The sequence below is a fragment of the Pseudomonas sp. 9AZ genome, assembly GCF_902506525.1.
Taxonomy (GTDB): domain Bacteria; phylum Pseudomonadota; class Gammaproteobacteria; order Pseudomonadales; family Pseudomonadaceae; genus Aquipseudomonas; species Aquipseudomonas peli.
The window spans coordinates 3561265-3791950 of the sequence record NZ_LR733840.1 but is presented as its reverse complement, the minus strand read 5'-3'; the positions used below and the strand labels follow the sequence as shown (position 1 = coordinate 3791950).

The following is a 230686-nucleotide window of genomic DNA, read 5'->3' as shown; positions in this document are numbered from 1 at the left end:
GATTGCCTCAGGCTCAGGGAACGCCGCCACGGCCCGGTCGATGCTGGCTTCACGGAGGATATGCAGCATCGGGTAGGGCGAGCGGTTGGTGGCGTTGCTGAGGTCGTTGGCCGCCGTGTCGGCAAACTGGAACTGCGGGTGGAAGCTGGCCACTTGCAGGGTACCGCTGTAGCCGAGTTCGTCGAGTGCATCATCGACCACCCCGAGGAAGTCGTTGAAATCGAGGAAGTCAGTCAGGGCGGCGGGGTGGATCAGTAAGGTGGTGTCCGTTTCGCTGGGCTCGCAGTGGGCGAGCGCATGCAACTCGTCGATCAGCATGCTGAGCAGTACTTCCGGCTCGCTGTCGGTACACACCACGTAGCGTACTTGCCCTTTGACCTGCACGGCCTTGGCGAACGGGCAGAGGTTCAGGCCGATCACGGCACGATCAACCCAGGCGCGGGTTTCGGCAATGGCGTGGGCGGCGCTCGGGAGGGTGGTGCTGGACATAGGGCAATACTCGGGCTGGCGTGGGGTGAAGTTTAGCGCCAATAGTGGCGTGAAGGGTTCGCCGGGCGCTTGTCAGCGTTCAGCCGCTGGTGCGCTGTGGGTTGCCAGCGCGGCGCAATGGGCTGCAGCTGCCCGGATCGATGGCGCCGACATAAGGGTTGCCGTGGCCCATCACGCAGCCGACTTGCTGGTTGCGCCAGCGCTCCCACTCGCTGATCGGGTATTGGCGGTTCCAGGCCTCGTAGGTGCGTCGGTCGAGCTTGGACAGTTTCAGCTGGTAGCGTTCGGCCATATACAGATAGATACGCGCTGCCGCACCACGCGTATGGGCTGGCGGCATGGCGGTTTTCGCCTTGAAGTTGACCACCATCGGGCAGGCGCCGTACTGCGTGGGTTTGTCGCTGAGCATGCCGAGGGCGTAGTTGGAGCGGTCACCATTCACCTCACCGATGCTTGGCACCAGGTTGTGCAGGTCGGCTTCGGCGGCTTTGAAACGGGCGTCGTTGCGCGCGCAGTTCTTGCGTCCGCCGTCCTGCCAGCACTGGCGCTGATGGCCGATTACCCAAGCGGGCACCACATGCTCCCATTCCAGGCGCTGGGCACGGCGCAGCTGTTTGCGGGGGCTGTAGCCACAGCTGCCGAGGTCGACGCGGTTACCGCTGTACGCGCAATGGCAATAAAAGGTGCTGGGACGTTCGGCATACAACCGCCAGGCGATTTTCTTCGCGGCACTGAAGGTTTTCGGGGCATCGGCATAAGCGGGTAGGGCAACCAGCAGGCAAAACAGGACAAGCAGACGCAGCATGGGGCACTCGGCAGCCAAAAAGCTGCGGATCATACCGATTAAAGCGCTCTGCGACGGGCCTTTTGCCGCGCTGCTGATCAGCGGTTAGCAATCTTTTGCGCCTGAGGCGGTCTGTTGGCAGTCCACCTGAGCTTATGCAGCTAGGTGTTTGATTGTGCTGAAAGTCATGTATTCAGGAGGAAAACTGGCCAATCTGGATTTTGTTGCTAGCGTTACCCCATCACACCGCAGCGGACGACCTCCTCTGATGAGTACTGTGCAGCGTTGGCAATGGCTAAGAAATGGGCCCGTCTGGTCGGGCGGCAACGCTGTGGCAATGCGCCTGTCGGTGCTCGTTGTGCTGTTACTGGCGGTCAGTGGTTGCGCAACCCGGCAAGATCACCAGACCATCGTCAGCAACCGCAGTCCGATCAAACCCACCGAATTCTTCCAGAGCCATGCCGACCGTATGGCCACCCTGGGCATGCGCAACAACCTCAACAGCCTCTACCGTTTGATGGACAAGCTGTATCTGCGCAACCCGCGCGAGTGGCGTAAAACCGGTTTACCTGATGTGGAGTCCGCCAAACGCGCGGTGCACCGCGCCATTGAACTTGATCAGCCGCTTCCCCAGCTAGGCGGGCGCACTGATGTTGCGGCGCTGAGTTATGCCCTGAGCGCCGAGTACCGGGGCGATCGCGTGGGAGCGTTTATCTATTCGCTGGCAAGCATGCTGATTACCGCCCACGGCGGACGCACGGAGTACTACCTGAGCGATACGTTGGACCCGCAGTTTGTCCACAACGCTGCGCGCAATGTCGAGAAGGCCAGCTGGATGCTCGCCCAGCGTACCGATGCCGGCGGCAAGCCTTGGCTGCTGTCCAATGAGATTTCCGCCGAGGGGCATAACCTCAGCTATGCCGTGGAGTTCGGCAAGATCGTCGCGCGTCTGGATCTGCTCACCGATGTGCTGGATGAGCGCTATCGGCGCATGGGCGTGAGTTATGCCCAGGGCCTGCTGTTTATGAACTTCCTGCCCGTGCAATAAACCCTCAGTAGCCTTCTTCCAAGCGTTTATTACTTTGCGCGTTGGCGGCTTCGATCTGTTGTTTCAGCTGTTCGGTCTGTTGTTGCAGTTGGGTGGCCTGCTCGGCTTGCAGGCTGGCAGTTGCGGCGGTTTCACCGAGACCGCAGGCGCTCAGAACCAGGGTGGCTGCGAGCATTAAAAACACACGGGTGGCGCGCATGGCGGCTCCTGGCAAGTGGCGCGCGGCTTAATGCCAGCGCGAGTAAATGGTTTCCAAGGTGCCAGCCTGTCTTAAGCGCTCTAGCGCTGCCGAGAACTGTTTGGCACGGGCGCTATCGCCTTTGGCGAAGGCCACATAACGCGGCATTTCCACCAGGGGTTTGGGCAGAATGCGTACGCTCTGTTCTGCGCGCTGCTCGCGAACGAAATACATCAGTTGCACACGATCACCGACGATCAAATCAATGCGCCCTGCTAGCAGCATCGACACCAGCTGCCGTGGGTTCTGCGCACTGGTATCGCGTGACAGTTCGGCTTTGTCGAAATCCGATTGGTAGGCATACCCCCGTACCTGGCCAATGGTGAAGAGTGACAGATCGTCCAGTTTGTCCCAGTCGTTAAGGGTGGTTTTACGCGAGGTCATAAACACCGTTGAACCGGTACGGATCGGCCCGGCCAGCTCGTATTGCTGCATCCGTTCGGGGGTCCCAGCGAACTGAAAGGCCATGGCCACTTCACTGCGATCGATCATGCGCTTGACCCGCTCCCAGGGGTACAGGCGCAAGCTGTAGGGGATTTTGGCCTCTTGCATCACCGCCTCCACCAACTCCACATCCAGTCCGCGCGGCTGGTCATCCTCAATGGTGACAAAGCTATAGGGTGCAAACTGCTCATCGCCCACCACCTTCCAGGGTTCGGCTTGCACAGCCCAGGGCAGTAATAGCGTCAAGCACAGCGCAACAATACGCATGAGGTCCTCCAGGCGGGCGCCTCGAACGAGCGAATAGCTCTGCATTGATGCTAGCTAATGAAAAAAGCCCCGGCAGCTGACCGGGGCTTTTTTTGCTGCAAGTTGACTCAGACTTTGCGCACGAACTCGGATTTCAGCTTCATCGCGCCGATGCCGTCGATCTTGCAGTCGATGTCGTGGTCACCGTCGCACAGGCGGATACCTTTGACCTTGGTACCGACCTTGACCACCAGGGATGAGCCTTTGACTTTCAGGTCTTTGATCACGGTGATCGTGTCGCCGTCCTGCAGCACATTACCCACTGAGTCCTTGATCACCTTGGCGTCATCTGCCGCGTCGCTCGCGCCAGTGGCCGACCATTCGTGGGCGCACTCCGGGCATACCAGCTGGGCGCCGTCTTCGTAGGTGTATTCGGAGTTGCATTTAGGGCAGGGCGGCAACGTGCTCACGGCGGGTCCTTGATAGGTCGATAGGAAAAGGCCGCATATTGTATAGGGTTTTATGGTTTCGCGCCGGGTGCTGGCGGTTGTGGCCAGTTAAGCGTGCCACGGTCATTAAAACGCCAGGTGCCAAACAGGCCGTTGGCCAACTTGCCACGCAATTCATAGGGCAGCCCCTGGCCGTCCTGATAGCCGGCCATGCCCCAGGCCTGGCGCAGTGCGGCGTAGGCGGAAAGGCTGACCGGAATACGCAGGATGCTTTCACCGTAACGGGGTACTTGCCCGCGTTGGTCACTGACGCCACTGAGCAGCGGTTGCTGGTTGACCTGCAGCTCAAGGTCCACGCCGTCGAAATCGATGGCCTGGCCATTGGGGTTCTGTACCCGCAGTTTGATTGCGAAGCGTGCTTCCAGGCCTTCACCGGGCAGCGGCTCGATACCGACCAGTTCGATGCGCAAAGGGTCGCGCGTGGCCAGGGTGCTGCACGCAGCCAGGGTGAGCAGCAGGCTGACAAACAGGGCGCGGACGAATGTGCGGTGAAGGGCGTTGGGCATGCTAGGTTTCCACTGCTGAGTAATCACAGAGTAGAAGACCCCGAGAGCGCGGCGATTACGCCGCAGCAGGGCAAATTAGCGCGAGAAGGGTTGTTGCAGGAGATGCCCGCCAGCCTTAATCACAGGTACTGGCGGGTTTGCTACTGAGTATCAGAAGTGCGCTTTTACCAACAGGCTGGCGGTGTTCTGATCGGTCGCGCCGACAAAGTTGTCGCTGACAAAACCGCTGTCTTCGATACCGTACTTGTCTTTCCAGTAGTCGTATTCGATACCGACATACAGCTGCTTCTCGCCCCAGTTCATGGCCTTACCCAGGTCGTACTTGATCTGTGGGTTGAAGTGCAGGTTTGCGTGGTAGCTCTTGTCGTTGTCGACCACCCAATCCATAAAGCCGTCGATCACGATGTCGGATTTACCCACCGGGATGGTGTAGCTCCACACCGGAGTGATCTGCCAGACGTTATCGCCGTCGCGCTTGCCATCGGTCGTGCGGTTGTAGAAGTTCAGCGAGAAGTAGTCAAAGCCGGGGATAGCCAGGTCAAAGCCTGGGCCGATCAGGTAGGACTCGACATCGTCTTCACCGAATTCATAGGTAGTGGCCAGCAGCACATCCTTGATCGGGCCGAATTCCAGCTTGCTGTTGAACAGCTTGCCGAACGACAGGCGCGGTGAGAACTCGCCGTAGAAGGTGTGGCCGTCGCCTGCGCCATTGGTGGCGTCGGTGTTGTACTTGATGGTGTCGACGAAGAAGAACAGGTCGCCGATAGCCCAGCCACTGGCGTGTTCAAAGGTCACGGTCTGCTGGATTTCCGGGTCAATCTTGTAATCCTGGCCATACAGGTAGGTCAGGCTGTTGTTCTGCCAATGCAGCAGGTCACCCGCGACGGCCTGGCCGCCCGCCAGAAGCCCGCCTGCCATGACCAGAGAGGAAAGTGTGCGGTTCATCAAGTGGTGCTCCCCAAAGTGCTGAATTATCGTTTTAAACCTGTCTGAGTGGTCAGGCTGTCGGAGCTTGAGCAAGAACAAGGCCAAGTCCTGAAATCGTTCACGGCGCCGCCAGATGGCGCGCGTCGGGCGCGCACTCTAGTGGTTTTTGGGGGGATGTAAATACGTTGCGTGCACTGATAACTGACCTGCCGGACAGTTTTAGCCTTAACTTGGTGCGCGCTAACTCTGTCGCGGCGTGGTGCTGGCGCGTCGTTTGATGGGCTTGCGTACAGGCTTATCGCTGCTCGGCACATGCAGATAGGACATCACGCTTTCGGTCAGCTCCGCGGCCAGCTGCACGGCTTCCTTGTTGCGCGCCATGACGCCGGCGACCAGGCCTTCAATCAGCGCCAGCACCGAGGTGTTGGAGCTGATCAGCACCGGATGATCGGCAGGGGCAAACAGCGCGTGTTTGGCGATGGTGGTCAGCGGCGAGGCGGGCGAGTCGGTGATCGCGAGAACGGTCGCGCCGCGTTCGCTGGCAAAGCGCGACAGCTGCAGCGTATCGAGGGAATAGCGCGGCAGGGAGATCGACAGCAGCACGTCATGTTCGGTGATGGCCGCCAGGCGATACGCGGCGTTTTCGTTACCGCCCTCCATGCTCACGGCTGTGGCATCGGCGCAGAACGGCACCAGGTTGGCGGCTGCCAGACCGGCCATATAGGCACTGTTGCCGAAGCCGAGGATGTAGATCTTGCGTGCCTGGATCAGGCAGCTGACAAAGGCTTCGAAGGTGTCCGCGCTGTTATTGGCCCCAGCGGTGGCCAGGTTGCTGCTGGCGATCTGCACCTGCTCGTGCAGGCCGAAGGCGCCGTCCGGACGATGCGCCAGTTCGTTGCGCAGCTTGTCTACCGGCGACACCATCTGCTGCAGGGTGCTGACCAGTTCGGCTTTCAGCCCGGTATAGCCGCCCAAATCAATGGCTTTGGCCAGGCGGTTGACGGCGGCCGCCGAGGTGGCTGTTTCCACCGCCATTTCCTCGATGGTCAGGGTCGCGGCTTTCAACGGGTGGCGCAGGATAAAGTCGGCCACCTTGCGCAGCGAGGGCTGCAGGTGCGGGGCGATTTCCGCCAGTTTGCGCATCACCGGGGCGGCGTAGACGGTTACGTTCTTGGCAGAAGTCGGCATGGATGGGCTTTCAGCACGTTGAAGGGTTGGGCGTGCACGCCGGGTCGGGGCGGGCCTGGGTCGTTGCGGCTGAAGTGTATCCGAAGCCGACCGCGGCTGTGGCATTGCGCACGGTCGGCCTGTAGGCGCCATCTATTTAAGGCTACCCGCGAGAAACTGCTGCAAACGCTCAGACTTGGGCTGGGCCAGCACTTCGCGCGGACAGCCGCTTTCTTCGACGCGGCCCTGATGAAGGAACAGCAATTGGTTGGACACCTCGCGGGCAAACCCCATTTCGTGGGTGACCACCACCATGGTGCGGCCTTCCTCGGCCAGGTCGCGCATGACCTTGAGTACTTCGCCGACCAGCTCCGGGTCCAGTGCCGAGGTTGGCTCATCAAATAGCATTACCTCGGGCTCCATCGCCAGGGCGCGGGCGATGGCCACGCGCTGCTGCTCGCCGCCGCTCATGTGCGCCGGGTAGGCATCTTTGCGGTGGGCGACGCCGACTTTCGCCAGGTAGTGTTCGGCTTTCTCGCGCGCTTCTTTCTTGTTCATGCCCAGCACGTGCACCGGTGCTTCCATCACGTTGTCCAGGGCACTCATGTGCGACCACAGGTTGAAGTGCTGAAAGACCATGGCCAGGCGTGAGCGCATGCGTTGCAGCTGCTTGCTATCGCTGGCTTTAAGCGCTCCTGTGACGCGGTTTGGTTGCAGCTTCAGTTCTTCGTTATTGAGCAGGATGCGCCCGCTGTGCGGTTGTTCCAGCAGGTTGATGCAGCGCAGGAAGGTGCTTTTTCCCGAGCCGCTGGAACCGATGATGCTGGTGACATCGCCGGCTTTGGCGGTCAGGGATACGCCCTTGAGCACCTCATGGGTGCCATAGCGTTTGTGCAGGTTGTCGATTTGCAAGGTGTACATGGCAGCGGATTCTCTTGTTGTTAGTCGGTAAGCAGGCGGCCGTGGCGAATCGGCTGCATGCCTGCGACCTTGGCCAACCATAGGCCGGGCTGGGCAAAGCGCAGGCGTTCGCGGGCGTAGAGGATTCCTGAGGTGGTGGCATGCACCACGGAGTGCTGATCGCTGAGCGGGTCGATCACTTCGAATAACGGGTCGCCGACCTTTACCCGCGCGCCCAGCGGTTGCAGAAAACTCACCACGCCGGGGTGCGGCGCATAGGCGTACTGCGCGCCGGCAAAGGGCGTGGCTTCGCAACAGGTGAAAGGTGCGGCGGTCCAGTCGCCGCTGATCAGGCCTTGGTCGGCGAGAAAGCCGAGAATGTCATCGGCACTGTGTTGCGCCTGAATCCGGTCGGTATCAGCCATACCACGCAGTTCAATGGTGGTGGCCACACAGGCCAGCGGAATATTGGCGTGCGGATAGCGTTCGGCCAGGCGCAGCCAGGGTACGGCGCAGGCTTCATCGAAGGAGTTGCCGCCGCTGTCTTCAGCCAGCAACACTGCGCCGGCACGGAGGCGCGCGGCCAGGGGCTGCAGGTTTGGCCAGTGCTGCGGCAAGGCGTAGAGCAACATAATCGACTCGAAATCACAGTGCAGATCGAGCACTACATCGGCGTCGCAGGCCTGTTGCAGCAGCAAGCGGCGCAGTCCGTCCAGCTCCGACTTGGCCGGCGGCAGTGCGCAAATGGCGTCGCGCATCAGGCGGCGAATCAACCTTACGTTGGCTTGCCCGTCGTTGCCCAGTTGGCCTTCCAGCTGCGGCGCGATCAGCTCGGTCAGGGCGGGAAAGTCGCGGTTGAAGTTCTGCCCGCTGGCCAGGTCGAAGCGGCCTTGATGGGTGGCCTGAAACATCTGCCCCAGGCCAATCGGGTTGGCTACCGGCACCAGTTCGATTACGCCGTTGAGGCGGCCCTGCTGTTCCAGTTCGAGTAGCCGCTGTTTGAGCTCCACCGCCACGCGCATGCCGGGTAGTTCATCGGCATGCAGGGCGGCCTGTATATAGGCCTTACGCGGGCCGCTGCCAAAACGAAATACCGAGAGCCGGCGTTCGGTGCCCGCGGTGCTCCAGGGCAGCAGGTGCTGAATATGTTCCATGGTTTTCCTTAATGCTTGCGCGGGGCCAGGTGGGCCAGCCAGCGGCCTTCGGCCAGCTTGAACAGGCGCACCAAGATGAAAGTCAGCACCAGGTAGAACAGTCCGGCGGTGATAAAGGCCTCGAATGGCATGTAGTAGCGCGAACTGACGGTGCGCGCCGCGCCGGTGATATCGATCAGGGTGACGATCGAGGCCAGCGACGTGGTGTGCAGCATCATGATCACTTCATTGCTGTACTGCGGCAGCGCCCGGCGCAAAGCCGACGGCAGCAGGATGCGGCGGTACAGGGTGAAGCGCGACATACCCACGGCTCTGGCGGCTTCGATCTCGCCATGGGGCGTGGCCTTAAGGCTGCCCGCCAGGATCTCCGCCGAGTAGGCGCTGGTGTTGATGGCAAACGCCAGGCAGGCGCAGAAGGTGGCGCTGGAGAAATACGGCCACAGCATGCTCTCCCGTACCGCCTCGAACTGCGCCAGGCCGTAATAAATGAGGAACAGCTGCACCAGCATTGGCGTGCCGCGGATGACATAGGTGTAGAGCCAGGCCGGGCCGTTAAGCCAGGGCGCGCGTGAAACGCGCAGCAGCGCTAATGGGATGGCCAGCGCCAGACCCAGCGCGAGGGCGATAAACAGCAGTTTGAAGGTCACCAGTACGCCGCTGCCGTAGAGCGGCAGGCTGTCTGCAATCAGTTGGAAATCGAGCACGGTAGAAGGTCTCGCTTAGAGTTCAGCCAGGCGGGCGCCCACGGAATAGCGTTTTTCCAGTAAGCGCAGGGCCACTAGGGACACGGTGGTGAGCAACAGGTACAGCGCGGCAACCGCGAGGAAAAAGGTGAAGGGTTCGCGGGTGGCGTCGGCGGCGTTCTTGGCTTTGAACATCATGTCCTGCAGGCCCACCACGGAAATCAGCGCGGTGGCCTTGGTCAGCACCAGCCAGTTGTTGGTAAAGCCGGGAATGGCGAAGCGAATCATCTGCGGCACCAGAATCCGCCAGAACACCTGCATGCTACTCATGCCGTAGGCCGCACCGGCTTCGGCCTGACCTTTGGCGATGGCCATAAAGGCACCGCGAAAGGTTTCCGAGAGGTAAGCACCGAAGATAAAGCCCATGGTGCAGACCCCGGCGATAAACGGGTTGATGTCGATGTACTGATCGTGGCCGAGCAGCGGAGCCACGCGGTTTACCAGATCCTGCCCGCCGTAGAAAATCAGCAGAATCAGCACCAGATCAGGGATGCCGCGAATAACCGTGGTGTAGCCTTCGCCTAGCAGTGCCAGCCATTTCAGCGGTGACAGGCGAAACGCTGCACCAACCAGGCCCAGGGCAATTGCCAAGGTCATGGAAGTCAGGGCCAGACTGAGGGTCAGCCAAGCGCCCTCGAGAATGGTCGAGCCGTAGCCGTGGAGCATGATGGGGTTCCTCACGCAGAGGCCGAGTGGCCTGCGCTACAACGAGAAAAAGGTGCCTCGCAGTGGAGGCACCCATGAGGCATTAGCAGTACTTATTTGCCGTAGATATCGAACTCGAAGTACTTGGCCTGCACGTCTTGGTACGTGCCGTTGGCGCGGATCGCGTCGATGGCAGCGCTGATGCGTGCGGCGTTTTCGCTGTCGCCTTTGCGTACCGCGATGCCGGCACCGTTACCGAAGTATTTCGGGTCATTGAAGTCCGGGCCGACCAGGGCGAAACCCTTGCCGGCTGGGGTTTTGATAAAGCCTTCATCGATGTTGATGATGTCCGCCAGGGTGGCGTCCAGGCGACCGGAAGCCAGGTCGAGGAAGGCTTCGTTCTGCGAGGCGTAGCGCACCACTTCAATGCCGGCGGCTTCGAACTGGTCCGAGGCAAAGCGATCGTAGGTGGAGGCGCGCTGCACACCGACTTTCTTGCCTTTGAGGTCGACCAGCGGGTCCTTGATTTCGCTACCGGCCTTCATCGCCAGCTTGCCGGGGGTGTGGTAGTACTTTTTGCTGAAATCCACCGACTTCAGGCGGTCTTCGGTGATCGACATGGACGACAACACGGCGTCGACCTTGCGTACTTTCAGCGACGGAATCAGGCCGTCGAATTCCTGCTCGACCCACTCACATTTCACCTTCATTTCCGCGCACAGGGCGTTGCCGATGTCGTAGTCGAAACCGCTGATCTTGCCGTCAGGGGTTTTGAAGGCGAAGGGTGGATAGGCCGCCTCGATACCGATGCGCAGGCTGTCCTGGCTGGCGACGCTGAATGTGCTGACGGCGCTGAGCGCCAGAGCGCCGAGAAGTACGATCTTGTTCATCTTATTGACTCCTTGAAGGGGCGAGTTGGGTGTCTGAGCGCAGGTCCAATGGCCCTGTGCTCAGTGGGTATTGCCTCGCCAATTGGCGAGATTTTCAGCAATGGCCTTGTGGGCTTGCATGCTGTTGGGCCGGGTAAGGTGTGCCCGATCCTGGGACGGTGTCGGCATATTGATGACATGTTTATTTTCATAAATCTACAAATTAGAAATATTTATATCATTTTGATGCTCCTGAATTTCGCGGCTAAACCGCTCTATTGCGCTTGTTATAAGCCGAAAGCAGATTTTTTCAGGCGACGAAAGGTGTGCGAAGGTCGCTGCAAGGTGCTTGAAGATGATTTCTTGCTGGTATATAAAATTTCACAAAGCGAGATTGTGAAAATTTAAATTCACAGCCGAAAAGCCAGGACTGGCGCGGTGTTTTACCTGCTGCAGGGAGGCGCTGACGGGACCGGAACACCGGCTCGCACGAGTTCTCATAACAAGAGCAATAAGAATGAAAAAGCAGCTGAACCAACGCGTGGCGGCGGCCGCCCTGATCCTTTCCTGTGCAAGCTCTGCAGCCTTGGCGGAAGGTCATTTATTGGCCGTCGGCGGCATGCTGCGCGCGAGCAACTCGCCGGTGTACGCCAAGTTCATCGAACTGGCCGGTGGCCAGAAAGAGGCGCGCATCGTGATCATGCCAACCGCCAGCGGTAGCCAGGGTTCGAGCAAGCGCTTTATGAGCGAGTTGGTGGCCCTCGGCATCCCGGCCGAACGCATCAGCATCGTCGGCATCGACAAGAGCAACTACCAAACAACCATGAACGATGCTGCCGTGGTCAAGCCACTGGGCGAGGCCAGCGCAGTGTGGTTTGTCGGTGGCGATCAGGCGCGTATCGCCCGCGCGCTGTTCAATGCAGATGGCAGCCCGTCACTGCTGATGCAGGAAGTGCGTAAGGTGTATGACAAAGGCGGCGTGGTCGCCGGTACCAGCGCGGGTGCCAGCATCCTCGGCGCGCAGATGCCCACCGCTTATGGCGTGGTCATGGATACCCTGGACTTCGGCGTGGCCAGCAAGGCCGATCAGCGCGGCGCGGCGGTGCTGAAAGGTTCGGGCCTGTTCAGCGCCGGCATCATCGATCAGCACCTCGACCAGATCGAGGAAACCAGCACCGGCCGTGCTGCGCGCATGGCGGCTTATCTCGCCGAGCAAAAGTCCACACGCGGCTTCGGCCTGGATACCAACACTGCGATGTGGGTAAATCCCGAGGGCCAGGTGCAGGTGCTGGGCGAGGGCTACCTGACCGTGATGGATGCCAGCCAGGCCGAGAAAACATTCGGCGTGTACGGCACCCAGTTGAGCAACGTACGCCTGGCCATGCTCGGCAACGGCGACCGTTATGACCTGGCCAGCGGCAAGGTGCAGCCCGCCGAAGGCAAAGCCGCCATCGAGGCCGGCAACGAATACCTGATGGGCAACCAGCTGATCACCGACCTGTCGGCTGTTTCGGCAATTGGCCGGGCGGTGCTCTACGGCCTGGCGGACAACACCGCGACGCGTCAGGTCGGTCTGATGACCCGCTACAACCCGCTCAACGGCTACCACTACGGTTACCGTTTCGAGTTCAGCAAAACCGCTGACTTCAGCGCCCACAGCCAGTTCTACGATTCGCTGACCAACTACAGCGTGGGCGGTGTGCGCCTGGATATTCGTCCAGTCAATGCCAACCTCGGCGACCCGGCTACCAGCGCACCTAAAGATGCCGGCAACGGCGCTGTGGGCGATGCGATTCGCGCCGTGAGCTTCCGCGGCCTGATGACCCTCAATGGGCAGAACGCCTTCGAGCCGCAACGGCCGATCAGTCGTCTGGAGTTGGCCAACGCCCTGCAGATGACCCTGGCTGCTGAGCCCAAGCTGGATGCGCTGCCCACGCTCACAGATATCGGTGCGGATGATCCGATGCGCGATCAGCTCAACACCGTGCTTTCCAACGGTTGGATGACCAGCGCTGATACTTTTGCCGGTAACCAGCCGGTCACCCGCAAGGAGTGGGCGCTGGCCTGCAAGGCACTGGTGGAGCGCTATCAGGGCATCAGCCTGGCGAAAACCGCTGCGCTGACCGACCTCGCTGGCGTCGATAAAGCCTATGCCGACTCTGCCAGCCTGACGGTGGGCGAGGGCTGGTTGCAGGCCGAGAAGGGTCGCTTCAACCCGGATGCCCCGGTGACCCGAGCCGAAGTGGCGCAGGCCCTGGCCAAGGTCAGTGGCTTGCTCAAGCTCTGAGCTAAACCGCCAAGCGCCGCGCTTAGTCGCGGCGCCCCAATCACCGATGAAGAGTGCGAGTCCCTGTATGCAAATCAGCAGGTTGGAATCGTTCGCCCTGGAAAAGCTGCTGCAGCCGCAGAGCAATCACGCCTTAGTCACCGCACAGCCAGCGTTGCGGGTGCTGGAGCGGGTGCAAACCACGGCCGGCTTCTACTCGATTATCCAGCTGCCGGCGAGCTTGCAGGCGCTCCAGAACAGCACCGAGCTGGAGTGGCCATTCAAGCTCAAACGATTGAAAGCCAAAGGCTACTTCGTCTGCTGGGCCGAGTCGGAGACGACCCTGTGCCTGGAGGCGGTGATCAGCAAGGGCGTGTGTCCGCCCGAATTGTCGCTGGAGCAGTTTGCCTAGCGGCAGTGCTGGAAGGAATGCGTCGCTGCCCGGCGACGGATGTTCGAGATGTTCAATAAAAAAACCAATGGAGTAAGCCATGAACGTTGTAAAACTGAGCCTGATCGCCCTGGCAGTTGCCGCGGCCAGCTCGCAACTGGCAGTCGCCGGTGAGCAGCAAGAATCCAAGGGCTTTATTGCCGATAGCACGCTGAACCTGCTCAATCGTAACTTCTGGATGCAGCGGGATTACCGCAACTCCACCCGTAATACACGCGATGAGTGGGCTCACGGCATCCAGGCGCATTACGTGTCCGGCTTTACCCAGGGCACCGTCGGCTTCGGTGTCGATGCCCATAGTTATGGCGGCATCAAACTCGATGGCGGGCGTGGCAGCGTGGGCAACGGCATCCTGCCGGTGGACGGCGAAGGCCGTATCGAAGACAACACCGGCGAGCTGGGCGGCGCGGTCAAGCTGCGGGTTTCCTCCACCGTGTTGAAGTTCGGCGAGCAGCGTCCCACTGCACCGGTTTTCGCCACCGGCGACTCGCGCCTGCTGCCGGAAACCGCAACCGGTTTCCAGCTGTCGAGCAGTGAGTTCGATGCACTCTCCCTCGAAGCGGGCCATTTCACTGCAATCAATCGCCGCAACTCGAGCAACTCCGATGGCGAGCTGACCAGCGAATACGCGGAAGTCGAAGCGCGCAGCGTCGATTTCGTCGGTGGTACCTACAACTTCACTGACAACCTCAGTGTGGCGCTCTACGGCAGCGAAGCCGAAGACGTCTGGCGTCAGTATTTCGCCAACGTCTATTACACCATCCCGCTGGCTGACGATCAGTCGCTGAACTTCGACCTGGTGGCCTACAAGACCGATGACCAGGGTGATGCCCTGGCCGGTGAGCTGGATACCCTGACGTACTCGCTGAAAGCCGCCTACAGTTTCGGCGCGCACAAGCTCAGCCTGGCGTACCAGAAGGTCAATGGCGACGAGTTCTTCGACTACATCGGTGGCGACTCGATCTGGCTGGCCAACTCCGTGCAGTACTCCGACTTCAACGCCCCCAACGAGCGTTCCGTGCAGGTGCGTTACGACCTGAACATGGCGACCTTCGGCGTACCGGGCCTGAGCTTTATGGCGCGTTACATCAAGGGTGATGACATCAACGGCACCAAGGCTGATCCGAATGGTGCCTTCGCCGGTTGGGCGGGCGATGACGAGAAGCATTGGGAGCGCGACCTGGAAGCCAAGTACGTGGTGCAGTCCGGTGCCGCCAAGGACCTGTCCCTGCGCGTGCGTCAGGCCACCCATCGCTCCACCGCTTTTGACAGCGACCTCGACGAAGTACGCCTGATCGTCGAGTACCCGTTGAGCATTCTGTAAGGCAGTCGCCGGCCGCTCATGCTGGTGAAGCGGCCGGTTGGTTATTCAAGGTCAGCTCCCATTGCTCCTTTGGCCTTAAGGCGCCCTGTGCGGCGCCTCTTTTCTTGGCTTGGAGCCTGGCCTCTGACCCCAGGCTGTCGCTCTGACAGCGCTTGCAAGGGGTACCGAAATGCTACGAGCAACCTTATTTATGTTGGGCTTGATGCTGCTAAACAGCGTTCAGGCGCAGCCCCTGCGTATCGCCATGGAAGGGCAGTTTCCGCCCTTTGAGGAAGTCGATGCGAACGGACAATTACGCGGCTTCAACGTCGATATCGCCCACGCCCTGTGCCAGGTCATGGCGGCGGATTGTCAGCTGGTCAGGTTTGCCTGGGACGATTTGATTCCGGCACTCAATGAGCAGCGTGCGGACCTGATTCTGGCGTCCATGTCGATCACTGCGCAGCGCGCCGAGCGGGTCGATTTCACCGCCAAATATGCGCAAACACCGGCGTTCTTCTTCGCCCGCAAGGGGCTGGTCAATCAGGTGATCATCACCCCAAGGCGTATAGCCGGCAAACGCCTGGGTGTGCAGCGCGACACCACCTATGACCGCTTCCTCACTGACAAATACCAGCAGCACACCGAGGTGCTGCGCTTTGATTCCGCCGAGGGCATGTACCAGGCGCTCGGCGCAGGACGCGTCGACTTGGTGCTGGATGACGCCGTGTCCGGCTATTTCGGTTTCCTCGACACGGATCAGGGGCAGGGCTTCGAGCAGGTCGGCAACAAGGTGGTCGCCCCCAAACACTTTGGCAAAGGCCAGGGCATCGCCGTGCGCAAGGGTGATCACGTATTGCGTGAGCGGCTGGACCGAGCCCTCAGCGTGATTCTCAGTAACGGCGTCTACAAGCGCATCGAGAAGCAGTACTTCAAACAATTCACGGTGTATTAGCCGAAGGAGTCAGCCACCCAGAAAGCCACGCGGCGTTATCTGCAGCAGTTCCCGTTTTACAACACCCACAACAAGCGTGCGCCGAGCGCACATCGGAGAACTCGAACCATGATCAGATCATTTATACGGAGCAGCGCGTTGCTGCTCGCTCTTTTACCCGTTACCGGCTACAGCGCCGGCCCGCTGATATTGGTTGGCGGCGGCCTTAAAGATGACAACACGGCGATCTATCAGCGCCTGATTCAACTGGCTGGCGGCAATGGCCAGGCGCGGATCGGCGTTATTACCGCTGCGTCGATCCCGGAAAGTGACGACCCCGATGCCGGTACGGCCGACGCCGCCAACTCCAAAGCCAATGGCGAGTTCTATGCCCAGCTGCTGGAGACTTATGGTGCGGCTGATGCGCAGTGGATCCCCATCGACCTGGATCAGATCAGCAATAACAGCAATCCGCAGGTGGTCGCGCAGATCAACAGCATGACCGGCTTCTTTTTCGGCGGCGGTGACCAGTCGCGCCTGACCCAGACCCTGCAAACCGCCACCCGTGCCGACAGCCCGGCCTTGGCGGCGATTCGTGCGCGGCACAACGCTGGTGCGGTATTAGCGGGTACCAGCGCCGGCACTGCAATCATGGTGCAGGGGCCGATGGTCACCGGTGGTGAAAGCTACGATGGCCTGCGCTATGGCGTTTACACCACCCCGAGCGGCGATGACCTGGCGTACGACATGCAGGGCGGTTTCGGCTTCTTCAACTACGGCTTGCTCGATACCCACTTCAGCGAGCGTGGCCGTCAGGGCCGTATCGTGCGCCTGGCGGATCACACCCAGGTGCCGTTTGCCTTCGGCGTCGATGAAAACACCGCGTTGCTGGTGCAGAACAACGCCACCCTGGGCCAGGTTGAAATGGAAGTCATTGGTGAAAACGGCGTGTTTATCTTCGATCTGCGCAACAAGGAGCGTGGCACGGGCAGCAGTTACGCCTTGTATGACGTGCTGGGCAGCTACCTGACGGCGGGTGATCGCTATCGCCCGGTAACAGGCCAGTTTGTCATCGCCAGTGGCAAGACCAGCCTGCGCGGCCGCGAGCGCTACAGCTCGGCGATGACCGTGACCACCGATATCTTCAGCAGCCCGAACAACAGTGGCGCGAATGGCCGGCGCAAACCGCGCGAGTTCGTCAAAGTCAGCGCCGATCTGTTCGACAGCCGCGTGACCAGCACCCTGGGGCGTACCTACGAGACCAACCCGCGCTTTCGCGTCGATCTGTTCAAAAGCACGCAGTTCGACAGCCACGGTTATCAAGGCACCGTTGGCGGCAAGAACATGCTGTCCTACCTGCGTTTGCTGATGGATTTCCGTCCTAACTAAGCGAGCTGAGGCTATCCGCATTTATCGGCGACGGCAGCAGAGCGAAGCCACTTTCTGTACGGAGGTGGCTTTGCTATTTCAGTCTTATGGGCAAGGTGGCCAGCTGTACTGGAGGGTGGTCTTGTTTAAGAAGGGGGTGTCCGCTGGTTGCATGGCGCGTGAGTCAGCGCTCGTCTTCGGTTGTTTCCAGGCTCTGTAACACCACCTGTTCCAGTGCGTTGCTGGGCTCTGGCTGGGTGCCGGCCAGTTGGCCGAGCAGTTGCCATTGCTGATCCAGCTCGCTGTTGATCGCCAGCATGCGCTCGATCATCTTGTGTGCCGTGGCGTTCACGGCGTTGTCCTGGGTATTGAGCAGTTCAAATGACATCGCGGTGATGGCGGCTGTCAGGTGGGTGAGGGTGCGTGTGGACAGGCTGAGTAGCTCAGTCAATTGCGCTTCCTTGGCAGTCATGGTCATCTCCTTATGAATCCCCTTCTGAGCTTAACGCGACATTGTGTTGCCCGGCTATCCGCGCCATCGCGTTGATTCACTCGTCCTGCTTCTGTGCTGTTGGCTTCGTGCGCAGGTGGGCGGTTGCGCTGAGTGCCGGTGCACTCCGTCGGCCATTGCACGAATTTTGACCCGTTGTGCTTTGCTCTAGTGAGCGGGGGTAAATGTCGTAGTGCAACCTTGTTGGTGTTTGGGTTGTACCTGTCGTCGGAAGCTCGATGCTTTTTTTAAGCGAGCGTTTTCCTCAAGGTGTTGGCAATTTTTGCAAAAGCCTTACGGGCGCTGGGTTTTAGCCTGAAATGAGTGTGCCTGTGCCCTGTGTTGAGCGGCAAAAAGTTGCGATTTTGTTTGGTTGCACCTAGTTGCACCCTGAGCCTTGTGAGGTTTAATCTCTCGCCAGATTTTTTGCGCCTCACCTTCTATGGCAGCCACCCTGGTTGGTTGCGGAGGTAGCGCAAATTGCTTTCGGCGATTTTTTGCCGTGCTTCAGCCCATACAGGACAAACCAATGGCCACTACCACCCTTGGCGTAAAGCTCGATGATGCAACCCGTGATCGCCTCAAGCAGGCTGCGCAGTCGATTGACCGCACGCCGCATTGGTTGATCAAGCAGGCGATCTTCAATTACCTGGAGCAGATTGAGGGTGGTCTGACCCCGGCCGAGCATTCTGGTCTGGCCGCTGTGGCGGGCGACGAAGTGGTGGAAAACCTGACTGAGCAAGGTTTGCAGGTGTTCCTCGATTTCGCCGAAAGCATCCTGCCGCAGTCGGTGCTGCGTGCCGCCATTACCGGCGCTTATCGCCGTCCGGAAACCGAAGCGGTACCAATGCTGCTGGAGCAGGCGCGTTTGTCCAAGGACATGGCCGAGGCGAGCAACAAGCTGGCCATGGGCATTGCCGAGAAGCTGCGCAACCAGAAGAACGCCGGCGGCCGCCAGGGCCTGGTGCAGGGCTTGCTGCAGGAATTCTCGCTGTCCTCGCAGGAAGGTGTGGCGCTGATGTGCCTGGCCGAAGCGCTGCTGCGTATTCCGGACAAGGCCACCCGTGACGCGCTGATCCGCGACAAGATCAGCAACGGCAACTGGAGCCAGCACCTGGGCAACAGCCCATCGATGTTCGTCAACGCCGCCAGCTGGGGCCTGTTGATCACCGGCAAACTGGTGGCCACGCATAATGAAGCCGGCCTGGTGACTTCGCTCAACCGCATTATCGGCAAGGGCGGCGAGCCGCTGATCCGCAAGGGCGTGGATATGTCCATGCGCCTGATGGGCGAGCAGTTTGTGACCGGCGAAACCATCGCCGAAGCCCTGGCCAACGCCACCAATATGGAAAGCAAGGGCTTCCGTTATTCCTACGACATGCTCGGTGAAGCCGCGCTGACCGATGAAGACGCCAAACGCTACCTGGCGTCCTACGAGCAGGCCATCCATGCCATCGGCAAGGCCTCTCACGGCCGTGGCATCTACGAAGGCCCTGGCATTTCAATCAAGCTCTCCGCCCTGCACCCACGTTACAGCCGCGCCCAGTACGACCGCGTGATGGATGAGCTGTACCCAATCCTGCTGGGCTTGACCAGGCTGGCCAAGCAGTACGACATCGGCCTGAACATCGATGCCGAAGAAGCCGACCGCCTGGAGATCTCCCTCGATCTGCTCGAGCGCCTGTGCTTCGATCCGGCCCTGACCGGCTGGAACGGTATCGGCTTCGTTATCCAGGCTTACCAGAAGCGCTGCCCGTATGTGATCGACTACGTCATCGACCTGGCCAAGCGCAGCCGTCACCGCCTGATGATCCGCCTGGTCAAAGGCGCCTACTGGGACAGCGAGATCAAGCGCGCCCAGGTCGAAGGCCTGGAAGGCTACCCGGTGTACACCCGCAAGCCTTACACCGATATTTCCTACATCGCCTGTGCGCGCAAGCTGCTGGCTGTGCCGGAAGCCATCTACCCGCAGTTCGCCACCCACAACGCCCACTCGCTGTCGGCCATTTATCAACTGGCCGGGCAGAACTACTACCCTGGCCAGTACGAGTTCCAGTGCCTGCACGGCATGGGTGAACCGCTGTACGAGCAGGTGGTGGGCAAGGTTGCCGATGGCAAGCTGAACCGTCCGTGCCGTATCTACGCCCCAGTGGGCAGCCATGAAACCCTGTTGGCTTACCTGGTGCGCCGCCTGCTGGAAAACGGCGCGAACACCTCATTCGTCAACCGCATCGCCGACCACAGCATTTCGATCAAGGAACTGGTGCTCGACCCCGTGCAGCAGGTCGAGCAGATGGCTACGCAGGAAGGCGGCCTTGGCCTGCCACACCCACGCATTGCCCTGCCGCGTGCGCTTTATGGCGACGCCCGCTTGAACTCCGAAGGCATCGACCTGGCTAACGAACACCGCCTCGGTTCGCTGTCCTCGGCGCTGCTGAGCAGCACCAATAACGCTTACAAGGCCATGCCGCTGCTTGGTTGCGAAGCGCCTGAGCTGAGCGAAGCGCAGCCGGTACGCAACCCGGCGGACCACCGCGACATCGTTGGCCATGTGCATGAAGCCAGCGAGCAGGATGTTCGCAACGCCGTGCTCTGCGCCGTGTCCAGCGGGCAGATCTGGCAATCGACTCTGCCGGCCGAACGTGCCGCCGTGCTTGATCGCGCCGCCGACCAGATGGAAGCGGAAATGCAGCAGCTGATGGGCTTGCTGGTGCGTGAATCCGGCAAGACCTTCGCCAACGCCATCGCCGAAGTGCGCGAGGCGGTGGACTTCCTGCGCTACTACGCGGCGCAGGCACGCAATCACTTCAGCAATGACAGCCACCGCCCGCTGGGCCCGGTGGTGTGCATCAGCCCGTGGAACTTCCCACTGGCGATTTTCAGCGGTCAGGTCGCCGCCGCTCTGGCTGCCGGTAACACCGTGCTGGCCAAGCCGGCCGAACAAACGCCGCTGATCGCTGCGCAGGCTGTGCGCATTCTGCTGGATGCCGGTGTACCGAGCGGCGCCGTGCAACTGCTGCCGGGCCGTGGCGAAACCGTCGGCGCTGGCCTGATCGGCAACGAGCGAGTGCGTGGCGTGATGTTTACCGGTTCCACCGAAGTGGCCGGGATCATTCAGCGCAACCTCGCCGGTCGCCTGGATGCCCAGGGCCGCACCATTCCGCTGATCGCCGAAACCGGCGGCCTCAACAGCATGATCGTCGACTCATCGGCGTTGACCGAGCAGGTGGTGGTCGACGTGGTGGCCTCGGCCTTCGACAGCGCCGGCCAGCGTTGCTCGGCTCTGCGCGTGCTGTGTGTGCAGGAAGACGTGGCGGATCGGGTGATCAACATGCTCAAGGGTGCCATGGCTGAATACAGCCTGGGTAACCCAGAGCGTCTGAGCACCGATATCGGCCCGGTCATCGACGCGGAAGCCAAGGATAATATCGACCAGCACATCGAGAAGATGCGCGAGAAGGGCCGCAAGGTGTTCCAGAGCGCCCGCGCCGTGGGTGAAGACATCAAGCGCGGCACCTTTGTGCTGCCGACGCTGATCGAGCTGGACAGCTTCGACGAGATGCAGCGCGAGATCTTCGGCCCGGTGCTGCACGTGGTGCGCTACCAGCGTGCTGAACTGGGCAAGCTGTTGCAGCAGATCAACGACAGCGGCTACGGCCTGACCCTCGGCGTGCACACGCGCATCGACGAAACCATCGCCCAGGTGGTCAACACCGCCAAGGTCGGCAACCTGTATGTGAACCGCAACATGGTTGGCGCTGTAGTCGGCGTGCAGCCGTTCGGCGGCGAAGGCCTGTCCGGTACTGGCCCGAAAGCCGGTGGCCCGCTGTATATGTACCGCCTGCTGGCGACTCGTCCGCAGGACGCAGTGGCCAAGCAGCTTCAGCAGGAAAATGGCGAAATCCAGCGTCCGGCGGAGCAGGCCAAAGTGATTCAGGCGCTGCAAGACTGGGCGGCCAAGCATGAGCCGAGCCTGAGCGCACTAAGCGCGCAGTATGTCGAGCTGGCGCAGAGCGGCACCGTGCAGATGCTCAACGGCCCAACCGGTGAGCGCAACAGCTACAGCCTGTTGCCACGTGAGCATGTGCTGTGTCTGGCGGATGAGCGCAGTGACCTGCTGGTGCAACTGGCGGCTGCTCTGGCCGTGGGTTGCCAGGTGCTGTGGCAGGAAAGCGAGCTGACCCGCGAGCTTTTTGCTGCACTGCCTAAGGCCGTGCAGCAACGCATCAGCGTGCTTAGCCAGTGGAGCGAAAGTGACACTACGTTCGACGCCATCATTCATCACGGTGACTCCGATCAGCTGCGCGAAGTCTGCCAACTGGCGGCCCAGCGTCCTGGCGCGATTATCGGTGTGCATGGTCTGCACAAAGGCGAGACCGATATCCCGCTGGAGCGTCTGCTGATTGAACATGCGTTGAGCATCAACACCGCAGCAGCGGGCGGCAACGCCAGTTTGATGACCATCGGTTAAACGGTTTTACGAGCATCCCACCCTGACCGGTTCGCCGGCCGGGGTGGTTGGCAACACCGGCTTACCGCCACCTCCAGGCACCTTGCCCAGGTGTCTGATGCTGCACTGCAGCGCCCGTCGTACATCCGGCAACGGAGGGTTACCCACCCGGTACGATGCGTTTCTTCCCCTCTGGCATTTCGATGCGCTGCGCTCGCCTACCCGGCGGCGCAGGAACGGAGCTACCCGCTCCGTTCCACATCGGCCACCTGCGCGTATCCCTTAGGCAGCCATTGGCTGATTGCTTGGCCATGGCCAGTGTGCGGCTTTATTGTGCGCGTGGCTGTCCGATGCTGAATCGTTCTTAGAGCACTGCTAGCGCTGTTTGGTGTTGCTAATCAGCTGATTGCGCAGGGCGCGTTCGACCTCAATCTGCAGCTTGTAAGCAGGCGCTTCGATGGCGTTGTGGTCGCGGGTGTAGCGCCGGGCGAATTCGCGAACGCCCCATTGCTGGTATTGCTGCACATGCAGCAGTTCATGGGCCCAGAGCGCGACATTGTCCTGCGCGTCCGCGGCATTGCGGAAGACGATGATGTCGATCAGCGTCACCGCCTGCACATCAGGGTTCTGCAGCAGGGTATTGGCGGCGCTAAGGGTTTCGCTGTCACCCACCTTGTAGCGCGCCGCATCAAGTACACCGATGCCGTAGTAGGGCTCCAACTGGGCGCGGATATGCAGAGGAATCGGATGGGTGCCGCTGGCAGCCACCGTCTCGCGTGATTGCAGCAGCCATTGCTCCAAGCCCGAGGCGGCCATCTGGCTGACGTCCTCGTACAGCACCCCGATATCCGCCTGGCTGAACGGCGCACAGAAGCACACCACTGTGCAGACCTGCTGCTGCCCACTCGGGCAGGCCAGCACTGAGGCGGCCAGGCTGAGTCCGCCGAGCAGAGCCGTCAGGCGAAAGGTGCGACGTGAGAAAACAGAAGGCAAGGACAGCTCCCGAAACAATGATGACCGGCCCGTGCCGCCTGAGCGGTGCCGCGCCGGGTTGGACAGCGGTGACCAGCGTTGGTGCCGGGTAGGGTGGGTGAAACCCGCGTGGCGCGCACCGCCGGTTTCACCCGCCCTACGCCCTGACCCAGCGCTGCCGCGTCCAGCCGCTCAGCGCGTCGACGCCGAATACCAGCACCAGCATGGCAATGATCACCGTGCTGGCCTGCGCCTCCTGAAACAGGCTGAGGCTGACGTAGAGCATCTGCCCCAGGCCGCCGGCCCCGACGAAACCGAGCACACTGGCCATGCGGATATTGTTTTCCCAGCGGTATAGGCAGTAGGCCAACAGCTGTGGCCACAGGTTGGGCAGGGTGCCGTAGCAGAACGCCGCGACCTGGCTACCGCCCTGCAAACGAATTGCTTCGGCCGGTGCGGTCGGGGTGTTTTCCAGCGCTTCGGCAAACAGCCGGCCGAGCACGCCAGCAGTGTGCAGTGCCAGGGCCAGGGTGCCGGCATTTGGGCCAAGGCCTGCGGCCAGCACCATCAGCGCGGCCCAGACCAGTTCGGGAATCGCGCGCAGGGCATTCAGTAGCAAACGCGCGGCGCTCTGCAGTGGCCAGCCGAAGCGTCCGGCCGCCGGCAAGGCCAGCAACAGGCCAAATACTGCGGCGAGCAAGGTGCCGAGGGCCGACATGGCAAGGGTTTCCAGGGCGCCACGACTGATGGCCGACAGGTGTTCAGCGCTGAGGTCGGGGCTGAGAAAACGCTGCACATAGCCGGCCATCTGGCCCAGGCTGTCGCCGCTGATCAGTGCGCCCAGGTCGATGCCCAGATAAATGAATGAAGCGATTACCGCTGCGCCGATGCTGAGCAGCAGTAACAGGTTGATCAGCCGGCTCATGTCAGCCTCCTGCGCAGCACACGGCTGAGCTGGTCGGCCAGCAACACCAGCAGGAGGAAGGTCAGCAGCATGCTGGCCACTTCACCGCCGGCGAACATGCGCATCGACAGATCGATCTGCTGGCCCAGGCCGCCGGCGCCGACGAAGCCCATCACCACCGAAGCGCGAATCGCGCATTCCCAGCGGTACACCGTGTAGGAGGTCAGCTCTGCCGCGGCATTCGGCAGGGTGCCGTAGACAAAGGCCGCTAGTCGGCCGCTGCCGGCCTGCAGCAGGGCGTGGGCCGGGCGCTGGTCGACCGACTCGAAGATTTCCGCATAGACCTTGCCGAGCATGCCGCTGTAAGTGATGGCGATGGCCAGCACCCCGGCGGTGGGGCCGAGGCCGACCGCGCGGACGAACAGCAGGGCCCAGACAATTTCCGGCACGCTGCGCAGGAAGATCAGCAGGCCGCGTACCGGCCAGCGCAGCAACTGCGCCAACGGCTTCGGCCGACCACCACGGGAGGCCGCCGACAGCGATAGTGCGCGGCTGGCCAGCAGACTGGCTGGAATCGCCAATAGTAGCGCCAGGGCCATGCCTGCGGTGGCGATGGCCAGGGTTTGCAGGGTGGCGTCGAGCAGTAACTGCAAAAAGTCCGCGTCATGGGTCGGCGGCCAGAAGGCGGCGACAAAGCGGCTCATCTCGTTCTGGCTGTCGGCTTGCAGCAGCACACCCAGGTCCAGCTCGCTGAGCTGTATACCCGGCCACAGCAGTGCCAGCGCCAGCAGGGTGAGCAGCAGGCGGGGCAGGGCGGCAGGGTCGCGGGTGTCGCGGTTTAGCATCGCGGGATCTGCAGGCTCAAGGTCACGCTAGGCGCGGGCGGTGAGAGCAGTTGCTCATTGGCATACAGCGCGTCGAGCTGCGCCTGGTCGACTTCGCCAGCAGGGCGGTCGAAGAGGATCTGCCCGTCGCGCAGGCCGATAATCCGCGGGAAGTGCGCCAGGGCCAGTTCCACCGCATGCAGGCTGGCGACCAGGGTGACGCCATGCTGTTCGGCATGCCGACACAACACGTTCAGCGTGTGCTCGGCCAGCACCGGGTCCATGGCTGACACCGGCTCGTCGGCCAGCAGCAGTTCCGGCGCCTGGTACAGCACGCGGGCGATGCCGACGCGCTGCAACTGACCACCGGAAAGCTGCTGACACTGGGCGAACAGCTTGTCGGCCAGGTCCAGCTTGGCCAGCTCACGGCGAGCGCCGGGGATATCCAGCGGATGCAGCAGATTCAGCAGGCTTTTACCCAAACCCCACTGGCCAAGCTTGCCGGCCAGCACGGCGGTAACCACCCGCTGGCGCGCCGGCAAGGGTGGTGCCTGATGCACCAGGCCGATGCGTGCGCGCAGGCGTTGGCGTTGGCGGCTGGACAGTTGCCACGGCTGCTCACCGAGCACCTGAATTTCGCCGCCACTCGGTTGCAGGGCAGTGGCCAGCAGGTTGAGCATGCTCGACTTGCCGGCCCCTGAGGGACCGATGATGGCGACCTGCTCGCCAGCGGCGATATGCAAGTCCACGCAGCGCAGGGCGTGGACTCCGTTGCCGTGGCTGAGGCTGGCGCCGGCGAGGCGCAGGGTCATTTCAGCAGGTCAGCGGCGCGCGCAGCGTCCTCGATGCCCTTGTAGTTCTCAGGCGAGGTTTCGATAAAGCGGCTGGCGGCCTGCAGGTCGAGGATCGCCTTGTGCTCCGGGTTGGCCGGGTCGAGGGCGAGGAAGGCAGCTTTGATCTTCTCGGCCAGCGCCGGGTCGAGGGTGCCACGCACGGTCCAGTTGTAGTCGTAGTAAGTCGGGGTGGTGGCGAACACTTTGACCTTGTTGCTATCGACCTTGCCGCTGGCAACCAGCTTGTCCCACACGCTGGCGTTGAGCACGCCGCCGTCGACCTTGCCGGCCTGCACCCAGGCTGCGGTGGCGTCATGCGCACCGGAGTAGCCAACACGGCTGAAATGGCTTTCCGGCTTGATGCCGTCCTGCAGCATAAAGTAACGCGGCATCAGGCTGCCGGAGGTGGACGACACCGAACCGAAGGCAAAGGTCTTGCCCTTGAGGTCGGCCAGGGAGGTTACGTCCGGGTTAGCGGTGATGAACTTGCTGGTGAACTGCGCATCCTGCTCGCGCTGTACCAGCGGAATGGCGTTGCCGGTTTTCAGGCGCACTTGAACGAAGGTGAAACCGCCGAGCCAGGCTAGATCCAGGCGATCGGTGGCCAGAGCCTCGACCACGGCCGGGTAGTCGGCGACCGGGGTGAACTCGACCTTCATGCCCAGTTGCTGTTCCAGGTAGGCGCCCAGCGGTTTGAATTTGCGCAGCAGTTCGGTCGGCGCTTCGTCCGGAATGGCACTGACGCGGAGCACTTCGGCGGCTTGGGTCAGGCTGGCAGACAGGGAAAAGGCAAAGCCGGCGGCGAGCGCCAAGGTACGTTTGAGCATGAAGATTCTCCGGTTCAATAGCGGAAAAATTCGAAATGGCAGGCACAGCAGATGTGCGGGCCTGCGCGTAGTCAGGGTAGTCGACGTGGCGCGATTATAGGGGCCGCTGCGCTAAAGACCAGATTTGCCAGCCGCATGTCAGTACCGCTGGTTACTGGCCTAGCGGCTTGTCTTGCCTGCATTTTTCAACTGCCTGCTAGAATCCGCGCCTGTTTCCGATTTGCCGAGAGCCTGACCGATGAGCGAGCCGATCCGTTTGACCCAGTACAGCCACGGGGCCGGCTGCGGCTGCAAGATTTCGCCGAAAGTGCTGGAGGTGATCCTCGCCGGCAGCGGCGCGCAGAACCTCGACCCCAAGCTGTGGGTCGGCAATGCCTCGCGTGACGATGCGGCGGTGTATGCCCTGGACGACGAGCGCGGGGTGGTGTCGACCACCGACTTCTTTATGCCGATTGTCGATGATCCCTATGACTTCGGCCGCATCGCCGCCACCAATGCGATCAGCGACATCTACGCGATGGGTGGCGACCCGCTGATGGCCATCGCCATCCTCGGCTGGCCAGTCAATCTGCTGCCGCCGGAAGTGGCCCGCGAAGTGATTCGCGGCGGTCGCGCGGTGTGTGATGAGGCGGGCATTCCGTTGGCCGGCGGCCACTCGATCGACGCGCCGGAGCCGATCTTCGGCCTGGCCGTTACCGGCGTTGTGCTCAAGCGCCATATGAAGCGCAACGACACCGCCACGGCCGGTTGCCAGCTGTACCTCTCCAAGCCGCTGGGCATCGGCATCCTGACTACCGCCGAGAAAAAGGCCAAGCTGCGCGCCGAGGATGTTGGCCTGGCGCGCGACTGGATGTGCACCCTGAACAAGCCCGGTTCGCGCTTTGGCAAGCTGGCCGGGGTTGCTGCGATGACGGATGTGACCGGCTTCGGCCTGCTTGGCCACCTGGTGGAGATGGCCGATGGAGCCAAGCTCACCGCCCAGCTCGACTACGCCGCCGTGCCGCGTTTGCCGGGGGTCGACTACTACCTGGCCGAGGGCTGTGTGCCGGGCGGCACCCTGCGTAACTTCGACAGCTATGGCGAGAAGATTGCGCCCATCACCGACGAACAGCGTGATCTGCTGTGTGACCCGCAGACCAGTGGCGGTCTGTTGATCGCGGTGATGCCTGAAGGCGAAGCGGAGTTTCTCGCCGTGGCCGCCGAGCTGGGCCTGATTCTTTCGCCCATCGGCCGTCTGGTTGAACGACAGCGCTACGCGGTAGAGGTGCTGTGATGCGCGACAACAGCAGCAACTACCGCGACATCTTCCTCAATGATCTGCCGATGATGGACGCCCGCGCCCCGGTCGAGTTCAGCAAGGGCGCCTTCCCCGGCGTGCTCAACCTGCCGCTGATGGATGACAGCGAGCGTCAGCGTGTCGGCACCTGCTACAAGCAGCATGGCCAGGATGCAGCTATCGCGCTCGGCCACCAGCTGGTCAGCGGCCAGGTCAAGGCCGAGCGGGTCGCGGCCTGGGCGGCGTTTGCCAAGGCCAATCCGCACGGCTACTTGTACTGTTTTCGCGGTGGCCTGCGCTCGCAGATCACCCAGCAGTGGCTGGCGGAAGCCGGTATTGACTACCCACGGGTGATCGGCGGCTACAAGGCGATGCGTACCTTTTTGCTGGAAACCACCCAGCAAGCCGTGGCCGAGTGTGATTTCGTGATCCTCGGCGGGCTGACCGGCACCGGCAAAACCGACGTGCTGGTGCAGCTGAGCAACAGCTTGGACCTGGAAGGCCACGCCAACCACCGTGGCTCCAGCTTCGGCAAACGCGCCAGCGGCCAGCCGGCGCAGATCGACTTCGAAAACCGTTTGGCCATCGATCTGCTCAAGCAGCGTGCTCGTGGCACCGAGCAGTTTGTACTGGAAGACGAAGGGCGCATGGTTGGCAGCTGCACCGTGCCGCTGGCGCTATACCAGGGTATGCAGCAGTACCCGCTGGTGTGGCTGGAAGATGCCTTCGAGGACCGCGTGGAACGCATCCTGCGCGATTACGTGGTCAACCTGTGCTCCGAATTTATCGACCTGCACGGTGAGGAGGAAGGCTTTCGGCTCTATGCCGAGCGCCTGCTGCAAAGCCTGAGCAATATCCAGAAGCGCCTGGGCGGCGAACGCTACCAGCGTTTGCTGACCATCATGCAGATGGCGCTGGATGAACAGCGCAGTGGGGCGGTTGCGCTGCACCGTGACTGGATTGCCGGGTTGCTGCGCGAATACTACGACCCGATGTACGCCTACCAGCGCGAAAGCAAAGCGGCGCGCATCGAGTTTGCCGGTGACCAGGCGGCGGTCATTGCTTACCTGACTGAGCGCAAAGCAGGCCGACAATGAACGGCATGCGCGGCTAGAGAACCGGGTCCTTGTTTAACGGCAAACGGCAGCGTTCGACCTTCCACCAGGTGGGCAGCAGTTTGCGGATCGCCGGCTGGTTGAAGCGGTCATCGATCAGATAGACCACGCCCTGGTCTTTGACGGTGCGAATAACCCGGCCGGCGGCCTGCACGACCTTCTGCAAACCCGGGTAGAGGTAGGTGTAGCCGTAGCCGTTGTTACTGCCGAACATCACCTCCATGCGCTGCTTGATCTCTTCATTGACCGGGTTGATCTGCGGCAGGCCAAGGGTGGCGATAAACGCACCAATCAGGCGGTCGCCAGGCAGGTCGATGCCTTCGCCAAAGGCGCCGCCTAACACGGCAAAACCGATGCCGCGGCCCGTGCTGGAGAACCGATCAAGAAAGGCCTGGCGCTCGACTTCATCCATTTGTCGCGATTGCTGCCAGACCGGAATCTGCGGGTGCGCCATCTGCAGCTCCTGCAGCACCGCCTGCAGATAGGTGTAACTGCTGAAGAAGGCCAGGTAATTGCCCGGTTTTTCTGCGTATTGGCGGGCAATCAGGGCAGCAATGGGCGCCAGCGAGTAGTCGCGATGGGCGTAGCGGGTGGACAGGTTGCTGACCGCCTGAACCTGCAGCTGCTCGGCGCTGAAGGGCGATTCCACATCTATCCAGGGCGTTTCTTCCGGCAGGCCGAGCAGGTCGGCGTAATAGTTCGCCGGACTCAGGGTGGCGGAAAACAGCGTGCAGCTGTGGGCCTCATCGAAGCGCGGGGCGAGAAACGGCGCGGGCACGATATTACGGATGCATAGGGTGGACACTGATTGGCCACTGCCCTCGTCGCGGCTGATATCGAACAACGAGTGCGCGCCAAAGGCCTCGGCCAGCCGGCAGAACAGCATGGCATCGAGGTAGAAGTGCAGCAGCTCGCTGGCATTACCAGCCGGCTGCTCACTCAGGTGGTCGGTGAGGGTGCTGACGGCCTTTTGCAGCGCCATGACGAACAGGTCCGGCGCGGTGGGGTAGACCTGATACGCCACTTCCTGGTCGCGCTCAAGCTGTCGCCAGTGCCGGCTGATACGCTCCAGCGGCGCCTTCATCACGCTCGGCGCGATGCGCCGTACCGCTTCAAAGCGTTGCTGATTGAGTTCTGCGGTGTACATGCCGCGCGCGCGCTCGATCAGGTTGTGGGCTTCGTCCACCAGCAGGGTGATGCGCCATTCATTGAGCAGGGTGAGGCCATACAGCAGACCGCCCATGTCGAAGTAATAGTTGTAATCGCAGACCACCACATCCGCCCAGCGGCACAGTTCCTGGCTCAGGTAATAAGGGCATATCTGATGCGCCAGGGCAGTTGCCCGCACGCTTTCATGACTCAGCCATTGGCCTTCGAGTGCGGCTTGGCGGGCGGCGGGCAAGCGGTCGTAAAAACCTTTGGCCAGCGGGCACGAGTCGCCATGGCAGGCTTTGTCGGGGTGCTCGCAGGCCTTGTCGCGCGCCACATGCTCCAGTACCCGCAGCGGCATGGCGTCTTCCTGGCTGCGTAGGGTGGCCAGTGCATCCAGCGCCAGGCGTCGGCCCGGTGTTTTTGCGGTAAGAAAAAACAACCGATCCAGCTGCTGCTCGGGGAAGGCCTTGAGCTGCGGAAACAGGGTGCCGAGGGTTTTACCAATGCCCGTGGTGGCCTGGGCCATCAGGCAGTGACCGTCACGCGCGGCACGGTAAACCTGGTTGGCCAGCTGGCGTTGACCGCTGCGAAACTCTGCATGCGGAAAGCGCAAGCGCACCAGCGCCTCATCGCGCTGGCGGCGGTGCTCGCGTTCGTACTCAGCCCAGCGGATATAGCGGCTGCACTGCAGCTCGAAGAATTTACGCAGTTCATCCGCTGTGGCGGTCAGGTGGAAGGCGGTTTCATGCTGGGTGATGACGTTGAAATAGACCACTGCCAGGTTGATCTCAGGCATGTCGCGTTCCTGGCAGAGTAGCCAGCCGTAGACCTTGGCCTGGGCCCAGTGCAGCAGGCGATGGTTTTCCGGAATGCGGCTGATATCGCCCCTGTGGGTCTTGATCTCCTCCAGCAGGTTTTCATCCGGGTCGTAACCGTCCGCTCGACCGCGTACCTGCAAACCCTGATATTCGCCACTCAATGGCAATTCAGCGTAGTAAGTCGGACCGCGCCTGGCGACCACGATGGCGTGGCCGGTCATGCCTTCCTGAGCGGTGGGCGAAGGGGTAAAGCGCAAGTCGAGGTCGCCGACCTTGGCGGTAAATTCGCACAATGCGCGCACCGCGACCTGATAGTTCACGCGTCTGCCCACTGCACGTAACACACATCCACCGGCATGCCATGCTCTGCGCAGAAGGCCAGCCAGCGCCGTTGGTTGTCCTGCAGGCGGTCGCCTGGGCCTTTCACCTCAATCATCCGGTAGCGCTGCTCGGCCGGCCAGAACTGGATCAGGTCAGGCATGCCCGCGCGGTTGGCTTTGATGTCCAGCAGCAGACGCGTGAACCAGGCCCGCAGGTGCGCGGCGGGCAGGCAGTCGAGCGCCTGCTCCAGCAAGGTTTCGTCCAGCGCGGCCCAGAATACAAACGGCGACTGGATGCCGAATTTAGTCGCGTAGTTTTCGCGGATTACCTGTTTGTAGGCATCCGAGTCGAGATGAGCCATGCAGCTGGCAAACAGCTCTTCGCGCTGGGTATAGAAGTCGGCACTGAACAGATCAACCGGGGCGGTGTGGAACGGGTGGAAGAATGCCCCTGGCACCGGCGCGAAGATGACCTGCCAGCAGAGCAGGCCGAACAGGCTGCAGATCAGGCTGTTCTCGACGTAATGAACCGGCGCGTCGGGCTCGTGCAGATGAGCTTTGACGGCAAACTCGACACTTTGCGCCTCAGGTCTCGGCAGGCTCAGATCAATCCGTGCGGGTGGTATTGGCTTGGCCTTACCGGGCAGCGGTTGCCCAAGCTGACGGGCCAGCCGCGTTAATGCGCGTTCCACCGCCTGGGCTTCAGCATCATTTTCCGGTGCCTGGATGGCCTGCAGCGTCAGCTTGTAGGCTTGCTCAGGGCGGCCCAGGCGCTCCAGCACGCGGATCTGCCGCAAGCGAGCGCCGACATAGCGGCAGTCGGTGTAAAACGCCAGCGCACCTTCCAGATCCGCCTCACGCTCCAGCTGCTGGCCCATACGGAACAACAGCTTATTACGTCGCGCGGCCAGGAAGGGTGTATCGCAGACCAAGGCGCTGATCTGCTGCAGCACATCTGCAAGCGGCTCGCCGGCCTCGAACTGCTCGCGGCTGCGCTGCAGGTGCAGGTAGCAGTCCACATCTGCCCGGTGACGAAAGGCCCGCGAGTCGGGCGTCAACTCCACGCGCTCATAGCGAAAGATACCGAGCTCGGCGAGAACGAATTCGGACCAGTCCTGGCGCAGATTGCCGAAGAACATCAGGCGCAGACGCTCGCACAGCGCATCAATAGTTAGGGAGACAATCTGCTCCTCACTGCCCGGGCACCAGGCGGCAAAGGTGCGTGGCTCGGCACAAGTCTCGGTCAGTTGCGCCAACAGCTCGGATTTGTTCTGCGACTTCCGTGAGCCGTGGCCAGCCAGATGCTGGAGCACTTCATCCTTGCGCAGCAGCTTGAACAGCTCCTCCAGGGAGAGTTCTGCGTCATGCCGCACCCAGCCCGCCTCAAGCAGCGGAGTTGCCGCCAGGCGCGCGCAACCGATTTCCTCGTAACTCAACTTGCTCAGGCGAAAGTGGCTGCCCTTGCGCATGATCATCCGCACCAGCAGAGCCTGAGCGGGCATATCCAGGGCGAAGAACTGCCGGACAAATTCATGCTCGGCCTCGCTCAGCAGATCGGCGTAGCGCTCCTGCAGCCAGGTAAGGGCTTGGCGAAAATTGGCTAGGTAGTAGAAGCGCGGATCGAGCTGCGACTGCATGGGCGTGCCGGTTGCGATTGGCATTGCTGATACCTGAGTCAAACAAACAACAGGCGCGAAGGTAAGGTGCTTAAAGCCCCGTTTTTACTGGATTTCAGGCACAAAAAAAGACGTCCTTGGACGTCTTTAGATGTTTATTTGGTGGAGCCGGGGGGATTTGAATCCAAAGACACAAATGCCCAGCTCAAATCAGTGTTTCGGGCGCTTGGCCCCAAAAAACTGATTTGTAGGATTTCACTCAGCCGATCTGCAGTATAGGAACCTTGAGCCTTCCGTCAATAGCGCATCCAAATATGCCCAGTGTAAGTGTTGCCAGTTGGGCAGTTTTGCTGGGCGCGGGTTCAAATCCTTACTGGGGAGTTGAACACGGGCAGCGCCCTCCGAAGCGGGAACTAGTTCTTGAGATTGAGGCACTTTAATGCCTTTTTCTGTGGCTAAGACGATTTTTTAGGCATTAAATTGCCTTTTTGTGTGTGTGCGTCTACTGTTTGGGCATTAAAGTGCCGGTGACTGATATGCACAATCTTACTCTGCAGGTTTATAGGGATGGCCAGTGGCGCAATGCCATGGAGCTCCGTTTCGAGCAGCCCGAGGAAGGGCTGGAGGGTGCTTGTGCTTGTGGCTACCAGCAGGGCTATCTGGTTGACTCCTTGGAGTCTGTAGGCACTCGGCTGAATGTGGCTGTCAGTGCAGCTTACCCTCTCGGATGGGATTCTTGGCGAGATAAGAAGGCGCCTGCGTTTCTCTTCGACATCCTGCCATCAGGTGCAGCAAGACGCTTTCTACTGAAGCGTTTGGGCGGCGAGCGGTCCGAGGGTCTCAATCTTGATCTCTACCTTCTTGGGCGATGCACACCAGCGCCAATTGGCAATCTGCGTATCAAGGAGTCCGTCGAGGCGATTGCGGGCAGCCCTGTGCTCGGTTTTACGCGCGATGAGGTTATTAGTCGGGACTCACGATTCCTGGAGTACGCGTATGAACAGGGCGCAGCGATTGGTGGGGCGACAGGTGCTGGCGGTGAGGCCCCCAAGCTGTTGCTGACTGAAGATCGTCAGGGCGCCCTGCATCCAGATGCCGTGTTGCCAGATGCAGACGCAGCCCAGCACTGGTTTGTAAAGTTCGCGCGTAACAAAGCCAGTCAGACCGATCAGGACATCCTGCGCAGCGAATACTGCTTCTATCGTGCCGTCCAGCAGCTCGGAATGGATACGGTTGCAGCTGAAGGGTTGGCATTGGAGGAGGGCAATAAGCCCAGTCTCTGGATGCATCGCTTTGATCGCGAGATTAGCCCCGCAGGGGTTAGCCGAACTGCCGTTGAGTCCATGTACTCGCTATGCGGTGTAACCGAGGCGGGTAGCTACATGCTGCACACGCACGTGCTGGGGAATCTGGTTGAACTATGGCGAGCTGTTGGACAGGAACAGCAGATCGGAGATCTGGTGTTTGAATACATGCGGCGCGATCTGCTGAACCAGGTTCTCGGCAATTCAGATAACCACGGACGCAACACCGCGATTCTCCGCTGCGAGCAGGGGGTTCGGTTGGCGCCAATCTACGACCTAGCGCCGATGGTCATGGACGAAGAGGGGGTTACGCGTACGACGAAGTGGCCAAAGCACATCGAGCTTGCTGGAGAGGTTAACTGGAGAAGGGCCTGTGATGAGGTCGCGGGGTGGGTTAATGCCGATGAGCTGTACCAGCGATTGCGGTTGGCAGCTCAGGACTTCCTCGCGCTACCTGACTTGCTGAGTGCACAAGGGCTTCCCGACTCAACCATGAGTCACCCTCGTATAGCCCTGAGAAATCTCCAGCAGCGGATGCTTCAGTGGGGGTTGGTCTAAATGGACATTCTTGAGCGCAATCGCATTTTGAATGAGCTGCAGCAGCAGTTGGCTAGCGGCGAGATCACGATTGGAGGAGCAGTGCGGCGTCTGCGTAAGGAGGTGACTGGCTTGCAGCAGGCCAGATTTGCACAGATGTGCAAGTTGTCATTGCGCGCCTTGCGACAGCTGGAACTGGATGAGAGCAACCCGACGGTTCAGACTCTGAACAGCGTGTTTAATCCCTTTGGCATGCAGGTCGGCATTGTGCCGAAGACTCCGCGTTGAGCTGCGGCTGCATGCTGGTTCTTAAGGCTGGATGAGCGCTGGAGAAAACACATGGATTATTCATCGCTGCTCTCTAGGGTCACACAGGTGGTCACTAGGGCAGGCGAGCTTCTAGTCGCAGAGTGGCAGCGTCCTGAGGGGCCTCGCGGAGCGGGTGATAAAGCGGATGTTGATGTAGAAATCGAGGCTCTATTGCGGCCTTGCCTGCTGGATCTGTTGGATGGAGATTTCTGGGGCGAGGAAACAGGGCATTCGTTGACCGGTGCCCCGCTCTGCTGGGTGGTGGATCCTAACGACGGGACTGCTGACTTTCTGAAGGGATTCAAGGGCTCTGCCATTTCGGTAGGACTTCTTGAAAATGCTCAGCCTGTTCTCGGTGTTGTGTATGCGCCTGTACTGGAGGGGCGCCCTGCTGACTGCATCGCTTGGGCTAAGGGTATGCCATCAGTGTTGCGTAATGGCGAGCCGGTTGACGCGAATCTGTCAAAACAGGAGTGGAGTTCTGGCAGTCGAGTAATGGTCAGTACTGCTGCCAGGATGAAGCCAGAGCTAAATTCTGAATTGTGTGCGCCGGGTAGATTTGTCGCGATGCCAAGCATTGCCTACCGGTTAGCTCGTGTAGCTGCAGGTGATGGGGTTGCGGGCGTGTCACTTGTCCAGGTTTCCGCGCATGACGTGGTAGCAGGGCATGCATTGCTAAAAGGTGCTGGGGGCGTACTTCTCAATCAGGACGGAGAAGAGATTTCATACATGGCAGAGGCGCAAATGAAGACGGTCTCGCATCGGTGCTTCGGAGGTTCACCTGCTATCTGTCGATCCCTGGTGAATCGTGAGTGGATTCGACTGTTCAAGTAGCTGTTGTTTTTTGATTTCGAGCCAGCAGCATTGCAGCGTTCGCGGGCGTTGATGACTTGGCGCAGTTTCATGAACTGCGCCAGTTCTGGCTTCGTATGTGGCGCAGTTCTTGTCGAACTGCGCCACGGCTAGGCGAAGAATGGACCCCAAACCTCAAATGAATGAATTACAGACATTGGTGCATCCGGTCAAGATGAACCCAGGTCCAGTCTTGGATTGACCACTTCCGGCCGATTCTGTCGAAAAAGTAGCTTCAGCGGCAGCCACCTCCTTCTTTGTCTCGGAGTTGAGTGCGCTGTTCGGCAGCCGCAGCAAGCAGATCGTCAATCGTGATGTGCCCAAGCAGCCACATTGATCAATGTCTGGTTTGAAGTGAGGTTCAAATCCTCGATAGGGATTTGAACCAGTAGCTTATTGGGGGCTCAGTTGACCGAGGTGGCGGCCGAATTTAATCGCGTGCTTTCCTGCGTGGCTTCCTTCAGCAGCTTCTCCCACGAGTCAGGTGGATGTCCGCTCGCGAGCATTTTTCGAAACACCTTGTAGGCGTCATCGCTGCTCTCATAGGCGCGCTTGGTGTTGTCGTCATTAACCCACGCCAAGATGATTATCTTGCTTGGGCCGTGGTACCGGAAGAACAGCCGATACTGCTGAAAGAACTTGGCACGGAACCAGTGCTTATATTCCTCGCCCAATGTGTCGCCTTGGCGGTATTCGGGCTTGCTCGGGTCTTGTGGGATAACGTCAAAAGCCAGCTTGGTAATGGCTGCTAGCCGTTTGGCTGCATTCTTCTTGCGATAACCCTCGGGGTCTTTTTGTTTTGAGAACTCAACTTGCTGAATGAGAGTTTCGAGCTGATCCAGAAACAGGGAGTGCGCAAATACTGTCCAGCCATGTGCAACCAGTGGCTTGCCTTGGTCTTGGCTCATTCATCGTCTGCCGACAGCGGGGCATCCAGATCTATCTCATTGCTATCGATCAGCGAATGGATGCGTGCCACGAGGTTTGAATCTATGGCCTGCAGATGCTGAGGGTTCGCTGCGATGTCATGGGCAAGAAAGCTAAGAAACTGGCGGATTGCCGGGTCATCCTCAGAGTGCTCAGCACGACTCAGCACGACCTCACCGCTGGGGCGAATCGAGTAATGGATTTTGTCGCGCTTGTTTAGCTGAAGTGCGCGGCGAACTGTCTCTGGTACTGTCGTCTGGTAGCGGTCGGTAAGGGTGGATTCGACTTCAAGTGCTCTGGCCATGACCTGCTCCTGCTCGTGTGAGTGATTTCAGGGTAATGCATGTGCATTTCGTGGTCAATGCGATTGCATTGTCTCCGCTACTTGGCGTGATGTCAGTTCATCTGATCGAGACGAACCACCCTCGTATCGCGCTGAGAAACCTCCGGCAGCGCCTGGTCCAGTGGGGGCTGATCTAAATGGATATTCTTGAGCGCAATCGAGTTTTGAATGAGCTGCAGCAGCAATTGGCTTCTGGTGAGACCACTATTGGGGCGGCCGTTCGGCGTCTGCGGAAGGAAGTGACTGGCCTGCAACAGGCCAGATTCGCACAGATGTGCAAGCTGCCACTGCGCGCTTTGCGGCAGCTAGAGCTTGATGAGGGCAATCCGGCTGTTCAGACTGCTGAACAGCGTCTTCAACCCCTTTGGTATGCAGGTTGGCATCGTGCCGAAGGCGCCGCGCTGAAATGAGCTCTTAATCCTGCGCGGCAAGGTTTGGGAGCCACAGCTCATTTATACCCCGAGATCCTCTTCTAGCTGATCGCGCAGGTACTTTCGCAGATGTGCCTTGTCTGGGTTTCGAAGGTATTCGGCGGCCAGTTCGTCACGGATGACTTCTGAGAGGCTGAGCTCCTCAGAAACAAACAGCAGGCTTTGAGCCCGTTCGGAGCCAAATTCAAACTCGTACTCGAAGTAAAGCTATGAGTCGCCAGGCATTTACACAGGCCTCTTGGTGGTCGAACTGGAGTAGCTACCTTTGGTCAACGGTAGCTACAGGTCGGATGAATAGGGCTTTCTAAACCTATCCACGTGCGCCTGTCACTTCATCCCGGCACGTGGTGTATCTCGGTCTCAGCATCTCCGGACGCATCGACCAAGCAGGCTTCGCCGGATACTCGAACAATGCGTAACGTGCCTCGTCTCTGCTGCTCATTGATCTGACCTACAACGGCCATCAGTTGCTCTGCACCACGTCATGGTTTGGCGCAAAAAGATCCGGCGTACTCACCACTGCTGACTCAAATCCATCAGTCAGATGTAGCACTTGGAGAAGGATGCGTGCATGCAGCGAGGTTGGGGGCGGGGGGGGGGCTGGCGAGGCTCCAGGCAATCTCCTGGATCGCGCGAGGGCTGACCGGGATGTGCGCTAACTCCATTTTATATCAGGAAGTTGTATTTTTATATGCTCCATAAACTTATCTAAAACTTGTCAATATATATGTATCATAATTAAGGTTGTGTATTTTTTCTGTTCTTGCTTGACGAGTAAGGAGTCTTGTTGTTTATTCTATTTAAGCCTTGAGGTATTCTGCGGTGAGATGAAGGAATGGGTCGAGGCGAAGTGGTGGTAGTTCAAGTGGTGTTAAGTTACTAACTCTAAACCGCGTTTTCAGATCGCTGATTAATACTGGCAATTCTGTCAGCACGTTTCCGTTTGGGGCATTGATCTCTACGCCTTGGGGCAGATTATCCAGGGCAGGCAAGTTGCACCCCGAATTCAGGATCTTGCGACATATGACCGGAATAATGGGAGTTACTCATGGATGCAGTGGGAAAAGTTGCAGAACTTTTATACGGCTCTGAAGAATTGATGCCTGGCATTCAAATGAGCTGGGAGCAGGCGCGCGAACGCGTGGTGGCCCGAGACTGTTCGTTGTGGATGCCGTATTGCATCGTCCGCGACTGGATCTGGATTGATCTCATTCTGAGCGAAGAAGAGCAGGGCATTCTGCGCTCCTCTGGCCGTGAGGCGGTGATGTTATATGCGCATAGTGTTCTGTTTGACAGTGAGCGGCGCTTCGATGTCGGCGCTTGGGTGCGCACCACGCCACTGGTGAGCTTCAGCGAGGGCTGCTTTTTTCAGACGCTTAACACGCTGTATGTCCTAGTCGGAGATGGCCAACGCAAGCAAGCCGAGCTCTCAACCGTCATGAGCTTGTTCTGATGATGAAGGCTTCCGATCAGCGACAGGCGGCGGTGCGCTGTGACCTCTGTGGGGGCGAGACGAGTGTCCCCGGCTATGGCCAGCAGTTTGGGATGCTGCACGCCAGTTGGGGCTACGGCGCACGCCATGATGGTGAGCGGTATCGGGTGTGCCTGTGCGAAGTCTGTTTCTTCCAAGTGCTGGCGTACATCAAGCAAGAGCGACGCATACAACATATTTTCGATGATGATCCACCGGGTGATGAGGCGTTCGGTCTGATCGTTCGTGGGGATTATTGGGGTGATATCAGTAGTTAATATTTTGAGTGAGGTTTAGTTATTTAGCTATTGGGGCAATAGTAATGAGTATGTTTAAGGTTGTTCGTGATTGGGTTGCGAGAGAGGGGGAGGTATTTCAACCTGAAACAGATGCTTTGCATTTGAGGTTGGTTGAGAAGGTATATGCATTTGCCTGATGGCTCAGTGAATCGTCCTTTTACCCAGAAGCACCTTAAAGACTGCATGCGCATTAGCCGCAAGCGACTGGCGATGTGGCAGCAGAAGTCGGCGGAAGAGTGCCGTAACGACTTCATGGTTGCTCAGGTGAGAAAGTCCCGGGTGGTGCGTAAAGCCGGTGCTCGCCAGGGCTGGAAGAAGAGATCAATCGCATCGTCAGAGTAGCCCTCGAAGATGACATGGGGCTGTAGGAGAGAGCATGGACATTAAGCAGCCGACCAACTCGCGTACGCGCGAAGCAATGGAACAGTTCATTCGCCAGAAAGATGAAAATGGGCTCTACAACTATTCCCTTTTTCATGCCCTTGACGGATCTGATTTCCTTCAGGATTACCAGCTATTCAGCGAGGGTAAGCTAACAGGCGACCAGGCCGATCAACTCCTGCGAGACACACTGCGCCGTCAACATATTGCGCACATGAGGGTGGTACATCCGCAGCTCGATATCGAGGCGATGGTTATGCACCTGGCGCGTGATCGCTGCGAGAGAAAAAGCAATCAGGCACTCAAAGCGTTCTGTACCTGGCACCGTGAATTTCAACCATTGCGCCTCGTTGATACTCAAGCCTTTGATCCGCTCAAAGGTACACTGGTGATACACGCTACAAAGACTGTGCCATTGGCCATCGCTCTGGGTCAGCCGAAAGATGTCGCTCTCAAGCACCTCGTCAAGACGATTGACGAAGGCCTGAATGCGCTTGAGTTCACGGCTGATCGGTATCCGCACATTCGCACCGGTTTTCTGCATCACTTCCTGATCGCGTACCCGGAACTTTGGCGTCAGACAAACACTGAGCCCTACCATTTCCTGGGCGAGCCGATGATCCGCATTATGCCCGGTGGTGGAATGCGTCCCGATAGGGCCGTTATCGAGGGCCCGGCAGGCAAGTCACTCATTCGTTGCCCTGGCTGGATTCCGCTTGAACTGATCTTTTTCACCTTGGATTACCTGGTTGGGATCGATTCTGATGTGCTCGATGCCAAGCACCTGTTGCGCGAAGGCACCCGCAGCGAAGTGTGGCTGGATCGTTGCCCTAACCTCGAAGAGGGGCTGCCGATCATCGAGCGTCTACTGGCTTGTGGCGTGGTACACCCTGCCATTGAGCGTATCGAAGGCATCGCAGCAAAGCTGTCTGAAGCGGGCAAGCGCGCTGCGCTGCTGTGCTACGCGAAGGGCAGTGATGCCATCTCCAGTGAGTTGGCTCAGGCCATTGTTGAGGTATCGCCGGAGAGTTATGACCAGGTTTTCGTTCAGGTGAAGAAGTTTCCGTATCTTCAGCGCCTGACAAACCTTAAATGGCCGAGCGATGAGCAGCTGCTGAAGCTATCGCCGAAGACCAAAAGACTGCTTTTGGAAGGCGATTTGGGGATCTGACATGAGCCAGGAAGAGGCCCCTAACTTCTGGCGCAAGCTTGAGGAAAACCGTACTGCCGACCTGACAAGTGGTCTCCTCTCGGTTCCGCTATACCCAAGGAGGCGTTGGGCTAAAAGCCCCAATGACTTGGATTTTTCGGATTTTCTTGCGTTGACAGAGAAGGTCTCTGCGAAGGACTGCCTTCGCGACCTAGCGATGGCGCAGCCCGAAAAATTCAGTGCCGGAAAAAACCTGCAATGCTCCGAAGGACTGGCACGCCAGATCTGCCGACTCGTGCTCGAAGAAGACCTGGAGCTTTGACATGGCCCTGCTACAGATCAATCCCAAAATCCGCACCAAACTCGACCAAGCCCCGTTGATTGAGGCCACAGAGCCGCAGATCAAGCAAAAATTCTGGTGGATGAAAAATCCACGCCAGCAACTGTTGTTTCTGCACGATGGCTTGATCAACACCATGTGCTTCCCCGGCTACTACGGGGCCTTCTTTATACTCAACTATGAGCGCCATCTGGATGGCCTGTTGAATGAAGAGCAGCTGGATCGCTTCGTGTGCATTCTGCTCGATAATCTCCAGCTACCGTACCTCAAAGCCGTTCACCCTCAGTCCGATATCGAGGGCGTTTTTACAGCATTGCTGCGCGACAGTCGCTATAACACACGCTCCAGCCGCTTGTACGACAAGATCAACAGATATGGGCGCCTGCCGAGCTGGAGGCGTGCTCGCAAGGGCGATCCGCGCTATCCGATCTATGATCTGGTGTTGCGAGATGGCCCTTTCGCAATTGCCCTTGGGCACTCGCCAGAAGTGGTGCTTGAGCAGTTGCAACAGGAGCTCTGGAAGGCTGTGTTTGCTCTCGACGTGCATCCGTCGCGTGAGCAATCTCTTTTTGATCGCTACTTCGATAATTTCCTGATTGGCTACCCGGAGCTATGGCCCATTGTCGGTGCCGATGCGAGCCGCTTTCTCGGTTCTCCGCTGCTCAAACAGTTTGCTGGCGAAGGGTTTTCCGCAGACAAGTCAGTCGTGAACGGCAAAGCAGGCCCCCCCCTGATCGGGAAGGGGGGCGAGCGCTATAAGCAGGAGTTGTCAGGTTTCGTCCTGGACTACCTTCAGGCCGTTGACCCCTCTGTGGTCGATGCCAGGCACCTGCTGCTAGATGGCTCAAGAAGTCAGGCATGGATTGATCGCTGCCCCAACTTGGAAGATGGGCTTGATGTGCTCTCCAGGCTTTGCCACTTCGGTGTGACACATCCAGCCCTGAAGCGGATCAAGCAAGTGGCCACCCGGATTCAAGAGGATGGCCAGAAGGGGCTGGTGCGGCAGTACTTGGATCACGGTAGTGCCGTTACAGAGCGACTGACGCAGGCCATCTTACAGGCCAAGCCTGAGCTGTACGACTGGGCCTTCGATCAGTGCAGCGGATATGCGGCTGTAGCGCGACTGGCGAAGATCAGAAGGCTCACTGGTGAGCAGATTGGCAGGCTGGAGCCTAGCGTGAAGCGCAGGCTGCTTGAAGGGGATTTGGGAGTCTGAGATGAGCAATGAGCAGATCGAAAATGCCAAAAAACACGGGGCTATTGCTGTGCTTGCCATACTCGAAAACGCTGACCTTGTTCAGCGCCTGATGCTCGCCAAGGCCATGCGTAGTGATGTTTACCTGAGCTATCTCGTAGAGAAGGCAGCAGGTTACATGATGGGCAACAGGCATCGAGAGGCTGCCTTCTGGAAAATGCTGGCCATTCGGCTCGGGGAACCAAGGAGAGTTGATGAAGACTACTTGGCGGAGCTTAAGCGACTGCGGCGAGCAGAAAAACGATCCGTAGAAAAAGCGTATTTTGGACTGCCGGTCTATGTCTGTAACGGCAGTAAATGTGTGAGTCGGGACGATATCAAAAAACTCCCTTTCTTCGATTTTTGGGAAGAAAGCGCCACGGGGTCAACCTGCCCTGTGGACGGTGGTGTGGTTTATGTCTACCTGCGTGACTGGATAGCTTTTGCAGAGATCTTCATTAAGACAGGGAGGCATCGCTTCCAATGAAAAAGCTGTTGATGTTATGAGGGGGAAGACGTTGTCATTCGAGGAGCGGGAGAAGTTGGCCGGCGTTTTCAAGACCAAGACGGTCACCGGATCAGAACGTCTGATGTGAGGGGTGCGAGCCAGCAGGGTGGCACATGCGCAGTGGCAGCCTGTATGTGGTGGTGAGCTTCGGGCAGGGCGGTCGAACATCGCTCGATCAGCCTCCGAGGCTGCTCCAGAGCATGGCTGAGATGGCGCCGCTTGGATGCAGTTGGCGCAACTCTGGCGCAGTTTTCAGAACTGCGCCATTTAGAGCATCGAATTTGGCGCGGCTCCAGGTGATTTGCGCCATAGCGAGGGCTGAGGGATGCTTAGCGAGGACAGCAGTTCAGATGTGCTGGGGGCTCTGGATATTGGTGCGTCCATGACCAATGCACCTTTGTCTCAGGAATGAGCCCTAGCTAGATCAGGCTGGGTGACACCTCAGCGCCGTAAATTTCCTGCAGTGCACCTGGATCTCGCACGGTCATGCCGCTGGCATAGAGTGAGAGAATTTTGTCATCGAAGCCGCCCGTCCAGCGGATCTGGTGCTTCTCGACGATCTGTGGGTTGAACGTGCCTTGGCGGCCACGGGGCACCTAAATAGGCTGCCTATCGAGTTCGCCCTTGAGCCTCTTGCGACTGAAACCGTTACGAGTATTGCTAGCCGGGTTGCTGACCGACTCATGCTTGTCGTGACCCAGGTGATGCGTGAGCTCGGCATCCAGCGCACGCTCGACCAGTTTATTGGTCAGCTGCTTGAGGGCGCCATCAGCGCCGATCAGATTTTCAGACTTCTGGTAGTTGGTCAGAAGTTGATCCAAAAACTCTTCGGTAATGGGACTTTTCGTCTTGATCATGGTGTCTCAGGTTAGGAGTGTTGCGTTGCTCATGAGCTGGTTACAAAAAGATCGAACACTCTCCCTTTCGCTCGGCACTGAGCGTCCTTGGTCAGGTTTGAGGAGGATTCAGATTTCCTGCTCGCCGCAGCTAGGTAACGACGACAGACCTAAAAGGGCCCGCTAAAATGACAGTTTCATAACTTCTGGAGAACTATGGATAATTAACTATTTGGGAGGTTGATGTCGCCTAGTTACAGTTTTTACTGATAGCATCAATTAGCTCGTTTTGGCGATTAAGTATTGAGGATGATGTTAAGTCGTCGAGTTTGTCATCTAAGTTCTCGATCTTTTCTTGGCGCTGAATCATGCTCCTCGGGCACTCGATGTGGCCTGTGGACATGTCGTGGACGCATATACTGTCGTCATTGTTTTCTAGGTATATGAGTTTTTCCAGTTTCCTATGTAGTTCGTCAATTTTTTTCTGTTGTCGATTTATTTCTGGTAGCAGGGTTTGCAGTTCATTTTGGGCGGCGAGGCAGGATTGTTTTTTCTGATCACGATGCGCTATCTCAGTTAACTCGGCTTTACGGCGTTGCTCCTCCCTTTCTTCGGCCTTGATATGTATCATCAGGGCGTCATGATAGAATCGGCCTGATCGCTCATTGCTTGCTAGATAATGTTCCACCTGTTGTTTTGCAGTGACGAAATCACCTGCTTCAAGTAGGCTATTGGCGTAGTGGTAGTGGAAATCGGTTGGGACGGCTACACTCAAATTAATAATTTGCTCGAAAAAAACATTAGCCTCAACGAAATGGCCATCGTTGAAATGTTGCTGTGCTTTAAGCAGTAGTTGATCGGCGCGTTGTTCTGCGCTAAGGCCGGTATATGTGCGAGTCTGGCTGTTTCGAATAGGAGTTATTTCTGAGGGGGGAACTCCTAGCGGTAATTTGGTATTGGCTATTTCTGATGAGGCTGTCGGTATTGCTGTTGAGGTATTCACCTTATTTGGGGTTGGGTGTGTAACCTGAAGCAGTGGACTTGCCGGAGGGGGCGGGGGCGACACAATTTGTTCAGGTTCAGATGTTTGTTTGAACCAGTTGCGCCCGATAATATCTGCAGGATGGCTATCACTGGCCACCCAGTACATGGAGCCGAAAAAGGCTAATATTAGGCATACATTGGGCAGATGCATCTGCCATTTAGGTTCGCTTGCTATTAAGGGCTCTGTCGCGAAACCCTGCATTTCTGACGGCTGGCCTAAAGGCGTACCCTCGGCAATTGCAGCTTGGGCAAGGTTGTAGGCGGCATATAGTTCGCGACAGATAATCTTCATTCCTTCGTCGTCGCTTCCTTCACGTGCCTGCTGGATCAAAGCCTGCATGCGGCGATGTAGTGTATCTTGTGAAGCGGCGTCGTCACCAAACCAGCGAATGGCATGAGAAGGGGTAACTTTTGTGCGTGGTTGCGTAATTAGTATGGCCCTTGCTTGGAGTAGGGTGGCGTGGCTGAGATAGTACGTATCGTCCGGGCGCTCTGCGAGTACTCCGAGGCTTATCTTGGCAAATGCCAGCGCAATGTCGGTAGCACTAAAGTCTTCCGGCAATTGCATGATCTGAACTGCTTCTGCTTTGTTCATGCTCTCTCCATTATTGCTGAAGTGCGCTGGTTATCTGCCCTTCGTTTTGAAGCCATCAAGTATGCCTTGCATCTGGCTCGCGCTGCTTTGGTTGGGTTTGTCATCAAATTGCGGTGTAATTTCGGGGGAGCTGCCGAAGCGTCCGAGCATCTCCAGTATATCTTCAGCTTGAGCCGCACGGCGCAGGCTCGCACCAAGCTCTTCAGCGTTAGCGGCATGTTGGTAGTCACCTCCCGAGTCATTTGCCAGTTGCTCTAATTGCTGGACAGCGGCTGAGTCTGTGCCAATTTCGAGGCCAACTGTCTGATGGCGAAACAGGATGCCGTCGGACTTCAGAGCCTTAACTACCGGAGACATAATGCCGCAACTATCGTCTCCGTCTGCCAGTAGCAAAATCATCTCGCTATTGCTTGCGTCGCTGCGATTTAGGGCCATATAGCGGTTCGCATATTCAACTGCCGCACTCATTGGTGTGCCGCCATTGGTGGTTAGACTCTCGATGAAATTGCCTATAGAGTGGGCGTTTCTGGAGAATGGGTGTCGTTGCGGGATTGGGTTTGAGCAATTGCCAGAGAAACCTAGTACGGCAACTTCACCGCCCTGCTGCAAAGTACGGTCTATGACCATTTTGGCGGCGCTCTTTGCCTCGGTAATGCGATTACCCTGCATGCTGGCGGAGGTGTCAATTAGCAGTAGTAATGAGAGAGAGGCTAGCTCAATTGAGGATTCAATTGGTACTGTGACCTGACTTACCGGAGGATTCAGTGTGGGCTTGAGTGCGTGGGTGTCGGAATCGCTCCCTGTAAGGCGTTGCAGTTCATCCAACGCCGCCTCCAGTGGTAGTTCTGATGTGCTAGTGTTGTGCGTTTGACGTTTTGATATGCCTGTGGACGGAAGTGTCGGTACGCTAGATTGGGCTTGTGACTGGTTCGTATTGGATATCATGGATTTTCCGCTTTTTAACTCTCTAGAGCGGGATTGCAAATGTTGCTGGACGGCATAGAGATTAAGATCGACATCTACCAGTTTGGTGGTGAAGCTAAGCGGAGTGCCGGACTCATGGCCGTATTTCCAATAATGTTTGATTGTGCGTGCGAGTTTTTTGGCCGTTGTCTCGTCAAATGAATAATGCTTGTGAGTATGCTCAATTTCTTTCAGTGTACTGCGGTCGTTAAGTTTCATGCTTATTAGTCCCACTCGGTTATCAAGTAGGAATCTATCCCAGTTGGGGCTGCCGGGGGTGTTGTAGCTGATGCTGCGATTATCAGGTGGGCCAAATACGCCTAGGTCGCACATAAAACTAGTACTGTTTGGATAAAGCTTTGGTGTCACTAGGGCATGAGCTTTGTTGATGCTAACTTTCTTCCAAACGTCTTGGGGGATATGATAAGTTTGAGATAGGTCATTCGGGGCCCAATTGGGTTCAGGCGCTTGCCAATAGGTAGTTGAGTTGATTCTGATGCTTTTGAGCTCCCACTTGGCAGCACAGGCTACGACAGGTTCGCCCATCAATATCCAGACCCTAAAGGCGACAGTGACAGATATATCTGCGCTGCCATTCGCCACCGTCGCGCTGAACTGGTTGCGCCCCTCGAGGATAACCGGGGATTTCTCTTTCGCTGGTACTGCCATTGCAAGGTGAGGCAGTAGCGAGAAATAACCAAGTATTATGCCGATGTAGAGAGTCTGTATTTTGATTCGTGCTATATATGTAAACATTTTAATCATTGGTTGGCTTCCGTAGTCGAAGCGTGAGATGAAAATACTGCCATTTGGCAAGTAAGCCTGCAGTTGAATAGCACTTGGTATTGCTTAACGATATCAATCATTTTTGCCGGTGGGCAAAAAGTTTCGATGATCTGCGACGGTGGGTGACTGCCGTCTTCAGCTAGTCCATCTGAGTTATAGGCGTCATTCGCAGCGGCCCTTAACCTTCGCCCTATTCAAGGCGAAATGCCATTACCAGGTATCGCCCATGGTTTTGACAGGGTAGGGGGAGTCGATGGTCGCGGGAAGGAAAGGGGCGCTACTCGGGCTGAGGTCTCTCTGCATAGCCCCCGCATTGCTTTGGGTGGGTCAGGCGTACGCCGCGCCCAGTGCTGCGGATGCGCTCCGCAGTGTGGAGCCACCGTCCCGCGAGGCGCTGCAGTTGCCCCGTGAGGTGCTGCCCTCATTGCCCGTGGAGCCGTCAGCGGCCCAAGAGTCCAGCCTGAGAATCTATGTGGCTCGATTTGCCATCGAGGGAGTGGAAGCCTCTCAGCGGCCGCCTGCGCAATTGTTGGCAGGGTTCGAAGGCCGCGAGTTGAGTTTCGCGGATCTCCAGCGAGTTGCCATCAGCGTGACGCAGCACTATCGGCAGCAGGGCTGGCTGCTGGCTCAGGCATACCTGCCGCCGCAGGATGTCGAGGGCGGAGTGGTGCGCATTGTCGTGCTGCCCGGGGAGCTGGATAACATCGAGGTGGTGCCAGGGGATGGCGCGCGGCTAGGTGTGGATCGAGCCAGGGCCAGGTTGTTGCAGGCGGTCGAGCCCGGGCAACCGCTGCAGGCCGATGCGCTGGAGCGCAGCCTGCTACTGCTCAACGATTTGCCCGGCGTGCGGGCGCAGGCGGCGCTGGCTCCCGGTGGTCGGGTCGGCACCTCCAATCTGGATGTGCAACTGCTCGGCCAACCACTGCTGGCTGGCAGCCTGCAGCTGGATAACTACGGTTTGCAATCGACTGGCGAACATCGCCTGGGCGGTGAGCTGGTGCTGGCCGACCCCCTGGGCATTGGCGACCGCCTCGGCCTGCGCGCGCTTACGGCCGAGGATGATGGGCTTGCCAATGCCGCACTGTCTTACGACCTGCCGCTCAATACCCAAGGGACGCGCCTGAATAGCTCGCTCAGCTACCTGGAGTACGAACTGGGCGAAGAGTTTCGGGCACTGGACGGCTTCGGCCGGGCAACGGTGCTCGAACTGGGGATCAGCCATCCCCTGCTGCGCCAGCGTCGGCACAGCCTCTATCTGCAGGGTGGCTATGCCCATAAGCGCCTGACCGATGTGCTGGATGCCGTGGACAGCAATAGCCGCAAGCGCATCGATCTATTCACCCTCGGGGCCACCTATGAGCGTCTGGACAGTTGGGGTGGCTACAACAGCCTGAGCCTGGTCTATGGCCAGGGGCATCTGGGCCTGTTGGACGATGCCGGACAACTGTTCGACAGCGCGCCTGGCGGGCTGGGCCGGGCCGGCAAGTTCGCCAAACTGAATGCCAACCTGATGCGCCTACAGCCGCTCGCGCCGCAGTGGAGTTTGTACATCGGGCTTAGTGGCCAGCGAGCGCTGGACAACCTCGACAGCGTGGAAAAATTCAGTCTTGGTGGTCCCTACGGCCTGCGCGCCTATCCCTCTGGCGAGGCAACGGGCGATCACGGCTGGCTGGCGGTGGCCGAGTTGCAATGGCAGGTCAGGCCCTGGCTGATGCTGGGGCTGTTCGGCGACTTCGGCTGGGTGCAGTTCGACCAGCAGCACTCGCCCCTCGATCCCGGCCCCTACGACCGTCACCTGCGATCTACCGGGCTCACCGCACGGCTTGGCCAGGGCAGTGGCCCACGCCTGTCAGCCAGTCTGGCCTGGCCGGGCGGTGACGACTCGCAAGTCGACCCCGGTCAGTCGCAACCCCGCGGCTTTGTCGCCCTTAGTTACCACTTCTAATACTGGAGAGTCGTCATGGCCCGTCCCCACGCTCGCAAGCCGCTGGCCTCGTTGACTATCCGCCTCTCCGGTGGGCGTCGTCTGCGCCTGACCCTGCGCCCGCGTCCGCGTATCAGTCGCGCGCTGCTGGTGCTGCTCGGCAGCGCCCTCGGCTGGCCGGCCCATGCCCTAGACGGCGCGGCGTTGCCCCAGGGCGGCCAGGTCGCGGCCGGGCAGGCCACTATCAGTCAAAGCGGTGCCCATATGACCATCCGCCAGGGCAGCGACAAGGCGGTACTCAACTGGCAGAGCTTCAATATCGGCAGCCAGGCCAAGGTCGAGTTCCAGCAACCCAGCAGCAACTCGGTTGTGCTCAATCGGGTGGTGGGTAACCAGGCCAGCCAGATTTATGGCCAGCTCCAGGCCAACGGCCAGGTATTTATCAGCAACCCTAACGGCGTGGTATTTGCCCCGGGCAGCCAGGTCAATGTCGGCGGCCTGGTGGCCACCACCTTGGGCCTGGGCGACCAGGACTTTATGCAGGGGCGCTACCAGCTGGCGGGCGACTCGCAGGCCGAGGTCAGCAATGCCGGGCAGCTAACCTCAGGCGGATCGGTGGCCTTGGTCGCCGCCACCGTACGTAACAGCGGCAGCATCCAGGCGGGCGGTGACGTGGCACTGGCGGCCGGGCAGCGGGTCAGCCTGGATCTGCATGGCGACGGCCTGCTCAGCCTGAATGTGGAGGCCAGCGCCTTGCGTGGCCAGGTGGAGAATGGCGCGGCCATCCAGGCCGGCAACCGGGTGCTGCTCACCGCGGCGGCGGCGGAGGACCTGATCGGCAGCGTGGTCAATAACAGCGGCATCGTCAAAGCCAGCGGGCTCAGCGTGGCAGGCGGCAAGATCAGCCTGAGCGGCGGCCTGATCGCGCAGACCGGCACCCTGGATGCCAGCGGCGTAGCGGGTGGCCAGGTCGATATCCGCGCCTACACCCTGCAGGACGCCGGCCAGACCTTGGCCGAGGGTAGCGGCGGCCAGGGTGGCAGCGTGCGCGTCGAGGCCCAGCAGATCACCCAGACCAGCCGCGCGCATATAAGCGTGGATGGTCAGGCCGGCGGCGGGCGGATTCACCTGCAGGGAGGCCGTGGTGACGAGGGCAAACTTTATAGCTCCTCCACCCTGACTGCCCAGGGATTGGGCGATAGTGCCAAGGGCGGTGAGATCAGCGTGACGGCTAGCTCTACGCAATTGCGCGCAGCCCAACTGGACGCCTCGGGCCAGGCCGGCGGCGGCAGCATTCAGGTCGGTGGCGGCTGGCAGGGCCAGGATGCCAGCGTGGCCAATGCCCGGGAAACCGGCGTTAATGACAGCACCCGCCTAAGCGCCGATGCCGGTCAGACTGGCGATGGCGGCACCGTGGTGGTCTGGTCGGACGAGCAAACCACCTTCGCCGGTCATATCAGCGCCACCGGCGGCAGCCTGTCGGGCAATGGTGGTCAGCTGGAAGTCTCCGGCAAGGAGAACCTAACCTTCGCCGGCACGGTGAATACCGCCTCGCCCTTTGGCCTAGGCGGCAGCCTGCTGCTGGATCCGAAAAACATCGTTATCAGCGATGCGGCGGCGCTGTTTGATGTGTTGAATCTGGATGATCCCAATGCTGGTTCTATGAACTGGTTTGGTTACTTTGCCGAGGAAGTGGCGGGCGGAAATATCGCGATTACGGCAAGCAGGACAGATATCGGCGGGATGGCCAATGTGGGGGCTGCCTATCTGTTCGATGGCGAGAGCGGTGCTTTGCTGTCCGCTCTATACGGCAGCGTCGAGAATGATCAGGTAGGTAGTGGGGGTATCACCGTCTTGAGCGATGGTGCCTATGTTGTGCGCAGTCAGGTTTGGAACAATGCCAGCATTGCTGGTGCAGGAGCGGCGACCTATGGGGCGGCGGATACGGGCGTTGGTGGGGTGGTCAGTGCTGCTAACAGTTTGGTGGGTAGCAGTGCTTTTGACCAAGTTGGTATGGGGGTTACGGCACTGAGCGATGGTGCCTACGTGGTCAATAGCAGCTTCTGGGATAACGGCGGTATCGCTGATGTTGGTGCCGCCACCTATGGCGTGGCAGGAGCGGGCATCAGCGGAGTGATCTCTGCAGCCAATAGCCTCGTGGGTAGTTCGGCTGGTGATCGAGTGGGTGCGAATTTCGCACTTGGCGATGGCGCTTATGTGGTGGTCAGCAGTTCATGGGACGGCGCAAGTTTTGCCGATGCCGGGGCGGTGACCTATGGCGCGGCAGGGATTGCTCTGACAGGCACGATTAACGCTAGTAACAGCCTGGTAGGGAGTCGACCCAACGACAGGGTTGGTAGTCAAGGCATCACAGTTTTAAGTGATGGCGCTTATGTGGTGCCCAGTCGTTATTGGAACAACAGCCTCGGAGCAGTGACCTATGGTACTGCGGGCATTGGCATCAATGGGGATGTCAGTTCCCTCAATAGTCTCGTGGGCAGCAGCTTCGGCGATCAGGTCGGCAGTGGAGGCGTTACTGCCTTGGTCGGTGGTGCCTATACAGTGAGCAGTCCCTTATGGAATAACGCGGGCTTGGCCGATGCGGGGGCCGTGACCTATGGCGCGGCGGGTACGGCCCTGATTGGCACTATCAGCGCTAGCAATAGCCTGGTGGGCGGTGCGGCCTTTGACCAAGCGGGCAGTGGCGGAGTGACGGCCTTGGTTGATGGTTCATACGTGGTGCGCAGTCCTAATTGGGATAACGCGGGAGTGTTTGATGGCGGGGCCGCGACCTATGGGGCGGCGGGCACAGCTCTGGTTGGTACCATCAGTGCTAGTAACAGCTTGGTGGGCACTCAAGCCAGCGACCAGGTGGGCTCCTTAGTATTTTCGTTGAGTGATGGTGCTTATGTAGTCAGCAGCTACTTCTGGGACAATGGCTACATTGTCAATGCCGGTGCGGCAACCTACGGTGCTGCGGGTGCTGCGTTGACGGGAGCCGTGACCGTTGACAACAGTTTGGTGGGTGCGAGCTCTGGTGATCAGCTTGGGGGTGTTTTTGCATTGAGTGATGGCGCCTATATGGTGCTCTGCGCTAACTGCGACTACGCCGGGCTCGCCGATGTAGGTGCGGTTACCTATGGCTCCGCGAGCTTCGGGGTAACTGGCGTGGTCGGTATTTCCAACAGCTTGGTAGGTAGTCAGGCTAATGATCGGGTAGGTAGTGGCGGCATTACTGCTCTGAGCGGCGGTGCTTATGTGGTCGTCAGTCCTAGCTGGGATAGTGGAAGCCTGGTTGATGCCGGCGCAGTAACTTATGGCGCAGCGGGCACTGCCCTAACCGGCACCATCGACTCAAGTAACAGCCTGGTGGGCAGCACAGCAGGTGATCAACTGGGGCTTTATGACGGAGCACCGTCCATTCTCGCTCTGGGCGATGGCAGCTATGTAGTGCGCAGTCATCTTTGGGACAACAGTGGAGTCGCCAACGTCGGCGCGGTGACCTATGGCGCGGCAGGCATAGCCCTGGCCGGCACTATTGATTCCAGCAACAGTTTGCTGGGTAGTGTCGCCGGCGATCTTCTGGGCGATAGAGGGCTTGTTCAGTTAAGCGATGGCCGCGTGCTGGTGCGCTCGCCCAATCAAGCTGTCAATGGCATCAAAACCGGTCGCATCAGCCTAGTGGATTTTGACCCGGCGCTGGGCGATCTGACCTTTGCCGACAGCCCTTCCGCCGACTTCTCCATCAACCCGGATCGTATCGCCGAGATCCTTAACGGCGGCACCTCGCTGACCCTGCAAGCCAGCAACGATATCACCCTGGCCTCGGCGCTGCTGGTGGATAACGCCTCTGGCAACGGCGGCCATCTGACCCTGCAGGCTGGCCGCCATATCAATTTCAATGCCAATCTCACCACCGATAACGGCGACCTGACCGCCATCGCCGGTGATCCCAATGCCCTGGCTGTGCATGCCGAGGCCGGTACTCCGACGCTAACCATCGCTAATGGCGTGACCCTGGATATAGGTACGGGCACCGCCACCCTGGCGGCCATCGATGGCAACTTTGTTAATAACGCAGGGAGCGGCGCAATCCAGATCAGCGGCGCGGGCCGCTACCTGATCTATTCTAGCGACCCGGCCGCCAGCCTGGAGGGCCTAAGCGGCTACGGCAAGCATTACAACCAGGGCTTTGCCCTCGGCAGCGTGCCGGCCTATGCCAGTAGTGGTAACTGGTTTTTCTACAGCATCGCCCCGGTGCTAAGCATCACTCCGGACGCCAGCTCCCAGGTCTATGGCGAGCTCAATCTGGCCGGTCTGGGTTATGGCTTGAGTGGCTTAATCGACGGCGATGATGCGGCCAGCAGCGGACTTACCGGCGGCGCACTATTTACCAGCACGGCCACTGCCGGCAGCGATGTGGGCCGCTACGACCTGGCCTATGCCAGCGGCCTGGCCAGCAGCCTTGGTTACAGCTTTGCCGATGCAGCAGCCAGCACCAACGAACTCAGCATTACCCAGCGGGCTATCAGCCTTAGCGCCGATGCTGCCAGCAAGGTCTATGGCGAGGTCGATCCAGACCTGGGCGTATCGGTCAGCGCGGGCAGCTTGGCAGCGGGCGATAGCCTGGCGGAGGTCAGCGGCAGCCTAAGCCGCGAGCTTGGCGAAAATGTCGGCGTCTACGACCTGGCCCTGGGCTCGGGGCTTAAGGCCGGTAACTATACGATCAGCTTCGATGCTGACAATAACGCCATCAGTATTACGCCCAGGCAGTTGGTGGTGACGGCGAACGATGCCGAGCGCTATCAGGGCGAAGCCAATCCTGCATTCAGCGCAACCTTCTCCGGTTGGGCGTTCGACGATGATCAGCAGGATCTACAGGGGGAGTTGGCATTCACAACGCCAGCCACGACGGCATCTGCAGTGGGGGATTACGGGGTGTCTCCCTCTGGGCTGAGTGCCGACAACTATGTACTCGAATTTAACGACGGTACCTTGCGCGTACTGGCGCAGGAGCCAGTTGAGCAACCTGATCCTGGTACCGGAAATGTGTCTGGCGTCGAAGCGGCCCAGCAACAGGTGGCCTCCGTTATCTCCAGTCAGTTGTTGACCTCTCGGGGTGATGAACAACAAGTGAATGATCTGGCCGAGATGCTTGCACAAGGCAGTGAGCGATGGGCTGGTGATGATCGAGTACCGGCTCAGGCCGCTCTATCGGATGGTTCGGCTGGCGGCGGTGTTCTGTTGTCAACGCTGGGCAATCTGCTTAGCCGTAACCAAGGCCTACGTTTGCCTACCTTCAATACAGAGGAGGAGTTGTGAGCATGGGAAGAAAAGCCAATACCGCCATGGCTATCCTGGCTCTGATCTGGGGGGCGCACGCCAGTCAGGCGCTGGCCGGTGCAATGGAGGAGCGTTTGGGTGCCGGTTATTGGCATGCTGCCCGCGACATCTCGGAGAATGGTGAAACAGGCTTTATCTATGTCGATATGAAGTTTCATGCCGATGGCTACTGGACCCAGTTTTATCGTTCCTATCTGCCCAATCTGTCCGGTTGTAACAAGGTCGGCGATAACGTGGTCAGCTTCGGTAAGTGGCAGACGCAGGGCGATCAAGTAGTGGTCACCGGTTACCATCGTGACGGACAATATTGGAAAAAGCCTGCCACGATGCGCCTTAATGGCGGAAAGCTTGAACTGGTGGGCGGCAACACGCGCTTTGTCCCGGCCAAGTCGATTAAGGGCGGCTACGGGTGCCAGGCGTATCTGCAGGGCGAGTTCGAGCAACATAAGGGCTTGCTGTTGCCCGATGAATAAGATGTGGCGTGGAGAAACGATGACCAGCAACTCTGTGTTGTTGATTGATGATCACACCCTGTTCAGGGCAGGGTTGGCCATGCTGCTGGCTTCGCATCCGCTACTGGACGAGTTGTTGGAGGCCGGCTCCATCGCCGAGGCGCGCCGTATCGAGAGGGACGATGTGGCGCTGATTATGCTGGACGTCTGCTTGCCTGGCTTGAACGGACTGGAAGGCATCTGCTTGTTGCGCAAGCAATTTCCTAAGGCTCGCGTGCTGGTGCTGTCCGGTAACGATGATTTCAACTGGCGTACTCAGGCGCGGGACAAGGGCGCCGATGGCTTTCTCAGCAAGGCGGCCGATGCCGAGCAGATCGCCGCTGCGATTGATAGGCTGCTGAGCGGGGAACAGAGTTGGGACGAGTCTTCGGCTTCGGTGCTCGGGCAGCCGGCGCTGTCGCTGACCAGCCGGCAAACCGAAGTGCTCGGTCTGCTCTGCGAGGGCAAGTCCAACAAGGCGATAGCTCGGGAACTCGATATGGCGGAGAACACCGTGCGAGTCCATGTGTCTGCAATTCTCGCCAGTCTTGGGGTGAGCAGTCGAACTGAGGCGGCTGTTGCTGCGCGTCAGCAAGGCATAGTGCGCTGATGCTGCGGGGCCGGCTACTGCCGCAGGAGTCGGTGCTGGAACAGCAGTTGACCCCTATTTTTGTTGATCAGCGCAACGGCGGTGAGTTCGGCTCGAACCTGGCGGCCGTTCTGGCCGGCTTGTCGCTGTACCTGCTATTCGACCTGAAGGCGGCACTCTGGTGGTTGGCCGGTATTGTCTGTTTGAACGGCCTGGCCTTTCTGGCCATCGTCTATACACCACGTTTCGGATTAGGGACTTGGGGGCGCTTCTGGCTGCAACTGGCGATCTTTACCAGTGCCGGCGTCGGCTGGGGAATATTGCCGCTGCTCGCTTTGCAGGATGGCCAGGTCATGGCCGTGCTATTCGTGACCACTGTTATTGCCGTGCACTGCGCGGCATCCTACGCCGCCGCATCGGCCATCGTCCCGCTGTTCACTGGCTTTCTGCTGCCTGCAACCCTACCCCTTACGCTGGCTGCGCTGATGTCGGGCGAGGGAGTCCTGCTGGTCACCGGCTTGGTCATGAGTATCTTTATCCTCTGCATGCTGCTTTTTGCGCTGCAATCCCAGCGCAATTCGGTGCGCAGCATTGAGTTGGGTTTCGAGAATCTTGAGCTGGTCAGCCAGTTGCGCGCCGAGTCGGAAGCGCTGCGCCTCGCCCGCCAAGAGGCCGAACAGGCCAATAGGGACAAATCGCGCTTTCTGGCGGCAGCCAGCCATGATTTGCGCCAGCCCCTGCATGCCTTGGGCTTATTCCTAGAAGCCTTATCGCGAACCGCTCTGGAAGGACGGCAGCGGGAAATACTGGAAAATGCCGTGGCGGTATCGTCTTCGGCGCGGCATATGCTCAATACCTTACTGGACTATTCCCGGCTGGAGGCCGGTGTTATTGAGCCCAGGGCCTGTAACTTCAGAGTGCAGACGCTATTCAGCAAGCTGGAGAAGGAGATGGGGCCGCAGGCAGACAGAAAGCAATTGGTTTACCGCTGTCGTGACACCTCCCTGGCGGCTCATGCCGACCCCGCCCTGGTCGAGCTGATCCTGCGCAATCTGATCAGTAATGCGATTCGCTATACCGATCAGGGCGGTCTGTTGATCGGTTGCAGGCGACGCGCCAATGCGCTGTTCCTGGAGGTCTGGGACAGTGGTGTCGGTATCGAGCCTGGCGAGCAAGCCGCGGTATTTCATGAGTTCTATCAGGTTGGCAACCCGGAGCGTGATCGGCGCAAGGGCCTGGGGCTGGGCCTGGCAATCGTCAAGGGTCTGTGCGCGGCCATGGGTATGCAGCTTGAGTTGTTTTCACGACCGGGGCGAGGAACCATGTTTCGCCTGATTGTACCGGCCGCAACCGGGGGCATAGTGGTCGAGCCCATGGCCAGGCCAGTGCCGCTGCATAGCTTCAAGAACTTGCACGTGCTGGTGGTGGATGATGATGAGGCAGTGCGCCAGGCCATGGCCGAGTTGCTCGGCTCCTGGGGCTGTGTGTGCCTGGTAGCGGAGTCTGTTGAGCAGGCCCTTGCGGTATGCGGACAACTACCCCAGTTGCTGTTGCTTGACTACCGGCTGCGCGACCAGCAGACAGGGGGGGATGTCATGGCGGCGCTGCGCAACCGCTTTGGCAGCCTACCACCCACCCTGATTATTACCGGTGATACGGCCCCAGACAGGTTGCGTGAGGCCCAAGCCACTGGCGCCATCCTGGTACACAAGCCCGTCGATGTGCACAGACTGCATGAGGTGATGCGTCAGGCCATCCAGAACGAAGTCTCCCCTTAGCCCTTGGGTGATGGCCAGGTGGCACTATATAGTCCGCCGTAAATATGCGGCTTCCTTCTGCTTGGGAAGCGTGCCATTTAAGCAGTACTCGGGGGATCTTATGGCCGAATTTGGCGGAATAGTGGGGCGCGTATTGGCACCTTGGCGTCTTCCAGAAGAGCGTCTTTTCAATGAGCAGGCCAAGCTCATTACCCAGCATCTGCTCGGTATCGGCATTATGGGAGCCAGTATGCTGGGCCTATTTTGCGCGCTGACCCTGTACTGGCTGTTCGATGATGCCGTGGGGTTCTACTGGTTGGCCTGTAGCTGGTTGCTCAATATCGTCACCTATGGACTGCTACGTCGGCTGATGTATCGAACGATGAGCGCGGCTCAGCGCTTTCGCCTGTTGCTGGCGGTTTTTGCGAGTGCCGGGACTGTGTGGGGGGGACTCCCTCTGCTGATCATGGATGCTGCGTCCCCAATCCCCCTGTTGCTGATCATGGTGATGATCATTACCCACGCGGCCGGAACCTTCGCCATCAATGCGTCGAGCATGCCGTTGTTCTGTGCCTATATCTATCCGGCTGTGGCCCCGTTGATGCTGGCCTGCTTAGCCAGTGCCGACCCTCTGTTGTTGGGGTTGGCTGCGCCGTGCGCCATCTATCTGTTGTGTATGACGATGTTTGCTTCCGGCGCGCAACAGGCTGCGCAGCACAGTCTGCAACTGCAGTTCATCAACCTGGAGCTGGTCGAGCAGCTACGTGATGAGTCCGAGCAGCGTGAGCAGGCGCGTGCCGAAGCGGTGGCCGCCAATCGAGCAAAATCCAGCTTTCTGGCTGCGGCCAGCCATGATCTACGCCAGCCGTTGCATGCTTTGGGGCTGTTTCTGGAAGCGCTGGGGCGCAGCGACATCAACGCGCGACAGCGGGAGATGTTGGACAGCGCTGTTACGGTCTCGGGCTCGGCCCGCCATATGCTCAACACCCTGCTGGATTATTCACGTCTGGAGGCGGGAGTTATCGAACCACAGCCCTGTGGGTTTCGGCTTCAGACACTGCTCGGCAAACTAGAGAAGGAGTTTGGTCCGCAGGCGGATGCCCGGGGCCTGGTGTATCGCAGCCGGGATACGTCTCTGGCCGCATTTTCCGACCCGGCATTGGTCGAGCTGATCCTGCGCAATCTGATCAGCAACGCCCTGCGCTATACCGAGCGTGGGGGCGTCCTGGTTGGCTGCCGTAGGCGTGGAAACTTCGCCCACATAGAGGTCTGGGATACCGGTATCGGTATTGCCCCGGACAATCAGCAGGCGGTGTTTCAGGAGTTCTTCCAGCTGGGCAATCCTGAACGTGACCGCCGTAAGGGCCTTGGTCTGGGCCTGGCCATCGTGCAAGGGCTGTGTAGCACGCTGGGAATCACCCTTGAGTTGATGTCGGTCCCTGGCCGAGGCTCGGTTTTTCGCCTAATCCTTCCTGCGGCCACCGGCGGTGTGGTTTACGACATGCCTGCACCAGCGGAGAGCCAGCAGAACTTCGCGGGTCTCTCGGTGCTGGTGGTCGATGATGACGAGGCAGTGCGCGCAGCAATGGGCGAGCTTTTGACTTCCTGGGGTTGCCATTGCCATGTCGCCGATTCGGCAGCCCGTGCGCTGCAGGTCTGTGAAGAACCGCCGCAGCTGCTGATAGTCGATTACCGACTGCGTGAAGCGCAAACCGGCGCCGATGTGATGGCAGCCATTTGCGAGCGTTTCGACACACTGCCGCCCACCTTTATCATCACCGGCGATACCGCCCCGGATCGCCTGCGCGATGCGCAGGATACGGGCGCGCTGTTGCTACACAAGCCGGTGGATGCGGGTCGGCTACATGAGGCCATCTGTCGGGTGCTCAACTGATTTGTTAGCCGGTAGTGGCCATTATGACTGGCCATTTTCCCTGCTGGGGTTAGTCCAATTGAGCTATAGGATCGTGTGTTCTTTGGCGCTAGTCTGCCTGCATGTCAACTTGATATTCCGCCATGTAGGAGAACAGCAGCTATGAGTCATTTCAAGCTTAAACTTTTAAATTTGGTTGTTTTTTCTGTTTTATGTGTTTCAGTAGATATTGTCGTGAGTGTCTAACAGGTTTGCCAGTAATTCACGAGGAATGAAGCATGAGAAAGTGCCAAATTTTTTTCGCTGCAGCTACCTTAATTGTATTTGGAGCGGCTAGTGCTTATGCGGGTGGATATTATATATTTCACTGTAACAAGAATCACACTATGCAAGATACTTACTATTCAGCAAAAAGCTGTCTTGCTGCCCTGCATGAGCACAATAGTGCCTATCATGGAGGTAAGTATCAGGGACCTGGTGGCTGTCGATGGGTGAAATAAAGTCGATATCATCGGGGCTATGAGGTAGTCTGCGTATCCGACTGACTGCAATTTCTATCGGGCTTATATTTTGCTGCTGCAACCCAGCAGCAACTACTCTATGAATTGCAGGCGCACCTAATCTTCTAGTTGCCAGCAAATATTTGCGTATTATCTACTGGTTCGAGAGGGCGGGCGGCGCTGTCAACTTTGTAGCGTTCTTCGCCGGCATTCGTAAGTGCGCCTGCACATGACTGCGCTGATTAAGTGCTCGGATAAATGTAAGTACAGTGACCTGCGTTTTTAGGAAGATCTTATAACCAATTTGAACTATCGGTGGTGCTTTGTCGGCTAGTTACTATTTGCCTTAGAGCACCTATTATTCCTCCAGCCTCCCTGAGCAGAGGCGACCCGTTGGTGCGAGGCAGAGGTGGGCTATGCAATATCCCTATCTTGAAATTAAAGGACGATGCTCTGCCTTACCGCTAGGGCGTTTAGCAAGAGCCAGTGCCGCGGTATTGCTGGCTGGCTGGGTGGGCAGTGGTTTTGCCTGCGGCCTTCCTGAGGAAATTCATGCGCCAGAGCGAACAGTGCTTTGTTCGCCGATTTCAGGGTCTGAACTTGAACGACTATTTGGCAAGCCTGCCCGTCAGGATGGTGATTGGCGCTACTTCTCTATCTCGGGAATGCGCTACGACCTGAGTGTGCGGATGCAGCATGGTAGTGTTCGCACGGTTATCTACAACCCTCGTCCGGTCAGGCTTGCTCAAGCCAGTTTTCCTACATTGCGCGGCCAATTGTTACGGCCAGACTACACTGGTGAACCCCATGCATTGGGGCGTTATCTACGGGCAGATTTCGAGCATTTCCAACTGCGTTTTCGTAATAACTCCCGCGTAAGCCTGGATCGCATTGTCGCTAACTTCCCAGTGCAGGTGCCGCACTGATGCGTGCCGTGCGGATATGGGTAAGCCTGCTGTGGGTGGCGGCTTTCTGCTGTCAGTGGGATGTGGCGGAGGGTGTCACGCCATTGTATGGAACGGCATATAGCTTCCATGTCGCCAACCAGGACGCCACTTCGGCCATTCGTGTCGAGAATGCTCAGGGGAGGGAAGTGGCCCGTTATGAGCAGCCGCGCTGCCAGAGTTGTGACGATGCTGATGATCCCGAATGCGGGCGGGTCGGCAGCTTCAGTATTCAGCTCAATCAGAGTCCCGAAAAACCACTGCTCGGTACCCTCTGTTTTACCGGGGCGCACTCCCAGGTGCTCTATATCTACTCGCCGCTGGACGACGCCGAGCAACCGGTGGCGACCTTTTTTGCCGATTTTGTGCTTGATCTGCGTGTCGATCCTTATGGCCTGACGGTCGTCACCGATCGGGTCGAGGGACCTGGTCAGGTGAGCAAGATCGAGCAGCGTTGGCCTGAGTCGGCCTCTGCCTTCAGTGCGCCGGCTGTCGAGCGTATTTCCAGTGAGCCTACTGTAAAGGGGCCGGTGCTGGGAGCTCTCCGGCATTCCCTTCTTGGGCATGACAGTAAAGGCCTATATCGCTTTCTCGCACCGCGTATTGCTACGTATCAGGGCTGGTTGACTCGTGATCAGTTGATTGCGCGCTGGGGACTGACGCAACCGCCTGAGTCAATGAAGTCGGAGTTCTGGCCAGCCGTTTATGCATTGCTCAATCAGCCTGTGGCGGTAACTGGCGTGTCTGAAAGGCGCGCGGTATGGCCCTGGTATAGCGCCCTGGCCCTTGAGCGCCCTGCGTTGGCAATTGGCTGGCACTTTGCGGCTGGCCCAACTGTGCTGCGCGCCGGCCCAAGCCAGGCAGCCCCGCGGCTTGAACAAGTCGAGCACCTCGCACTGCGTCAGTTGGATGACGTGGCAAACACTGTCAGTCGCCTGGATGGCTGGTACTTGGTCGAGTCGCCGGAGGGTGTGCGTGGATATGTCAGCAGCGATCAGGCTCCGCCGCTCTTTGAGCGTGTAGTGGTGGCTGAACGTGATCGAGAGGGCTGGTTATTGACCGGCTTGTATCTGGATGAGTGAAGGGGAGAGGAAAATGGCTATCCCATTTATTGTCGGACCTACCCTGCGTGAGCTGCTGGATATATTCAACCGCTGTTTGAATCAGGTTGAGCGAGTTCAGGTCAATGAGTCTCCGCAGATTCACGTACTTAACCTCAGCGATCGCGATGTCTTGAGTGCTGCCCGATTTACGTTCGGGCGGCCTCTGGGCTTCGAGTGGCGGGTACGGCGCAGCGATGTGCTTGAGGTACTGGCGAAGGAGGGAGAAGGCCAGTTTGCCTCTTTGTCCATTCAGGCTCGGCCGGATAGCGTCGAAGAGGTTCAGTTCATGCCTTATTCCGGGGTCGATGGGGACCACGGTTACAGTTCCTCGCGTGGCGACAAACTCTACTTCAGGGTGTTGGCTCAACATTTGCCAACTGCCAAGGTCGTATTGCAGCGCATTGTGGAGGAGCCGGGCAGCGCCTGGTTCGCCGAATTGCCGAGCCTGTGGGAGGACTGCCGTCGATGATCTCTTTGAGTCGCTTGGCGTACATGGTTCGACTGGATATCTTCACCATCGATCCCTCTTGCAAGGGGGCTTAGTTGAGTAAATACAACTCCGCATGGATGTTGATCGTGCTACTCGTATGCTGTGAGTCAATACTGGCCGATGAGCAGAACTATCTGCAGGCCGCACTTCCGAACGGAACGGTTCGGTGGCAACTGCATATCGAAACGGAACCGGTGCGCCTGCAGCTAATCAGCCAGGCCGATACGCCTTTGCTTGAATACGACCTGCAAGAATGTGCCGCAACGAAACCGATGCAGCGCGAGCTGATTCTTGTACCTGCGGCTAATGGGCCACTGGTTTTAGTCGATTGTCGTGGACGCATCCACCAGACGCTGTCGCTCTATTCCACTGGGCAGGCCGAACCGATTGCCCAATACAGCGCTACTGCACCGATCAACTATCGGGTCGAGCCAGGCGCGATAAGTATCGAGGCGCTTGAGGCAGCAATACGCTGGCCGGCAGGTGAGTCCTCGCCAGTGTCGCCTTTGCAGCACATGTGGGTGAGGTCGGATACGGCACTGAGATTTGGTCCGAACATCGACTCGCCTCTGTTGGCCTTGCTCAATAATCCGGTGCAGCTGCTTGCAGCGCCGGCGGCCACATTGCCAGACGGCTGGCTGTTGGTGAAAAGCGATGCCGGTTTGCTCGGGTATGTGCGCGAGGAGTCATTGGTGCGCGAAGGTCAGGCAGAGATTGCGGGCCTGGACTGGTATTTCAGTGAAGAACCTGCCTTGGTAGAGTTTCTCGCCCAGGCCTTGGCCATGGACATTAGCGCGCTAGCTCAGGTGCGCGCACCTGCCGCTGGAGCATGGATAGCCAGTGTGAATTTAGACGGTGACGGACCAGCAGAATTGCTTGCGATCCCCAATCACAGCTGCAGTAACGTCGCCTGCGAGTTGCTTGTCTTAAGGAACGGTTCGGCGGGTTATCAGCTATTGGGGCAGATTCAAACATTTGGCCAGCCTCGCCTAAGCGGTAAGTGGCGTAGTGGCTGGCGTAGCTTGGTACGCTACGAACTGGGTGAGGGCCCGACCTGCTGTGCTCCCCGTATTGCTTTGGAGTTTGCCCCGGATAATCAAGGCAACTGGCGTGATCATGGCCCGGCCATACATTCGTTCGGACACGAGTGGAAGATGCCGTGAGGGTTGTGCCGATGGTGCTGCTTTGCTGCTCTTCGGTGATGGTGGCGATTGCTGCTCTGGCTCCGGATACACAGAAGCTAACCGACCTAGAGGTCATGGTCGACTTCGCACGGCAGCATAGGGAAGTTGCCGCGCGACTTCGATTCATTGATGTCGAAAAGTCTGTGATTGCCTGGACGGAAGGCTGCGAGGCTCATTTCAGTCGGCCTACCGTGATGCATTTTCCCGACTGGGCTGGACCGCAGCCTCGGCTGAAATACGATAGATCCAACTGCGAACTGGAGCCCTAAATGAGTGTGCTTGCTGAACAATGGGCAGTCGCTAGTTGTGGCTGGTGTCGGAGTTGGAGTCAATGACGCTCATGCGGCCACCAGCATTGCCAGCGCCAACGGAGCGTGAACAGGTTCGTAGCTACTCTCCTGCGCTGATCTCTGGGGGGCTCTACCGCCGGGAGGTCATCGGCTGTTTCCCTCGATCAGTGCGACAAGCTATGCGTGATTGGTCCGACGCCATGAGCGTCGCGCTGTCCGAGAGCAATGCAGCTGGTGTTCACCTCGACGGTTTGTGGATCGCACGCCAGTGGCTAGATGAGGCTGTTCTAGAGCGCTGGTGCAGCCCGCTGGGTGCGAAGTTGTTCTTGGAACTCTATTGGCGAGGATTTTTCGGGGACTCGCCAGATGCGAAGGGCCCCAGCCCGTTCTTGTTGGCATACGCGAATCTTAATTGCACATGGGCGCAGCACCTAGAGTTGATAAGCCGGATTGATGAGGTTTACGAGGCCGATTATCGAGCCTTGATAAGAGAACCCGGGAGGGTTCGTCTCCAGCGTATTTCCTGGCAAATGCTTGAAGATATCTTTGCAGAGAACGCAATGCCGCAAGGGGATTCTCAACTGCAGGTGGGAGGCATAGTTGTTCAGCGCCACACCCGCCGGTGTGATGTGGGGCGAAAGTCACGGTTTACACACACCTACTCATGGTCGGATGGTGAGGGCGTAGTGTATGAGCGAAAAGCTATTTACTGGCCCTAGACCATGCTTCCGGCTGCCGGTAGTCAGTCATGGTTGGACTTAGGCTCAGCTATTCAAGATGAACTCAGATCCAGTCACTCACTCAGTGGGTGAAGTGCTGGTGCTGCTCTAAGCGTTACATAGCATCAGCGTGCCTGCCGGCGCCTAAGCAGGCTCTAGAGGCTGCGGATTGCCTGCGTATAGACGTTTGGCCAGAGGGGGTTACCAAGGCTTAAAAAATACGAACCTGCGCTTAAATATCAATTGCTTCGCGCGAAACGACAACGGCCTTTAGCTACTCTCCAATCTGATCAACATTAGAATGCCGACCCCCGGTTTAGTCGCTTACCATCAGCTGATCAAAATTGTTAATCAGAGGACGAGACCATGAATCTTCAAGAGCAACTCAAAACCTTGAGCGATCAAATATCATCCGCTGGGCGAGCTCTTGAGGCTATTGCTCAACGGCTTACACCTGAGCAGCATAGCAACGCCCCAGATTTAGGCCCCCTAAGCGCCTACTTGGGCTTAGGGGCTTCAATCAGCGAAGACCGTTTGCTTTCCATGATTTTGAAAAGCGCCATGTATGTGGTTAGCGGCGGCGGGGCAGGCTTAACTCTGCTGGACCCAAGCAGCCACAAACTCGTGTTTCGTGCCGCGATTGGTGATGGTGCCGATGGGATCATCGGTTATGAAGTGCCGCTGCAAGGCTCCCAACATGGACTGGCATTTGCCACCGGAGAAGTTCAAGCCTCGACGCCGCTAAACAAGGATATTGAAGACCAAGTCAACACCCACTTCCGCAATGTCCTGGTTGCTCCGCTATTAGTTGACGATGGCCCTATCGGTACGATCAGTGCCGTCAACAAGCAAAACGGTGAGCACTTTACCGTCGCCGACATTGATGCTTACCGCCACTTTGCTGATCTTGCCGCCCTCGTAGTGCGTCAGCGTCAGCGCGAAGCGGGCCTCTATCAATTGCTACAAGCCCCACAGCAAACCTCCACCGAACTGCCGATCTTGAGTTTCACTGAGCAGGATCGGCAGATCGCCCAGATAATGCGCTCTGTTGTCACGCTATCCAGTCAGCAGCCAGATCTGCTGCCTTTGTGCCAGCAATTGATCAGTCTTGTCGCCAAACGTCAGCTTTGAGGGGCGGCAGATGACCAATACCAATGTATTCCCAATGATTAATCCAGCATTGACGCTCGACTGGCTCAAGGTCAACGCCACTGGGAAAGGCGTTCAGGTTGCCATTATTGACAGTGGCATTGATGCCTTGCATCCGGCACTGCAGGAACGGGTGGTTCGCACCTGTGTGGTCGGCAAAAATGCAGAAGGGGCCATAACGTGCGAAGAAACTCCTGTGGAGGAGTCAATCGACAATTTTGGTCATGGCACCGCTGTAGCAGGCTGCGTGACCGGAGTCGCGCCAGCGGTTGAGATCATTAACATTAAGGTTTTAAATCAATATAACGCCTGTACGGGGGACATCCTTATTGCCGGCCTAGAATGGGCCCTGCAACAGGGTATCCGCCTTATTAACATGAGCCTCGCAACCTCCAAGCAGCAATGGATTCAAGGCCTGTTCCAGCTGGCCGAACAGGCCTACCTGCAGAGCGCGATTATCGTGGCATCTCGGCGCAATGTCGGCGACCTGGGCTGCCCGGCGATGTTTTCGTCGGTGATCAGCGTAGACCGTGAAAGCTATACCGATCGCTTTCAGCTCGGTTATCGCGCCAACAATATGATTGAGTACGATGCTCGCGGTACCGAGATTGAAGTCCTCGCTCCCGGCGGGGGCTATGCGATACAAACCGGCACAAGCTTTGCCACCCCGCACGTCACGGGCATGGTAGCGCTGCTGCTGGAAAAATTCCCAACGATGACTGGGCCTGAAGCCAAGGCCATATTGAAGGCCATGGCACAAGCCAAAAATTAGTTTGGAAATTACAGCTCTGTCCGTCTATAAACTTAACAGCAAGCAATTACGGGGCAACAAGCATGAACAGCAGCAAAAAATCCGTTATCGTCCGTGACCGGCAGGGCATCCTCTATGCCATTCCTGCCGAAAGTTTGAAAGGCTATAGCGTGCCTGACAGCGATTTTGATGCCGCTGCAACATTCTATACGGCCAGCGATGATGATGTTACCGGTCAGGGCATGATGACGGGGGCTCCTGGCTGCGGCGAAATGCCTTGGGATGATATGCCTTGGAGTGAACGTCCAATAAATTCGAGGAGACTGAATAAGCCATCAAATTGCTTGTAGATTTTGTCAGGTTGACGTCAATAAAAAATAGATGAAATTATTATTTAAGCTCCCTAAAGAGGTAAGTCCATGACTAAATTAAGAGTGATTATCGCTAATGGCGACAAGATCTACGCAGTGCCTGTCGAAGTTATTGAACAGCACCCAATCGATAGCGTTCAACTCAAAGCGGCTCAGGCTATTTTCGAAGAAGAGAGTGACGTAACAGGTCAAGGTTATTCCAATGGATATACAACCAATGCTTATGGTGAAGCATGGAAGCTGGAAGGTGGCGAATATAAACGCGCACCTTGGAGAGATGAGTTGCCAAGCAGTGGCGTGCGTCAATTCGGCAACGGCCTCATTGAATATTAATAAGCTAAGGTATTGCTAGGATTTTACTTGGCAGACTTGGTGGTCTTGAAAAATTAAATTTATTAAATTGATAAACTTAAGTCGTTGCAATCGCTTGGGTTTTAATGCGCTCAAGCCAAACTTAGCGAGATGTTTATTATGAGTGATCAGTTTTTTTTAATTCCTAATGGTGATGCGATTTATGCCGTGCCAGTGGAAGAGGCAAAAAAATATAAACTTAACGGGGAGGCTTTAGTTGCAGCCAAGACTGAGTTAATTAATGAAAATAATCTTTTCCTGCAAGATATTGTTAGAGTGATTGCTGATAGTAGTGATGTCACAGGGCAAAATAATTTTGGTGATCAGGCACAAATATTATCCGATATTTTTAGCGGTAAGGCTTCTAGAGACGCTGAGGCTCAACGAAGAGCAAACGATCCATCCACGTCAAGCCTTCGCTGGAATAGTCGTGGGGAGGCGTATGTACGATCCGATGGCGGGTGGGTTAGAGAGCGGGCATACGATTGAAATAATTAGCTCCCGCTATTCCGTGCTGAGGAGTCTATCTAATTGTTCTTGTCTCGCCGCTGAGGTAGAGAGCCTGAGGGTAGCTGTGTTGTAATAAGCTGATGGTTGTTATTTTAGTATTTAACAAGTAGTAAATTTCTGGTTCGTTTATGGAGATATCTAGCATCACGATCAAAAATTAATTTTATCAAGGTTAAACTGGAGTGAGCATGAATAATCAAGTGTTTTTAATTCCTGATGGCGATGCGGTTTATGCAATACCCGTTGATGTCACCCAAGGATATGCCCTTAAGGGTGATGAACTGGCCGCGGCGATAAGTGTACTGAAGGAAGAAGACGATGTAACAGGACAGCGAGATACTTCCAGTGGGTCGATTTTTCCTCCGCAAACAATCTACGACAACAGTCATAAAAAATTACACTTCCCAACGAGAGGCTCTGGCTCTGTTAGGGGTTAACCAAGGGCGTAGTCGGAACATCAATACACGCGTAACCTAACCCTGCTCGTGCGGTTGCGCTTGTGTTGGCTCACCAGATTAGTAAGTTCTAGATTGTTGGAATAGGCAGTATCTCTCCGCCAGTATCAACCACCACCGGCCAGCCTGACCCAAAGCACTATGGTTATTCCGCCGACATTGCGAAATGCGTTGCTTTTGTTTCTAGCCCGACTGCTCGCTGGGTCAATGGAACAATGTGCTTGTAGACATCGGTACCAGATCTGCAATTCAATTTAAAATTAAGGCGCCGTGATGATTCGCTATCCCATTATTATTCTCTGGCTACTCGGTTTATTGGCAATTCCATTGGGGCTTATTCCGTCTCAGGTTATGAACTACCTGACGGGATTACTGCAATCAGGCGCCAGCAGCGAAAACACCAGTATTTTACCCGTTATTTTGTTATTTTTTTTGGCGCTTGTTGGTATGGCGATGATGGATGTGATTCGCTCAATAATTAAGAGTGTCACTATGGAGAGCATTGTTCGCAATCAATCTCTCTTGTTGTTTGAGCATGTATTAAAGGCTGCACCTGAGTTCTTCCGTAAAAATCAGACAGCTAAAATCAGCAATCGTATTGTTAATGACATCCGCTCTACTGAAGCGCTCAAGCTGGATATGAAAATTGGTCTGCCCATTACTCTTTTGGGGTTGCTGTTGTTCGGTTATGTCATGTTTGCTGGACTCGACAGCACTACACCTTTGATTGGCAGTTACCTTCCAGAAGGTTTTAGCCAGCAGGGAAATTGGTTTTTAGGCGCGCTAGTCATTTTAATGTCGCCGTTACAAGCGGTATTTTTACTGTTTGATAAAAAAATTCAGAAAGTTCGCCGAGCAACGTCAGAGGCGGACGATGCGGTAGCTGACATCTCCCTTGAAACCGTAAGCTCAGTGCGTGAGTTTCGGAACAACTTTGCATTTGGCTATGCCATTGGCCGCATGGCTGAAGTATTCGAAAATTTGCGCAAAGTTGAAATTGAGATCACCAAGATTGATGCCTTATTTTCAGGAATTGGGCCGATTATCAATGGATTGGTTAAGGTCACTCTCCTTGCCGTGGGAGCGAGGTTGTGCCTTGGCGATATGACGCTTCCTTTAACCGGTACTACTGTGCCAGGTATTGAATGGAAGGATTACATGGGCTTTGCCGGTATAACCATTATGGTCGACAGTTACGTTAGCCAATTACGTGGTTATTTATTTAGCTGGCGTATGGCGCAGGATGCGTTTCGTCGCATTAATGAGTTTCGACAGGCACAGCCGTTGTTGACTGGTGCAGAAACATCGACGCCTGCATATTTATCTGCACCCACTGTTGACTTTCAACAGATAGACTTTGAAACCGATGATGGCATAAAGATTTTGAATGGTATTACTCATTCAATACAGCCCGGCGAACATGTAGCATTGGTGGGACCTTCTGGCTGCGGTAAATCTACGGTTCTAAATTTGATACTGAGAGAAATCAACCGCACTGCCGGGCAATTGACTCTGAATCAGAAGCGACTCGATGCTATAGATTTTGCCCAACTCACCGCCGATATTGGCTATGTGCAACAGAAGCCGGTATTGCTTAACACTAGTATTCGCAACAATTTGCTGTTGGGTCTCAGGCGTTCTTCAGCACGGATGCTGGAAGACGATATTGCACCGCTGGATATTTCACGTATGCCTGCTGTACATAACCTTGCGGACCTCAATCGAGAGATTCTCATAATGGTCCGCAAGGTCGGGCTTGAGGTGGATCTAATCCGCAAAGGGTTAGATATTCCCGTGCCGGCAAGCCTTAGCCATTTACATGTCATTAACAACCGTATTTCAATCCAGGCACAGCTGACCACTGCGATCCACCAGCAACACCCCGAGCTTTTGCAAACCTTTGATGCCAACGCCTATCTGCCTTCTTGTAGCCTGGTGGAGAATATTGTGTTTGGCCGTCTGCCAGAGGCCGACACCGCTGCCAGCCTGACGGGTAAAACACCGCTGGAACAACTATTACTATTATTGCGGGGCACGCCCGCTTACATCCATTTGCTGCAGCTTGGCCGGCAGATATTCACCCACGATCAAGGCATAGCTGCACGTATTCAACACCAGTCACCGGCACTGTTTGATGTATTGCAATCCAGCAAACTGGCTAACAGTAATGCCGAAGAATTGTCTGCGTCCGTAGCCGGTAGTGGCTGCCCTGATCTCACCCGGCTGAAACCTGCTCTACAGAAAGTTCTGCTGGAAATGGCTCTGATGTGTGCCTCCGACGAGGATATTAGAAATTACCCCGAGTCACAGACTTTTATCGATGCACTTATCAACACACGTGAACTGCTAACCCAATCAACGGGCCTGTCAGAGCTAGGGGTTGTTCAGTTTGATCACCCAGAAGCTTTCCATCATCTATCACTGCGCCAGGTATTGCTGGGCGGCAGTGTCAATGCCTGCATTCGCAATGCCCACGCAGAGGTTGATCGACTGATCATTGCCGAACTGACTACTGCAGGCTGTCTAGACGACCTTATTCTGTTAGGGCTGGAGGCACCGGTTGGCAGCGAGGGGCGCAATTTATCTGGTGGGCAGGCACAAAAGATCGCTATTGCCCGCACTTTGCTCAAGCAACCCTCTATATTGCTGTTGGATGAGGCCACATCAGCGCTGGATGAAAAATCCCAAGGCGATATTATGGCTATTGTTGCCACTGATTACGCCGATAAGACCGTGATTATGGTATCCCACCGACTGGCTACCATTACCGAGTTCACCCGAATTCTGGTTCTGGAGCGTGGGCACATTGTCCAGCAGGGCACCTATGCAGAACTGGTTGCTAGCCCCGGCCTGTTCCAAGCTTTGGTGCAAATTGAAAAAGGCGAAAAAACCGAGTTACAGGTTACAGGTATGTCTGCGCCCGACCTCGAGGTTACAGACACATCTATACTCGTTACTCATCAGCAAATTCAGCACGTGCTAGCCCGCAACCCTTTATTCGCCTGTATGCAGCCAACGGATATTGCCCTGCTGCAGAAGATGTCAACGACCGTCTCAGCCGCCTGCGACAGCCTCATCTTTGAACAGGGAGATGCGGGCGATGAGTTCTTTATTATCGTTGCCGGTGAAGTTGAGTTTTTACTCCAGCGTAGCGGCCAGTCACAGGTCGTCGATAGCTACGGTCCTGGCGGCGCCTTTGGTGAACTGGCTCTGCTAGGCGACGTGCCGAGGACGCTGACAGCCCGTTGCAAAACCGATGCTACGCTATGTGTTATCAACCGTGATTCACTACTGAAACTGTTGGAGATTCGCCCGTCATTGGCAATGGAGCTCCTGAAAGTTACAGCTCGGCAAATTGCCTTGTTACGCGATGGAGCCGTCGGCTGATGAGCAATATACCGCCTCAGTATAAGCCTACTCCCATTGATACCAGCGCTATTTCACTGGACTCAACACTGCAGCCACTGCTGGAAAAGCTCGCCGAAAACACCCATGAAATCTGGGCCAAGCAGCGTATGGACGAAGGCTGGCACTACGGCCCTGAACGCAATGACCGCTTGTGCCAGCACAGTTGTCTGGTGCCCTATAGCGATTTGCCAGAATCTGAAAAAAACTACGACAGGGCCACCTCCCAGGAAACCCTGCGACTTATTATCAAGCTGGGCTATACCCTGCTGCCGCCATCTCGACATACGCTGACTGATTTACATCAACAACAGCTGAACCAACTCGCCAGCACCCTTCAACAACCGACGCAAACTACTGCCGATCTTGTAAAAATATGGCAGCACCGCGAACCGGGCCTGTGGCAGTTGGAGCCCCAGCTCTATGTCCAGTTAGGCAGTTTTTTTCTTAAGCGTGGCGAGCCTTTACTAGCTTACGATGTCTTCAGTGACGGGCGCACAAGCCTGCCCGCCCCGGAGCATTTATCTGACGATCAGCGATTGATATATACCCGTCTTTGCCAGCAACAGGCACTGGCTTTAGCGGAAACGGGGGCGATTCAAGAAGCTTCCATGGCGCTGCAGCAGCTTCTGCAATGCAGCCAGCACCTGTCTCCAGAGACGCTCGGCATACTTGGTCGCACCTATAAGGAAATGGCCCTGGCGCTAAGCGTAAGCCGCGAAGATTCCCAAATTTATATAGCGAAAGCTTACGCAGCCTATTTTCAGGCCTATGAGCAGGCCCTCGCCAGTTCGGATTGGGATTTTGCCTACTACACGGGCATTAATGCCGCCACCGTGGCGCGCATCAGCGGTGACGTCAACCGCGCCCAAGAGTTAGCATCCGCCGTTCTGTCCCTGTGTAATAAACTCTTGGCCAGTATTGGCGCAAATACCGCGCCGTACTGGTTATATGCCACTATCGGTGAAGCAGAATTATTGAGTGGCAGGCCCGTGGCGGCTCAGGCGGCATACGCAAAAGCCGTTCAGCGATGTAAGAATGATCACCGCGCACTGATGAGCATGCGCAAGCAAATTTTGCTGCTTAACCAACATGCCAATATCGCCATCACCGATCTCCTAACAGCACTGCCTTCACCAACGCTGTGCGTGTTCAGCGGCCACCGTATCGATATCGATTTAGATATTGATAACCCGCGTTTTCCTGCAGAAAACGAAATCATCATTCGCCAAAAAATTGATCAATGGCTGGCACAGTTTCATCATGTTATAGCTTACTGCTCTGCGGCCAATGGTAGCGATCTGCTGTTTATCGAGCAGGTACTCGCCCGGGGGGGCGAAGTGAATATTATATTGCCCTTTGAACGTGCGGCATTTGCCCATACCTCGGTACGGCATCCGAGTGATCAAAGTTGGGGCAAGCGTTTTGTGGATGCCTTGCATCAGGCCACCCGAGTTGTCGAACTCACTGAATACAACCCTGCGGTGAGTGACCCTGCATATGCGTTTACCAATCTCTGCATTGCTGGCATGGCCCAGGCGCGGCAGAGCAATACTCGGTACCCTTTGCGGGCACTAACGGTTTGGGATGGTCTAACAGAAGGGGGGCTAGGGGGGACCTACTCAGCAATTTGCCACTGGCGTGCAATGGGGCTTGATATAGACCAAATTCACCCTGGCTCTGGTGTCTGCCAATCGCTGCTTACAACGTCGATCTGCGCCAATAGTGCGCCACCGCAGAAAACTCGCTGTCCACAACAGGGCGTTGATTATTACCAATACCTGCCAATGCTGTTCGCCGATATCAAGGGTTACAGTAAGCTCAACGAACAGCAATTGGTGACTTTTTCTACCGTCTACCTAGATACACTCAAACGTGTCTTTGATGAGTTCCCTGAAGGGGTGCTCAGCCGCCGAACCCAGGGTGATGGCTTATTTTTAGTATTTAGCCAATTATCGACAGCTGTTGCTGTGGCACTGCGTATCAATGCGGTACTGGCTGGAACGGCGTGGGGGAAAGTCGGTTTACCAGCTGACTTACAAATTCGTATTTCTCTGGATGCAGGCCCCTGCTACGCCTACCCTGATCATATTGTGGGGGCCACAGAGTTTTGCGGACACTACGTGATTCGTGCTGCACGCCTTGAACCCGTCACACCGCCCGGCCATATTTTTGCCACTGAGACCTTTGTCGCCCTTTGCTATGCTAACAGCATAAGTTCGGTGCGTTTTGTCTATGCAGGGCAGATTGCTCTGCCCAAGGGCCACGGTATTATTCCAGCTTATCATTTGTTAGAAGAGCTCCGATGAATTTGGCTCTCGCAACTGATTTCGTCACCCGGCAGTTAACGCAAAAACTACCGGCCAATATGATCTATCACAGCGCAGCCCACACCCTCAAAGACGTACTCCCGGCTTGCCTGCGGCTGGCTCAACATTACTCACTGACACAAGAGCAGAATACCTTGCTGGCTACTGCTGCGCTCTTCCATGATCTGGGTTATCTGCAGCAGTACGATAACAACGAAATTATAGGAGCCCAGTGGGCAAGCCAGGTATTACCGGAGATGGGCTACAACTCTGAGCAGATCAAAGCCATCGCCCAGCTGATTCTGGTAACCGCTTTGCCGCAGAGACCAATTAGTCTGTTAGAGCAGATTATTTGTGATGCTGACCTCGATTCGCTATGGCGGCAAGATTTTTTACAGCGAAGTAAGGATCTTTGTCTAGAGCTGAGCTATCACAACCAATACTGCGATAATAAACAATGGTGGCTTTCTCAAATAAAATTTCTGCAAGGGCACCAATATTTCTGTGAAGCTGAAAAACAACGTCGAATTGATGGAAAACAACGAAATATTGATCTCATGCATCAGTTGGTAGCTATTTCCTAGAACCGCTGCGCCTAAAACGGAGTTCTGCTCAAGCTATGACAACTTCCCCTATCAACTGGCCAGAGCTGGTATTTGATCCGGTTATGATGGCTCATATCGACCGCATGGCTTCACGTCGTTTTCCCACCCAAGCATTAGCCGAAGAGGCCGGAACCTATGTGATTGAGCACTTGGCCCATGACGACTGGAACCGCTGCCGCCAGTTCAACGGTAGTGCTAAACCGGAAACATTTTTAAAGGTAGTCATCTCTAGGGCATTGGAAGACTTTTCCCATAAAAAATTTGGCAAACCGCGCCCCCCCGTCTGGCTTAAAAATCAGGGGCAAATGTGGGTCACTGTTTGGAAAATGGTCTGTCTAGAACGGCAAATGCCGGAGTCCGTCAAGCAGGCCATGAGCACCATCAACAGCAGCTTGGAAGATATCAGCGACATCATTCGTACGATTAAGGCACGATTACCTTGGTGCGGCGAGGTTACTCTCGAAATCCAAGCTCCGGCTACCGATGACAATGAATTTAGCGTCGATGAGTTTGGCAGTACCTGTTCGCTGGAACAAATGAACGACAACCAACAACAACAGAGCTGGCTGTTATTTTTGGCGGCTCTGTTAAATCATTGTGACGTTACCGATTCCACGGAATCGATAACAAGGTATTCACAGTTACCTTTGTTTAAAAAAAAATTACAAATATTTAATCAGCACCTAGCACTAAGCCATGAAGAGCGCCTTTTACTGACACTGGTCTACCAGGAAAATTATAAACTGACAAATGCCGCCAAAGTGCTGGGGCTCGCAGAACATCAACCTACTCGTGTCCTCAAGAAAATTCATCAGCGTATTGAATCAGGCCTTGCACAGCTGGGGATGTCGCTTGACGAGCTCAAGGCTATTTTTAGCGATGATATTCAGACGGTTTGATTTCACAGGCCAGTACGTCTGAATACATAAGGAGACACAGATGACTGATAACATCAACGAGTTTAAGGATCGTATCTCAGCCATTTTGGCGCTGGGTGCTAAGGTCGACGACGACGTTCGGGGGCAATTTTATGTAGATGATCAACTATCCTATGTGTTGACACTTGTGGACGACAATATGCTGGCAGCTTTCATTGACGGCACCCTAACGCAACAAGACCGCATGGCTGTCCTGCAACTGCTAGCAACCGACGATGATGCGCGCGGGCTCTGGTTGAATGTGTTAGCGAATGACTGAAGTCACGCACCTATCTGTAAGGTTTAGAGCTTAAATACAGCATTGATTAATGCCAGGCCTATTTAAATTAAAACCGTAAGCAAGCAATTGCTTAAAAGCAATTCTGTCATTGTGCATTTCCTAGATCAAAAACTATGGCATAATATAACTAATGAGATCAATGTCAATCAACGTTGACAGAACAATTATCCTTATGAGGCGTTTCTATAAATGTTTTGCAGGAGCACCTGATTTATGATTGCGCATCTGAAGATTTCGAGCCTAGTTAGTCTGCTTTTGTTTAACCTATTTCCATACATATCTGCTCACGCCGAAGAGACGTCCAGTTTCCAACCCACTTACCACCTACTGACAGCGCTAGAAGATGGATATTACGGCTATTCGGGGCGCAGACCAGAGGAGACTATATTTGTGATGGTCAAGGACGGCGAGCCCGTCGTTTTCTATCCAAAGGATGGAATACGGACCAACTGTAAGCCCAACTACCATGATGATAAAATCTTCTTCAGAATGAATACTTATATCAAGGGTATTGATCTCCTGAGGGGCAGCATTGGCAGTATGCCAAGTAGCTTTAATAAGAACACGGACACTTCGGGCAAGTACGCCGCCATCAGCGAGGTGAGGACCGATCTGCACTTAGCTTGCAGTGGAAAGATAGTGCGAGAGTAAGCTATTACTTGAGCATGCCTTTCATTCCCAATTCAATTCCACTGGGGAACTGGCGAGTCTTCTGTTGACTGCGCAGCTTGCCGGCAATTTGTTCGGGAGAAAAGCGTTGTCGCAACAGGGCAATGAGCAGTTCAAACAGCTCGCTCCCAGGCAGCAATCGCTTCGCCGGCCGACAAACCTTACGGCGCTGAGCGGTTTTGACTTAGGCTTCATGCGCCACATACCTTCCAGAAGAAGCCGTATTGCGGCGAAGCTCTCGGCTGACAGTGGATGGACTACGATTCATCATCCGACCAAGGGCTCTTGGTCCAAAGCCATGCAACTGGCCGATCTGAATCGTAACGCGCTCTTCAATGCTGAGTTCGTGGTAGGTCATAGCGGTAACACCTTACTGGAAAGTCAGGTGTTGCACTCAGATTCCGCGGTCGCCGAGATTTATTATTAGTTTCAACCGTTTGAAGTGGTGTTTAACTTTCAGACAGGCTGATGTTTCGGGGGTTAGTATCATAAGTGATGAATCTAAACTGGCCTTTGCAGTTTTAAAAAAAATTGGGCACTGCGCTAGATTTTTCCTTTATGAGTATTGTCGACATAAGGCCATGGATTAGAATCCTGCTCGGTTTCATGGCTATATCACCCGGCTAAAAATATGGGCGCAAAAATATGTACAGAGTTAGCGCTTAATAGTGGCATTAATTATTAATGGACCCTCCGATGTATTCACGTTTATTTTTGATTTTTTTGTCCTTTTCCTTGTTTTCTCATTGCACGCTGCCAGAACGCGATGTTATCAACATTCAGTTACTAGACAATGTGCGGGCGGGTGTTTTGGTTTATCAGGTTTATGATATTTCTGAATCTGCGATTGGGCGTATTGAGCAGGCCGATGAGCAGCCGTTAAATGTGCAGTTTCTGGTGGCGTCCCTGATCCAGCGTGCTTGCTTGAATGATGCGGATGAATCCCTGCGCTCCTGTGAAGGCGATACCGGCCCGTTAGACTGGTTTGCGTTATCTGCTACCACACTTTGTTTGACAGCAGAGAGTATTGCTGGGCGTGGTCCAGTAACAAATAATTTATGCCTGATATTTCCTCATGGTATGCCGTTTATTGCCGACTTCGAGGAAGAGCCTAAAGTCGTGAGCCTGACTTTATTGACTGGAGAAAAATGGATTGAAAGTGGCAGCATTTATATCGAAGTGGTTGAAGTTAATCTTCATTAAGCTCATCAAGTACTTGCAATGCTTTGGCGTAGTCCTCTGCATCAAACCAAAATTCAGGCAACTGCCCATAGTTTTTTTGATAAACATCGTTTACTGCAAATTGCCAATGCACCCAATTGTCTTGCTGGCTTGTTTTTATTTTAATTGTCGAGCACTCCCACTGTCCGCATGCACAAGCCATAAGCGTAACTAAACTATTCTGATGGCAGCTTTTTTTCCAGTCTTCGATAACAAACTCTTTCACTGATTCCATGCTTAGGAAAATGTCGCCCAAAGTAGTGGCGTTGTTTCTTTCTGCAGCAGTTATCAGTTCTTGTTCAATCGAAATGCTATTTACATAAACAGCTAAAAAACTTTCATTCTTGTGCTTATTATGACTTGAAAGTCGTGACTCCCAGATAAGTTTCAACCGATCCATAATGCAGTCCCTAGCTAGTAAATTTCAAATAAATCTCTTCAATAGTTTGCCAGCTAGCTTGAAATCTCCAGCTTTCCTCCCACCAATGGCAGGTATTAGCGAGATCATTTTTAATCAAATTGATAAGTTTCGCAGAGTTTATTTTGGTGTCGGAGTTTAATTGGTTTTGATAGTAATGGTCTAACAGTAATTTATTTAATAGCGCAAAAATATCGCAGGAATCTAAAGGCGTAGCCTTATAAGCTAATGCAGCATTACTTAAGTCGGACAAGATTGCTCGGATATGTTGGGGCGGAAGACTTGTTGGAGCCGTAAAATAATTTTTATCCATATCATGACTCGCTCGTAACATGATTTTTAATCGTTTAAATAAATGAGTGTGGCTATATGTAAAACTATTTACAGTGCTCTTGTTTTCTACGCTAGCGCAGTTCAGTTTAGAGAAATGCACCGAATTCGTTAGGGAGTCGTTGAAGAAACCCGATTTGTTCAGCATAGCCGCTCTTAAGAATCAAGTTAATTTTGGCTGTACAAGGATGGTGTTCTTCACAAGCTTGCTAGTCCGTACCTTGTAAATATTGGCTTTGATGGCAGGCAATGCTGTCTTCAAAATTATTTAATATCATTTCAGTGTAGTATTTGAGCGGCCCCAACGTTAATTTCTTGGCCCAAAAGCAAAAAGATTGCGGATAGTTTTGTTGAATAAGATAACTCTCTAGCATAGGCACCACGCGGTAGCCCAATTCGGGTTCAGTGGTATCTGCCATCTCGTCATCAATTGGCTCTGGCATATCCAGTGCTACATAGGGCAATACGTGAAGGGCTAACGCGTCACCTTTTTGCAGTTGTTCGGCAATAACATCGAGTGCCTGGTGTTCGCGGCCGTCACGTGCCATCGCATAGGCCAGCAGTCGGCGATCTTCATCGTTATTCGAGGCCAATAGAATTCGATCCATATGAGTGGATAACAGATGCCAAGCATCACCAATATGGGGGCCACGTGCAGACGCCATCATCCGCGCAGTCAGGTAGGGGTGTGTGACAAATGCGCTGTGTAAAAAACTGATATCACGCGGGTCATCCAAACGCTTCCAGTTACTCATATGGTCGAAGTAATCCTTCTGGACTATTCTGTGTGCTTCGTATAGCCAAACTTCATCTTTTGCGCTTAAGTAGCCGTAAGGAGTGATTAACTTATCCCAGTTATTTACTATCATAGCTTTTTGTTTATCGCTGCAAGGTGTCATTTCTTCACTCAGCATTTGCCTCGGCGGGGTTACTAGCTTCACTAAACTCATATCCGGCCATCCAGCTGCACACACAACGCCAAGAAATTCGCCTAATGCTTGTCTATCTTGAACTTGCTTTAAGTCATAAAGCTGTGGTGGCTTTTGTTTTGGTGGGGAACTGGTGCAGGAAAATAAAGAAAAGATAAAAATAATCAGCAACGAACGCCTAGAGATGAATGGGTTTTTATTGAGGTGATAAAATAATATGCGCATTGCTGAACATTCCACCAAAGGCTAGATACTAAAATACAAGAAACCGCTATTGCATTTGGGGCATTTTTCATCTTCCTTGCCAGTCAAATGAAACATCTCTTTGGTATTTTCACTGCCACAGTGATCGCAGTTGCAGTGGCTAGTAGTTTGATAACAAAGACGGTTGCCGCAGTTTAAACAAAGACGATCACGATTGTTTGGATTTATGGTATTGACCAAAAATGTGCATTCAGTGCAAAGTACTTGACCTACAATCATTTTCACTACTCCATTCCGGAAGCTGTGGACCTTTCCCTAAAAACCTAGATCATGCCGACGATGGAATTTTTAGGCGACCGTAATGTTATTAACGGGGCGTTTATTGATTACACTCTCTCTCCGCTAGTTGCTTAGCACTTAGCGGAGCCATAAAATATTTATTTCGCTCTAGCTCGGTTAAACAATTCCGTCCTGCAGGCAAGCGGCTAATTGACTGTCCAATAAAATTAAAGGGGTCGAGTATAGGCCACAAGGTTTTTTCACCCTGCATATCCACAATAAATATTTGTTGGGTGGTCTGATCAAATTGCGCTGTGCCCGACCAATTATGATTAAGCGCGAATTCTTGCAGCCGCGTTCCTGTGGCAAGGGACCAGAGTGCCAGCTGCTTTTCATTGCTGGGTGCTAGAAGCTGCGTTGAGCTTGGGTCAAATCGAAAGCGAGCAATTCCTTCAAACGGAATACGTTGGCGAATTTGCCCGGTGGTCATATCAATTAATTTCAACTCATCTATTTCTATCTGTCGCGCACTTTTGTGCATATTCATCAAGTCACTGGCTTTTATTGGTTCATCCGCATTGGATTGCTGGTGATATGTCACTGCAGCCCACTTTTGATCCGGTGAAAAAACGACTTGCTTGGTTAGCCCAGGAAGTTTGAACCGCTGTTTGGGGGTATTGGCACCCAATTTCCACTGCGATAAGTAGGACGCAGAGCACTCTCGCTGCTCGTTTTGACCCTGGCATTGGTGCGATACAACTAACACTTGCTTGCCATCATTTTCGAGCTGCACTTGCTCAATTAAGTGTTGCTCTTTAATGCGTCCCAAGTGCTTAAGGGTGCGGGTTGCATAGATGTTTAATTCGCCATCCAGACCCGCCAGCGCAAAATAACTACCGTCAGGGCTGAAACTGATGGCACTGATAATGGATTCCTCCATCAATTGAACTGGATGCTTATCAACTATACCCCCTGCCGCGTAGACATAGGCTCCGCTGCTATTTGTCCCAACCACCAGAGCCGCTCCATCAGCAGCAGTTTTATGGTTAAACATCACTTGCGTAATGTCAGACGGAAAAGTTAAGCGAGCCAAGCGTTCTGCGGTTGGTAGCTGCCAAATAGACACAGCATTGATATTGGCCGTAAATGCATATTTGGCATCAGCACTAAATCCTGCCTGGTTATAAGAGCCATCAGCAGAAAGAGCAAAGTTTTGTGTGAAGCTATCTACTGGTTTTACTACAAGCTGATCGCTATCTCCGGTCATGATCGCCACCGAATGACCTAGTTCTCCTGCCGCTACAGATTTTATATTCCGCGCGCGCATTTGCAGCGGGGTTAATTTTCCTGAGCTTATATTCAGTTGTAATACAGTTTCAGAATCCATCAGCAATGCTGCCTGGCTGCCATCTTCACTTAGCACTAGCTTTTTCAGTTTTGCCGAGGCGGCTGATGGCGGCAGGGGCACTGTACCCTGGGCACCGTTGATACTGTAGTGAAGGGTCTGGCCGATGACTTGTGCCATCAATTGATGCAGTCCGGCGTCTGCGGTAAGGGCACCCTTTGCTATAACAGGCGCATTTGTTTCTGATATCAAAGAACCATCCAAAGAATACACAGCCCGATGGTCGTCACGGTATACCACCTCAAGTTGCAGTTTGCCCTCACCTTTTAGAGCTACATAGTGGATTCGACGTTGATCCAGCGTAAGGGTTTGATATTTTTTACCCGTCACGCTTGACCAGATGTTCACGACGCCATCGGTCGATGCTGTTGCAATCCACTGCCCATCGCGACTAAAACTTGCCGCTCTAACCGCTGCGGCGGGATAGCCGGGGTGCAAGCCGGGGTGCTCAAAGCGATGAATAATTTGGCCGGTTGGCACATCAAGCAACAGGACGAAATTTTTGTAAGTAGTAATAAGCAGATGGTTTCCTTGATGATTAAATGCCAGTGACGCAATGCCAGGGATTTTGGGGATAGCAAATTTGCGCAGGGATTTACCCGAATGCATATCCAACATTTCTACCTCAGGCACCTCTGCACCACTTGTTATTGCGACCAGTCCAGCTTTGTCGGAAATGGTGACCAAGTCAAAGCTACCTTTATGGCCAAGGTTGGTTATCGGCTGCGCCTGTCCACGCTGCCAAAGTGTGGCCAGGTTAGTGTCATTATTTGCTTCAGTTAAAAACCATTGATTGTCGGGACTGACAACGCTTTCACTCCAATCAATGTTTGTTTCTTGTACCCGATGTGCTAATTGCGGGCTGCCCGCAAAGGTGTCCCAATGCGCAAGCGTGTGTGTATCGGTCAGAGCAAAAACACTGTCATTACCAAACGCGATACCCACATTCTCTTCCAAGCCAGTAGTAATATCTCCCAACCACTGGCCACTAACTGTTGACCATAGCTGTATGCCTTTTGCAGAGTAGGTTACTACTGCTTGCTGTTTGCCAAAGCCGTTATCAACAAAACGTGCATCCCAAATTTCGTCCAAGTCATACATGTGTCGGGACTGTAGTGCTTCAGTGCGAGGAAGCTCAATTGGTTCGCCTGTGTTTGCGTCAAGAATGATGGCTGTCCCATCGGCCGAACTGGCTAAAATCAAAGTCGAGTTGGCATTAAAGCGCGCCTGAGTGGGGATATCGTCGAACTCATATTCCCATTGTTGCTGCCCTGTGCTTAGGGACCAAAGACGCACTTTATTGTCCAGAGAGCGAGTTAATAACAGCTCGTTCGTCGAGTCTAACTCCAGTGCCACTATACGTTCTGTAAGTAGATATTCTTTTAACTTCTTATTATCAATGACATCCCAAACGATGGCGTGACCATCATTACTCACCGTAATCAATTGGCGACCATCTGTGCCAAAAATACCAATATTTGCTAAGTAGGGTTGGGGGAATTGAAATAATTGATCGTCAGCCTCTGTATTAAGTAATAAAGGTTTTCCTTTATCGCCCAATAAAATAATTTGCCGAGAGTCAGGTGAGAATTGCGCGGAGTATAGATGCTCACCCAGCGTTAGAGTACGTTTCAACGTCCCGCTAGCTAGATCCCAAATGTACACTTGCTGTTCGTGATCCGCTGTTAACAGCCAGCGACCGTTTGGGCTGATAAAGGCTCGGTAGGGCGATTGCGGATGTTCAAGTTCATGCACTACTTTGCGCAGCTTTGTATCCCACACCAAAGCGTTGCCATTTTTTAGTAAGGATAAGAGTAGACTCTTATCTTGCGATACCGTCCAAAATAACACCTCATCCCGATGGGCAAACTCCGCCTGTTTATGATTACTTACGCTGGCGCGATAGAGCAGGTCTAGCGCCGGTTGATGTAGAGGGCGATCTCCACCATAGGTGCCAGGCAGCGCATTTAACGCCAGCAGCATCGCTTTATCGGCCTGGCCCTGCGCCAGTTGCTGATCCGCCTGAAAGGTAAGAAAACGACTTTCGTTTGTCAGTGCCTGATTACGTTGCTGCAGTGCCAAATGTTCATTGGCTTGTGCGATTTGCCGCTGTTGGTAAGCGATACCACCGGCAGTAATTGCCAGCAGGGTCAATGCCGCCATGCCGCTCAGCCACTGCCGCAAGCGACGTGCCTTTTGCTTTTCCTTAGCTAGCTGGTGGGATTTGTCTCTCTGGGTCAACTCGCCCAGTGGAATTGCCAAAACTGCGGCAATAATTTTCAGTAACATGAGCTGCAATTGCTGATTATATGCCTCAACGGCAGCCGCAATTTTGGCAGCACTCCAATTGGTGGTGGTTTGTAAGTGTTGTCGATAAGCCGCGGGGGTGGTCCAACCCTCTTCCATCAGCCCGTTATGATTGATCCGAAAATCAGCGGCAATAGGTTCTGCGCGGCAGGCTGTCAGATCCCCCTGCGCATCAGTTTCAAACTGCAAGGGCAGTGGAAAACATTCATCACTTAGCTGAAACCCGGCTGCGGTCTTGGCAGTATCCCAACTGGCATTGGGCTCGCCTGCGATCATGGCGGCGATAATACGATCCGACTTGCCCAGCTTTTTAAAAAACAGTATTTCATCGGCCACATAACTGGAGGAGACCGCATTGGGTGAACAAATAACCACAAGTAAACGCGATGCACTCAATGCCTGCGAGATTGAGTTGCCAAGATCTGCGTAGGCGGGTAGCTCTTCCTCGTCGCGAAAAACCGGGTAGATGCGTTCTGGAATGGGCTCATTACGCAAATTCAACTTACCCACTAGCTCGGCAGGCACCTCGTAGGTTTCCAGGGCATGGTGCAGCCAACTGGCCCACTGTCGTCCTTGAGCTTTGTTGTCGGCGTGACGGTAAGAAATAAACGCGTGGTACTCGCGGGGGTGGGCCATGTAAATAGACTCGAATATTTAATAGCTACAATTTAAATGACGGACAGAATCTGAAAAGTGAAATTTATTCCGTCAGAATTTTCACTCCCCTGGCTCCTTGAGCGCTTGCTAAGAGCTTCATCGCAGTGTCTCACCCTGCACGCCGAGGGTTGCTGGAGCGTGTCGATGCCTTGCGGTCGGGCACCTTCTCGAAATCGTACAGCGGCAGGCCGTCGATATAATTGGTGGTCAGCAGCGTCGCTAGCACACGTGTGCTAGCGAAGTTTTTTTGATCAGCTGCGCCAGCTGGCGGCATTCATCGGAGGCGTCGCGCAGCCACGGCAGACCGAGGTCTTGCAGACATGTTAGTTCCTCGGATTCCTGTGGCAAGTTTGATTGAGCGAGATGAATATGGGCTAGTCTATGTCTGGCATCCAGCGTCGATGAGTCGTTAGAGCTCACTCTTTGGCCTTCGAGCATTCACCTGTAATGGTGGTTCGTGGCTAGCCCATAATTGACGGTGAGAACGTAAGAGTGGCCGGGAGGATGCCGAGGTGTGATTTGATGTCATCTTGGGGGCCATTCTGGCCAAAGCAGACACTGAAGCTATTTTGCGTTTTGTGCAGAAATTTAATGCCCCGGAACAGTGCCTATCTGAACCATAGAAGACTCCCGTTTGGAATCTGCCTTGGAAGCTGATTTGAATGGACTACTCGTACAGGGTATGAGGTTCATCTCAATCAGATGAACTCCGATCCTGTTCTATCGACCGGATGAGTTCGCGACCCCAAACAGATCTCGTTTCGTTGAAAACCAGCGAATCACGGCAACATCTTTCTTCCCTGCGACCTCGGTGGAGCAAGCCGTCCCCAGGCATCTTAACTGAAAGCAAATCCGGCAATATATGGCCCAAAGCCATCGCTCGGGTTACTGTCTGCATTATTTTGGCAGTGCGCTCGAATTATTGTCTGTGCCACTGACACAGCCTGTCAGTCGTCCTCGCTAGAGTCGCCGCCAAGTTCACCTAAAAGGATCCGCTATGGCGGCCACCGATCACGAAACTTTGGCCTTGCGCCTGGCCGATACCCTGCGGCTGCTGCAAAGCGGCGAGCGTCCTACGCGGCTGCAACTGGCCGAGCGTTTCGGAGTCAGCGAGCGCACCATCTACCGAGACCTCAACCGTCTAGGCGATGTGATCGAGCTCGGTACCGACGGGGTCTACCAGTTGGCTCGACAGTATTGCAGCCGTCTGTCCCCCGCCGACCTGCAGACCTTCGCTCGTATCAGTGGCGTCGAGCAGCTTTTCCCGGCCAGTGACCGGCGCTCCTGGCTGGATTTACTTAAACCGGGCCCCGCCAGCTTCCTAGTGCGTGACGGCCATTTTGCCGCCGAGCGTCCGGACAGCCGCGACTTTCGAGAATTGAGTCGGGCGATCGAGCAAAAGCGCCGGTGCCAGCTGAACTACACCGGCAAGCAACGCCGTATCGAGCCCTACCGGCTGATCCACAACAAGGGCATCTGGTATCTGGCCGCCACCGAAGAAGGCCGCCTCAAAAGCTTCGCTTTCGCCCGTATTGATGCCTTGCAGCTGCTGGACGAATCCTTCTTTCCAGACCCTGCCACGCAGACGCAGATCGAGAGCGACGATGACATCTGGTTCAGCAAAGACCGTCTCGAGGTCACCGTCCAGGTCAGCGCCAGCACCGCCTACTACTTTCTGCGGCGTAATGTCCTACCGCACCAGCAACTTATGGAGCGAGAGGCTGACGGCCGCCTGCTTCTCCGCTGCCGGGTTAATCACCCGAACCAGCTGTTGCCGATCATCCGCTACTGGATTCCCCATGTACGCATTCTCGAACCCGCCTGGTTGCAGCAGCAACTGCGCGACGAGCTAACCGACTATTTGCACTAACAGCAGGACGACTGGCAATGACTGAAATGGAAAAGACCTTGGGCGACGACTACGACAGTGACAACAGTATCGACTTCGATCAAGTCACTCAGAATCAGGCCGAGTACCTCGAAGCCGAGCTGTTTGATGGCGACCCTAGCAGCGCCGAAAAGACCACTGAGGTGGTCACCTCCTTTGTCGACTCTTGCAACGCGCGTGGTGAAAAACCGCTGGACCAGTGGCTGAGTGACGAATTTCGCAAGTACCCGCATTTGTGGAGCAGCGAAGAAGAGCTGCTGGGTACCAGCCAGCAGGTAATAGCTTCGACCCTGGCCTTCAACCAGTCGCGCGAATTGCTGCACGCGCACATGGACAAGGGTGGCAGTAAGGCTTCGTGGCTGGCCGGCGAGATCGAGAAGAATGCCGCCCTCTCTGGTTCGGTGCATGTAGGGCAGTACGCCGGGGGCATCGACCAGGCCCTGGCAGCTGCCACAAACAACGCACGGGACATTGTCACTACGCTCAAGGGCGACATAAATCGCAACCCGCACCTCAACGGCCTGATTGCCGAACAACACCACGTTGACACGTTCAATATCGACGCCGTCAGCAAGGGAAGCCCTTACCGTGCAAGGGTCGTGGGCTCCCAGGAAGTGAACTCGGTGGATATCGAGATCCTCGACGGCAACGGCAATGTGGTCGGTAAGTACCAGTCCAAATACGGTACCGATGCCGACGCTACCAAAGAGCTGCTCAACCGAGGTGACTACGAAGGGCAGAAACCGCTGGTGCCCGAAGGGCAAGGCGCGGATGTGCCCGACAGTGCGGAAGTGATCGAAGTCGATGGCGTGAAATCTCGCCCGCTATCCAAGGAAGAAGCCAGGCAACTGCAAGAGAAAGCCCAGAAGGAAGCTGAATCGCGCCAATACGACTGGAACGACACCAACCGTGCCACTATCGCCCGCCAGATCGGCAAGCAGGCAGTAGTCGGCGCGTGCATCGCTGTGGGCATGCAGGGCACGCGAATTCTTGCGCGGCGCTTCTGGAACCGGCTGAACGGTAGGGAAAACCCCAGCGCAAATGACGACCTCAAGGACTTCTTCGAAAGCTCGCTGCGCGCCGGCACCAATACTGCTGCGCAAGTGGCGGTTTCCGGTGCCGTGGTTGTGGCGGTGAAAAATGGTTGGCTCGGCTCGGCGCTGCGTAATACACCGGCGGGGCTGATCACCAATATCGCCTGTGTCGGTCTGCAGAACGCCAAGGTTCTCTACAAATTCGGCAAGGGCGAGCTGACCGGTGAAGAGGCCATCGACGCCATCGGCAACACCACGGTAACCACCATTATGGCCATCGCTGGTGCAACCAAGGGCGCTGCGCTGGGAGCGGCAATCGGTACGGTGTTCGGCCCGGTGGGCATGGCCATTGGTGGTTTCGTCGGTGGCGTGGCCGGTGGCATTGCTGGCGGGCATATCGGGGAAGTGGTGTATGAAGCCGGCAAGTCGGTCGCCAGGACGGCCACCAGGGTGGCCGCCGTTGTGCTCGAGGGTGCGGGGCGGGCAATCGAATCGGCGGGTAAAGGCCTGCGCAGCCTCGCCTCCAGCCTCTTCTCTGTATGGTGACCGCCATGAGCTTGCTCGGCCTTAAGGACAAGATCAAGTCCCACCTGATCGCCGGCTACCCCGGGCTATACATCCACTCCGGCGAAGAAGCCCGGGTCGATACCATGCTCCAAGATGTCGCGAGTCAGTTGTGTCTGCATCCCAAGGAGTGGAACCTAGGCTATGGTTGGGTGGACTTTTTCAACAAGCAGCCACGGGGCAGCCAGGGGCCGAAAATCGATCTGGCCGAAAGCCTGCCGTCGCTGCTTGACGACGATCTCGACCACAAGCTGTTCATCATCAAGGACGCCCGCAGCGCCCTAGAAAATCAGCCGCTTGCAGTGGCACGGCTTAAGCAGTTGCTCAACCGCATCCAGCGCCATCACCGTGGAAAGGCGGCGGTGGTGCTGGTCTCGGAGACCTTGCACATTCCATCGCAGATCGAGGCGCAAATTACTCTGCTGCCTCTGCCACTGCCCCGGGAAGAGGAAATCACTAGCCAACTCGACGCGGTATGCAAGGAACTCGATCTGTTGGTGCCTGAGGCCCTGCGCCAGCGACTGCACGCAGCGTGCAGCGGCCTGAACCAGGAAGAAATCCGCTCCGCACTGGCGATGGTACGCCAGCGCCACGAGCAAATTAGCGATGCCGCCCTGGTTCTGATCCAGCATGAGAAAGAGCAGATCATTTCCAAGAGCGGCGTGCTGGAAATGCTTCGAGTAAGCGAAAACTCCACCGACATTGGCGGCCTGGAAAATCTCAAGACCTGGCTGAGTCGACGCGCACATATTTTCCGCCGCCTCAGTGAAGCCCGTGAAGCACGTGTACAGGCGCCCAAGGGTGTACTCATCGCAGGCATGCCCGGCTGCGGTAAGTCGCTCACCGCCAAGGCCGCCGCCGGTCTGTTCCAGTTGCCGCTGCTGCGTCTGGACATAGGCTCGCTGCTGGGTAAATACGTCGGCGAAAGTGAGCATAACATGCGTCGCGCCCTGAGCATGGCCGAGTCGGTGAGCCCGTGCATCCTGTGGATCGACGAGCTGGAAAAAGCCTTTGTCGGCATGAACAGCGGCAGCGGCTCTGAGGTCTCGTCGCGGCTGTTCGGCTACTTTCTGACTTGGATGCAGGAGAAGACAGGCGCCGTCTTCGTCATTGCCACTGCCAACAACATCACTGCCCTGCCACCAGAACTGTTGCGCAAGGGACGTTTCGACGAGGTGTTCTATGTCGGCTTTCCCAATGCCGCCGAGCGGGGGGCCATTCTCGACATACACCTCAAGGGCGAGGCTCTAGAACTGGAGCCTTCGCAGCGTAGCAAGCTGGTTACCCAGTGTCGCGACTACGCTGGGGCGGATATCCAGAACGCAATAAACGAAGCGCGGGAAACCGCATTTCTGGAAAGTCGCCCACTGACATTCGAAGATCTCGAAGTCGCTATCGAACTGACTGTGCCACTAAGGGAAACCCTTCGCGACCAAGTTGCTAAGTACGAGGAGCTGTTCGAGAAACTCAAGCTCAAACCGGCTTCGACCAGTGATGGCCTGAGTGTGGCGCAGATGATTCAGATGGCCGACAACCATAATGCGTTGCGTCGCGAAGCAGTCGCGCGAGATGAAGACTGTCCGGATGACCTTCTGGAGAAGCTGGTTGGTGATACAGACCCCAAGGTTCGAATCGCGGCATACGGCAACCCCAATTGTCCGGAGAAATTGCTGACATTGCGGATCAACATCGAAGAGGGCCAGCCTAGCTTCGACCCTGCGCTGCTTCATTTAGCCTGCCTGCATCCTCACGCTCCCCATGATCTGATAGCAGCGCAGTTCGAGCGCCTCAAGCTTGATGCCGAACAACGTTGCCAATTGGCGAGAAAAACTGAAGACGAGTCTTTGCAACAACTCTTGCTCGCTGATCAGGATTTGTTGGTACGCCGCGCGCTGGCTGCCAACAAGGCAGTGGGTAAGGTCGAGCAACAACAGCTTGCCATGGATACGACCGTTACCGTGCGAGAACAATTGATCGGTAATGACAATCTCCATCCCGAGGTACAGGAGCAACTGGCCCGAGATCCATCCTACGAAATACGCGAGCGCCTCGCCCGCTTCAATGGGTTGAGCGAAGCTGCGCAACTTCTGCTCGCTCGTGATGAAGACTTGGACGTGCTTGAGGCCCTAGCCAGGCGGACGGGGGCCGAAGCCCTTCCTGACGTGGTGCAGCTGGCGCTAGTCAAGCGCGATCCAGAGGTGCGTGAGGCCTTGGCGCGCAACGACAACCTAGGGGCTCCCGCGCAATTACTGTTGGCCAGGGATCCTTGCATTAAGGTGCGGCGCGTTCTTTCCGAACATCCCAATCTCACCAACGCTGCTATTCAGTGCCTTACTACGGACGTCGAAGCAGTACAGGTCAGTTTGGCCGGTAATCCTCATCTGGGGTCCGCTGTGTTGCAAGCGGGCTTGAGTCAGCATGAGTCGGAGTCCGTTCGTAGCTCTTTGGCGGGTAATCCCGCGCTCAATATCGAGATACAGGCACGGCTGCTAAAGGATACGAACCCAGCTGTACGAGAGGCGTTGGCCCGTAACGCCAATCTAGCCGAAAGCCTCCTTGAGGTATTGATGCTCGATGAGCACGACGATGTCCGCAAAAGCTTAGTGGTCAGGCGCGAATCGATCCCTCCGTGCGTACAACGACACCTAGTAAAAGATCCAAATATCGATATCCGCACATACCTTGCACGTGCCTCGGGTCTTCAGGTCGACGTGCAGCAACAACTGGCAGGCGACCTGCCCGAGGTTCAGTACCAGCTGGCGGGTAACACCTCCCTAAGTGCTGAAATCCAGCAGCGCCTGTTTGAAAGAGGCAGTTTGGAAACACTCGCGGCGCTAGCTGGCAATCAGGCCCTGACGGATCCGGTGCAAGCCCAGCTCGCCGATGACATCAATGTCGCGGTACTCATTCGGTTGGCACAGAACCCGGCGCTGGCAGGGGCGGTCGCCGAAAAATTGATCCACAACGTGGAGTCAGTGCAAAAAGCCTTAGCCGTAAACCGTAACTTGAGTTCAGCGCAGTACATGCACCTGTATGAGTGTGGCAACGCGGAAGTACGCGAAACGCTGGCAGGGAACAGGGGGATCGGTGAAGACTTAATGAGCTTGATTTGCCAAATAAAAACGACAGCCGTTAAAGGCAATAAGGGCATTTTTGGCAGCGCCGTATTTGGTACCAATACAATTGAGCAGGAACAGGGCGCGAGCGGGGAAAAACAGGTACTTGCCGCACGAGGTAACTTGCCTGGTCATCTGCAATCCATGCTGTTGAAAGATGGCGAGCAGTCTGAGGCCCTGCTAGAGGCGCTGGCCGGAAACGCCACACTGACGTGCTCTGTGCAGCAGGCTCTTGTCGGAGCCAAAAGTCCTAAAGTCAGGGCCAGGCTCGCCGCCAACGAGGCAGCTAATATCGATATTCTGCGTCAGTTGCTCCGCGCCCCTGAGGCTGATGTGCGTGTTGCGTTGCTACGTGATTGGTGGATGGATAGCTCTATGGAACTGGAGTTATCCCGGGATAAGGATGTGTTTGTTCGTTGCGCCGTCGCCGCCAAGGCGCGCCTTGGTAAAAGTGTGCAAGTGGAGCTCTCTCAAGACCCGGACGAAACAGTACGCAGTTGTCTTTTGCAGCGTGATAACCGTGAATTTTTTATCTTGCATAGGCAAGCTCAGGAGATTCTTGCGCATGACAGTGAACAGTTCATCCGGGAACTCTTGGCTGCATACCCAAATCTGACACCTCCGGTGCAGTTACTCCTAGCCGAGGATGAGGAGGTCAGCGTTCGTGAGGCTTTAGCTAGGGGGCATGATGCGTGGCGCGGGGAAGCTCTTTGCGAAGAGGCTCAGTTGTGTTTGGCCCGCGACTATTACAGCAGTGTGCGCTTGGCCTTGGCCGAAAATTGCAGCTTGTCCCACGCGGCCCAGGCGCTGTTGGCTCAGGATGCCCTAGTGAGCGTGAGGCTGAAGCTGGTGGAGGTATCCAGTTTCCAGCGTAAACTTACACCTGAGACCCAGAGAATTCTGGTCAAGGATCATGACAGCGAAGTCCGCCAAGCACTGGCGATCCACCTGTTTAGTTTGCTCGCTCAACCCAGTGAGGAGGATGTGCAGTTGGCCCTTGTCAGCGACTCGGACTCAGACGTTAGGCTGGCAGTCCTCGCTTGCCTGAGATACGGCGATACGCGAATGAGTGATGCAGTTAAGGAGCGATTGCTGGAGACGCTGGACGGCGATACTCGTCAGACCGTAGAAGAACTTTTGGACAGCTGTGAGGACGACTGACTCTCTGAGCGGTGCCCCCAACAAGAACTGTTCCTACAGGTTGCTTCAGCAGCTTGTAGGAATAATTCTTCGACTAGACCATAGGGGTTTTTCTCGACCAACTCACCAAGTTTCTATCTCAAATCGGGCTCACCTCGCACGCTTTTCTACGACTGACTCAAGTCCTGCCGGCCCCGCGCCGATGTGTCGGGGTTGTGGCCCTGACCCCGCTTACTAGGACTGTCATCGTCTAAACTTGGCAAACCATTCTCGACCTGTTTCATCTTCAATCAACGAACCTATGTCCGCCTTGGCATGGCAGCTCGGTTTGACGTTTGTTTTTTCTGCCGTATATAAAAATAATTGGTCGACGTATTGCGATAGCTTTTGCTCATTGAGCATGCTGGTTATGTGCGAGCTCGTTCGTACGTATAAAAAGAAGAATCAGCATGAACACAGACACTCAAAGTGCTTACCGCTCACTAGCTACACATTTCTACGCGACACGCTTTCCAGAAATCCCTGTATCTGCGCAGGATGAACTGGATGAGTTCAGCATTATCGGTGCGCTGCTGCGTGCTGCCCCCGAGTATCGGCCTGACTACTTCAGAAGACTGCGTAATGCGCTCGCGCTGGATCAGAAACTCAGGGGGCATTTCTGGATTGCGCAGGAGATCAATTGCACACGTAATCCGGTTACCGTCTTGGGCTTGCCTCGCAAGCGCAAGCAGGCGCGGCGGCAAAGAATTTCTGATGAAGAGCTTGGGCGCTGGGTTAACGGGCTGTTAGCGAAGGAGCTGGTGGTTGAGGCGTGTGCTCTGTTGTTGATCAGTATGACTGGCTCGCGCCCTTGTGAGCTCAGTGGCATCAGCGTCAGTGGCAATCGCATAGTGATTCCTGGCGCGAAACACAGCCATGGCGGTTTGCGTGGTGCTGACCGAGTGCTTGAAGCCAGTGAGGATTTCTGCAGGCTGGTGAGCGATGCTCTGGAGTCCTTTCATTCTAAGGCCAAGAGTTTGGACTCGATCCGCATGGCGCTCCATTGCGTTGCTCTTGAGACCTTTCCGGGTAGAAAGGTGCCGAGCATGTACACGTTGCGTCACCAGTTTGGATCAAATCTCAAAGCATCGGGACTGTCGCGGATCGAAATTGCTTATGTGATGGGCCATCAAGCGACGGACTCTATCGCACGATACGGTGATAAACGGTTTGGCCGCGCTGAGGCTGTCCAAGTGAAGCCCGCACGAGGGGCAGACTTATCGAAAGTTCGAACAACACATGCTACCTACGTTCGATCTCGTACAAAGGCGTTGCGCATCAGTTGCTAAATATCGAATTCACCGGGCACTTACTTTGAGCAGTTCAGCCCAGCGGGTGGTATAGGAAGGAGAAAGCAATTCTCTGCGCATGCTCCACTCCGCTGTTTTGGCCAGGCGTCCTGGTTTTAGAGTTCCTCGTCCCCAGCGGCTGTTGATTGCATCTAGCGTACCCATCAGGCGCTCCGATTTCACAGGCTGCTCGGGTGCAAATAGATCCTGCGTGTACTCATTTCGGTTGCACAAATCCAGCAGCAATACCTGGGCTTTGGCGTAGCTAAAGCCATCACGGTACAGCCGGCTGATACCTTCTCGGGCAGCGGCAATGATCAGGCGCGTGTCATCAGTCGGGTAGGGCAGTTGGCAAAGCAGGCCATTGGCATATTTCGTCTCAGCCGGGTTGAACATACCGGTGCGTAGGCTGACGCGAATCTGCCGGCACAGCGAGCCTTGCTGGCGCAGTTTTTCAGCCGCACGGGTGGCGTAAGCGGTGACAGCTTCCTGGATTGGCTCGATGGTTTTCAGGCGTTTACCGAATGAGCGGCTGCAGCAGATTTCTTGCTTTGCTGGTGCGGCCTCTTCAAGCTCTAGGCAGGCAGTGCCGCGAAGCTCGCGTGCGGTTTTTTCGATGATCACGCTGAAGTGCTTACGCAGTTCCCAGGCATCGTGGCTGGCTAGATCCCAGGCTGTTTTGATGCCGAGTGCGTTGAGGTGAACCTGCATGCGTCTGCCAATGCCCCAGACTTCCTCTACAGGCATAACCTTCAGCAGTTTGCCGCGGCGTATAGGGTCACGTAGGTCGACCACACCGCCGGTTTGTCGTTGCCAGCGCTTGGCCGCATGGTTGGCGAGCTTGGCCAGCGTCTTTGTGCCGGCAATGCCGATGCCGACGGGTATACCGGTTTTCTGTTTGATCTCGCTTTGCAGTGTTCTGGAAAAATGTTCCAGTGATTCCGGCATGCCGACCAGGTCGGCAAATGCCTCATCGATGCTGTACACCTCAACGGCAGGCAGACGTGCCTCAATGATGCTCATCACGCGCTCGCTCATGTCACCGTACAGCGCATAGTTACTGCTGAACGCCACGATGCCATGACGCTTGAGTTCGCCACGGATTTTATGGAACAGAGCACCCATCTTCACGAAGGGTTTGGCATCGGCGGAGCGTGCAATCACACAGCCGTCGTTGTTGCTCAGCACGACGATGGGGGTGCGCTGGAGGTCAGGCCGAAATACCCGCTCGCAGCTTGCGTAAAAGCTGTTGCAGTCGATAAGGGCAAACACCTGCTCAGGCATGGGCACGGTGATTCCGTAGGCTGTGACTTACTACGCCCCAGATCATCAGCTCGTCATCATCCAGTACGTAGCGCGGCGCGTAATCAGGGTGCTCGGATTGCAGCACATACGTCCTGTGACTTTTACCCAACCGTTTAACAAACACATCACCGTTTAAGCAGGCCACCACGACATCACCAGGCTTCGCTTCCAGCGCGCGACTCACGATCAGGTGGTCACCATCGAAGATGCCCGCTCCGGTCATGCTGTCACCGCTGACCAGCACGACGTAGGTGTGCGGTGCATTGATATCCAGCAGCTCATCCAGGGACAGCTTGCGCTCCATGTGATCCAGTGCCGGGCTGGGGAAACCGGCCGGAATATGTGCGTCGAAGAAAGGGAGGCGTGTGCGGCTGGCGTGGAGTGCGCCAAGGATCAGGGCGTTGCTCATGAGAAATTGCCATTAACTGTATTTATGTACAGTATCCGGCAATTTTGAGATCCAGCAAGGCGCGTCTGTCGGCGTAGATAGGCATGTGCTCTAAATGTTTACGGGTGAAAAGTTTACGTATCGCCTCCAGCTCTTCAGGTGCCTATGGTTGATTCACTCAACCTGAGGGGGTTCGCCATGATCCTGCTGACTTCAATTACTGAGCATGTGGTGCTGCTGAGTGTTTTGCTGCTGATGATCGGTCTGGCCAGACTGGCCTATGGCGGGCGGCAAACATGAAATCATCACTAAGCGGTTGAATGCGCTGACTGCCTACTTATTAGCTAGTCATGGTTGGGTAGGGTGGGCGTGAGCCAGCCCCATCGGTATGTCAGCCAAAAGGCTAGCACTCGTGTAGCTCCAGAGCCGCCCGCGACCGCTGAGTTATCTCATCTCGCAGCTCTTGTGGCTTATGAACCTGAATGGACCCTGCGTGAGATAGCACCCACCACTTCAGCTCCCAACTGTCATTCACCGTAGCGGTCAGTTTTGAGCCGTCATCCTCTGCAACCAGCAACATGTCATGTGAAATGGGGGCTTCTTGCAGAAGGCGGGCAAGGCCCTCGCTCACCCAGGCTTCAAGCTGAATCTTCTCGTGTGTACCAAACTGCATAGCGCCGCTATCGACATAGTCCTGCAGATTAAATCCATCGGGTTTGCAGCAGGCACTTGCGAGTAGGCGCGCCTCTTCGAAGCGATGAACAACGAATTGACGGATGTCGTCGAAGGGTTCGGCGGTGGCAATGAGATAGGTGGTGTGTGCTCGCTGTACAAGACCAAGGGGGTTAAGTGTGAAGTTGTGGAACTGATTCTTGTGGGCTGAGTAGTAGCGGCAGCTCAGCTGGGTGTCGTTCATCAATGCTTGCTGAATAATTTCCAAGAGATCGGCTTTGATCTCGGGAGGAGTTTGGGAGAGTTCTGGCTGTACGCTTGCCACCTTGTCCAGCCAACGAGCTGAAGGATTTTCTTCGCTCATGGCTTCCAACTTTTGCCGGGCCAGGTTGAAGCGCGGCTCTAGTGTTTTAAGCATAAAGGCCGGAATCAATGGCCTGATGCTGTCTTCCACCAGTCGCAAGGTAAGAGCTTCGCTAAGTGAGATTCCAGGAAGCTCGGCACTTTTGCCGGGCATCCAGTGCCACCCGTAGGGCATGCCTTTGCTGTTGCATTGCAGTGGGAAAAGCCTGGAAAGCTCGACGAGGTCACGTTCGATGGTGCGCTTGGTGGTCGGGTGCCCTGCGTCACTGAGTAGGCTTTTCAACTCAAGCGTTGTGAAACCCGGACCCTTGGGTGGCAGCAGCTTGAGCAGTTCCCATTGGCGGGTCAGTGTGCTGCGACTGGTTGCTGATGGCACGGCGTTCATCCCTAAAATCGGCTGCGTGCCAGCATCATGATGTGCCCAATCGCTTCAATCAACATTGGGGCGGTTGCACCACACGAAAGCATCGCGATCTGGAGGGGTATCACTGCGTAGCAACTCAGCCAGTTCCAATTTAGGTTGCGGCATATTCTCCGGCTGTAAGTCCGAGAAGAGCGGGTAGCCTGGCCCCAAGTAAATGTCGGTTGAGACTTCCAGCATCAAGCTAATGTCGTTTTGATTCTCATCGTTCTCGCGCAACTCCCCACTGAAAAATTCTTCACTAAATGCGGTGCAGATTTGCGCAGGTGTGGCGTTCAAATCTTTTAAAGTTTGATACCTCTTACCAAGCAACCGCTGTGCTGCGCTTTCGAAATCAACTGAGCTATAGCTTTGGGACTTTCCAGCTGTTGCATCAACCATTTTGAACTCCTGTCGTGCCGCCTAGGTGATCTATTTTTCTGTGCGTCTGAATCTGATTTTGGGCAACGTTCTACCACTCAGCAAAACCAATGGCTCTCATGGTCGTGGCGGTTTTCAAGCTGCTTTCGGCCAGTAACGCATCAACCACCTGGTCGGCATTGGTGAATGGTTGAAAGCGTGCACGTCGTGCGACCAGTGCAAAGTCACCTGGGGTCAGGCAGCTTTGCCGAAGTAGTCGGGCAAGCTTGAGGCTGTCTGGCTTTTTGAGGCCCATTTGCCTTAGGTACTGTCGAAGCAGGTTTGTGATCTGTTCAGCGCCGAGGTAGTCGAAATTGATTTTCAAATCAAAGCGTCGCAGGGAGGCTTCGTCGAGGTTTTCCATCAGGTTCGTGGAAGCTATGAACAGTCCGCGGTAGCTCTCCATCTGCGTCAGCATTTCGTTCACTGCGCTTACTTCCCAGCTGTGGCGGGCCTTTCGACGGTCCTGCAGGAAGCTGTCAACTTCGTCCAAGAGCAAGACAGCATCGCTATCTGCGGCCTGCTCAAATGCTCGGGCGAAGTTCTGTTCAGTCATGCCGACGTAAGGCGAGATGAGATCGGATGCCCGGCGAGTCAGAAGCGGCTTACCGAGTTGAATCGCTAACCAATGACCAAAGGCTGTTTTGCCTGTGCCCGGTGGGCCGTAAAAGCACAGGCGCGCCTCGCCATGATTGCGCAACCCGGTAAGAAGTTCGTCGAGAGGCATGTTGGTATTCGCCAGGTCTGGGCTGTAGAACTCAGGTAATGCCTGCAAACGATTTTGCCCTAGGCGCGCAAACCCTTGGGCTTGCAGTGTGGCGTTTACCAAAAATTCGACTGTCGTGTCCAAGGTCGCAGATGCGTCCTGAACCGGGCTATTTGCCACATCTATGGCCCGCGTGATGATGGCAGGCATCAGCTGTTCGTGATCAGCGAGCTTCTCGATTAACGACTTGCTCAGACGGTTGTCACTGGCGTTGCGGATAATGCCTTCACGTTGAAGCCGAGGTGGATTTTCCAACTTGAGCACAAGGTCGAAACGCCGGATGTAGGCATTATCCAAAGCCCTGATGTTGTTGGTCAGCCAGAAGCAGGGGATTGGATTCTCCTCAAGCATGCGATTAATCCAGCCTTTTTGCCGTTCTTGGCCTCCCATAAACATGGCCAAGTCATTGCTGCCACTGAACAGGTCCTCGATCTCATCGAGCACCAGTAACGTTTTCTGCTGGTTGAGTACGCACATGGCTGAGCGCAGTGCGCATAAGCGGCCACGACGATCAATCGGATCACCGCTGTGATCGGTACATGCGATCTCGTAAAGCTCAGCGTGTAGCTCGTTTGCAAGCAGGCGTGTGAGCTGGCTCTTGCCGGTGCCGGGTGGGCCGTAGATGAGGATGTTAACCCCGGCTTTTTTCGCGTCGAGTGCTTGCTGCAGGTAGGGGCGGGTAATGTTGAGCGGGGTGTCGAGGTGAATAAAGTCTTTGGCTTCAAGCATGCTTTCGGGTGCAGGGCGAAAGGCACTCTGGAACAAACCGATAGCGCTACCTTGGTGGTGACGCACGGAAAACAGCAGATCCTTGTTGTTAAAGCTCAACAGATCGGACATGTGGTTGCGCACGCCGCTGCGCAGGTTTGCTTCAATTAAGCCTGACTGCACCAGGCGTCCCTCTGCCGAAAGACGCACACGCAGGTCACTCTGTGGGATATCCAGCAGTGTGCTCAGCACCCTGATGAGGCGATTGAACCCGATGTAGCCCAGCTGATTGCAGCAATCATCCAGTAGGGTGTCTGTATTCATCAACGAGCAGAACCCGATCAGCTTTTGCTCGATCTCATCCAGGCCTATTAGCCGGCCTAGATTTGCCAGATTCGCCTGAAGGTTGTCTGGTAACTCTGGCGTTGGAAACGCTTTGTCGAAGAGCTTGCGCTCATTACGCAATGCAGCCAGAGATCGCTCTTGAAAGCTGGATTTTCTAGCGACGTTCGAGCGTCTAGCTCTATCAGGCAGAACACCTGGGAAAGGGGAGTCGTCCTCATCACTCTCGGCAGCGTCTACCAGCCAGTAAATGCCGAGCTCGCGAGCTACATCGTCATCACTGAAACAACCGTGGTTGATGAAGTCCCGATGGCCGCCGCAGTCGATCACCAGCTTAAACATCCAGCTCAGGGCGAGCGGGCATGTGTCCTGGTTGTGTGGGCCAGATTTGCGAGTGACTGTGGGCATATTGAGTCCTCCAGAGAGTGTGGAGGTATTGTGAAGAATGCCTGCGACGCAATGTGTCGCAGGCTGTGCGCAGAAGCCCTTTGTTCGATTACAAGGGCTTTAGGGTTCCAACTCTCCCAAGAGCATCACCACGGGTGGATTGCTTGCGTGGTAGTTGGCAGCGAGCATCATGCAGCCGACGTTTGGGCTGATTTCTTCAAGAGCATTCCCGAGGTCTGAGTACATTTGCATTGTTAAATCGTGGCCAGCAAAAAACGAAGCAAAGAGATTTCTAAAGCGGAAGCGTTGTAGTTGTTCCCAGGGGACTTCGAGAGGGTCGTCATATGGGATGATTTCTAAAAGCAGCTTCTGGCTTTCGCTGGCTCGCAGAATACGTATCAGATCCATAATGTCGATGCAGATAAGGCCGACGTGCATGAAGGAATGGCTAAGCATATGGATGCCTTGCTCAGCCCATTTCATAAATTCATGCGTATTCAAGCGACGGGGGCATTTGACCTGATAAGCATGCTCCTGCAGTACGCGCGAGCAGTCGTTCTGGTCGAAATACAGCGTAGCAAGAGCGCCATTTTCTGGTGGGCAGTAGTCCAGCGGTGCATTGATGACAAAATTCAAATCACTCAATCCTAGGCTGGACACCGGATAGTCCGGAGAGAAGCTCGTTTGCATGGACTCTGTAAACGTCAAGAAATCCATGACAGTTAAGCGTGGCCCGTGCATCGGCCGATTGGTTTCTGATTGCGACATGTTGTGCCCTCACTCGGCGGCTTTCAGGCGAATGATTTTTCTGCCTACGGCCAGGCTGACCAGCCAGCTGATGAGTTGGGCATAGTTGATATCCTCTACCGCCGCGATTTGCTTGCGGGCTTCCTCCAGGCTGGCGAGCATTGCGCGCATGGCGTGGGCATCCAGGGTGTGAGTTAGCCCCGCCCTGGACATCAGCGTGACTGGCTCAAGCAAGGCGTCGAATGCATCTTGCTGAATCAGCAGGCGCGACAAATTGTTCAGTTGCTCCTGCAAATGCTCCGGTGGTTCAGAAGGGCTGAGAAAGCCCGCCAGGCTGATAATTCGACGACCAAGACGCTTGGTATTCGAAGTTTCCTGCAGAAGAGATTCGAGGTTTTCCTTGATGAGGCGGTCCATGGTGCGTCCCCTGGGTACAGTGAGCACCAATCGTGAATTATGCGTGCGACGGAATACGTCGCGAGCGTGATGCAGCTATCTCGGATGATTGATCCTCAGCTGAGCCGAATTCGCCACATGCCCTTTGCCCCGTCCTCTACCCAGCCGCCTTCCAGAATGTTGGAACCCTCGAACATATGGAGTGTGGCCCTGCCATCAAAGCCATTGCCATGTAGCTCGAAGTGGCCAGGCCCTTTTTCCTGGCCGCGATAGGACGTGTGCTCGCCATCAGCCAAATACTCGATGGTGAGGATTCCTGCCTCAATTCGCACCTTGCATGGCTGATCCAGGGTGACGTGACCAGCTGTATAAGTTTCCATGTAGGAATGTTCGTAGAGCATTCGAACCTCACTTAATGTTTTTGGATGCCGAGACCAGCTAAGTCGGTTTCAGTCTGGCTGAAACGATGCTATTTGCTAGTACAGCCACCCCTTCAGCTCATCCAGATTGACCACCACAATCTGCTGCGCTGTCGCCTTGGTGTGCACCTTGGTCGTGTCGATCTGATAGCGTTGCAGCACGTATTGCACCAGCGCGCCGCGTGTCTCGATTGCTAGCTGACCATCCTGCATGCCGTAGTCGATTTCGATAATGGCCTGCTGCTCGGGTTTCAGACGTGAGTCCGGTTCGATGATGACCTGCACCTGCGTACTCCAACCCGGATCTTGCTCGCGAGTATTTTCCGTCTCATCGTCCATCAACTCCGGCACACCGCGAAAGCGGCTAAGCACGAAGTCACGGTAATCCTTGTTCTTCTCGCAATAGGCGCGCACATGCCAGCGCATGCCGGTGTAGATCAACGTGTGCGGGGCTATCAGGCGGGTTTCCGCGTCCGGTGTGGTGAAGGACACATAGTCGCACTCCAAGCGCAGGCCTTCGCGGCAGGCCCGAAGGAGGGGGCGTAGCAGTTCCGGGCGTACCGTGCGATCAGGCACTTGCAGCACCTCGGTATGCGCATAGGCCAAGGCCAGTCCCTCAATATGTGGGGCGCGATCATGGCTTTGGTTAACTAGGTGCAGATACGCGCTGGCGCTGTCGTCGATAAACAGTGGAGCGAACTGCTTGCTCGGCACGTACCCCTTCAAATGCTTGTCATATTCCAGGTTTTGGGGCGCGTGTTCGTTGATGTAGGTGTTGATGTCTTTTGACGCTTGCTGGCGGCTGATGCCGAAGCTCTGCATCAGGTGGTTGGTTGTCAGGCGGCCCTCCCACCAGGCTACCGTTTCGATCAAGCGGTAGCGCAATGCCAAATCCCAGCGCACGGATTCGATTTCTTGCTTACGTTTCATGGCTCCTCCATCTGCTCGAAAACTTTACCTGTACGGGTAAACACTCTAGATACGTCTATTCAAGCTACATATCTTGGTGCTGTCGCTCAAGCCTTCTTCAATTAGGCGGGCTGACTCAGGGAGAATCGAGCGTGAGTCTGATGGTGCTTTCTTGGGTAGTGATGTTCGCGAGCATATTCCTGGTGCTATTGGCCGCGGTTGCTCTGTGCTTGCAGGTGTTGCGCCGTCGTGAGGCGCTAAGTGCCTTGCAGAGTTGCCAGGCTCAACTAAAACAGCTGCAGGACAAGGCTTATCAGCAGGAGGCTGAGATGCGCGAGCTAACTGCAGGGCTGCGGGCAGAAAAGGCACACGTTGAACAGCTGCAACGCCAAGTGAAATTTGCTCATGGGCTGAGGGCGCAGTTACAAAGCGACTTGTGATCAGCAAACAGGTACACCTTTCCAAGCAGGGATTCCAGATGAAAAGCAGCACAGATTTCAATCCGGCGATCCGCAGGCCGAAACAAATTAAAGTGTATTTCGTGGTTGATATGTGGGGTATCGAAGGGCCCTATGGGGATGGTAACTGGCACGAGCTGATTCAAAAGTTTGCCTGCGAGTGGGTCTCGCAAAATCCATCTCAGGAGCCCGCAACGTTATGGTCGGTAGTCAGGGACTGCGATATTTTTGAGAGCGGTAAGTCCTGCTATATAACCTCAAGCAGCAAGCTGCCCGGAGTGTTTTTTGATCATCTTGCCGGGCTCATGGAAAAGCATTGCGGCGCTCATGTCGAAGTACTTGATGTGGATTTCGAGCTTCCATTTGACGAGATTGAGGGATGGCGAGCCTACCTGCATTTTGAGCAGGGCAAGTTGTGGCTGCCTGACGATGAGGGTGGGTGGCATGAGGCTGTTGAATGATCTGGTCAGCTCGTTGTAGAGCCTTTACCGCTGGCTTTTGAATGGCTATGGTGGCCGGATAATGGTGAGCCGACCCTATGCAGGGCTAGGCCTGCTGAGCATTAACGTATTCAAGCTATGCCTAGCCGGCTCAGCCATCGTTTCCCTGGTTTAGTCCGCGAATAAACTAGCAGAAGCGTAAAACCGCTAAGAGACCCATAAGGAAGTGACGATGTCCCGAACTTTGCTTGATGTGCAGCTGGCGCATTTACTTTATCCACTGCTAATTGAAGTAGCAGAAAGCCAAGGCATCTTGACCTATACGCAGCTGATTGAGCGGGCCAAGTTGCGCTACCCGGATGATCGTCGGGTAGCTAACTTGATTCCGGTGCGCATGGGGCGAATTCTCTGGGTGATTTATAACTTTGCGCAAGAGCGTGATCTGCCGCGTCTGACGCTGGTGATTGTCAGTAAGAAATACCTTGTGCCTGGCAGCGCGATGGAACATCACGACATCGAGGCCGAGCAAAAGCGTTGCTACGCCTACGACTGGTCAACCGTAGACCGCAATTTTGATCTGTACATAGCTGACAGTGAGAAAGCAGTTACGCCTATCAAGTATGTGAAACAAGCTCTAGCCACGCAGCTTATGGCCGACCATTACAAAGCCCATCGTGCAATGTATCCGCAGGCAATTCGTAAGCTGCGCGACGCCATCATCGAGAACATCATGAACGGAATGACCGTTGAGGATGCCTTTGCCGTAGAGGCCGAGTTGCTGCCGCTACAGCAGACAGTTCCCGTCTAATCATCAGTTAATACTGCCGTGACCCTGCGACCCAAGTTGTCGCAGGGAAAGCTTATTTTGTCAGCCGGGCATCACGTCACCGCTGCAAATCTCAAGGATTGTCTGCATGTCATCAGCATTTGCACCGGGCTCACGCGTTCTTATTCGCGACGAGGAATGGTTGGTCCGCCGGGTAGATCCGTCCAGCGCTGGCGGTTATCAGCTCACCTGCGACGGGGTGTCCGAGCTGGTGCGTGGGCGTACCTCCCTATTCCTCAGTTGCCTGGAAGGCTCCATAGAGGTACTCGACCCAGCTAAAACTGAACTGGTCAGCGATCTCAGCCCCAAATTCAATGCCACTCTGCTTTATCTAGAAGCATTGCGTCGGCGCACCACGCCGGATGACGACAATATTCACCTCGGCCATCGCGCAGTCATGAATGTGCTGCCGTTCCAGCTCGACCCAGCCTTACAGGCGCTCAAGCAACCGCGCACGCGCATTCTGATTGCCGACTCTGTAGGCCTGGGTAAGACGCTTGAGGCCGGCATTCTTACCAGTGAGCTGATTCAGCGTGGGCGTGGCAAACGCATCCTTGTGGTTACGCAGAAGAGCATGCTCACCCAGTTTCAAAAAGAGTTCTGGAGCCGTTTCTCCATCCCACTGGTTCGCCTCGACTCACTTGGTTTGCAGCGCGTGCGCAATCGTATCCCGGCCAACCACAATCCGTTCAATTATTACGACCGCAGCATTATTTCGATGGACACCCTCAAGACCAATCTTGAGTACCGCAACTACCTGGAAAAGGCGTGGTGGGATGTCATCATTATCGACGAGTGCCACAACGTTGCCGCGCGGGCGGGCGAGGGTGGCATGTCGCGGCGCGCACGCTTGGCGCGTTTGCTGGCGACTCGTTCGGATTCGCTGATTCTGCTTTCTGCTACCCCACACGATGGTTCCGCGCGCAGTTTTGCCTCACTGATGAGCCTGCTTGATCCAACCGCCATCAGTGACCCAGACGATTACACCGCTGAAGATTTCCGTAACAAGGGCCTGGTAATCCGTCGTTTCAAGAAAGACATCCAGGCTCAGGTCAGTGCCGATTTCCAAGAGCGGCGTACCACTTGCCTGCGGCAGTCCGCCAGTGCCCGTGAAGATGCAGCCTTCCGTGACCTGCTCGCCATCCCGTTTACCCAGAGTGGCGAGCACCACCCCGGCAAACCGCAAGCACTGCAGCGTATTGGCATGCAAAAAGGCATGTTCTCCAGCCCCATGGCGGCGCTGGACTCCACTCGCCGACGGATTGCCTTGCTGCAAGCCAAAGCAGATATCAGCGCCGATGAGCGCTGCGAAATTGAAGCCTTACAGATTTTCGCAGGCTCCCTAGAACGTATTGATGCCAGCAGCTTCAGCAAATACCAGAATCTGCTTAGCCACCTAAATGGTGCCGAGTTCGGCTGGAACAAACACAGCGCCGAAGACCGTTTGGTGATTTTTTCTGAGCGGATTGAAACCCTCAACTGGCTCAATACTGCACTGGCCGGTGATCTCAAGCTCAAACCAGAGCAAATCCAGATTCTGCATGGTGGTATGTCGGATACAGAGCAGCAGAGCATCGTTGAACGCTTTGGTCGTTTCGACGACAAGATGCGCATTTTGTTGTGCTCGGATGTCGCTTCCGAAGGCCTTAACCTGCACTATTTCTGTCACCGTTTGGTGCACTTCGATCTGCCTTGGTCGTTGATGGTCTTTCAGCAGCGCAATGGCCGGGTCGACCGCTATGGTCAGAAGCATCAGCCGGAAATCGTTTACCTGTTTACCGCAACTGATGTCGAGAAAATTCAGGGAGATCTGCGCATTCTCGAAGTGCTGCAAACCAAGGATGAGCAGGTCAACAAAAACCTCGGTGATCCCGCCACCTATTTTGGCGTACACGATGCAGAGAAAGAGGCCGATAAGGTCGTCGATTTCATGGTCAAAGGTTGCAGTGCCGAGGCTGTCAGCCAGGAGCTGGAGCACAACCTCGAACCTGCCGAACAAAACGAAGCTGACTTCCTCCTAGCCTTGTTTGGCGGCGTCGATGATAAGCCGGCAATCAGCAGCCTCGACCAAATCAAACAGCCGCTGTCCCTATTTTCCAGTGATTGGCACTTCGCCAAATCTGCCATGAGCCAGTTGGATGCCAGTGCCGAACAGATCCAGTGGCATGCTGATGCAGCCTCGCAAACCCTCACACTGACTGCGCCAAGAGATTTACAGGTACGCCTGCAACAGTTACCGCGTGAAGCTCAGCGCGAGCGTTACACCCTCTGCGCCGATCCGCAGCGCATGGTGGAAAGTATTGAGCAAGCGCGTCAGGCCCGTGCCGAAGATGACACCTGGCCGACCATGGATTACCTCTGGCCGCAGCATCCCATCATTGAGTGGTTGGGTGATCGGGTACTCACCACCTTTGGCCGCCATAAAGCGCCAGTGATCAGCTCGCCGCATCTCGCCGTAGGTGAGCAAGCCCTGATCATGCTCAGCCTGATTCCCAACCGCAAAAGCCAGCCAGTACTGGTCGAGTGGCAAGTGGCCGTGCAAAAGCCTGGCGAGAGCTGGCGGCTGGAGCCCTTTGAGGCCTTTATTGCGCGTGCGCAAATCAGTGCTGAGGGTTTGCCCAACAGCGGCCAGCCGCGCGACAGCCAAAGCCTGCAAGCGGGGCTGCCGCAAGCCGTGCAGCTGATGCGTCAGCATATGTGCCAGCGCCAGCAGCAGTTCCAGACCGACATGCAAGCGCGCCTGGCCACCACCTTAGCCGAGCTTGCTCGCTTGCAAGGGCGTCAGGTCGAGCAGCTGGAGTTGGCCCTGCAGCAAAGCCAGCAGGAAGAGCGCCTTAAACAGAATCGCCGCGAGAAGCGGGTGCAAGACATTCATCGGGTGTTTGATGAATACACCCAGTGGGTCAAAGACACCCTCACCACCGAGCCCGAACCCTACATTCAGGTGCTGGCCGCGGTTATCCGCTGAGCCGCCTCGCAAGGATACTTGTCACCATGTCCGTTGCCGAAACCGTACAAAGCTTCGTTGGCATTGCCAACGAAAACGAATTTTACAGCCACCATTACCTCGCCGAAGTATTCAAAGACGACATCGGCGAGCAGCTCAAACAATGGCAGGCCGCAGAAGACGCTGACGCCGAACGCAAGGCCCCACCACACCTGTTACGCAGCGCCGCCCGCAGCTGGTTTGTGGCTCGCGCGCAGTTGCGCAGCTTGCGCGAACCGCAAGCCACTTGGCAGGCCTACAGCAAACTGCACCGCGAGTTGTTCAGTGCGCTCGGTTATCAGCCGAGCCCCGCGCAGTGGGAGGGCGTTACTGGCTTGCCGGTGCCGGTTTGGCAGGTAATTCGCGACAGCCAGCATGCAGCAAAGCTGTTGGTCATTCCGGCCTTCAATCCAGATCAGCGCGACGAAGATCCGCTGGAGCACAGCCTCAAGCCTCTGCATTACCAAGGCATTCCCGTACCCAAAGCACTGGCTGGGCTAAGCATGGCTGAGATGATCAGCGAAGCGGTGTTTGCCGCCGAACAGCCACCACGTTTTGTCCTGTTGATAGGCCTGGACCAATGGCTGCTGCTTGACCGCTTCAAGTGGCCTAACAACCGTGTGCTGCGCTTTGACTGGGCCGAGATCCTCGACCGCAAAGAGCTGCCCACCCTGCAAGCCAGTGCCGCCTTGCTGTATTGCCAAAGTCTGGCGCCTGAGAGCGGCAATAGCCTGCTCGATAGCCTGGAAGAAAACGCTCACAAGCACGCCTTTGCTGTTAGCGATGACCTCAAGTACGCCCTGCGTGAAGCCATCGAACTGATCGGTAACGAAGCCCTGGCGCAGCTCAACCAGCGCGCCCAGGATGCCAGCAAAAGCATTCACTCAGGTGCGCACCAAGTAGACCCAGACCAGCTCAGCCTCGAATGCCTGCGTATGGTCTATCGCCTGCTGTTTCTGTTTTACATCGAGGCCCGCCCCGACCTGGGCTATGTGCCGATCAACAGTGAGGACTACCTCAAAGGCTACAGCCTGGAGTCACTGCGTGATCTAGAAATGACCCCGCTGCACAGCCCGCAAGCGCGCGATGGTCAGTACTTCGATACCAGCCTGCGGCAGCTGTTTAAGCTGATCGCCGAAGGCACCCACTTTGAGTCTCAGCACAGTCTGACTGCTGGCACCGTGCAAGACGCTTTTGTGCTTGCACCGCTCGACAGTCGCTTGTTTGACCCTGACTCCACCCAGCTCCTGAACAAAGTCTGTCTGCCCAACTGGGTGTGGCAGGAGGTGATCCGAAAAATGTCCTGGTCGCCGGCCAAGGGCAAGCGTCGGCCGGGCCGGGTGAGCTACCAATTGCTCTCAATCAACCAGCTTGGTGCTGTATATGAGGCGCTGCTGTCCTACCGTGGTTTCTTTGCCAAGGAAGACCTCTACGAGGTCCAACCAGCGCCGAAGAAAAAGGCCAAGGCCGCCACCGATGATGACGATGACAGTGATGCAGATGACGGCGAGCAGGGTGAGCAAGGCGGTAGCACAGATGTGATGGACAGCGCCTGGTTTGTGCCCGCCAGTCGCATCGGCGACTACCTCGACAGTGAGAAGGTCTTCGATACTGTCAACGGCAAACACACCCTGCGCAAATACCCCAAAGGCCAGTTTATTTACCGCCTGGCCGGGCGTGACCGCGAGAAGAGCGCCAGCTATTACACCCCGCAAGTACTGACCCGCTGCCTGGTGAAGTACGCCCTTAAAGAGTTACTGGTCGACAAAACTGCCGACGACATTCTTACTCTGCGTGTGGTGGAGCCGGCCATGGGTAGCGCGGCGTTCTTGAACGAAGCCGTCAACCAGCTCTCCGAGGCCTATCTGGAGCGCAAGCAGGCGGAGCTTAAGCAGCGCATTCCCCATGAGGATTACACCCGCGAGCTGCAAAAGGTGCGCATGTACCTGGCCGACCGCAATGTGTTTGGCGTTGACCTCAACCCGATTGCCGTCGAACTGGCTGAAGTCTCTCTGTGGCTGAACGCCATTTATGGCGAGCCGACTCACGATAAAGCCGGCAATAAACTGCCACCGCAACCGGCGCGTGTGCCCTGGTTTGGCTACCAGCTGTTCCCCGGTAACAGCCTGATTGGCGCTCGCGCCGAGGTCTACAGCTCAAGCTGCCTGATCAAGAAATGCCCGCAACTATGGTATCAGCAGGCACCACGTCGCTTGGATGTCAGCGCGCCTAAGCGCAAGCCTGATGAGGTGTACCACTTTCTGCTGCCTGATCCCGGCATGGCGGCCTACAGCAACAAGGTCGCCAAGGAACTCTACCCAGCAGACTTCGAGCACCTTAAGGCCTGGCGTAAACGCTTTAACGTCCCGCTGGAAGACCACGAAATTGCCCGCCTGCAGCAGTTGTCGCTACAGATCGATGGCCTGTGGCAGCAACATCGTGAATGGCTGGCAGCCGAGCGCAATGCCACCGAAGACCCGCTCGCCATCTGGCCCCATAGCGAGGCCAGCGCCAGCCGCAGCAGCCGCCAGGAGAAGGAGGCGCGGCGCACTCGCGGCCTGTTCAACCCCGATGACGACCATGCCACGCCGTACCGCCGCCTCAAATTGGTGATGGATTACTGGTGCGCCCTATGGTTTTGGCCCATCACCCACGCCCAGCAATTGCCCGAACGTGAGCAGTGGTGGATGGAGCTGGGCGCGATTCTCGAAGGCAGCGTGGTAGATCTGGCCCCGCAAGCGCAGTTCGATCTTGCCCCGCAAGCGGCCGAGCCCGTGGCGCAGGTGATTATTCCCGCCATGCAAGGCTCGCTCGAAGGCTTTGATCTGCAATTGCCACTCAGCAGCTCAGCAGCCGCACCGCAACTGCAAGACAAATACGGCCAGCTGCGCATTAGCCGTTTGCGCGAGCACTTTCCGCGAGTGGTGGCCGTGGAGGCTATCGCCAATCAGCGGCGTTTTATGCACTGGGAACTGGCCTTTGCCGATGTATTTGCCGAGGGTGGCTTTGACTTGGTGCTGGGGAATCCACCTTGGCTTAAGGTCACCTGGAATGAATCAGGCGTTTTGGGGGAGGCGAATCCATATCTGGCAATTCGTAAGCTCTCAGCATCTGAGCTTACACAGGAGAGATTTCAGGCCTTCAAGGAATTCAAGACTCTTAAATCTGACTGGGTCTCTGAACTCGAAGAGGCAGAGGCGACTCAAAGCTACCTAGGTTCGACTCAAAACTATCAAGTACTTAAAGGATCTCAGCCTAATCTATATAAGTGTTTCTTACCATTGGGGTGGCTATTAAGTGGAGTGAGCGGGGTTGTCGGCTATCTTCATCCTGAAGGGCCGTATGAGGATCCCAAGGGTGGTTTGTTAAGAGGTGCTTTATATCCAAGACTTAAGACTCATTTTCAGTTTGTAAATGAGCTTTCCTTATTTGCAGAAGTGCATCACCTCACTAGATTTAGTATCAATATCTATGGTCCTGTTTCGGATAATCCAAATTTCGATCATGTGGCGAATATTTTTCATCCTGTGACTATTGATGCTTGTTATGAACATGATGGCGTTGGTGAGGTTGAGGGATATAAAAATAAGGAAGGGCGGTGGAGTTTGGTAGGGCACCGTGATCGAATAGTGCCGGTCGATATTAAAAGATTAACTATTTTTTCAAAAATATATGATGAGGCAGGTACCCCTCCGCTACATGCTCGCCTGCCATCTTTGCACGCCGGTACAATGGCAAGTGTTCTAGATAAGTTTGCATCTTACCCAAGGCGTCTAATTGATGTCGGTAATGATGTATTTACTCCGGAAATGTGGAATGAAACCCGCCAGCAATCAGATGGGACGATTGTTCGGCGTGTAGATGATGTTTCGTTTGTTTTGGATGTTTCTGATTGGATTGTTTCTGGACCGCACTTTTATGTCGCAAATCCATTCAATAAAACGCCGCGTGCTGTATGCGTCGCCAATGGTCATTATGATTGTATAGATCTTGAGTTGCTCTCAAGAAATTATCTTCCTAGAACAAATTATTATCCGATGGTTGATCGTGTTGAATATAATAAAAGAATTCCTCATGTTGGATGGGTTGAGGTTGAGTCTGTAAAGCTACCTTGGTGTGATCTTACAACTGCTGAAAAAGAAATATTTGTAGGGGTTTTTGAAGATGGGCTTTACGAGGTTCTGAGGTCAAAGCTGAGAAAGTACACTCAGAATTATCGTTTAGTAAACCGTGAAATGATTGGTCCGAGTGCTGAGAGGACTTTGATAACAGCTGTAATTCCGCCAGGGGCAGCAAATTTAAATACTGTGCTTGGGCACTCTTTTAAAGATTTGAGAGAGTTGATTTACTTTGCGGCATTTACTTTTTCGATTGTTTCTGACTTTAGGGTGAAGTCTAGCGGGATGGGGCATGCAAATATGAACTTAATGTCTCAGTTGCCGACTATTCATGCAGGGGTTCCATTGCTATTGGCTGATAATTTATTTATTCGGTGTCTGGCTCTAAATTGTCTTTCTGTTCACTATTCAGATTTGTGGGGTGAGTCTTTTGATTTTCGGTTCACTGAAGTTGTTTGGACTCAGGTAGATAATTTAAGACTTCCTCAGGACTTTTTCACTAAGCTCGGTAGTAAGTGGACTCCTGAATGTGCCCTACGTAGCGACTATGCCCGGCGCATGGCGCTGGTCGAAATCGACGTGCTAGTGGCCCAAGCACTCAAGCTCACTCTCGAAGAACTGATCCTGATCTACCGCGTGCAGTTCCCGGTGATGCAAGGCTACGAGCGTGATACTTGGTACGACATCAATGGCCGTATCGTCTTCACCAACTCCAAGGGACTGGTCGGCGTCGGCCTGCCGCGCAAGCTGGGTAAAAAGGATGATCCCGTCACCCTGACTCTCCCCGACGGTTCAACCCGCAGTGGCGCTATCGGCTGGGATGACATCCGTCAGCTACAAGAGGCTGGCCTGCTGCCCGACGGTAGCATCATAAGTCACCGCGTTCTAAACGACACGCTGCCTTCAGGCCCCTTTATGCAAGAGCGCCAATACACCGCGCCCTTTGCCCTGGCCAACCGCGAAGCCGACTATCGCATCGCCTGGGCGTTTTTCGCCAGTCAGGCCGAGGGCAACTGACCCATGCGCTATGGACAAGGAAGTCGACGTATCGGCCTGCCGGTGCAACGGGTTAATGGGCAGTGGGAGTTTCTCTACGGCGGTGATGTGCCCTTGCCCGATGGCACCATCGCGGAACTGGTGGTCGACAGCAGCGCGATTCGGGATCGTGATTTTCTCAACCTGATCAGTCAGGAACTCGCAGTGCAGGTCTTGCCGTTGGGCACACCTTTGCTGGTGGCGCTCAGTGATCAGAGCCATGGCTGGCAACAAGCAGAAGCGCAGCCCAGACCGACTATTCCGTTGCAATTTTTGCCACCCGGCAGCACACGGTTTATCACGGTGCACATCGGGCCAAAGAGCAAACGCCAGAGCGATTTGTTCTCCGCGGACGAAGGCGGCCTTTGGCTGCGCCAGACTGGCCTAGATCGTTGTGAGTTGGAGTGCAGCCCAATCCTGATGCCTGAAGGCTCTGCCAAAGCCGTGGCGCAAAGCCCCAACCACGCCTTTACCATGCTTTCGGAGCAATACGAGCAGCATCGCCTTTCGCACACCGGCAACGCCTACACCCAGTTCTTCTATCAGGAAGCCGATGGTCAATGGCTGCCGCTCTCGGTGTTACGCGACGGTATGTTCAAACGTGCAGAAACCTCAGTCATTCACCTGGCCTGGCAGCAGCTGGAAACCAAACTCGGTTGGTGCCATATGCCGCCAAGTCCAAAAACAACTGTGCCTAAGCGTAATAAACCGGATGCAGATGCCGGCCAATAGCGCAGTCTTAGTAGGTGTATTCGTGGGGTTGCAGCGGTTAACAGGTTGTTAATCAGCCAACTCGGTGCTGGTCACATTAGCAAGTAGGTGCAGTTTTATGCCGCGTACTCAAATCATCATCGAAGACCATGTAGTCCCTCAACTGCTGACCTCCGCCATCGAGGCGTATGAGATTCAGCATAAGTCGCACTTGAACGGCAAATCCAAACATCGTTTGGAAACCTATGGTTTGCTCTGGGGCTATGCGCTACCTGCCCGTGGTGACGATGTGCCCGTTCGCTTGGTGGCCGTTTTAGCGACGGTGGAAACCTCGGCATTGCGTCATGAGCATTGGGTTCTTCCAGACAATGAATCCTTGCTGATGAAACGCGATTTCTTTCGTGAGTACTGGCCGCAGCTGGAGTTAATTGGCACTTTTCACTCGCATCCTTATGGAAGCCTGGCGGAGGTTAATGGGGAGAAAGGCTGGCGTGGTTCGCCAATTGATGACGAAGGCAACGGGGATTTTGCCCACTGGCCCGATGTTCATAAGAGCGTATGCAGCGACATGGATATGCTGGCCCACGTAGTCGTTACTATCACCGGGCTTGGCCGCAAAGGCACAGCAGGGCCGGAGCGTTTGCCGGGTGGTGAAAGCCCCACGGGATATGTGCTGACTGCCGGGGCACGCAAGCTCTGGATTAAAGGGTATTGCACAAAGCAGCTTAAAGAGTTGGTTAGTCAAGTGCGCAAGGATGGAGATAAGCCGGACAAGAAAAATATCCAGGTTTCTTATCACGTCGAAGAGAACATCTTCCTTGAGATCCCGTCATTGCAGCAGCGCTTTGCTGACGAATATCTGCGCAAATAAGCAATGTGTTGGCTCGCTTGGATGGGCTGTTGAAACGCAGGGTAGCTTGCTCCGAAAGTTGCTGCCACCTAGGTAGGCGCCGCTAAAAAATAGGGAACATGGGCATGATTGGATGGATTCAGCTGTCGCGCAGTGCCGTGGCTAGTGCTGAGCAAGCACTAAAAGCCGACTCGCAGGGCGTGCGCGATGAAGTGGGCTTTTTAGCCTTGCATCAAGCCTTTTCAGATCGATTTTTTCCCGGTACATCGGTGTTACATACGCGCCTGCGTTATGTGTTGTTTATCCCGTGGTTGATGGAGCGTGCTGGTGGCGATCCAGCGTTGTTGCGTAAATACGAGCTGGAGTTGACCAAGCAATTGAAGGATTACCCCAAAGGTAATCAGGGTGTGATCGGCGCTACCGTTTGGCCGGATGAGCCTAGTCAAACACCCTCGATGGCGTATTGGTCGGCGTTGAGTCGTTGGGGCGTTTTGCGTCCCCGGGCTGATGGCGCATCGGCTTCGCGCCGACAAACACTCAAGCGTATTGAAGCCATGCATCAGCAGTCCGCTGGTCGTCGACATGAGGTCGATGGGGAGCAGTTGTTTGAACATGAGCCATCACCTTTTGCGCAATTACCTGCCGCCCCACCTGAGTTACTCAAGGCCGGAGAAACGCTGGATTTCCGTTTAACTAAAGGCGAACGTGATTTTCTTCGGCGGCAGCTACTCGGATTACGGCGCTCCCCGGAGTGCTCTGAGCAGAGCCTGCTGGCGCGTTTGGTCGAGGCGCGTTTGCCGGTAGCTGACATTGAAGCGCCTTGGGCAGACAGCATTCTAGCGGTGGCCTCTGAGGTTGATCAGCGGGCGCTGTTATTGGCAAAAAATATGTCTGCGCTGGCGGGCATTGGGCGTGCCGTATATAGCGCTCTGGTTGAGCAACTAAAGGCCAATGGCAGTGGCGATTACTCAGCCCGCCACCGTGATCACTTGGATGAGATGGTGGCTCTGCATGGCAAAGAGGCTCGGGCCTTAGACATTGTCCAACTCAATACGCTGATCCCTGGTTTGTCGACTCAGCTGCTGGCAGTGCTTAACGCAACCCAGCAGTGGCTGAACTCGAAAACCTCAGCCCTCACTGAGCTGCAGCCCGTCTATGCCACTGCCGAGTTGTTGCGTAAGGGCGCGCGAGCGCGCCTGTCGAACAGCCTAGCGGGGCAAAAACGTCGTGCTGAGTGGGAGAGCGATGAGCATCCTTTGGCTGAGCCATTGCATTATCGCTGGCGCAATGTGCGTACGTTACTGACGGATCTAAGCGCATGAGCAATCACCTGTCCCACTTGGCCGTGCTCGATCATTTGCGTCCGCCACCCGGTTGGCGTACCGATATGGCCGTGCTATCGACCTACTCAGCGCACACCTCGGTATTGGCAGCGGCACTCCTGGCGCTGGCTGGGCAAGATGATGAGTCCGCCTCCGGAACCCGTATTGGCCTGGTACGTGCGTTGAGTGAGTTGCGCGGCAAGGTACATTTTGTTGTGCAAAGTGGGCGTTTAACTCTGCCTGCCAACCCCGCGCCGGTAGTAGCTTTGCTCGACCGTTTTATCGTCCAAGCGCCTTTCGATGAAGGCTCTGACGGAATGCACAACGGTAAGTCATGGCACGCCAAGTTTGCTTTGGTGCGTCATGTATCTGTAGCCGATCCAGAGGCCGGCGAACGTTGGGTGTTTATGCTGGGGAGTCGCAATCTAACCCTGGATATGTCCTGGGATCTTGGCTTGGTACTGAAGGCCGGAAGCGACACTAGAGTTGACGGTAAAACAGCTGCGCAATTAATTGCCGGGGTTGGGCCGTTGGCTGCCTCGCTGGCCAAATTGTTTCCTGCGCTCAAACATTGGTCTGTCTTTGCCGGTGCATTAGACAAAGCTCACTGGCAGGTGCCACTGGGTATGACAGTGACGCAAATCAGCCTAATGCTGCCTGATGACGGTGGGCGCAGGATGCCTGAAGCCCCCAAGGATATAAGCCGGGTGCTTGCTGTTTCGCCCTTTTTGGACAGCAAAGCAGTGGCCACGCTGGCGCGCTGGGGCAGCGACGAAACGCAACGTGAGTTGTTATCGATACGCCCTGAGCTGGCCAAGCTGGCTGGGCAGTCGGGAAAAGCACTTGAGGCTTATGGCACGTTACTTGTGCTGCCTGAGGCAGTAATCGATAACCGCTCTGACACGGCTATAGCTGCCGACGATGAAATAATTGCTGCTGACCAAACGGGTCTGCACGCAAAATTTATTTATGCCGAGCATTTATCCGGCAGCACGTTGTGGCTCGGCAGCGCGAACCTCACCGGCCGCGCCTGGAGCCGAAATTCTGAGTGCTACGCCTGCGTGGTCATCAATGACGCACTCAACGACGCCAGCAAAACGCTGCTGGCCGGATTGAATGCGTTTATCGAAATGGCTCAGCCTTTAATGTTGGCTGAGCTGCAAGATCAAGCTGCAGAAGAGACTCCGGCGATGCGCTTGTCTAGCGCACGTGTGCACGTGGCTGCTCGCATGGCGGGCGCGGTGCAAAAAACTGTAGAGGGCGTTGCTACTGTCCAGGCCGACGGCTTGCCCCACCCAGTTGATGAGGAGATAGAACTGTTCTGCGGTCGGTTAATGGAGGCACCAACGCTATGGCCTCGTAACCTCTCAGTGTTGGCCCTGCCTCACGCAGAGCACCAAGTTACCGATTCTGACTGCGTGCGGATAAGTCTGGTTTTGGGCGCGGAGCGGGTTGAGTGGGTGCAGGTGGTGGCATGGAGTCCATCTTTGGATATGTCACGTGATGAGGCCGTGCTGAGTGACTATCTCGGGCCTAGGCAGATGCTTGCATGGATCCACGATGTTCTAACCGGATATGCCAATGGTGATGAGGGTGGGGCTTGGGATGAGCCTATGCATACTGCCAAGTCGACTGCGCGCAAAGCCCTTGCCATTGGCTTGCCAAGCATGGAGCAGGCCCTGCGTCTGTGGTTGAAGGATCGAACGAAGCTAGACGAGGTGGACCGAATTCTGGCTATTTGGCAGAAGCGACGTGCTGCGGCGGTTGTAGATCCTGAAATGGAAAAACACTTGCTGCAGTTCACTAAAACCTGGGGCGCGTTACGCAAGGGATTGGCGATGCATAAGCGTCTGGGGAAATCATGAGTATCGAGGCTAAACCGTTCCAGCAGGCCACCATTGCCGCAGCGGTTAAAACTTTAAAAAAAACCTCGGGGTCTCGCCGTTTTCTGGTCGCCGACGAAGTGGGCCTGGGTAAAACCATCGTTGGCAGTGGGGTCATACAGGGCTTAGCAAAAGCTCAGGCCGCTAGTGGTCAGCCGTTCTCCGTGCTTTATGTGTGCTCGAACCTTGGTATTGCTAAGCAAAATATTGATCGTTTATTAACTTTTTTGTCAGAGGATGAGCGCAAGACTGCGATTGCTAACGTTGACCGGCCAAGCCTACTAGCTACCAGAGCCAAGCCGGAACATAAGCGCTATCACGTGTATTCGCTGACGCCTGCAACGGCAATCCCTACGCGTAAAGGTCAACGACAAGATGGCCGCATGGAGGAGCGTGCGTTGGCGCTGGTTCTATTGCAGCTGATTATTCCGTCCGAGAATGAGTCAATCGAGCAAATATTTAGGGGGGCAGCTGGTGAGCCATCCTTCGATGGCTGGGTTCGTTATTACCGCCAGCAGGCGCTCACTGGGCAGCTGGGTGGGAATGAGTTTAGGCAATTATTCCGTTCGGCATTACGCGAGACTTTAGGCCTAAAGGCTGGGCAGCATTTGCCCGCACGAATTAACTCGATGCTGGCTGAAGACGTTCAGCATTCGGATTTGCTCGGCGCGGCGCGTACCGCACTTGCAATCGCTGGGTTACGAAGTATCAATCCGGGCTTGGTGATTTTTGATGAGTTCCAACGCTTCCGGGATTTGACTGATGAAGATGTCAGCGCTGTGGATGACGGCAGTGAAGACACTGCGCGCCTGCGTGATCGTGCTGCGGCGCTGGTGCTAAAACAAATTCGCGGTAGCGCTGACGCGACGGGCCCGGCGCTATTGCTTCTATCCGCAACGCCGTATACGCCTTATCGAGGGCGAAGTGAGCCTGTGGGTGTCGGTGATGGCAATTCAAACCAAAGCTCAGATTTTTTTGATTTAGTCGGCTTTCTGGCAGGCAGCGCCACTCATGCGAAAGAAGCTAAAAAATTATTCAGCGAGCTTAGCGAGGAGCTGCGTAAGGGGTTGATTGATTCAGCCCGTGGCCAAGAGCTTCGACGTGCACTGATTAAGAAGTTGTCGCCGCTAATGTCACGGACCGAACGGCCGCAATTGCCGAGCACTGATGGTGCCGCCGCGGATGATGCGTCGGTTATCGATGCGGAGTTATTGCCTTGCGATATTGCGCAGTTCTGCCTGATGCAAGACAGCTTCAAACCTGAAGATTATCAGTGGATTTTGCCGTTATGGCAGTCAGTTCCATTGCCAATGCAGACACTGGGAAGTCGTTATTTGGCTTGGAGGCGCAGTGAGGCTCCGAAGCAGGCAGTGCTGACCAAGGGCAAAAGGAACAAATATAAATTGCCTGGGCAGTTACCTCATCCGGGCTTGAGAGCCCTAATGAATGCGATTTCTGGCCCGCAACTAACGCTGCCATGGACAGCTCCGTCATTGCCCTGGTGGCCATTGAGCGGCGGCTGGAAACCTACCGCCGGTGATAAGTCAGTAAACGGCAAACTGCTTGTTTTCAGTCGCTACCGAGCTGTACCAACAGCGCTTGCAGGGCTAATTAGTTATGCGACGGAGGCTCAGCTCAGTACATCAGTGAGCGGTGGCAGGGCGGGTAATTATGAGCAGGCAAATAAAAGACGCTGGCTGCAGGCTTCGGAAAAAAGATCGGGGCTGCTAGAGCTATTTCACCCTTCACCGTTTCTAGCCGATCTTGATCCGTTAAAGGCCCCGTTAGGAAATTTACGGAAGGTTAAGCAAGCTGTTGAGCAACAGCTGCGTAGCAAGCTCAAGCATTTAGGCGTACGAGTAATAGCCGATGGCAAGCAAGCATCTCGTAAACCCTGGGAATTGTTAGCGGCCATTGAGAGCAAGGCAGGTCTTTGGGACGGTTCGTTAGCCGCTTGGCAGTCGGTGGCTCCTCATGCTTTGAATGAGGAGCCTTCAGGTGCCCTAGACGCTATTTTGCAGCACTGGAGTAGTGCTGCTGCTAAGGACTGTAACGTCATAACGGACAAGGAGTTTTCGACACTTGCTGCGTTTGCGCTCGACTCTCCTGGTGTAGTGCTGCTGCGTGCGCTGAGTCGTCACTGGCCTGATGCCAGTAAGCATCTGCCTCAGATAGTGTCCGTTACTTGGGTGCGGTTGCGTACCTACTTGGACAAAGCTTGGTTTTACTCGGCGCTTGCCGCGAGGGAGAGCGGAGGCTACCCAGATGCTCTAAGAAGTGCAGTGCTCAATGGCAATCTTGAGTCTGTGCTTGATGAGCACTTTTGGTATCTATCCACGGGCGGTTCAGGCGACTGGTCTGAGCTACTGAAAGACTTTGAAGTTAGCTTAGGACTGCGTGATGCCAACGTAACGTTTCACGACGCAGCATCTGCTAATCATAGTGATGAGCAGGACGTACCTGCATTTACGCTTCGTTGTCATGTTGCGGTGCCTTTAACCGAGGGCCGAAGTAAAACCTCCCAGGCTGCTCCCGATGGGGTAGAACAGGATGTCCCCATTCGCTCCGATGAAATCAGGAAAGCCTTTAATAGCCCGTTTTGGCCTAATGTCTTAGTGACCACATCAATTGGCCAAGAGGGTATAGATCTGCACCCGTGGTGCAACGCGCTGGCGCATTGGGATCTGGCCTCCAGTCCCGTCGCGCTGGAGCAGCGTGAAGGTAGGATCACTCGTTTTGCTAGCCTGTCTGTACGCAGGGCTATTGCACAAAAATTAGCTGTCGATCTCGACTCAATTCCTGACGACGCTAGCCCGTGGTCCACGTTGGCTGGCATTGCTGAAAAAACGCTAAGTAATGATTCCGGACTTTCGCCCTGGTGGGTTGTTGAGGGCGCGCGCTGCCATAAGTATTTTTTGGCGGTACCTGGCAGTGAGCAAACTGAACGCTACGACGCGCTCGTTAGAGAACGAGCGCTATACCGGCTGGTTTTGGGCATGCCTGATCAGGTTGATCTAATGAGCATTCTCGACGCAGAAGGAAAAGGTCTTGATCAAGCCGCGATTCGAGAAGCCTGTATTGATTTGTGTGCATACAACATCCACAAATCTAAGAGTGGCAAATAGCGTTCATGCTTGGATTTTAAAACGTTAATTTTTCCGCCAGCGCGCCATTAATATTTGGATGCAGTAATTAGAAGGACATGACTTGAAATGCTGCCACCGCTGCTAACACACGACATTATTCAGGGCCTTAAACAGTTTCTGATCACCGGATTTGAACCGTCTAACCCATTTTTCCAGGGCTTGATGCAGCGCTATGTAGCTGACGAACAAGCTTGGTTGAAGGGGCCTTTTTTACAGCTTGGATTACCGTTTCGTACCGGTAGCCAGGGTGCTGGGTTTTTCCCCGGTTTGACCATGCAACATGCCGGTTACGTGCATCAGGAAAAATCTTGGGAGCGGCTGGCCAGTGACAAAATGGCGGCCAATACACTGGTGGCTACAGGGACCGGCAGCGGTAAAACGGAGTGCTTTTTGTATCCGTTGTTGGTGCATGCCGCGCGTATGCGTGCTGCTGGTGGTGATCAGGCCAAGGGCATCAAGGCACTGGTGATTTACCCCATGAACGCATTGGCTACCGATCAGGCTCGGCGCTTTGCTGAGGCGGTGGCTGAGTTCCCGGCATTTGCCGGTTTGCGCGTTGGTTTGTTTGTCGGCGGGCAGAGTAAGGGGCAGAGTGGCAACCCTGTGATGACCGCTACGGAGGTGATTACTGATCGTGAGGTTATGCGTCTGCAGCCACCAGACATTCTGCTAACCAATTACAAGATGCTCGATTATCTGTTGATTCGCCCCAAGGACCGTCAGTTGTGGGCGCACAACACGCCGACCACGCTGCGTTATGTAGTGGTCGATGAACTGCACACTTTCGATGGTGCTCAGGGTACGGACTTGGCGCTGCTGCTACGCCGGTTGCGGGCTCGCCTGCAGACGCCGGAAGGTCAGCTGATTTGTGCGGGTACCTCCGCCACCTTGGGCGGGAATGCCGACACCTCGCCGCTGCGTGAGTATGCCCGGCAGGTGATGGGCGGCGAATTCCCGCCCGAGTCGGTGATTACCGAAGATCGTCGCACCTTGGCAGAGTTTTTAGATGGTGCCAGCACTGAACATGTATTCGAGTTTGCTGAAGATCATCCGCAGTTGCTCGATCCATCGCGTTACGCCAATCAGCAAGAGGCGATCAAGGCTTGGTTTGGCGTGTTTTTCCCAGCGTTGCCGCTGCCTACTGATGTTAGTCATCGTGAATTCAGGGCCGAACTAGGGGCGCATCTCAAAAGCCATTTACTGGTTGAGAAACTGCTCAAGCTGCTTGATGGTCGTGTACGGATAATGGGGGAGCTGGTTGAGGAGCTGCGTGGCAGCCTACCGACACGCTCCAGAGTCTTGGCTGAACCAATACTGGCGGCGTTGGTAGCTTTGCTTGGCTGGGCTCGCGACCCGGTTGTCCCTGCTCTACCGCTGCTAACTCTACGTCAACAGCTCTGGTTGCGTGAGCTGCGGCGGATGGTGGCGCAAGTACAAAGTGTGGCGCAAAACGTCAGTTTGGTTTCGTCGGTCGACCTGAAGGCTAAACCAGGCGGGCTATTTTTACCCTTGGTGCAGTGCACAGAGTGTCGTACCACCGGCTGGCTTGGGGTAAAGGCTGATGGTGGTGCCAAGGTAAGTAGCGATCTGGAGTCTATTTACAACGCTTGGTTTGATCGACGTCCGGAAATTATGCGGCTCTACCCAAAGAGTGGCTTTCCTGCGGCCCCGCAAGTGGAGTGCGCGCAGCGGTTTCTCTGTGGCGAATGTGGTCATGTGCAAGGTAAAGGCGAACAGTGCACAGCCTGTGGTTGCGATAGCTTGGTGGAGGTTATGCAGGTCACGGCAACCACCACTAGCGAGCGCAACAATGCCGTATTCAATTGGCACGATTTAACCTGCCCCACTTGCGCTAGTCGTGATCGACTGATTCTGCTCGGTGCCCGAAATGCCACGCTGGGTGCGCAGGTTATTGAGCACAGTTGGGCGAGCCCATTTAACGATGACAAAAAGCTGATCGCCTTCTCTGACTCTGTGCAGGACGCTGCGCACCGGGCCGGTTTTTTTGCTGGGCGTACATATGGCCACAACACGCGTATAGCGATTGCCCAAGCCTTGCATGAATTAACTGCTGCGCAGGGTACTGTGCCTTGGACGGTATTCTTGCAGCAGCTGCCGGAGCTGTGGCTCAAGCGCTTTGGGCGTGAGCGTTTCGTTAGCGAGTTTATCGGCCCCAATATGCTCTGGTTACAGGACTGGGATAAGTTGGCTCATGAGGATGAGTCGCTCGGCCAAAACAGTCGCTTACCGGAACGGGTGGCCAGGCGTCTGGCTTGGCAGGCGTTTGTCGAATTCACTTATCTGAACCGTCGCGGTCGTTCGCTGGAGCGTGTTGGTCTGGCTACTGTGGCGCTCGACTTGGAGGCTATCACTGCAGTTGCTGAGCGCTTAAGGCCAAAACTTGCAGAGCAACTTGGGTTGCGCCAATTGTCTCAGGCGACGCTGTGGCAATGGATATGGGGCTTCATGACCCATTTGCGGCAACGTGGAGCGGTGTCACATCCTGAGCTGAGTAACTATGCGCAGGATGGCAATATATTTGGCTTGGTCGAAGTCGGTGAACGTCGTAACTGGATGCCTTCGATGGGTACGCATACTCCGCGGCCGATATGGTTGAGTTTGGGGCAGCACCGTGCTTTTGACCGTATCAGTAGTCAGTCGGGCAATTGGTATTTCGGCTGGATGACCACGTTGTTTGAGCGCGATGAAGTGCTGTTGGCCCGCAACATTGTTGAGCCGATATATCAGCTGTTAATTTCTGAGTTGTGCTCAGAAGGGCTGCTGGTGCGGGCGCAGAGTGATGCGTTGGGCGACAGCGTGGCGCTGAATGCCGAACGCTTGCAGTTGACTCATAACGTTTGCCATTTGCTCACAAACAATAAACTTAGACCCTTATGTGTCCCTTTAGCTGCAGCCGAGCAGCTGATGGACCTGCCTTGTCTTGAGGCGTTTACCGAGCGTTATACGCAGAGCTGCGAGCAAACGCAGAGTCGAGTGCAGGGTTATCTTCAGGCTGATGTGCGCCGGGTCATTTCGGCCGAGCATACGGGGTTGCTTGAGCGTCAGCCGCGGGAACGACTAGAGCAGCGGTTCAAGGCCAGGCCAGAACAAACTCAGCCATGGTACGAGAATCTGCTCTCGGCAACGCCAACCTTAGAAATGGGTGTCGATATTGGCAGCCTGTCGTCCGTGCTGTTGTGCTCGGTACCGCCAAGTCAGGCGAGTTATCTGCAGCGAGTTGGCCGAGCAGGTCGACGTGATGGCAACGCTCTAGCCACCACACTGGCCGATGGCAGCAGCCCGCACGATTTGTACTTTTTCAATGAGCCAAGCGAGATGCTCAGCGGCGAGGTTTTGCCGCCAGGGATTTTTCTGCAGGCCGCTGAAGTTCTGCGTCGTCAGCTGTTGGCATATTGCCTGGATGATTGGGTCGGCACCGGAATAGATGATTCGGCGCTACCGGAAAAAACCAGCACTGCTCTCGATGCTATTCATGCGGTAAACGAACGAAGCTTTCCGTTTTCGTTTATGAGCCATATGCAGGTTAACGAGCCGCGTTTACTGGCAAGTTTTATCGCTATGCTCGGCGACGATATCGATGATCGGGTGCGCCAGCGTTTGCAGTTTTTTATGCAAGGTGGTGACGGCGAAGACTCTCTGCGCATGAAACTGTTCCGTACACTGGAAGAGCTGGGTAAGGAGCGTGCGCTGTATAAAAAGCGCCAGAGCAAACTCAAGGCCGACATCAGTAATTTGAAAGCCAAACCTCAGGACGATGTAACCATCGAGGAAATTGATAGTCTTGACCGTTTGCGTGGCATGGCCCAGCAGCAAGCTAAAGCGATTAATGAGAAGGATTTGCTCAATACCCTGACCGACGCTGGTTTGATCCCCAACTATGCCTTCCCAGAAGCAGGCATTCAGCTGAAGTCGATGTTGTGGCGCAAAAAACAACAAGGGGAGGAGGGCTCAGGTAATTACATCACGCTGCCTGCCATGAACTTCGAGCGACCTGCATCTTCGGCGCTGTCGGAGTTTGCTCCGCAGAATCGTTTCTTCGCAAATCAGCGCAAGGTTGAGATCAATCAGATCGACATGCAGTTGGCCAGCCCTGAGCGTTGGCGGATGTGTCCGTCCTGCCATCACATGCAGAATCTCGAAAGCCAACCAGATAGCGACTCTGAGTGCCCGCGTTGTCACGATGTGATGTGGACGGATGCTGTTCAGGTCATGACCCTGCTGCGCTTTAAGCAGGCAGTGGCCAATAGCGATGACAGTAAGGTACGTATTGACGATAGCAGCGAGGATCGTGAGCCAAAGTTCTACCAGCGTCAGCTACTGGTGGACTTCAAGCCAGAGGACATTGAGGTGGCTTGGAGCTTAAAGAGCGAGAGCCTGCCCTTTGGTTTTGAGTTTATTCGCCACGCACAGTTTCGTGACATCAACTTCGGCGAGCGTGGTAAGGGCAGTGAAACTCTAAAGGTCGCCAACCAAACAGCCATACGGTCTGGTTTTAAATTGTGCAAATACTGCGGCATGGTGCAGAAGCCCCCGCGGCGCAAACGTGATGCTGTGGATGAGCCTGTGCAGACACACGCCATCGACTGTGAAAAGCGTAAAAGTGAAGATCCACTCAACTTGATCGAGTGTCTCTATTTGTACCGAGAGTTCGAGTCTGAGGCATTGCGCATTTTGGTGCCGTTCACCAAGGTAGGCATGGATGAGAGGGTGGTGCAGTCGTTTATGGCGGCGGTCCAGCTGGGCCTGAAAAGACGTTTCGGTGGCAAGGTCGACCACCTGCGTATGACCACCCATGAAGAACCGGGTAAAGATAATGGCCCCGCCCGGCATTACATCATGCTGTATGACTCGGTCCCTGGCGGTACGGGGTATCTACACCAGTTGCTGAGTCAGGACGCACAGACGTTGAGTGACGTTCTGCGCATGGCCTCCGAGCAATTAAACAGCTGCCGCTGTAATGCAGAGCCAGACAAAGATGGCTGCTACAGCTGCCTTTATCAGTATCGACTCGGTCGGGCGATGAATCAGGTCTCACGTGATTGTGCGCGGGATATTTTGGATGAGCTATTGGGCTCGCTAGATATGCTGGAGAGGGTTGATTGCATCAGTGATATCGAGATCAATCCGCAGTTTGACTCGCTGCTGGAGTCACGCTTTATTGCCAGTTTGCCTCGACTTGGTAGTGAACTTGGGCAGCCGAAGGTTCGCTTGGTCAAGGATGTTGTCAAAGGCAAAAGCGGTTATCAGCTAACCGTAGGCAGCGAACAATATTGGGTAGAGATGCAGGTTGAATTGGCTGAGGCAGATGGTATTGCCGTGGCCTGTAAGCCTGACTGCGTAATTTGGCCAAAGCTCAGCCAGTCACCTCGTCGCCCGATTGCCGTATTCTGCGATGGCTGGGCTTATCACCAGCCCGTTCTGGCCAGCGATGCTCTAAAACGTTCGGCACTGGTAGGTAGCGGGCGTTTTTGGGTTTGGTCTGTGACCTGGGACGATGTCGAGGCTGCCCTCGATGGTAAATCTGCAACGTCCCTCGGATCACCTTTCGGTAGTCATGTGCAAAACAATTTGCCACCGAACATGACCGTGGATAAAACCCTGCTGCTGCAGCACTCCATTGCTCTGTTACTCCATTGGTTAGCTAGCCCTACACCTAATGGGGTGGATGCTTTTATGGGGCGTCAGCTCATTAATATGCAGGGCCTAGCAACCCAGTTGGTATGCCTGCCGACAGATGCGGAAAAGCTGTCGGCAATGACCGCAGAACTGGGCAAGCTTTGGCAGTTTTTACCTTCGGCCCTGCAGGAAAAACCACAGCGGGCAAGTGTTGCTGGCTCACCATTTGAGGCTGAACCCCGTATTCGGTTGTATTGGCCGCACAGTTGGGCATCAGCAGGGTCGCCAGCAGAGCAGTCTACTGGGCTATTTGTTTTGAATGACAGCAACACAGATGACAAACAGTTACATACGCAATGGCGTCATTGGCTAAGTTGGTACAACCACCTCCAAGTCTTACCAGGAATGCTGCTGGCAACTAGTAAAAGCTTGGCCAGTGGTGATTTCTCTGCCCTTAGCAAAACGCTAGGGGGTAAGCCTGCAACACCTGGGCAGGGTGAGGACTCAGCTTGGCAGGCAATATTTAATCAAGTGGTCAAATCAGTTAAACCGGGGCTTGAGCAGTTAGTTACGCTGGGCGTGGTACCGCCGGATGCTGTCGGCTATGAGTTGCCTAGCCTAGATGGTGATGTTCTGGCAGAGGCCGAGCTAGCCTGGGTCGAGAAACGCTTAGTACTGCTGCTGGAGAATCAGGATGACTACGCGCCAGAGTGGCAGACACACGGCTGGCAGTGCGTAATTGCCGCTGGTGAAGAATGGCCTGAGCAGTTAGCTGCCCTGATTAATGCTTAAAAAGGAGTTGTTGGTGAGTATTCAACCTAGAGTGGCATTGTCGCAGGACTTCCTACGCAACCTCAGCCGCCTGCCGAGTCAGGTGCAGGCAAAAATTCTTAAGTGGGCCATTAAATTTCAGGCAGACCCTAAAGGCAACGGTATCAATTACGAAACCATTAATGCCGCAGCGGACCCTAATTTACGTTCAGTGCGAATCGACCAAGATTGGCGAGGCATCGTCTTCAAACCGCCGGTGGGTGATTTGTATGTTCTGCTCTACGTTGATCATCACGATGATGCTTACCACTGGGCTAGTCACCGCAAGATGGCGATTAACCCAGTAACAGGTGCGATGCAGATTGTTTGCCTTGAAAGTGTGGTTGAGCACGTTAGTGTTCCTGCGCCGGCCCAGGCCCTCCAAGTTGTTGGGTTATACGTCCAATACTCTGATCATGAGCTGATGAGTTTGGGGGTTCCTGAGGAGCTGCTGTTAACCGTACGCAAGCTGGTTAATGCCGATGAGCTTGATGCTGTTCAGGCGGAGCTTCCAGTTGAGGCCTACGAGGGACTTTTCTTGCTGGCAGCAGGGGACACGCTTAATCAGATTCTGATGTCGCGTGAAACTCGTGTCGATCAGGTAATTGATACCAGCGACTTCATCGAAGCAATCAAGCGCGCAGAGTCGCTTTCACGCTTTGTACTTGTCGACAGTGATGACAGCATGACGGCCATTCTTAATGCGCCGTTGGCGCAATGGCGGGTGTTTCTGCATCCCACTCAGCGTAAGTTGAGTATGGGGCCGCGCTCCGGCCCAATGCGGGTGTTGGGCGGTGCAGGTACCGGCAAAACGGTGCTGGCCATGCACCGGGCCAAGTGGTTGGCGGAGCAGCCGGCGGCGGCCAACAGAAAGGTATTGTTTACCACGTTTACCCGAAATCTGGCCTTCGACATCGAGAGCAACCTTAAATCGTTCTGCCCGCTGTCAGTGCTTGAGCGTATCGAGGTGAAAAACTTGGATGCTTGGGTACATGGCTTCCTGCGTCATCATCGCTACGAACACAAAATTCTCTATAACCGCAAGAAAGAGGGCGCCGATGCATGGGCGTGCGCAATGGCAATCAAGCCAGATGAGCTGGGGCTGGATGAAGGCTTTTACGAGCGCGAGCTGGAAGATGTCGTGCTGGCACAAGGCATCGATAACTTGGATGACTACCGAGCCGCTCGACGGGCTGGCCGTAAGGTTATTTTGAGCCGTAGCAAACGAGATGCTATCTGGCCGGTATTTGAGGAGTACCGATCTCAGTTGTCCAGTCGACAATTGAAGGAGGTGGACGATGCATACCGCGATGCAGCTCGCTTGCTAGAGGAAAAACCAGAAAGTTTGTACTCATCGGTAATCGTTGATGAAACCCAGGATTTTGGCCCACAAGCCTTGCGATTGATTCGTGCAATGGTAGCTCCGGGAGAAAACGATTTGTTCTTTGTTGGCGATGGCCATCAGCGCATCTACAAACGTAACACTGCCTCGATGAGTCGCTGCGGCATCAATATCCGTGGCCGTTCGCGCAAGCTATACCTTAACTACCGCACGACCGATGAGATTCGTAAGCAGGCAGTGGCTTTGCTTGAGGGCTGCGAGATCGATGACCTCGATGACGGCAAAGACGACAACAGTCGCTATAAGTCGCTGTCACATGGCCCAGCACCGATACTTGAGAGCTTCTCTGGTCTTGAGCAAGCTTTGTCTAAGGCAGTGGAAGTCGTGAATGTATGGGGTAGTGGGCAGCAAGCGGATAGTAATAATTTAGCCACGACCTGTGTAATGGCAGGCTCCCAAAAATTGCGAGATGCGTTAGCCCAGCACTTTGCCAGCAAAGGTTTTGCTATCAGTGTGTTGGACGCCACAGCAGCAGATACCGCACCTGTGGAGAACATTCGCTTTGCCACAATGCATCGAGCTAAAGGCTTGGAATTCGATCATGTGATTGTCGTAGCCGATGCCCTTCTGGACGAAAATATGGGGATTGATCCTCGGTTGGTGTACGTAGCAATGACTCGGGCAAAGGTGCGGGCGGCTCTGCTGCAGGCATAGCGGGTTCTGTTATATGACTTCTGCGATTACCCAGAACAGCCATGCTCCGCATCGAATGATCAGCCAGCCATTCACCAGCGGCGAATGAAAAAGCTGTTTTTTGACAACAAATGGCAGCCGCTACGCGAAGGCAGTTGATCATTTTGCTCCTTTGCTTGGTTTCGCTTCACATTCGTTACGCTGACCTCACAAACGATCAAAACGCCCAACTGCCCCATACTTGAAGGCTTCAAGTATGGGGGGAGAGGGCGTACTTGAAGAATCGCCTGTACGGCTGCTTCAAGTACGCCCTCTCCCGTGTATTTGTTGTCAAAGCTTAGCCAGCCCGGCAGGCCGGGCTGAAAAGGCGACTATGCTGACGATGATTGATATTCGCGACTGCCAAATGCTGGACTAATGGTAGCCAGTCGGTTATGGAAAATTTATATAAGTCATTGATTTATATAGTTTTAATATCGAAATATAACCGATAAAAGTAGTGCCAGTTCGGGCGCTCTTCTTGCCTAAAGTGGCAGTTTTCGTGTCTGTATTGGCCGTTTTTGGTGCCCAAACAGGCAGTCTTGATGCCGCTTACGGCACAGCAAGTGTATCGCGGTGTGAGTTTGCGACAGCCTTGGTGTGTCGCACCGGTGACTTGCGATACTCCCTGAGTGTCGCAGCTGCTGGTGCGACATGATGGAGGTATCGCAGCTAACGCATGCGACAGGCGCTGGGTATCGCATTTCCCGGTTGAGATAATCAGGTTGTGTCGCAGCTAGCGTATGCGACATGACGGGGGTATCGCAGCACTGGCTTGCGACAGTCCTAAATGCAAAAAGGCCGCACTGACGGCAGCCTTTATTGATCCTTCATCGCATCATCTCCAGCTGATGATGTTGCCCCTCTGTTGTGAAGGGGCTAGTGCAGCGTTTTCTTGGCTTTCCGGCCTCGCTTGCTGCGTCCTGCCTGACTGCTCATCAGATGCTTGAAGTGCTGCCAGCTGATTGCGTCCAAGGGTAGGTTGTAGCTCAAGTTGCGCTCCAGAGTATCCAGCAAGATCACGGACGGCGACTTTTCGAGATAGTGCTCGTTGGTGACTTCGAGCTTGCCGCCATCATGGCCCAGAAGGTGTGCAATGGTTGTCGCTGGCACGCCAGACTTCTGAAGTTGCACTGAGAATGTCCGGCGAAAACTTTTGAAATTGAAACCGCCGGCGAGTGCGACTGGGCAATGCTGGCCGATAAATCCGGCACCCGTTACGGGCCCACAGAAGAAACGGCTCGCAGCACGTGAATAAAGGTGCTTTTCGTCAAAACGCAGCTCTGAAAACAGCAATGCGTCTGGGCCTTGGGCCTGGCGGCGCTCCGCTACAAAATCTAGAAAACCCATTTCGATCAGCATCGAGCAAATTGGAATCTCGCGCTCCGATTGCACATTTTTTAGCGACTTGTTGAAGCCATTGGCGTTGATGCTGATCAGGGGGACGCCATACGTGTCATGGATCACATCGTGGACGCGTAGCTGACAAAGCTCGTTGAGCCGGGCTCCGGTGAAGAGCCCAAGCGGCATCAGCCAAAAACAGTAGCTGTGAGCGTCCTGAAGCACCTGGTCTTTGGGTATGTTTGGCACGTAGGTTCGATAGGGCCAACTGGCGAAGAGGCTGACCAGGTTGGAGTCCAGAAAGGATTTAGTGACCTTCGATCTAGTGGTTTTGCAGCCTTTGGCCTTTGGAGCCTTGTAGTCAACCCACTGATCCTTAATCGCTTCATCAATCATGCGATTGAACAGCTGGTAGTAGGCTTGAAGGTTTGCGCCCTGACCGCAAGCGGTGCTGCCCTTTTGTAGCAATGTCGGGAGTGAATCCCGAATCGCTTGAATGTCAGCACTACCCAGTTCAGCCACCCGGCGTTGTGGGTTTTGCTCGGTGAGTGCTGTCTTCAGCTTTGCCATCCTCGCTTGGAGCATGTAGGCCGTCTTGGGTACGTAATCGTTTTCGCGAAGGAAACGAAGCCGCACGGTATCCAGAAACTCGCTGATGAGGGGGGAGTGATGAAATCGATGAATTGCGCTGGCAATGCTGGCGAGATACGGCAATGCCAGTTCTAGGCTTTTTTCATGGCCGGGAGCGGCCACGAGGGTCAAGCCTTGAAGGATAGGAGCAGATAGGTTGGGGTTAATTACAGCATTCATGTAGACCTCACTAGTTAATGAGATCTCAAAATAATACTGTATGGTTAGCCAGTCAATTGCTTTTTTATAAAACATTTAATTATTATGATTCATTGACAGTTTGTCAATGAATTTTTGGCGCTAGGGGTGTTTTCCCCTAGCGCCGGCTCAGCTATCGGGTGATGCGGGATTGCCAGTGACGTTTCTCTGCTCTATTAGCGGTTGGTGCTTTGGTGCCTCCAGCTGGACGTCCGATGCGGAAGACTCCCTGTTTGACTTGTAGCGCCTTGTAGTCGCTGTAGAGGATATGGGTAGTCGATGTTTCAAAGTCGATCTTGTCGAGCTCCTCTTTCAGCACATAGCTCGGATAGCAGTCGCCATAGCCGCCGGTGGTGCTGCGGTCGGCATGGCCGACCAAGGCCTTGCCGATCAGCATGTCTAGCTTCTGTCGGCGAAACTGATTAATGAGCGTATGCCTTAGGCCGTGAAAGGTCAGCTCGTCATCCCCGAGTCCGCATAGTCCCAGATAACCTTTGTCATCTTTGTCCGAGCCTCGGAACCAGCGGCTGGCAGTGTGCCCTGGTGAAAGGTCGCCATACACGCGGATTTTTTCAAAAAGCGGAGCTGAAAAATTTCCGTCCGTTGCATCCAGGCGCTGTCGATGAAACTCCAGAAATCCAGCCTCCAGGATGACTTTGTGCAGAGGCACGAGGCGCTCCGAGTCGACGGTTTTCAACTGTCGTGCCCCGGAGCTGCTGATGCTGATCACCCACACGCCCAGCTCTTCGCGAATATCGCCGAGCTGGAGCTGGCAAAGCTCGCTCAAGCGGGCGCCGGTATACAGGCCGAGCAGTGGGAGCCAGAAGCGGTAGTCATCCAGGCGCCAGCGGGGTGGTGCTTTGAGCGTATAGGTCGGCCCATTGAGCAGTTGATCAATCTGCTTGGGGTTATAGGTGCGCTTGCGCGGCGAGGGGGCGCCCTTCGTGCTGAATGCCAATCCTGTGGCCAGGTTCTCCTTCAAATAGCCTTGGTCGTGCGCGTAGCTAATGAGCGCCCGAGCCAGTTCAAAGAATTTTTTCGCTGTGCGTGCATTGATGGGCTCGTACTTGCCGCCCTGAATAATCTGGCTCAGGGGCTGATAGCGGGTGGCGCGCAAGCGGTGACGGTTTTTCGGGTAGCTGCGCAACTGATCGCGTAGCGCATTGAAGTCCGCTCGGGTCAGGGTAGTGAGTGGGCGATGTCCGCCGATAAGTTCGGTTAAGCCTTCGAGTCTTGAGTGCATGGTGATGCGAGTGCGCGGGTTCTGCCAGGCGCCCTCGCGTACCTGGCGCTCTTCGAACTCCTTGGCGAGGGTACTGAAGTGAAGGGTTGGTGCCCCCGTTGTTGGAGGCTGGATCAGGCCGTCATTTGCTGTCGGTGCTTCAAACAGTGCTTGTAGCTTTGCGTTCTGAGCGGGTGACAGCACGCTGCTCAGTGCCCCCAGCAGTGCTAGCGTTCCGGCGTCTTGCGGTGCTGTGATTGCGTCGTTGGCCGCGCTCATATCCGGCAGTGTGTACATCGGTTCGGCGGGTGGGATCGGGCCGAGCATCCGCCGGATCAGATCCTGGATTTCTTGCAGGGCGCGTTCATAGGCATCCGCTGATGGGGCTTCAATAAAGCTTTTCACTAGGATCTTGTCGATCTGCCCCAGGCTGAAGTGCAGCAGGATTGATGCAAGGATGGGTGAGCTGGTGAGCAGCTCGATGCGCATCTTCTCGGGGCGATTGGGGTCACGTTTCAGGCTTGGATCGCCTAGGGGAATCAAAATGGTATAGAGCCCGCTTTCTTCTTGCAGGGTCTGAAAGTGGTGGCAGAACACAAAGTGATCGGCCTGCTCGGAAATCCGGTTCAGGTGAAACATCACGCTATGTGCCGACTGCGGTAGCCCCGGCGGAATATGCAGCAGATTGCGGCCCTGGTCTGGCCTGGCAAAGCACAGGTACTCGTAGAGAGATAACATCGTGATAAGCGGATGCCCGGCTTTGTGGATGTTCTTGGCCAACGGGGTGGTTTCCATCACCGTGATAGCGCTGTAGATGTAAGCGGCAGCGGCGTTAGCGACGACTGGATCGTTGGTGCCAAGGGGCCAGTCGAAGCGAGTGAAGCCGAACTTGAGAGTGTGACGCAGCGCTTCGCTAGGAAATAGGGCGAAGTGGATTTCACTGCCTGGCTCATTGCAATACAGCACGGTGTGTTCTTTGCATTCTTTCAGCAGGCGTTCATGCCCGGCGCTCAGGTCGGTATTGGCAAGAGCGGTTGGGGTGGGGCGGAGTGCCCAGATTTTCTGCTGGCTGTCGACAAAACGCCTGATTTCAGCTTGTAAGAGATCAAGCTTGGACAGGAAGAGCTCCGGGATGAGTTCTTTGAGCGGGTTTTTGAAGGGCTGGAGTAAATCCTGAATGCCTGCGTTCAGGTGCTTGGCAAGGTCGCGGGCGAGGGCTTCATCGTGGCCTAGCGACCAGCGAATTTGTGCGGGCAGCTTGGGGTGGGAGCCGATATTGCTCGGGAAGGTGAAGTAGAACTGGAAGCCTGTTTTGGCTTGATAGACGAGGTGTTGAACACCGGTTTTGCTTTGGCGCTTGGACATGATGGCATACCTTTTTGGATTCACAGAAGGACTGTGTGAAATCCAAAGCCATCAAATCGTGCCTGAAACCCGCGTTTTAGACGGGTTTCAGGGCTTATTTGGTGGAGCCGGGGGGATTTGAACCCCCGTCCGCCAGTTCTCCACTTTCGGTACTACATGCTTAGCCGTGTCTATTGAGTTAATCCGCAGCCGCCCGACGGGCAGGGTGCTTTGGACGAGTTGTGTAAGTTTTAGCCGCTTTGTCCACAACGTACTACGCGGCGATCCTGTTCTGCATGACAATCACTTCAGGTTTACAGGCATCCCCTAGTGATCGCTGGAGCCGAAGCTACCAGAAGGACTAGTCGCGCCGCTTACGCAGCGAGAGCGTAGCCCTCGTAGTTTTCGTCATTGGCAACTATAGAAAGTTGCAACAGTGGATTTACGACTTCTGTTACCAAGTCGGCATGCACCTAGAGCTTCGCTACCGGCGTCGAATCCTAATCGGCCCCGAAACTTGTGTCGCTGGTACTGGGACGCGAGTCTACGCCAAAGGTTCCAAAGCGTCGACCCAGCAATTGCCTGGCGGACGTTTAGGGTGCTTGCCGGCTATGATTGCATCCTGCACATTCGCCTTGCCTTCAGGATGAGACCCTCGTATGCCGCGCGCGTCGCGTTACCCTTTGCGTCAGTGGATCTGGCGCGCTTTTGTGCAGAGTGCCCTGATACCGCTGATTCTGGTCGAGTCGGTGTTGATCACGGTTTACCTGTTGAGTAATGCCGCAATTCGCGATGCGCAAATTGAGCATTTGCAGCAGAGCGCACTGGATGACCTGTCTGCTGCGGTGGTGCGTGAAGGTCAGGTGATCGATGGCCGTCTGCGTTCAGTTGAAGCGCAGGTACAGATTTTCCGTGATGCGGCACTCAATGCTCTGGATAACCGCACGTTTGAGCCTGATGCGCTGGAGCGTCAGCGGCATGCGCTGACGGACAGCGGGGTGTTCTACAGCCGCAGCGATGATGGCCGCGCGGCCTCGTTTTATGCCAACAGCACGCCGCTGGCCAAGCAGGACCACGCCAAGGCGTTACGCCTGTCGCAGCTCGACCCGTTGATGCGCTCAATTCAGGCTGCCAACCCACGGGTGGCAGCGGCCTATTTCAATACCTGGGACAGCTACAACCGCATTTACCCCTTCTTTATGACGCCCGAGCAGTATCCCCATGACATGGTGATACCCGATTACAACTTCTATTACCTGGCTGACGCCAAGCACAACCCTGAGCGCAAGGTGGCCTGGACCGACGTTTACCTCGACCCGGCAGGCATGGGCTGGATGATGTCGGCCGTGGCGCCGGTGTACCGCGGTGATTTTCTCGAAGGGGTTGTGGGCCTGGATATCACGGTTGGGCAGATGCTCGCGGAAATCGGTGAGCTGGATGTGCCTTGGAACGGTTACGCCATGCTGGTCAGCCGCGATCACAACATCATGGCCTTGCCGCGCGCAGGCGAAGAGGATTTTGGCCTGCGCGAGCTGACCGAGTACTCCTATGCCGAGGCGGTGCGGCGTGAAGTGCTTAAGCCTGAAGACTTCAACTTGGCCAAACGCACCGAGATGCAGCCGTTGCTGAAGGCCATGGCAGCCGGCCAGGGCAATGTGCAGGAAGTTGAACTTGGTGGTCGCAAACAGTTGATTGCCTGGAGCGAGATTCCGCAAACGGGTTGGCAGCTGCTGTTGGTGGTCGATGAGGCCAATATTTTCAGTGAGACCAATCGCCTGGCAGAGCGTTACCTGCACATCGGTTATCTGCTGATTGTCGGTTTAGGGCTGTTCTATCTGCTGTTCTTCGCGCTGATGTGGGTGCGTTCACGGCGGCTCAGTGATCAGCTGGTGCAGCCGATGGATGGGGTCGTCGGGATGATGCGCGAGCTGGGGCAGGGCCATTACCAGCCCAGTGCGCCGTCCAGTCAGATTGATGAACTGATGAGTATGGCTACAGCGGTGCAGCAGACGGGTGAGCAACTGCAGGCCAGTGAAGTGCAGCGATTAGAAGCGCAGCGGATTCTTCAGTTGGTACTGGAAAGCACCACGGAAAGCCTCTGGGAGGTTGAAGCGCACAGCATGAGCATCACGCTGAGTGAGCGCTTCCTCAAGCGCTTCGGTCTCACGCAGCCGAGCATCACCTTCAGTGAGTTCAATCAGCGTGTACACCCCAATGATCTGGAGCGTATTCGCCACCTGCGTCAACTGTTCGCCAGCAGTGGCGAGGACCGTTTTGAGGCGGAATACCGCTACGCAGATGCCCACGGTCATTACGTCTGGCTGCTGAGTCGCGGCAAGGTGCTGGAGCGTGACAGCGAGGGCCGAGCCCTGCGCGTGGCCGGCACCCATGTGGATATCACCCGCCTTAAACAGGTGCAGGAAGACCTGCGCCGCGCGAGTCTGGACGCTCAGGCCGCCAGCCAGGCCAAGAGTCGCTTTCTGTCGAGCATGAGTCATGAGTTGCGTACGCCGCTTAATGCGATTTATGGCTTTGGTCAGTTGATCGAGATGGAGGCGCAGGACAAACCCGAAGCCAAGCTGGAGAGCGATTACGCCCGCGAGATCGTCAATGCCAGTCGCCATCTGACCTCATTGGTGGACGACATTCTCGATCTTTCGAGCATCGAAAGCCGCCGTCAGCAACTCAAGCTGGAGTCTGTGGAGGTGGGCGCGCTGCTGCACGGTTGCGCTGAGCTGGTGCAGCCTGAAGTGCAGCAACGTCAGTTGCAGCTGCAGGTGCTGGCTGACGCCGACGCCGGCCTGTATGTGCAGGCGGATATGCGCCGGGTGCGCCAGGTAGTGCTTAACCTGCTGTCCAACGCGATCAAGTACAACAGCCCGCAGGGCTTGATCCACATGGGTTATGAGGTGCGCTCCAGTTGCGTGCGCTTATGGGTTGAGGACAACGGCACAGGGCTGACAGCCGAGCAGCAAGCCAATCTGTTTCAGCCGTTCCAGCGCCTGGGGCGTGAGAACTCCAGCATTCCTGGTACCGGAATTGGCTTGGTACTGTGCCGCGAGCTGGCCGCTTTGATGGCCGGTGAAATGGGCTTTAGTAGCAGTGCCGGTGTGGGCAGTCGCTTCTGGATTGACCTGCCCGGCGCTGCGGCTCCGGCGGCACAACCGGCTGCTGATGAGGAGTCTGTGTCAGAGCAGCCCAGGCAGCTGGCCGAGGTACTGTGCGTGGAAGATCACCCTGCCTGCCTCAAGGTGGTTCAGGAAGCCCTGCGTGAATTTGCCGAGGTACGTGGCGCTGGCTCGGTACAGCGGGCACTGGCGGAGCTGGAGCAATGCACGCCGACCCTGTTGCTGCTGGACCTGGATCTACCCGATGGCAACGGCATGCAGGTGCTGGATGCCATGCGCCTTAATCCGCGGTTGCAGGCGGTGCCAGTGTTGGTGATCAGCGCGGCGGCAGATGAGGCGGTGTTTGCCGAGGCCCGTCGGCGCGGTGCGCAAGCCTGTTTAGCTAAACCGATTGACTTGGCTCAGGTGCGCCGCGTGGCGCTCAGTCTTCTAGGGCAGGCGCTCTAAAAAGTGCCTTCGGCAATTCTGCCGAAGGCGTTGAGCTACCCGGACTATTCGCTGGCTTCAAGCAATTGCAAAGCCTCACCCAGCGCCTTGACCGACTCACCGTGATTGCCGGCCTTGTGCAGGGTTTCGCCTTCGGCGCGTAGCTTTTGTACTTGCGCGAGTACTGCGGCATCGCTCGGCGGATCAGTTTTCAGCAGGCCATCAATCTTGGCCATATCCGCTGGGCAGTGCATGGCCCAGAGCGAGGTGCTGAAGAGTGCGGTAGCAAGGAAAGTGGCAAGACGGCGCATGGCGTGGCTCCAGCGAGTGGGTAGGGTATTCAGTATAGAAAACCCTCACTCATTGACTGGGCCGCTGGTCACTCAAACCCTGGCGCTGCTCACCCTATCCAGCAGGTATACCAGCCCGTGGTAATCAATGCCGCCGTGCTGGCTCAAGCCAATTTCGCAGGTACGACTGGTGCTGATGCCTTCCTCGCAGTACTGGACGGCGGACTTCAGGCTGCGCAAGGCGTGATCGTTCAGCTCGGGCGTAGTGAAGCCCTTGTCACCGGCAAAGCCGCAACAGTGAATGCCTTCCGGGATAACCACTTCTGAGGTGCAGCGCCTAACGATATCGATCAGGCCCTGTGCCTCCCCAAGATGCTGGGTGCTGCAGGTGACATGCACCGCCACCGCTTTGTCCTGCGGGGTAATGTGCAGGCGGTCGAGCAAGTGCTCACGGATAAATTTCACCGGGTCATGCAGTTTCAATCTGGCGTTTAGGCCGTCCTGAATCAGCCTTAGGGTGCAGGGGCTGGTGTCGCAGTAGATCGGGTCGAGGCCGCCGCGGCTGGCCTTGAGCAGGGCGTCGATCAGCTCCTGCTTCTTGCGCTCGGCTTGCTCGGTATAGCCTTTGGATGCGAACGGCTGGCCACAGCAGAGGTTGTCCAGATCATCCGGGAACACCACCTGAAAGCCGCCTTTCTCCAGCAGTGCGCGGGTCTTGTCGAACAATGGCATTTGCTCGCTATCGCTGGCCGCCGGGCCCATGGCACGGGATACGCAGGCGGCCAGGTAGACCACCCGTGGCCGCGCATCATCATTCGTCTTGGGCAGTTGCAGGCGCTGCACCGGTTGCGGCATCGCTGGCGTCCACTGCGGCACGCGACCCTGGCTGGCCTTGCTAAGCGCCGCCGAGGTGCGGCTCAGCAATGGCGCGCCCATGATCATGCGTGCGCCGTTGGCCACATGCAGCATCACCCGCGCGCCCTGCATGGCGCGGTGGAAGTTGTTGGCCAGCCAGTCGGCACTGCGCGGGCTGTTGGCGACGCTGCCGCGCAGCTGGCGCACCAGATCGCCGGTGTTGATGCCCACCGGGCAGCGCTGGGCGCACAGGCCGGTGGCAGCACAGGTGTCGATGCCCTGGTACTGGTAGGCGGCTTCCAACTCGCGGGTGTCGATGCCGACGCGCTTTTTTGCCTGGATATCGCGCCAGATCACGATGCGCTGGCGTGGGCTCAGGGTCAGCCCTTTCGATGGACACACCGGCTCACAGAAACCGCACTCGATGCACTTGTCGATGATCTCGTTGGCGGCCGGCAGCGGCTTGAGGTTTTTCAGGTGGATGTCACGATCTTCGGAGAGGATCACATCCGGATTAAGGATGCCCTTGGGGTCGAGCAGGCGCTTGATCTGCCACATCAGCTGGTAAGCGTCATTGCCCCATTCCAGCTCGACGAAGGGTGCCATATTGCGTCCAGTGCCGTGCTCGGCTTTCAACGATCCGCCGAACTCCACCGCCACCAGCTGCGCCACGTCGTCCATAAAGGCCGAGTAGCGAGCGATCTGCTCAGGCGTTTCGAAGGCCTGGGTAAACACGAAGTGCAGGTTGCCTTCCAGGGCGTGGCCGAAAATGATCGCCTCGTCGTAGCCGTGTTTATCGAACAGCGCGAGCAGTCGGTTGACGCCTTCGGCGAGCTGTTCGATGGGGAAGGTCACGTCCTCGATAATCACCGTGGTGCCGGTCTGGCGCACCGCGCCGACGGCGGGGAAGGTGTCCTTACGGATCTTCCACAGCAGGTTGTAGACGGTTGGGTCTTCGCTGAAATCCACCTGCTTTTCCAGGGGGAAGTCGGCGATGGACGCCATGATCAGTTGCAGTTGTTCATGCAGCAGGCTCTGGCTGGCGGCGCGGGATTCGATCAGCAGCGCGCATGCGCTATTCGACAGCCCCTTGACCCACTCCGGCATGCCCGGTTTGTTCTGCACCGAGCGCAGGCTGCGGCGGTCCAGCAGTTCCACGGCGGACACCGGCTGCTGCTTGAGCACCGTCACTGCGCGGCAGCAGCTCTCTACATCGGGGAACACCAGCAGGGCGCTGGCCTTGTGCGGATGATCCGGCACGGTGTTGTAGGTCACCGCGCTGATAAAACCCAATGTGCCTTCGGAGCCGACCAATAGGTGACTGAGGATATCCAGCGGCTGATCGAAATCCACCAGGGCGTTAAGCGACAAGCCGGTGGTGTTTTTCAGGCGGTATTTATGGCGGATCTTGGCCGCCAGCGCGCTATTCGCGCGGGTCTGTTTGCCCAGCTCGTTCAGTTGCGCCAGCAGGTCGGCGTGGGTGGCGAAAAAGCGTGTGACGCTGAGTGGGTCTTCGGTATCCAGCACCGTGCCATCGGCCAGCACCAGACGGATGCCAGCCAGGGTGTGGTAGGTGTTGTGCGCCGTGCCGCAGCACATGCCACTGGCGTTGTTGGCGACGATGCCGCCGATCTTGCAGGCGTTGATCGACGCCGGGTCAGGGCCAATCTTGCGCTGGAAGGGCGCCAGAACGGCATTCGCTTGAGCGCCAATTACGCCCGGTTGCAGGCGGATCTGGCTGCCCTGACCACGGACTTCCCGACCGTTCCAGTTGTCGCCGAGGACGATCAGTACCGAGTCGCTGATGGCTTGCCCAGACAGGCTGGTGCCGGCGGCGCGGAAGGTCACTGGCACCTGATGGGTGCTGGCCAGCTTGAGCAGGTCGACCACTTCCAGCTCCGCTTCGACGCGAACCACCAGTTTGGGGATTAACCGGTAGAAGCTGGCATCGGTGCCGAAGGCCAGGGTCGACAGCGGGTCGTCGAAGCGCCGCTCGGCAGGGATCAGGCGTTCGACGGCGGTGAGAAAGGCGGCAGGCAGGCTCATGCAGGCTCCGAAAGTCAGGATGCGGCGTGGTGCAGTTCGCGCACCAGCGAATCGGCCGTGATCTCGCTGATCGATTTGGCTCCGGTCAGCACCATGGCCACGCGCATTTCCTTTTCGATCAAATCCAGCAGGTTGCTCACCCCTGCGCCACCGGCAGCTGCCAGGGCGTAGATAAAGGCGCGACCGAGCATCACCGTATCCGCACCGAGAGCGATCATGCGCACCACGTCCAGACCGGTGCGAATGCCGGAGTCGGACAGAATCGCCAGATCGCCTTTTACTGCATCGGCAATCGCCGGCAGGGCGCGTGCGCTGGACATCACGCCATCAAGCTGACGGCCACCGTGGTTGGAGACGACGATGCCATCGGCACCGAAGCTCACTGCGTCCTTGGCGTCCTGCGGGTCGAGGATGCCCTTGATCACCATCGGCCCGTCCCAGAATTCACGAATCCATTCCAGGTCTTTCCAGCTGATCGAGGGGTCGAAGTTGTTGCCCAGCCAGCCAATGTAGTCGGCCAGGCCCGTGGGGTTGCCACGGTAGGCGGAGATGTTGCCCAGGTCATGGGGCTTACCGAGCAGGCCGACATCCCAGGCCCAGCGCGGGTGGGTCATGGCTTGCAGCATGCGCCGCAGCGGTGCATTCGGGCCGCTCATGCCTGAGTGGGCGTCGCGGTAGCGGGCGCCAGGTACGGGCATGTCGACGGTAAATACCAGGGTGGTGACGCCGGCGGCCTTGGCGCGCTCCAGGGCGTTTTTCATAAAGCCACGGTCTTTCAGCACATACAGCTGAAACCACATCGGCCGGTCGATGGCCGGCGCGACTTCTTCAATCGGGCACACCGACACGGTCGACAGGGTAAAGGGAATGCCCTTGGCGGCGGCGGCCTTGGCAGCCTGCACCTCACCGCGACGGGCGTACATGCCGGTCAGGCCGACCGGGGCCAGTGCCACCGGCATGCTCAGGGTTTCGTTGAACAGACGAGTTTCCAGGCTCAGTTCCGACATGTTGCGCAGCACGCGCTGGCGCAGGGCAATGTCCGCTAAATCAGCAACGTTGCGCTTGAGCGTGTGCTCGGCATAGGCGCCGCCGTCGATGTAGTGAAACAGAAACGGCGGCAGCCGGCGTTGCGCGGCGGCGCGGTAGTCGGTGGAGGCAGAAATGATCATGGAATCACCCAAGCAGGAAAAAGGGTTGCAGCGAAACGTCAATGCGCGCCGCCCAAGCGGCGCACATTCAGGCGTGTATCAGCTCGCCATCAGCGGGTCGCTAACGCCCAACACATACACGGCAAACAATGCGATCAGGCCGGTAAACAGTACGTAGTACAGGGTAGGCCAGACGGTCTTGCGCAGGATGCTGCCTTCACGGCCCAGCAGGCCCACGGTGGCCGAAGCGGCGACGACGTTGTGGATCGCCACCATATTGCCGGCTGCAGCGCCGATCGCTTGCACCGCGACCACCAGCGCGCTGGAAATACCCAGGCTGCTGGCCACGCCGAACTGGAACTGGCTGAACATCATGTTGCTGACAGTGTTGGAACCGGCAATAAAGGCGCCCAGGGCACCCACGCTCGGCGCCAGCAGCGGATAGATACCGCCTACGCTGTCAGCCACCCAGCGCGCCATCAGGATCGGCATGCTCGACAGCTCGGCGGCGTTGACCCCGGAGTTGATCAGGATGCGCACCATCGGCACGGTAAACAGCAGCACAAAGCCGGCACTGAGCAGCACGCTGGACGATTCTTTCACCGCTGTACCCAGCTCGCGCAGTTTCATGCCATGGAAGAAGAAGGTGGCGATGACCACGGTGACCAGAATCCCGCCCGGCAGGTACAGCGGCTGGAAGTTGGCGCTGATCCCGGTTTCGCCGAGCAGGTCGGGGAAGTTCAGCATCACCGCTTTCAACGCGGCGCTGACCTCGGGGAATACCCGGCTGATCACCAGCAGCACGCCGACCAGCACATACGGCAACCAGGCGCGCAGGGCGCTCATCGGTTTGGCGGTGAGTTGGTCGAGCTTCATTTCCACGGTGCCCAACCACTCGGCTGGCCATTTGTCCGCCGGGGCGAAATCCCAGGTGGTTTTTGGCAGCAGAAAACCCATGCGCGCAGCGCTGGTGACAATCGCCAAACCAATCAGACCACCGGCCAGCGACGGGAACTCAGGCCCGAGGAACACCCCGGTCAGCACATAAGGCACGGTAAAGGCCAGGCCGGCGAAAATCGCGAATGGCAGCACTTCAAAGCCAGCCTTCCAGCTTTTCTCTGCGCCGAAGAAACGCGTCAGCATCAGCACCATCACCAGCGGCATCACGGTGCCGACAATGGCATGGATGATCGCCACTTCACTGGTGATCAGCTGCAGAAACTGCGCCCAGGATGAACCTTGTTCAACCAGCTGCGCGCCGATGGTGGCGCTATCCAATCCGGTGTTGATGCCGACGATGATCGGTGTACCCACTGCGCCGAAGGACACCGGCGTGCTCTGCACCAGCATGCCGAGCATGACCGCAGCCATGGCCGGGAAGCCGATGGCCACCAGCAGTGGTGCGGCGATGGCCGCAGGTGTGCCGAAGCCAGACGCGCCTTCGATAAAGCAGCCGAACAGCCAGGCAATGATGATCGCCTGGATACGCCGATCCGGGCTGATGGTGGCAAAACCGGCGCGGATCGCGGTGATACCGCCGGAGTGCTTGAGGGTGTTAAGCAGCAAAATCGCGCCGAAGATGATCCACAGCAAACCGAGGGTGATCAGTAGCCCCTGCACCGTAGAGGCCAGTACGCGGTTAAAGCTCATGTCCCAGGCAAACAACGCCACACCAGCGGTAAGCAGGTAGACCAGAGGCATGGCGTGTTTGGCCGGCCAGCGCAGGCCGATCAGCAGCACAGCGGCGAGCAGGATGGGCGAGAACGCCAGTAGAGCAAGAAGACCTGTCGACATGGTGGTCTCCCCTTAACGCTGCGCGTTGCGCATGGGTGAATGCGGGTGCACATCGTGATGCAGCGTTGCGGCGGGTATAAGCAATAGAGCCGGCATGGGGAGACCTCGTTGGATTCTTGGAATTGTTTTAGTTTGGTTAATTGGTAATACCAATTTACAAGACTGCGCGGTCAGGGTAAAAGTGCGGCCTCCAGCCTGTCAATTAGCTGCCTTACGACTTTGGTCGTAAGGGTGCGTCTTGCTTGGCTGTGATGGCGGCGATAGGCTTGCCGGCAGCGGGCCGCAAAGGCCCATAGCAGGTGGTCAAACCAGTGGAGTGCGGGCTATGGAAGTGGGATCGGTACGGCAACGCCGTTTGTCGGACGATATCGTTAGCCAACTGGAAACCCTGATCCTCGAAGGCACGCTCAAGGCTGGCGAACGCTTGCCCGCCGAGCGCGTATTGGCCGAGCAGTTCGGTGTGTCGCGGCCATCGTTGCGTGAGGCGATCCAAAAGCTGGCGGCCAAGGGCTTGTTGGTTAGCCGGCATGGCGGCGGCAACTATGTGGCGGAAACCCTCGGCTCGACTTTCAGTGACCCACTGTTGCACCTGCTGGAAAGCAACCCCGAAGCCCAGCGCGACCTGCTCGAGTTTCGCCACACCCTTGAAGGCTCCTGCGCGTTTTACGCTGCCCAGCGCGCCACCGAACTGGATCGCCAGCGCCTGACTGACGCCTTCGCTGCGCTGCAGGATTGCTATAGCCGCAGTGGCAAGGTGACCCGCGCCGAAGAGGGTGCCGCCGATGCCAACTTCCATTTGGCGATTGCCGAGGCCAGCCATAATGCCGTGCTGCTGCACACCATTCGCGGGCTGTTCGACCTGCTCAAGCGCAACGTGGTGACCAACATCGGCGGCATGTATGCCCAGCGTGATGAAACCCGCGACATGCTGATTGAGCAGCACCGCGCCTTGTTCCAGGCAATTATCGAAGGCCGTGCCGAAGACGCACGTGCGCTGTCCAACCGGCATATCGACTACGTGCAGGAAGTGCTCGCCGACGTGCAGCAACAGGCCCGCCGTGAAGAGCGGGCGCAGCGCCGAGGCATTACGCGCTAGCGTCGTCTGGGTAGGCGCACCGCGACTTCCAGGCCGCCGAGGGGGGCGTCGCCGAGGCTGATGCTGGCGCGGTGCAGTTCTACCACGCGCAACACGATGGACAGCCCAAGGCCAGCGCCCTGGCCGGCGCCAAGGCGATAGAACCGTTCGAAGAGTTTTTCCCGCTGCGCCTGTGCGACGCCGGGTCCGCTGTCCTGCACGCGCAGCACGATGGCATCCGCCTGAGCCTCTAGCTGAACCCGAATACGGCCCCCGTCAGGGGTGTATTGCACGGCATTGCTGATCAGGTTTTGCAGCAGGGTGCCGAGGCTTGGGCCATCCGCCAGCAACTGATAATCCGCTGGCTCCAGGGCATCCAGGTCAAGTTCCTGATGACGCTCCAGCGCCAGTGGAATCAGCTCTGCCAGCTCGTTGCGCACAAACCCGAGCAGGTCCAGCTCGCGCATGGCCAGTTGCGCCACATTGGGTTCCAGGCGCGCCAGGGTCAGCAGTTGAGCCACCACCCGAGTGGCTCGCTCGACACCGCTGCCGAGCTGGCGCAGGGCATCGTTACGGTCTTGCGGGTCAGGCGCGTCGAGGGCGTTCTGGGCGTGAATACGCAGCACTGCCAAGGGGGTGCGCAACTCGTGGGCCGCATCAGCGATAAAGCGTTTTTCCTGGTCCAGCAGGTGGTTGACCTGCATCAGCAAGCGGTTGAGCGAGGCACCCATGGGCTCCAGCTCGTGTGGCAACGGGCCAAAAGTCAGTGGCGCGAGGTTGTCAGGGGCGCGGGCCTTGATCGATTCGGCCATGCGCTGCAGTGGGCGCAAGCCAAAGCCCACGGCCAGCCAGAGCAGTAGAGCCAGCAGCGGCAAACCGATCAGCAGTGGTTGCAGGGTGCGCCGGGCAATCTTGCCAGACAGTTCGCCACGCACGTCCTCACGCTCACCCACCAGTACCCAGTGGTGATCGACGTTGTCGTGCAGCACAAACACCCGCCAGCGGTGCTCGCCCAAGGTCAGGGTGTGATAGCCGCTGAGGTACTTGGCCAGTCGATTGAGACGTTCACTGATCGGCTGTGAGTCGGCCGGCAGGTTGAGGCCGAGCTGGGCGATCATCTCCATCAGCAGGCCTTTCGGGGCGCTGGCGGATTGGAACACCAGCTCGCCGTTGTCGTTAAGCATCTGGAAAGCCAGTTTGCTTTCGTAGCTGTGCCCGAGCAGGCCGTCGAGGTTACGCGGGCTGTTTTTCAGCAGCAGGGCTTCATCCAGCGCAGTCTGCAGGTCGCGGCGCGAGTCGGCCGACAGCTCGTGACGGACCAGGCCCATAAGCACCCGGGAGGTCTGCGCCAGCTGGGCGTCGAACAGCTCTTCCACTTCATGGCTGGCATCGCTGTAGATCTTGTGGCTGATCAGCCCCAGGGTCACGCTGAGCAAGGACAGCAGCAGCACCAGCAAACGCGCACGGATCGAGCGCAACACCTTCGGCATGTTATTTATCCACCAGGTAGCCGACGCCGCGCACGGTGCGGATCAGCTCGGGAAAGAATTTTTTGCGCAGGTGGTGCACGTGTACTTCCAGGGCGTTGCTCTCCAACTCTTCGTCCCAGCCATAGAGAGCCTGCTGCAGCTTGTCGCGGGTCATCACCCGGCCGGGCTGGGCGAGCAGTTCGTGCAGCAGGAGAAACTCCTTGCGCGGCAGATTGACCGCCTGGCCCTGATAGCTGACGGCCTGGCTGACCGGGTCAAGGCTGATGCCACGGTATTCCAGCGCCGGTTGCGGACGGTTGAAGCTGCGTCGCAGCAGGGCGCGCAGGCGGGCTTTGAGTTCAGCTACATCAAAGGGTTTGACCAGGTAATCATCGGCGCCGGCATCCAGCCCGGCGATGCGATCACTGGTGGAGTCACGGGCGGTCAGTACCAGCACGGGCACCGGGTTGGCGGCCGCGCGCAGGTGCTTGAGCACCTGCAGGCCGTCCATGCGTGGCAGGCCCAGGTCGAGGATCGCCAGTTCAAAACTCTCGCTGGTCAGGGCATGCAGCGCACTGCTGCCATCCTGTACCCAGTCGACGGTGTACCCCTCGGGTTTGAGGGCGGTGCGAATACCTTCGCCCAGGGCGTTGTCGTCTTCGACCAGCAGAATGCGCATGCAGTGATTCCCGGTGTGTTCTATCCAAACTCGCGTGGGCGAGATTACTCCAATTCGGCGTTGACCTTGGCCAGCAGCGCTTGAATTTCCGCTTTGCGCCCGGCGTCGGCAGACAGGCGATTAGGTCGGGCAGGCGCTTGCAAGGCTTTTTCCAGTGCCACTTTTGCCTCAGCGTAGCGTTTGGCGCGGGTCAGATAGTCCGCGTAAAAATAGTTGGGATCAATGCCATCCGGGTTGATCGCCAAGGCCTGCTTGAGCATGGCTTCGGCCTTTTCGTCATCGCCAAAGCCTACCGGCCAACCGGGCACTTGGTAGTACAGGCTGCCGAGGCTGGTGTAGGCCGAGCCGGACAGCGCCTTGGGGTCGAGCGCCAGGCCCTGCTCCAGGCTGGCCTTGGCTGCCTTGACCAGACCCAGCGCCCCCAGGCCGCCTTTGGCACCGGCGTAGGTGCTGAGAATGATGCCGTTCCAGATCTGCAGCTCGGCGGCGTTCGGCTCCGCGGCGACGGCTTTTTGCGCCTGTTCGCTGAGGCTGGCGAAGGCTTTTTCGCGCTGTTCCTTGGGCAGCTGATAATTGATCTCGGCCCAGCGGTCTTGAAGGCTTTGCAGCTGTGCCTGGCCTTGTTCGCTCAAGGCGAAACTGGGCAGGCTGATGAGGCAGAGCAGCGTGCAGGCGGCGGTGCGGAAAAGCGTCATGAGTATGTCCTCTTAAGGTTTGCTGCGCGCAAAGCGCTGGATGATGGGCAGTTGTTTACGCAGGGCTTGATCGACCAGGCGCGGCAGCAGGCTGTTGAGGCGCACGAAGAGTTTCTCCGGCCAGCCCAGGTAGCGCTCCTCTTCCTCACGGCGTATGGCTGCCAGCAATTGCAGAGCAACGTTGTGTGGGTCGTCCATGGCGACGTTCAGTTCGTCATTCATGGCCACCACCTGGGCGCCGTTCATGCGGGTTTGAGTGGCGCGTGGGGCGAAGTAGAGAACCTTGACCAGGGTGTCGGCCAACTCGCGGCGCAGCGCTTCTGAAAACCCGCGCAGGGCAAACTTGCTGGCGCAGTAGGCTGTGAAGCCGGGGTAACCGATGGAGCCGAACGTCGAGCCCAGGTTGACCACCAGAGCTCGGCCCTGTTGCCGCAGCAGCGGCAGCAGGCGGTGAGTCAGCTGCAAGGTAGCGGTTACGTTGAGTTCGATCAGCTCGGCGATGGCGGTTTCATCATGCTGCTCCAGCAGGCCGAAGTGATTGACCCCCGCAGCATTGATCAGCGTGTTGATGCCGCCAAAGCGTTGCGCGGCGGCGACCACGGCTTCACGGCCGCTGCGTTCGCGGATGTCCGCAGTCACCAGCGTGACCTTGCCGGCGTGGGCCTCGGCTAGCGCTTGCAGGGGTTCGGGCTGGCGGCCAACCAGCAGCAGATGGGCACCTTCGCGCAGCAGTTCGGCGACCAGTGCCTGGCCAATCCCACCACTGGCCCCGGTGATCACGGCGCGGCATTCAGGAATATTCATCGCTAGTCCTCAGGCGCTCAGCGGCAAGCTACGGAACATATCGCCGTAGAGGCGATAGACCACTTTGGCGGTGTGCACCACGGCAGCTTTGTCGTCGTCGTTGTCGAGCTGATTCATCAGTTTTTTGAAGAATTCGATGTGTTCCAGGTCCAGGCTGCCGTGGGAACTCAGGTAGCTGAAGGCCTTGTTCGGCAGTTGCAGCTTGTCCTGAATGACTCCGGCCACCTGGGTAGCCAAGGCAATGCTGGTACCTTCCAGCACATTGACCATGCCGAAGAAACTCACCGGGTTGTGCCGCGCGATGCGGTCGTAGACGTAGCTGACCATCAGTTCGGTCGGCAGCTTGGGCGTGCCGTGGCGCACCGCTTCTTTGTCTGCACCACACACGGCGATGTCGTTGAGCACCCATTCCTGGTGGCCCGTTTCTTCCTCGATGTATTCGCCGATAGCTTCGCGCAACCACTCCAGCCGTTCTGGCAAACGCGCGCCGCAGGCCATCAGCAAGGGCACGGTGTGTTTAACGTGGTGATAGGCCTCGGTGAGGAAGGCCACGTAGCTGTTCAGGCTGACGGTGCCAGCCATGGCCTGGGCAATGATCGGCGCACTGAGCAGGTAATTGCGTTCAGCGCTGGTGTGTTCAAGCAGGGATTCGTAGAAGCTCATCAGGCATCTCCATAGCAGGATTCGGTGGCCATCAATTGCTCGATGGCGTGCTGGTAGTGGTTAAGCAGGGCTGTACGCCGCAGGCGGCCATTGCTGGTGGCCAGCGCATTGGCACTGCTGAAAGGTTGTTCGGCGCGCAGCCAGTGGTGCACGCGGGCGTAGTCGGGCAGGGCTTGGTTGGCCGTCGCCACGGCTTCGGCCAATTGGCTGTCAGGGGTATTCGGGAAGCGCGGCACCAGCACGGCAACGTTGCCGGGCAGTGCTTCGCCATGCAGCCAGGCCTGGGCGATTGGCAGTTGCTGGACTAACTCGGCCTCGACCCACTCCGGGTTGACGTTGCGGCCAAAGGCGGTGATGAACTGGTGTTTCTTGCGCCCGTGCAGCACCAGGAATGGCCCGTCGAAATGGCCCAGATCACCGGTGCCCAGCCACTCCTCGTCAGGGCATGGTTCGCCCAGGTAACCAAGTAGGCGTGGACCTTGGACCATCACCTCGCCGTCTGTAGCCAGGCGTACCTGCAGGTGTGGCAACGGTTGGCCGACGGTGCCGATACGGCGGTTTTCCGGGGTGTTCAGGCACACCACTGAGGCGCACTCGGACAGGCCGTAGCCTTCGAACACCGGCAGCCCCAGGGCGTCGGCACGTTGCAGCAATTGGCTGGCGACGCGGCCACCGCCGACGGCGATAAAACGCAGGCTGCTCGGCAGGGGTAGGCGATTTTCGCCGGCGCTGACCAGCGCCAGCAGCAGTTGCGGCAGCAGGATCAGGCTATTGGGCTGCGCCTGAGCCAGGGCGCCGAGAAAGCGCGGCAGATCGAACTGGCTGGCACCGAGGAGACCGATCTGCGCCATCGGCATCAATTCAATCCGTGCGCCGGCCAGCAGAGGGGCATAGACCCCGGCAATGTTCTCCAGCAGGGTGGCCAGCGGCAGGACGCACAGGTGGCGTTCGACCGCGCAGCTGGCGCTGGCCTGCACCAGGCTCTGCGCCACCGCCAGTTGCGTGGCGATATCCAGGCATACACCTTTGGGTTGTCCGGTGGTGCCGGAGGTGTAGGTGATTTTGCAGGTGCCGACCGGCAACGCGCTGACCTGCGACCGTGGGCGTTGCAGCACAGTGGTGGTAGCGGTTTTTGCACTCGCAGCTGCGCTTGCGTTGAAACCCAGTGCGCTGAAAAGCGGGCTGGCCGGACCGATCAAGCAGTCAATGCCTGCGCTATCGAGGACATGCACCTGCTGGCCGCTGGAAAAGAAACCCGGCAGTGGCACGCAGACCAGCCCTGCATGCAGAGTGGCCAGGTCCCAGAGCACCCAGTCGATTCCGTTATCCAGCGCCAGGGCGACACGTCGGGCGCCGAGGTGCTGCAGGTATACGCTGCGCTGTCCGACCTCGCTCAGCAGCTGGGCGTAGCTCAACTGTTGCTCACCTTCGCGCAAGGCAATCGCCTCGCCAAAGGCGGCCAGGCGGTTAAACAGGGATTCAGCGGCAGGCCACATCAGGCATGTCCTCCAGGGCATAAAAGGCTTGATGGGCCAGGCGTGGGTAAGCGCCCAACTGCAGCAAACGCTGATGGCCGGCGTAGATGTCGCCAGCCATCACGTGCGGTTGGTTGTCGTAGTAGCTGCCCCAGTCCGCCAGCTCATCGCCCACGCAATCCGGATTGGCCGGGCCCAGCGGTACGGGCGTTAGGCCCAGGCGCTGAAAACTGTTGAGCAGGGCCAGGGTGCCGGTAAAGGTCACCCAGCGATAACCCAGCGCCACCAGCAGGTCGGTCAGTGCCACGATCAGTAAGCGCGCGGCGCCTGGGCTGCCCGCCGCCAGGTTGCCGACCTCGACCAGTTGCGCCCGCTGCGGTGCATGGGCCACCTGGCGTGCGGCAATAACCTGCTCCGCTGGGTGCTCAAGGTAGCGTTCCAGAAACAGCGGCCCACTGGCGGCGCTGCGCAGGCCCACCGCACCGAGCAACTGACCGCTGCTGTCTTCCAGGCTGAGCAGACAGGGCATGAAGTGACGGATGCGCGCCTGATGTTGAGCGGCAAAGCGCTCGCCAATAAACGCCTCAATTCCTGCTCGGCGCGGGCTGTCGGCGTTGGCCAGGAAAAGGCTGAGCGGCTGTTCGCGGCCGATCTGTGCAAGTGCAGTGTTGTGATACACCCAAGGCAGCTCCATAACCGGAACCTCATCTGAGAACTTGGGTGTGAGTGTCTGCCGCCAGTCTTAACGCTAAATTAAGTCACACAATATTCAGCCGTGAGACGGTCGCAGGCATTTCATTGCTTGCGTTGCAGCCACCACAGCTCATAGCCTGCAAAGCCTGACTTGCCGAATGACGGTAAGTTGATCAGCCCTGACCTTAATCGCCAAACGCTCGGAGATAGTTATGCCCCCTATGGATACTGAGCAACAACTGGCGGCCCGTCTGGCCATCCTGGAAAACCCTGACGCGCAGGACTGCACCGTCTACCGCGCCGATGATCAGGACCAGGAAGCCGAGGAAGTGGATCTGGGTGATGCCAAGGTGCTGTTCTGCGGCCCGTTTGAGGCGCCTGCCGATTGGGATGCAGCGGAGCGTGAGGACTATTTCGGCGAAAGCGCGCCTGAGCTGTTCGTCAATGCACGCATCGAGTGTGAAGCCAAACCGGGCTCAAACAGCCATTTCACCGTGGACATCGGTGACTATGTAGCCGCCCAGCCGGGGCTGGGGGAAGTCGTGATGTTCTATGTGCACGATTATCTGGAAGACGACACCGGCTGCACCTATGTGCTGCTGCGTGATGAAGAGGTGCTGGAATAATCCAGCCACCGCGCTGGGCTTCTTGCTGAAGCCCAGCCATACGCGCCTTTCTTCATTTTCCGCTGACCGTCTATCCGCCATCTGCCCTGTAGTACCGGGTTATTACCCGCGTCTGGCTGATCGGGATAACACTCTGTGCTTCTCAACCCAGAAAGGGAGCAGGCACATGGCAGCGAAGAAGATTCTGATGCTGGTCGGCGACTACGTCGAAGACTACGAAGTGATGGTGCCGTTTCAGGCACTGCTGATGGTCGGTCACCAGGTGCACGCGGTGTGCCCGGACAAGACCGCCGGGCAGAGCGTGCGCACTGCCATCCACGATTTTGAAGGTGAACAGACCTACAGCGAGAAGCCTGGGCATAACTTCGCCCTTAACTTCGACTTCGCCCAGGTCAAAGCCGAAAACTACGATGCCCTGTTGATTCCCGGTGGCCGCGCCCCGGAGTACCTGCGCCTGAACGCTCAGGTGCTGGCGCTGGTGCAGGCCTTCGACAAGGCCGGCAAGCCGATTGCGGCGGTCTGTCATGGCGCGCAATTACTCGCCGCTGCTGGCGTGCTAAAGGGTCGTGAATGCAGCGCCTACCCGGCATGCGGACCGGAAGTAACCCTGGCGGGCGGGCGCTATATCGATATCGCCGTGGACCAGGCCCATGTGCAGGGTAATCTGGTCACCGCTCCGGCCTGGCCGGCGCATCCCAACTGGCTGGCGGCATTCCTCGGCCTGCTCGGCACGCAGATCACGCTATAAACTGTTGGGGCCAGTCAGGCCCCAATATTCAGGGAGGTGAGCCGCCATGTGCGAGCTGTATGTCAAAGCCGATCCGATTCTCTACGAGTCCCGCGCCCGTTCGCTGCGCATCCGTGGCGTGGTCACCACCCTGCGCCTGGAAAACCAGTTCTGGGACATCCTGCGCGAAATCGCCGAAGTCGACGGCATGACCACCAATCAGCTGATTACCAAGCTGTATGACGAGGTGATGGACTACCGCGGTGAGGTGGTGAATTTCGCCTCGTTCCTGCGCGTCAGTTGCACCCGCTACCTCAGCCAGCGCCGTGTGCCGGCTGAGCTAAGTCTGGTGCGTTCGATCCAGGGTTAAACGCCAGTGGGGATGCGCAGCGCAGGGTCACCCAGCGGGTGGCTGAGCGCATCGAAGAAGCGCAGCTCCACCTGCTGCTCGGCGAACAGGCTCGCGTAGTGCTGCTTCTGCTGCGTGATAAACAGCGGGTTGTGCGGGTAGATCGAGATCGCCAAGGTTTTCAGCCCGGCCTGCTGCAAAGCCTGGATCAGGTGCTGGTCCTGCGCGGCCAGGCTGTGGCCAAAGATGCACAGCTTGTCCTTGGGCTGCGCCAGCTGGCTGTAGCAGAACGACAGGTAGTCAGAACTGCGGATGGCCTTGAGCTTGTCCGCGCTGCTGCCTTCGTTGACGAACAGCGGGATATCGCCGAGCTGGTTGATGGCGAAACTGGCCAGCAAGGTGCTTTCCGATGAATTGAGAATGCGCGTGCTGCCATCGATGTTCTTCACCAGGTGCATGCCGCCGTGCAGGTAGAGCATGCGCGTGGCGTTGCCCTGGCGCTGGCAGTCGCCGGGGGCGAAGGTTGAATCTGCGCCCCTGAACATATCTTCAAACGCTTCAGGGGCCTGCATCACGGCCCAGTAGTTGAGCAGGTCGTAATTTCCGGAATAGACCGTCTGATATTGGCTAAGCGCGCTGTTGATCCGCGCCAGGCTGGCAGCCTGCATCTGGCTCCAGGGAATATGCACCGCGCGCACGGCGTGGATCAGCGCTTCCTTGATGGCGAAGTAGCGATGGCGCGGCGACGAGGAGTTGATGGTCAGCGCGGCATTCACCCGGATGCTGTTCTTCAGCGCGCTGAGCACCTGCTCGAAATTGCTGGTGTCCAGGGCGCGGAACACGCTGAGCTCGGTCGCGCTAAGCGGGCGATTGCGGGTGGTCTGCGCTTCATCGAACAGCGAGAAGTAGGCGAACTTGCGCCATACCGCCAGGCTCGCGCCATTGCCGATCAGCAGCTCGGGGAAGCCGATGCTGCTGTTCAGGGTGTTCCAGTCTTCCAGTTCGCCAGTAAATGCCGGGGTTTGCATAATCGCTAGTTGTCGCCTTGGGCCGTCGGGGTTGTGCAGCGCGCGACTTTAACATGGGGCACGGTAACTTCTGGCTTGGCCGCTGCGGCCCATTGCACCGCCAGGATGCTGCCCAGTACCGCGATCAGCCCCAGCAGCGCCACACCGGTGATGCTCTGCCCGAGCAATGCCCAGCCCAGCAGCACCGCCACCAGCGGGCTAAGCAGGCCCAGGGACGACACCGCCACAGGCGCTAGCCGGGCGATACCGCGAAACCACAGCACATAGGCCAGCAGCGCGCCGAACAACGACAGATAGGCGTAGCCCAGCCACTGCAACGGGCTTAGCTGCGGCAGCGGTGGGTCGATCAGCCAAGCCACCGGCAGCAGGAGCAAACCGCCAATCAGCAACTGCCAGCCGGTAAACGCCAGCAGCGGCACAGTCGGCCGCCAGCGTCGTGTCAGGTAAGTGCCGCTGGCCATACAGGCGGTGCCGACAAAGGCGGCGACAATCCCGATCGGGTCCCAACTCGCCCCCGGTGCCAGCAGCAATGCAGCCATCCCGGCGATACCCACCACACTGGCAGCAACCGCCACAGAGGCCGGCCTCTGCTGATCCATCGACCACACCAGACCCATCACCAGTAGCGGTTGAATCGCCCCAACCACCGCCGCCAAGCCGCCCGGCAAGCGGTACGCGGCGACAAACAGCAGCGCCTGAAAGAAGCCGATATTCAGCGCTGCCAGCACCAGCAGGCGTGGCCACTCGCTGCGCCGGGGTAGGTAGCGGCTGTACAGCACCAACAACAGACCGGCGGGCAGGGCGCGCAGCAGCGCGGCGGTAAACGGCCGGTCCGGCGGCAGAATCTCGGTGGTGACGATATAGGTCGAACCCCAGATGGCAGGTGCCAGAGCGGTGATCAACACATCCATCCAGGTGCTACGCGATGCTGAGCGGCCCATGCATTTGTCTCGCATTCAAGATAAAATGCGAGGCTATTAGCAACTTGTCTTGAGTTCAAGATAAATTTCCAGAGGTAAGCCAATGGCAGTCCAGCGACAGATGGATGCGGTCGATGCAATTCTTCAGCAGTGGCACCGCGAGCGGCCGGACCTGGATGTCAGCCCGATGGGCGTTATCGGTCGGCTGGGGCGCTGCGCGGCGCTGTTGCGGCGTGAACTGGACAAACTGTTCAGCAGCTTTGGCCTGACCGCCTGGGAATTCGACGTGCTGGCCACCTTGCGCCGTTCCGGCGAACCCTACCGCCTGGCCCCGACGACGCTGTTCTCGACCCTGATGGTCACCTCCGGCACCATGACCCGGCAGCTGCAGCAACTGGAAGCCGCAGGCTGGGTCAGTCGTATAGCCAACCCCAGCGACGCGCGCAGCATGCTGGTGCAGCTGACCCCGGCCGGACTGGAGCTGATCGACCGCGCGGTAACCGCGCATGTGGCGAATGAAGCGCGACTGCTGGCGCCGATCGCCGCCACCGAGCTGGCGCAACTGGAGGCGCGGCTATCCGAGTTGCTGGCGGTGCTGGAACCGGCTGGCGAGTGATTTTCTGCAAACTTGGCCGTGAGCAGGCCTGTTAGACGAGGTGCATGATGAGCAACGAATTGGTGATCGAAGATATTCAACTGGGTGACGGCAGGGAAGTGGTCAAAGGTGCGCTGATCACCACCCAGTACCACGGGTTTCTCGAAGATGGCAGTACGTTCGACTCTTCCTATGATCGCGGCAAAGCCTTCCAGTGTGTGATTGGCACCGGCCGGGTGATCAAGGGCTGGGACCAGGGCCTGATGGGCATGAAAGTCGGTGGTAAACGCAAACTCTTCGTACCGTCGCACCTGGGCTACGGCGAGCGCCAGTTCGGCGCGCATATCAAACCGCATTCCAATTTGATCTTTGAGATTGAACTGCTGGAAGTGCTGACGCGGGATGATTGATGCGTTGCCTGAGTCGGTACGGATCGAATGATGGTGATCGCTGTGCTTAACCCACCCTACGAGCTGTGTAAGATGTGGCCTTAATTTGAAGGAGAGTCAAATGACGAGATGGATTCACGAGTTTGATCAGCACCCCTTTAAGACCATATGGCCAGAGTTACTTGAGGTAGTTGCGCCGTTAGACGTCGATGATCAAACGGTATCGACAACTGTAGAAGAGTTGGCAAGGCTGAAAAAGGTTCTTACATTTGTCGATAGCATAATTACGAATGCCGATATTGAACTTACACCTAAGAAAGTTTGGGCTAATTGTCATAATCAAGCCGACGCATGTTTACAACAAGTTAGAGCGTACGAATCAAACCGAAATGCGGCGCATCTTGTTCAAGCTAACGAGCATGCTGACAATATTTTGACGTACGTGCGCCCATACATGGTTTCACCTGAGCAGGCTTTGGAAGCATACGGCGCTGCTGTTCAGGCTTTCTCGAATCAAATATCAGCGTATGTGGATTCCTTCCAAAAACGAACTTCAAAAATTCAGAAGGAACTTGCGGGTGCCGTAGATAAAATAATCGGGAAGCAGCAAGAAATTGAAGTTATCGAGCAGCGCGTAAAGCAGTTCGATGAGTATTTATTTGTAGGTGTTGACGGGAACGACTCAGCCGATGCTTACATAAAACAGATGGTTTCTAGTGTCGAGAGTGACCATAAAGAAGTGGAAACTTTACATCAGAAGCTTCTCCAAGGCCCTGAATCTACATCCGAGAAAGTTACGGGCTATGCAAGCGATATTTATCAGCTGCGAGACTCGCTTAATGAATTGCTTGCTTCATCCACATCAAAGCACAAAGAGCTAGAAAGTTTTTACGAGCGAATTTTCGGTCGTCCGATGGCGGATGACGATGAAATACAAGATGGGGGGTTGAAGCAAGAACTCGACGTTCGTCTTGAGCAGCTTGATAGGCATGAGACCGAGCAGAAAATACGTCAAGAAGCCTTGTTTACGAGCATAGAGTCTTTGTTGCCTGGAGCCACGAGCGCAGGTCTTGCATCAGCCTACAAGTCACTAAAAGAACATTTTAAAAGACCTATTGCTCAGTACACGCAAGCTTTTTATGCCTCAATGCTGGCCTTGTTTCTCGGTGGGTTGGCATTGGTCTTAGATAGCGTAACTATCTCGCCGTTTCATATTAAATTTGTGGAGGTGATGAGTTGGGAGGAAATGCTTCGCACACTTCTTGCGCGGTCTCCAATTGTAATACCTGTGGTTTGGATCGCAATATTTTCGGCGACTCGCCGTAGTCAGTATGAAAGACTTCAGCAAGAGTACGCTCACAAGGAAGCTTTTGCTTCTTCTTATGAAAGTTATAAAAAGCAGCTTCAGGAGCTTCAGGTTGATGCAGATGAGTTGCAGAGAGAATTGATAGCAAAAGCTATTGAGGCTATCTCCTTCAATGCTTCCATAACTCTTGATGGTAAGCATGTTGAAAAGTTGCCAATGCATCAATTGCTCGAAAAGATAAATCTTGAAGATCTCAAGAAGGTTCTGGAGCTTTCAAAAGGTAAGTCTGGTTGATGTTGCTCTTGCTAAAATTTTGCGGTCAGTTAGTTTCCAGGTTTTAGTTTTTGCTAATCAGTGATTGCTCTGGGTTAAGTGGGTTCTGTCATTTAAATTTTCGGGTTTCTAAAATTAATAATCCCGGCGCAAGCCGGGATTATTATGGTTGCAGTAGTGCTGGCATTACTTCGAACGCCAGATGCCTGTATTTTTCTATTGTATGAGATTATCTATTAGGTTCGCTGTATTTCAACACCTCAAACCCACTGATCATTGCGCTTACGCCTTACGCGCAGCATGGTCGGCAGAACCAGTCCTGCGAGTAGCCCAGCGCCGGCGATGCCGCCGCCGTAGGCCATATAGCGCATCAGCACTTGCTGGTTTTCCTCACCCAGTTGCGCTTGCAGCGCGCGCAGTTCGGAGTTGGTCTGGCTTAGCTCACTGTCCAGCGCTGAGCGCGCGGTTTGCAGTTCGTCGATCAGGGTTTTGCGTGAATCCAGGGTTTCCTGCATGCCCTGCACGCGGGTTTTCCAGGTGTCGTTGATGCCTTCAAGTTCGCTGCTCAGTTGCGCCACTTGCTGTTCCAGCTGCGGCAGGCGCTCGGCCTGGCCAGGGAGGTCCTGCAGGTCGCGGTTGGCGATCCATACGGCGTTGCCGTTTTCGCCACGCACCTGGCTGTAATCGCCGGAGGTTTGCAGCAGGGTGACCTTTTGCCCGGAAACCAGGGTGCCGACGATCCGGTAGCCATCGGTTGGGCCGCTGCGTACATAAGTGTTCAGGCTGTCGCTGACCCAGCGGTTGCTGCTGGCATTTTCTTCGGCTTGAGCGCTCACGCCTGCCAACAGGCAGGTAGCGAAGGCGAGGTTGTGCAAAGGGCTAAAAATGGATGGGAGATGGCGAGATAGGGACATGGGGCAATCTTCACATGGCGATTGAACGAAACCCTCAGGCGGGTGCGATAAAGGCCGGCCAGGCGCATTGCCATGAGCAGTTAGACGATCGGGATGGAGTGGCGCTATGCAGCTGCTCGCTGGGCAAATTGCCATGCAATCCGCTCGGCGGGCCGACAGCAGACAGACACTTAGCGAGCGCGGGGAGTTCACCCAGCGACGGGTTACGGGATGGATGGTTGGTATTTCTGCCTAGCTTGCCGGGTAGTTCACAGCCTGGCTGGCCGCTCAATCTGACGCTGCGTTCGCGAGTGCTAAAAACAACAAACCCGGCACATGGCCGGGTTTGTTGTTTTTGCCGCAGGGCTTACTTGATCTCGACGGCCAGGTTGTCGTGGATCTTTTTGTTCCAGATCGCAGGTCCTGTGATATGCACCGACTCGCCCTTGGTGTCGACCGCCACGGTGACTGGCATGTCTTTCACGTCGAACTCGTAGATGGCTTCCATACCCAGTTCGGCGAAGGCCACCACGCGCGACTTCTTGATCGCCTGGGCGACCAGATAAGCAGCGCCGCCAACGGCCATTAGGTACACGGCCTTGTTGTCCTTGATCGCTTCGATGGCAATCGGGCCGCGCTCGGACTTGCCTATCATGCCCAGCAGGCCAGTGCTTTCGAGGATCTGCCGGGTGAACTTGTCCATCCGCGTGGCGGTGGTCGGGCCAGCTGGGCCGACGACTTCTTCGCGTACCGGATCAACCGGGCCGACGTAATAGATAAAGCGGCCTTTCAGATCGACCGGCAGCTCTTCGCCCTTGTTCAGCATGTCGACCATGCGCTTGTGCGCCGCGTCGCGGCCGGTGAGCATCTTGCCGTTGAGCAGTACGGTTTCGCCCGGTTTCCAGCTCTGCACGTCTTCTGGGGTCAGGGTATCCAGATCAACGCGGCGCGCGCTCGGGCCGGCTTCCCAGACGATTTCCGGGTAGGCGGAGAGATCCGGCGCTTCCAGTTCAGCCGGGCCATTGCCGTCGAGCACGAAGTGGGCGTGGCGGGTGGCGGCGCAGTTGGGGATCATGCACACCGGCAGGCTGGCGGCGTGGGTTGGATAATCCATGATCTTCACGTCGAGCACGGTGGTCAGGCCGCCGAGGCCCTGGGCACCGATGCCCAGCTGGTTAACTTTTTCGAACAGTTCGAGGCGCATTTCCTCGATCTTGTTCTGCGGGCCGCGGGCTTTCAGCTCATGGATGTCGATGTGCTCCATCAGCACTTCCTTGGCCATTACCGCAGCCTTCTCGGCGGTGCCGCCGATGCCAATGCCGAGCATGCCCGGCGGGCACCAGCCGGCGCCCATTTCCGGGACGGTCTTGAGTACCCAGTCGACGATCGAGTCGGACGGGTTGAGCATGGCCATCTTCGATTTGTTCTCGGAGCCGCCGCCTTTGGCAGCGACATCCACTTCCACCTTGTCGCCAGGGACGATGGAGTAGTGGATGACGGCCGGGGTGTTGTCTTTGGTGTTCTTACGTGCGCCGGCTGGGTCGGCGAGGATCGAGGCACGCAGGACGTTTTCCGGCAGGTTGTAAGCGCGGCGCACGCCTTCGTTGATCATGTCGTCGACGCTCATGGTGGCGCCGGTCCAGCGCACGTCCATGCCGACGCGGATAAATACGGTGACGATGCCGGTGTCCTGGCAGATCGGCCGATGACCGGTGGCGCACATGCGCGAGTTGATCAGGATCTGCGCCATGGAGTCGCGCGCGGCGGGGGACTCTTCGCGCAGGTAGGCCTCATGCATGGCCTGGATAAAATCCACGGGATGGTAATAGGAGATGAATTGCAGGGCGTCGGCGACGCTCTGGATCAGGTCGTCTTGCTTGATCACGGTCATGCTTGGCGCTCCTTTTTGTAGGGGAGGAGTAGGGCAGGAACTTCGAACAGCGCAGGGTCACGGCCCTGCGCAGTGCTATCAAGGTCAAAGGGCATAGCCAAAGCACAAGATAAAAAGGCGCGGCAGTATACCGCGCACACCGCCAGGCGGACACCTGTGCCGGCCCAGACCATGGTCGCTGGTCGGCTATTTGAGCCGACTAATGACGCGGCAGCGGCCTAGGCATTCTGTGATCACAGGGGTAGAGTGGCGGCTAGATGCCAGCATGGGACGGAGCCCATAAACCCATGAGCCTAAGTAGCCAGCGGGTAACCCAGCGATCACTGCAAAGCCTGCTGCTGAAGCGTTTCGGCATGGCAGTGGCGACCTATGCAATGACTGGGCTGCTGTGCTGGGCTGCTGTATTCGCTGGGCTGTTTCATGCCTCGCCTCTTACCGCGCTGACCATCACTGCCTTGGCCGCCGCTAGCCAGCTGGTGTTCCTCGTGCTGTTTCTGTCCCATTTCAACCTGCGATTGTCCGACCCCAGCCTGACTGAACCGCAGGTGCTGGTGGCGTTGGCCTGGCTGACGGTGCTGCTGTCACTGTTCAGCGAAGGGCGCGGCAGCATGCTGGTGATTTACCTGCTGATCATGCTATTCGGCGTATTTCAGTTGCCGCCGCGGGTCTTCGCTCGTTGCGCGCTGTTTGCCTTCTTCGGCTTTGCCGGCCTCAACCTGTATGAAGCCTATACCCTGCAGTTGAATGAGCCGCGTGCGGCCTTTATGCAGGCGTGTGTGCTGGCCGTGGTGCTGGTGTGGCTGTGTCTGTTTGCCAGTTACGCCCAAGCTATGCGTCAGCGCATGCGCCAACGGCGTTTTGCCCTGCAGGCGCATCAGGACACGCTGCGTGGCATGATGCGTCAACTGGAAGACCTGGCCGCCACGGACGAGTTGACCGGCCTGTGTAATCGCCGGCACTTCCTGCGTCTTGCCAGTCGTGAACTGGAAGGGCTACATCATGGGCGTCAGCATGGTCTGGCGCTGCTCGATCTGGATCATTTCAAGCGGATCAACGATATCCATGGTCACGCTGCCGGGGACCGGGTTTTGCAGACGTTCGCCGCTGTCGCCCGCGCCTGCCTGCGCGATGGTGATGTGGTCGCCCGCTACGGCGGTGAGGAGTTTGTGTTGTTGTTACCCAATACCGAAGCCGATCAGTTCACCGCCTGCTGCGAGCGCCTGCGTGAGGCTTTCAGCCGCGCCGAGCCGCTGGGCGTGAAAGTGGCCAGCCTGAGCGTGTCCATCGGCATGACCCTGCTGACCGTGCACGATGATCTCGACGAAGCCCTGCAACGTGCCGATCAGGCGCTGTACCAGGCCAAGCGTGACGGCCGTAACCGTTGCGCGGCGACCTGGGAGGATGTGGATGCCTGAGTTACGGGCCGCTGATCGCTGCCTTGATGTCGCTCCCGCCAGTAACCTGCTGGACAGCCTGCTGGCTGCCGGCATTGCCGTGCCCTACAGCTGCCGCGCCGGCAGTTGTCATGCCTGCTTGGTACGTTGCGTGGGCGGTGAGCTGCTGGATGGCAAACCGGAAGCTCTGGACGATGCGCGGCGTGAGCAGGGCTGGCGCCTGGCTTGTCAGTGCCGGGTAGTCGAGGATGTGCAGGTCGAGGTGTTCGACCCGCTGCGTGATGCTGCTCCAGCCGTTATTCACAGTTGCGATTGGCTCAGCAGTGATGTGCTGCGTCTGCGCCTGACCCCACAGCGGCCGCTGCGCTACAGCGCCGGCCAGCACCTGCAACTCTGGACTGAGGACGGCATAGCCCGACCTTATTCGCTGGCCAGCGTGCCGGGCGATGATCCTTGGCTGGAGTTTCATATTGACTGTCGACACGGCGGTGCCTTTGCCACGGCAGCGCGGGCGTTTCAGCCGGGTGGCAACCTGCGTCTGGGCGAATTGCGCGGTGCGGCGCTGCATTATGACCCGGACTGGCAAGCCCGCCCGCTGTGGCTGATGGCCTCTGGCACCGGCTTGGCGCCGCTCTATGGGGTGCTGCGTGAGGCAATACGTCAGGAGCATCAGGGCGCCATTCGGGTTATTCACCTGGCCCATGATGCAGCCGCACATTATCTGGCTGAGCCCTTGCTGGCGTTGGCTACCAGCCATTCGCAGGTGCAGGTCGAGTTGCTCACCACGGCCGAGTTGACGGCTGCTTTGGCCGAACTGCGCCTTGTTTCACGGCAAACCATCGCCTTACTCTGCGGCCACCCCGACAGCGTCGAAACCTTTGCGCGCCGCCTGTATCTGGCGGGTTTACCGCGTAACCAGGTGTTCGCTGACGTCTTTTTGCCCCACGCGCGCTAGCCGTTCAGGTTCTCAGCTCGCGGGTGGCCTGCCGTGAGGATTGATGATGAGCGAGCACCTGCTGGTTGAGCGTGAGCAAGGGTTGCTGACCCTGCGCATGCTCCGCCCCGACAAGAAGAATGCCCTGACCCGTGCCATGTACAGCGGCATGGCCGAAGTACTGGTGCAGGCCGATCAGGATAAAAGCGTGCGCGCCGTGCTGATCACCGGTGGCGACAGCTGCTTTACCAGCGGCAATGATGTCGCCGACTTTATCAAGGCGCCGCCCACCGGGTTGAACAGCGAAGTGTTCCAGTTTATGCAGGCGCTGTTCGAGTTCAGCAAGCCAGTGGTGGCCGCCGTCAACGGCCCGGCAGTGGGCATCGGCACCACCATGCTGCTGCACTGCGACCTGGTGTATGTCAGCCGTGATGCCACGCTGAAGATGCCTTTCGTCAACCTGGGCCTGTGTCCCGAATACGGTTCCAGCCTGATCCTGCCGCGCTTGCTCGGCCACGCCCGCGCTGCAGAACTGTTGCTGCTTGGGCAGAGTTTTACCGGTGAGCAGGCCGCAACCTGGGGCATCGCCAATCAGGCGCTGGATAGCGGCGCGGCAACTCTGGCCAAGGCCCGCGAAATGGCCCTGCGCTTCCAGCAATTGGCACCGGCTGCAGTGGCGGACAGCAAACGCCTGATGCGTGCACCGAATCGCGAGCAACTGCGCCGGGTTATCGAGGAGGAGGGCGCATTGTTCGGCCAGCGTCTGCGCTCGCCGGAAGCCATCGAGGCGCTGACGGCCTTTATGCAGCGGCGCACGCCCGACTTCAGCAAGTTCGCCTGATGCCCTGAGGCAAACAAAAAGGCCGCTCGATTGAGCGGCCTTTTGCGTTGCTGCGAAGCAGTTAAACGAGTGCTTCACCCACATGCAGCAGCTTCATGGTGTTGGTGCCGCCGATGGTGTGGTAACTGTCGCCCTTGGTCAGGATTACCCAATCACCAGTCTGGACCACGCCGCGCTTGAGCAGCTCATCTACTGCGGCCTGGCTGACTTCCGCAGGTTGCAAGGCGGCTGGATCGAACGGCACGGTGTAGACGCCGCGGAACATGGCCGCGCGGGCCTGGGTTTCGCGGTGCGGGGAGAAGGCGAAGATCGGCACCGAGGAGCGGATGCGCGACATGATCAGCGGGGTGTAGCCACTCTCGGTCAGCGCGATGATCGCCTTCACACCAGGGAAGTGGTTGGCCGTGTACATGGCCGCCAGGGCAATGCTTTCGTCGCAGCGCTCGAACTCGGTGCCCATGCGGTGGCTGGATTTTTTGCTGGTCGGATGCTTTTCCGCGCCCAGACAGATACGTGCCATGGCCTGCACCGCTTCCAGCGGGTAGGCCCCGGCGGCGCTTTCCGCCGAGAGCATCACAGCGTCGGTGTAGTCGAGCACGGCGTTGGCCACGTCGGAGACTTCCGCGCGGGTCGGCATCGGATTCTGGATCATCGACTCCATCATCTGCGTCGCGGTGATCACTGCCTTGTTGTGGCGACGTGCGTGCAGGATGATTTTCTTCTGGATGCCGCACAGCTCGGCATCGCCGATTTCCACACCCAGGTCGCCACGGGCAACCATCACCGCGTCACTGGCGCGGATCAGGCCGTCGAGGGTTTCGTCGTCGGCTACCGCTTCGGCGCGCTCGATCTTCGCCACCAGCCAGGCGGTGCCGCCGGCTTCGTCGCGCAGCTTGCGCGCGTAATGCATGTCGTCTGCATCGCGCGGGAAGGACACGGCCAGGTAATCCAGCTCCATCTCAGCAGCCAGTTTGATGTCTGTCTTGTCTTTTTCGGTCAGCGCCGGCGCAGTCAGGCCGCCGCCACGGCGGTTGATGCCTTTGTGGTCGGACAGCGGGCCGCCAATGATCACTTCACAGTGCAGGGCATCTGCGGTGGCTTCCATCACGCGCATGACTACGCGGCCGTCGTCGAGCAGCAGCTCGTCGCCGACGCCGCAATCCTTGACCAGGTCCGGGTAGTCGATGCCGACGATGTCTTGCGTACCAGCAGTCAGCGGATGGCTGGTGGAGAAGGTGAAGCGGTCGCCCAGCTTGAGCTCAATGCGCTTGTTGGCGAATTTGGCGATACGAATTTTTGGGCCTTGCAGATCACCCAGTAGCGCTACGTGACGGCCGTGTTTGGCAGCCAATTCGCGCACCAGCTTGGCGCGGGCTTTGTGCTCATCGGGCGAACCGTGGGAGAAGTTCAGGCGGGCGACATCCAGGCCCGCGATGATCAGTTGTTCAAGCACCTCTGGACTGTTGCTAGCGGGGCCGAGGGTGGCGACGATTTTGGTGCGGCGAAAGGTCATGCACAGACTCCTGAGTGGCAGCTGCGCATGAGGCTACTATGCCGCAACCCTGTAGTCATTGTTCCTCTGTACTACCTTGGCTCACCTACTAGCGATTAAGTGCCTGATCCAGATGACGGGCGGCCTTGGTGTTTAGGTCGCTATTGGGGAATTGCACCAGTAGACGACGCAGGTAGGTGATGGCCTTGTCGCGGCTGGCCTGCGGGTTGTCTGGTGCCAGGTACATCAAGCCGAGTTGGTACAGGGCTTTTTCCTTGATGTCTGCAGGGATGCCGGGGTCGCTCAATGCCAGCAGGTACAGCTCTTCAGCTTCACTGACGCGGTTTTTCAGTACGGCGCGGCGCGACAGCAGGGTCATGTCGGTATCGAGGCTGGGCTTGTACAGGTCCAGTTGCTGATTGGGCTTCCAGTGCGCCAGCAGTTCGCGCGAGGTCTTGTGTACGGGCTCGTCTGCGCGCTCGCGGATCATCACAATCCGCGCCTCGGCCCGTTCGGCGGCGCGGCTGGATGGGAACTGGTTAAGCACCTGATAGAAGTAGTTGAGCGCTTTATTGTCGTCGCGCTGGTCGTTGAAACGGTTCATATAGAGCAGGCCGATCTGGTACAGCGAGATGGCACGCACCTCATCGCTGAGCTTCTCGTCACGGTAACCGGTGAGGTACAGCTGCTCGGCTTGTTCGCTTTTGGCGTCGCGGATGGCCTGGGCACTGTAGGTCAGCAGGTCGCCTTCATCCTCAATGGCTGCGAGCATGCGGTTGTTCTTCAGGGTTTTGTATTCGACCACTTCGTTGGTGGTGATCTGCGCAATAAACAGCGGTGTGGTGGGCGAGCAGGCGCTCAACAGAGCGGTACACAGCAGCACTAACAGGCGAGGTGACGACGACATGACAGCTCCTGGGCGCAATGGCCGTTGCGCGCCAGTCTAGTCAGGCGAGCGGGCGGTGGCCAAGTGGCTGGCGGCATTACCCATCAGAGGATATGTTGCTGCAGAATTTTCCTGGGCAGTCGATACACTGCTCATCGGAGGAGAGGCTTATGCGCTTAGTGTTTATTGTTCTGCTGGTGCTGGGTGTAGCGGGGTGCAACCGTTACTCGTTTGATCACCACCTCAATAGTGCCTATGAGGCCTATGACCGTGGCGAGTGCGAAGCAGCGATCCTGTCGCTGTCCAAGGCCGAGCGCAACAGCCGTTCGCGGCGTTACATGCAGCCGGAAATCTCCCTGCTGCGCGGCCAGTGCCTGGAACGTCAGGCGCTGTTCGTTGATGCGATGCAGACCTATCAGTTCATCGTCACCAACTACCCGGCCAGCGAGTACGCCTATCGCGCCCGTGCACGCATGGATACTCTGCGCGAGCTGGGGCATGAAGGCGCTGGTGCGGCGGTCAAGGTCACCCCGGTCAAGCCCTGACCGCTGGTCGTCACAGGCCATAGAAGGCTCTACTCGGCAGTAAGCTGAGGTTTTATAACCTGCTCACGGTCTGCTGCGCGTCGGCCCTACTGCGTTAAAAACAGGCTCGGAATGCTCATTTACAGCGAGTAAACTCCGCTTCCTCGCCTGTTTTTGTCTTGTATGGCTCTAGCTCGCTAGATCGTGAACAGGTTCTTAGGGAGGGAATCCATGCGCGTCTTGTTGTGCCTGTTGCTATTGCCGGGGTTGGCGGCTGCGGAAATCTATCGCTGGACCGACGCCAATGGCCAGGTGCACTTCGGTCAGCGTCCAGCGGCGGCTGGAGCCGAAAAGGTCGAAGTCAAACCGCAGGTGGTCGAACGCGATCAGCTGACCCGTGAGCGCGAAGAGCGTACCAATCGTTTTTACGATGCACGCCGCGACGAGCAGGCGCAGGTTTCGGCTGTGGCTGCGGAAAAACAGGCCAAACGCGCCGAGGAATGTCACGAGCTGCGCAAAAAACTGGCCTCGATCCCTGAGGGGCGAAGCTATTACCGCACCGAGGCGGATGGTCAGCGCAGCTATTACAGCGATGAGCAGGTTGATACCGCCCGTCAGCAACTCCAGAGTCGGGTGTCTGAACGCTGTTCCTGAAACTGGTTTAAGCGCAGTAGTGGGGCCATACTCAATGGCCATCAATAGCGATTTGCCACTATGCAAAAGCATATTCAGCGCAGCATCGAACGCCATCAACTGCCCTACTACTTGAAGGTATTCAATCGCATCACCGACAAGCCCATGGGCTATATCGGTAATGTCTCATTGGACGGGTTGATGTTAATCAGTCAGCTACCCCTGTTAGTGGGCGCGCGTTTTGATATGCGTCTGAAAATTCCTGGGCACGATGCCCCGCACTACATCGACTTTTCGGCCACCTGCCAATGGTCCCGAGAGGATGTAACCCCCGGCAGTTATGACTCGGGTTTCGCCCTGGTCGCGCCCCCAGGTGATTACGTCGAGATGGTTGATGCCTTGCGGCATTACTTCAGTTTCCGGCCGATGCCCGCATCCGCTTAAATAGGCGATTAGCCTGAAACGGCCTTCAGCGAATGAAAGGCAATAAAAAACCGCCCCGAGAGGCGGTTTTTTATTGCAGTACGGTTTAGGCGCTGACGGTTTGTTCCAACTGCAGCAACGCGTCGGAGCGCGATTGCACTTCGCGGTAGCGCTCGGCATCGCTGGCGAGCACTGCGCCCATGGCTGGGAAGATCTCGTTCAGCTTGCTGCGCCACTGCTCTGATTTGACCTGCGTGCCGAAGCAGCGCTGGATCAGATCAAGCATGATCGACACGGTGACCGAGGCACCCGGCGATGCACCGAGCAGGGCGGCAATGGAGCCGTCTTCGGCCGCGACCAGTTCGGTCCCGAACTGCAGGATGCCACCGTTCTTCGCATCCTTTTTGATGATCTGCACGCGTTGACCGGCGATTTCCAGGCTCCAGTCCTCGGCCTTGGCCAGTGGATAGAAGCCGCGCAGGGTTTCCAGGCGCAGGGCTTCGGATTGCAGCACTTCCTTGACCAGGTAGCGGGTCAGGTCGAAGTTGTCGCGCGCCACGGCCAACATTGGGCCGATGTTGTTAAAGCGAATCGACAGCGGCAGATCAAGGAACGAACCGCGCTTGAGGAACTTGGTGGTGAAGCCGGCATAGGGTCCGAACAGCAGCGAGGTTTTACCGTCTACAACGCGGGTGTCCAGGTGAGGCACTGACATCGGTGGCGAGCCCACGGCTGCCTGGCTATAGACCTTGGCCTGATGCTGTTTGACCACGTCCGGGTTGTCGCAACGCAGCCACTGGCCGCTGACCGGGAAGCCGCCGAAGCCTTTGCCTTCCGGGATGCCAGACATCTGCAGCAGCGGCAGCGCCGCGCCACCAGCGCCGAGGAAGACGAATTTAGCCTGGATCTCGCGGTTGTTGCCGCTTTGCAGGTCCTTGACGCTGACCCGCCAGCCTTGGCCGCTGCGCTTCAGGCCAACCACTTTTTGGTTGCAGGAAACCTTGGCATCAGCTTGCTGGCCAAGGTGCGCGAGCAGGTGCGTGGTCAGGTTGCCGAAGTTGACGTCGGTGCCCGCCATGACGCGAGTGGCTGCAATTGGCTCGTTCGGGTCGCGGCCCGGCATCATCAGCGGCATCCACTCCGCCAGGGTGGCTTTGTCTTCGGTGTATTCCATGTCCGCAAAGGCATGGTGCACGGTCAACGCCTGGAAGCGCTTCTTCAGGTAATCGATACCTTTCTGGCCGCGAACGAAGCTCAGGTGTGGCACTGGATTGATGAACGATTTGGGCGAACCAAAGCGGCCTTTCTCGACCAAGTAGGCCCAGAACTGCTTGGACTCTTCGAACTGAGTATTGATGGTTACCGACTTCTTGATGTCGATCGAACCGTCTGCCGACTCCGGCGTGTAGTTCAACTCACACAAGCCGGCGTGGCCGGTGCCTGCGTTGTTCCAGGGGTTGGAGCTTTCGATTGCCCCCGATTCCATCATTTCGAGCACTTCCAGCTTGATCGCCGGGTCGAGCTCTTTGAGCAGTACGGCCAAGGTCGCACTCATGATGCCGGCACCTACCAGCACCACATCCATTGTTTCGTAATCGTTTTGCGCCATTACCACTTCTCCGCAAACCAGCACTCAATAGACGTTCGTCAGCTTATGTATGCACACAGCCAATCAGCAGTCGGCGAGACGCTCAGGGTTGAGGGAAGCAGGCTTCTGGAAGCAGATGCCAACCGCGAGATCGTTCATTTTCGCCACACTCTTGTGAAGTTTTCCAAACCGTTCTTTCCACGCTCTTTTGGAGTCGTGAACCTCAAAACACGTCTGCTGGGCACGCTTTTCAACGACATAGAACGGCCATGCAGCGATTGCAGGCGTTATACGTGGGAGTAAGCGGCAGCCGGAAGGCAGCGCGAAGTGGGCGACTCTCTGGGGCGGAGCTGGTGCAATGGAGCATCAGCGATACGGCAAGGCCCGAACAGGAGGCGTCCTTATAATCGGGGCGAGATTATAAGGGCAAAGCAGGAAAATTGATCGCCTGGTGTGACTTTTCTTCTTCCGCCGGTCAGGCTGCCAGCGTTTGCCGCACGCGCAGGCATGGCGTGACCTGGGCAGTTCTGGCGCTAGCGGGCAGCGGTCGGTTGAGCCAGCTCAGGCAGCTGTGTTGCACCTCAATCCAGCCGGAGCCTTGTGGCGCCTGGGCTGACTGGCGCAATGCGCGGCAGATGCCTTGCGCATCGACCAGGGCAAATGAGCGCATCGAAGGGCGTGGGGCGAGCAGGTTGCGCAGTGAGAACATGGCGAATCACTCACGAACAAGGAAGACTAAAGTCTTATGCCTGAAGTGGGTTACAGGGGTGTTACGGGAACCAGTAAGCGCGATAAGCGTCCTAGGTTCTGTCGCCGTTTCATCGTGAGCCGCATTGCTGTGAGAAATGGCAGCAGACCCTGGCAAGCAGCGCTGTCAGGCATTTGCCGCGCTGGTTATACTGCGCGCCACTTCTACCCCTTATGTATGGAGAGTTGAGCATGCTGCATCGTCTGCTGTTTGGTCTGGTGGCTGTTGCCAGCCTTACTCTGGTGGGTTGTGCCCACAGCCCGCAACAACTCAGCCCACAACCCAAGCTTAATAGCCCGCTGACCGCTGTTGGCCAAGGCCAGCCGGTGGTGGTGCGCGTAGCCGATGGCCGTCCTTCGCCTGTATTGGGAACTCGCGGTGGTCTCTACCCGGAAACCAGCGCCATCAGCGTGAGCGGCCAGGACATCCTGCCCAAGCTGCAGGCCCAGGCTGAAGCGGCTGTACGTTTGCTCGGCTTTACCCCAAGCGCGAATGCCTACAACGCGCCGCAGCTGACCCTGACCCTGGCCGAACTGAAATACCAGTCGCCGAAAGAAGGCATGTACGTAACCGAAGCTGACATGACCGCTACCTTCCGGGTTGACGTGCAGAACAGCAGCCGGCGCTACAGCGGCCGTTACGGTGCCTCGTTGAACCAGCGTTTTGGCATGGCGCCGAATCAGGCGACCAATACCAAGCTGGTTGGTGATGTGTTGAGCGACGCCCTGACCCGCGCCTTCAAGGACCCGACCATCGGCCAGATGCTCGGGCAGTAAGCCTTATCGCTGTAATCAAAAAGCCCGGATTGATCCGGGCTTTTTTACATCTGCGCTTTGTACGCCTAAAACGATAACCCCTGCCTCAGGCCGCTTCGCTGTAAAAATCCGGCATGCTCATGCCGGTCAGCGTATCGACATCAGGCAGGGCGTAATGCTCGTGGCCGCCCATGGCGCAATAGACCAGCCAGTGGTCGTCCTGCACATTGAAAGACAGCCCGTTTACGACATCGTCCACCTCATCCAGCGAGTCGATCAGGTAGTCGCGGTCTTGCGGTTGGGCATGCAGCATGGTGTGTTCCTCCATGGATGTTTAAGACCTGTCGCCATGCTTGAAGCCTTTTTGGCCAGGGCGTTGCGACGAGTGTTAGACCATAGTTCACGAAGATGACAGTGTTTAGACCGCTTAGTCATAGTGGCTGCGATTCGTCGGAATCGAGCCGCGAGTGCTGCAACCTTCGGTAGACTCCGCGACCGTATTTGGGCTGCCCGGTCGTGCATCGGGTGTGCTGCTAATTAGGCGCGATGTTGGTCGCATGCCTTACAGACGTAGTAGAGGTCGAGGATGTCGTTGCAAGCGCTTTGGTTGCTGATCGAAGGTCAGCCTGGGCAGTGGCTTAATGGGCTGGCGCTGTTTTTTGCCTTGGCCGGCGCCTGGTTGCTGTTGGCTACCCGTCTGCGTGAGCAGCGTGCACAGGCCCGCGTGTTGGCGGGTAATGAGTTGAATGAGCTGGCGGAGCAGGCCTACGCCTGTGATGAACCTACATGGCGGCTGAACCAGTTTTTCGTCCGGTTTGGCTCTGTCTGCCTGGGGGGCGCACTGCTGCTGTCCTGGCTTAGTACGCGGCTGTAATACGCCCTCTGCGGCAATAAAAAACGGCAGCCATGGGCTGCCGTTTTTTATTGCCGCGGTTTGCCTAAAGCGGCAGACCAGCTTTGATCCGGTACTGGTTACGCACCGGGTTGGCGTATTGCAGAATCAGATAGGGCTGCTGCTCGCTCGGGCAGTTGGCCAGGCGCCGCTGCCATTCACTCTCGGCCGCGCTTAGCTCCTCGGCAGGAAATACGTCTGCGGCGCTGGGTACGGCCAGTTCCGGGTCGCGATCCACCCACATGGCGTAGGCCAGGTAATGCACAGGAAATAGCCGGTAGCCGGTGAGAATCTGCCTGTCCATTTCCGCAGCCAGCAGTTTGCTGTCTTCAATCCCTTGGCTGACCGGCGCACCGAAGTGCACATGCACGCGACCTTTGTAGCCCGTAATGCCGAGGGCAATGCTCTGGTCATCCTCGCCCGCCGCTTTGGCGTAGCTGCCAGTGCTGGCGCGGATAAACAGCTCGCGGGCCTTGGCCTGGTCGCAGGGGTCGTACTCGTAGCTGATCGATACTGGCGTCAGGCGCAGGGCGTTGATCACTTCGGCGAACGGCTCGCCCTTGCGGCTCATATGGAACATCTTGAGGATCGCCGAATCGGTGCGGTCATCACCATCCTTGGCGCGGCCTTCGGCCTGGGCGATCCAGATCGACTCGCTATCGTTGCGGATTGAGTGATTGATATAGGCCGACAGCAGCTGATAGGCCGCCAACTTCTCGCGCCGTCCGCTGATCGAACGGTGCACGATAAAGCTCTTGTTCAGGCGCATCAGGTCGCTGACAAACGGCTTCTGCAGCAGGTTGTCGCCGATGGCGATGCGCGGCGTCGGCAGGCCAGCGTGGTACACCGCGTAATTGACGAACGCCGGGTCCATGACGATATCGCGGTGGTTGGCGAGGAACAGATAGGCGTTGCCGGCCTGCAGGTGCTCGATACCGGAATAGCTCACGCCATCGGTCGCCTGCTCGATAGTGCGATCGACATAGCTCTCGATGCGCGTCTGTAATTGCGCCACTGAACTCACGTCGCGAAACTCAAGACGCAGGCGATAGGCTATAAGTGGTTTAAGCAGCCAGCCTAGCGAAGACGCCAGGCGCGGGAAGCGGAACTGAGTGAGGATGCCGAGAAACGCATCGTCGGCCAGCAGGCGCGCCAACACGGCAGGGACTTCGGCGTCGGCGTAAGGTCGGATGGCATCGAATTCGCCCATCATGTTCTCTTGTTGTGGGTGGCTATGGAGATGCTCACTGCGCTGAACGTCGGGCGTGAGATTGAACAACACGCGACTGCAGGGCCAGCTATAGACCAGCGATTATAACGCCAAGTCACAAGGAGGCAGCGATGCTGGAAAGTCAGGACTACCAATGTCCTTATTGTGGTGAGCAGGCTGAGGCGTTGCTCGACCTGTCGGCAGGCGATCAGGAGTACATCGAAGACTGTCCGGTGTGCTGCCGGCCGATTGTGTTTTCGCTGCAGACGGATGGCGAGGACTGGAGCCTGGACGTGCGCGGGGAGAATGATTGATGCAGCGAATCTACGAGCCGCAAGACCTGATGGAGGGCGAGCTGCTGCTGGGTATGCTGGCCAGTGAAGGGATCGAGGCCTACCTCACGGGGCGGCACTTGGCCGGCGCTGTGGGCGAGCTGCCGGCCTGTGGTCTGCTTGGTGTGATGGTGGATGATGACCAAGCGCACCGCGCGCATCAGCTGATCGCCGCGTACAATGCCGCCTTGCCACTGCCCGGCGATGAGCCGGATATCCTACAAGGTACGTTGCTCTGCTGATTGCGGTCTGTAGCGCTTCTGCCCTGCGGCCTTTCCTTCAAGTGTTATCGAGTTTCCCATGTGTGGACGTTATGCCCTGTTCCGTTGGACGCCTGCGTTTGCGGCGATTCCCGGTTTTCCTGCTGATCAGTTACCGCACTGGAGTATTTCGCCGCATAGTCAGGTGTTGCTGTTGCGCAATGTCGAGGGCGAGCGCCAGTTGACGCGTGCACGCTGGGGGCTGACTCCGCCCTGGCTGACGGATCTGACCAAGACTCCCGCCCAGGCGCGAGCGGAAACCCTGGCGGAGCAGCCGATGTTTCGTGAGGCGTTTCGTCTGCGCCGCGGCCTACTTCCTGCCAACGGTTTTTATGAGTGGCGCGGTACTGCGCGCAAGCGCCCGTACTGGCTTACGGGTGATGCCACGCCGCTGTATTTCGCCGCCTTATGGGAGGCTTATCCGGTGGAGGGGTGTGTCTACTTGAGCGCCGCAGTGGTGACTCAGGCGGCTGCTAGCCAGCGGCGCCCGCTGATTCTCGATGACGCGGGTCAGGCGGCCTGGTTAGCTGCCGACACACCGGCGGTTGAGTTGCAGGCTTTATTGGCGAGCCCGCAACCGGCGCTGCGTGAGCGAGTGCTGGCCAATCTGATCAATGATCCCAAGCTGGATGCGCCTGAGTGCCTGACGCCGGCCTAGGTTATTAACAAGGTGCAAAAAAAGGGCGGACTGCATAGCCGTCCGCCCTTTTGCTTACGCGTAGTCAAACCTTGAACTGATTGATCAAGCGACGTTGCTGTTCGGCCAGTTGGGTCAATTCGGCGCTGGCCTGGCTGGCTTCATCAGCGCCACCGGCCACTTCATTGGCCACTTGGCCAATGTTGGTGACGTTACGGTTGATGTCTTCGGCCACCGCACTTTGCTCCTCGGCGGCGCTGGCGATCTGCGTGTTCATGTCATTGATCACCGAGACCGCCTGAGTGATGGACTCCAGTGCTTCAGCGGCCTGGCTGGCCTGCTGCACGCTGACCTCAGTCTTGCTCTGGCTGTCTTCCATGACCGTGACGACATCGCGAGTGCCTTGTTGCAGTTGCTGGATCATGGTCTGGATTTCTTCGGTGGCCTTTTGGGTTTTCTGCGCCAGATTGCGCACCTCATCGGCTACCACGGCAAAGCCGCGACCCTGTTCGCCGGCACGGGCGGCCTCGATGGCAGCATTGAGTGCCAGCAGGTTGGTTTGCTCGGCAATCCCGCGAATGGCGACCAGGATGGCGGTGATGTTCTCGCTGTCCTTGGCCAGTGTTTGTACCACGGTGACCGCGCGACCAATTTCTTGTGCCAGGGCGGCAATTGCCTCGGCGGTGTGTTGCACTGTCTGTTTGCCTTGATTGGCGGCGCGGTCTGCATGGTTGGCGGCTTCGGCGGCATGGGTGGCGTTGCGTGCCACGTCCTGGGCGGTCGCGGTCATTTCATGTACGGCGGTAGCGACCAGTTCGATCTCCGCCAGCTGCTTCTGCACGCCCGTGTTGGTGCGGATGGCGATGTCGGCGGTGTGTTCGGAAGAGTCGCTGACTTTCTGCACCGAACTGACCACCTGGGTAATCATGCTTTGTAGCTTACCGAGGAAGGTGTTGAAGCCCCTGGCGATATCGCCCAGTTCATCGCTGCGGTTCACGTCCAGGCGGCGGGTCAAATCGCCATCGCCCTGGGCAATGTCGTCGAGCATGACCACCATCTGTCGCAGTGGGCGGGCGATGCCATAGCCGACGAACCAGATCACCAGCATGCCAAGGCCTGCAACCAGTAAACCCACCAGTGCCATGCCCAATGTATCTGCTTCGGCCTGCTGAGTGAGGCCGGCCTGCAGTTCATTCAGGTCCGCAAACACGGCACTGGTTGGCAGAACGATGGCCAGGGTCCAGCGTGTCGAGGTGCCAGCCACTTGGAACGGCAGCAGCAGTTGGAGTAGTTGGCGCTCTTCGTCGAGTTTGTTGATCGGCTGCTCATTGCTGCTCTGCTTGAGCTGGCTCAGAAGCTCGGCATCAATCGCCTTGCTTGCCGGCTGGCCAATTAATGCGGCGTCCTGGGTTGCGGCGATCAGGGTGCCGTTGGACGCAATCAAGGCCAGTTCCCCGGCGCCGTCATACAACCCGGCCTTGGCGGTTGTGAGCAGCTCCTGAATAAAGTCCAGGGCCAGGTCGTTGCCAGCTACGCCGCGGAATTGACCATTGACCATGATCGGCGCGTTGAAGGCGGCAACCAGCACCTGCTTACCGCCAAAGTCATAGGAGGCGGGGTCAATTACGCAGGGTTTGCCAGTTTCCTTGGGGCACAGGTAATACTCGCCTGTGCGCACCCCGGTGGGTTGAATTTCTTCACTTTCCATTTGCTCAACGGTCAGTGCGTCGAGCTTGATTTGGTCGCCTTCTCGGTACCACCAGGGCATGAAACGGCCGGTGTTGTCGTACCCATTCTCTTTTTGGTCAACATACAGGTCGTCGTCCTGGTCGAACGCGTTCGGTTCCCAGCCGATATAGAGGTCGATGAGTTCTGGGTTGACCTTGAGGTACTCACTGACCAGCTTGCTCAGTTCCTCGCGAGTCAGGCTGATACCGGGGCTGCCATCGGCACTGGCCATCTGGCTGTTGAGGGTGGCCAGGGATTTGGCAACGGTCATGGGACGTTCGAATTGGCGCTGCAGTTGGCCAACCTGGGCTTGAGCCAGAGCGTTCAGGCGCTGATCAATCACTGTTTCGAGCAGCGCCTGGGTGCGCTCTTGCACCTGGGTCTGGGTACGCCCCCCGGCGAACAGGGCGTAGAGTACCAATGCGACGATAACAGCCAGGATGCTGGCCCCCGCCATAAGCGCAACGGAAGACTGGATCGATTTGAATCGCATAGGGACTCCTCAACTACGGGTTACACCTGTCCCTGGTATATCGGCTGTGTAGCTTCAAAGCATTAGCTCGATTCTGTGATTTAGCAACGTGTGCGGCGGCCTATTCTGCAGCGCCTGCGGGTTGTGTTGCCCAGGTGCACGGCCTAGCATACGGTCCCTGTCGTGAAGGAGAACTGACATGAATACCCCATTTCGTCTGGCCGCTTTGGCGCTCTGCAGCCTGCTGACGGCCTGCCAGGCCGTAAACACCACCAGCGGCGGCGCTGTCGGTGTCGAGCGCAAGCAGTACATGTTCAGCATGCTCTCGACCCAAGAAGTCAATCAGATGTATGCGCAGTCCTATCAGCAGACCCTCGGCGAGGCCTCCAGTAAGGGTGTGTTGGATAAAACCAGTAACAATGCCAAGCGCTTGCGCACCATTGCCGACCGTTTGATCAAGCATGCCCCGTTGTTTCGTCCGGATGCGGCGCAGTGGCAGTGGGAGGTCAATCTGATCAAAAGCCCTGAGCTGAACGCCAACTGCGGCCCGGGTGGGAAGATCATTTTCTACAGCGGGATCATCGAAAAGCTCAAGCTCACTGACGATGAAATCGCCGCGATCATGGGGCACGAAATGGCCCACGCACTGCGTGAGCACAGCCGTGAGTCCATGTCCAAAGCCTATGGTGTTGAGCTGGCCAAGCAGGGCGCTGGTGCCTTGCTGGGGCTGGGTTCCGACAGTTTGGCGCTGGCCGATGCCGCCGTGCAGTACGGCATGATGCTGCCAAACAGCCGTGGCAATGAGAACGAGGCGGATCTGATTGGCCTGGAGCTCGCAGCCCGGGGTGGCTACAACCCCAATGCTGCGGTCAGCCTGTGGCAGAAGATGGCCGCCGCCAGTGAAGGCGCGCCACCTGAGTTCATGAGCACGCACCCGTCATCCAATAGCCGTATCGCGTCTCTGCAGGCAGCTATTCCCAAGGTGATGCCGCTGTATGAGCAGGCACGCTAATCCGCGTTAAGCAAAAAGCCCCCAAATGGGGGCTTTTTATTGGGTGTTTGTTGATCAGGGCAAGGCTTTGGCCGCAAAGGGTTGGGTGGCCAGGCCCAATTGTGAGCGGAAGCTCTCCATGTCAAACATGGTGCAGATTTCCTGAATTTCATTAGTGGAGGTAATGGTCCAGAAGGCCATGGCTGAGATGCTCAGCACCTTGTCACTGGGCGGGTAGCCGAGTGCGGGTTTCTGGATGGTGCCGATCAAGGTGCTCCAGGTGACCACTTTGTTGTCTTCGGCGATGCACTCCTCGACCACCACCTGCAGGTCCGGCATGGCATGGCGGATGTCCTGCACCATCTGGGCAAAGGCAGAGCTGGTCAGCGGTCTGCCAATAAACGAACTCTTATAGAGAAAGTCTTTGCTGTGCAGTTGTTCTGCCAGCGCCGTGCGGCCTTTATTCCAAGACAGGTCTATATGGTGGCGGACCAGTTTTTTCCGATCATCCAGTGACATGGGCGTCTCCCTGACGGCTGTGTGGGCAGAATGTTGCGCACTGTAGCAGCCGCCTGGAAGCCGAGGTATTGGCCGAAACGCCAGTCTCCTGGCGTCAACTAGCTGTCAGACAAATCCGCTGAATTTCAGTGCCTGGTACACCGCATACACCGCCAGTGCTGCAAATGCACAGGCGGCCACACGGCGGATCAGTGTCAGTGGCAGGCGTTCCGCCGCGAAGTTGCCGGCCAGTACCACTGGCACGTTGGCAATCAGCATGCCGAGGGTTGTGCCAATGACCACCAGAACAAAGTACGGGTACTGCGCGGCCAGCATCACCGTGGCGACCTGGGTTTTGTCGCCCATTTCCGCGAGGAAGAAGGCAATCAGGGTGGTCAGGAATGGCCCGTAGCGCTTGAACTTTGAGCTTTCGTCGTCATCCAGTTTGTCTGGGATCAGTGTCCACAGAGCCACAGCTACAAAGCTGGCAGCAAGAATCCAGCTCAGGGTGGCGGGGGAGAAGAAGCTGGCAACCCAGTTGCCGATGGCGCCGGCCGCAAAATGATTAGCCAGTGTGGCGACCACGATGCCCCAAATGATGGGCCACGGTTTGCGAAAACGCGCAGCCAGCAGTAAGGCGAGCAACTGCGTTTTGTCGCCTATTTCGGCCAAGGCCACGATAAAGGTGGGGACAAACAGGGATTCGAGCATCAGGCTTTCCTAAAGGGGCGGGTCGACATGGCTATGACACGTACAGCCTTCCCGCCCCGGGTAAGGTGTGCGTGTCATAGGTCTTGTCAAACCGCAGGCCCCACTGGGTGGGCCTTGGGTCGCACGCGCCATGCTCTGCTGAGCAAGTATGTTGACGCGTGCCGGGCGAGCTGGCGCTCACGGGAGACTACTCCCCTAGGACGCGCGCATTCTGCCCGCGCATCCGTGATAGGGCAAGCCCCGTTTAGCTGTTGCTGGCGCGGTAGATGCGAAAGCCTTTGGCGTCGGCCAGGGTCTGGCAGGGGCCGAGGTGCTGTTCGATCAGCGGTGGATACTTGAGAAAACTGTTGGCCACCAGGCGCAATTCGCCTTTGCTGGTCAGGTGTTGGCGGGCTTGGCGCAGCAGGTGTTCGGTGGCCTGGTAGTGAGTGTGCACGCCTTGGTGAAAGGGCGGGTTACTGAGGATGGCACTCAGACCCGTGGGTGCCGCATCAATGCCGTCGCCATTGATCACGTCAGCCTGCAGGCCATTGGCTGCAAGGGTCAGACGGCTGCTTTCGACGGCAAAAGCGTCCACGTCCAGCAGGGTGATCTGGCTGTCTGGGTAGCGGCGTTTCAGCGCCGCGCCGAGTACGCCGGCTCCACAGCCGAAATCCAGAATATGTCCGCTGGGCAAGCCATCGAGGTGTTCAAGTAGCAGGGCACTGCCTACGTCTAGGCGGCCATGGCTGAATACGCCCGGCAGGCTAAGCACCTGCAGCGGTCCGTCGGTCAGGGCCAGTTCGTAGCGTTGTGCCAGGCTGTGCAGATCCGGCGCGGCGGGTGCGTACTCAACCCGTACTTGCCAGAGCTGGCAGTGCCGCGCGCTGTCGAGCTTGCGTGCTTGACCGAAGTTCGCCAGCTGCTTGGCGGCGCGCTCAATGCCGGCACGTTTTTCACCGACCAGAAACAGTTCGCGGCCATTCAGGCGCGCCGCCAGGGCATTGAGTAGGTATTCGGTCAGCTCGCGGGACTTCGGCAGAAACAGCACGGCTGCCTGGAAGTCGCGTTCTCCAGGTTGAGTGCCAAAGTGACAGCGAGTGCTGAAGCGGGCATCCAGCAGTGCGTGCTCGCCGGCATGCCAGCTCCAGCCGTGGGCTTCAGGAAGTTGGCCAAGCAGATCATCTGCTGGTAAACCGGCAAGCAGCAGCGGGCCGTTGAATAGATCAGCCTGGCGTAGCAGTACTTCGCTTCGCGGGTCCATAAGCGCTCCTCGAAAAAAGTCGCGTAGCTTAGCTGACAACGCGCATAGGCGTGCCGTTGAAGAAGGCCAGAGCATTTTCACTCAGTTGGCCGACAATGCGTTGCCGCGCTTCGCGGCTGCCCCAGGCGCTGTGCGGGGTGATGATCAGCCTTGGAATATCGGCGGCGAGCAAGGGATTGCCATCTTTCGGCGGCTCCTGGGTCAGTACATCGGTTGCCGCCCCGCCCAGGTGCCCGGCGCGCAGTGCGTCAGCCAGGGCTTGCTCATTGATCAGGCCGCCGCGGGCGGTATTGATCAGAAAAGCGGTGGGCTTCATCAGGCTGAGTTCGCGGGCGTCGATCAGGTTCAGGGTGTCGCTGTTCAGTGGGCAGTGCAGGGTCAGCGCATCGACCTGGGGCAGCAACTCATCCAGTGACAGGCGGTCTTCACGCGCAGGACGGCCAGGCAGCTGGCCGAGCAGCACGCGCATCCCAAAGGCTTCGGCCAGTTTGGCGACTGCACCGCCCAGCTCACCATGGCCAAGCAGACCAAGGGTTTTGCCGTGCAGCTCGACGATCGGGTGATCAAGCAGGCAGAACTGCTGCGCCTGCTGCCAGTGGCCTGCGCGAACGTCCTGCTGGTAATCGGGCAGGCGCGTGGCCAGGGCAAGAAGCAACATCAGGGTGTGTTGTGCCACCGATGGCGTGCCGTAACCCTGGCAGTTGCTGACGATCACGCCGTGGGCGCGGGCTGCGCTGAGATCAATCGGGTTGGTCCCGGTAGCGGCCACCAGTACCAGCTTCAGCTCCGGGCAGGCGGCGAACACCTCGGCATTCAGCGGCACCTTGTTGCTGATCGCCACCTGCACGCCCTGCAGGCGTTCGATGGTTTGCGCCTGGGTGCTGTGCGGATACAGCTGTAGGTCGGCAAAGCAGGCGCTCAGACTGGACAGGTCGAGGTCGCCCAGGTCGAGTGAGTTGTGGTCGAGAAAGGCGGCGCGGTGACTGTTACTCATCAGCTGTATCTATCCTGCGGGTTTGAGCGGGGAGTAAGGTGGCGAGCCTAACAGAATCATTTCGACGTCGCGGAGCCGCCCCATGTACTGGACCGAGTTTTTAGCTGTGGCCCTGATCCACTTGCTGGCTGTGGCCAGCCCTGGCCCGGATTTCGCGATTGTGGTGCGCGAAAGTGTGGCCCATGGTCGGCGTGCCGGCATCTTCAGTGCGATTGGTGTGGGCTGCGGGATTTTTATCCATGTGGCCTATTCGCTACTGGGTATCGGCTTGATCGTGTCGCAGTCGATTGTGTTGTTCAACGCCCTCAAGTGGCTGGCCGCGGCTTACCTGCTGTACATCGGCATCAGGGCATTGCGTGCCAAACCGGCCAGCCCGAGCGATGCCGAGTTGAGCCTGGATGAAGGTGAGCGCTCGCCGCGTGCAGCCTTTGTGGCGGGCTTTGTAACCAATGGCCTGAACCCCAAGGCCACGCTGTTCTTCCTCTCGCTGTTTACCGTTGTGATCAACCCGCATACGCCGCTGCCGGTACAGGCGGGCTACGGCGTTTATCTGGCGGTGGCCACGGCGCTGTGGTTCTGCATGGTCGCTCAGTTGTTCAGTCATCAGCGGGTGCGTGCCGGTTTTGCGCGGATGGGTCACTGGTTTGATCGGTTGATGGGGGCGGTGCTGGTGGGATTGGGCGTCAAGCTGGCGTTTAGCGAGTTGCGCTAAGAACCTGTCTAACGCCTGCTGCGCGTCGGCCCTGCTGCGTTATAAACAGGCTCGGAATGCTCATTTACATCAGTAAACTCCGCTTCCTTGCCTGTTTTTGCCTTGCATGGCTCTAGCTCGCAAGACGTTAAACAGGTTCTGAGTCGAGCGCAGTAACAAAAAACGCCCCGCATTGCGGGGCGTTTTCATTAGTGCAGAGTCGATTTACTCGTCTTTACCTTTACTGCGCATCGCGCGCTGCACTTCGCGGTCGGCGTCGCGTTCTTTCTCGGTGTGGCGCTTGTCAAAGTCTTTCTTACCCTTGGCCAGGGCAATTTCGCACTTGATCAGATGCGCCTTCCAGTAAATCGACATGGCCACACAGGCGTAGCCTTTCTGCTGAACGGCGCCGAACAGCTTGTCCAGCTCGCGCTTGTTCAGCAGCAGCTTGCGGGTGCGTGTTGGGTCGGCGATCACATGGGTGCTCGCTGCCGTCAGTGGGGTGATGTGGCAGCCCATCAGCCAGGCTTCATCGTTTTTCAGCAGCACATAGCTGTCGACTAACTGAGCTTTGCCGGCGCGCAGACTTTTCACTTCCCAGCCGGCCAGGACCAAGCCTGCCTCGAACCTGGATTCGACGAAGTAGTCATGCATCGCCTTCTTGTTTTGCGCGATGGTGCCTTGCGGGTGTTTCTTTTGTTTAGCCATAGGGCGCGCATTATAGGGAGTCACTGGCGCGGGCGCTATGTGTACGGCAGGGCAAAATCGGCTCTGCTTGGCGGCTGGGCACTGCGCGGTGTCGGCTGTGCTTGAGCCGCCCTGGCGAATCCCCGACAATGCGCGATCTTTTTTCAATAGAGCAGGCTAGCCGAGCATGGCGAACGATAAGGTTTCGATACACGGCGCCTGGGCCAGCCGTTGGGTGTTTATTCTGGCTGCGACTGGTTCGGCTGTTGGCTTGGGCAATATCTGGAAGTTCCCCTATATGACCGGCATGTACGGCGGCGGGGCTTTCGTGATGATGTACCTGGTGTGCATCTTTATGGTCGGCTTACCGATCATGCTCGCTGAAACCCTGATTGGTCGGCGCGGCCGGCAGAGCCCGGTGAATACCCTCAAGACCCTGGCCATTGAGTCGGGTGCTTCGCCTAAATGGTCCTGGGCAGCGCTGATGGGCATGATCGCGGCGTTGCTGATTCTGTCGTTTTATAGTGTGGTCGCCGGTTGGTCGCTGGATTACATCCTCAGCATGGGTGGCGGGCAGTTTACCGGCGTGAGTGCCGAGGGTGCTGGCGCCGCGTTTGGTGCGCTGACGGCCGACCCTTGGCGGCTGACCTTGTGGCATACGCTGTTTATGCTGCTGACCGGCTTTGTCATCGCCCGTGGCGTGGTGGCTGGTCTTGAGCGCAGCCTGCGCATCATGATGCCGCTGCTGTTCGTGCTGCTACTAGTGCTGCTGGGTTACAGCATGACCACCGGGCACTTTATGCAGGGCTTTCACTTTCTCTTCGATTTCCAGCCGGACCGCGTGCTCGATGGTGTGCTGGCCGCCATGGGCCATGCCTTCTTTACCCTGAGCGTCGGCGTGGGCGCGATCATGGTTTACGGCTCGTATATGCCTAAGAACGCCTCGATTGGCGGCACCATTCTCACCGTCGGTATTCTCGACACCCTGGTAGCTCTCACTGCTGGTATGGCGCTGTTCCCCATCGTCTTCGCCGGTGGTCTGGAGCCTGGCGCAGGGCCAGGGCTGATGTTTGTAACCTTGCCGGTGGCGTTCGGCAATATCGCTTTTGGCCAGGTGATGGGCACGCTGTTCTTTATCCTGGTGCTGATCGCTGCCTGGACCTCGTCGATCTCCATGCTGGAGCCGGCGGTGGCCTATTTGGTCGAGCGCACCAAGCGCAGCCGGGTGCTGGTCACCAGCGTGCTGGCGTTCCTCTGCTGGGTAGTCGGTATGGGTACGGTGCTGTCCTTTAACTTGGGGGCTGAAGCTAAGTTCTTTGTCTTCGCCGAGGATGGTTTCCACCTATTCCAATGGGGCGCCGAAGGTGGGCGGAATTTCTTCGACACCATCGACTACCTGACCAGCCGTATTCTGTTGCCGCTCGGTGGCCTGGCGTTTGCCCTATTCGCCGGCTGGGTGCTAAAGCGTGAAGCCGTGCGCGAAGAGCTGGCGATGAAAAGCCCGCTACTGTTCAACGTGGTGTACTGGTTGATTCGTGTGGTCGCGCCAATTGGTGTGCTGATCGTGTTTATCGCAGAGCTGAGCAAATGATCGCCTGCATCCTGTTTAACCAAGTGGTTGGGTTATGAGCACTCATATTCAGCGTTCGGCGCTGTTGCCTTATCCCGCGCGGGCGCTGTTTGATCTGGTCAATGATGTGGCCAGTTACCCGCAGTTTTTGCCCTGGTGTTCGGCCAGTGAAGTGCTTGAGGTCAGCGACACGCATATGCGCGCCAGCCTTGCGGTGGCTAAAGGCGGCTTGAGCCAGCGCTTTGTCACGGCCAACACCCTGGTGCCGGGCGAGCTGATCAAGCTGACTCTGGTCGAGGGGCCGTTCACCCAGCTGTATGGGCATTGGGAATTCAAGGCGCTGGGCGAAAAGGCCTGCAAGATCAGCCTGGATCTGACCTTCGACTATGCCGGGCCTCTGGTACGCGCGACCCTCGGGCCGCTGTTCAATCAGGCCACCAATACTCTGGTCGATGCTTTCTGCCAAAGGGCCAAGCAACTCTATGGATAAGCCAAACATCGTGGTCGAAGTGGTCTACGCCCTGGCCGACAAACAGAAGCTGCTGCGCCTGAGTTTGCCTTATGGCACTACGGTGCGCCAGGCAGCGGTACAGTCCGGCATGCAGGCGCACTTTGCCGATCTGGACCTGCACAACAGCCCGCTGGGGATCTTCGGCAAGGCGGTGAGCAAGCCCGATGAGCGCGTGTTGGAAGAGGGTGAGCGGGTGGAGATCTACCGGCCGCTGATCGCCGATCCGAAAGAAGTGCGCAAGCAGCGTGCGGCCAAGGCGGCGCAAGCCAAGGCCGAGGATGCCGGACAGTAAGTGCTGAACGCATGATTTGCAGAGATGCAGACATAAAAAAGCCCGGACATGTCCGGGCTTTTTTATCAGCAAATGTTACTGCGGTGTGCTTTCCAGTGGCTCTGGAGTCGGTACCGGCACGACTTTCACGTCGTCCACTTCGCGCTGAATCTGCTCCAGTAGCGAGCCCGGAGCGGGCTTATCTTCAACCTGCGGCTGCTGAGTGGCTTGCGGAGTGGTAACGCCGCTGTCTTCACCCAGGATGGCCTGGTCGCGGCTGACGCCCGGCATAAAGTCGCCAGACAAGCCAACCAGTTGGTCGTCGGCATTGAAGTTAACGCTTACACGCTCCTGCAGGCGCTTACCGCCACCCGGCTGGATGCTGTACAGGTAATCCCAGCGGTTGGCGTGGAAGGTGTCAGTGAGCAGAGGGTTGCCCATGATAAACCGCACTTGCTTGCGGGTCATTCCCGGCCGCAACTGGTCTATCATGTCCTGCGTGACGACATTGCCCTGTTGAATGTCGATTTTATAAACCCCGGGGAATGAACAACCGGCGAGTGCGAGTAGCCCCGTAAGGGTGAGGCTGGTCAGCAGGAGTTTGGTTTTTTGCATCGGTGGGCGACTTCCACTATCTTGGCTGGGCAATATAACCCCGGATCATACCCGCAATAAAGGAAGCTGCGAAGCCGCTTCCGTGAGAAAGCAGACCATGGTTGAAAATAGCGAACTACGCAAGGCTGGCCTGAAAGTGACCCTGCCACGGGTCAAGATACTGCAAATGCTCGACTCTGCCGGTCAGCGTCACATGAGTGCTGAAGATGTCTACAAGGCACTGATGGAGGCGGGGGACGACGTAGGTTTGGCAACTGTGTACCGCGTACTGACCCAGTTTGAAGCAGCAGGTCTGGTGGTTCGTCATAACTTCGATGGCGGTCATGCGGTCTTCGAATTGGCGGACAGTGGCCATCACGACCATATGGTCTGTGTCGATTCCGGTGAAGTGATCGAGTTCTTCGATGCCGAGATTGAAAAGCGTCAGAAAGAAATCGTCAAAGAACACGGCTTTGAGCTGGTTGATCACAACCTTGTGCTGTATGTGCGCAAAAAGAGCTGATTGATCGGCATATGAAAAAGGCGACCTTGGGGTCGCCTTTTTTCTTGCTTTGTTTTGGGGTCAGGCTTGAGCGCTGCTGACCATCTTTCTGGCGTGGGCCAATGACTCCTCTGTCAGGTCGACGCCGCCGAGCATGCGTGCGATTTCCTCGACACGTTGCGCGCTGTCTAGCTTGCTGACAGCGGTACGGGTGGCGTCACTGTCGCGCACTTTGTGCACAAATAAGTGCTGGTGACCTTGTGCGGCTACTTGCGGCAAGTGGGTAACAGTCAGCACCTGGCCGCGCTCGCCGAGCCGGCGCAACAGTTGCCCGACCACTTCTGCGGTGGGGCCGCCGATGCCGACGTCAACTTCATCGAATACCAACGTCGGTACCCGCGAGGTTTGCGCGGTGATCACCTGAATCGCCAGGCTGATACGCGACAGCTCGCCGCCCGAGGCAACTTTGGCCAGGGCTTTCAGCGGTTGGCCAGGGTTGGCGCTGACGAGAAACTCCAGCTGCTCTAGGCCATTCGGGTGTGGCTCGCTACTGCTGTTGGCGCTTAGCTTGATGTTGAAACGCCCGCCCGGCATGCCGAGGTTCTGCATTTCCTGTTCAACTGCTCTGGCCAACTGGTCGGCGGCGCTATTACGCAAAGTGCTCAGCTCGGCAGCCTTTTCCTGATAATGCCGCTCGAAGGCGGCCAGTTCGTCGCTCAGGCGCTCGGCAGCCTGGTCGTCGGCATTCAGGCTTTCCAGCTCTTCAAACAGCTGTTGCTGCATGGCGCCCAACTCGGTTGGTTGGATGCGGTGCTTGCGCGCCAGGGTGTAGATCGCGTCCAGGCGTTCTTCCATTTGCTGCAGGCGCTCGGGGTCGCCGTCGAAGTGGTCGAGAAAGCGGTTCAGCTCGCCGACGGCTTCTTCTACCTGGATTTGCGCGCTGGCCAGCAGGTTGGTGGCTTCGCTCAATGCGCCGGGCTGACCCTGGAAGGCGCTGAGGCGATTGAGGCTGCTGGTCAGGGCGGACAGCACGTTGCCAGCGTCATTCTCGCTGCATTGCTCGATCACCAGGCGGCATGCGCTGAGCAGGCTTTCGGCGTTGGTCAGGTTTTTATGTTCCTGCTCCAGTTGTTCTAGCTCGTCCTCACCCAAGGCTAGGTTATCCAGTTCTTCGAGCTGATAACTGAGCAATTGGTGGCGTGCGCGTTGCTCGTCGCCGATGTTGGCGATGCGTTCCAGCTCATTGCGCGTCTGTTTCCAGCGCTGTGCAGCGAGCTGCACCTGGCGCGCCAGTTCCTGGCTGCCAGCATATTCATCAAGCAGGCGGCGGTGGGTGTCAGGTTTGAGCAGTGACTGATGTTCGTGTTGGCTGTGAATGTCGATCAGCAGTTCGCCCAGAGCCTTGAGGTCACCTTGCGGGCAGGGTGATCCGTTGATATAGCCGCGCGAGCGGCCTTCGGCGGTGATCACTCGGCGCAGGATGCACGGGCCGTCGTTGTCCAGGTCACGCTCGGCCAACCAGGCGCGGGCTTCCGGGATGTCGTGCAGGTCGAAGCTGGCGAGGATGTCCGCCTTGTCCGCACCGGGACGTACCACGCCGCTGTCGGCACGATCACCCAGTGTCAGGCCTAGGGCGTCGAGCATGATCGACTTGCCGGCACCGGTTTCGCCGCTGATCACGCTCATGCCGGCGTCCAGCTCTAGATCAAGGTGTTCAACGATGGCGTAGTTGTGTACGGACAGGTGCACCAGCATGGCGAGGGCCTCCCAAGTTCATGTCTGGTTATTTATACAGTGTTTTTTTGTGGGCTGACAATCCGTCTGTTGTCCTTGAAACCACATTTTTTGACCCCATATAGCAGCCAGGTACGTGAGTTAAGGCTCGCGTCGGATTTATAAGAGGAGAGACGCATGGCTGACGAACAGACCCTGGATACGCAGAATCCCGATGTACAAACAGCTGCCGAAGCGGCTGCGGGCGATGACCTGGTTGCCCGCGTGCAAGCGCTGGAAGAGCAACTGGCTACTGCGCAGGATCAGTCGCTGCGCATGGCTGCCGATCTGCAGAATGTGCGCCGCCGCGCCGAGCAGGATGTAGAGAAGGCGCATAAATTCGCTCTGGAGAAATTCGCCAACGATCTGTTGCCGGTGGTGGATAGCCTGGAGCGCGGTCTTGAGCTGTCGAATCCGGATGATGAGGCGATCAAGGCTGTACGTGAGGGCATGGAGCTGACACTCAAGCTGTTCGGCGACACCCTCAAGCGTCACCAGTTGGAAGCCATTGATCCGCATGGTGCACCGTTCAACGCCGAACACCATCAGGCGATGGCGATGCAGGAAAGCACCAGCGTCGAGCCAAACAGCGTGCTCAAGGTGTTCCAGAAGGGCTACATGCTCAATGGTCGTCTGCTGCGCCCCGCCATGGTGGTGGTCAGCAAGGCGCCGGTAGAAGCGCCGCCATCGATCGATGAGCAGGCTTGAAATTCGCCGAGCTGCCCCCATTAAACAGTCAAGCGTTTTAGTGCTACCGCCGCTGACAACGATCAGTGGCGGGATTATCAAAGTTTCGGGAGAGTGAAGATGGGCAAAATTATTGGTATCGACCTGGGGACCACCAACTCGTGCGTCTCGGTTCTGGAAAACGGTGTCGCTAAAGTTATCGAAAACGCTGAAGGCGCGCGTACTACGCCGTCAATCATCGCGTATGCCAACGACGGTGAAATCCTCGTCGGCCAGTCGGCCAAGCGTCAGGCCGTGACCAATCCGCATAACACCCTGTATGCGGTAAAGCGTCTGATCGGTCGTCGTTTTGAAGAAGACGTCGTGCAGAAAGACATCCAAATGGTGCCGTACAAGATCGCCAAGGCGGACAACGGTGACGCTTGGGTTGAAGTGAACGGCCAGAAGATGGCTCCGCCGCAAATCTCGGCTGAAATCCTGAAGAAAATGAAGAAAACCGCCGAAGACTACCTCGGCGAGCCAGTGACCGAAGCGGTGATCACCGTGCCGGCCTACTTCAACGACAGCCAGCGTCAGGCCACCAAAGACGCCGGCCGTATTGCTGGTCTGGATGTAAAACGCATCATCAACGAGCCTACCGCGGCTGCTCTGGCGTACGGTATGGACAAGGCCAAGGGCGATCACACCGTGATCGTCTATGACCTGGGTGGCGGTACCTTCGACGTTTCCGTGATCGAGATCGCTGAAGTTGACGGCGAGCACCAGTTCGAAGTGTTGGCCACCAACGGCGACACCTTCCTCGGTGGTGAAGACTTCGACATTCGTCTGATCGACTACCTCGTTGACGAATTCAAGAAAGAAAGCGGCATGAACCTCAAGGGTGACCCGCTGGCCATGCAGCGCCTGAAAGAAGCCGCTGAGAAAGCCAAGATCGAACTGTCCTCGAGCCAGTCGACCGACGTGAACCTGCCGTACATCACTGCAGACGCCACCGGTCCTAAGCACCTGAACGTGAAGATCTCCCGCGCCAAGCTGGAATCGCTGGTTGAAGACCTGGTGCAGCGCACCATCGAGCCATGCCGTATCGCGCTGAAAGACGCTGGTATCGACATCGGTGCGATCAACGACGTGATCCTGGTCGGCGGTCAGACCCGCATGCCGCTGGTACAGAAGCTGGTAACCGATTTCTTCGGTAAAGAAGCGCGTAAAGACGTTAACCCGGACGAAGCTGTAGCCATGGGTGCTGCTATCCAGGGTGCGGTTCTGTCTGGCGACGTGAAAGACGTGCTGCTGCTCGACGTCAGCCCGCTGACTCTGGGTATCGAAACCATGGGCGGCGTGATGACTGCGCTGATCGAGAAAAACACCACGATTCCGACCAAGAAATCGCAAGTGTTCTCGACTGCTGACGACAACCAAGGCGCTGTGACCATTCACGTGCTGCAGGGCGAGCGCAAGCAAGCCAGCGGTAACAAGTCGCTGGGCAAATTCGACCTGGCCGAGATTCCGCCAGCTCCGCGTGGCGTACCGCAGATCGAAGTAACCTTCGATATCGATGCCAACGGCATCCTGCACGTCGGCGCGAAAGACAAGGCCACCGGCAAGACTCAGTCGATCGTGATCAAGGCCAACTCCGGTCTGTCTGAAGAAGAAATTCAGCAGATGGTTCGTGATGCCGAAGTCAACGCCGAGGAAGATCGCAAGTTCGAAGAGCTGGCGACCGCACGTAACCAAGGCGATCAGCTGGTGCACGCCACCCGCAAGATGATCACCGAGGCCGGCGACAAAGCTACTGCCGACGAGAAGACTGCTATCGAAACCGCATTGAGCGCACTGGAAGTGGCGATCAAGGGTGACGACAAAGCTGAAATCGACGCCAAGATGACCGCGCTGTCCGAAGTGACCGCACCGCTTGCGCAGAAGATGTACGCCGAGCAGCCGCAGCCAGGTGCGCAAGCCCCGGGTGCTGAGCAAGCCAAGGACGCAGGCGACGACGTGGTCGACGCTGAGTTCGAAGAGGTCAAAGACAACAAATAAATAGGCGCAAGCTTATGCCGCTCTGGTCGGGCGTGACGCGAGTCGCGTTCGGCATGATCCGCCGCGCGGGAGCTTGCTCCCGCGTTGGCGTGTCTGGAGTAGACGATTTAAAGGTGTTGAAGACTTATGGCTAAACGCGATTTTTATGAGGTGCTCGGTGTCGAGCGCGGCGCCAGCGAAGCGGAGCTGAAAAAAGCCTACCGCCGTCTGGCCATGAAGTATCACCCCGACCGTAACCCGGACGATAAAGCCGCCGAAGAGAAGTTCAAGGAAGCCAACGAGGCTTACGAAGTGCTTTCCGATGCGGCCAAACGTTCGGCTTACGATCAGTACGGCCACGCCGGTGTCGACCCGCAAATGGGTGGCGGCGGTGGCGGCCCAGGCGGGGCGAACTTCTCCGATATCTTCGGTGATGTATTCAGCGATTTCTTCGGTGGCGGTGGTCGTGGCGGTCAACGTGGCGGCGCACAGCGCGGCAGTGACCTGCGCTACACCCTGGAGCTGGATCTGGAAGAAGCGGTGCGCGGCACTGCGGTGACCATTCGCGTGCCGACGCTGGTCAATTGCAAACCTTGCGATGGCTCGGGCGCGAAGAAGGGCACCACGCCGGTGACCTGTACCACCTGTGGTGGTATCGGCCAGGTGCGTATGCAGCAAGGCTTCTTCTCGGTGCAGCAGACCTGTCCGCGTTGTCACGGCAGCGGCAAGATGATCACCGATCCTTGCGGCTCCTGCCACGGTCACGGCCGGGTCGAAGAGCACAAGACCTTGTCGGTTAAAGTGCCGGCTGGCGTCGATACCGGCGACCGCATTCGTCTGTCTGGCGAAGGCGAGGCGGGTGCCATGGGCGGCCCAGCGGGCGATCTGTATGTGGTGGTGAATGTGCGCGAGCACGCGATCTTCCAGCGCGACGGCAAGCACCTGTACTGCGAAGTGCCGATCAGCTTTGCCGATGCGGCCCTGGGTGGCGAGCTGGAAGTGCCGACCCTGGATGGTCGAGTCAAGCTGAAGATCCCGGAAGGCACGCAGACCGGCAAGATGTTCCGCTTGCGTGGCAAGGGCGTCGCGCCCGTGCGTGGCGGTGGTGCCGGCGACTTGATGTGCAAGGTGGCGGTGGAAACCCCGGTCAACCTGGACAAACGTCAGCGCGAACTGCTTGATGAGTTCCGCAAAACCCTGGAAGGCGACAGCTCGCATTCGCCGAAGGCCAATGGCTGGTTCGAAGGCGTTAAGCGCTTCTTTGGCGACCTGTAAATCCCGCTGACAGGCTGCGCGGTCGCTGAGCGGCTGCTGCAGTCTGTGGCGACAGCTTGGAGCTGATAGCTATGCAACGTATTGCTGTGATGGGCGCCGCCGGGCGCATGGGCAAGACCCTGATCGAGGCCGTACAGATGGTCGATGGCGCAAGCCTGAGTGCGGCGATTGATCGTGCAGGCAGCAGCCTGGTTGGCGCGGATGTCGGTGAGCTGGTGGCGCAGGGCAAGATTGGCGTCAATTTGTCCGGCGATCTGAATGCGGTGCTTGATCAGTTCGATGTGCTGATCGACTTCACTCATCCATCGGTCACCCTGAAGAACCTGGAAATCTGCCGTAAGGCCGGTAAATCCATGGTGATCGGCACCACCGGTTTTTCTCCTGAAGAAAAGCAGCAGCTGGCTGAGGCCGGCAAGCAGATTTCCATCGTGTTTGCCGCCAACTTCAGTGTCGGCGTCAATCTGTGTCTTAAGTTGCTCGACACTGCGGCGCGGGTTCTGGGTGATGACGTGGATATCGAAATCATCGAAGCCCATCACCGCCACAAGGTCGATGCGCCGTCCGGCACCGCCTTGCGTATGGGGGAGGTAGTGGCCAATGCCCTGGGGCGTGATCTGCAGAAGGTCGCCGTGTATGGGCGCGAAGGTCAGACTGGGGCGCGCGAGCGCGAAACCATCGGTTTTGCCACGGTGCGCGCCGGTGATGTGGTCGGTGATCACACCGTGTTGTTTGCCGCTGATGGCGAGCGCGTGGAAATCACCCACAAGGCGTCCAGTCGCATGACCTTCGCCAAAGGCGCAGTGCGTGCGGCGTTGTGGCTGCAAAAACGTCAGTCTGGTCTGTATGACATGCAGGACGTTCTGGGGCTTAACTGAGGCATTCTGTCGCAGGAATGTGTTTTACCTGGGTCTGAGTCGCAACTGGCGGTGGACCCAAAAGGCAGTTTCCTGTAAGCTTTCTGCTTTAGTGTGTCCACTAAAGTTGCGCAGAATGAATCAGATAAAAAAGCGGGGTGACGGTTGATACGTCATCCCGCTTTTTTACAATCTGCGTTTGCTTCACGTTTTGATTTTCGGAGGTTTTCTTGAGTAAGCCAGCCCTTAAACCTGCCATTTTGGCTCTTGCTGATGGCAGTATTTTTCGCGGCGAGGCCATCGGTGCCGATGGCCAAACTATTGGAGAGGTGGTTTTTAACACCGCCATGACCGGCTATCAGGAAATCCTTACCGATCCTTCCTATGCCCAGCAGATTGTCACCCTGACCTATCCGCACATCGGCAACACCGGCACCACGCCGGAAGACGCCGAGTCCAATCGCGTATGGGCAGCTGGCCTGATTATCCGTGACCTGCCGCTGACCTCCAGTAACTGGCGCAACAAGCAGCCGCTGGATGAATACCTCAAGGAAAACGGCACCGTCGCCATCGCTGGCATCGACACCCGTCGCCTGACCCGCATCCTGCGTGAGAAAGGTTCGCAGAACGGCTGCATTTTGGTTGGCGATGACGCCACTGAAGAAAAAGCCCTGGAATTGGCGCGTAGCTTCCCCGGCCTGAAAGGCATGGACCTGGCCAAAGTGGTGAGCTGCACTGAGCGCTATGAGTGGCGCTCAAGCGTGTGGAACCTGAAAGACGACAGTCACCCCGAAATTCCAGCCAGTGAGCTGAAATACCACGTGGTGGCTTACGACTACGGGGTTAAGTGGAACATCCTGCGCATGCTGGTTGAGCGTGGCTGCCGCCTGACGGTAGTGCCGGCGCAAACACCGGCCGCTGACGTGCTGGCGCTGAATCCTGATGGCGTGTTCTTGTCTAACGGCCCTGGCGATCCCGAGCCTTGTGACTACGCGATCCAGGCAATCAAGGATGTACTGGAAACCGATATTCCGGTGTTCGGTATCTGCCTCGGTCATCAGCTGCTGGCTCTGGCCTCAGGCGCCAAAACCCTGAAGATGGGTCACGGTCACCATGGCGCTAACCACCCTGTGCAAGACCTCGACACCGGTGTGGTGATGATCACCAGCCAGAACCACGGTTTTGCTGTGGATGAGGCCACCCTGCCGAGCAATCTGCGCGCTATCCACAAGTCGCTGTTTGACGGTTCTCTGCAGGGTATTGAGCGTACTGATAAGGATGCCTTTAGCTTCCAGGGGCACCCTGAAGCGAGCCCCGGTCCAGCCGATGTGGCTCCGCTGTTCGATCGCTTTATCGAAACCATGGCCAAGCGCCGCTAAACCTCGCCGACTGACCCAAGGATTCGAGTAACCGCTATGCCAAAACGTACAGACATTAAAAGCATCCTGATCCTCGGCGCTGGCCCGATCGTTATCGGCCAGGCCTGCGAGTTCGACTATTCCGGTGCCCAGGCGTGTAAAGCGCTGAAAGAAGAGGGTTACCGCGTCATTCTGGTGAACTCCAACCCGGCCACCATCATGACCGACCCGGCCATGGCGGACGCCACCTATATCGAGCCGATCAAGTGGTCCACCGTGGCCAAGATCATCGAGAAGGAGCGCCCAGACGCGCTGCTGCCAACCATGGGTGGCCAGACCGCGCTGAACTGCGCGCTAGACCTGGAGAAGCACGGCGTTCTGGAAAAATTCGGCGTCGAGATGATCGGTGCCAACGCCGACACCATCGACAAGGCCGAAGACCGCTCGCGCTTCGACAAGGCGATGAAAGACATCGGCCTGGCCTGCCCGGTTTCCGGCATCGCGCACAACATGGAAGAAGCTTACGGCGTGCTGGAGAAGGTGGGCTTCCCGTGCATCATCCGTCCGTCCTTCACCATGGGCGGCACGGGCGGCGGTATTGCTTACAACCGTGAAGAGTTCGAAGAAATCTGCGCCCGCGGTATCGACCTGTCGCCAACCAGCGAACTGCTGATCGACGAATCGCTGATCGGCTGGAAAGAGTACGAGATGGAAGTGGTCCGCGATAAAAAGGACAACTGCATCATCGTTTGCGCCATCGAAAACTTCGACCCGATGGGCGTACACACCGGCGACTCGATCACCGTGGCTCCGGCGCAAACCCTGACCGACAAGGAATACCAGATCCTGCGTAACGCATCGCTCGCGGTACTGCGTGAGATCGGCGTGGAAACTGGCGGCTCCAACGTGCAGTTCGGCATCTGCCCGAATACTGGCCGTATGGTGGTGATTGAGATGAACCCGCGCGTGTCGCGTTCCTCGGCGCTGGCCTCCAAGGCCACCGGCTTCCCGATCGCCAAGATCGCCGCCAAGCTGGCCGTGGGTTACACCCTTGATGAGCTGAGCAACGACATCACCGGTGGCCGCACTCCAGCCTCGTTCGAGCCGGCCATCGACTACGTTGTGACCAAGATTCCGCGATTTGCCTTCGAGAAGTTCCCGAAAGCTGATGCCCGCCTGACTACGCAGATGAAGTCGGTCGGTGAAGTCATGGCCATCGGCCGTACCTTCCAGGAATCCCTGCAGAAAGCCTTGCGCGGTCTGGAAGTGGGCGTTTCGGGCCTCGACCCGATGCTCGATCTGGCCGATCCTGAAGCTGAAAGCACCCTGCGTCGCGAACTGACCGTGCCAAGCGCTGACCGTATCTGGTACATCGGCGATGCCTTCCGTGCCGGCAAGACCGTGGCCGAAGTCTTTGAGCTGACCAATATCGATGAATGGTTCCTGGTGCAGATTGAAGATCTGATCAAGGACGAAGAGCGCATCAAGACCCTGGCGTTGTCGAGCATTGATCGTGACTCGATGTACAAGCTCAAGCGTAAAGGCTTCTCCGATATTCGCTTGGCCAAGCTGCTGGGCGTGACCGAGAAAACCCTGCGTAGCCAGCGCCACAAGTTGAAAGTGCTGCCGGTGTACAAGCGCGTCGACACTTGCGCCGCCGAGTTCGCCACCGACACCGCTTACATGTATTCGACCTACGAGGAAGAGTGCGAAGCCAATCCGTCGAGCCGCGACAAGATCATGATCCTCGGTGGTGGGCCGAACCGTATTGGTCAGGGTATCGAGTTCGACTACTGCTGCGTACACGCGGCACTAGCGCTGCGCGAAGACGGTTACGAGACCATCATGGTCAACTGCAACCCGGAGACCGTCTCAACCGACTACGACACTTCCGACCGTCTGTACTTCGAGCCGGTAACCCTGGAAGACGTGCTGGAAATCGTCCGCGTCGAGCAGCCGAAAGGTGTGATCGTGCAGTACGGCGGCCAAACTCCGCTGAAAATCTGTCGCGCCCTTGAAGAAGCCGGCGTACCGATTATCGGTACCTCGCCTGATGCCATCGACCGCGCCGAAGACCGCGAGCGCTTCCAGCAGATGGTTCAGCGCCTTGGTCTGCGTCAGCCGGCTAACGCCACTGCGCGCAGCGAAGATGAAGCCCTGGCCCACTCTAAGACCATCGGTTATCCGCTGGTGGTGCGTCCGTCCTATGTTCTGGGCGGCCGTGCGATGGAAATCGTCTATCAGGAAGACGAGCTCAAGCGTTATATGCGCGAAGCGGTAAAAGTCTCCAACGACAGCCCGGTGCTGCTCGATCACTTCCTCAACTGCGCCATCGAAGTGGACGTGGATGCGGTGTGCGACGGCGAAACGGTGGTGATCGGCGCGATCATGCAGCACATTGAGCAGGCTGGTGTGCACTCGGGCGACTCCGCCTGTTCGCTGCCGCCGTACTCACTGCCGATGCACATCCAGGACGAGATCCGCGAGCAGGTCAAGAAAATGGCCTTGGAACTCGACGTGGTTGGCCTGATGAACGTGCAGATGGCCGTGCAGGGTGAGGACATCTTCGTCATTGAAGTGAACCCGCGCGCCTCGCGTACCGTACCGTTTGTCTCCAAGTGCGTCGGCGTTTCGCTGGCCAAGGTGGCTGCGCGCGTGATGGCCGGCAAGACTCTGGCTGAAGCCGGCTACACCGCCGAGATCATTCCGCCGTACTTCAGCGTCAAGGAAGCGGTGTTCCCGTTCGCCAAGTTCCCAGGCGTCGACCCGATCCTCGGCCCAGAAATGAAGTCCACCGGTGAAGTGATGGGCGTGGGCGATACCTTCGGTGAAGCCTTCGCCAAGGCTCAGTCGGGGGCCAGTGAGATTCTGCCAAACGCTGGCGTGGCCTTTATCAGCGTGCGTGACGATGATAAGCCGCTGGTGGCTGGCGTGGCGCGTGACCTGATTGAACTGGGCTTTGAAGTGGTGGCCACTGCCGGTACCGCCAAGCTGATCGAAGCAGCGGGTTTGCCCGTGCGTCGCGTCAACAAGGTAACCGAGGGTCGCCCGCACGTGGTCGACATGATCAAGAATGATGAAGTCACTCTGATTATCAACACCACCGAAGGTCGTCAGTCGATTGCTGACTCCTACTCCATTCGTCGTAACGCTCTGCAGCACAAGATCTACTGCACCACCACCATTGCGGCGGGGCAGGCAATCTGTGAGGCGCTGAAGTTCGGTCCCGAGAAGACTGTGCGCCGTCTGCAGGATCTGCATGCAGGAATCAACGCATGATCAAATACCCAATGACCGTCCAGGGCGCGCGCGCCCTGGAAGAGGAGCACGCTCACCTGACCAAGGTGGTGCGTCCCAAACTGAGCCAGGATATCGGCACTGCGCGCGAGCTCGGTGACCTCAAAGAGAACGCTGAATACCATGCCGCTCGCGAGCAGCAGGGTATGGTCGAGGCGCGTATCCGTGATATCGAGGGCCGCCTGCAGAATGCGGTGATCATCGACGTCACCACGATTGAGCACACGGGTAAGGTGATTTTCGGCACCACCGTGGAAATCGCCAATTGCGAAACCGATGAAAGCGTCACTTACCAGATCGTGGGTGAGGACGAAGCTGACATCAAGCAGCGCAAGATTTCTGTAGGCTCACCTATCGCCCGCGCCTTGATCGGCAAGAGTGAGGGGGATGTGGTCGTGGTACAGACGCCGAGCGGTGCGCTGGAGTATGAGATTGTCGAGGTTCGCCATCTCTAAGCCGCTGGTGCGTGACGCTGGCGCAATCAGCTGGCTGCTGGCTCAGACGCTCTGGGTTGGTGGCCTCTGGTTGCTACATTTTTTGCTGCTGCCTGCAATTGCCAAGATCGGCCTGGCCTCATTGCTGGTAGAAGAAATCGGCAATACCTTGCGGCCATTGCTGGTTGGTCTGGCGGCGGTTTGCGCCGGACTCCAGGTGCTGGTACTGATTCGTGCCGAGCGCTTGGCAAGCCTGTGGCGTGATCCCCGCGGGCAATTGCTATTGGTTGTAGTGGCGATGGCGGGCAGTTACTTTGCTGTGCGCCAACTGCTGCCAGAGGCTGAACTGTGGTTGATGTTCAGTTATTTGGTCATGGCCTTTTGCGGCCTGTTGCTGGTATTGCAGCCGCTGCCGCAAAGCTCAGGCACAAGCTCTAAGCAGTAAGATTGGGCAGGATAGGTGGATTGCAAAGGCGCTGAGCGCGCCTTGCAACGGCTGATAGATCAGCCGTGATGACGGTGAACGTTGGACAGGTTTTTGTTCACTTTCGGGTTCTTGCGGTAGATCAGCGCCATTTTGCCAATCACCTGCACCAGCTCGGCTTTGCCGGCTTTGCACAGTTCATTGATGGCCGTAAGGCGATCTTCGCGCTCAGTGATGCGTAATTGCACTTTAATCAGTTCATGATCGCTCAGTGCGCGTTCCAGTTCAGTCAGCACACCTTCGGTCAGACCGTTGTCAGCCACGATCAATACAGGCTTCAAATGGTGACCGATAGATTTGAATTGTTTCTTCTGCTCTTGAGTGAGCGGCATAATCTGATTCCTGCATTTAATCTGGTAAAAAACGGCGGTTAGTTTACCCGAGCGCCTTCGGGGCCGCCCAGATATTCATGCGTTGCACATTCGAGGTATTGCGTGGCCCGTTCCAAGACCAGTCAAGGTTGGCTGAAAGAGCATTTCAACGACCCCTACGTCAAAATGGCGCAGAAGGATGGCTATCGCTCGCGCGCCAGCTACAAGTTGCTGGAGATTCAGGAGAAGGATCGCATCCTGCGGCCTGGCATCACTGTAGTCGATCTGGGCGCAGCCCCGGGCGGCTGGTCGCAAGTCACCAGTCGGGTGATCGGTGACAAGGGGCGTTTGATCGCGTCAGATATCTTGGAGATGGACAGCATCCCGGATGTCACCTTTATCAAGGGCGACTTTACCGATGATGCGGTGTTCGCGCAGATTCTCGAAGCCATCGGTGATCATCCGGTAGACCTTGTGATTTCCGATATGGCCCCCAATATGAGTGGAGTAAGGGAGTCGGATCAGCCGCGGGCGATGTACTTGTGCGAGCTGGCGCTGGATTTGTCGACTCGGGTGTTACGCCCGGGTGGTGATTTCCTGATCAAGATCTTCCAGGGTGAAGGTTTTGATCTTTATCACAAACAGGTGCGTCAGCTGTTCGACAAGGTGCAGATGCGTAAGCCGCTGTCCTCACGTGACCGCTCTCGCGAGCAATATCTGCTGGCGCGAGGCTTTCGCGGTCTCTGAGGCAGCAAGGTGTTCGGCGAATTGTGCTGAGCTGTTGTGGTCTCACAACAAATAAAGGGTTACAGACGGCGCCTGCCAGGGGTGGGCGTTGTGTAGTAAGTTAGATCGGTACATAACTGGTCGTCATGCGAAGCGCGCTTCGACACGGGGCCTGCTTCAGAGGGTAGCTAATTGAACGACATGGCAAAGAATCTGGTCCTGTGGCTGATCATCGCCGCCGTCTTGGTGACGGTGATGAACAATTTTTCCAGCCCAACTGAGTCGAACAAACTCAATTATTCGCAGTTTATCCAGCAGGTTCAGGATGGCGGCGTTAAGCGAGTGACAGTTGATGGCTTCATCATCAGCGGTACCCGTACCGATGGCTCCTCGTTCGAGACCGTGCGTCCGGCGATTCAGGACAATGGCCTGATCAAGGATCTGATGGACAACAACGTCGAGATCGTCGGCAAGCAGCCTGAGCAGCAGAGCATCTGGACTCAGCTGCTGGTCGCCAGCTTCCCGATTCTGGTGATCATCGCTGTGTTCATGTTCTTTATGCGCCAGATGCAAGGTGGTGCGGGCGGTAAAGGCGGGCCGATGAGTTTCGGTAAGAGCAAGGCGCGCCTGCTCTCGGAAGATCAGGTCAAAACCACCTTCGCTGATGTCGCCGGTTGCGACGAGGCCAAGGAAGAAGTCAGCGAGCTGGTTGAATTCCTGCGTGATCCAGGCAAATTCCAGCGTCTCGGTGGGCGTATTCCGCGCGGCGTGCTGATGGTGGGCTCGCCAGGTACCGGTAAGACACTGCTGGCCAAGGCGGTTGCTGGCGAAGCCAAAGTGCCGTTCTTCACCATTTCAGGTTCGGACTTCGTGGAAATGTTTGTTGGTGTCGGTGCATCCCGTGTGCGTGACATGTTCGAGCAAGCCAAGAAGCACGCGCCCTGCATCATCTTCATCGACGAAATCGACGCCGTAGGTCGCCACCGTGGTGCCGGTATGGGCGGTGGCCACGACGAGCGTGAGCAGACCCTCAACCAGTTGCTGGTCGAGATGGACGGCTTTGAAATGAATGACGGCATCATTGTGATCGCCGCCACCAACCGCCCTGACGTGCTCGACCCTGCATTGCTGCGCCCGGGCCGTTTCGACCGTCAGGTTGTGGTGGGTCTGCCGGACATCCGTGGCCGCGAGCAGATTCTTAAAGTGCATATGCGCAAAGTGCCAATGGGCGAAGACGTTGCTCCAGCAGTGATTGCGCGTGGTACGCCGGGCTTCTCCGGTGCCGACCTGGCCAACCTGGTCAACGAGGCATCGCTGTTCGCTGCCCGTGCCGGTAAGCGTGTGGTCGAGATGAAAGAGTTCGAGCTGGCCAAAGACAAGATCATGATGGGCGCCGAGCGCAAAACCATGGTCATGTCGGACAAGGAAAAGCTCAACACCGCATTCCACGAAGCTGGTCACGCGATTGTCGGGCGGTTGGTGCCTGAGCATGATCCGGTCTACAAGGTGTCGATCATTCCGCGCGGCCGCGCTCTGGGTGTGACCATGTTCCTGCCCGAGGAAGACCGTTACAGCCTGAGCAAGCGCGCGCTGACCAGTCAGATCTGCTCGTTGTTCGGCGGTCGTATCGCCGAAGAAATGACCCTGGGCTTTGATGGCGTCACCACTGGTGCGTCCAACGACATCATGCGTGCCACCCAGCTGGCCAAGAACATGGTCACCAAATGGGGCTTGTCGGAAAAGCTCGGCCCGCTGATGTATGCGGAAGAAGAGGGTGAGGTTTTCCTTGGTCGTAGCATGGGCAGTAATCAGAGCAACGTCTCTGCCGACACCGCCAAATTGATCGATCAGGAAGTACGCAGCATCATTGATGAGTGCTACGGCACCGCCAAGCGCCTGTTGCAGGAAAACCGCGACAAGCTCGATGCAATGGCCGAAGCGTTGATGAAGTACGAAACCATTGATGCCGAGCAGATCGAAGACATTATGAATGGTCTCGCGCCGCGTGAGCCGAAAGGCTGGCAGGGCGGTGACGACAACAACGGCACGCCGACTGCGCCAGTTGAAGTCGCTGAGTCCACAGAGAAGCCAATTGGTGGCCCAGCCGCCGAGCTCTAAGGTTTTCCATGTCTGTTGCGCCAACCTTCGACCGGCTGCCCTGTGGCAGCCGGTTTCTTGATTTAAGCCGTCCGCAAGTGATGGGCATCCTCAACGTCACCCCTGACTCCTTCTCCGATGGTGGGCGCTACGGCCAGCGTGATGCTGCTTTGCGTCATGCCGAGGCGATGCTTAAGGCGGGGGCAACACTGATTGATGTGGGTGGTGAGTCGACGCGCCCTGGCGCTCGTGCGGTTTTTCCGGTTGAAGAGCTGGAGCGGGTTGCGCCCATAGTCGAGGCCATTGCCGCAGAGCTGGATGTGATTATTTCGGTGGACACTTCAACGCCAGCAGTCATTCGCGAAACTGCGCGGCTGGGTGCTGGGTTGATCAATGACGTGCGTTCGCTGCAGCGTGATGGTGCGCTGGGCGCTGCGGCTGACAGTGGTCTGCCGGTATGCCTGATGCATATGCGCGGTGAGCCCACCACCATGCAGCATAATCCTCAATACCCAGACGTCGTCGCAGAAGTGCGCGAGTTTCTGCTTGAGCGGCTGGCTGCCTGTTCGGCGGCTGGGATTGGTGCTGAGCGAGTCATCCTTGATCCGGGTTTTGGCTTTGCGAAAACCCTGGAGCACAATCTTTCGCTGTTCAAGCATCTGCACGCGCTGCATACGCTAGGGCGGCCGCTGCTGGTCGGGGTGTCGCGCAAGAGTATGATCGGCAAGGTGCTAGGGCATGAAGTGGGCGAGCGCCTATATGGCAGTCTGGCCTTGGCTGCGTTGGCGCTGAGCAAGGGCGCACACATCCTGCGAGTGCACGATGTGTCGCAAACAGTTGATGTGGTAAGGATGATCGCCGCGGTTGAAGCGGCCGAATAAGTTAGAAGGAATTGTGGGATGGGTAGAAAATATTTTGGTACTGACGGCATTCGTGGGCGTGTGGGTGACTTCCCTATAACCCCGGAATTCATGCTCAAGCTCGGCTGGGCAGCCGGGATGGCTTTTCGCAAGCAGGGCAAGTGCCGCATTCTGATCGGCAAGGACACGCGCATCTCCGGTTATATGTTCGAGTCTGCCTTGGAGGCTGGTTTGTCTGCGGCCGGCGCGGATGTGATGCTGCTCGGCCCAATGCCGACGCCGGCAATCGCCTACCTGACCCGTACCTTCCATGCCGAGGCTGGCATCGTTATCAGTGCCTCGCACAATCCCCATCATGACAACGGCATCAAGTTCTTCTCCGGGCAGGGCACCAAGCTGCCGGACGAAATTGAGCTGATGATCGAAGAGTTGCTTGATCAGCCGATGACGGTGGTCGAGTCCGAGCAGTTGGGCAAGGTCTCGCGAATCAACGATGCCGCCGGGCGCTATATCGAATTCTGTAAGAGCAGTGTGCCGAGTAGTACCGACTTCGCTGGGCTGAAGATCGTCGTCGATTGCGCCCATGGCGCGGCGTATAAGGTTGCACCTAGCGTATTCCGTGAGTTGGGGGCGCAGGTCACTGTGCTTTCAGCCCAGCCTAATGGCTTGAATATCAATGATAACTGCGGCTCGACCCACGTCGAGGCCTTGCAGGCCGAAGTGCTGGCACAGCAGGCTGATCTGGGTATCGCCTTTGATGGCGATGCGGATCGGGTGTTGATGGTCGATCACTCCGGCGCTGTAGTTGATGGGGATGAGCTGCTGTTTATCATCGCTCGCGATCTGCTGGAACGCGGCAAGCTGCAGGGCGGGGTCGTCGGTACGCTGATGAGTAACCTTGGGTTGGAGCTGGCTCTGGCTGATCTGGGCATACCGTTTGTGCGGGCCAAGGTTGGCGACCGTTACGTGATTGCCGAGTTGCTGTCGCGCAATTGGCAGTTGGGTGGTGAGAACTCTGGGCATCTGGTGTGTTTCCAGCACACCACTACCGGTGATGCAATTATCGCTGCGCTGCAGGTGTTGATGGCTCTTAAGCGCCGTGAGCAAACCTTGGGCGAGGCGCGTCTGGGTATGCAGAAGTGCCCGCAGGTGCTGGTGAACGTACGCTTTGCCGGTGGTGTTGATCCGTTGGAGCATCCGGCTGTGCAGCAGGCTAGTGCGCGGGTAACCGAGCAGATGGCCGGTCGTGGGCGGGTGTTGCTGCGTAAATCCGGCACCGAGCCGTTGGTGCGAGTTATGGTTGAAGGTGATGACGAAGGCCAGGTGCGCGGCTATGCCGATGAATTGGCTAAAGTTGTTGCTGATGTATGTGCTTGATTCGGCTTGCCAGTCTGGTAGCTGTTGGGTAACATCTGCGCCCTCTTTGACCGACGAGGTAAAGCATGCGTCGCCCAATGGTTGCTGGTAACTGGAAAATGCACGGTACCCGCGCCAGCGTCGTAGAGCTGATCAGCGGTCTCAATCAGCAGGCGTTGCCAGCTGGTGTAGATGTAGCGGTCTTTCCGTCTTGTTTGCATCTTGGCCAGGTGGTTGATGGTTTGGCAGGCAAGGCTGTTGCGGTAGGCGCGCAAGATTGCGCAACCGAAGCGCAGCAAGGTGCTTTGACTGGTGAAGTGGCGGCAAGTCAGTTGCATGACGCGCGCTGTTCGCTTGTGCTGGTCGGTCACTCCGAGCGTAGGTTGCTGCTGGGTGAGAGTGATGAAGTTGTGACGCGCAAATTTGCTGCGGCGCAGTCTTCGGGTTTGCTCCCAGTGCTGTGTGTCGGTGAGACCCTTGCTCAGCGTGAGGCTGGGCAGACACTTGAAGTGGTTGCGGCGCAGTTGTCTGCCGTGACTGATGCTTTGGGTGTGGAAGTGTTTTCCGCTGCGGTCATCGCTTATGAGCCGGTTTGGGCTATTGGCACTGGTTTGACTGCATCGCCTGCGCAAGCGCAGGAAGTGCATGCGGCGATTCGTGCGCAGTTGGCGGCGAAAAGTCCTGAGTTGGCTGGCAAGGTAAGAATTCTTTATGGTGGCAGCGTCAAGGCCGCCAGTGCTGCCGAGTTGTTCGGTATGCCGGATATCGATGGGGGGCTTGTAGGTGGAGCCTCTCTGAATGCGGATGAGTTCGGTGCGATTTGTCGCGCCGCAGGAAGCTAAAGAAATGCTGGAAACAGTTATCGTTGTTCTTCATCTGCTGGGTGCCATCGGTGTTGTTGCGCTGGTTTTGTTGCAGCAGGGTAAAGGCGCAGATGCAGGTGCCTCGTTCGGTGCGGGTGCTTCTTCTACCGTATTCGGTAGCCAAGGAAGTACTACCTTTCTGAGTCGAGTTACTGCTATACTTGCCGCCGGTTTTTTCATGACTAGCTTGGGTTTAGCGTTCTTTGCTAAAGACAAAGCTGATGGTATGGCTCAGGTTGGTTTGCCTGATCCAGCGGTCCTGGAAGTGCAGCAGGCTAAGCCGGCTGTTGAAGATGTACCTGTTCTTGATGCAGCTAAGCCGCCAGTTGAAGCGGCGGACGTACCTCAGGCTCCAGAGCAGCAGTAATAGGTTGTATGCAGTAAACGATTTTGCCGAGGTGGTGGAATTGGTAGACACGCTACCTTGAGGTGGTAGTGGCCATAGGCTGTAGGGGTTCGAGTCCCCTTCTCGGTACCATTTTTCAGGAAGGCCCGCTTGATGCGGGCCTTTTTGTTGCTGGAGTGTCGATTGACCCTGTGTGGGGTTAGGTCGTATAATCCGGCCCCAGCTTTGATGTGGGAATGAGCAGCAAAGTCGCTCCTCGGATGTTAAGTCCGAAGCTGGCTGGGTTAAACCAGTCCCCGCATTGAGTTGCAGAGGAGCCCCTTTCAAGGGGCTTTTTGCTAGCTGGATGACAGCTTTACCGGCCTTTAGAGGGCGGTTCGATGATGGGCGATTCGCCCATTTTTTATTTCTACAGCATGCGCGAGGGGTTCAGGTGTCGAGCAAGCTAGAACAGTTGCAGGCCTTGGTGGCCCCGGTAGTCGAGGCCCTTGGCTACCAATGTTGGGGTGTCGAGTTCCTGTCACAAGGGCGGCATTCTCTGCTGCGAATTTATATTGATAAACAGCCTGACGGCGTGTTGATCGAGGACTGTGAAATTGTCAGTCGGCAGATCAGTGGTGTGCTCGATGTCGAGGACCCGATCAGCGCTGAGTACACCCTTGAGGTGTCCTCGCCAGGTATGGATCGGCCGCTGTTCACCCTTGAACAGTTCGCCAGCCATGCCGGTGAGCAAGTAAAGATCAAGCTGCGCTCGCCTTTTGAAGGTCGACGCAATTTTCAGGGCCTTCTACGCGGTGTGGAAGAGCAGGACGTGGTAGTGCAGGTGGATGACCATGAATTCCTGTTGCCGATCGACATGATCGACAAGGCCAACATTATCCCCAGGTTTGATTGAGACGCGGATCCCGCGCAAGTGGCGCGGATAGCGCGGATCCAATGGATTGCGAAAGGCGAGGCGTACGATGAGCAAAGAAGTACTGCTGGTTGTTGAGTCGGTATCCAACGAAAAGGGTGTACCGGCGAGCGTAATTTTTGAGGCGCTGGAGCTGGCTTTAGCCACTGCTACCAAAAAGCGCTTTGAAGACGAAGTGGAGTTGCGTGTGGCGATCAATCGTCAGACTGGCAACTACGAAACATTCCGCTGCTGGACAGTGGTTGAAGAAAGTGACTTTGATGATCCTGCACACCAGGTCACCACTGACATGCCGCGTGCAGTCGAAGCCAACGCCAAAGTTGGTGACGTGCTGGAAGAGAAGATCGAGTCCATCGAGTTCGGTCGTATTGCCGCGCAAACCGCCAAGCAAGTGATTGTGCAGAAAGTCCGCGAAGCTGAGCGCGCTCAGGTGGTCGAGGCTTACCGCGAGCGCCTGGGTGAAATCATCTCCGGCACCGTGAAGAAAGTCACCCGTGACAGCGTGATCGTTGATCTGGGTAACAACGCTGAAGCCATGTTGGCTCGCGAAGACATCATCTCCCGCGAAACTTTCCGTGTTGGTGTTCGCCTGCGTGCTCTGCTCAAGGAAATTCGCACCGAGAACCGCGGTCCGCAGTTGATCCTCTCGCGTACCGCCCCGGAAATGCTCATCGAGCTGTTCCGCATTGAAGTGCCGGAAATTGCCGAAGAGCTGATCGAAGTCATGGGCGCGTCCCGTGATCCGGGTTCGCGCGCCAAGTTGGCTGTGCGTTCCAAAGACAAGCGTATCGACCCGCAGGGTGCCTGTATCGGCATGCGCGGTTCGCGCGTGCAGGCGGTTTCCGGCGAGTTGGCTGGCGAGCGTGTAGACATCGTGCTGTGGGATGACAATCCCGCGCAGTTCGTGATCAACGCCATGTCGCCGGCCGAGGTTGCAGCCATCATCGTCGACGAAGATGCCCATGCCATGGACATCGCCGTTGGTGCAGACAACCTTGCTCAGGCCATTGGCCGTGGCGGTCAAAACGTGCGTTTGGCCAGTCAGTTGACTGGCTGGACCCTGAACGTGATGACCGAGGCGGACATCCAGGCCAAGCAGCAAGCAGAAACAGGCGACATCCTGCAGCGCTTTATCGATGAGCTGGAAGTCGACGAAGAACTGGCCCAGGTGTTGGTCGAAGAGGGCTTCACCAGCCTTGAAGAAATTGCCTATGTGCCGATGGAGGAGATGCTCAGCATCGATGGTTTTGACGAGGATATCGTCAATGAGCTTCGTGCTCGCGCCAAAGATCGCCTGCTGACCAAAGCCATCGCCAACGAGGAAAAGCTGGCAGATGCCCACCCAGCCGAAGACTTGCTCTCGCTTGAGGGGATGGATAAGGCGCTTGCGCATGAACTGGCAGTGCGCGGCGTTGTTAACCGCGAAGACCTGGCCGAGCAGTCTATTGATGACCTGCTCGACATCGACGGTATCGACGCTGAGCGAGCCGGCAAGTTGATCATGGCCGCCCGAGCCCATTGGTTCGAGTAAGCAGTTGCGGCCTGAGGAGAGAAATGCATGACGCAAGTCACGGTTAAAGAACTGGCCCAAGTGGTCAATACACCGGTTGAACGCCTGCTGCAGCAGATGAGTGAGGCAGGTTTGCCACACAAAAGTGCTGATCAAGCAGTCACTGACAGTGAGAAGCAGGCCCTGTTGGCCCATCTCAAGAGCAGTCACGGCGACAGCAAAACAGAAGAGCCGCGCAAAATTACTTTGCAGCGCAAAACTACCAGCACCCTGCGGGTTGCTGGCAGTAAGACCATCAGTGTTGAAGTGCGCAAGAAGAAGACCTTCGTTAAGCGCAGCGCTGAAGAGATCGAGGCTGAAAAGCAGCGTGAGCTGGCTGAACAGCGTGCTGTCGCTGAAGCTGCCAAAGCAAAAACTGACGAAGAAGCTAAGCGCCGCGCCGCAGAAGAAGCACAGCGTCCTGCACCTGTAGCGGGTGAGGCCGTGGTTGAAGCCGCTCCGGTTGTAGCAGTTGAGCTACCGGTAGTGGCTGCCCCTGTGGCTGACGAGCGTAAGAAAGACGAGCCTCGTCGTCCCGATAAGGCACGCAATGATGACGCCGACCGTCGTGGTGGCGAGCGCAAGACCACTCAGCATCGCCCGACCGTCAAGGAAAAGGCCCCGGCACCACGTGTTGCGCCGCGCACCATCGACGAAGAAAGCGACAGCTTCCGTCGTGGCGGTCGTGGCAAGGCCAAACTGAAGAAGCGTAATGCTCACGGCTTCCAGAGCCCGACAGGCCCGATCGTGCGTGAAGTGAAGATTGGCGAGACCATCACGGTGGGCGATCTGGCTCAGCAGATGTCGGTCAAAGCCGCTGAAATCATCAAGTTCATGTTCAAGCTGGGTACCCCTGCGACCATCAACCAGGTGCTGGATCAGGAAACTGCCCAGTTGGTTGCTGAAGAGCTGGGTCACAAAGTTACCCTGGTCAGCGACACCGCCCTGGAAGACTCCCTGGCTGAGTCGCTGAAGTTTGAAGGCGAGACCTTTGCTCGTGCGCCGGTTGTGACCGTAATGGGTCACGTTGACCACGGTAAAACCTCGCTGCTCGACTACATTCGTCGCGCCAAGGTGGCGGCTGGCGAAGCTGGCGGTATCACCCAGCACATCGGTGCCTACCACGTAGAAACCGAGCGCGGCATGGTCACCTTCCTCGACACCCCGGGCCACGCCGCGTTTACCGCAATGCGTGCCCGTGGTGCCAAGGCGACCGACATCGTCATCCTCGTGGTGGCTGCGGACGACGGCGTGATGCCGCAAACCATTGAAGCCGTTCAGCATGCTCAGGCAGCTGGCGTTCCGCTGGTGGTTGCAGTGAACAAGATCGACAAGCCGGGCGCTGACCTTGATCGCATTCGTAGCGAGCTGTCGGTGCACGGTGTGACCTCGGAAGAGTGGGGCGGTGATACGCCGTTCGTTCCTGTGTCGGCGAAAGTCGGTACCGGTGTCGACGAACTGCTCGAAGCCGTACTGCTGCAAGCCGAGATCCTCGAGCTGAAAGCCACTCCTTCGGCCCCAGGTCGTGGTGTTGTGGTTGAATCGCGTCTGGATAAGGGCCGCGGTCCGGTTGCGACCGTATTGGTTCAGGACGGTACTCTGCGCCAAGGCGACATGGTGCTGATCGGTTCCAACTACGGCCGTATCCGCGCCATGCTCGACGAGAACGGCAAGCCGATCAAAGAAGCGGGCCCGTCGATTCCAGTCGAGATTCTCGGTTTGGACGGCACCCCGGATGCTGGCGACGACATGAGCGTGCTGGCTGACGAGAAGAAGGCACGCGAAGTCGCCCTGTTCCGTCAAGGCAAGTTCCGCGAAGTGAAACTGGCCCGTGCTCACGCCGGCAAGCTGGAAAACATCTTCGAGAACATGGGCCAGGAAGAGAAGAAGACGCTTAACATCGTCCTCAAATCTGACGTCCGTGGTTCGTTGGAAGCGCTGCAAGGCTCGCTCAGCGGCCTGGGCAACGATGAAGTCCAGGTGCGTGTGGTCGGTGGCGGTGTCGGTGGTATCACTGAATCCGATGCCAACCTGGCGCTGGCCTCCAACGCTGTACTGTTCGGTTTCAACGTGCGTGCTGATGCCGGCGCGCGCAAGATCGTCGAGCAGGAAGGTCTGGATATGCGTTACTACAACGTGATCTACGACATCATCGAAGACGTGAAGAAAGCGCTGACCGGCATGCTCGGCAGTGATGTTCGCGAGAACATCCTGGGTATCGCTGAAGTGCGTGACGTGTTCCGTTCGCCTAAGTTCGGTGCGATTGCCGGTTGTATGGTGGTTGAAGGTACGGTTTACCGTAACCGTCCGATCCGCGTACTGCGCGACGATGTAGTGATCTTCGAAGGCGAACTGGAATCCCTGCGTCGCTTTAAAGACGATGCCTCCGAAGTGCGTAATGGCATGGAGTGCGGTATCGGCGTGAAGAGCTACAACGACGTTAAGGTCGGCGACAAGATCGAAGTGTTCGAGAAAGTCCAAGTGGCTCGTAGCCTTTAAGCACGAGTCGCAACACGCAGCGCCCGGCCCCGCATTTGCGCGGCCGGGCGTTTGCCGCTTTTAGGTCCGCTGCTTTCACGCAGCGCGACGAGTGAAGGTAGTAAGAAATGGCCAAAGAATTTAGCCGGGCTCAGCGCATCGGCGACCAGATACAGCGCGAATTGGCGCAGTTGATCCGCCTGGAAGTCAAAGACCCGCGTCTTGGCGGCCTGGTGACCATCACTGCGGTGGAAGTTAGCCGCGACTCCAGCCACGCCAAGGTGTTTGTCACCATCATGGGGGGTGAGCCTGAAGAGGGTGTCGATCCCGTCGTGCAGAGCATCAAGGTGCTCAACGATGCCAGCGGCTTCCTTCGCATGCAGCTGGGCAAGGCAATGAAGCTGCGCAGCGTGCCGAACCTGCGTTTCCATTACGACGAAAGCGTGATTCGCGGTGCGCAGTTGTCGGCATTGATCGAGCGCGCAGTCAGTGAAGACCGCCAGCACGAAGATGAACCCGAGGCCAAGGAGTAAGCGCGTGGCCCAGGTCAAACGTATTCGTCGTGCCGTCGATGGCATCATCCTGCTGGATAAGCCCAAAGGCTTTAGCTCCAACGCCGCCTTGCAGAAGGTGCGCTGGTTGCTGAATGCCGAAAAGGCTGGGCACACCGGTAGCCTCGATCCCCTGGCCACTGGCGTACTGCCGTTGTGCTTCGGCGAGGCGACCAAGTTCTCCCAGTACCTGTTGGATGCCGACAAAGGCTACGAAACCCTGATGCAGCTGGGCGTCACCACCACCACGGCTGATGCCGAAGGTGAGGTGCTGGAACGTCGCCCAGTGACCGTTGGTCGCGCCGATATTGAAGCGGCGCTACCCGGCTTTCGTGGTGAAATCAGCCAGATACCGCCGATGTACTCGGCGCTCAAGCGTGACGGGCAGCCCCTTTATAAGTTGGCCCGTGCCGGTGAAGTAGTGGAGCGTGAGCCGCGTTCTGTTACTATTGCGCGCCTGGAATTACTGGACTGCGAAGCGGAGCAAGCGCGCCTGGCGGTCGATTGCAGCAAAGGCACGTATATCCGCACGCTGGTCGAAGACATTGGCCACCTGCTGGGTTGCGGTGCACACGTTGCAGAGCTGCGCAGAACCAAAGCCGGCCCGTTCGACCTGAGCCGCACCGTAACGCTCGAAGAGCTGGAACGGGTGCATGGCGAAGGTGGCAATGAGGCCGTTGACCAGTTCCTGCAACCGGTCGACAGCGGTCTGCAACACTGGCCGCTGCTGCAGTTCTCCGAGCACAGTTCGTTCTACTGGCTGCAAGGGCAGCCGGTACGCGCCCCGGAAGCGCCGAAGTTCGGCATGGTTCGGGTGCAAGATCACAACGGTCGCTTTATCGGTATCGGTGAAGTGAGCGAAGACGGGCGCATTGCGCCGCGTCGTTTGATTCGGTCAGCATGACCGTAGCGCATACATGGGGTTTCGGCTCTGGTGTGCGTGTATCGAGGGTGGCTGTTAATAGGCACGGTCATACCTCACTTAAAAACACGGGAAGCGATTCCCGGCCTATTGAAATGGTTGCTTTGCAGCCGTTTCTTAACTGAGAGGATTGCCCCATGGCACTCAGCGTTGAAGAAAAAGCCCAGATCGTAACTGACTACCAGCAAGCTGCTGGCGACACCGGTAGCCCGGAAGTGCAAGTTGCACTGCTGTCCGCCAACATCAACAAGCTGCAAGGCCACTTCAAGGCCAACGGTAAAGATCACCACAGCCGTCGTGGTCTGATCCGTATGGTTAACCAGCGTCGTAAGCTGCTGGACTACCTGAAGGGTAAGGACACCAGTCGTTACAGCGCCCTGATCGGTCGCCTGGGTCTGCGTCGCTAAGCAATGCTTACGCGTAGCTGACTGCCGAAGCTGGAAGTGGGGTTTACCCTGCTTCCAGCTTTTGCTTTTCTGCTTTAGCTGTTTTGGACGATAGCGGGTCCGATTCCCGTAACCGCCCACTCATTCTGTAAGACCCGTCTGTTCACATGCTGAACAACGGCTGCAAGAAACGCTTTCCCTAAGGGCAACAAAGAGAAGGAAAACACCGTGAACCCGGTAATCAAGAAGTTTCAGTTCGGTCAATCGACCGTTACCCTCGAGACAGGCCGTATCGCCCGTCAAGCCTCCGGCGCAGTGCTGGTCACCGTTGACGACGACGTCGCCGTACTGGTCGCCGTAACCGGCGCCAAGACTGCTGACCCAAGCAAAGGCTTTTTCCCGCTGTCCGTGCACTACCAAGAAAAAACCTATGCAGCCGGCAAGATCCCCGGCGGTTTCTTCAAGCGTGAAGCCCGTCCTTCCGAGAAGGAAACCCTGACTTCGCGCCTGATCGACCGTCCGATCCGTCCACTGTTCCCAGAAGGTTTCCAGAACGAAGTGCAGGTTATCTGCACCGTGATCTCCACCAGCAAGAAGACCGATCCGGACATCGCTGCGATGATCGGTACCTCGGCTGCGCTGGCCATCTCCGGCATCCCGTTCAACGGTCCGATCGGTGCTGCGCGCGTAGCCTTCCACCCGGAAACCGGCTACCTGCTGAACCCGACTTACGAGCAACTCAAGGCCTCCAGCCTGGACATGGTCGTAGCCGGCACTAAAGACGCCGTACTGATGGTTGAATCGGAAGCCAAAGAGCTGACCGAAGACCAGATGCTGGGCGCTGTACTGTTCGCCCATGACGAATTCCAGGTGGTCATCAATGCTGTTGCCGAGCTGGCTGCTGAAGCCGCCAAGCCGACGTGGGACTGGCAGCCAAAAGCTGAGAACACTGCACTGCTGAACGCTATCCGTAGCGAGTTCGGCGAGGCGATCTCCCAGGCTTACACCATCACCATCAAGCACGAGCGTTATGCCCGTCTGGGCGAGCTGCGCAATGAAATCGTTGCCAAGTTCTCCGGTGAAGAAGGCCAGCCTTCTGCTGCTGAAGTCAAAGACGCTTTCGGCGAAATCGAATACCGCACCGTTCGTGAGAACATCGTTAACGGCAAGCCGCGTATCGATGGCCGTGACACCCGCACTGTACGCGGCCTGAACATCGAAGTAGGTGTTCTGGACAAGACCCACGGTTCGGCGCTGTTCACCCGTGGTGAGACTCAGGCTCTGGTGGTTGCCACCCTCGGTACCGCGCGCGACGCACAGCTGCTCGACACCCTGGAAGGCGAGAAGAAAGACCCCTTCATGCTGCACTACAACTTCCCGCCTTACTCGGTGGGCGAGTGTGGTCGCATGGGCGCTACTGGCCGCCGCGAAATCGGTCACGGCCGTTTGGCGCGTCGTTCGGTTCAGGCCATGTTGCCTGCTGCTGACGTGTTCCCGTACACCATTCGTGTGGTTTCGGAAATCACCGAGTCCAACGGTTCCAGCTCCATGGCTTCGGTTTGCGGTGCATCCCTGGCTCTGATGGACGCCGGTGTGCCGATGAAGGCGCCGGTTGCTGGTATCGCCATGGGTCTGGTTAAAGAAGGCGAGAAATTCGCCGTTCTGACCGACATCCTCGGCGACGAAGATCATCTGGGCGACATGGACTTCAAAGTAGCCGGTACCGCCAATGGCGTCACCGCGCTGCAGATGGACATCAAGATCCAGGGCATCACCGAAGAGATCATGGAAATCGCCCTGAATCAGGCCCTGGAAGCACGCCTGAACATTCTCGGTCAGATGAACAAGATCATCGCAACCTCGCGCACCGAGTTGTCGGCTAACGCCCCAACCATGATCGCGATGAAGATCGACCAGGACAAGATTCGCGACGTGATCGGCAAAGGTGGTGCAACCATCCGCGCGATCTGCGAAGAAACCAAGGCGTCGATCGATATCGAAGACGACGGTTCGATCAAGATCTTCGGCGAAACCAAGGAAGCGGCCGAGGCTGCGCGTCAGCGCGTACTGGGCATCACCGCGGAAGCCGAGATCGGTAAGATCTACGTCGGCAAGGTTGAGCGCATCGTCGACTTCGGCGCATTCGTCAACATCCTGCCGGGCAAAGACGGCCTGGTGCACATCTCCATGCTGAGCGACGCTCGCGTTGAGAAAGTGACTGACATTCTGAAAGAAGGTCAGGAAGTTGAAGTACTGGTACTGGACGTGGACAACCGCGGCCGTATCAAGCTGTCGATCAAGGATGTAGCTGCTGCCAAGGCTTCGGGCGTTTAATCGCCGCGTCGCTAACAGCAGAAAAGAGGGCCCTTCGGGGCCCTCTTTTTTTGCCTGTAGATAAAGCGTTTAGCCTCGTCGCCTATAGAGGCCGCAGCTGTCGTGCAATATGCCTTGCTCGTTTGGCCCTAACATGCAGATTGCACGAGGCAGGCTGATCTAATTTGATTTTAAGTTATTGATATTTATAGATTATTTTATTTTAAGAGGGTTGGCATAGCGCTTGCGATAGTACTGGGGAGACTGCAGCTCGTAGTGGCTTGCAGATTGTTCAGTACACGCAGGAGGCATTATTTATGAAAAAGCCAATCAAGCATTTCGCAGTAACCGCTATGACCGCTACCGCGCTGGGTTTGTTGCTCGCTGGGCCGGTTATGGCTGCGGACACACCGACCGTGCAGCCAACCCTACTGGCCGCCAGTGAGACGATGGATAAAGCAGAAGATGCGGTTTCCGACACTTGGATCACCAGTAAGGTGAAGTCGACCTTCCTGGCCGACAGCAGCTTGAGCGGTATCGACATCAAGGTCGAAACCAATAAGGGCGTTGTTACGCTTTCCGGTGTTGTTGCCAGCTCCGCCGAACGTGACCTGGCCATTGCCAAGGCAGGCGAGATCAAAGGTGTGAGCGCTGTATCCGCCGAAGCGCTGAAAACCGCTCAGTAATCCATGGAAGCGTGCCAGGCGCTGCGATGGGCCTGGCAGCCACTCAACGACGAGGACAAGCAGATGAATGCTGACGTAATCAAAGGCAAGTGGAAGCAAATCAATGGTCGCATCAAGGAGCGTTGGGGCAACCTGACCGATGATGACCTGAATGTTGCTGAAGGCCATAGCGAGTACCTGGCCGGCAAGCTGCAAGAGCGTTACGGTTGGACCAAGGAAAAGGCTCAGGACGAGCTGCGTGATTTCAGCAGCAAGCTGTAATCAGGCGTAAAAAAGCCCCGCAGGCATAACCCAGCGGGGCTTTTTTGTGGCTCTTATGGAAAGGCTTAGCTGCCGCGTTTACTTTCCACGCTCTTCAGGCGGCCACCTTCGAATCGCAGATAGTAGTTCATGCCGTTACGCGGACCATAGACCCACTCCTCGACGAGGAACTCGTTATTGCCGTGGGCATCCAGGGTGTAGCCCAGCATGTCGCGGGCAATCGGTTCGCCACATTTGCTGGCGACCTCTGTGGTGCGGTCGCCGGTGCTGGCGATGCCTTTCTCGCAGCGCAGGGTGCTGGCCTGGGCACTGGTTGCCAGCGCGAGCAGGGTCAGGCTGAGTGCTATCCGTTGCATGGTGCAATGTCCTTATCGTTGGTTTGGGTGAGTGTTAGGTGTTGCTAGTTGCCGCGTTTACTATCGATCTTGATCAGTCGATTGCCTTGAAAGCGCAGAAATTGGTACATGCCGTTGCGCGGTCCGTATGACCATTCTTCGACCGCGACTTCATTGTAGAAACCGTATTCATCCAGCACTTCGCGGTAGCCGAGAAAGTCACGACTCAGAGGTTCGCCGCATTTGCTGCTGACTTCGCTGGTGGTGTCATCAAGGCTGACCAGCCCGCTGTCGCAACGCAGAGTCGATGAAGCCTGTGCACAGAAGGGCACAAGTAATAGCAGGGCGCTGATAAAAGCTTTCATCTATTAGCGGCTACGACGGCGTTCGATGGCGCGCAGGCGCGTGCCTTCGAAGGTAAGAATACTGAGCATGCCGTTATCAGGGCCGTAGACCCATTCCTCGATCTGGTATTCGCGCCGCTCGTTTGGGCCGAGGGAGTAGCCGACCAGATCGCGAAAGGCTGGTTCGCCGCATTTCTGCAGCACCTCGAAGCGTCGGTCATCCAGGCTGACCAGTTGGCTGCCGCAGCGCATGGTCTCAGCCTGAGCCAGAGACGATGCGCCCATCAGGGCAAGGAGCAGCGTTGTAGCCAATGCACGCATATGACGAAGACCTTACTCGCTGCCGAGATGCAGGGTAGTGGCGACGCGGCCATTGGCGTCAGCCTGTGCCATATTGACATCCAGCAGGTAAATACGTTCGTCGGCCAGGCCGCCGCGCTCGACCAGATAGCTCTTTATTTCTGCCGCTCGCGCCTGGGCCAGCTGACGCTGTAGCAGTTCACTTTGTGCCCAGGATTGCAGCACACCTTCGCGCATCTTCACGCTGCGCTCCTCGTCGGGCAGTTCGGCCCACTCGGCTGGCGGCTGCTGTTTGAGGCGGGTGCGGTAGATGCCTTCGAGCAGTACGGCTTTGTCGTCCTCATCCACCACCAGCTCACTGGCTTCGGCAGGTACATCCTCCCCACGGCGTTGCAGCATCTTGTACCAGGTGTTCTGGTATTCGCGCTCCAGGCGCGCAGCAGCCAGTGGTGGGCCGTCGCTGCTCTGCGCGCTCATGCCTTCGACTTCCAGGCGCAGGGTCGGACGCTCCTTCAGGGCGCTGGCCAGAGTATCCAGCGCTTTCTGCGCGTCGCCGTCGAGCTCGCTGTCACCGGCATTGAAGCGCACGGTGCTGAGGTCTACGTCACTGCCGCCACTGACCAGGCCGCCGATAAATTTGAACGGTGCCTGCGCGGCGCGCAGCACCAGATTGCGCAGGGTTTGCCAGACGATGGGCATAACGCTGAACTGCGGGCTGTTGAGGTCGCCCTGCACGGGCAGCTGGATGCTGATATTTCCGTCGGTGTCTTTGAGCAGGGCAATGGCTAGGCGGATTGGCAGGTCCATGGCGTCTTTGCTGTCGACTTTCTCACCCAGCTGCAGGTCTTCCAGCAGCAGTTTGTTCTCGGCGTTGAGCTGGCCTTTCTCGATCTGGTAATGCAGGTCGAGGTTGAGGCGGCCCTTGCGTATGCGGAAACCGGCGAACTTGCCGGAGTAGGGCGTGAGGGTGGTCAGTTCGACATTCTTGAAGCTGGTGGCGATATCCAGGCTGTTCATTGGGTCGAACGGCGTCAGCTTGCCTTTGATGCTGACGGGTGCGTACTTATCGACCTTGCCTTTAATATCGACGCTGGCGGTTTTCGGGCTCTGGTTGTCGAGTGTGCCGATCTGGCCGTTGAGTTGCTGAATAGCCGTGGCGAAGTTAGGCGTCAGACTGAAGTCGGCAAAGTTCGCCGAACCGTCCTTGATGCTGATACCGCCTATGCGCATCGGCAGCGGTTTACTTGCCGCTGCGGGCTTGGCGTTGGCCTCTGCCGGCTGTGGAATCATCAGATCGCTGATATTGGTGGTCAGGTCTTCATTGATGATAAAGCGCACATAAGGCTGCTGCAGTTTGACTTGGCCGATCACCAAGCCCTTGCCGTGTTGATAGTCGATTCCTTCCACCAGCACTTGCTGCCATTTAAGGAAGTCGCGGTCCTTTAGCGTGTCGAGAGTATGCAGTTGGTTGATCTCGGCTTGCCCGCCAATACTGAATGCCAGCGGTTCCACGCTCTGCAGATCAACCGCCAGGTCGCTGCCGAGCTTGCCGCTACGCAGTTCAAGACGCACGAAGGGGCTCAGGTAGGTCTGCGCCAGGCGCAGGTCGATATCGCGGGTGGCCACCTGCAGCTTGGCTGTTGTCGGGGTCAGTTGCACCTGGCCGTCGGCCTTGATCTGCCCGGTCTTGTTCACCCCGGTGTCGAGCTTGAGGCCGAAGGGCGACGTGCCCAGGCTGTCGAAGTCGTTCAGATCAAGGTTGAGTGGTGCCAGGTCGATTTTGACTTCCGCGCCGCCGGCGCGGTCGGCCAGATGCACCTGATAGTCGCGCAGTTGCACGTCACGCAGGATTACCTGCCAGGGTTTGCTGGGCTCTTCCGGCTGGCCGGCAGTGGCGGTTTCCAGGTCAGCGGATTGCTCTGCGGTGGTCGGTTCGCTTGGCTCATTTGCCGGTTCGGCTTCCGTAGCTGCGGAGCCTGCGCCAACCTCATTTGGAGCTGGAGCTGGAGCTGGAGCTGGAGCTGGAGCTGGTTTGGCGGGTTGGCTGGCCAGCAGCTTCTGCCAGTCGAGCTGGCCATCGGCCTCGCGTGCAGCCCAGGTTTCCAGCTTCTGGCTACGAATCTTGCCGACGATGACCTGCTGCTTGGCCAGGTCCACGCTGGTTTCGCTGATATCCAGACTTTCCAGGCGCAGCAACGCTTTATCCGCCGGGCTCTTGATGGCAAAGCTGCTGACGCTGAGCAGGGTATTGCTCAGCAGTAGTTCGGTGCCTTTGGCCAGGTTCAGGCTGTAGTCGCTGCTCAGATTGACGGTGCCGTCCTCTAGGACCAGCGGAACCGCATCGCGCACATAGGGCCAGATGGCTTTAAGTTTGCCGTCAGTGACTTTCAGACTGCCGCTGGAGCTGATTGGCACCAGACTGATGCGCCCGGTCCAGTCGATCCGCCCGCCGGTGGGGCCCGTGGCGACCAGGCTCATGTCGGCATTGTCGTCAGGCAGGGTGCTGAGGTTGAACAACTCGAAGTTGAGGTCGTCGTAAATAAACTCGATTGGCTCGCTGGGACGCAGATCCTGAAAATGCACGTTGCCGCCACTCAGTTTGATCCGCGAAATACGCAGCGGGAACGGCTCACCGGCCGGCTCTTCAACCGCAGGCTCGGTGCTAGGCGGGACGTTAAACAGTTGCGTTAGATTTAGTCTGCCATCCTTGCCGAACAGCACTTCACTGTGCGGCTTGTCCAGCTCGATATCGGCCAGGTGCAGCACGCCGCTCCACAGGCTGTCGAGTTGCAGATTGGCATACAGGCGTTCGAAGGCGATTTGCTGCTGGTCGGCCTCGCCAATCTGCAGGCCCCAGAGGCTGAGCTCCAGGCTGAACGGGTTGAGTTGCAGGCGCTGCAGCGTGGCGGGTACTTCGGCGTATTGCGCCAGCTGCTGGTTGGCGATGCGCAGGCCGATACCGGGCAGAATCAGAAAACCCAGCAGGCTGTAGAGGGCAACGGCGATAACAATGGCGCTGGCAGCGCGCTTTATTCCTTTAAGCATAAAAACGTCATCTATCCCGACGAGAAGTGCCTTGGAGTATGGCACGCGTGCGCAGTTCCGCAGAGGCTCTACGCGGGGATTTTCTTCACGCTGGCGGAGCTTCAGAACTGCAGGATCAGGGTCTTCAGCGGCGGTTGGCCATCCTGCGAGGGGAAGTCGCTGGCCGGCGCCAGCACCTGCCAATCGCGCACCGGGCGGCCGAGCTTTTCCGCGCAGCGCAGCACCTGTTCGCGCCAATCGGCCATGGCGACTTTTGCCAGGTTGTTGCAGCAGATCAGCACACCATCATCGGCGGTGGCGAGAATCGCCGGCTTGAGAAGGCTCTGGTAATCACGCAGCAGGTCGACGGTGCCGAAAGCGCTCTTGGCCCAGGCGGGTGGATCGAGCAGCACCAGATCGAACTGACGTTGCTCAAGGCGCGGATAGTGCGGCAACTTCTGCCCGCGCCGCGCATTGATCGGCAGGCCAGCCAGTTGGCGAATCGCAGGGAAGTAGTCTGACTGGACAAACTGCATGGGCTGCAGCTGCGGATTGAGTGTGCCATTCTCACGACCGACCGCCAGATTGCCTTCGGCAAAGTCCAGATTGACGACTTCGCTGGCTCCGCCAGCGGCCGCACTCAAACCGACGCCGCAGGTGTAGGCGAACAGGTTAAGCACCGACTTGCCTGCACTGTGCGCTTTGACCCAGCCGCGGGCGTTGCGCAGGTCGAGAAACAGCAGCGGGTCTTGCCCGGCATGGCGTCCGCGCACGCGGTAGTTGAGGCCCCATTCATGGCCGATCAGGTCTTCCAGTGCAGCCGGTTCGGCCCGGTAGACCGCATCAGTGCGGTCGATCCGCGAGTTGCCCTGGGAGCGGTCGTTGTAGACCAGTAGCAGTTGTGTGCCGAGGCTGGCCTGGCACTGCTCGGCCAGTTGTAGCAGTTCGTCGCGACTCAGGCCCTGGTGGAAGCTCTGTACCAGTAATTGCCGGCCGTAACGGTCGACGGTCAGGCCGCCGGCGCCTTCCTGGCTGCCATGAAACAGGCGATAGCAGTCGGTACCTTGCTGATGCAGTTCGGCCAGCAGGTCTTGACGGTTATGCAGTGCGGCGCGCAGCGCCTGATCGAGAGAGGGCATGCGCGGCGACTCGAAAAAGGAGGGCGCGCAGTTTATCAAGATTCACCTGCCGGGACGCAGGCTCGGTAAAAACAGCAAGGGCACCCTAAGGTGCCCTTTAATTTGCGATTGTTATTTGATCAGACGATGCGGTTGATGCCTGTGCGGTCAGCGCCGTCAGCAGCAATACGGTTGCCGCCAGTGCGGTCTGCCCCATCAGCAGCGATGCGGTTACCACCAGTACGATCAGCACCATCTTCGGCGATACGGTTGATGCTGGTACGGTCAAAGCCGTCGGCTGCGATACTGTTAGCGCCAGTGCGGTCAGCGCCGTCAGCAGCTACGCGGTTGCCGCCGGTACGATCGGCACCATCTTCGGCGATGCGGTTGATGCTGGTACGGTCAAAACCATCAGCGGCGATACGGTTGCTCAGGCTGCGCTCTGCGCCGTCTGCGGCAAAAACATTGCTGGTCAGGCTGGCGGCAAGCAGGGAAGCGATCAGGTACTTGTTCATCTGGGTGTCCTCGGAAGAGTGGGGTAAGTGGCTACGGGGCTAATGTTGCGCCGCAGCCCGACTCTTGAGAAACGCAGGTGGTCAATAGCAATCATCATTGCTGTCGATGGCAAATAAAAAAGCCGGCCCCCTGATTGATGGGAGCCGGCTTTTTTGTCGCCATAGCTGAACGGTGTAATCAGGCCCGTTCGATCGCCAGTGCCACGCCCTGACCGCCGCCGATGCACAGGGTGGCGAGACCTTTCTTGGCGTCGCGCTTGATCATCTCGTGCAGCAGGGTCACTAGCACGCGGCAGCCGGAACCACCGATCGGGTGACCGAGAGCGATGGCGCCGCCGTTGACGTTGACCTTACTGGCATCCCAGTTGAGTTCCTTGCCGACTGCCAAGGCCTGCGCGGCGAAGGCTTCGTTGGCTTCGATCAGGTCCAGGTCGGCCAGCTGCCAGCCGGCCTTGGCCAGGCAACGCAGGGTGGCACTGACCGGGCCGATGCCCATGATCGCCGGGTCGACACCTGCGTTGGCGTAGCTGGCGATCTTCGCCAGTACCGGCAGGCCGAGGGCCTGGGCTTTGGCGGCGCTCATCAGCAGCACGGCAGAGGCGCCATCATTCAGGCTGGAGGCGTTGCCGGCGGTGACGCTGCCGTCCTTCTTGAATGCGGGCTTGAGCTTGCCCAGGGATTCGGCTGTGGTGCCGGCGCGCGGCTGTTCGTCAATGGCAAAGGCAATCGGGTCGCCTTTGCGCTGGGGAATCATGATCGGGGTGATTTCATCGACAAAACGCCCGGCCTCGATAGCAGCCACGGCTTTTTGCTGCGAGGCGGCGGCGAAGGTGTCCTGCGCTTCGCGGCTGATCCCGTATTTCTCCACCAGATTCTCGGCGGTGATGCCCATGTGATAGTCGTTGAAGGCATCCCACAGGCCGTCGGTGATCATCGTGTCGACCAGCTTGGCGTGGCCCATGCGCAGGCCGGTGCGTGCTCCGGGCATTACATAGGGAGCCAGGCTCATGTTCTCCATACCGCCGGCGATGATCACTTCGGCGTCGCCGCAACGGATCGCTTGGGCACCGAGGTGCAGAGCTTTCAGGCCCGAGCCGCAGACCTTGTTCAGGGTCAGCGCTGGCACGGCGTGCGGCAGGCCGGCGAGGATCACCGCCTGGCGTGCCGGGTTCTGCCCGCTGCCTGCAGTGAGCACCTGACCGAGGATCACTTCGTCGACCTGCGCGCCGTCCAGGCCGGTTTGTTCCAGCAGGCGGCGGATTACCGCTGCGCCGAGTTCAGGGGCTGGGATATTCGCCAGTGAACCCTGGAAGCTGCCGATGGCAGTGCGGGTGGCGGCAACGATGACGACGTCTTGCATAGCGCGATCCTCACAAGTAACGGGCGCGGCAGGCCGCGAAAGGTCGCTATGGTGGCACAGCGGCTTTGTTTACGGCCAGCGCGCGAACCGGCCGGTCAGCGTGGCGGCAGGTTTAGGCGTTTGCGCGCACGGTGGATGGCGCCGCCGCGTACCGCCCAGCGCAGCACGGGGGCCAGGCTGTGTACGCCAGTGTGGATCATCCGGCTACGTGGCGGGCTGATCTGCTGGCCGAGCATCTGTTGCGCCCAATCTGGCAGCAGGTCGATGCCAGCCTGCATCAGCAGCTTGGCCGCCGGGGCAGCGAGGGCGCTGGGTGCCGGGGCGTTGAGCAGGATGCGCAAGATTTCCAGCGAGCGTTCATCACAGAGCAGCTCGGGGCGCACAGCTGCCAGGTAGGCGGCGACCTCGGCGCGCGAGCGCGGCACCTGGGTGGCGCCCAGACGCTCTGCGATCAGGGCGATTTCCGCGTAGTAGCGGTCCTGATCGGCTTCGCTCAGTTGTGGGTTGCGGTAACGCAGGTGTGCTTGGAGAAAACTGTACACCTCGGCCACATGCACCCAGGTGAGCAGCGCCGGATCACTGGCGGCATAGGTGCGGCCATCCGGGGCGGTGCCTGTGACTTTGAGGTGAATGGTCTTGACCTTGTCGATCAGCCAGTCGGCATCGGCACGCGAGCCGTAGGTGGTGCCAGATATAAACTGGCCGGTGCGACGCAGGCGGCCGAGTAGGTCCTGACGAAAATTTGAGTGATCCCATACCCCGGCTAATGCCAGTGGATGCAGAGCTTGCAAGAGGAGGGCGCTGATACCGCCGATCAGCATGCTGGTGAAGTCGCCATGCACCTGCCAACTCACCGAGTCGGGGCCGAACAGACCGGGGTCGTCCTGGGGCTTTTCGAAGTCGATTTGCCCCAAAGCGATACCGCTGAGACTAAGGACTTGGCTTTCGATACGGCGTCGAAGAAATTCCATGGAATGGTGGGTTCGTTTGCTGGTGTAGGGTGGATCGCGCTTCATCGATCCATCGGTTGGCGATCCACTCGATGGGGCTCCGCCGCGCGGGGCCCTTGGCGGATGAACAGAGCATCAGCTACGTGCCTCGTTACACCCTACATCCTAGCGTGCGGTTATCGGTTCAGGCGCTGCTCGATCAAACCGTCGACCACCGTCGGGTCGGCCAGAGTCGAGGTGTCGCCCATGTTTTCCAGCTCGTTGCAGGCGATCTTGCGCAGGATGCGCCGCATGATCTTGCCCGAACGGGTTTTCGGCAAGCCCGGTGCCCACTGGATCAGCTCGGGTTTGGCGAAGCTGCCAATTTCCTTGCCGACCAAGGCCAGCAGTTCCTGCTTCAGCGCATCGTTGATTTCCACGCCGTTCATCGGTGTGACGAAGGCATAGATGCCCTGGCCTTTGAGGTCATGCGGGTAACCGACCACTGCGGCTTCGGCGACGGCGTCATGAAGCACCAGGGCGCTTTCCACTTCGGCGGTGCCGATGCGGTGGCCGGAGACGTTGATCACGTCATCCACCCGGCCGGTGATCCAGTAGTAACCGTCCTCGTCGCGGCGCGCGCCGTCGCCGCTGAAGTAGTAACCGGGGTAGGGCTTGAGGTAGGTGTCGATCATCCGCTGATGGTCGCCGTAAACGCTGCGAATCTGGCTTGGCCAGCTGTCCTTGATCGCCAGCACGCCGCTGCCAGGGCCGTCGATCTCCTTGCCCTGTTCATCCAGCAGCACCGGCTGCACGCCAAAGAACGGCCGGGTCGCCGAGCCGGGTTTGAGGTCGGTGGCGCCGGGTAGCGGAGTGATCAGGATGGCGCCGGTTTCGGTCTGCCACCAGGTGTCGACGATCGGGCAGCGGCGTTCGCCGACCACGTTGTAATACCACTCCCAGGCTTCCGGGTTAATCGGCTCGCCGACGCTGCCGAGCAGGCGCAGGCTGGTGCGCTCGGTGCATTCGACCGGGCCAGTGCCCTCACGCATCAGCGCACGCAGGGCGGTGGGCGCGGTGTAGAAAATGTTTACCTGGTGCTTGTCGATCACCTGCCAGAAGCGCGAAGCCGTCGGGTAGTTGGGCACGCCTTCGAAGATCAGGCTGGTTGCGCCGTTGGCCAACGGACCGTAGACGATGTAGCTGTGCCCAGTGACCCAGCCGACGTCGGCGGTGCACCAGTAGATGTCGCCTTCGTGGTAGTCGAACACGTATTTGTGGGTCATCGCCGCCATTAGCAGATAGCCGCCAGTGCTGTGCAATACACCCTTGGGTTTGCCGGTGGAGCCGGAGGTGTAGAGGATAAACAGCGGGTCTTCGGCGTCCATCGGCTCTGGTGGGCAGTTGCCGTCGGCGTCGCGTAGGGCTTCGTGGTACCAGATGTCGCGGCCTTCCACCCAGTCGATCTCGCCCTGGGTGCGTTCGACCACCACTACCGTGGACACTGCTGGACAGCTCTGCAGCGCCTTGTCGACGTTTGCCTTGAGCGCCACGTACTTGCCACCGCGCACACCTTCATCGGCAGTAATCACGGTGCGGCAATCGGCGTCGAGAATGCGATCACGCAAGGCGTCCGGGGAGAAACCACCAAACACCACCGAATGCACTGCGCCGATGCGTGTGCAGGCGAGCATGGCGTAGGTGGCCTCGGGGATCATCGGCATATAGATGCACACCCGGTCGCCCTTTTTCACCCCACGGCTTTTCAGCGCGTTGGCCAGGCGGCTGACGTTGTGGTGCAGCTTCTTGTAGGTGATGTGAGCCGATTCGCTGGGGTTGTCGCCTTCCCAGATCAGTGCAATTTGCTCGCTGCGTTTTTCTAGGTGACGGTCGATGCAGTTGTAGCTGACGTTCAGTTGCCCACCCTTGAACCACGAGCCCGAACCGCTTAGCAGGTCGCCTTGTTGCACGCTGGTCCAGGGTTTGCTCCAGTCGAGGAAGGTCTTGGCCTGCTCGGCCCAGAAGATTTCCGGTTGCTCCACCGATTGCTGGTACAGACGCAGGTAGTCGTCGTTGTTCAGGTGGGCGCGTTGGCGCACTGCATCGGGCACGGGGTGGCGGGTGATTTCGAACATGGCGGGTCCTTATTGTTGTGTTCCGCGATGTTCGTAGGGTGAACCAAGCGGGTGCTTGGTTCAAGTGCTGGCCTTGTGCTCGGTCGCTGTGGATCAGCCGCGATGCCGTTCGCGGAAGTGCTGGATCAAGCCTTGTGTCGAGGCGTCACTGGCGGGCTCGTCGAGTTGGCCGGTGAGACGCTGATAAACGCCCTGGCCAAGGTCCTTGCCCAGTTCGACGCCCCACTGATCAAAGGCGTTGATGCCCCAGATGGCGCTCTGTACGAAGACCTTGTGCTCGTAAAGCGCTACCAGTGCGCCGAGGTTGAACGGGTCGACGCGGTTGAGCGCGAGGATATTGCTCGGGCGGTTACCGGGGATCACCTTGTGCGGTGCCAGACGTTGCACTTCGGCCTCGTCCAGACCCTTGGCGCGCAGCTCGGCTTCGGCTTCCTCGCGGGTCTTGCCATGCATCAAGGCTTGGCTTTGTGACAGGCAGTTGGCAAACAGCCACTGGTGATGGTCAGCCAGCGGGCTGAAGCTATTAACCGGGACGATAAAGTCCGCTGGGATCAGCTCGGTACCCTGGTGCAGCAACTGGTGATACGCGTGTTGACCGTTACAGCCCACGCCGCCCCAGATCACGGGGCCGGTGCTGAAGTTCACAGGGCTGCCGTCCTGGCGCACGCTTTTGCCGTTGGATTCCATGTCCAACTGCTGCAGGTGTTTGGTGAAGTTACGCAGGTAGTGGTCGTAGGGCAGGATCGCCTGGCTTTTCGCGCCCCAGAAGTTGCCGTACCAGATCCCCAGCAGGGCCATCAGGACGGGCATGTTTTCCGCCAGCGGTGCCTGGGTGAAATGCTGGTCCATGGCGTAGGCGCCGGCCAGCAGTTCTTTGAAGTTGGAGATACCGATGGCCAGGGCAATCGGCAGGCCGATGGCCGACCACAGTGAGTAACGCCCGCCGACCCAGTCCCACATCGGGAAGATGTTTTCCGCCTTGATACCGAATTCGATCGCAGCCTTCTGGTTACTAGTCACCGCAATAAAGTGCTTGTGCAGCTCGGCTTCCGGGCCGCCCAGGGCTAGGTACCAGTCGCGTGCGGCCAGGGCGTTCTTCAGGGTTTCCAACGTACCGAAGGATTTGGACGAGACAATAAACAGCGTGGTCTGTGGGTTCAGGCGTGCCGTCAGTTCACGGAACTCGCTACCGTCGATATTCGCCAGGTAATGACAGCGCACGCCGCGCTGGGTAAAGGGCCGTAGTGCTTCGGACACCAACTGAGGGCCGAGGAATGAACCGCCAATACCAATGTTCACCACTTCGGTGATCGGTTTGTCGCTGTAGCCACGCCACAGGCCGCTGTGCACGCGGCTGACCAATTCGGTCATCTGATGCAGTACGCGGTGCACTTGTGGAATCAGGTCAACGCCGTCGAGTTTCAGGGTGCGGCCAATCGGGCTGCGCAGGGCTGTGTGCAGAGCTGCACGCCCCTCAGAGGCATTGACCTTATCGCCGCTGAACAGGGCGTGAATGGACTCCGGCAGCTGGGCTTGTTCAGCCAGCTGCACCAACAGTCCCAGGGTTTTTTCGTCGATCAGGTTCTTTGAGTAGTCCAGCAGCAGACCGCTGCTGCTCAGGGAAAAACGGGTAAAACGTTGCGGGTCACGGGCAAAGGCCTCGCGCATGCTGAAGTCGTTCATCTGCTCGCGCTGCTCGCGCAGCGCCTGCCAGGCGGGCAGGCTGGTGACGTCATGCGTTTGCTGGAAGTAGGCCATTGGTGCGTGTTCCTTGTTTTGGGTGCGGCGAATCATGCAAAAAAGCCCGGAGTTATCCGGGCCTTGAGTGTAACTGGCGGGTGTTGGGCCAGCATCTACGCCGTGGATCAGCCTGGAGTATCGAGGTCGAACGCCAGGTTGTCGATCAACCGGGTGCTGCCAATAAACGCGGCCAGCAGTATGACCAGGCGGCGATCATCAGCGGTGGCCGGACGCAGGCTGTTGGCTTCGCGTACTTCCAGATAATCCGGGCTAAAGCCTGCGGCGCTGTGTTGCTGCTGTGCAACGGCGACCAGTTTGGCGTAATCACGCTCACCGGCGCGAATCGCTGTGGCCATCTCTTGCAGGGTACGGTACAGCACCGGCGCAACTTCACGCTGTGCCGTATTCAGGTAACCGTTGCGCGAGGACAACGCCAGGCCATCGTCGGCCCGCACCGTCGGCTCGCCGATAATCTGGATCGGCATGTTGAGGTCACGCACCAGGGTGCGGATCACTGCCAGCTGCTGGAAATCCTTCTGGCCAAAAATCGCCAGATCCGGCTGCACCATGTTGAACAACTTGCTGACGACGGTCGCAACGCCCTCAAAGTGGCCTGGGCGGCTAGCGCCGCAGAGGCCTTCAGACACGCCCGGTACGCTGACACGGGTCTGGCCGTCCATACCGTGCGGGTACATTTCCTCGACATCCGGGGTGAACAGCAGATGGCAGCCGGCTTCGACCAGCTTTTCCTGATCGGCGAGCAGGGTGCGCGGGTATTTGTCGAGGTCTTCGCTGGGGCCGAACTGCAAGGGATTGACGAAGATGCTGGCGACCACGAAATCGGCACGCTGGGCGGCTTTCTCCACCAGTGCGGCGTGACCGGCATGCAGGTTGCCCATGGTCGGGACGAAGGCGATCTGTTTGCCTTCGGCACGGGCCTGGGCAACAGCGGCGCGCAACTCGCGCACGCTTTTAACTGTGTTCATGCAGAAAATCCGTGTTCGGCTGCTGGGAAACTCTGGTCTTTGACCGCTTTGACGTACGCACTGATGGCGTTCTGGATGCTGCTCTGGCCAGCCATAAAGTTTTTCACGAACTTTGGCGTGCGGCCGCTCAGTGAAAGCCCAAGCATGTCATGCAGGACCAACACCTGACCGTCGGTGGCAACGCCGGCGCCAATGCCGATAACTGGGATCTTCACGGCTTGGCTGATTTCAGCGGCCAGTTCGCTGGGCACGCATTCCAGCAGCAGCATCGCCGCGCCGGCTTGTTCCAGCGCCATGGCATCAGCGCGCATCTGCCGCGCTTGGGCTTCCTGGCGGCCTTGCACCTTATAACCACCGAGGATATTCACCGCCTGCGGGGTGAGGCCGAGGTGGGCGCATACGGGTACGCCGCGCTCAGCCAGTTGGCGAATTGGCTCGGCGAGCCAGGCTGCACCTTCCAGCTTGACCATGTGGGCGCCGGCTTGCATCAGTGCCGCGCTGTTGTTCAGGGCTTGCTCAAGGGTGGCGTAGGCCATAAAGGGCAGATCGGCGAGAATCAGCGCGCCCTGGTTGCCACGTTTGACGCTGGCGGTGTGATACGCCATTTCGGCGACAGTGACGGGCAGCGTGCTGTCATGGCCTTGCAAGACCATGCCGAGGGAATCGCCCACCAGCAGCACATCGACACCGGCCTGGCAGGCTGTCTGGGCGAACGTGGCGTCATAGCAGGTCAGCATGGCGATTTTCTCGCCGCTCTGCTTGAGGCTTTGCAGGGTGGTCAGGGTTACATCAGGCATGAAAACTGTCCTCACTCAGGCGTTCAGTCAGCAGTTGTGCTGCTTCAAGTTGGCCTGCATTGGCCTCGAATTGCACCGGTGCGGGGCAACGGGACGCCTATAGTCCTGATGGGGGGGCTCGAAGTCAATTGCAGGTGTTACCGGCTTGTTACTGCCGTTACCGCCAATGTGCCAGCTCGCAAGTAGGGTTATTACTGCTGCGGCTGCATGACCCAGCAGTCGAAGTTGTCCGGAATTCAGGTCAACTCTGTTTCGCTGAGGCGTTCCAGCCCTGCATAAGGACAAGCCCCAAGCAGTTCTGTCAGGGCGCGGCCATCCGGCAGTTGTAGGTCGGGGGCGATCTCAGCCAGCGGGTAGAGGACAAAGGCGCGGGCATGCATGTGGTAGTGCGGCACGCTCAGGCGCGGCTCATCCAGTAAGCGTTCGCCGAACAGCAAAATATCCAGGTCGAGGGTGCGTGGCCCCCAACGCTCGGCCTTGCGCGTACGGCCTTGCTCAAGTTCGATCGTCTGCAAGGCATCCAGCAGGGCCAATGGACTGAGTTCGGTATCCAGTGCCGCCACGGCATTTACATAGCGCGGTTGATCCGCAGGACCCAATGGGTCGCTGCTATAGAAAGATGACTGGGCAATCAGATCTGTTTGCGGCAGCGCAGCCAGGGCGGCCAGCGCGCTGCGCAGTTGCTCGATCGGTGTGGCCAGGTTACTGCCCAGGCCGATATAGACGCGTTCCATTATTCGCCGGCTGTACTGCTCGAGTTCTCAGCAGCCGGGCCGCGTTTACGCTTACTGTTATTGCGTTTGCGCTTACGGGGAGCGCCTGGGCCATCGTCCTTGTTGCTGAGGTCGCGGATCATATTGCGACGCTCGCTGTCGCTGACATCCTGATAGCGGGTCCACCAGTCGCCCAGGCCACCGGTTTCCTCGCCTGCGCTTTCGCGCAGCAGCAGGAAGTCGTAGCCAGCGCGGAAGCGTGGGTTTTCCAGCAGCATATCGGCGCGTTTGCCGCTGCGGCGTGGCAGGCGTTCCTGCATATCCCAGATTTCGCGGATCGGCATGGTGAAGCGCTTGGGCACCGCGATGCGTTGGCATTGCTCACTGATCAGCTCGTGAGCGGCTTCCTGCATGGCCGGGATCGGCGGCATACCGCGATCCTGCAGCTTGATCACGCGGGCTGGCAGGGCTGGCCACAGCAGTGCTGCTAGGAGGAACGCAGGGGTGACTGTCTTGCCCTGATGAATGCGTAGGTCAGTGTTGTCCAACGCATTACGGATCAACTGGTCGGTGTAATCCGGGTTGAGTTTCAGCGCCTCGGCGCTGGCCGGGAACAGCTGGCCGAACAGGCCGTAATCCACCAGCAGCTCGTAGGTGTACACCGCGTAGCCGGCGAGAAACAGCTTGAGTACTTCATCGAATAGGCGCGCAGCGGGGATGCCGCCTAGCAGCGGGGCCAGTTTGTAGATCGGCGCGGCGCTGTGTTTCTCGATGTCGAAATCCAGCTTGGCGGCAAAACGTACTGCACGCAGCATGCGCACCGGGTCTTCCTGGTAGCGCTGAGTCGGATCACCGATCAGGCGGATCAGGTGGTTGCGAATGTCGTGCACGCCATTGGCGTAATCGAGGATGCGCTCGGTGCTCGGGTCGTAATACAGCGCATTGATAGTGAAGTCGCGACGCTGGGCGTCGTCTTCAAGGCTGCCATACACGTTGTCACGCAGAATGCGTCCGCTCTCGTTACGCGAGGACAGGTTGCTGTTTTCTTCTTCCTCGCCTTCCGGATGATTGGCGCGGAAGGTGGCGACCTCAATGATTTCACGGCCGAAGTGCACGTGAACCAGCTTGAAGCGGCGGCCAATGACCCGGGCGTTACGAAATTCGGCGCGCACTTGCTCGGGCGTGGCGCTGGTGGCCACGTCGAAATCCTTGGGGTCAATGTCTAGCAGCAGATCGCGTACGCAACCGCCGACCAGATACGCTTGGTAGCCAGCCTGCTGCAGGCGTTCGACCACACTGATGGCGTAGCGGCTGATTTCACCACGTTCGATCGGGTGCTGGCTGCTGCTCAGCACTTCAGGCGTGCTGTGTGAGTGGTTGCCACGGCGGGCTGGGGTACGAAAGGACTTGAACAGCTTTTTCAGCATGGGAGGCACTGTTTGACTAAATGACTGGCCAGAGTATATGCCGGCCGCAGGAATGGCGCGGATTCTAGCATTGAGTCGACGATTGATGGAGGAAACGACAGGAAAGGGCGGCAGGCGGGGGATTTGAAGCTACTGGGGGAGCCGAAGCTCCCCCCCAAATTGGTGCGTGCTCTGTTTTTATTATTATGGCGGGCTTGTTGTTTTTGTTGATTTACCCGTTCCATCCAGTCAAGGACTTTTGAAAAACTTCCCAAGCTGGGAATCAAGAGCAAACGGATTGCTTTGGATGCTGACGCTGCAATGATCACGGTGTGACCTAACCAGTATTGGCGCTGCCTTGGGGCAGTTTTATTATTCTCAGCCTGGTTATGGGGCGTACCCCAACGGCAATTCCTTTCCAAAAGAATCAGTTAGCTGCGCCTCCGCGTTGTTGTTTTTATTGTGCTGGAGTCGGTACGTCTTATTTTTATTAGGGTTGGAGCGTTTTGTTATTGTTGTTGTACTGGCTGTAAAGCAGAACCCGTGCCAGTTTTTTAAATCCCTTTAAAATCAACGGCTTGATTGTTTGTGTGAGGCGCGGTGTGGCACAAAAAAGCCGGGTTCTCGTTACCGTAAGACCCGGCTTTTGTTACTAAGTGTTGAAGGGGTAACAGGTGAGGGAACCTCTTGCGGGCGCATCTGTCACCTTGGCGCGCCGCTCTAGCCCGCGGTTGCCCCTGAAGATTTGCGCCGTGGGATACCGAGGCGCTGGCGGCGCTCCCACAAACATTTGCGGCTGATGCCGAGTTTGCGTGCCAGTTCGGTCTCGGTCATATGGTCCTGGTGCTCGAGAACGAAGTGCTGGAAGTAATCCTCCAACGACAGGTCTTCAGTGGGTTCGCTCGGCTCATGCCCCAGGCCGCCACTTTGTGCGGGCAGGCCGGTGAAGTCGTCTTCCAGGTCATCCAGTTCAATATCGATGCCCAGTAGTTCGGCTGAGATGCTGTTGCCTTCACAGAGAATCACTGCGCGTTCGATGGCGTTTTCCAGTTCACGCACGTTACCCGGCCAGGGGTAATGGCGAATCGCCTGTTCAGCATCGGCAGCAAAGCTCAATTCCGGGCGGCCCTGGCGGGTGCTTTGGCGCACCAGGAAGGCGCGGGCGATTTCACTTACGTCAGCGCCGCGCTCACGCAGTGCGGGCAGTTTGAGGGCAATCACATGCAGGCGGTAATACAGGTCTTCGCGAAATTGGCCAATCTTCGACAGGCTTTTCAAGTCACGGTGAGTCGCGGCGATCAAGCGCACATCGACCTTCTGTGATTGCACCGAGCCGACCCGGCGAATTTCGCCTTCCTGCAGTACGCGCAGCAGGCGTGCCTGGGCCTCCAGAGGTAGCTCACCGATTTCATCAAGGAACAGGGTGCCGCCGTCAGCGGCTTCGACCAAACCCGCTCGGCCGGCGCTGGCGCCGGTAAAGGCGCCTTTCTCATGGCCGAATAGCTCGGACTCGATCAGCGATTCGGGGATGGCGGCGCAGTTCACTGAAATCAGCGGCGCTTTGGCGCGGCGCGAAAGGTTGTGCAGAGCGCGGGCGACCAGCTCTTTACCGGTACCGGACTCGCCCTGAATCAGCACGTTGGAGTCGGTGGGCGCGACCTTGCGGATCTTGCTGTACATCTCCTGCATGGATGCGCAGGAGCCGATGATGCCGATTTCGCCGTTGCTGTTGTCCACCACCTTGTCGGCACCGGCTTTTGCTGGGCCGGTTGCGGGTGCTGGTGTGCTCTTGGCCTGCTGGTGATCGCGCAGGATGCGCGCCACGGCCTGGAGCATTTCGTCGTGGTCGAAGGGTTTGGCGATGTAATCCACCGCGCCCATTTTCATCGAGTCGACCGCCGAACGCAGGCTGGCGTAGCTGGTCATGATCAGCACCGGCGTGCCCTGGCCGAGCTTGATTAGCTCGGTGCCGGGTGCGCCCGGTAGGCGCAGGTCGCTGACGATCAGGTCGAAGCTGGGGATGCTGAAGCGCTCTTGCGCTTCTTGCACCGAGCCGGCCTCGCTGACTTCGTATTGGTTACGTTCCAGCAGACGACGCAAGGCAGAGCGGATAATGGTTTCGTCTTCGACGATCAAAATATGAGGCATCAATTCGGTCTCTCGACGGTCTCGGGGCATGCCGCTGGGCTAAAGGGCCTGGCAGGCATGCTCGCTGGTAGCTGGTTTAAGTCGCTATGGACGTCGCCTCGACATGCCTCGGCAGGCTGACCCTAATGCGGGTGCCGCGTTGAAGCTCGGGGTCGGCCGGGCTGTCGATTGTTATCTGTCCATAATGCTCTTCCACGATCGAATAGACCAGTGCAAGGCCCAGTCCCGTACCTTTGCCCGGGTCCTTGGTGGTGAAGAAGGGTTCGAACAAACGGTCGATGATTGCCTTGGGAATACCGCTGCCTTCGTCCTCGACGATCAGGTCTACGGTGTGCTCGAAACGTTCGCTCTTGACCCGGATCGCACTGCCCGGCGGTGAGGCATCGCGGGCGTTTGACAGCAGGTTGATCAGCACCTGGGCCAGGCGTTGCGGGTCACCCACTACCCAATGATCGGAGTCGCAGAGGTTGAAAAACTGCACTTCAACGCTGCGCCGGTTGAGCGCCAGCAGGGCAATCGCATCCTGGGCAACCTGGGCCAGACACACCGGCTCCTCGCTGTGCTGGTGGCTGCCGGAATGGGCAAAACTCATCAGCGATTGAACGATGCGCGACACGCGCTTGGTCTGCTCGATGATCTGCTCGCTGATCTCGGTCAGCTCGGGGTCACCTTCGCGTTCTTCTCGCAGGTTCTGCGCCAGGCAGGCGATGCCGGTGATCGGGTTGCCGATCTCATGCGCCACGCCGGCAGCCAGACGACCAATGGAGGCGAGTCGCTCGGAGTGCACCAGCTTGTCTTCCAGCATCTGCGTTTCCGTAAG

Annotated in this window: 192 protein-coding genes, 1 tRNA gene, 1 other RNA gene, 4 pseudogenes and 1 riboswitch (2 of these 199 running past the window's edge); of the genes and pseudogenes, 108 read left to right on the top strand and 90 right to left on the bottom strand. The window is 57.4% G+C overall.

Annotated elements, in window-relative coordinates:
- Positions 1 to 489, bottom strand: partial view of a DUF1415 domain-containing protein gene (locus tag ALTER154_RS17635; protein ID WP_160089001.1) — the 5' portion only. 93 nt of this gene lie to the left of the window's left edge; 489 of the gene's 582 nt are visible here — the first part of the coding sequence; it begins with the start codon at positions 487 to 489; its stop codon lies off the left edge, out of view.
- Between the two features lie 79 nt (positions 490 to 568).
- Positions 569 to 1294, bottom strand: coding sequence for an endonuclease (locus ALTER154_RS17630; RefSeq protein WP_160088999.1), 726 nt, complete (start codon positions 1292 to 1294; stop codon positions 569 to 571).
- Between the two features lie 316 nt (positions 1295 to 1610).
- On the opposite strand from ALTER154_RS17630, the gene ALTER154_RS17625 reads away from it, so the two are divergent.
- On the top strand, positions 1611 to 2321 hold the full coding sequence (locus ALTER154_RS17625) for a hypothetical protein (protein ID WP_160090207.1): 711 nt from the start codon (positions 1611 to 1613) through the stop codon (positions 2319 to 2321).
- Positions 2322 to 2325: 4 nt separating this feature from the next.
- On the opposite strand, the gene ALTER154_RS17620 is transcribed toward ALTER154_RS17625, so the two are convergent.
- From ALTER154_RS17620 to ALTER154_RS17570, 11 genes are all read right to left on the bottom strand, one after another.
- Complete coding sequence (locus ALTER154_RS17620; RefSeq protein WP_160088997.1) at positions 2326 to 2520, bottom strand: hypothetical protein; 195 nt, start codon at positions 2518 to 2520, stop codon at positions 2326 to 2328.
- A 27-nt stretch (positions 2521 to 2547) separates the two neighbouring features.
- On the bottom strand, positions 2548 to 3270 hold the full coding sequence (locus ALTER154_RS17615; RefSeq protein ID WP_160088995.1) for an ABC transporter substrate-binding protein: 723 nt from the start codon (positions 3268 to 3270) through the stop codon (positions 2548 to 2550).
- 107 nt (positions 3271 to 3377) lie between these two features.
- The gene (locus ALTER154_RS17610) at positions 3378 to 3719 is read right to left on the bottom strand and encodes a zinc ribbon domain-containing protein YjdM (protein WP_090255361.1); all 342 of its coding nucleotides are present in this window, start codon (positions 3717 to 3719) and stop codon (positions 3378 to 3380) included.
- Between the two features lie 50 nt (positions 3720 to 3769).
- Complete coding sequence (locus tag ALTER154_RS17605; protein WP_160088993.1) at positions 3770 to 4264, bottom strand: LEA type 2 family protein; 495 nt, start codon at positions 4262 to 4264, stop codon at positions 3770 to 3772.
- A 150-nt stretch (positions 4265 to 4414) separates the two neighbouring features.
- On the bottom strand, positions 4415 to 5209 hold the full coding sequence (locus tag ALTER154_RS17600; RefSeq protein ID WP_160088992.1) for an outer membrane protein OmpK: 795 nt from the start codon (positions 5207 to 5209) through the stop codon (positions 4415 to 4417).
- Between the two features lie 222 nt (positions 5210 to 5431).
- Positions 5432 to 6379, bottom strand: a complete 948-nt coding sequence (locus tag ALTER154_RS17595; protein WP_160088990.1) for a MurR/RpiR family transcriptional regulator — start codon at positions 6377 to 6379, stop codon at positions 5432 to 5434.
- A gap of 132 nt (positions 6380 to 6511) precedes the next feature.
- Positions 6512 to 7279, bottom strand: a complete 768-nt coding sequence (locus ALTER154_RS17590) for an ABC transporter ATP-binding protein (RefSeq protein ID WP_160088988.1) — start codon at positions 7277 to 7279, stop codon at positions 6512 to 6514.
- A 20-nt stretch (positions 7280 to 7299) separates the two neighbouring features.
- Positions 7300 to 8412 carry a succinylglutamate desuccinylase/aspartoacylase family protein gene (locus ALTER154_RS17585; protein ID WP_160088986.1) on the bottom strand — a complete coding sequence of 371 codons (1113 nt, stop codon included), beginning with the start codon at positions 8410 to 8412 and terminating at the stop codon, positions 7300 to 7302.
- Between the two features lie 8 nt (positions 8413 to 8420).
- Positions 8421 to 9116 (bottom strand): ABC transporter permease, encoded by a 696-nt coding sequence (locus ALTER154_RS17580; protein ID WP_160088984.1) that lies wholly within the window; start codon positions 9114 to 9116, stop codon positions 8421 to 8423.
- Positions 9117 to 9131: 15 nt separating this feature from the next.
- A complete protein-coding gene (locus tag ALTER154_RS17575) occupies positions 9132 to 9821 on the bottom strand; it encodes an ABC transporter permease (protein WP_160088982.1) in 690 nt (229 codons plus the stop codon).
- A gap of 92 nt (positions 9822 to 9913) precedes the next feature.
- A complete protein-coding gene (locus tag ALTER154_RS17570; RefSeq protein WP_160088980.1) occupies positions 9914 to 10690 on the bottom strand; it encodes an ABC transporter substrate-binding protein in 777 nt (258 codons plus the stop codon).
- Positions 10691 to 11186: 496 nt separating this feature from the next.
- On the opposite strand from ALTER154_RS17570, the gene ALTER154_RS17565 reads away from it, so the two are divergent.
- The 5 genes from ALTER154_RS17565 to ALTER154_RS17545 all read left to right on the top strand — a co-directional run bounded on the left by ALTER154_RS17565 (position 11187) and on the right by ALTER154_RS17545 (position 17012).
- Positions 11187 to 12956, top strand: coding sequence for a cyanophycinase (locus ALTER154_RS17565; protein WP_160088978.1), 1770 nt, complete (start codon positions 11187 to 11189; stop codon positions 12954 to 12956).
- Between the two features lie 67 nt (positions 12957 to 13023).
- A complete protein-coding gene (locus ALTER154_RS17560) occupies positions 13024 to 13347 on the top strand; it encodes a hypothetical protein (RefSeq protein ID WP_160088976.1) in 324 nt (107 codons plus the stop codon).
- Positions 13348 to 13426: 79 nt separating this feature from the next.
- Complete coding sequence (locus ALTER154_RS17555) at positions 13427 to 14710, top strand: OprD family porin (protein ID WP_160088974.1); 1284 nt, start codon at positions 13427 to 13429, stop codon at positions 14708 to 14710.
- Positions 14711 to 14879: 169 nt separating this feature from the next.
- A complete protein-coding gene (locus ALTER154_RS17550; RefSeq protein ID WP_160088972.1) occupies positions 14880 to 15644 on the top strand; it encodes a transporter substrate-binding domain-containing protein in 765 nt (254 codons plus the stop codon).
- 138 nt (positions 15645 to 15782) lie between these two features.
- Positions 15783 to 17012, top strand: a complete 1230-nt coding sequence (locus ALTER154_RS17545) for a cyanophycinase (RefSeq protein ID WP_178126348.1) — start codon at positions 15783 to 15785, stop codon at positions 17010 to 17012.
- A 163-nt stretch (positions 17013 to 17175) separates the two neighbouring features.
- Here ALTER154_RS17545 and ALTER154_RS17540 read toward each other — a convergent pair whose 3' ends face one another.
- Entirely contained in the window at positions 17176 to 17463 is a 288-nt protein-coding gene (locus ALTER154_RS17540; protein WP_160088968.1) for a hypothetical protein, read from the bottom strand.
- A gap of 547 nt (positions 17464 to 18010) precedes the next feature.
- Here ALTER154_RS17540 and putA point away from each other — a divergent pair.
- Complete coding sequence (gene putA / locus ALTER154_RS17535; RefSeq protein WP_160088966.1) at positions 18011 to 21952, top strand: trifunctional transcriptional regulator/proline dehydrogenase/L-glutamate gamma-semialdehyde dehydrogenase; 3942 nt, start codon at positions 18011 to 18013, stop codon at positions 21950 to 21952.
- Between the two features lie 354 nt (positions 21953 to 22306).
- Here putA and ALTER154_RS17530 read toward each other — a convergent pair whose 3' ends face one another.
- The 5 genes from ALTER154_RS17530 to ALTER154_RS17510 all read right to left on the bottom strand — a co-directional run bounded on the left by ALTER154_RS17530 (position 22307) and on the right by ALTER154_RS17510 (position 26291).
- Positions 22307 to 22924 carry a DUF4157 domain-containing protein gene (locus ALTER154_RS17530; RefSeq protein WP_160088964.1) on the bottom strand — a complete coding sequence of 206 codons (618 nt, stop codon included), beginning with the start codon at positions 22922 to 22924 and terminating at the stop codon, positions 22307 to 22309.
- Between the two features lie 136 nt (positions 22925 to 23060).
- Positions 23061 to 23828: a phosphonate ABC transporter, permease protein PhnE gene (gene phnE / locus ALTER154_RS17525; protein ID WP_160088962.1), complete on the bottom strand. Its 768-nt coding sequence runs from the start codon at positions 23826 to 23828 to the stop codon at positions 23061 to 23063.
- The gene (locus tag ALTER154_RS17520) at positions 23825 to 24652 is read right to left on the bottom strand and encodes an ABC transporter permease (RefSeq protein WP_160088960.1); all 828 of its coding nucleotides are present in this window, start codon (positions 24650 to 24652) and stop codon (positions 23825 to 23827) included. Before ALTER154_RS17520 ends, phnE begins: the two co-directional genes overlap by 4 nt.
- Positions 24646 to 25443, bottom strand: coding sequence for a phosphonate ABC transporter ATP-binding protein (locus tag ALTER154_RS17515; RefSeq protein ID WP_160088958.1), 798 nt, complete (start codon positions 25441 to 25443; stop codon positions 24646 to 24648). Before ALTER154_RS17515 ends, ALTER154_RS17520 begins: the two co-directional genes overlap by 7 nt.
- Positions 25440 to 26291, bottom strand: a complete 852-nt coding sequence (locus tag ALTER154_RS17510; RefSeq protein WP_160088956.1) for a putative selenate ABC transporter substrate-binding protein — start codon at positions 26289 to 26291, stop codon at positions 25440 to 25442. The genes ALTER154_RS17515 and ALTER154_RS17510 overlap by 4 nt, the downstream gene beginning before the upstream one ends.
- A 238-nt stretch (positions 26292 to 26529) precedes the next feature.
- On the opposite strand from ALTER154_RS17510, the gene selD reads away from it, so the two are divergent.
- Both selD and mnmH read left to right on the top strand, forming a co-directional pair.
- Positions 26530 to 27564, top strand: a complete 1035-nt coding sequence (gene selD, locus ALTER154_RS17505; protein WP_160088954.1) for a selenide, water dikinase SelD — start codon at positions 26530 to 26532, stop codon at positions 27562 to 27564.
- Positions 27564 to 28664: a tRNA 2-selenouridine(34) synthase MnmH gene (gene mnmH / locus ALTER154_RS17500; RefSeq protein WP_160088952.1), complete on the top strand. Its 1101-nt coding sequence runs from the start codon at positions 27564 to 27566 to the stop codon at positions 28662 to 28664. Before selD ends, mnmH begins: the two co-directional genes overlap by 1 nt.
- Before the next feature lie 13 nt (positions 28665 to 28677).
- Here mnmH and ALTER154_RS17495 read toward each other — a convergent pair whose 3' ends face one another.
- Both ALTER154_RS17495 and ALTER154_RS17490 read right to left on the bottom strand, forming a co-directional pair.
- Positions 28678 to 30972, bottom strand: coding sequence for an ATP-dependent DNA helicase (locus tag ALTER154_RS17495; RefSeq protein WP_160088950.1), 2295 nt, complete (start codon positions 30970 to 30972; stop codon positions 28678 to 28680).
- On the bottom strand, positions 30969 to 32633 hold the full coding sequence (locus ALTER154_RS17490; protein WP_160088948.1) for a VRR-NUC domain-containing protein: 1665 nt from the start codon (positions 32631 to 32633) through the stop codon (positions 30969 to 30971). The genes ALTER154_RS17495 and ALTER154_RS17490 overlap by 4 nt, the downstream gene beginning before the upstream one ends.
- A 491-nt stretch (positions 32634 to 33124) precedes the next feature.
- On the opposite strand from ALTER154_RS17490, the gene ALTER154_RS17485 reads away from it, so the two are divergent.
- From ALTER154_RS17485 to ALTER154_RS17475, 3 genes are read left to right on the top strand one after another with little or no spacing between them, the layout of a single operon-like run.
- Positions 33125 to 34450: a type II toxin-antitoxin system HipA family toxin gene (locus ALTER154_RS17485; RefSeq protein WP_160088946.1), complete on the top strand. Its 1326-nt coding sequence runs from the start codon at positions 33125 to 33127 to the stop codon at positions 34448 to 34450.
- Positions 34451 to 34717: a helix-turn-helix domain-containing protein gene (locus tag ALTER154_RS17480; protein WP_003459718.1), complete on the top strand. Its 267-nt coding sequence runs from the start codon at positions 34451 to 34453 to the stop codon at positions 34715 to 34717.
- A 51-nt stretch (positions 34718 to 34768) separates the two neighbouring features.
- The gene (locus tag ALTER154_RS17475; protein ID WP_100548380.1) at positions 34769 to 35572 is read left to right on the top strand and encodes an inositol monophosphatase family protein; all 804 of its coding nucleotides are present in this window, start codon (positions 34769 to 34771) and stop codon (positions 35570 to 35572) included.
- A 422-nt stretch (positions 35573 to 35994) separates the two neighbouring features.
- On the opposite strand, the gene ALTER154_RS17470 is transcribed toward ALTER154_RS17475, so the two are convergent.
- Both ALTER154_RS17470 and ALTER154_RS17465 read right to left on the bottom strand, forming a co-directional pair.
- Entirely contained in the window at positions 35995 to 36498 is a 504-nt protein-coding gene (locus ALTER154_RS17470; RefSeq protein ID WP_160088944.1) for a type II toxin-antitoxin system YhaV family toxin, read from the bottom strand.
- Entirely contained in the window at positions 36495 to 36821 is a 327-nt protein-coding gene (locus tag ALTER154_RS17465; protein WP_160088942.1) for a type II toxin-antitoxin system PrlF family antitoxin, read from the bottom strand. Before ALTER154_RS17465 ends, ALTER154_RS17470 begins: the two co-directional genes overlap by 4 nt.
- 176 nt (positions 36822 to 36997) lie before the next feature.
- Here ALTER154_RS17465 and ALTER154_RS17460 point away from each other — a divergent pair.
- The 8 genes and pseudogenes from ALTER154_RS17460 (at position 36998) to ALTER154_RS17425 (ending at position 42653) form a co-directional block, all read left to right on the top strand.
- Positions 36998 to 37265, top strand: a pseudogene (locus tag ALTER154_RS17460) (helix-turn-helix domain-containing protein).
- 1074 nt (positions 37266 to 38339) lie between these two features.
- Positions 38340 to 38744, top strand: a complete 405-nt coding sequence (locus ALTER154_RS17455) for a hypothetical protein (protein ID WP_160088940.1) — start codon at positions 38340 to 38342, stop codon at positions 38742 to 38744.
- 92 nt (positions 38745 to 38836) lie between these two features.
- On the top strand, positions 38837 to 39040 hold the full coding sequence (locus ALTER154_RS17450) for a hypothetical protein (protein ID WP_306108835.1): 204 nt from the start codon (positions 38837 to 38839) through the stop codon (positions 39038 to 39040).
- A gap of 144 nt (positions 39041 to 39184) precedes the next feature.
- Entirely contained in the window at positions 39185 to 39403 is a 219-nt protein-coding gene (locus ALTER154_RS17445) for a hypothetical protein (protein WP_160088936.1), read from the top strand.
- A gap of 34 nt (positions 39404 to 39437) precedes the next feature.
- Positions 39438 to 40613: a hypothetical protein gene (locus ALTER154_RS17440; protein ID WP_160088934.1), complete on the top strand. Its 1176-nt coding sequence runs from the start codon at positions 39438 to 39440 to the stop codon at positions 40611 to 40613.
- A gap of 1 nt (position 40614) precedes the next feature.
- A complete protein-coding gene (locus ALTER154_RS17435) occupies positions 40615 to 40914 on the top strand; it encodes a hypothetical protein (RefSeq protein ID WP_160088932.1) in 300 nt (99 codons plus the stop codon).
- Position 40915: 1 nt separating this feature from the next.
- Positions 40916 to 42148, top strand: coding sequence for a hypothetical protein (locus ALTER154_RS17430; RefSeq protein ID WP_160088930.1), 1233 nt, complete (start codon positions 40916 to 40918; stop codon positions 42146 to 42148).
- Between the two features lies 1 nt (position 42149).
- Positions 42150 to 42653: a hypothetical protein gene (locus ALTER154_RS17425; RefSeq protein WP_160088928.1), complete on the top strand. Its 504-nt coding sequence runs from the start codon at positions 42150 to 42152 to the stop codon at positions 42651 to 42653.
- Positions 42654 to 43096: 443 nt separating this feature from the next.
- Here ALTER154_RS17425 and ALTER154_RS17420 read toward each other — a convergent pair.
- The 3 genes and pseudogenes from ALTER154_RS17420 to ALTER154_RS17410 form a co-directional block, all read right to left on the bottom strand.
- Positions 43097 to 43531, bottom strand: a pseudogene (locus ALTER154_RS17420) (transposase); the annotation flags it as partial.
- A gap of 229 nt (positions 43532 to 43760) precedes the next feature.
- The gene (locus tag ALTER154_RS17415) at positions 43761 to 45149 is read right to left on the bottom strand and encodes a hypothetical protein (protein ID WP_160088926.1); all 1389 of its coding nucleotides are present in this window, start codon (positions 45147 to 45149) and stop codon (positions 43761 to 43763) included.
- Positions 45150 to 45179: 30 nt separating this feature from the next.
- Positions 45180 to 46877 (bottom strand): VWA domain-containing protein, encoded by a 1698-nt coding sequence (locus ALTER154_RS17410; RefSeq protein WP_160088924.1) that lies wholly within the window; start codon positions 46875 to 46877, stop codon positions 45180 to 45182.
- Between the two features lie 493 nt (positions 46878 to 47370).
- Here ALTER154_RS17410 and ALTER154_RS17405 point away from each other — a divergent pair, with 493 nt between their 5' ends.
- From ALTER154_RS17405 to ALTER154_RS17300, 22 genes are all read left to right on the top strand, one after another.
- Entirely contained in the window at positions 47371 to 48843 is a 1473-nt protein-coding gene (locus ALTER154_RS17405) for a ShlB/FhaC/HecB family hemolysin secretion/activation protein (protein WP_160088922.1), read from the top strand.
- Positions 48844 to 48858: 15 nt separating this feature from the next.
- A complete protein-coding gene (locus tag ALTER154_RS17400) occupies positions 48859 to 54144 on the top strand; it encodes an MBG domain-containing protein (protein WP_160088920.1) in 5286 nt (1761 codons plus the stop codon).
- Positions 54145 to 54146: 2 nt separating this feature from the next.
- Positions 54147 to 54638 (top strand): hypothetical protein, encoded by a 492-nt coding sequence (locus ALTER154_RS17395; RefSeq protein ID WP_160088918.1) that lies wholly within the window; start codon positions 54147 to 54149, stop codon positions 54636 to 54638.
- Positions 54639 to 54657: 19 nt separating this feature from the next.
- The gene (locus tag ALTER154_RS17390) at positions 54658 to 55266 is read left to right on the top strand and encodes a response regulator transcription factor (RefSeq protein WP_160088916.1); all 609 of its coding nucleotides are present in this window, start codon (positions 54658 to 54660) and stop codon (positions 55264 to 55266) included.
- On the top strand, positions 55266 to 57023 hold the full coding sequence (locus ALTER154_RS17385; protein ID WP_160088914.1) for a hybrid sensor histidine kinase/response regulator: 1758 nt from the start codon (positions 55266 to 55268) through the stop codon (positions 57021 to 57023). Before ALTER154_RS17390 ends, ALTER154_RS17385 begins: the two co-directional genes overlap by 1 nt.
- Positions 57024 to 57123: 100 nt before the next feature.
- Positions 57124 to 58896, top strand: a complete 1773-nt coding sequence (locus ALTER154_RS17380) for a hybrid sensor histidine kinase/response regulator (protein ID WP_160088912.1) — start codon at positions 57124 to 57126, stop codon at positions 58894 to 58896.
- Positions 58897 to 59791: 895 nt separating this feature from the next.
- Positions 59792 to 60301: a hypothetical protein gene (locus tag ALTER154_RS17375; protein WP_160088910.1), complete on the top strand. Its 510-nt coding sequence runs from the start codon at positions 59792 to 59794 to the stop codon at positions 60299 to 60301.
- On the top strand, positions 60301 to 61401 hold the full coding sequence (locus ALTER154_RS17370) for an SH3 domain-containing protein (RefSeq protein WP_160088908.1): 1101 nt from the start codon (positions 60301 to 60303) through the stop codon (positions 61399 to 61401). Before ALTER154_RS17375 ends, ALTER154_RS17370 begins: the two co-directional genes overlap by 1 nt.
- A 13-nt stretch (positions 61402 to 61414) precedes the next feature.
- The gene (locus tag ALTER154_RS17365; protein ID WP_160088906.1) at positions 61415 to 61891 is read left to right on the top strand and encodes a hypothetical protein; all 477 of its coding nucleotides are present in this window, start codon (positions 61415 to 61417) and stop codon (positions 61889 to 61891) included.
- A 74-nt stretch (positions 61892 to 61965) separates the two neighbouring features.
- Positions 61966 to 63075 carry a hypothetical protein gene (locus ALTER154_RS17360; protein ID WP_160088889.1) on the top strand — a complete coding sequence of 370 codons (1110 nt, stop codon included), beginning with the start codon at positions 61966 to 61968 and terminating at the stop codon, positions 63073 to 63075.
- A 1396-nt stretch (positions 63076 to 64471) separates the two neighbouring features.
- The gene (locus ALTER154_RS17355; protein ID WP_160088887.1) at positions 64472 to 65236 is read left to right on the top strand and encodes a GAF domain-containing protein; all 765 of its coding nucleotides are present in this window, start codon (positions 64472 to 64474) and stop codon (positions 65234 to 65236) included.
- 10 nt (positions 65237 to 65246) lie between these two features.
- Positions 65247 to 66026 carry a S8 family serine peptidase gene (locus ALTER154_RS17350; protein WP_160088885.1) on the top strand — a complete coding sequence of 260 codons (780 nt, stop codon included), beginning with the start codon at positions 65247 to 65249 and terminating at the stop codon, positions 66024 to 66026.
- Between the two features lie 62 nt (positions 66027 to 66088).
- Positions 66089 to 66355: a hypothetical protein gene (locus ALTER154_RS17345; RefSeq protein WP_160088883.1), complete on the top strand. Its 267-nt coding sequence runs from the start codon at positions 66089 to 66091 to the stop codon at positions 66353 to 66355.
- Positions 66356 to 66424: 69 nt separating this feature from the next.
- The gene (locus tag ALTER154_RS17340; protein ID WP_160088881.1) at positions 66425 to 66709 is read left to right on the top strand and encodes a hypothetical protein; all 285 of its coding nucleotides are present in this window, start codon (positions 66425 to 66427) and stop codon (positions 66707 to 66709) included.
- A 138-nt stretch (positions 66710 to 66847) separates the two neighbouring features.
- The gene (locus ALTER154_RS17335) at positions 66848 to 67216 is read left to right on the top strand and encodes a hypothetical protein (protein WP_160088879.1); all 369 of its coding nucleotides are present in this window, start codon (positions 66848 to 66850) and stop codon (positions 67214 to 67216) included.
- Positions 67217 to 67425: 209 nt separating this feature from the next.
- Entirely contained in the window at positions 67426 to 67674 is a 249-nt protein-coding gene (locus tag ALTER154_RS17330) for a hypothetical protein (protein ID WP_160088877.1), read from the top strand.
- Between the two features lie 291 nt (positions 67675 to 67965).
- Positions 67966 to 71079 (top strand): ATP-binding cassette domain-containing protein, encoded by a 3114-nt coding sequence (locus ALTER154_RS17325; protein WP_160088875.1) that lies wholly within the window; start codon positions 67966 to 67968, stop codon positions 71077 to 71079.
- The gene (locus ALTER154_RS17320; RefSeq protein ID WP_160088873.1) at positions 71079 to 73406 is read left to right on the top strand and encodes a TRAFs-binding domain-containing protein; all 2328 of its coding nucleotides are present in this window, start codon (positions 71079 to 71081) and stop codon (positions 73404 to 73406) included. The genes ALTER154_RS17325 and ALTER154_RS17320 overlap by 1 nt, the downstream gene beginning before the upstream one ends.
- Positions 73403 to 73990: an HD domain-containing protein gene (locus ALTER154_RS17315; protein WP_160088871.1), complete on the top strand. Its 588-nt coding sequence runs from the start codon at positions 73403 to 73405 to the stop codon at positions 73988 to 73990. The genes ALTER154_RS17320 and ALTER154_RS17315 overlap by 4 nt, the downstream gene beginning before the upstream one ends.
- A gap of 35 nt (positions 73991 to 74025) precedes the next feature.
- Positions 74026 to 74910 carry a hypothetical protein gene (locus ALTER154_RS17310; protein ID WP_160088869.1) on the top strand — a complete coding sequence of 295 codons (885 nt, stop codon included), beginning with the start codon at positions 74026 to 74028 and terminating at the stop codon, positions 74908 to 74910.
- Positions 74911 to 74950: 40 nt separating this feature from the next.
- A complete protein-coding gene (locus tag ALTER154_RS17305) occupies positions 74951 to 75208 on the top strand; it encodes a hypothetical protein (RefSeq protein ID WP_160088867.1) in 258 nt (85 codons plus the stop codon).
- A gap of 234 nt (positions 75209 to 75442) precedes the next feature.
- Positions 75443 to 75880, top strand: a complete 438-nt coding sequence (locus tag ALTER154_RS17300) for a hypothetical protein (RefSeq protein WP_160088865.1) — start codon at positions 75443 to 75445, stop codon at positions 75878 to 75880.
- Positions 75881 to 75947: 67 nt separating this feature from the next.
- On the opposite strand, the pseudogene ALTER154_RS21070 reads toward ALTER154_RS17300, so the two are convergent.
- A pseudogene (locus ALTER154_RS21070) lies at positions 75948 to 76256 on the bottom strand (transposase); the annotation flags it as partial.
- Positions 76257 to 76594: 338 nt separating this feature from the next.
- Here ALTER154_RS21070 and ALTER154_RS17290 point away from each other — a divergent pair.
- The gene (locus ALTER154_RS17290) at positions 76595 to 77101 is read left to right on the top strand and encodes a hypothetical protein (protein ID WP_160088861.1); all 507 of its coding nucleotides are present in this window, start codon (positions 76595 to 76597) and stop codon (positions 77099 to 77101) included.
- Here ALTER154_RS17290 and ALTER154_RS17285 read toward each other — a convergent pair.
- From ALTER154_RS17285 to ALTER154_RS17270, 4 genes are all read right to left on the bottom strand, one after another.
- Positions 77088 to 77519 (bottom strand): hypothetical protein, encoded by a 432-nt coding sequence (locus ALTER154_RS17285; protein ID WP_160088859.1) that lies wholly within the window; start codon positions 77517 to 77519, stop codon positions 77088 to 77090. The two genes, ALTER154_RS17290 and ALTER154_RS17285, sit on opposite strands and share 14 nt — an antisense overlap.
- Positions 77520 to 77529: 10 nt before the next feature.
- Entirely contained in the window at positions 77530 to 77850 is a 321-nt protein-coding gene (locus tag ALTER154_RS17280) for a hypothetical protein (RefSeq protein ID WP_160088857.1), read from the bottom strand.
- A gap of 226 nt (positions 77851 to 78076) precedes the next feature.
- Complete coding sequence (locus ALTER154_RS17275) at positions 78077 to 79021, bottom strand: hypothetical protein (protein ID WP_160088855.1); 945 nt, start codon at positions 79019 to 79021, stop codon at positions 78077 to 78079.
- Between the two features lie 358 nt (positions 79022 to 79379).
- Positions 79380 to 83627: a TIR domain-containing protein gene (locus ALTER154_RS17270; protein ID WP_160088853.1), complete on the bottom strand. Its 4248-nt coding sequence runs from the start codon at positions 83625 to 83627 to the stop codon at positions 79380 to 79382.
- Positions 83628 to 84645: 1018 nt separating this feature from the next.
- Here ALTER154_RS17270 and ALTER154_RS17265 point away from each other — a divergent pair.
- From ALTER154_RS17265 to ALTER154_RS17250, 4 genes are all read left to right on the top strand, one after another.
- Positions 84646 to 85518: a YafY family protein gene (locus ALTER154_RS17265; RefSeq protein WP_160088851.1), complete on the top strand. Its 873-nt coding sequence runs from the start codon at positions 84646 to 84648 to the stop codon at positions 85516 to 85518.
- A 17-nt stretch (positions 85519 to 85535) separates the two neighbouring features.
- Positions 85536 to 87116, top strand: coding sequence for a hypothetical protein (locus ALTER154_RS17260; RefSeq protein ID WP_160088849.1), 1581 nt, complete (start codon positions 85536 to 85538; stop codon positions 87114 to 87116).
- Positions 87117 to 87121: 5 nt separating this feature from the next.
- Positions 87122 to 91411 carry an AAA family ATPase gene (locus ALTER154_RS17255; protein WP_160088847.1) on the top strand — a complete coding sequence of 1430 codons (4290 nt, stop codon included), beginning with the start codon at positions 87122 to 87124 and terminating at the stop codon, positions 91409 to 91411.
- 428 nt (positions 91412 to 91839) lie between these two features.
- Positions 91840 to 92718, top strand: a complete 879-nt coding sequence (locus ALTER154_RS17250) for a site-specific integrase (protein WP_160088845.1) — start codon at positions 91840 to 91842, stop codon at positions 92716 to 92718.
- 9 nt (positions 92719 to 92727) lie between these two features.
- Here ALTER154_RS17250 and umuC read toward each other — a convergent pair whose 3' ends face one another.
- The 9 genes from umuC to ALTER154_RS17205 all read right to left on the bottom strand — a co-directional run bounded on the left by umuC (position 92728) and on the right by ALTER154_RS17205 (position 100961).
- Positions 92728 to 94008 carry a translesion error-prone DNA polymerase V subunit UmuC gene (gene umuC, locus ALTER154_RS17245; protein WP_372239932.1) on the bottom strand — a complete coding sequence of 427 codons (1281 nt, stop codon included), beginning with the start codon at positions 94006 to 94008 and terminating at the stop codon, positions 92728 to 92730.
- Positions 93995 to 94432 (bottom strand): LexA family transcriptional regulator, encoded by a 438-nt coding sequence (locus ALTER154_RS17240; RefSeq protein ID WP_160088843.1) that lies wholly within the window; start codon positions 94430 to 94432, stop codon positions 93995 to 93997. Before ALTER154_RS17240 ends, umuC begins: the two co-directional genes overlap by 14 nt.
- Positions 94433 to 94814: 382 nt before the next feature.
- Positions 94815 to 95831, bottom strand: coding sequence for a YafY family protein (locus tag ALTER154_RS17235; RefSeq protein ID WP_160088841.1), 1017 nt, complete (start codon positions 95829 to 95831; stop codon positions 94815 to 94817).
- A 45-nt stretch (positions 95832 to 95876) separates the two neighbouring features.
- Complete coding sequence (locus tag ALTER154_RS17230; protein WP_160088839.1) at positions 95877 to 96248, bottom strand: hypothetical protein; 372 nt, start codon at positions 96246 to 96248, stop codon at positions 95877 to 95879.
- 70 nt (positions 96249 to 96318) lie between these two features.
- Positions 96319 to 98424 carry an ATP-binding protein gene (locus ALTER154_RS17225; protein WP_160088837.1) on the bottom strand — a complete coding sequence of 702 codons (2106 nt, stop codon included), beginning with the start codon at positions 98422 to 98424 and terminating at the stop codon, positions 96319 to 96321.
- A 165-nt stretch (positions 98425 to 98589) separates the two neighbouring features.
- On the bottom strand, positions 98590 to 99237 hold the full coding sequence (locus tag ALTER154_RS17220) for a hypothetical protein (protein WP_160088835.1): 648 nt from the start codon (positions 99235 to 99237) through the stop codon (positions 98590 to 98592).
- A gap of 9 nt (positions 99238 to 99246) precedes the next feature.
- Complete coding sequence (locus ALTER154_RS17215) at positions 99247 to 99633, bottom strand: hypothetical protein (RefSeq protein ID WP_160088833.1); 387 nt, start codon at positions 99631 to 99633, stop codon at positions 99247 to 99249.
- 95 nt (positions 99634 to 99728) lie between these two features.
- Positions 99729 to 100013 carry a hypothetical protein gene (locus ALTER154_RS17210; RefSeq protein ID WP_160088831.1) on the bottom strand — a complete coding sequence of 95 codons (285 nt, stop codon included), beginning with the start codon at positions 100011 to 100013 and terminating at the stop codon, positions 99729 to 99731.
- A 75-nt stretch (positions 100014 to 100088) separates the two neighbouring features.
- A complete protein-coding gene (locus ALTER154_RS17205) occupies positions 100089 to 100961 on the bottom strand; it encodes a YafY family protein (RefSeq protein ID WP_160088829.1) in 873 nt (290 codons plus the stop codon).
- 140 nt (positions 100962 to 101101) lie between these two features.
- Here ALTER154_RS17205 and ALTER154_RS17200 point away from each other — a divergent pair, with 140 nt between their 5' ends.
- From ALTER154_RS17200 to ALTER154_RS17145, 12 genes are all read left to right on the top strand, one after another.
- Positions 101102 to 101380 carry a hypothetical protein gene (locus ALTER154_RS17200; protein ID WP_256665703.1) on the top strand — a complete coding sequence of 93 codons (279 nt, stop codon included), beginning with the start codon at positions 101102 to 101104 and terminating at the stop codon, positions 101378 to 101380.
- A gap of 38 nt (positions 101381 to 101418) precedes the next feature.
- Positions 101419 to 101859 (top strand): hypothetical protein, encoded by a 441-nt coding sequence (locus tag ALTER154_RS17195; protein WP_160088827.1) that lies wholly within the window; start codon positions 101419 to 101421, stop codon positions 101857 to 101859.
- 211 nt (positions 101860 to 102070) lie between these two features.
- The gene (locus ALTER154_RS17190) at positions 102071 to 102646 is read left to right on the top strand and encodes a hypothetical protein (protein ID WP_160088825.1); all 576 of its coding nucleotides are present in this window, start codon (positions 102071 to 102073) and stop codon (positions 102644 to 102646) included.
- Between the two features lie 106 nt (positions 102647 to 102752).
- The gene (locus tag ALTER154_RS17185; protein WP_160088823.1) at positions 102753 to 105632 is read left to right on the top strand and encodes a DEAD/DEAH box helicase; all 2880 of its coding nucleotides are present in this window, start codon (positions 102753 to 102755) and stop codon (positions 105630 to 105632) included.
- Positions 105633 to 105658: 26 nt separating this feature from the next.
- Positions 105659 to 110785, top strand: a complete 5127-nt coding sequence (locus ALTER154_RS17180; protein WP_160088821.1) for an Eco57I restriction-modification methylase domain-containing protein — start codon at positions 105659 to 105661, stop codon at positions 110783 to 110785.
- Between the two features lie 3 nt (positions 110786 to 110788).
- Complete coding sequence (locus ALTER154_RS17175) at positions 110789 to 111535, top strand: hypothetical protein (protein WP_160088819.1); 747 nt, start codon at positions 110789 to 110791, stop codon at positions 111533 to 111535.
- Between the two features lie 97 nt (positions 111536 to 111632).
- Positions 111633 to 112385: a hypothetical protein gene (locus tag ALTER154_RS17170; RefSeq protein ID WP_160088817.1), complete on the top strand. Its 753-nt coding sequence runs from the start codon at positions 111633 to 111635 to the stop codon at positions 112383 to 112385.
- A gap of 104 nt (positions 112386 to 112489) precedes the next feature.
- Positions 112490 to 113686 (top strand): DUF6361 family protein, encoded by a 1197-nt coding sequence (locus ALTER154_RS17165; protein ID WP_160088815.1) that lies wholly within the window; start codon positions 112490 to 112492, stop codon positions 113684 to 113686.
- Positions 113683 to 115551, top strand: a complete 1869-nt coding sequence (locus tag ALTER154_RS17160) for a phospholipase D family protein (RefSeq protein ID WP_160088813.1) — start codon at positions 113683 to 113685, stop codon at positions 115549 to 115551. Before ALTER154_RS17165 ends, ALTER154_RS17160 begins: the two co-directional genes overlap by 4 nt.
- Entirely contained in the window at positions 115548 to 118694 is a 3147-nt protein-coding gene (locus ALTER154_RS17155; RefSeq protein WP_160088811.1) for a DEAD/DEAH box helicase family protein, read from the top strand. The genes ALTER154_RS17160 and ALTER154_RS17155 overlap by 4 nt, the downstream gene beginning before the upstream one ends.
- A gap of 87 nt (positions 118695 to 118781) precedes the next feature.
- Complete coding sequence (locus ALTER154_RS17150) at positions 118782 to 125144, top strand: DEAD/DEAH box helicase (RefSeq protein ID WP_160088809.1); 6363 nt, start codon at positions 118782 to 118784, stop codon at positions 125142 to 125144.
- A 13-nt stretch (positions 125145 to 125157) separates the two neighbouring features.
- Positions 125158 to 127218: a UvrD-helicase domain-containing protein gene (locus ALTER154_RS17145; RefSeq protein WP_160088807.1), complete on the top strand. Its 2061-nt coding sequence runs from the start codon at positions 125158 to 125160 to the stop codon at positions 127216 to 127218.
- An 897-nt stretch (positions 127219 to 128115) separates the two neighbouring features.
- Here the strand turns inward: ALTER154_RS17145 and ALTER154_RS17140 are convergent.
- The 3 genes from ALTER154_RS17140 to ssrA all read right to left on the bottom strand — a co-directional run bounded on the left by ALTER154_RS17140 (position 128116) and on the right by ssrA (position 132483).
- Complete coding sequence (locus tag ALTER154_RS17140; RefSeq protein WP_160088805.1) at positions 128116 to 129387, bottom strand: tyrosine-type recombinase/integrase; 1272 nt, start codon at positions 129385 to 129387, stop codon at positions 128116 to 128118.
- A gap of 151 nt (positions 129388 to 129538) precedes the next feature.
- Positions 129539 to 131992, bottom strand: a complete 2454-nt coding sequence (locus ALTER154_RS17135) for a site-specific integrase (protein WP_160088803.1) — start codon at positions 131990 to 131992, stop codon at positions 129539 to 129541.
- 99 nt (positions 131993 to 132091) lie between these two features.
- Positions 132092 to 132483: a transfer-messenger RNA gene (ssrA, locus tag ALTER154_RS17130) on the bottom strand.
- Between the two features lie 147 nt (positions 132484 to 132630).
- Here ssrA and ALTER154_RS17125 point away from each other — a divergent pair.
- Positions 132631 to 135546, top strand: a complete 2916-nt coding sequence (locus ALTER154_RS17125; protein WP_160088801.1) for an ATP-binding protein — start codon at positions 132631 to 132633, stop codon at positions 135544 to 135546.
- Positions 135547 to 135590: 44 nt separating this feature from the next.
- On the opposite strand, the gene ALTER154_RS17120 is transcribed toward ALTER154_RS17125, so the two are convergent.
- The 4 genes from ALTER154_RS17120 to ALTER154_RS17105 all read right to left on the bottom strand — a co-directional run bounded on the left by ALTER154_RS17120 (position 135591) and on the right by ALTER154_RS17105 (position 141658).
- Positions 135591 to 135836 (bottom strand): hypothetical protein, encoded by a 246-nt coding sequence (locus tag ALTER154_RS17120; RefSeq protein WP_160088799.1) that lies wholly within the window; start codon positions 135834 to 135836, stop codon positions 135591 to 135593.
- Positions 135837 to 135908: 72 nt separating this feature from the next.
- On the bottom strand, positions 135909 to 138716 hold the full coding sequence (locus tag ALTER154_RS17115) for an FAD-binding and (Fe-S)-binding domain-containing protein (protein WP_160088796.1): 2808 nt from the start codon (positions 138714 to 138716) through the stop codon (positions 135909 to 135911).
- A gap of 14 nt (positions 138717 to 138730) precedes the next feature.
- The gene (gene lldD / locus ALTER154_RS17110) at positions 138731 to 139885 is read right to left on the bottom strand and encodes an FMN-dependent L-lactate dehydrogenase LldD (protein WP_160088794.1); all 1155 of its coding nucleotides are present in this window, start codon (positions 139883 to 139885) and stop codon (positions 138731 to 138733) included.
- A 78-nt stretch (positions 139886 to 139963) separates the two neighbouring features.
- The gene (locus tag ALTER154_RS17105; protein WP_160088792.1) at positions 139964 to 141658 is read right to left on the bottom strand and encodes an L-lactate permease; all 1695 of its coding nucleotides are present in this window, start codon (positions 141656 to 141658) and stop codon (positions 139964 to 139966) included.
- Positions 141659 to 141983: 325 nt separating this feature from the next.
- Between ALTER154_RS17105 and ALTER154_RS17100 the strand changes: the two genes are divergently transcribed.
- Positions 141984 to 142754 carry an FCD domain-containing protein gene (locus ALTER154_RS17100; protein ID WP_160088790.1) on the top strand — a complete coding sequence of 257 codons (771 nt, stop codon included), beginning with the start codon at positions 141984 to 141986 and terminating at the stop codon, positions 142752 to 142754.
- On the opposite strand, the gene ALTER154_RS17095 is transcribed toward ALTER154_RS17100, so the two are convergent.
- Genes ALTER154_RS17095 through ALTER154_RS17065 form a run of 7 tightly spaced genes read right to left on the bottom strand, consistent with a single transcriptional unit; the run spans position 142751 to position 149212 of the window.
- Complete coding sequence (locus ALTER154_RS17095; protein WP_160088788.1) at positions 142751 to 144223, bottom strand: ATP-binding protein; 1473 nt, start codon at positions 144221 to 144223, stop codon at positions 142751 to 142753. The genes ALTER154_RS17100 and ALTER154_RS17095 overlap by 4 nt on opposite strands.
- A gap of 1 nt (position 144224) precedes the next feature.
- On the bottom strand, positions 144225 to 144881 hold the full coding sequence (locus ALTER154_RS17090) for a response regulator transcription factor (protein WP_090255290.1): 657 nt from the start codon (positions 144879 to 144881) through the stop codon (positions 144225 to 144227).
- A 44-nt stretch (positions 144882 to 144925) separates the two neighbouring features.
- Entirely contained in the window at positions 144926 to 145576 is a 651-nt protein-coding gene (locus tag ALTER154_RS17085; protein WP_160088786.1) for a hypothetical protein, read from the bottom strand.
- 12 nt (positions 145577 to 145588) lie between these two features.
- Positions 145589 to 146380 carry an SDR family oxidoreductase gene (locus ALTER154_RS17080; protein WP_160088784.1) on the bottom strand — a complete coding sequence of 264 codons (792 nt, stop codon included), beginning with the start codon at positions 146378 to 146380 and terminating at the stop codon, positions 145589 to 145591.
- A 9-nt stretch (positions 146381 to 146389) separates the two neighbouring features.
- Positions 146390 to 147043, bottom strand: coding sequence for a TenA family transcriptional regulator (locus tag ALTER154_RS17075; RefSeq protein WP_090255284.1), 654 nt, complete (start codon positions 147041 to 147043; stop codon positions 146390 to 146392).
- Positions 147043 to 148539, bottom strand: coding sequence for an AMP-binding protein (locus ALTER154_RS17070; protein WP_160088782.1), 1497 nt, complete (start codon positions 148537 to 148539; stop codon positions 147043 to 147045). The genes ALTER154_RS17075 and ALTER154_RS17070 overlap by 1 nt, the downstream gene beginning before the upstream one ends.
- The gene (locus ALTER154_RS17065; RefSeq protein ID WP_160088780.1) at positions 148523 to 149212 is read right to left on the bottom strand and encodes a thermostable hemolysin; all 690 of its coding nucleotides are present in this window, start codon (positions 149210 to 149212) and stop codon (positions 148523 to 148525) included. The genes ALTER154_RS17070 and ALTER154_RS17065 overlap by 17 nt, the downstream gene beginning before the upstream one ends.
- Before the next feature lie 211 nt (positions 149213 to 149423).
- Between ALTER154_RS17065 and ALTER154_RS17060 the strand changes: the two genes are divergently transcribed.
- From ALTER154_RS17060 to ALTER154_RS17050, 3 genes are all read left to right on the top strand, one after another.
- Positions 149424 to 149837 (top strand): hypothetical protein, encoded by a 414-nt coding sequence (locus tag ALTER154_RS17060; RefSeq protein WP_160088778.1) that lies wholly within the window; start codon positions 149424 to 149426, stop codon positions 149835 to 149837.
- Positions 149838 to 150003: 166 nt separating this feature from the next.
- A complete protein-coding gene (locus tag ALTER154_RS17055; protein WP_160088776.1) occupies positions 150004 to 150585 on the top strand; it encodes a DJ-1/PfpI family protein in 582 nt (193 codons plus the stop codon).
- Between the two features lie 46 nt (positions 150586 to 150631).
- Positions 150632 to 150934: a ribbon-helix-helix domain-containing protein gene (locus ALTER154_RS17050; protein WP_160088774.1), complete on the top strand. Its 303-nt coding sequence runs from the start codon at positions 150632 to 150634 to the stop codon at positions 150932 to 150934.
- Here ALTER154_RS17050 and ALTER154_RS17045 read toward each other — a convergent pair.
- The gene (locus ALTER154_RS17045) at positions 150931 to 151941 is read right to left on the bottom strand and encodes a DUF4917 family protein (protein WP_160088772.1); all 1011 of its coding nucleotides are present in this window, start codon (positions 151939 to 151941) and stop codon (positions 150931 to 150933) included. The two genes, ALTER154_RS17050 and ALTER154_RS17045, sit on opposite strands and share 4 nt — an antisense overlap.
- A 5-nt stretch (positions 151942 to 151946) precedes the next feature.
- Positions 151947 to 152882, bottom strand: a complete 936-nt coding sequence (locus ALTER154_RS17040) for a DMT family transporter (RefSeq protein ID WP_160088770.1) — start codon at positions 152880 to 152882, stop codon at positions 151947 to 151949.
- 82 nt (positions 152883 to 152964) lie between these two features.
- Between ALTER154_RS17040 and ALTER154_RS17035 the strand changes: the two genes are divergently transcribed.
- The 3 genes from ALTER154_RS17035 (at position 152965) to ALTER154_RS17025 (ending at position 155445) form a co-directional block, all read left to right on the top strand.
- Complete coding sequence (locus tag ALTER154_RS17035) at positions 152965 to 153477, top strand: MarR family winged helix-turn-helix transcriptional regulator (protein WP_160088768.1); 513 nt, start codon at positions 152965 to 152967, stop codon at positions 153475 to 153477.
- Between the two features lie 47 nt (positions 153478 to 153524).
- Positions 153525 to 153866, top strand: coding sequence for an FKBP-type peptidyl-prolyl cis-trans isomerase (locus ALTER154_RS17030; protein WP_160088766.1), 342 nt, complete (start codon positions 153525 to 153527; stop codon positions 153864 to 153866).
- Positions 153867 to 153966: 100 nt separating this feature from the next.
- Entirely contained in the window at positions 153967 to 155445 is a 1479-nt protein-coding gene (locus tag ALTER154_RS17025) for a hypothetical protein (protein WP_160088764.1), read from the top strand.
- 239 nt (positions 155446 to 155684) lie between these two features.
- Here the strand turns inward: ALTER154_RS17025 and ALTER154_RS17020 are convergent, their stop codons facing one another.
- Complete coding sequence (locus ALTER154_RS17020; RefSeq protein WP_160088762.1) at positions 155685 to 156338, bottom strand: TIGR04211 family SH3 domain-containing protein; 654 nt, start codon at positions 156336 to 156338, stop codon at positions 155685 to 155687.
- A 346-nt stretch (positions 156339 to 156684) separates the two neighbouring features.
- Positions 156685 to 158208: a fumarate hydratase gene (locus ALTER154_RS17015; RefSeq protein WP_160088760.1), complete on the bottom strand. Its 1524-nt coding sequence runs from the start codon at positions 158206 to 158208 to the stop codon at positions 156685 to 156687.
- Positions 158209 to 158495: 287 nt separating this feature from the next.
- Here ALTER154_RS17015 and ALTER154_RS17010 point away from each other — a divergent pair, with 287 nt between their 5' ends.
- From ALTER154_RS17010 to ALTER154_RS17000, 3 genes are read left to right on the top strand one after another with little or no spacing between them, the layout of a single operon-like run.
- Positions 158496 to 159623, top strand: a complete 1128-nt coding sequence (locus ALTER154_RS17010) for a diguanylate cyclase (protein ID WP_160088758.1) — start codon at positions 158496 to 158498, stop codon at positions 159621 to 159623.
- The gene (locus ALTER154_RS17005; protein WP_160088756.1) at positions 159616 to 160557 is read left to right on the top strand and encodes an iron-sulfur-binding ferredoxin reductase; all 942 of its coding nucleotides are present in this window, start codon (positions 159616 to 159618) and stop codon (positions 160555 to 160557) included. Before ALTER154_RS17010 ends, ALTER154_RS17005 begins: the two co-directional genes overlap by 8 nt.
- 46 nt (positions 160558 to 160603) lie before the next feature.
- The gene (locus ALTER154_RS17000) at positions 160604 to 161377 is read left to right on the top strand and encodes an enoyl-CoA hydratase (RefSeq protein ID WP_160088754.1); all 774 of its coding nucleotides are present in this window, start codon (positions 160604 to 160606) and stop codon (positions 161375 to 161377) included.
- 61 nt (positions 161378 to 161438) lie between these two features.
- Here ALTER154_RS17000 and pyk read toward each other — a convergent pair whose 3' ends face one another.
- Complete coding sequence (pyk, locus tag ALTER154_RS16995) at positions 161439 to 162890, bottom strand: pyruvate kinase (protein WP_160088752.1); 1452 nt, start codon at positions 162888 to 162890, stop codon at positions 161439 to 161441.
- Positions 162891 to 162978: 88 nt separating this feature from the next.
- Entirely contained in the window at positions 162979 to 163776 is a 798-nt protein-coding gene (locus tag ALTER154_RS16990; RefSeq protein ID WP_160088750.1) for a tetratricopeptide repeat protein, read from the bottom strand.
- Positions 163777 to 163925: 149 nt separating this feature from the next.
- Here ALTER154_RS16990 and ALTER154_RS16985 point away from each other — a divergent pair, with 149 nt between their 5' ends.
- The 3 genes from ALTER154_RS16985 (at position 163926) to ALTER154_RS16975 (ending at position 165356) form a co-directional block, all read left to right on the top strand.
- The gene (locus tag ALTER154_RS16985; RefSeq protein ID WP_160088748.1) at positions 163926 to 164300 is read left to right on the top strand and encodes a tetratricopeptide repeat protein; all 375 of its coding nucleotides are present in this window, start codon (positions 163926 to 163928) and stop codon (positions 164298 to 164300) included.
- 210 nt (positions 164301 to 164510) lie between these two features.
- Positions 164511 to 164933 carry a DUF4124 domain-containing protein gene (locus ALTER154_RS16980; RefSeq protein ID WP_160088746.1) on the top strand — a complete coding sequence of 141 codons (423 nt, stop codon included), beginning with the start codon at positions 164511 to 164513 and terminating at the stop codon, positions 164931 to 164933.
- A 60-nt stretch (positions 164934 to 164993) separates the two neighbouring features.
- A complete protein-coding gene (locus ALTER154_RS16975) occupies positions 164994 to 165356 on the top strand; it encodes a PilZ domain-containing protein (protein WP_090255242.1) in 363 nt (120 codons plus the stop codon).
- A gap of 85 nt (positions 165357 to 165441) precedes the next feature.
- Here the strand turns inward: ALTER154_RS16975 and mqo are convergent, their stop codons facing one another.
- Together mqo and ALTER154_RS16965 are read right to left on the bottom strand one after the other, a co-directional pair.
- Complete coding sequence (gene mqo / locus ALTER154_RS16970; protein WP_160088744.1) at positions 165442 to 166944, bottom strand: malate dehydrogenase (quinone); 1503 nt, start codon at positions 166942 to 166944, stop codon at positions 165442 to 165444.
- 454 nt (positions 166945 to 167398) lie between these two features.
- A complete protein-coding gene (locus ALTER154_RS16965) occupies positions 167399 to 167632 on the bottom strand; it encodes a hypothetical protein (protein WP_090255238.1) in 234 nt (77 codons plus the stop codon).
- Between the two features lie 230 nt (positions 167633 to 167862).
- Between ALTER154_RS16965 and ALTER154_RS16960 the strand changes: the two genes are divergently transcribed.
- Positions 167863 to 168447, top strand: a complete 585-nt coding sequence (locus tag ALTER154_RS16960; RefSeq protein WP_090255237.1) for a YajG family lipoprotein — start codon at positions 167863 to 167865, stop codon at positions 168445 to 168447.
- Between the two features lie 85 nt (positions 168448 to 168532).
- Here ALTER154_RS16960 and ALTER154_RS16955 read toward each other — a convergent pair whose 3' ends face one another.
- Positions 168533 to 168739, bottom strand: a complete 207-nt coding sequence (locus tag ALTER154_RS16955) for a hypothetical protein (protein WP_160088742.1) — start codon at positions 168737 to 168739, stop codon at positions 168533 to 168535.
- Between the two features lie 273 nt (positions 168740 to 169012).
- Between ALTER154_RS16955 and ALTER154_RS16950 the strand changes: the two genes are divergently transcribed.
- Positions 169013 to 169300 carry a hypothetical protein gene (locus ALTER154_RS16950; RefSeq protein WP_160088740.1) on the top strand — a complete coding sequence of 96 codons (288 nt, stop codon included), beginning with the start codon at positions 169013 to 169015 and terminating at the stop codon, positions 169298 to 169300.
- Positions 169301 to 169364: 64 nt separating this feature from the next.
- Here ALTER154_RS16950 and ALTER154_RS16945 read toward each other — a convergent pair whose 3' ends face one another.
- Positions 169365 to 170531 carry a 1-acyl-sn-glycerol-3-phosphate acyltransferase gene (locus tag ALTER154_RS16945; protein WP_178126369.1) on the bottom strand — a complete coding sequence of 389 codons (1167 nt, stop codon included), beginning with the start codon at positions 170529 to 170531 and terminating at the stop codon, positions 169365 to 169367.
- Positions 170532 to 170659: 128 nt separating this feature from the next.
- On the opposite strand from ALTER154_RS16945, the gene ALTER154_RS16940 reads away from it, so the two are divergent.
- The 3 genes from ALTER154_RS16940 to ALTER154_RS16930 are packed head-to-tail and all read left to right on the top strand — an operon-like array spanning position 170660 to position 171778.
- Positions 170660 to 170842 carry a CPXCG motif-containing cysteine-rich protein gene (locus tag ALTER154_RS16940; RefSeq protein ID WP_160088736.1) on the top strand — a complete coding sequence of 61 codons (183 nt, stop codon included), beginning with the start codon at positions 170660 to 170662 and terminating at the stop codon, positions 170840 to 170842.
- Complete coding sequence (locus ALTER154_RS16935; RefSeq protein WP_160088734.1) at positions 170842 to 171102, top strand: DUF2007 domain-containing protein; 261 nt, start codon at positions 170842 to 170844, stop codon at positions 171100 to 171102. Before ALTER154_RS16940 ends, ALTER154_RS16935 begins: the two co-directional genes overlap by 1 nt.
- Before the next feature lie 58 nt (positions 171103 to 171160).
- Positions 171161 to 171778, top strand: coding sequence for an SOS response-associated peptidase (locus ALTER154_RS16930; protein ID WP_160088732.1), 618 nt, complete (start codon positions 171161 to 171163; stop codon positions 171776 to 171778).
- A gap of 64 nt (positions 171779 to 171842) precedes the next feature.
- Here ALTER154_RS16930 and ALTER154_RS21370 read toward each other — a convergent pair whose 3' ends face one another.
- Entirely contained in the window at positions 171843 to 172685 is an 843-nt protein-coding gene (locus ALTER154_RS21370; protein ID WP_372239961.1) for a methyl-accepting chemotaxis protein, read from the bottom strand.
- Between the two features lie 15 nt (positions 172686 to 172700).
- Positions 172701 to 172865 (bottom strand): annotated as a pseudogene (locus ALTER154_RS21365) (HAMP domain-containing protein); the annotation flags it as partial.
- A gap of 1291 nt (positions 172866 to 174156) precedes the next feature.
- Between ALTER154_RS21365 and ALTER154_RS16920 the strand changes: the two are divergent.
- On the top strand, positions 174157 to 174969 hold the full coding sequence (locus ALTER154_RS16920; protein ID WP_160088728.1) for a M48 family metallopeptidase: 813 nt from the start codon (positions 174157 to 174159) through the stop codon (positions 174967 to 174969).
- 54 nt (positions 174970 to 175023) lie between these two features.
- On the opposite strand, the gene ALTER154_RS16915 is transcribed toward ALTER154_RS16920, so the two are convergent.
- The 4 genes from ALTER154_RS16915 to ALTER154_RS16900 all read right to left on the bottom strand — a co-directional run bounded on the left by ALTER154_RS16915 (position 175024) and on the right by ALTER154_RS16900 (position 178394).
- A complete protein-coding gene (locus ALTER154_RS16915; protein WP_160088726.1) occupies positions 175024 to 175467 on the bottom strand; it encodes a ketosteroid isomerase-related protein in 444 nt (147 codons plus the stop codon).
- Between the two features lie 105 nt (positions 175468 to 175572).
- Positions 175573 to 176157, bottom strand: coding sequence for a TMEM165/GDT1 family protein (locus tag ALTER154_RS16910; RefSeq protein ID WP_090255215.1), 585 nt, complete (start codon positions 176155 to 176157; stop codon positions 175573 to 175575).
- A gap of 76 nt (positions 176158 to 176233) precedes the next feature.
- Positions 176234 to 176365, bottom strand: a riboswitch (yybP-ykoY riboswitch).
- A 36-nt stretch (positions 176366 to 176401) separates the two neighbouring features.
- Positions 176402 to 177400, bottom strand: coding sequence for a class I SAM-dependent methyltransferase (locus ALTER154_RS16905; protein WP_160088724.1), 999 nt, complete (start codon positions 177398 to 177400; stop codon positions 176402 to 176404).
- 28 nt (positions 177401 to 177428) lie between these two features.
- A complete protein-coding gene (locus tag ALTER154_RS16900) occupies positions 177429 to 178394 on the bottom strand; it encodes a 2-hydroxyacid dehydrogenase (protein ID WP_160088722.1) in 966 nt (321 codons plus the stop codon).
- An 82-nt stretch (positions 178395 to 178476) separates the two neighbouring features.
- On the opposite strand from ALTER154_RS16900, the gene ALTER154_RS16895 reads away from it, so the two are divergent.
- Positions 178477 to 179106 carry a LysE family translocator gene (locus tag ALTER154_RS16895; protein WP_160088720.1) on the top strand — a complete coding sequence of 210 codons (630 nt, stop codon included), beginning with the start codon at positions 178477 to 178479 and terminating at the stop codon, positions 179104 to 179106.
- Positions 179107 to 179310: 204 nt separating this feature from the next.
- Here ALTER154_RS16895 and smpB read toward each other — a convergent pair whose 3' ends face one another.
- Positions 179311 to 179793 (bottom strand): SsrA-binding protein SmpB, encoded by a 483-nt coding sequence (smpB, locus tag ALTER154_RS16890; RefSeq protein WP_090255207.1) that lies wholly within the window; start codon positions 179791 to 179793, stop codon positions 179311 to 179313.
- A 166-nt stretch (positions 179794 to 179959) separates the two neighbouring features.
- Here smpB and ALTER154_RS16885 point away from each other — a divergent pair, with 166 nt between their 5' ends.
- The 3 genes from ALTER154_RS16885 to ALTER154_RS16875 are packed head-to-tail and all read left to right on the top strand — an operon-like array spanning position 179960 to position 182145.
- Positions 179960 to 181363: a sodium-dependent transporter gene (locus ALTER154_RS16885; protein ID WP_160088718.1), complete on the top strand. Its 1404-nt coding sequence runs from the start codon at positions 179960 to 179962 to the stop codon at positions 181361 to 181363.
- 34 nt (positions 181364 to 181397) lie between these two features.
- Positions 181398 to 181832: a type II toxin-antitoxin system RatA family toxin gene (locus ALTER154_RS16880; RefSeq protein WP_160088716.1), complete on the top strand. Its 435-nt coding sequence runs from the start codon at positions 181398 to 181400 to the stop codon at positions 181830 to 181832.
- Positions 181825 to 182145: an RnfH family protein gene (locus ALTER154_RS16875; protein ID WP_160088714.1), complete on the top strand. Its 321-nt coding sequence runs from the start codon at positions 181825 to 181827 to the stop codon at positions 182143 to 182145. The genes ALTER154_RS16880 and ALTER154_RS16875 overlap by 8 nt, the downstream gene beginning before the upstream one ends.
- A gap of 75 nt (positions 182146 to 182220) precedes the next feature.
- Here ALTER154_RS16875 and ALTER154_RS16870 read toward each other — a convergent pair whose 3' ends face one another.
- Positions 182221 to 182739 (bottom strand): outer membrane protein assembly factor BamE, encoded by a 519-nt coding sequence (locus ALTER154_RS16870; protein WP_160088712.1) that lies wholly within the window; start codon positions 182737 to 182739, stop codon positions 182221 to 182223.
- 97 nt (positions 182740 to 182836) lie between these two features.
- Here ALTER154_RS16870 and fur point away from each other — a divergent pair, with 97 nt between their 5' ends.
- Positions 182837 to 183241 carry a ferric iron uptake transcriptional regulator gene (fur, locus tag ALTER154_RS16865; RefSeq protein WP_090255961.1) on the top strand — a complete coding sequence of 135 codons (405 nt, stop codon included), beginning with the start codon at positions 182837 to 182839 and terminating at the stop codon, positions 183239 to 183241.
- Between the two features lie 60 nt (positions 183242 to 183301).
- On the opposite strand, the gene recN is transcribed toward fur, so the two are convergent.
- Positions 183302 to 184975, bottom strand: coding sequence for a DNA repair protein RecN (recN, locus tag ALTER154_RS16860; protein ID WP_160088710.1), 1674 nt, complete (start codon positions 184973 to 184975; stop codon positions 183302 to 183304).
- Positions 184976 to 185131: 156 nt separating this feature from the next.
- Between recN and grpE the strand changes: the two genes are divergently transcribed.
- The 8 genes from grpE (at position 185132) to ALTER154_RS16820 (ending at position 195359) form a co-directional block, all read left to right on the top strand.
- Positions 185132 to 185701 carry a nucleotide exchange factor GrpE gene (gene grpE / locus ALTER154_RS16855; RefSeq protein WP_160088708.1) on the top strand — a complete coding sequence of 190 codons (570 nt, stop codon included), beginning with the start codon at positions 185132 to 185134 and terminating at the stop codon, positions 185699 to 185701.
- A 99-nt stretch (positions 185702 to 185800) separates the two neighbouring features.
- Complete coding sequence (dnaK, locus tag ALTER154_RS16850) at positions 185801 to 187717, top strand: molecular chaperone DnaK (protein ID WP_090255964.1); 1917 nt, start codon at positions 185801 to 185803, stop codon at positions 187715 to 187717.
- A gap of 126 nt (positions 187718 to 187843) precedes the next feature.
- A complete protein-coding gene (dnaJ, locus tag ALTER154_RS16845; RefSeq protein WP_160088706.1) occupies positions 187844 to 188971 on the top strand; it encodes a molecular chaperone DnaJ in 1128 nt (375 codons plus the stop codon).
- Positions 188972 to 189042: 71 nt separating this feature from the next.
- Positions 189043 to 189846 carry a 4-hydroxy-tetrahydrodipicolinate reductase gene (dapB, locus tag ALTER154_RS16840; protein ID WP_160088704.1) on the top strand — a complete coding sequence of 268 codons (804 nt, stop codon included), beginning with the start codon at positions 189043 to 189045 and terminating at the stop codon, positions 189844 to 189846.
- Positions 189847 to 190055: 209 nt separating this feature from the next.
- Positions 190056 to 191204: a glutamine-hydrolyzing carbamoyl-phosphate synthase small subunit gene (gene carA / locus ALTER154_RS16835; RefSeq protein ID WP_160088702.1), complete on the top strand. Its 1149-nt coding sequence runs from the start codon at positions 190056 to 190058 to the stop codon at positions 191202 to 191204.
- 36 nt (positions 191205 to 191240) lie between these two features.
- The gene (carB, locus tag ALTER154_RS16830) at positions 191241 to 194462 is read left to right on the top strand and encodes a carbamoyl-phosphate synthase large subunit (RefSeq protein ID WP_160088700.1); all 3222 of its coding nucleotides are present in this window, start codon (positions 191241 to 191243) and stop codon (positions 194460 to 194462) included.
- Positions 194459 to 194935 (top strand): transcription elongation factor GreA, encoded by a 477-nt coding sequence (greA, locus tag ALTER154_RS16825; protein WP_160088698.1) that lies wholly within the window; start codon positions 194459 to 194461, stop codon positions 194933 to 194935. The genes carB and greA overlap by 4 nt, the downstream gene beginning before the upstream one ends.
- The gene (locus ALTER154_RS16820; RefSeq protein ID WP_160088696.1) at positions 194907 to 195359 is read left to right on the top strand and encodes a DUF4149 domain-containing protein; all 453 of its coding nucleotides are present in this window, start codon (positions 194907 to 194909) and stop codon (positions 195357 to 195359) included. The genes greA and ALTER154_RS16820 overlap by 29 nt, the downstream gene beginning before the upstream one ends.
- A 59-nt stretch (positions 195360 to 195418) precedes the next feature.
- On the opposite strand, the gene yhbY is transcribed toward ALTER154_RS16820, so the two are convergent.
- Positions 195419 to 195730 (bottom strand): ribosome assembly RNA-binding protein YhbY, encoded by a 312-nt coding sequence (yhbY, locus tag ALTER154_RS16815; protein WP_090255972.1) that lies wholly within the window; start codon positions 195728 to 195730, stop codon positions 195419 to 195421.
- Between the two features lie 102 nt (positions 195731 to 195832).
- Between yhbY and rlmE the strand changes: the two genes are divergently transcribed.
- From rlmE to ALTER154_RS16735, 16 genes are all read left to right on the top strand, one after another.
- Positions 195833 to 196456 (top strand): 23S rRNA (uridine(2552)-2'-O)-methyltransferase RlmE, encoded by a 624-nt coding sequence (rlmE, locus tag ALTER154_RS16810; protein ID WP_090255973.1) that lies wholly within the window; start codon positions 195833 to 195835, stop codon positions 196454 to 196456.
- A gap of 180 nt (positions 196457 to 196636) precedes the next feature.
- The gene (gene ftsH / locus ALTER154_RS16805; RefSeq protein WP_090255974.1) at positions 196637 to 198553 is read left to right on the top strand and encodes an ATP-dependent zinc metalloprotease FtsH; all 1917 of its coding nucleotides are present in this window, start codon (positions 196637 to 196639) and stop codon (positions 198551 to 198553) included.
- Between the two features lie 8 nt (positions 198554 to 198561).
- Positions 198562 to 199413, top strand: a complete 852-nt coding sequence (gene folP, locus ALTER154_RS16800) for a dihydropteroate synthase (protein WP_160088694.1) — start codon at positions 198562 to 198564, stop codon at positions 199411 to 199413.
- An 18-nt stretch (positions 199414 to 199431) separates the two neighbouring features.
- On the top strand, positions 199432 to 200769 hold the full coding sequence (gene glmM, locus ALTER154_RS16795; RefSeq protein WP_090255976.1) for a phosphoglucosamine mutase: 1338 nt from the start codon (positions 199432 to 199434) through the stop codon (positions 200767 to 200769).
- Positions 200770 to 200834: 65 nt separating this feature from the next.
- On the top strand, positions 200835 to 201590 hold the full coding sequence (gene tpiA / locus ALTER154_RS16790; protein WP_160088692.1) for a triose-phosphate isomerase: 756 nt from the start codon (positions 200835 to 200837) through the stop codon (positions 201588 to 201590).
- Positions 201553 to 201978, top strand: coding sequence for a preprotein translocase subunit SecG (gene secG / locus ALTER154_RS16785; protein WP_178126368.1), 426 nt, complete (start codon positions 201553 to 201555; stop codon positions 201976 to 201978). The genes tpiA and secG overlap by 38 nt, the downstream gene beginning before the upstream one ends.
- Positions 201979 to 202003: 25 nt before the next feature.
- A tRNA-Leu gene (locus tag ALTER154_RS16780) sits at positions 202004 to 202089 on the top strand.
- A gap of 301 nt (positions 202090 to 202390) precedes the next feature.
- Complete coding sequence (gene rimP, locus ALTER154_RS16775) at positions 202391 to 202852, top strand: ribosome maturation factor RimP (protein WP_090255979.1); 462 nt, start codon at positions 202391 to 202393, stop codon at positions 202850 to 202852.
- A 67-nt stretch (positions 202853 to 202919) separates the two neighbouring features.
- Positions 202920 to 204401, top strand: a complete 1482-nt coding sequence (gene nusA, locus ALTER154_RS16770; RefSeq protein WP_090255980.1) for a transcription termination factor NusA — start codon at positions 202920 to 202922, stop codon at positions 204399 to 204401.
- Between the two features lie 27 nt (positions 204402 to 204428).
- Positions 204429 to 206918 carry a translation initiation factor IF-2 gene (gene infB / locus ALTER154_RS16765; RefSeq protein WP_160088688.1) on the top strand — a complete coding sequence of 830 codons (2490 nt, stop codon included), beginning with the start codon at positions 204429 to 204431 and terminating at the stop codon, positions 206916 to 206918.
- A gap of 107 nt (positions 206919 to 207025) precedes the next feature.
- Entirely contained in the window at positions 207026 to 207430 is a 405-nt protein-coding gene (gene rbfA / locus ALTER154_RS16760) for a 30S ribosome-binding factor RbfA (RefSeq protein ID WP_090255982.1), read from the top strand.
- A 4-nt stretch (positions 207431 to 207434) separates the two neighbouring features.
- Positions 207435 to 208352 carry a tRNA pseudouridine(55) synthase TruB gene (gene truB / locus ALTER154_RS16755; RefSeq protein ID WP_090255983.1) on the top strand — a complete coding sequence of 306 codons (918 nt, stop codon included), beginning with the start codon at positions 207435 to 207437 and terminating at the stop codon, positions 208350 to 208352.
- 155 nt (positions 208353 to 208507) lie between these two features.
- Positions 208508 to 208777 carry a 30S ribosomal protein S15 gene (gene rpsO, locus ALTER154_RS16750; RefSeq protein ID WP_090255984.1) on the top strand — a complete coding sequence of 90 codons (270 nt, stop codon included), beginning with the start codon at positions 208508 to 208510 and terminating at the stop codon, positions 208775 to 208777.
- Positions 208778 to 208984: 207 nt separating this feature from the next.
- A complete protein-coding gene (pnp, locus tag ALTER154_RS16745; RefSeq protein WP_160088686.1) occupies positions 208985 to 211090 on the top strand; it encodes a polyribonucleotide nucleotidyltransferase in 2106 nt (701 codons plus the stop codon).
- A 296-nt stretch (positions 211091 to 211386) separates the two neighbouring features.
- Complete coding sequence (locus tag ALTER154_RS16740; RefSeq protein WP_090255986.1) at positions 211387 to 211755, top strand: BON domain-containing protein; 369 nt, start codon at positions 211387 to 211389, stop codon at positions 211753 to 211755.
- 63 nt (positions 211756 to 211818) lie between these two features.
- Positions 211819 to 212016, top strand: coding sequence for a CsbD family protein (locus ALTER154_RS16735; RefSeq protein WP_090256042.1), 198 nt, complete (start codon positions 211819 to 211821; stop codon positions 212014 to 212016).
- Between the two features lie 65 nt (positions 212017 to 212081).
- Here the strand turns inward: ALTER154_RS16735 and ALTER154_RS16730 are convergent, their stop codons facing one another.
- The 16 genes from ALTER154_RS16730 to ALTER154_RS16655 form a co-directional block, all read right to left on the bottom strand.
- Positions 212082 to 212372, bottom strand: a complete 291-nt coding sequence (locus ALTER154_RS16730; protein ID WP_160015927.1) for a DUF2845 domain-containing protein — start codon at positions 212370 to 212372, stop codon at positions 212082 to 212084.
- Between the two features lie 44 nt (positions 212373 to 212416).
- Positions 212417 to 212716: a DUF2845 domain-containing protein gene (locus ALTER154_RS16725; RefSeq protein WP_160088684.1), complete on the bottom strand. Its 300-nt coding sequence runs from the start codon at positions 212714 to 212716 to the stop codon at positions 212417 to 212419.
- Positions 212717 to 212719: 3 nt separating this feature from the next.
- A complete protein-coding gene (locus ALTER154_RS16720; RefSeq protein WP_160088682.1) occupies positions 212720 to 213016 on the bottom strand; it encodes a DUF2845 domain-containing protein in 297 nt (98 codons plus the stop codon).
- A gap of 12 nt (positions 213017 to 213028) precedes the next feature.
- The gene (locus ALTER154_RS16715; RefSeq protein WP_160088680.1) at positions 213029 to 216040 is read right to left on the bottom strand and encodes a DUF748 domain-containing protein; all 3012 of its coding nucleotides are present in this window, start codon (positions 216038 to 216040) and stop codon (positions 213029 to 213031) included.
- Positions 216041 to 216141: 101 nt separating this feature from the next.
- Positions 216142 to 217158: a class I SAM-dependent rRNA methyltransferase gene (locus ALTER154_RS16710; RefSeq protein ID WP_160088678.1), complete on the bottom strand. Its 1017-nt coding sequence runs from the start codon at positions 217156 to 217158 to the stop codon at positions 216142 to 216144.
- 119 nt (positions 217159 to 217277) lie between these two features.
- Entirely contained in the window at positions 217278 to 217652 is a 375-nt protein-coding gene (locus ALTER154_RS16705; protein WP_160088676.1) for a hypothetical protein, read from the bottom strand.
- 178 nt (positions 217653 to 217830) lie between these two features.
- The gene (locus ALTER154_RS16700; protein WP_160088674.1) at positions 217831 to 219012 is read right to left on the bottom strand and encodes an acetyl-CoA C-acetyltransferase; all 1182 of its coding nucleotides are present in this window, start codon (positions 219010 to 219012) and stop codon (positions 217831 to 217833) included.
- 95 nt (positions 219013 to 219107) lie between these two features.
- Complete coding sequence (locus ALTER154_RS16695; protein WP_160088672.1) at positions 219108 to 219983, bottom strand: oxygenase MpaB family protein; 876 nt, start codon at positions 219981 to 219983, stop codon at positions 219108 to 219110.
- A gap of 155 nt (positions 219984 to 220138) precedes the next feature.
- Positions 220139 to 222076 carry an acetate--CoA ligase gene (gene acs, locus ALTER154_RS16690; protein ID WP_160088670.1) on the bottom strand — a complete coding sequence of 646 codons (1938 nt, stop codon included), beginning with the start codon at positions 222074 to 222076 and terminating at the stop codon, positions 220139 to 220141.
- A 93-nt stretch (positions 222077 to 222169) separates the two neighbouring features.
- Positions 222170 to 223834, bottom strand: coding sequence for a glucose-6-phosphate isomerase (gene pgi, locus ALTER154_RS16685; RefSeq protein WP_160090201.1), 1665 nt, complete (start codon positions 223832 to 223834; stop codon positions 222170 to 222172).
- Positions 223835 to 223941: 107 nt separating this feature from the next.
- Positions 223942 to 224802: a pantoate--beta-alanine ligase gene (panC, locus tag ALTER154_RS16680; RefSeq protein ID WP_160088668.1), complete on the bottom strand. Its 861-nt coding sequence runs from the start codon at positions 224800 to 224802 to the stop codon at positions 223942 to 223944.
- Positions 224799 to 225599, bottom strand: a complete 801-nt coding sequence (panB, locus tag ALTER154_RS16675; protein WP_160088666.1) for a 3-methyl-2-oxobutanoate hydroxymethyltransferase — start codon at positions 225597 to 225599, stop codon at positions 224799 to 224801. Before panB ends, panC begins: the two co-directional genes overlap by 4 nt.
- A 236-nt stretch (positions 225600 to 225835) precedes the next feature.
- Positions 225836 to 226333 carry a 2-amino-4-hydroxy-6-hydroxymethyldihydropteridine diphosphokinase gene (gene folK / locus ALTER154_RS16670; protein ID WP_176600657.1) on the bottom strand — a complete coding sequence of 166 codons (498 nt, stop codon included), beginning with the start codon at positions 226331 to 226333 and terminating at the stop codon, positions 225836 to 225838.
- Complete coding sequence (locus ALTER154_RS16665) at positions 226333 to 227739, bottom strand: polynucleotide adenylyltransferase PcnB (RefSeq protein WP_090255997.1); 1407 nt, start codon at positions 227737 to 227739, stop codon at positions 226333 to 226335. The genes folK and ALTER154_RS16665 overlap by 1 nt, the downstream gene beginning before the upstream one ends.
- A 699-nt stretch (positions 227740 to 228438) precedes the next feature.
- Positions 228439 to 229866 (bottom strand): sigma-54 dependent transcriptional regulator, encoded by a 1428-nt coding sequence (locus ALTER154_RS16660; RefSeq protein ID WP_160088664.1) that lies wholly within the window; start codon positions 229864 to 229866, stop codon positions 228439 to 228441.
- A 76-nt stretch (positions 229867 to 229942) separates the two neighbouring features.
- A protein-coding gene (locus ALTER154_RS16655; protein ID WP_160088662.1) for a sensor histidine kinase crosses the window boundary here: on the bottom strand, positions 229943 to 230686 show its 3' portion. The gene runs 2211 nt beyond the window's last position; only the last 744 of its 2955 coding nucleotides appear in the window; its start codon lies off the right edge, out of view — the gene reads right to left on this strand; the stop codon is at positions 229943 to 229945.

Coding starts and splice junctions, on each gene's coding strand:
- ALTER154_RS17630 (WP_160088999.1), bottom strand. CDS start 1,294: ATGCTGCGTCTGCTTGTCCTGTTTTGCCTGCTGGTTGCCCTACCCGCT.
- ALTER154_RS17625 (WP_160090207.1), top strand. CDS start 1,611: ATGCGCCTGTCGGTGCTCGTTGTGCTGTTACTGGCGGTCAGTGGTTGC.
- ALTER154_RS17620 (WP_160088997.1), bottom strand. CDS start 2,520: ATGCGCGCCACCCGTGTGTTTTTAATGCTCGCAGCCACCCTGGTTCTG.
- ALTER154_RS17615 (WP_160088995.1), bottom strand. CDS start 3,270: ATGCGTATTGTTGCGCTGTGCTTGACGCTATTACTGCCCTGGGCTGTG.
- ALTER154_RS17605 (WP_160088993.1), bottom strand. CDS start 4,264: ATGCCCAACGCCCTTCACCGCACATTCGTCCGCGCCCTGTTTGTCAGC.
- ALTER154_RS17600 (WP_160088992.1), bottom strand. CDS start 5,209: ATGAACCGCACACTTTCCTCTCTGGTCATGGCAGGCGGGCTTCTGGCG.
- ALTER154_RS17595 (WP_160088990.1), bottom strand. CDS start 6,379: ATGCCGACTTCTGCCAAGAACGTAACCGTCTACGCCGCCCCGGTGATG.
- ALTER154_RS17590 (WP_160088988.1), bottom strand. CDS start 7,279: ATGTACACCTTGCAAATCGACAACCTGCACAAACGCTATGGCACCCAT.
- ALTER154_RS17585 (WP_160088986.1), bottom strand. CDS start 8,412: ATGGAACATATTCAGCACCTGCTGCCCTGGAGCACCGCGGGCACCGAA.
- ALTER154_RS17575 (WP_160088982.1), bottom strand. CDS start 9,821: ATGCTCCACGGCTACGGCTCGACCATTCTCGAGGGCGCTTGGCTGACC.
- ALTER154_RS17570 (WP_160088980.1), bottom strand. CDS start 10,690: ATGAACAAGATCGTACTTCTCGGCGCTCTGGCGCTCAGCGCCGTCAGC.
- ALTER154_RS17565 (WP_160088978.1), top strand. CDS start 11,187: ATGAAAAAGCAGCTGAACCAACGCGTGGCGGCGGCCGCCCTGATCCTT.
- ALTER154_RS17560 (WP_160088976.1), top strand. CDS start 13,024: ATGCAAATCAGCAGGTTGGAATCGTTCGCCCTGGAAAAGCTGCTGCAG.
- ALTER154_RS17555 (WP_160088974.1), top strand. CDS start 13,427: ATGAACGTTGTAAAACTGAGCCTGATCGCCCTGGCAGTTGCCGCGGCC.
- ALTER154_RS17550 (WP_160088972.1), top strand. CDS start 14,880: ATGCTACGAGCAACCTTATTTATGTTGGGCTTGATGCTGCTAAACAGC.
- ALTER154_RS17540 (WP_160088968.1), bottom strand. CDS start 17,463: ATGACTGCCAAGGAAGCGCAATTGACTGAGCTACTCAGCCTGTCCACA.
- putA (WP_160088966.1), top strand. CDS start 18,011: ATGGCCACTACCACCCTTGGCGTAAAGCTCGATGATGCAACCCGTGAT.
- phnE (WP_160088962.1), bottom strand. CDS start 23,828: ATGAGCCGGCTGATCAACCTGTTACTGCTGCTCAGCATCGGCGCAGCG.
- ALTER154_RS17520 (WP_160088960.1), bottom strand. CDS start 24,652: ATGCTAAACCGCGACACCCGCGACCCTGCCGCCCTGCCCCGCCTGCTG.
- ALTER154_RS17515 (WP_160088958.1), bottom strand. CDS start 25,443: ATGACCCTGCGCCTCGCCGGCGCCAGCCTCAGCCACGGCAACGGAGTC.
- ALTER154_RS17510 (WP_160088956.1), bottom strand. CDS start 26,291: ATGCTCAAACGTACCTTGGCGCTCGCCGCCGGCTTTGCCTTTTCCCTG.
- selD (WP_160088954.1), top strand. CDS start 26,530: ATGAGCGAGCCGATCCGTTTGACCCAGTACAGCCACGGGGCCGGCTGC.
- mnmH (WP_160088952.1), top strand. CDS start 27,564: ATGCGCGACAACAGCAGCAACTACCGCGACATCTTCCTCAATGATCTG.
- ALTER154_RS17490 (WP_160088948.1), bottom strand. CDS start 32,633: ATGCCAATCGCAACCGGCACGCCCATGCAGTCGCAGCTCGATCCGCGC.
- ALTER154_RS17485 (WP_160088946.1), top strand. CDS start 33,125: ATGCACAATCTTACTCTGCAGGTTTATAGGGATGGCCAGTGGCGCAAT.
- ALTER154_RS17480 (WP_003459718.1), top strand. CDS start 34,451: ATGGACATTCTTGAGCGCAATCGCATTTTGAATGAGCTGCAGCAGCAG.
- ALTER154_RS17475 (WP_100548380.1), top strand. CDS start 34,769: ATGGATTATTCATCGCTGCTCTCTAGGGTCACACAGGTGGTCACTAGG.
- ALTER154_RS17470 (WP_160088944.1), bottom strand. CDS start 36,498: ATGAGCCAAGACCAAGGCAAGCCACTGGTTGCACATGGCTGGACAGTA.
- ALTER154_RS17465 (WP_160088942.1), bottom strand. CDS start 36,821: ATGGCCAGAGCACTTGAAGTCGAATCCACCCTTACCGACCGCTACCAG.
- ALTER154_RS17455 (WP_160088940.1), top strand. CDS start 38,340: ATGGATGCAGTGGGAAAAGTTGCAGAACTTTTATACGGCTCTGAAGAA.
- ALTER154_RS17450 (WP_306108835.1), top strand. CDS start 38,837: ATGCTGCACGCCAGTTGGGGCTACGGCGCACGCCATGATGGTGAGCGG.
- ALTER154_RS17445 (WP_160088936.1), top strand. CDS start 39,185: ATGCATTTGCCTGATGGCTCAGTGAATCGTCCTTTTACCCAGAAGCAC.
- ALTER154_RS17440 (WP_160088934.1), top strand. CDS start 39,438: ATGGACATTAAGCAGCCGACCAACTCGCGTACGCGCGAAGCAATGGAA.
- ALTER154_RS17435 (WP_160088932.1), top strand. CDS start 40,615: ATGAGCCAGGAAGAGGCCCCTAACTTCTGGCGCAAGCTTGAGGAAAAC.
- ALTER154_RS17430 (WP_160088930.1), top strand. CDS start 40,916: ATGGCCCTGCTACAGATCAATCCCAAAATCCGCACCAAACTCGACCAA.
- ALTER154_RS17425 (WP_160088928.1), top strand. CDS start 42,150: ATGAGCAATGAGCAGATCGAAAATGCCAAAAAACACGGGGCTATTGCT.
- ALTER154_RS17415 (WP_160088926.1), bottom strand. CDS start 45,149: ATGAACAAAGCAGAAGCAGTTCAGATCATGCAATTGCCGGAAGACTTT.
- ALTER154_RS17410 (WP_160088924.1), bottom strand. CDS start 46,877: ATGATTAAAATGTTTACATATATAGCACGAATCAAAATACAGACTCTC.
- ALTER154_RS17400 (WP_160088920.1), top strand. CDS start 48,859: ATGGCCCGTCCCCACGCTCGCAAGCCGCTGGCCTCGTTGACTATCCGC.
- ALTER154_RS17395 (WP_160088918.1), top strand. CDS start 54,147: ATGGGAAGAAAAGCCAATACCGCCATGGCTATCCTGGCTCTGATCTGG.
- ALTER154_RS17390 (WP_160088916.1), top strand. CDS start 54,658: ATGACCAGCAACTCTGTGTTGTTGATTGATGATCACACCCTGTTCAGG.
- ALTER154_RS17385 (WP_160088914.1), top strand. CDS start 55,266: ATGCTGCGGGGCCGGCTACTGCCGCAGGAGTCGGTGCTGGAACAGCAG.
- ALTER154_RS17380 (WP_160088912.1), top strand. CDS start 57,124: ATGGCCGAATTTGGCGGAATAGTGGGGCGCGTATTGGCACCTTGGCGT.
- ALTER154_RS17375 (WP_160088910.1), top strand. CDS start 59,792: ATGCAATATCCCTATCTTGAAATTAAAGGACGATGCTCTGCCTTACCG.
- ALTER154_RS17370 (WP_160088908.1), top strand. CDS start 60,301: ATGCGTGCCGTGCGGATATGGGTAAGCCTGCTGTGGGTGGCGGCTTTC.
- ALTER154_RS17365 (WP_160088906.1), top strand. CDS start 61,415: ATGGCTATCCCATTTATTGTCGGACCTACCCTGCGTGAGCTGCTGGAT.
- ALTER154_RS17355 (WP_160088887.1), top strand. CDS start 64,472: ATGAATCTTCAAGAGCAACTCAAAACCTTGAGCGATCAAATATCATCC.
- ALTER154_RS17350 (WP_160088885.1), top strand. CDS start 65,247: ATGACCAATACCAATGTATTCCCAATGATTAATCCAGCATTGACGCTC.
- ALTER154_RS17345 (WP_160088883.1), top strand. CDS start 66,089: ATGAACAGCAGCAAAAAATCCGTTATCGTCCGTGACCGGCAGGGCATC.
- ALTER154_RS17340 (WP_160088881.1), top strand. CDS start 66,425: ATGACTAAATTAAGAGTGATTATCGCTAATGGCGACAAGATCTACGCA.
- ALTER154_RS17335 (WP_160088879.1), top strand. CDS start 66,848: ATGAGTGATCAGTTTTTTTTAATTCCTAATGGTGATGCGATTTATGCC.
- ALTER154_RS17330 (WP_160088877.1), top strand. CDS start 67,426: ATGAATAATCAAGTGTTTTTAATTCCTGATGGCGATGCGGTTTATGCA.
- ALTER154_RS17325 (WP_160088875.1), top strand. CDS start 67,966: ATGATTCGCTATCCCATTATTATTCTCTGGCTACTCGGTTTATTGGCA.
- ALTER154_RS17320 (WP_160088873.1), top strand. CDS start 71,079: ATGAGCAATATACCGCCTCAGTATAAGCCTACTCCCATTGATACCAGC.
- ALTER154_RS17315 (WP_160088871.1), top strand. CDS start 73,403: ATGAATTTGGCTCTCGCAACTGATTTCGTCACCCGGCAGTTAACGCAA.
- ALTER154_RS17310 (WP_160088869.1), top strand. CDS start 74,026: ATGACAACTTCCCCTATCAACTGGCCAGAGCTGGTATTTGATCCGGTT.
- ALTER154_RS17305 (WP_160088867.1), top strand. CDS start 74,951: ATGACTGATAACATCAACGAGTTTAAGGATCGTATCTCAGCCATTTTG.
- ALTER154_RS17300 (WP_160088865.1), top strand. CDS start 75,443: ATGATTGCGCATCTGAAGATTTCGAGCCTAGTTAGTCTGCTTTTGTTT.
- ALTER154_RS17290 (WP_160088861.1), top strand. CDS start 76,595: ATGTATTCACGTTTATTTTTGATTTTTTTGTCCTTTTCCTTGTTTTCT.
- ALTER154_RS17285 (WP_160088859.1), bottom strand. CDS start 77,519: ATGGATCGGTTGAAACTTATCTGGGAGTCACGACTTTCAAGTCATAAT.
- ALTER154_RS17280 (WP_160088857.1), bottom strand. CDS start 77,850: ATGGATAAAAATTATTTTACGGCTCCAACAAGTCTTCCGCCCCAACAT.
- ALTER154_RS17275 (WP_160088855.1), bottom strand. CDS start 79,021: ATGCGCATATTATTTTATCACCTCAATAAAAACCCATTCATCTCTAGG.
- ALTER154_RS17270 (WP_160088853.1), bottom strand. CDS start 83,627: ATGGCCCACCCCCGCGAGTACCACGCGTTTATTTCTTACCGTCACGCC.
- ALTER154_RS17265 (WP_160088851.1), top strand. CDS start 84,646: ATGGCGGCCACCGATCACGAAACTTTGGCCTTGCGCCTGGCCGATACC.
- ALTER154_RS17260 (WP_160088849.1), top strand. CDS start 85,536: ATGACTGAAATGGAAAAGACCTTGGGCGACGACTACGACAGTGACAAC.
- ALTER154_RS17255 (WP_160088847.1), top strand. CDS start 87,122: ATGAGCTTGCTCGGCCTTAAGGACAAGATCAAGTCCCACCTGATCGCC.
- ALTER154_RS17250 (WP_160088845.1), top strand. CDS start 91,840: ATGAACACAGACACTCAAAGTGCTTACCGCTCACTAGCTACACATTTC.
- ALTER154_RS17240 (WP_160088843.1), bottom strand. CDS start 94,432: ATGAGCAACGCCCTGATCCTTGGCGCACTCCACGCCAGCCGCACACGC.
- ALTER154_RS17235 (WP_160088841.1), bottom strand. CDS start 95,831: ATGAACGCCGTGCCATCAGCAACCAGTCGCAGCACACTGACCCGCCAA.
- ALTER154_RS17230 (WP_160088839.1), bottom strand. CDS start 96,248: ATGGTTGATGCAACAGCTGGAAAGTCCCAAAGCTATAGCTCAGTTGAT.
- ALTER154_RS17225 (WP_160088837.1), bottom strand. CDS start 98,424: ATGTTTAAGCTGGTGATCGACTGCGGCGGCCATCGGGACTTCATCAAC.
- ALTER154_RS17220 (WP_160088835.1), bottom strand. CDS start 99,237: ATGTCGCAATCAGAAACCAATCGGCCGATGCACGGGCCACGCTTAACT.
- ALTER154_RS17215 (WP_160088833.1), bottom strand. CDS start 99,633: ATGGACCGCCTCATCAAGGAAAACCTCGAATCTCTTCTGCAGGAAACT.
- ALTER154_RS17210 (WP_160088831.1), bottom strand. CDS start 100,013: ATGCTCTACGAACATTCCTACATGGAAACTTATACAGCTGGTCACGTC.
- ALTER154_RS17205 (WP_160088829.1), bottom strand. CDS start 100,961: ATGAAACGTAAGCAAGAAATCGAATCCGTGCGCTGGGATTTGGCATTG.
- ALTER154_RS17200 (WP_256665703.1), top strand. CDS start 101,102: ATGGTGCTTTCTTGGGTAGTGATGTTCGCGAGCATATTCCTGGTGCTA.
- ALTER154_RS17195 (WP_160088827.1), top strand. CDS start 101,419: ATGAAAAGCAGCACAGATTTCAATCCGGCGATCCGCAGGCCGAAACAA.
- ALTER154_RS17190 (WP_160088825.1), top strand. CDS start 102,071: ATGTCCCGAACTTTGCTTGATGTGCAGCTGGCGCATTTACTTTATCCA.
- ALTER154_RS17185 (WP_160088823.1), top strand. CDS start 102,753: ATGTCATCAGCATTTGCACCGGGCTCACGCGTTCTTATTCGCGACGAG.
- ALTER154_RS17180 (WP_160088821.1), top strand. CDS start 105,659: ATGTCCGTTGCCGAAACCGTACAAAGCTTCGTTGGCATTGCCAACGAA.
- ALTER154_RS17175 (WP_160088819.1), top strand. CDS start 110,789: ATGCGCTATGGACAAGGAAGTCGACGTATCGGCCTGCCGGTGCAACGG.
- ALTER154_RS17170 (WP_160088817.1), top strand. CDS start 111,633: ATGCCGCGTACTCAAATCATCATCGAAGACCATGTAGTCCCTCAACTG.
- ALTER154_RS17165 (WP_160088815.1), top strand. CDS start 112,490: ATGATTGGATGGATTCAGCTGTCGCGCAGTGCCGTGGCTAGTGCTGAG.
- ALTER154_RS17160 (WP_160088813.1), top strand. CDS start 113,683: ATGAGCAATCACCTGTCCCACTTGGCCGTGCTCGATCATTTGCGTCCG.
- ALTER154_RS17155 (WP_160088811.1), top strand. CDS start 115,548: ATGAGTATCGAGGCTAAACCGTTCCAGCAGGCCACCATTGCCGCAGCG.
- ALTER154_RS17150 (WP_160088809.1), top strand. CDS start 118,782: ATGCTGCCACCGCTGCTAACACACGACATTATTCAGGGCCTTAAACAG.
- ALTER154_RS17140 (WP_160088805.1), bottom strand. CDS start 129,387: ATGAATGCTGTAATTAACCCCAACCTATCTGCTCCTATCCTTCAAGGC.
- ALTER154_RS17135 (WP_160088803.1), bottom strand. CDS start 131,992: ATGTCCAAGCGCCAAAGCAAAACCGGTGTTCAACACCTCGTCTATCAA.
- ALTER154_RS17125 (WP_160088801.1), top strand. CDS start 132,631: ATGCCGCGCGCGTCGCGTTACCCTTTGCGTCAGTGGATCTGGCGCGCT.
- ALTER154_RS17120 (WP_160088799.1), bottom strand. CDS start 135,836: ATGCGCCGTCTTGCCACTTTCCTTGCTACCGCACTCTTCAGCACCTCG.
- ALTER154_RS17115 (WP_160088796.1), bottom strand. CDS start 138,716: ATGAGCCTGCCTGCCGCCTTTCTCACCGCCGTCGAACGCCTGATCCCT.
- lldD (WP_160088794.1), bottom strand. CDS start 139,885: ATGATCATTTCTGCCTCCACCGACTACCGCGCCGCCGCGCAACGCCGG.
- ALTER154_RS17105 (WP_160088792.1), bottom strand. CDS start 141,658: ATGTCGACAGGTCTTCTTGCTCTACTGGCGTTCTCGCCCATCCTGCTC.
- ALTER154_RS17100 (WP_160088790.1), top strand. CDS start 141,984: ATGGAAGTGGGATCGGTACGGCAACGCCGTTTGTCGGACGATATCGTT.
- ALTER154_RS17095 (WP_160088788.1), bottom strand. CDS start 144,223: ATGCCGAAGGTGTTGCGCTCGATCCGTGCGCGTTTGCTGGTGCTGCTG.
- ALTER154_RS17090 (WP_090255290.1), bottom strand. CDS start 144,881: ATGCGCATTCTGCTGGTCGAAGACGACAACGCCCTGGGCGAAGGTATT.
- ALTER154_RS17085 (WP_160088786.1), bottom strand. CDS start 145,576: ATGACGCTTTTCCGCACCGCCGCCTGCACGCTGCTCTGCCTCATCAGC.
- ALTER154_RS17080 (WP_160088784.1), bottom strand. CDS start 146,380: ATGAATATTCCTGAATGCCGCGCCGTGATCACCGGGGCCAGTGGTGGG.
- ALTER154_RS17075 (WP_090255284.1), bottom strand. CDS start 147,043: ATGAGCTTCTACGAATCCCTGCTTGAACACACCAGCGCTGAACGCAAT.
- ALTER154_RS17070 (WP_160088782.1), bottom strand. CDS start 148,539: ATGTGGCCTGCCGCTGAATCCCTGTTTAACCGCCTGGCCGCCTTTGGC.
- ALTER154_RS17065 (WP_160088780.1), bottom strand. CDS start 149,212: ATGGAGCTGCCTTGGGTGTATCACAACACTGCACTTGCACAGATCGGC.
- ALTER154_RS17060 (WP_160088778.1), top strand. CDS start 149,424: ATGCCCCCTATGGATACTGAGCAACAACTGGCGGCCCGTCTGGCCATC.
- ALTER154_RS17055 (WP_160088776.1), top strand. CDS start 150,004: ATGGCAGCGAAGAAGATTCTGATGCTGGTCGGCGACTACGTCGAAGAC.
- ALTER154_RS17050 (WP_160088774.1), top strand. CDS start 150,632: ATGTGCGAGCTGTATGTCAAAGCCGATCCGATTCTCTACGAGTCCCGC.
- ALTER154_RS17045 (WP_160088772.1), bottom strand. CDS start 151,941: ATGCAAACCCCGGCATTTACTGGCGAACTGGAAGACTGGAACACCCTG.
- ALTER154_RS17040 (WP_160088770.1), bottom strand. CDS start 152,882: ATGGGCCGCTCAGCATCGCGTAGCACCTGGATGGATGTGTTGATCACC.
- ALTER154_RS17035 (WP_160088768.1), top strand. CDS start 152,965: ATGGCAGTCCAGCGACAGATGGATGCGGTCGATGCAATTCTTCAGCAG.
- ALTER154_RS17030 (WP_160088766.1), top strand. CDS start 153,525: ATGAGCAACGAATTGGTGATCGAAGATATTCAACTGGGTGACGGCAGG.
- ALTER154_RS17025 (WP_160088764.1), top strand. CDS start 153,967: ATGACGAGATGGATTCACGAGTTTGATCAGCACCCCTTTAAGACCATA.
- ALTER154_RS17020 (WP_160088762.1), bottom strand. CDS start 156,338: ATGTCCCTATCTCGCCATCTCCCATCCATTTTTAGCCCTTTGCACAAC.
- ALTER154_RS17015 (WP_160088760.1), bottom strand. CDS start 158,208: ATGACCGTGATCAAGCAAGACGACCTGATCCAGAGCGTCGCCGACGCC.
- ALTER154_RS17010 (WP_160088758.1), top strand. CDS start 158,496: ATGAGCCTAAGTAGCCAGCGGGTAACCCAGCGATCACTGCAAAGCCTG.
- ALTER154_RS17005 (WP_160088756.1), top strand. CDS start 159,616: ATGCCTGAGTTACGGGCCGCTGATCGCTGCCTTGATGTCGCTCCCGCC.
- ALTER154_RS17000 (WP_160088754.1), top strand. CDS start 160,604: ATGAGCGAGCACCTGCTGGTTGAGCGTGAGCAAGGGTTGCTGACCCTG.
- pyk (WP_160088752.1), bottom strand. CDS start 162,890: ATGACCTTTCGCCGCACCAAAATCGTCGCCACCCTCGGCCCCGCTAGC.
- ALTER154_RS16990 (WP_160088750.1), bottom strand. CDS start 163,776: ATGTCGTCGTCACCTCGCCTGTTAGTGCTGCTGTGTACCGCTCTGTTG.
- ALTER154_RS16985 (WP_160088748.1), top strand. CDS start 163,926: ATGCGCTTAGTGTTTATTGTTCTGCTGGTGCTGGGTGTAGCGGGGTGC.
- ALTER154_RS16980 (WP_160088746.1), top strand. CDS start 164,511: ATGCGCGTCTTGTTGTGCCTGTTGCTATTGCCGGGGTTGGCGGCTGCG.
- ALTER154_RS16975 (WP_090255242.1), top strand. CDS start 164,994: ATGCAAAAGCATATTCAGCGCAGCATCGAACGCCATCAACTGCCCTAC.
- mqo (WP_160088744.1), bottom strand. CDS start 166,944: ATGGCGCAAAACGATTACGAAACAATGGATGTGGTGCTGGTAGGTGCC.
- ALTER154_RS16965 (WP_090255238.1), bottom strand. CDS start 167,632: ATGTTCTCACTGCGCAACCTGCTCGCCCCACGCCCTTCGATGCGCTCA.
- ALTER154_RS16960 (WP_090255237.1), top strand. CDS start 167,863: ATGCTGCATCGTCTGCTGTTTGGTCTGGTGGCTGTTGCCAGCCTTACT.
- ALTER154_RS16955 (WP_160088742.1), bottom strand. CDS start 168,739: ATGCTGCATGCCCAACCGCAAGACCGCGACTACCTGATCGACTCGCTG.
- ALTER154_RS16950 (WP_160088740.1), top strand. CDS start 169,013: ATGTCGTTGCAAGCGCTTTGGTTGCTGATCGAAGGTCAGCCTGGGCAG.
- ALTER154_RS16945 (WP_178126369.1), bottom strand. CDS start 170,531: ATGATGGGCGAATTCGATGCCATCCGACCTTACGCCGACGCCGAAGTC.
- ALTER154_RS16940 (WP_160088736.1), top strand. CDS start 170,660: ATGCTGGAAAGTCAGGACTACCAATGTCCTTATTGTGGTGAGCAGGCT.
- ALTER154_RS16935 (WP_160088734.1), top strand. CDS start 170,842: ATGCAGCGAATCTACGAGCCGCAAGACCTGATGGAGGGCGAGCTGCTG.
- ALTER154_RS16930 (WP_160088732.1), top strand. CDS start 171,161: ATGTGTGGACGTTATGCCCTGTTCCGTTGGACGCCTGCGTTTGCGGCG.
- ALTER154_RS21370 (WP_372239961.1), bottom strand. CDS start 172,685: ATGATTACCCAGGTGGTCAGTTCGGTGCAGAAAGTCAGCGACTCTTCC.
- ALTER154_RS16920 (WP_160088728.1), top strand. CDS start 174,157: ATGAATACCCCATTTCGTCTGGCCGCTTTGGCGCTCTGCAGCCTGCTG.
- ALTER154_RS16915 (WP_160088726.1), bottom strand. CDS start 175,467: ATGTCACTGGATGATCGGAAAAAACTGGTCCGCCACCATATAGACCTG.
- ALTER154_RS16910 (WP_090255215.1), bottom strand. CDS start 176,157: ATGCTCGAATCCCTGTTTGTCCCCACCTTTATCGTGGCCTTGGCCGAA.
- ALTER154_RS16905 (WP_160088724.1), bottom strand. CDS start 177,400: ATGGACCCGCGAAGCGAAGTACTGCTACGCCAGGCTGATCTATTCAAC.
- ALTER154_RS16900 (WP_160088722.1), bottom strand. CDS start 178,394: ATGAGTAACAGTCACCGCGCCGCCTTTCTCGACCACAACTCACTCGAC.
- ALTER154_RS16895 (WP_160088720.1), top strand. CDS start 178,477: ATGTACTGGACCGAGTTTTTAGCTGTGGCCCTGATCCACTTGCTGGCT.
- smpB (WP_090255207.1), bottom strand. CDS start 179,793: ATGGCTAAACAAAAGAAACACCCGCAAGGCACCATCGCGCAAAACAAG.
- ALTER154_RS16885 (WP_160088718.1), top strand. CDS start 179,960: ATGGCGAACGATAAGGTTTCGATACACGGCGCCTGGGCCAGCCGTTGG.
- ALTER154_RS16880 (WP_160088716.1), top strand. CDS start 181,398: ATGAGCACTCATATTCAGCGTTCGGCGCTGTTGCCTTATCCCGCGCGG.
- ALTER154_RS16875 (WP_160088714.1), top strand. CDS start 181,825: ATGGATAAGCCAAACATCGTGGTCGAAGTGGTCTACGCCCTGGCCGAC.
- ALTER154_RS16870 (WP_160088712.1), bottom strand. CDS start 182,739: ATGCAAAAAACCAAACTCCTGCTGACCAGCCTCACCCTTACGGGGCTA.
- fur (WP_090255961.1), top strand. CDS start 182,837: ATGGTTGAAAATAGCGAACTACGCAAGGCTGGCCTGAAAGTGACCCTG.
- recN (WP_160088710.1), bottom strand. CDS start 184,975: ATGCTGGTGCACCTGTCCGTACACAACTACGCCATCGTTGAACACCTT.
- grpE (WP_160088708.1), top strand. CDS start 185,132: ATGGCTGACGAACAGACCCTGGATACGCAGAATCCCGATGTACAAACA.
- dnaK (WP_090255964.1), top strand. CDS start 185,801: ATGGGCAAAATTATTGGTATCGACCTGGGGACCACCAACTCGTGCGTC.
- dnaJ (WP_160088706.1), top strand. CDS start 187,844: ATGGCTAAACGCGATTTTTATGAGGTGCTCGGTGTCGAGCGCGGCGCC.
- dapB (WP_160088704.1), top strand. CDS start 189,043: ATGCAACGTATTGCTGTGATGGGCGCCGCCGGGCGCATGGGCAAGACC.
- carB (WP_160088700.1), top strand. CDS start 191,241: ATGCCAAAACGTACAGACATTAAAAGCATCCTGATCCTCGGCGCTGGC.
- greA (WP_160088698.1), top strand. CDS start 194,459: ATGATCAAATACCCAATGACCGTCCAGGGCGCGCGCGCCCTGGAAGAG.
- ALTER154_RS16820 (WP_160088696.1), top strand. CDS start 194,907: ATGAGATTGTCGAGGTTCGCCATCTCTAAGCCGCTGGTGCGTGACGCT.
- yhbY (WP_090255972.1), bottom strand. CDS start 195,730: ATGCCGCTCACTCAAGAGCAGAAGAAACAATTCAAATCTATCGGTCAC.
- ftsH (WP_090255974.1), top strand. CDS start 196,637: ATGGCAAAGAATCTGGTCCTGTGGCTGATCATCGCCGCCGTCTTGGTG.
- folP (WP_160088694.1), top strand. CDS start 198,562: ATGTCTGTTGCGCCAACCTTCGACCGGCTGCCCTGTGGCAGCCGGTTT.
- glmM (WP_090255976.1), top strand. CDS start 199,432: ATGGGTAGAAAATATTTTGGTACTGACGGCATTCGTGGGCGTGTGGGT.
- tpiA (WP_160088692.1), top strand. CDS start 200,835: ATGCGTCGCCCAATGGTTGCTGGTAACTGGAAAATGCACGGTACCCGC.
- secG (WP_178126368.1), top strand. CDS start 201,553: ATGAGTTCGGTGCGATTTGTCGCGCCGCAGGAAGCTAAAGAAATGCTG.
- nusA (WP_090255980.1), top strand. CDS start 202,920: ATGAGCAAAGAAGTACTGCTGGTTGTTGAGTCGGTATCCAACGAAAAG.
- infB (WP_160088688.1), top strand. CDS start 204,429: ATGACGCAAGTCACGGTTAAAGAACTGGCCCAAGTGGTCAATACACCG.
- rbfA (WP_090255982.1), top strand. CDS start 207,026: ATGGCCAAAGAATTTAGCCGGGCTCAGCGCATCGGCGACCAGATACAG.
- rpsO (WP_090255984.1), top strand. CDS start 208,508: ATGGCACTCAGCGTTGAAGAAAAAGCCCAGATCGTAACTGACTACCAG.
- ALTER154_RS16740 (WP_090255986.1), top strand. CDS start 211,387: ATGAAAAAGCCAATCAAGCATTTCGCAGTAACCGCTATGACCGCTACC.
- ALTER154_RS16735 (WP_090256042.1), top strand. CDS start 211,819: ATGAATGCTGACGTAATCAAAGGCAAGTGGAAGCAAATCAATGGTCGC.
- ALTER154_RS16730 (WP_160015927.1), bottom strand. CDS start 212,372: ATGCAACGGATAGCACTCAGCCTGACCCTGCTCGCGCTGGCAACCAGT.
- ALTER154_RS16725 (WP_160088684.1), bottom strand. CDS start 212,716: ATGAAAGCTTTTATCAGCGCCCTGCTATTACTTGTGCCCTTCTGTGCA.
- ALTER154_RS16720 (WP_160088682.1), bottom strand. CDS start 213,016: ATGCGTGCATTGGCTACAACGCTGCTCCTTGCCCTGATGGGCGCATCG.
- ALTER154_RS16715 (WP_160088680.1), bottom strand. CDS start 216,040: ATGCTTAAAGGAATAAAGCGCGCTGCCAGCGCCATTGTTATCGCCGTT.
- ALTER154_RS16710 (WP_160088678.1), bottom strand. CDS start 217,158: ATGCCCTCTCTCGATCAGGCGCTGCGCGCCGCACTGCATAACCGTCAA.
- ALTER154_RS16705 (WP_160088676.1), bottom strand. CDS start 217,652: ATGAACAAGTACCTGATCGCTTCCCTGCTTGCCGCCAGCCTGACCAGC.
- ALTER154_RS16700 (WP_160088674.1), bottom strand. CDS start 219,012: ATGCAAGACGTCGTCATCGTTGCCGCCACCCGCACTGCCATCGGCAGC.
- ALTER154_RS16695 (WP_160088672.1), bottom strand. CDS start 219,983: ATGGAATTTCTTCGACGCCGTATCGAAAGCCAAGTCCTTAGTCTCAGC.
- acs (WP_160088670.1), bottom strand. CDS start 222,076: ATGTTCGAAATCACCCGCCACCCCGTGCCCGATGCAGTGCGCCAACGC.
- pgi (WP_160090201.1), bottom strand. CDS start 223,834: ATGGCCTACTTCCAGCAAACGCATGACGTCACCAGCCTGCCCGCCTGG.
- panC (WP_160088668.1), bottom strand. CDS start 224,802: ATGAACACAGTTAAAAGCGTGCGCGAGTTGCGCGCCGCTGTTGCCCAG.
- panB (WP_160088666.1), bottom strand. CDS start 225,599: ATGCCTGATGTAACCCTGACCACCCTGCAAAGCCTCAAGCAGAGCGGC.
- folK (WP_176600657.1), bottom strand. CDS start 226,333: ATGGAACGCGTCTATATCGGCCTGGGCAGTAACCTGGCCACACCGATC.
- ALTER154_RS16665 (WP_090255997.1), bottom strand. CDS start 227,739: ATGCTGAAAAAGCTGTTCAAGTCCTTTCGTACCCCAGCCCGCCGTGGC.
- ALTER154_RS16660 (WP_160088664.1), bottom strand. CDS start 229,866: ATGCCTCATATTTTGATCGTCGAAGACGAAACCATTATCCGCTCTGCC.